Genomic DNA, 230686 nt, shown 5'->3' with positions numbered 1-230686 from the left:
TGCAACTGCAAACACAAAATACCCCCGCAAATTTAAGCGACAGCCAAAAACGTCAGGGTTTTATTGTTTCGAGCATGAACGAAGCTCAGTTAGCCCACATTAACCAGGGTCTCGGTATTCTGGTGGCGGTTGAAGACCAAACGTTGGCCGGCTTTGTTTGCCTGATGACCACGGACGCGCAGCCGCGCCCGCCGGTAGTGGATGCGATGCTGGAAAAACTGGCCGGCGAGTCATTCAACGGACGGCCTTTGAGTGAACAACGGGTATTTATGTACGGGCCGGTGTGCCTGGATCCCGCCTGGCGCGGTAAAGGCGTACTGAAGCAGTTGTTCGCCGCCGTCAAAGCGCACACCCGGGAGAAATTCGACGTTGGCGCCCTGTTTATTGACGACAACAACCCGCATTCACTGGCTGCCCACCAGCAAGGATTAAAGATGACGGTGCTGGCGCCCTTCCACTGCGGCCCACAGGGGTACCAGCTGCTGGTGTTTACCACTCGGGAACAGACTTATTCGTAAGGCCCGTGCTGTGCATCAAACGGCAGCATAAAAGTATCCACCACCATCGACAGCGGCACATCGATCACCGTGACATAGCGCCAGGGAGTATCGCGCAGATCCCATTGCACACCCGGGTAATATTGATGGCCGTGCCCGGCGCCTGGCACTGTGCGGCTGATAATACTGCCGCAGCCGGTTAACACCGTCACGCCTGTTGCCAATAATGCCAGCCGAAGAAAAGAAGAGAGATTCACCAAATTGACTCTTAGCCCTGGTTGTTCTGAAAGTAAACAACGCCCGGCGCGAATGTTAACATAGTTTTTTCCTTGCAGATCGTCAGCATTGCGTCAGCGAAGAGCCAAAAAAAACGGGGAACACGCTGTGCGCATTCCCCGTTTGGGCTACCCGGTCAACGCTTAGCGCTGACCTTGCGGATGAGCCCGTTCATTGTGTGGCAATTGCTGGTAATGCTCACGCCAGGCGGCACCTTCCGGCAACAACCAGACACGTTGATGCAGGCGCGACAAGGCAACGGGATCGCTCAACAGTTCCAGGCGTTTGCCCTTCACCAATTTCTCCGGCCCCAGTTGCAACGCCTCATTCACCCGCTCTTCACGATTGCGCTCGATAGCACCACGCAGATGGTGACGCGCAGTCGCCAGCGCAGCCGCCAAAGCATTGAACGACGGGTTAACCACGGCGTGCATAAAGCCATTGGCCAGTGCACGTTCACGGTTAAGCTGCAGATACTCTTCGGTCGCCAGCAGTTCACGCGGAGGAGAATACTCTTCCGGGATCAGGAACAGTTTGGCGCGCTTGCTCTTGATCCCCAGCGTCGCACGGCTCGACAGAGACGAAACGATCGGTGACAGGATCAGTGAGAAGACGATTGGCGACAACCACCACAGGAAGCGCAGATCCAGCCAGGCCATACCCCCCGCCCAGACCAGACCGAGCAGCATCTGTGAACCATGGCGCTTAAAGGCTTCGCTCCATGGCGTGTCATCATCGTCACGCTGCGGAGAATTCCACACCACTTCCCAACCGAGGAAGGCGCTGACCACGAACACCGTGTGGAACAACATCCGTACCGGTGCCAACAGCACCGAGAACAGCATTTCCAACAGCATCGACAGGAACAGACGCACACCACCGCCGTATTCTTTGGCACCCTTCGCCCAGATCAGCACGATACTGAGCAGCTTGGGCAGGAACAACAGCACCAGAGTGGTAGAGAACAGCGCTATTGCCAGTTCAGGACGCCACTGCGGCCAGACCGGGAACAGCTGACGCGGCTGCAGGAAGTACTGCGGCTCCATCAGGGTATGCACCACCTGCAACGCGGTGGACAGCGCCAGGAACATAAACCACAGCGGCGCCGACAGATAGGACATCACACCGGTCAGGAACACCGCACGGTGCACCGGGTGCATGCCTTTCACCAGGAACAGACGGAAGTTCATCAGGTTACCGTGGCACCAGCGACGGTCACGCTTCAGTTCATCCAGCAGGTTAGGCGGCAATTCTTCGTAGCTGCCCGGCAGATCATAAGCAATCCACACGCCCCAACCGGCACGACGCATCAGTGCGGCTTCCACAAAGTCATGCGACAAGATGGAACCGGCAAAGGAGCCTTCACCCGGCAGCGGTGCCAGTGCGCAGTGCTCGATAAACGGCTTCACGCGGATAATCGCGTTGTGACCCCAGTAGTGCGACTCGCCCAATTGCCAGAAATGCAGGCCAGCGGTAAACAGCGGCCCGTAGACCCGGGTGGCAAACTGCTGCACACGGGCATACAGCGTATCCATACCCGAAGCTTTCGGCGCAGACTGAATGATGCCGGCGTTCGGGTTGGCTTCCATCAGGCGCACCAAACCGGTGAGACACTCGCCGCTCATCACGCTATCGGCGTCCAGGATCACCATATAGCTGTACTCGCCACCCCAGCGACGGCAGAAGTCGTCGATGTTGCCGCTTTTACGTTTCACGCGGCGACGGCGGCGGCGATAAAAGATACGGCCATGGCCATCTACGTCACGGCACAGTTCCATCCAGGCCTTCTGTTCCGCCATGCAGATATCCGGGTCGTAGCTGTCACTCAGCACGTAGATATCGAAATGTTCAAGCTGGCCGGTGGCGGCAACCGACTCATAGGTCGCGCGCAGGCCGGCGAACACCCGTTCGACGTCTTCGTTACAGATCGGCATGATCAACGCGGTGCGGTGCGCCGGATTGATTGGCTCATCGCCCTTGATGGTGGAGGAGATACTGTATTTGTCTTTGCCGATCAGCAGTTGCAGAAAGCCCATCAGCGCAGTCCAGAAACCGGCCGATACCCAACAGAACAAAATGGCGAACAGGATCAGAATGCCGGTTTGCAAAACGTAAGGCAGCAGTTGCAACACCGACTGCATCAAGTCCTGATCCAGCATCGCCATAGGATCGATCAGCGCCCAGCCCTGATACGGCAAGATGGTTTTCATGTACCAGGTAGCGATGCCGGTCTGCACCAGCATCAGCACCAACAGCACATAACGGCGCATCGAACCGACCACGCGCCAGCGGTTTTCCGCGGCGGCTTCCTCTTTGGAAGCATGGCGGTTGTGCGGTGAACGCCCCAGCAGAGAATCCCAGAAGCGCGCCACCGGATTGGTACGCCAGGCTTCAGGGAACATGCTGGTACGTTTAATCGGTGGCGTGGCCTTCAAAATACTGCGGCCTTCCACGTCATTGTCAAAATCGTCATCGCTGACCGCATCCGGCCAGGCGCTTTCGATACGCGCCTTGACCGAGGCCAACGCCACGTCATCCGCCGACAGCGTATTAACGTTGGCATCGGCGGCACCCATCTTGCGATGCAGTGCCTCCAGTGCCTCGGCATCATCCGCTCCAGGCTGGGGGTTAAGCGCCTCCGACCGCTCAGCGGTCAGAGGCATTGCCGCAAGATAATCCTGGGCAAGTTGAGTAGGCTTATTCATTGGCAGGTAGCTGATAGCTCCAGGTTTCCGACAGGGTCTTATCACCATTGACCAGCGCGGCGCGCATTTCTACCGGCTTCTTGTCGTCTTTCACTTTCAGACGCAGCGTCAGGCGCCAGCCTTTGGTCACTGGATTATAGCGGACATTGTTTTCTACCATTTCACCGTTATCACCGATGCTTACCTGAGCGGCAACCGGCGTAGCACCATCCAGGCCTTTCAGTACCGGCCCGACGAAGTCAACCAGGAATGCCACGCTGCCGTCTGGCTCGCGGATCAGGTTAGACTGCTTCACGTCACCGGTAGAGCGCATGGTCTGGCTGACGTAGGCAATATCCTGTGAATGCAACTTGTCTTCGTCACGGGTGAAATGCAGGCGATAGTTCAGCGCCAGCGGTGTCTTGGCATCCGGCAACACGTCTGGAGTCCAGAAAGCAACGATGTTGTCATTGGTTTCATCCGCCGTTGGGATTTCCACCAATTCAACTTTACCTTTGCCCCAGTCACCACGCGGTTCAATCCAGGCGCTTGGACGCAGATCGTAACGATCGTCCAGATCTTCGTAATCCTTGAAGTTACGACCACGCTGCAGCAGACCGAAACCTTTAGGGTTCTCGACCTGATAGGTGCTGACGGACAAATGCTTCGGATTATTCAGCGGACGCCAGATCCACTCGCCGTTGCCGGCATGGATAGACAGGCCGTTGGAATCATGCAACGCCGGACGGTAGTTCAGAGTTGGTGAAGGTTGGTTCGGCCCGAACAGGTACATGCTGGTCAGCGGTGCCATGCCCAGTTTGCCGACCTTGTCGCGCAGGAACACTTTAGACTCGACGTCCACCGTGGTATCGCGGCCCGGATAGACCACAAAACGGTAAGCCCCGGTAGCGCGCGGTGAATCCAGCAGCGCGTAAATCACCAGGTGCTTGTCGCCCTGCTTCGGACGTTCAACCCAGAATTCGCGGAAACGCGGGAACTCTTCACCGGATGGCAAGGCGGTATCAATGGCCAGACCACGGGCAGAAATCCCGTAAACCTGCCCTTTACCTACCACGCGGAAATAGCTCGCGCCCAGCAGGCTCATAATTTCGTCGTTCTTATCCGCACTGTTGATCGGATAAATCACCTTGAAACCGGCGAAGCCGAGGTTTTTTACCGAATCCGGATCGTGCTTCACTGAACCAAAGTTGAAGTAGTCCGGGCTGTACTTGATCTGCTTGACGGTGGTCGAGGTGACCTCGTTGATTTTCACCGGCGTGTCGAAGTACATCCCCTGATGGTAAAACTCAAGCTTGAATGGGGTTTTCAGCTTGCTCCAATAGGCTTTATCGTGATTGAACTGAATTTGCTGATAGTCCGCGAATTTCATCTCACGGAATTGAGAAGGAAGGTTGCTTTTCGGAGCCTCGAAGCCTTTCCCTGCCAGATCCTGCGCCTGCTTGGCCACATCATCAATAGAAAAAGCCCATGCTGGCGAAGTCAACAGCGTGAACAATACGGTCGCACCTAACCAACGTACGCTCGCGGCGCGTGGTTTCTTGGATAATATATTAACTAGCACATCCCCCCCTATTCGTGTGCTCAAATCATTTAAATCCATATTAATGGATTATTCAGCTTTCCGACAACATGATAAATGGATGGTTCATGTTTATGGCTCATTGTTTAAGCAGCTGACTAAACACCAGCGTAGCAAGCCCCGCAACAAGACGCTATGGAAAAATGTGAAACGCTATAGTAGGGTTTGAGGTTCGATTTAACCATTGCCGACTTATTAAGCGTGTTAATGACCATTCGATAAAATCATCAGCGGTAACCTATGACTAAAGGCAGCAACCAACGCGAGTTTTTCCTCGATTCGATCCGGGCTTATTTGATGCTGCTCGGTATCCCTTTTCATCTGTCCCTGATCTATTCCAGCCATGCCTGGGCGGTGAACAGTGCTACCCCTTCCTTCTCGCTGACAGTGCTGAACGACTTCATCCATGCCTTCCGCATGCAGGTGTTCTTCGTGATTTCCGGCTACTTCTCATACCTGCTCTATGAGCGTTATGAACGCCATAAGTGGTTGAAGGTAAGGCTGGAGCGCGTGGCGATCCCACTGCTGAGTTCGATCCCGTTAATAACGGTGCCACAGTTTTTCATGCTGAAATACTTCACCGATAAATTAAACGGCTGGGAAAATTTTTCGCTCTACCAGAAAATAAATGTAACAGTTTGGGAGCTGGTTTCTCACCTGTGGTTTTTATTAACGCTGTCATTACTGACTACCCTTTGCTTTTACCTGTTCAAAAAAATCAAGGCCATTAAAAGTAATACCCCGCTCTATCCAATAAATAAAATGACTGGATTAGGAAATATCTCACTGTTCTTTCTTATTTATGCTTTATTCTATTCGGCCGGGCACCGTATTATTTTAATTTTTGCGCCGTATTTACTCTCCAATGGCCTGTTCAATTTCGTGGTCATGGAGACGATGTTCTACCTGCCGTTCTTCATCCTTGGCGCTTACGCCTTCAAGTACGTGTGGTTGAAAGAGATTTTCCTCAAACCCTCTGTCTGGTCACTGCTCGGTTCACTGCTGCTGTTCATTGCCTACATGCTGAATCAGAAGTATCTGGCCCACAGCAGCTATATGTTTGAACTGGAAGTGCTGATCAAAACCCTGCTGGGGATCCTGATGGCCAACGTGGTTTTCTCATTTGGACATAGCCTGCTGAATTATCACTCGCCACGAATCACTTATCTGGTCAACGCCTCGCTGTTTATATATCTGGTGCACCATCCACTGACCCTGATATATGGTGCGTTTGTGACACCACATATCGACAATAACCTGCTGGGCTTCGCGCTGGGTTTGGTGTTTGTCTTCTCCTGTGCCTTCGCCTTATATGAGCTGCACAAACGCGTCCCATTGCTCCGCTTTCTGTTCTCCGGAAAACCGCAATAACCGATTGGCATCGCCCTCTCAGGGTGATGCCTCATCTCCTGGCACCAGCAAATTCGTCTTCGTTAACTTTTTGAATGTGTTACGCATCCTCACACATTGAGCATATTCCTAATAATCGTCCTATTCCCGCCATCACGTTGCAAAACGGCAATCGCCTGTTACGCTCATTATGCAGATTTGTAAGTTTTTTTGTTTTTTCTTGGGCTGGGTAATCATATGAGAGAAGCATGGGTCGACTATGCGAAGGGAATCGGTATCATTTTAGTGGTCTTTGGCCACGTTAATCGCGGTTTATACAGTGCGGGCATTCACCTTTCAGAATCGTTTTACCAACTGACTGACAGCGTTATCTACAGTTTTCATATGCCGTTGTTCTTTTTCCTCTCTGGCTTGTTTTTTGTTCAGTCATTAGAGAGAAAGGGAAAAGGTCGTTTTATCATCAGTAAAATTGATACCATCGTATACCCCTATATCATTTGGTCATTGCTGCAGGGCACCGTCGAGGTTGTGTTATCACGCTATACCAACAACTCGGCCAGTCTGAACGACATGCTGGCGTTGTTTACTCATCCACGGGCACAATTCTGGTTCTTGTATGCCCTGTTTATGGTGTTTGTCCTTGCGACCCTGCTGTATAACAAAAATAAATTCAACTATATCCTGCCTACGCTGATCGTCATCAGTGCCGGGTTATACGTCTACCAGGACAGTCTTACCAAGGCTTTCCACTTTGGTTATATCACCAGTTTTATGATTTTCTTCCTGCTCGGTGCTTTGGCCATTCGTTACTCAGCCACTATTGCCAGAATCAGTATGACTTCCAGTCTGGTAGCCATGTTCGCCTTTGTGCTGCTTGAATGGGGTTTCCATGACTATCTTGGTCTGACCTATACCGATGCAGGTCTGTATTCCATGATCCTGGCCGTGGTCGCCATCACCTTTATCATTTGCCTGTCCGTTTTGTTGGCGAAGGCAGACATAACCTGGCTGAAACGATTGGGTGAGTTAAGCATGGTGATCTACCTAATGCACATCCTGGCCGCCAGTGGGCTGCGTATAGTGTTGACCAAGTTTCTGCATGTTAATAACTGGTCAGCTCATATTATCGCCGGCACCTTGTTCGGTCTCATCGCACCGATGGTTGCTTACTATTTTATTCAACGGCTGCACCTCAATTTTCTGCTGGAACGTCCGAGTTTCCACCGGGCACAACCCAAAGAAAAAACCCTCTGAACATCCGAGGCGGCTCCGGCCGCCTTCACCTCAGATTTGGCTACCAAAAACACATTTCCGCCGCATTCATAACTGCCGGGCCACAGCCGAAACACTGGATATAGAGCACACATTGCTCACCCCGCTGGTGAAAGTTAAGGCAAAGTTATGCTGGAGCATATTGCCGCTAGTTGTTATAACTGCAATGCATAAGTGGAAATCCACATCCCTGCCTTACGGTAGCGATTGGGCTCAATGAACCCTGAGGGACGGCGTTGTCGTTTTCATTGCGGCAATGTTTGCAGTATCTCCCTTCCGTCACGACAGAGAGGATTTTTAATGACTGATAAAGACACTTCGGCTCCGGAAGCCGTACCAGAAAATGCCACCCTGCTGAAAATTCTGGGTCGGTTGCTTTCCGCACTGGATGCATCAATCAGCGGCAAGGACCGCAGCATTCTGGTCACCGAGCTTTCCAGCCTTAACCTTGACGGCATTTCAGAGTCAGAACGAAAACTGGCTGCCGAGCTGATCAAGCGGGCTTTGCAATCACTCGATCATTAATAACACTACGCCTGCAAACCATTAAGCCTCCTCGCGGGGGTTTAATGGTTTTTCCTTCCCGACAGTTTATTGCTCGCATAGAACCACAGCAAGCTGATAACTATAGATAAAAGCGAGAAGTTCATCGTTTTCTCCCCACTTCCTCATACTTTCTCCCTTAAATGACAATAAATGCCAAACTGTTTTCGAATCACCCTTGGCGTTTTACCTAAAAAACAGGCTATCATCATGGGGTATCTGCGCCCGCGCGCAACGCCTTTCCCCCAGCCTGCAGGAGAACGTTATTTTGGATGCCAGCACCATTAACAGTTTGTTCATCATCGGTGCCGTGTTGGTGGGAGCAAGTATTCTTCTCAGTTCATTTTCTTCACGCCTGGGTATTCCCATTCTGGTGATCTTCCTCGCTATCGGCATGCTGGCGGGGGTCGATGGTCCGGGCGGTATCGTTTTCAGTAATTACCCGGTGGCCTATCTGGTCAGTAACCTGGCACTGGCCGTGATCCTGCTCGATGGCGGCATGCGCACCCGCGTCAGTTCGTTTCGTGTGGCACTTTGGCCGGCACTTTCCCTCGCCACCGTCGGCGTGGTGATCACCGCCGGGCTGACCGGGCTGGCCGCCGCCTGGTTGTTCAACCTCGATCTGCTACAGGGTATGCTGATTGGTGCCATTATCGGCTCCACCGACGCCGCAGCGGTATTTTCACTCCTCGGCGGTAAAGGGCTTAACGAACGCGTCAGCGCCACGCTGGAAATTGAGTCTGGTAGCAACGATCCGATGGCGGTTTTTCTTACCATCACCCTGATTGCGATGATCTCCGCCGGCGAAACCACGCTGAGCTGGATGTTCCCTGTCCATCTGCTTCAGCAGTTTGGTATGGGCATTGTCTTTGGGCTCGGCGGCGGCTGGCTGCTGCTGACCTTGATCAACCACATCAAACTGGCCGAGGGTCTCTACCCACTGCTGGCCGTCAGCGGCGGCATTTTGATTTTTGCGCTGACCACTGCGCTGGATGGCAGCGGCATACTGGCGGTGTACCTGTGTGGGCTGACGCTGGGCAACCGGCCAATCCGTAACCGACACGGCATTGTCCAAACCTTTGACGGTCTGGCCTGGCTGAGCCAGATCGGCATGTTCCTGGTGCTGGGGTTGCTGCTCAACCCGCACGAGTTGTTACCTATTGCCATCCCTGCCCTGCTGCTGTCGTTATGGATGATCCTGTTCGCCCGGCCGCTTTCCGTGTTTATCGGGTTACTGCCGTTTCGCAGTTTTACTCTCCGTGAACGCAGCTTTATTTCCTGGGTCGGTTTGCGCGGCGCCGTACCGGTTATTTTGGCCGTATTCCCGATGATGGCCGGGTTGCCAAATGCGCAGTTGTTCTTCAACGTGGCCTTTTTTGTGGTGCTGGTTTCACTGTTGTTGCAAGGCACGACACTGTCGTTCGCCGCGAAGAAAGCCAAGGTTATAGTACCGCCGGCCCTGGCGCCTATTTCACGGGTCGGGTTGGACGTACACCCGGAAAACCAATGGGAACAGTTCGTTTATCAGCTCTCGTCGGAAAACTGGTGTGTGGGTGCTGCACTGCGTGAATTGAAAATGCCACCCGGCACGCGTATTGCCGCACTGTTCCGTGGTAAAGAGTTGTTGCACCCTAGCGGGAGCACGCGGTTGCGCGAAGATGACATTCTGTGCGTTATCGGCCACGAGCATGACCTGCCAGTGCTGGGTAAACTGTTTAGCCAGGCGCCGGTGGTCACAATGGATGAGCGTTTCTTCGGCGACTTTATCCTGCAGTCGGACGCACGCCTGAGCGATATTTCGCAGGTGTATGGGCTTAACCTGCAAGAAGGTGTGGACGAACAACAAACACTGGGCCAATTCGTCATTAAACTGATTGGCGGCGAACCCGTGGTAGGCGATCAGGTCGAATGGGATGGCCTGACCTGGACCATCGCCGAGATGGATGGCAATGCCATCAGTAAAATCGGCGTAAGAATTGTGACTGACTGATCCTGCCTCGACACCGGTCGCTGTGTGGCAATCCCTGCAGCGACCGCCTCAAAACAGACGGAACTTATAGACCCGGAAAGGTTCTTAAACTCTGTGATTATCAAAACCGGGCGTTTAGCCCCGACGTTTTAACCTTTACTCTGGGAACGCTGCATAGCGGTGATGGGTATTGATTTGAACAGTAAAACTCGATTTCTATCGGCCATGCTGGGGATCGCACTGACGGTCATTGTGCTGGATCTGGGTATCGCCGATTTGGTCCACAGGCTCTTAATTGGATAATTTTAACGTGGCACAGCAGCAGCAAGAAAAAGACATTCTGGGCAAGATACTGATTACCGTCTCCGCACTCTGCCTGATTACCGTGGCGGCGTTACTCATTTGGGGTTTTGTGCTGGATTAACGCCCCGCCTGACGAGCGCAATCTTCGCCAATAAAAAAACCGCCGCAGCGGTTTTTTTATTGGCGATGGCGATCAGATCTTGCAGCCTTCGCAATCTGCCTCATCCTCAAGGATCTCGGGCAGTTCTTTTGCTTTCTGCGCCGCTTTCTCTTCTGCCTGCGCCAATTCGGCATCGATATCAAAATCGAAAATATCATCACTCATGGTAAATTCCTCACGCTTAACTGGCTTCAATGCGTGAGTATAATCGACAACTCTTCAGCCGCAAACCCTTCAGTTGAGCACCGCCACCTGCGGCTGTTCATCCTGTGGCTTCTTTGAATACGCCAGATCGTAAACGTCATAGAAATCGATTTCGCCTTTATTGGCGATGATTTCCTGCATACGTGTTTTCATCGCTGTCCCGATCGAGGGTTCATCCAACAACGCCTTCACCGACTGCGGCGACAGTGCGCGAGTGAAATACCACTCGCCGTTATAGCATACGCGCAGATCAAGCACGCCGATGTCCTCGAAGCGATACACCGGTTTGATTTCAATCAGCAGCATGGCGAACATGAACAACACAAAGGCGGTGAAAGCCAGGAAGGAGATGAAGCCCATATAGGGAACCTGATACATCACGGCGATCACGGCAAAATAGCCGGCAAACATGGCGAGACACAGATAACGGTGATCGCGGGCAAACTCACTGTTAAAACGCAGTTTACCGTCGCGCCCTTCCTGCCTGTTGATCCGCTCGATTTCTTTTACCAAGATGCTTTTAATCGCGTCCATCGCTACAACCTTATGCCTGGGGGACATTATTGCCATCAATAATCATTCCTCAAACTAACACAAGTACAGTTTGCGCAGGTAGATCAGTTAAGCAATTTTAAATGGGTAACTGTTATACCTCTAATGGCTAACGTTGCAGGGAATTTTTACCTTGGGCAAACATAAACATCCGCTGAGCGATATCGTCAGCCTGTTTGATTTTTTGCTTTTGCGGCTCGTTGCAGCGCTGGATGGCACGAGCATAGGCCAGCTCATGCGCCTGGTCTATCATCGCGATAATCTTGTCGCGATCCTGTTTATCCAGATTGCCGAGCATGGTGGTGATAATCGCCTGATAGGCGTTGGAGGCGGCGGTCAGCGACTTCTCTCTGGCTTCAAGTATCGCTACGCGTTGCATTAATTCCTGCAGTTGATCGGACTCTGACATAGCGATCTCCTGTTGCCGGGCAGCATACCTGCCTGATTACAGTTTAGCAAAGATCGCTGGAACGGAAGAAAACATAAAGAAAGGAAGATAAACGGTTACGGTAAAGCACACCCGAAAAACCCAATAAGGAGCCGATAGTGCAAATCAACCCGGGTGCACTTTACGGTAACGGTTCACAAAAGGAAGCTGGCGCGCTATGCAGGACTCGAACCCGCGTCTATCAATTTTGTAGCCAATAAAGCATTTTAAAACCAACCACTCTGCCAACTGAGTTAATAGCGCATTCCTTTGCTTCGGGATGTCATTATCCATATTAATGTTATGGATTCAAGTTTTGGTACTATGAACCGCTGCATTTGCAGAGAAATCTTATATTTTTGACTATTTCGCACGCAGGTGGGTGATTACTTTCGTTTTGCGATAGTTGAACATTGAAACTTTTCTTTGGCCGTCTGCGGCATGTTTATTGTTAGTTAAAGCGCTGGATGCCACTATAGCGCCTTCTGGGATCATCGTTTTCTGTTATGGATAACACTATGAAAGTCACTCCGCGCCGCTTGGCGTTTATCCTGATCGGTGCTCTGCTGGTCATCCTTGCCCTGGTGGTATTCTCTTTACAAAGCCCCCCGCAAGCCGCTTCGGTGACCGCACCGGTTCGTCTGGGCGATATTGAAAATGCCGTACTGGCCACCGGCAAACTTGATGCGATAGAACGGGTCAACGTCGGGGCACAGGTCTCCGGCCAGGTCAAATCCCTGAAGGTCAAACTTGGCGACAAGGTCACCAAAGGCCAACCTATTGCCGACATCGACGATCTGCCACAGCGCAACGATCTGCGCAACGCCGAAGCGGCGCTGAACGTCGCCAAGGCAGATTTGCAGGCCAAACAGGCACTGTTGAAACAGGCCGAGTCCCGCTTTAAACGCCAAAAGCGCATGTTGAGTGATGAAGCCGGCTCCCGCGAAGATTTTGAGACGGCAGAGGCCACGCTCGCCGCCACCCGCGCCGAACTGATCGCGTTGAATGCTCGCATCGTGCAGGCACAGATTGAAGTAGACAAGAAAAAGGTCGACCTGAGTTACACCCGTATTCTGGCGCCGATGGATGGCATCGTTATCGCGGTGATTACTCAGCAAGGCCAAACGGTGAATGCCAACCAGAGCGCACCCACCATCGTCAAACTGGCACAGTTGGACGTAATGACCATCAAGGCGCAGATTTCCGAGGCCGACATTACCCGCGTTTCTCAGGGGCAAAAGGCCTACTTCACGATTTTCTCCGAACCCGATAAACGTTACGACGCCACGCTGCGCACCGTTGAACTGGCGCCAGAATCGGTGATGAAAGACGATTCAGTCTCCGGTAGCAGTTCGTCCTCCGGCTCCGGTAGCTCCAATGCTTCGGTGTATTACAACGCCTTGCTGGACGTCCCAAACCCGGATAACCGGCTGCGGATTGCCATGACGGCGCAAGTTTCATTGCTGCTCGGCGAGGCGAAAAACGCACTGTTGGTACCGATCCAGGCGGTACATAAAACCGCAGATAATAAGCAACAGGTACAAGTGCTGACCGGGGACAACCGGTTGGAAATGCGCGAGGTGAAAACCGGCATTACCAATAACGTCGATATTCAAATCCTGTCCGGATTGAAGGCAGGTGAAAACGTGGTGCTGGTACAGGAAAATACCAAACCTGGCGAGGAAGGTCTCTCACTGTGAACGCTATCATTGAGCTGAAAGGCATCGGCCGCACCTACACCAACAGCAGCCAACCGCTCACCGTCCTGAAAGACATTAACCTCAGCATCGCTGCCGGGGAGTTGGTCGCTATCATTGGTGCTTCTGGCTCCGGCAAATCCACACTGATGAACATCATTGGCTGTCTGGACGTGCCGGACCAGGGTGACTATTACATCAACGGCCAAAACGCGGCTCATCTATCGCCGGACCAACTGGCCAGGCTTCGCCGCGAACACATTGGTTTTATCTTCCAGCGTTATCATTTAATGCCGGATATCAGCGCGCTGGGCAACGTCGAGATCCCTGCGATTTACGCCAACAGCAAGCGAGACCAACGCCGACTGCGTGCGGCGCAACTATTGGCGCGACTGGGGCTGGAAGGTCGTGAACACCATAAACCCGGTCAACTCTCCGGCGGCCAGCAACAGCGCGTCAGTATCGCTCGTTCGTTAATCAACGGGGCTGAAATTATCCTGGCGGATGAGCCCACCGGCGCCCTGGACACCCGATCGGGTCAGGAAGTGCTGGAGATCCTCAGCGAACTTAATCAGCGCGGCCATACGGTAGTGATCGTCACTCACGATATGAAGGTGGCGCAGCACGCACAGCGCATTATCGAACTGCAGGACGGCGAGATAGTCGCCGACAGTGGTCGTAAATCGGCACTTCCTCTGCCAGTAATGAAAAAGGCCCCTCCGGTTGCTCAAGGCTACTGGCAGAGTCTGCTCGATCGCACCCGCGAATCGTTACAGATGGCGCTGAAGGCCATGAATGCCCATCGCTTGCGTACCGCACTGACCATGACCGGCATCATTTTCGGCATTGCTGCGGTGGTGACGGTGGTCGCGCTGGGTGAAGGTGCCAAGCAGCGCACGCTGGAGAGTATAAAAAGCCTGGGCACCAACGTGGTCAGCATCTACCCCGGCCGTGATTTCTTTGATGATGCCATCGACAGCATCCGCACTCTGGTACCGGCGGATGCCGACGCGCTGGCCCGCCAAAGCTTTGTCGATAGCGTCAGCCCTGAGGTCACCGCCTCAGACAGTATCCATTTTCGCAGTAAATCAGCCAACGCGTCGATCACTGGTGTTGGACGCGATTATTTACGCGTTAACGGGCTCACTCTGCTGCAGGGTCGCAATTTCCAGGACGACCGCAACGCTTTACAGGAAGTGATCATTGACGAAAACGCACGCCAGTCGTTGTTCGGTGATTTCGGCGTTGAGCCGCTAGGCCAGATCGTGTTTCTTGGCGCAGTACCGGCCCGGGTGATTGGCGTGGTTCAAAGTAATCAGGACTCTGCCCCCAACCGCATCAGAGTGTGGATGCCCTATACCACCGTCATGTACCGCATGGTGGGCCAAACCAAGTTGAGCAGCATCAGCGTAAGGTTGAAAGATGACGTTGCCAACGAAGCCGCTGTCACCGCCATTGAGCAGTTGCTGACCCAGCGTCACGGCGTTAAAGACTTTATGTTGTTCAACCTCGATAAATTCCGTAAGTCGATCGAACGAACTTCGATGACTCTCAGCCTGCTGATCCTGATGGTGGCCTCAATTTCCCTGATCATCGGCAGCCTCGGCGTGATGAACATCATGCTGGTCTCGGTGACCGAACGGACGCATGAAATCGGTGTGCGTATGGCCGTCGGCGCTCGTCGCAGCGACATTATGCAGCAATTTATGATCGAGGCGGTGCTGGTCTGCCTGATCGGTGGCGTACTGGGCATTTTACTGTCTTTCGCCGCCGGCTCGCTGTTCACTCTGCTGGCGGGCGGCATGCTCACCGCCATCTATTCCTGGCAGGCCGCCGCCGTGGCCTTTTGCTGCTCCACTCTGATCGGCATGATCTTCGGTTATCTCCCGGCCCGCAAAGCGGCGCGGATGGATCCGGTCATTTCACTGGCCAGCGAGTAACTTATGAAAATTTTATCCCCCCTGACGTTATGCCTCGCAGCCCTGCTTAGCACCGGCTGCGGCAATGCGTTGAAAAGCGAATATCAATCTCCGAAGGTGGACTATCCGACCCAATGGCAACCCAGTGCCGATGCCGCTACGTCAGTCCCTTTTGCCTGGCACGATTTCCACGATCCCCAGCTAGAACGCTGGCTACAGCAGGTGATGCTGGCTAATAACGATCTGGCCGCTGCTGCATTGCGTGTCTATCGTGCCCAGTTGGTGGCCCAACGGGTCGACATCGGCACCGCTCCCAGCGTAAACGCGACGCTCAATACCGGCGCCAGCACCGCCCTGTCCAATTCGTCCCCGTGGAATAAAAACAGCAGCGCCAACCTCGGCGTCAGCTATGAAGTCGATCTGTGGGGCAAACTGGCAAGACAGCGTGATGCCGTAGAATGGGCCAGTCAGGCAACTCAACAAGATTTGCAAAGTGCGCGTTTGGCATTGCTCGCCAACGCCAGCAAAAATTACTGGCGCCTCGGTTTTATCAATCAAAGGATCGGCGTCAGTCAGCAAAATATCGCTTACTCCAGGCAGACCTTAGAGTTGGTCAATGCCCGCTACCGTGCCGGCAGCATCTCTTCACTGGACGTGGTGGATGCCGAGCAGAATCTGATCAATCAGGAGAGCAGCCATCTGGCGCTGTTACGTGAGCGTCAGCAAGCCTTGAACGAACAAACCGTGTTATTGGGTTCACCACCGGGCAAGGCTTTGGTTGAACCCGCCCGTTTACCCACCGGCCCGCTGCCGCAAATCAATGCCGGTATCCCGGTCAACGTGCTGCGCCATCGGCCGGATATCAGCGCCAAAGAGTTGCGGCTGCGTGAAGCATTGGCCAACGTCGATGTAAAGCGTACCCAGTACTATCCGGCATTTAGCCTGACCGGTTCATTGGGTGCCAGCAGTACCGCCTTGCTGGAATTTTTGCGCAATCCGTTGGCCTCGGTGGGGGCTGGGTTGTCGCTCCCGTTCCTTGAATGGCGGCAGATGGATGTGGATATCAAAATTGCCCGCAGTGACTACGAGCTGCAGGTGCTGGAATTCAAACAGGCGCTGTATAAGGCCATGGCCGATGTGGACGATGCCCTGTCGTTGCGTAGCCAATTGATAGCTCAGGAAAAACACTTACGGGCTTCGTTAGCGTTGGCGCAAAAATCTGAACGCTTGAATGAGAGCCGCTACCGGCAAGGTGCCGTCCCCATCAGCTTCTGGCTGGATGCGCAAAATCGCCGCAGGCTGGCAGAACTGGCGCTGGATGAAAACCGTTTCGGCCAATATCAGAACCTGGCACAGCTCTATCTGGAATTTGGCGGCTCAGCTCAATAACTCTCTCCGGCCTGACGTCTGCGTCAGGCTTTTTTCAGCCGCAGAACGCATTAATTTTGCCGGTTTTTACCACAATTCTTCCTATACTTAACCCATCCCTCACCAGACAAAAAAACATCAATATGCACAATAGTTAATCTATTTATGCGCTAAATCGGTGCAAATCCATTAGATAAACTGCTAAATTTGATCGCCGCAAGATATAACGTTAAGCTATAGATGCAAAATAATTAGTCACCTAAATGACATATTCCCGGTGAAAATTGAAACATTACGTGATTCGCATCACACAAAAAATGGCAATGGCCGATCTCTGCGTATAGCGCTTAGATTAACCAAACTGATAACTGGGCAGAAGGATCGCGAATCTACGTACGACTAAAATTGATTAAGGGATGATTATATGAAGTTAAGAAAAAAACGTCATAAGCCGATGCATATTAATGACATCACCATTATCGACGACAGCAAGTTGAAAAAGGCAATAACCGCGGCGGCATTAGGCAACGCGATGGAGTGGTTCGACTTTGGTGTTTATGGCTTTGTGGCCTACGCCCTCGGACAAGTATTTTTCCCTGGCGCCACGCCCGGCGTACAGATGATTGCCGCACTGGCAACCTTTTCCGTTCCCTTCCTGGTTCGTCCGTTAGGCGGCATCTTCTTTGGTGCGATGGGCGATAAATTCGGTCGTCAAAAAGTCCTCTCTATCACCATCATTATCATGGCGGTGAGCACCTTCTGTATCGGGCTGATCCCCTCTTACGCTTCGATCGGTATTTGGGCACCGGTGCTGCTGCTGTTGGCAAAATTGGCGCAGGGTTTCTCGGTCGGTGGCGAATACTCCGGCGCGGCAATCTTTGTCGCCGAATACTCACCGGACCGCAAGCGTGGCTTTATGGGCAGTTGGCTTGATTTCGGCTCAATTGCCGGCTTCGTGCTGGGTGCCGGCGTTGTAGTGCTGATTTCCAGCATTGTTGGGGAAGCCAACTTCCTCGACTGGGGCTGGCGTATTCCGTTCTTCATCGCCGCGCCGTTGGGCCTGATTGGTCTGTACCTGCGACATGCGCTGGAAGAAACTCCGGCATTCCAGCAGCACGTGGAAAAAATGGAGAGGGAAGACCGCAACGCGATCGAAAACCCGTCAAGGACTTCGTTCAAAGAGATTGCGGCCAAGCACTGGAGAAGTCTGTTGGTGTGCGTCGGTATCGTGATTTCGACCAACGTGACCTATTACATGTTGCTGACCTATATGCCGAGTTACCTGTCGCATAACCTGCACTACTCGGAAGATCACGGCGTTCTGATTATTATCGCCGTCATGATCGGCATGCTGTTCGTACAGCCGGTGATCGGCATGACCAGTGACCGCATTGGCCGTAAGCCCTTTATTATTGGCGGCAGTATCGGCCTGCTGGCGCTGGCGATCCCGTGTTTTATTTTGATCAACAGTAATGTGATTGGTTTGATTTTCGTCGGGCTGTTAGTCCTGGCGGTGCTGTTAAACTGCTTTACCGGCGTGATGGCTTCGATTCTGCCGGCAATGTTCCCAACGCACATTCGCTACAGCGCATTGGCAATTTCGTTCAATATTTCGGTACTGGTGGCCGGCGCAACGCCAACGGTGGCCGCCTGGTTGGTCGAGTCGTCCGGGAACCTGTATATGCCGGCTTACTACCTGATGACAGTCGCGGTAATAGGTCTCGCCACCGGTCTGTACATGAAGGAAACCGCCAATAAACCGCTGCGCGGTGCTACCCCAGCCGCTTCGGACCGCTCGGAAGCCAAAGAGCTGCTGCAGGAGAACTACGACAACATCGAACAGAAAGTCGAAGATATCAACGAGCAGATCGCCGAGCTGGAGAAGAAAAAACAGACGTTGGTCGACCAGCATCCAAAACTGGACTAAAACCATGCTCTAGTAAAAAGCCACCTCTTGAAGAGGTGGCTTTTTTATTGCGGAAAATGTGCTCCTGGTACCCCATCCCTGGCGGTTGGTTTAGTTGACCTGGCACCAGTTATGCTGTTTCACAATACCGCCATCCGGCGAGGTATAACCAATACAGCCGAGAATACTGTCGAACAGTTTCTCATGGAATACCGGCGTTTTTGCCTTCTGCAGCGCTTTTAACTGATTAAAGGCCGCCTGATGGTCGGGCTGGCTAAGAAACTTGTCAGATGCCCAGACCATAATAGGAATGGTGCGCTGCGCCTGCGGTGCATGGTCACGCGGGGTACCGTGGAAATGCATATTTTCCGAGATCGACTCGCCGTGATCCGAGGCGTAAAACACGATGGCATTACGATCGCGTAACTGATTGAAAACCTGCTCGAGGACATAATCGGTATACAGCAGACTGTTGTCGTAAGAGTTAATCATTGATTGCGTAGAACAAGTATCATCAATACCCTGACATTCCGGCTGGTAACGGGCAAAAGCACGAGGATAACGTTCAGTGTACATATAGTGCGAGCCCTTGGTATGCAGGATCACCAAATGCTTGCCCTGCGGGTGGCGGTCTAACGAATCTTTTAACTCGTCAATCAACGCAATATCATCCACGGGTTTGCCGGCATTGCGTTTTTCCGCCTGGATGCTTTCTCTCAGCGCGTAATCATCCGCCTGGGTTTTGTTGTAAAACCAGGCTTCGCTCTGCATTGAAAACAGCTCCGAGGAAAACCCCTGCTTTTTCAGCACGGAAAATACGTTCATTTCCTTCAGGGTCCGCTGTGGTTCTTCCGACGCACCGCCTTCTCTCACAAACATGCAACGTAGCGAGAGCTTGGTCGAGGTGTCGCAGGAATAGCCCTGCAGCACCGCAAGGTTGGTTTCCTTATCCAGGTTAGGCGTATTGTCGCGCTGGTAGCCGTAAATGCCCATATGATCGCGTCTGGCACTCTCACCAATCACAAACACCACATACAGATCATTCACGTCTTTTGGCGGTTGATAAGTAAAGTGCGCCGCCGGATCAAACAGATTACGGCTGTCTTCTGCCTGGCTGTATGAGCTGTAAGTCAACAACCCCAAGGCCGAGAGCCAATTGGACGGTGAATAACTACCGGCCACCACCCCGCCATAGCTGGCCATCATTTGATTATTTTCCCGATCGTGACGATCCTGTACCTGCCCCATTAGCTTCAGGGGTAGCCAGCACAGCAGCCCGGCGGCCAGCATCACGCCACCTTTTTTGTACCATGCCAGATGGTTAGCGCGCTTATAACTGGCTTCGTGCATCGGCGCCAGCCAAATCAGCAGTAACGGCAACAGACTCACCAGCACCACCCACACGCCAAAATGCCAACCCACCGACTCCTTGGAAAGATCGACGTCAGTAGTCATCACCGCCGCCAGAATGCCGTAGCCAATATCAACGTGGAATAACACCATGTAGTAGCTGGCGGCAACCGAACTCAGCACCAATAACGATGCCAAAACACGGAACAACCTGCGCCCCAAAAACGAAATCAGGAGCGTGATAAAACACACCAGACAGAAGGCTGCGAGCACCTCAATGCCGATCGACAAGGAGTTGTCATAATGAAGTTGCTGATAACGGCGGTAAAATATGGGGATATTGAGCAACACACCGAGATAAAAAGCGATAAAGAAAGAGACCTGCAACTGGGTCCAGCGTCGGAACTTCTGCATTATTGATACCATTCTTGCCAAAGTGAATTCATAACCGTTTGCCAGATACAGGTTATTGTTGAGAGTTTTCTCTCTCCTGCTGCTGGATGGTTATCTGACAGGCAATTTAGGCGGGTGTTGCTGCGAAGAAGAAATTTAACTTTGTTATAATGTAACAATTCATGTGCAAGACCTTTTTCACTCCCTTTCTGCGGCGGCAATAACTCAACACCGCCGCAGAAAGTGCACATTTATGGCGTCTGCGGTTGCTCATCAGTCGCGGCATTTTGTACTGGCATCGCCGCCTGATTTTCTTCGCGGTATTTTTGCTTATCCCAGGCGCGGAAGAACGGATAGTAAATCGCCATTGAAATCAGCAAATTGACCACCTGGATCACCGTTCCTGAAATATGGCCGCCGGTTGCCAGATAGCCACTAATGAAAATCGGCGTGGTGAACGGCAAGGCAATGCCAACCGGAGGCGTCACCAACCCGGTAGCCATCGCGCTGTAGGTCACGATCACCAGCACCACAGGAGTCAGAATAAACGGCAGGAAGAAGTACGGATTCATCACCAACGGGATGCCGAACACCATGGGTTCGCTTATGTTAAACAGACAACCCGGCGCGGCGATTTTCCCCAACTGTTTCATCTGGGCGCTACGGCTGCGCAACAGCATAAAGATCACCAGCCCCAGCAGGGCGCCAGTTCCACCGGGCGCAATCCACAAATCGTAAAATTGCTGGGTGATAATGTGCGGGATCGGCTGATTACTCTGAAACGCCACCAGATTTTCTGACATATTCGCCAGCCATACCGGTTGAATAAACACCAGCACGATGGCGTCGCCATGTAGCCCCAGCGTCCACAGCAAGCCGATCAGGATCACCGAGAAAATCATCCCCGGAAGTGTCCCACCCACGTGATGCATCGGGATACCGATAAGCGTAGCGATCATGGTGTTGATATCGCCAAACGGCGTAGCCTCAACAATCAAACGCAGCAGCAAAATCACTGCCAGCACGCAGAACCCCGGGATCAGGGCCAGGAAGGATTTGGCTACCGCCGGCGGCACCCCTTCCGGCATGTTGATCACCAGATTGCGGTTATGCACGAAACGGTAGATTTCCGTCGATAACAGCGCCACTACAATCGCCACAAACAACCCCTGACTGCCGATAAAATTCATCGGCAGCACGCCTTTAACAATTTGCTCTGCGGCCCCTTTCACCGGTGTAAACAGCGTATGCTGGGGAATGGTCATGATAAACGCCACCAGCGAAACCGCACCGGTACTGAGCGGATCCATTCCACGGTATTTCTCCGCCAGCCGGTAGGCAATGCCAAAGCTCGAGATTATCGCCATGATGTCGTAGGTCGCCTTGACCGGGTACAACAATTTATCCCGCCACGCCGCACCAAACACCTCGCCCATCAGATTGGCGTAGCTGGGGATCGGTAGGTAAGCGAAGATCAGGAAAAATGACCCGATTAACATAAACGGCATGTTGAGAATTATGCCGTCCCGCACCGACAGAATATGTTTTTGCCCGGCAATTTTTAACGCCGTCGGCAACACGTAACGTTCCAGAATGCTATTTAAACCCGCCATCATCCCCCCTGCCCGGCAAAGCCGGCCGTCGTGATTGTTATTATGGAATATCGACTTAATTAAACTGCGGCAGATAGGCCTGGTTCAGGCTCAGTACCTCATCGAGCAAGGGCTGCGCAATGCCGACACCGCCAATCAGCGGGTTCACCACCAGCGCCAACAGCGCACTCTGACGATCGCCATGCACCGCCGCCTCTATGGTCAGGCGTTCAAAATCTTTAACCTGTTGAGTCAGCCCGTTCATGGCCAGTGGCAGCGGGCCGAAACTCAGCGGATGCGCCCCCTGTGCATCGATCACACAGTTGGTTTCAATCACCGCATCATCGGGCAAGCCCTGAATGGCACCGTTATTGCGAGTATTCACCACCAGCACCTTGCCGCTGTTATTGTGAATGGCGCGGATCAATTCGACCGCCACCTCAGAATAGAAGGCACCACCGCGGAAACTCAGTTGCTCCGGTTTTTTATCCAGCGTCGGATCGGCATATAAGGCAAATAACTCCGCTTCCACCTTCATCACCTGCTCGGCACGGGTTCCCTGCGCGGCAGCCGCTTCCAGCTCTTCTTCCAGCATGCCGGCGGTCTGATAAAAATAGCGGTGATACGGACAAGGGATTGCCCCCAGCGCTTGCAGAAATGCCGGAGGCCACGGCAGGTCTTTGATGTTGTTCATCGACAACGTTTCGCCATTGCTTAACATTTCCAGCACTTTGGCGGTCACATCCTTACCGCTTTGTGTCACCTGATGCACCCACACCATATGGTTCAGCCCGGCAAACCGCAGATCTACCTGATCGTGTGGCGCTTTCAGCATATCGGCGATCATGTGATGCATGGTGATCGGCACGTTGCACAACCCAATAATCTTCGCCTTGCTGTAACGCGAAACCGCTTCGGTAACGATCCCTGCCGGGTTAGTAAAGTTGATAATCCAGGCATCCGGCGCCACCGCCTCCACCACGCGAGCCACCTCCAGCATCACCGGGATGGTGCGTAACGCCTTGGCAAAACCGCCGACACCGGTGGTTTCCTGCCCCAGACGCTGGTATTTCAGCCCCAGACGCTCATCGGCCGCGCGAGCGGCCAGTTGCCCCACTCGCAGCTGAGTCAGCACAAAGCTGGCACCGAGAATGGCCGGCTCCAGAGTGAAATGCACCGAAACCACTACCTGCTCCAGCCCATTGCGCTTGAGCATTCTTTTGGTCAATTCGGCAATGATGCCCACTTTCTCACGGCCGGACTCCACATCGACCAGTGCCAGCTCGGTTAATGGAACGTCCTGATAATGCGCAATCAATCCTTCGACCAACTCCGGCGTGTAGCTGCTGCCCCCGCCGATTACGGTGATTTTAGTCATTGCCTGCCCCCTGGGGTAAACGACGATAAAGTTCGATCATGTCAGTAGCCAGATCCTGGATCAGCATCGCATTCATCAAATGATCCTGCGCGTGCACCAGAATTAAACTGACCGGTACCTTTCCACAGCCCTCATCCATACCAATCAGCTCCGTCTGCATACCATGTGCCCGGCTAATACCGGCCTTCGCCTCTTCCAGCCTGGCACTGGCGGCTTCAAATTCACCGCGACGCGCCAACTGCAATGCAGAAAGCAGCGAGCTGCGCGCGCTACCGGCATGAACCAGCAATTCCATCACGCTAGTTTCCAAATCCATCATGACCTCCCCCGGCCTGGTTCCAGACACGGCGATCCCACCGCAGGTTAATGAAATAACCCGTGGTAATTCAATAAATAAAGGAATATGGGGAACGGCGTCCCCAGAGTGTTATCAGGCCAGCAGGCTAAGCGCCTTGTCCAGCACCTTATCGCCGCGCATGGTGCCGTAATCCATCATGTCGATAACCGCCACGGCTTTTCCCAATGGTGCAGCCAGTTCGGCCAGCCGCGCATGTTCATATTTCACCTGCGGCCCCAGCAGGACAATGTCTGCCCGCCCCAGGATGCGTTCAAAATCGGCCACCGGAACGGCTTCGATCTCGATATCCAGCGCCCGTTTTTGCGCTTCGTTTTTCATTTTTTGTACCAACATGCTGGTCGACATTCCTGCGGCGCAGCATAAGACGATTGTTTGCATTTTTCAGTGTCCCGGTTGTTAGCCACCACGGCTGTTCAAATATAAAACAGCTCTGTAACACGCTTGTAAATACCCAGGAACCATACGATTTGATTATGCTTTTTACTTAATCAATTAAAAACAATCAGTTAACATAAAATTCTCATGAAAATTTTTTTCAACACTGTGATCTGCGATCTAATTCCTGGTCTGCCAATAACAACAATATTTTTAAATCTTTTAAAAACAAAAGGATAAAAACACAATGAATAAACACCGTGGTGAGTGTCGTGTTTTACAACAGAGCGCATTGAAAATTATTTTCATTGGTTTATTCTGCCGGTCAGGGCTTTATAGCGTGCGAAAAACAGGCTAGTTTGAAGCACCGGGCATCGGTTGGCATAACAGAAGGGACACTGCAGTTATGGATCTCGTTTATCACATTCAATTCCGTCAGGATCCGTTCAACCGGCAGGAGGCAAAAATTGCCCGAACCATCCTGGACAATCCCGGATTCACTTCAACCGCGACTATTGAACAGTTGGCTGAACGGGCCGGCGTCAGTACCGAGATCGTCGCGCATTTTGCCCAGTCTCTTGGTTGTCAGGATCTTAACGACTTTATCTCGTTGATGCGCACTCAGCCTGTGCCGGTAAACCCGCCGGCAGCCGTGGCGCAACCGGTTCTGGGCGGCATGGATATCGCCTTCGCTTCCGCCGCCGGTATCGGCAAACTGCCCGGTGTCAGCCCCACGACTTTGAGTCGCTTCGCCAAATCCATCGGTTGTGAAGATATTGGCGACATCGTCTATCAAATCCGCGCACGGCAAAACCAACTCAGCCAGCAGGAAGCCAAGGTTGCACAGACCATTTTGGACGATATCGCCTTTGCCTCTTCCGCTACCATAGAGCTGCTGGCCAGTCAGGCAGGGGTCAGCCCGGCGACCATCACCCGTTTCGCCAAAACCATAGGTTGTGATGATATTCGCGATCTGCGCATGAAGCTGGCACAGGCCAGCGTCAGTGGATCACGCTATTTGACTGCCCAAACGACGCCCAATGGGCCACCTCGTTTGTGGCTGCAACGCGTCAACGACGTGGAAACCACACTGCATCAACAGCTGCAACAGGTAGAACATTCGGCATTAATCGACGCCAGCCAACAGGTAAGCCAGTGCAAAAGCGTGCATATCTTTGGCGTAAACAGCATGGGGTTGTACGTCAACGAGCTGCAACAACGCCTGGTGGGTTTGGGCTATCCCGCTTTTGCCTGCCAGGATGCGGCACTGATGCGTATGACGGCCTCCACCCTGAGTACGCAACAGTGTGTGATACTGCTCTCGCTGAGTGGGGAAAATACCGACTTGCTCAATGCCGCCAGGCTGGCCGGCGCCACTGGCGCTTATCGTATCGCGTTGGCCCCAGCAGGCAGCACTCTGGCATCACTGGCAGATAAGGTCTTGCCCCTGAGTGGTGGGAGTGCCGCACGCTACGGGCTGATGCTGACGCTGGACCTATTGCTGGCGCAGTTGCTGCCAGAAAGCCTCGGTGCGCAAGCGGAAGATTAAATCCACAGAGCAACCCTTAACTAGGGCGAACACCTGAGGTTTTTCCTAATTAGCCATCCAGATTGCCACTCCCTATTGATAGGAATATTCTTACTACGTTATCGTTAACATCCCACTTAGATAGTGACCTAAGTGAAATTTGCACAACTTTAATTTTTATATGGCTTCTCTGCCAGCTTCGGCTGGCACTTTAAATTTCATCAGCGGTAAAATTCCATGATCGATTACTCCCTTTACGGTCTCAACGATAAAGATATCGAGACGTACCGTGAACAAATTTACAGCCTGCTCGGCAAGGGCGTTATTCAGGTGCTCTCCGCCAACAAGCCCATCAGCAAACAAAGCATTCTCGCTTATCTGATCAAAGAGATCGAAACACAACCCGATGACCATTGTCAAAAGCTGCACAGGGCCGCAATCGAAGTCATTGGTGTCACTGGCCGCTAAGGAACTGCATGCGAAAATCGGATCTATGCACCATCATCTCTATCATCGCCGTGGTGGCCCTGATGTGGGTGGCGAACTGTAGCGCTGAACCAGGCATCCACTAGTGGGGTAAGGACTTTGAGGAGGAATAGATAAGTACAGCCCCGGCTCAACAGCCGGGTATCCGAATGATTTCCCAACCGCAAATAGTAGATCCCGTCCAGCCTCACCCACAAAGCAGCGGCCAAACCGCATTAGTATTTGGCTAAATGCCTCAAACAAAAACGCCCGCAAATGCGGGCGTTAATGTGTGATAAATAAAGTCACTTAATAGAAAGCGCAGGCAGGACATGCTGAGGATCTCGCTCAATCGCACGCAGCAACGCTTTGGCCGGGCCGGTAGGTTCCCGTCTGCCCTGCTCCCAATTTTTAAGCGTACCCACGCTGACAGAAATCAGCGCGGCAAAAACAGGCTGGGATAAACCGGTAGCCTGGCGGATATTTTTTACTTGGACGGCGCTGACATTAAATTCACGGGACGGCACGCGCTCCCCATCAATGATTTCATTCATTTGCGTCATGCTTTCTTTCAAGCGATCGAACAGTTTAACGTCCATAGTTACCACCTCTCATTCAATGCGCGAAGGGCGCGTTTTTCATCCGCAGACAAATCATCTTTAATGCCCTTTTTGTAGATCACCAACAGGCGGATCTGAGATTCGGACAACTTATAATAATAAATGACCCGCACACCGCCACGCTTCCCTTTGCCGCCGCTAGCCCAACGAACCTTGCGTAATCCGCCGGTTTCTTTGATCACATCACCTGCGGTTGGGTTCTCGGCAAGATGAAGCTGAAACTCTCGATACTCTTCATCACTGAGTAGCGTCAGAACATCCTCTGTAAAAATCGGGGTTTCTATAAATATCATCTTATATGCGTCAGTGGCGTATACCGTAAACACATATTATCACCAGTGCGGTGTAAGTCAATGGCGCATAGTTGGATGTTGAACCGGGGAAGGATGAAAACCTTTGCTGCCACCATGCTGCCACTTGGCGTTTTTCAGGCACAAAAAAACCGCCTTCCGGCGGTCACGACATTACTACTTATTGCTTGTTATTCTTGAATTTATTTTCCTGGTACCCGGGGCGGGACTTGAACCCGCACAGCCATAAGCCGAGGGATTTTAAATCCCTTGTGTCTACCGATTTCACCACCCGGGCTCGGGAAAATTGGAGGCGCGTTCCGGAGTCGAACCGGACTAGACGGATTTGCAATCCGCTACATAACCGCTTTGTTAACGCGCCTAAATTCTGTTTGCCTTTTTCAGGCTAAAGCTCGTAAAACACCAGCTTTATCAAATTTGGAGCGGGAAACGAGACTCGAACTCGCGACCCCGACCTTGGCAAGGTCGTGCTCTACCAACTGAGCTATTCCCGCATTAATCAGAACTTACTGATTTTTTTGCTATCTTTCGGCAAATCACTGCTGCCGTCTGATGCGATGCATTCTACTTACCTGACGTAATGAGTCAATAAAATTGTTGGCTCATTACGTTTGTTTGACGATTTTTGCAGCGCTTTGATCAGGGTTCCAGCAAATCTTTGCGGGCAGCGTTCAAATATTGGAACATTGACCAGAAAGTCAGCACCGCAGCGATGTACAACAAACCAAAGGACACATACTCAACGGTACGGTCCGGGCGCCACAGCAGGCCGACCAGCGACATCATTTGCGCCATGGTTTTTACCTTGCCAATCCAGGACACCGCGACACTGCTGCGCTTACCAATCTCCGCCATCCACTCACGCAGTGACGAGATGATAATTTCACGAGCAATCATGGTCGCCGCCGGTAGCGTGATCCACCAAGCGTGGTAGTGTTCAGCCACCAGCACCAGTGCCACCGCGACCATCACCTTGTCCGCAACCGGGTCGAGGAAGGCCCCGAAACGGGTAGTTTGCTTCCAGCGACGGGCGAGGAAACCATCAAACCAGTCGGTTATGGCAGCAAACACAAAGATGACGGCACAAACCATCGGAGCCCAGGTGAACGGCAGATAAAATGCCAGAACAAAGAATGGGATCAGAACTACGCGAAACAGAGTAAGCCAAGTCGGTATATTCAATTGCATAATGCTAGGGTAACTATCTGGCTGGAGTGGGAATTAAGAGTATGTTGCTACATTGCCCTCAGTGTTTCAATGCATTGTAGATCTTTTCTGCCAATGCTTGTGAAATACCCGGCACTTTTGCAATTTCCTCAACGCTGGCGTTCAATAATGGTTGAAGTCCACCCATATACTTCAACAGCACCTGTCGCCGTTTTGGCCCAACGCCGTCGATCAGTTCCAACGCGCTGGTATTTCTTACTTTTGCCCTTCTCTGCCGATGCCCGGTGATCGCGTGGTTATGCGAATCATCGCGGATGTGCTGGATCACATGCAGCGCCGGTGAATCCGATGGTAAAGCAATCCCCTCACCTTCAGGAACAAAGAACAGTGTTTCCAACCCGGCTTTACGGTCAGCGCCTTTGGCGATACCGATCAGCAAGGGCTTGTTTTTATCCCAGCTCACATTCAGCGAGTTAAACACGTCAATCGCCATACCAAGCTGCCCCTTACCGCCATCAATAAAGATAACGTCGGGGATTTTTTTCTCTTCCAGAGCCTTACCATAGCGGCGTTTCAACACTTGCGCCATCGCCGCATAGTCATCCCCTGGCGTAATGCCGGTGATATTATAGCGCCGATACTCGGAACGCAGCGGCCCATTAGCGTCAAACACCACGCAGGAAGCGACGGTTTGCTCGCCCATGGTATGGCTGATGTCGAAGCATTCCATGCGGTTAATCTCGGAAAGATTCAGCACCTTGGTTAATTCGGCCAGTCGCTGATGAATGGTCGACTGCTGGGAAAGCTTGGTGGTCAGAGCGGTCGCCGCATTGGTACGCGCCAGTTTAAGGTAACGTGCACGGTCGCCTCGCGGTTTACTCTGGATCTGGATTTTTCGACCGGCCAGCTCAGACAACGACTCTGCCAGCAGCTCTTTTTCCGGCAAAGTGAAATCCAACAGGATTTCCGCCGGCAAGGTTCGCATCTGGCTACCCTGTAAATAGAACTGGCCGACAAACGTCTGCACCACTTCACTCATTTCGGTGCCGCCTGGCACTTTGGGGAAGTAGCTGCGGCTACCCAACACTTTACCCTGGCGAATAAACAGGACGTGCAGACAGGCCATGCCGGCCTCGAATGCCACGCCGATCACATCCAGATCGTCGCTGTTACCGGACACGAACTGACGCTCAGTCACCCTGCGTACCGCCTGGATCTGATCGCGTATCCGCGCTGCCTCTTCAAAGTTCAATGCCTTGCTGGCGGTTTCCATCCTTTCGATCAACTGATGCAGTACCTGTTGATCCTTACCAGACAGGAACAGGCGCACATAGTCCACCTGCTGACGATATTCGTCTTCACTCACCAGCCCGGCGACACAAGGCCCCAGGCAACGGCCGATCTGGTACTGCAAACAAGGGCGCGAGCGGTTGCGGTATACGCTGTTCTCGCACTGACGTATCGGGAACAGTTTCTGCAGCAGCGCCAGCGTCTCACGCACGGCATAGGAATTTGGGAATGGACCGAAGTATTCCCCCTTGGCATGTTTGGCACCACGATGCACGGCCAGCCGCGGGTGACTGTCCGCACTGAGGAAGATCAGCGGATAAGATTTATCGTCTCGCAAAAGAACATTATATCGCGGCTGGTATAACTTTATGTAGTTATGTTCCAGTAATAGCGCTTCTGTTTCGGTGTGCGTAACAGTAACGTCTATTTGCGCGATATTTTTAACCAGCGTCTCAGTTTTACGGCTTCCCACCTGCTGGCGGAAGTAACTGGCGAGGCGTTTTTTCAGATCCTTGGCTTTACCGACGTAGATAACCGTGCCAGTAGCGTCGTACATGCGGTAGACGCCAGGCTGGCTGGTTACAGTGCTTAGAAATGCTTTGGCATCAAAACGGTCACTCACTGCTTAACAAAGTCTCCGCATTGAACAATCCGTGTCGGATAGCCAGGTGTGTCAATTCAACATCACCGCTGATATTCAGCTTGCTGAACATGCGGTAACGATAACTGTTCACCGTTTTGGGGCTGAGACTCAGTTGTTCCGAGATCTCGTTAACCTTTTTGCCTTTGGTGATCATCAGCATAATCTGCAGCTCGCGCTCAGACAGGCAGCTAAACGGCGTTTCCGTCTGCGGCTCCAATTGGCTCAATGCCATCTGTTGGGCAATATCGGACGCGATATAGCGCTGCCCGGCCTGCACGGCGCGAATGGCATTCACCACATCCTGTGGCGCCGCGCCCTTGCTCAGATAACCTGCAGCACCCGCCTGCATCACCTTGGCCGGCAATGGGTTTTCAGTATGGATAGTCAGCATGATGACTTTAACGTCGGGCGCATAACGTACAATTTTGCGCGTGGCTTCCAGCCCGCCAATACCCGGCATGTTCATATCCATAAGAACGATATCTACAGCATTGCCACGGCACCATTTCACGGCGTCTTCACCGCATTGGGCCTCCCCGACAACTTTTATACCTTTGATATCTTCAAGAATGCGTCGTATCCCTGCGCGCACCAGTTCGTGGTCATCAACAAGAAGAACGCTAATCAAGGAAAAATCTCCAAAAAGAAGGGAGTAACGCAATCAGCCTCTGTTATAGGCAGAGATATTACTTGTTTTTCAGCCAAGAATGAACACAGATTAATACTTACTCCCGATTAACTTTGCGCAATGGGCCAGATTTTTGAATTTTAGTCACCCAACGCTGCCCGATAAAACCGTTGTTTGTCGATAAAAACCGACGATGTGAATATTACAATGCAGACCTCTGCTCTCATGATAGTGCGTCTAACCTAAACCGCAGGTAAAATCAGTGTAAGCAATCGCAACACAAATAATATCAACACCAGCATGACCGGCTTGTAATTCATTGAAACCAAACAAAATGGCAAGATTGTCTTTATCTCACATGGTGAAATTCATTGCAAAAGAAATTATTCAATCCATGCCAAGCCAACGTCAGGCAAGAGACTAATGTTGATCATTTAAATAACAGGAACAAGTTAACAATAACCTGCCAGACAAATACTTATTAACTCAAAAAAAATAACTTGGCGGTATTGTTCAGCAAGCCGATTAATTCATCAATAGTGAGTATGCACTATAATGTGAAGTTGCTTAAACCCTGGAACTGACCTCAGCTAATGGTACGGACACTGCGACAGCGCTATCAGTGAAGATGGATACCTGCATGCTATGCTATACTCCGCGCCCAGTTAAATACGCATCTGCAGATTCGAGTGAATGAAATCGGTGTGGGTGCGCATCAAAATGCACTTTGTTTCAGGCTTCGGCCTCAAAAATCAGGAGAGAAAATGAGCAACGTTGATTTCACTACGTCTGCAAACCCGGAAACGCTGGCAACAGAAGTTGCCTGCCTTAAAGCCACGCTGACGCTGATCCTGAAATCGATCGGTCAGGCCGATGCCGGGAAAGTCATTATCAACATGGAGCGCTTTATCGCGCAGATTGAAGACCCGAGCCAGGCCGAGATTTTTAAAAACAGCATCCAACAGATTAAGCACGCTTACCGTCAATAGTCTGTCGCCCTTATCGCCGGCCACCATTCCCTCCAGGAGAATGGTGGCTGCGTCGCTGATAGCCCCCCGCCAGGCTTAAGGCTTACCGGCCTGCAATACAAACCCACGCTGCATATCGCCGGCAACGCGGAAATAGCGGCTCTCACCGGCGCGTAGCGTCATTGGCAGTCGCCCGCTGGTATCACGCCAGATGCACAGGCTGTTTTCGATCATATCCTGCCCAATACTGATTTCGTTATTGCCTACCGGCACCCGAAACTCGGCCTTCTCTTTGGATGCCAGCGAGGCGGCGAACTCGCCGTTGATATATACCCCAGTCCGGCAACTTCCCGCCAGCATCCCGCTGTCGCGGACCACCACTATGGTGGCAAATGGCGTTTGTGGCACATTCTGATAAAGCATCAACCGGCTGGGCGGCGCTGATTCAGCCTGCTGCAACGGAACGGCCTGAGTAGCACAACCAGACAACAGCACGGTGGTAACAAGTAACGCGGCGTAATGCTTCATCCTGAGCTCCTGAAATAAACCAACCCTCATACTAGCAAGAGAATAGCCGCTGGCTGTAGCGCCGGGACATCACCAATAGAAAAATAAGATAACTTCCAGTGGGGAGAGGAAAATCAGGTCAGGAAAATTCCTATCTCTGCCGACGCTATTGCTGCAGGGCAGGACAGCCCGCAGCAATAAGAATATTCTGTAGTTAGTATATTGAAAAGAATGAGATTTTTATGGTTTCCCTTAAATTTTTACCATGCGTTTTTGTATGTCATCGCGAAAGGCGTTACCCACATAGTTAAAACCATCTTTCGTCACATAGACCCGCGAGTAACCGTTTTCTGACAGCGTAGTCACCATATAACCGGCGTTAATCATCTCCGTAGAGGGTGCATTCATCAGGGTAAGAAAACCGCGGCCACGGCACCATTGATAGAAGCGAGTACGGCCATAACCAAATGTATCACCGACATCAGAAAGATTTCTCAGCCGATCACAATCCTCTGATAATGAAGGTAAATCGCCATTATTTTCAGGTGTTTCAGGTTTATTCGCCAAAATATAACTCCCTTTAATGTCTTCATCATCATGACTGTCATTCATCGATCCTGAATCTAAAAAATTTACACCTGAATTGCAATCGCATTCCCGGCAAATTCAATAATGGTTTTAATTGTGAGTATTTATAAAAAGCAATATAAACATACCTGGTTTAATTCCACAGAGTATAAATATCCTTATATAGCCAATAATAAGAATAAATCCTTAGGTAAATATCTTAATAAATAAACAAAAAACAAACACAGAAAAACCTTAGCATGAATATTATAACCAATAAGTATTATTCTACTTATCAGCAAGGCCTATTCCTCACACATGACCGCCAGCCTCACCTCAACCTCATCTAAACAATAACCATTATCATTTCCAATTTTAACAGCAGTTTATTACACTCAGGCTCCACCTAAGAAGATTCTTAGCGTGTGCATACATATAGGACGAAAGGAAGAGTCAGGGATACCATGAAGAAGTATAGAGTTTTGATTTTATTACCATTAGTAACATTGACCGCCTGTACCCAATGGGAACGAGCCGGCGCCGGCAACGCCACCCGCGAGGCGGAGTATGCAGAATGCAAGGGACGGGGATACGAGCGTTTTCCACCCGATGTCGTCCGCGACTTTGAGTTCAGCTACGAGAACCAATACCACAGCTGCGAGAAAGACAAAAAAGACTGCCCGAAAGGCTACCGTTACGATAAACAACCGTCGTTTAAAACGGTGCAAAACGATCGCAATGAAGGGGCACGAGCGGCGACTATCGAATCTTGTATGTATGGCAAAGGCTGGCATGAGAAAACCTATTACTGGCCACAGTAGTTTCAGCGCCAGCAAGATTGACACTTGGCTCAACTGACACAGTTTGCCGCCGGGGATTATTCATCATCACCGTGCGGCATGTCTGAGTGTTACGGGCTTATCCCTCGCTCTCGCCACCTCCCAACCGGGCCAGGGTGGCCGCCCTGGCTGGCGTTAAAGGTATCCGTGGGGCGGGCAGTGACCAGTCGAACAAATGGCGCGCTGCCGCCGCACAAATCTTGCCCTGGCAAGCGCCCATACCACAGCGGCTGCTCAACTTGGCGGCAGTCCAATCAGCTGATCCACTTAACTGATGCAGCGGCACATCCTCACAACGACACAATAGCGTTTCCGGTGTCGCCAGCGTTTTCAGCACCGGGTTAAGCACAAAGGTTCGCGCTACCGCGCCGGCAAATTGCCGCCACTTGTCACGTTGCGCCGTTAATGCCTGTACCTGCATCAGGTTGCCGGTGGCGGCATAACCGGCAATCGCCCCCTCAGCCAGCGCCAACTCGCTGCCGCCGATCCCGGTACATTCACCGGCAGCATAAACCTGCGGCTGACTGGTTTGCTGGTGAGTATCCACGTCAACCGCATCATTTTGGATACGGCACCCCAGCAACATCGCCAGTTCGATATTCGCCATCAACCCAAACCCACAGGCCAGACGATCGCACTCTAAGGTTACTTCACGCCGCCCTTTTTGCATCCTGATCGCCGTCAGCCGCGGGTCACCTGACGCCTCCAACACGTAGCTGTCAGGACGATAATGCCGGTTAAGCAGGCTAAAGGATTGACGTAACTTCACCGGCCAACGCCACAATCCACCGGCAAAAGCCGCCAGCCGAGCAGCGGGGGCCTGTTCCGCCAGCATCACCACTTCGCCACCGGCTTTAACCACGCTGGCAGCAACGGCCAACAACAATGGCCCACTCCCGGCAATCGCCACCCGCTCCCCTTTAATAGACAACCCCTGCTTAATCTGCGCCTGCAGCCCACCGGCACCGGTGACTCCGGGCAGGGTCCAGCCGGGAAACGGCAACAAAAGTTCACGGGCACCACAGCACAGGATCAACGCTTGATAATCCACAATCCCGCAGCCCGCCGCATCTTCATAGAGAATTTTCTGCGGCCCGCACTGGGCCACAATCTTCACGCCGTTAAGCAGCGTCACATTATTCAGCGCCCCTACCGCCTGTCGGAATTGCTGTGCCAGGCTCGGCAACGCCACGTTCGGCCCGTCACGCCAGATCTGCCCGCCGGGACGCAGGTTATCGTCAAGCACCAACACGGACTGGCCACTCTGCGCCGCTGCACGGGCTGCCGCCAACCCTGCCGGACCCGCACCAATAATCAGCACATCGCACGCGAGATCACTCATTTTCTGTCCTCTCAATACGCATTCCAGGCTGGCACAGAGTCTGACACGCCAGCCGCCGCAGGCCATTCACCGTCACCCGGCACTCCTGGCAAATGCCCATACCGCAAAACGCGGCGCGGGGTTGCCCCGTGACCGAGATGCGGCAGCTATCCAGCCCGCTCAGGCTGAGCACTGCGGCGACGCTAAGTCCTTCGGGTACGCAGAGACTTTCACCGTTGAGGGTCAACGTCAGCAGGTTTTGTTTCATACCGGCAACGCCTCCTTAGGGAACATCCGTGCAGCCAGGTAAGGGGTATCATCAATCTCCGGTCGATGATTATGGATCTGCGCGGCAATCAACGCGGCGCTTCCCAGCGCGGTGGTAACCCCCAGCCCCTCATGCCCCAATGCCAGCCATAACCAGCGATGTTGGGGATGTGGCCCGAGTAGCGGCAGACCGTCGGCGGAGGCGGCGCGCAGGCCGGTCCAGCAGCGGATAATGTTCATCTGTGCCAGGGCAGGAAGAAAGGTGGTGGCGCGTGTCAGCATGGCGGCCAGTAACGGCATGTCGATAGTGCTGTCTGGGGCGTCAAACTGGCGGGAGGAGCCAATCAACAGCTGACCGGTTGGACGAGCCTGAACGTTAAACGCCACCGAAGTGCCGTCGCTGGCGTGTGCGCTGGCACCATAACCCAACTCAACCAATTGGTGGTGCACCCGTAGCGGGTAGCGATCGGTGATCGCCAGATGCCCTTTTTTGGCACGTAACAAGGGTTGCTCCAGCAACCTGTCGGCCTGCAGACCACAGGCCAGCACCACCGCCGGTGCGGTTAAACGTTCGCCGCTCGTCAGCACCAGCGCCTGCTGTTCCAGCGCGACGGCTTCACCCACAATGACCCTGACCGCCGGTCCGGCGTCAGCCACTAACCAGCGGGCAACGTTGGGCGCATAAACAATGCCGTCCCCCGGCACGCGTAAACCACCGGCCAGACCGGGCCGCAGCATGGGTTCAAGAACAGCAACCTGCGCGGCGCTCAATGCTTCGCTCGTCACACCGTACTCTGCCATGCGTTGCCGCTTCGCTTCGGCAATCGCCATTTCGTCGTCCCGCTCCGCCAGCCACAGCGTACCGCAGCCACGCCAGGCGCAGCTTTCCGGCAGACGCGCCACCAGACTGCGCCAAAGTTGCAATGAATAGGCGCTTAACGCCAGTTCGGCAGGATTATCGTCCATGCACACCAGGTGGCCCATACCGGCCGCCGTTGCACCGGCACGCTGGTTGTCCACCAGCAAAACTTGTAATCCTTGCTGCGCCAGCCGCCAGGCGCAGGCAGCGCCGATAATGCCGGCCCCCACCACAATCGCATCCGCCCGCCTGCCGGCAATCATCAGCGGATCCCCCAAACGAAGGGATCGCGCTCATCCAGCAGCAGTTGGCTGTCGGCGCAAACGTAAGCTTGCCCACGAATAAACGGCGTCACGCGATCGCCACTGCGCTGGTAATAGCCGCTGAACTGACTGCCAATCACGCTCGCCTGGTGCCAAATCTCACCCGGCTGCAGTTTGCCGTCGGCCGCCAGACAGGCCAGTTTGGCGCTGGTCCCGGTGCCGCAGGGCGATCGATCGTAAGCCTTGCCGGGGCACAGCACAAAGTTGCGGCTGTCGGCCTGCGGGTCGGCGGCAAACAGCTCGATATGGTCGATAACGCCGCCGTCTTCGCCATATATCCCTGCGCCCTCAAGCGCCTGACGCACCGCCCAGCTAAAGGCGGTCAGCGCATCCAGATTTTGCGTATTGATCGCCAGATGATGTTCGCCGATCAGAAAAAACCAGTTACCGCCCCAGGCAATATCGCCCACCACCGGCCCGTAGCCGTTGACCTCAACCCTGACCTGCCGACGATAACGATAGGCCGGTACGTTTTCCACCGTCACGCTGCCATCCTGATGCAAGGTGGCGTTCACCGTGCCCACCGGGGTTTCGATCAGGTGCTCACCGACGCCGATTTTCCCCAGATAGGCCAGTGAGGCCACCAGACCGATGGTGCCATGGCCACACATGCCCAAATAGCCGCTGTTGTTGAAAAAAATCACCCCGGCGGCGGCCTGCGGTGAGCAGGGCTGGCACAGTAAGGCTCCCACCAGCACGTCGTTACCGCGAGGCTCCAGAATGATGGCGCTGCGCCAGTCGTCATATTGTTGAGCAAACAGCGCCTTGCGTTCCGCCATACTGCCAGTGCCCAAATCGGGGAATCCTTCGACAATCAGTCGGGTGGGTTCCCCGGCGGTATGGGAATCGATCGCCCGCAGCGCGGTGAAGTGCGAAGAAAGTGCCATCGGAGTCTCCTGGGTTAATGAAATGTTACCGATGGAGCTAGACTGACCGAATCTGCTGACGGCGGCTTGATGCATTTCGGCGTGGCAAATGCCGAAATCAGCACAATCCCCTGGGCAGGCTTTAGCCGGATCGAGACAACCCGGCGAGCAAAAGTATGCGGTGATCCGCATAATTGGCAGCTACGCTTGAAAAGTTATAAGAAAGTTAATATTGATGAGGCGCTTGCCAAACGGCCGGTCCGGCCACCTCAGATTCAGTGCCACCCAGTGGGAAAAGGTATTGCCATGCGATTAGCCCAGGATCATCAGCTTGTTACGGCCTCCCGGCCGGTTATCGAGGAGCCGGAACAGGACATTTTTGCCGTTGAACAACTGTCACGCTGGTGCGATGGCCTGGCACAACAGCGCCCGAACACCCTGCACGACCTGCTCAACTCTCTGGCTCTGATCGCCCCGCTGCTCAATGCTATTCCCAACGTGGTGTTTTTTATCAAGGATCTGCAAGCACGTTACCTGCTGGCCAACCTGACGTTGGCCAAGCGCTGCGGCTTTAAAACCGTCACGCCGCTGCTGGGAAAAACCTCGGCGGAGGTGTTTCCGGCCCAGCTTGGCTCGGGTTATACCGAACAGGATCTGCGTGTACTGCAGCAGGGAGCATTGATTCAGGACCAACTGGAAATGCACCTGTACAGTGGGCGAGAGACCGGCTGGTGCCTGACACAAAAACTGGCGCTCTATGACGTTCAGGGCAAGATCATCGGTATGGCGGGCATCTCGCACGATCTGCAGGAGGCCAAAGCGAACCATCCTGCCTATCAGCGACTGGCGGCGATCGACGTCTATATCCGTCAGCACTACGCCCGACCTATTGCCCTCGAGGAATTAACCGCCCTCACCGCCCTTTCCGTGGCGCAGATAGAGCGCTACTGCAAACGTATTTTCCACCTCACACCACGCCAGATGATCCACAAGGTGAGGCTGGAAAAAGCCACCGAACTGCTGGCCGGCGATTTACCCATAACCGACATCGCCCTGCAGTGCGGTTACACCGATCACAGCGCATTCAGCCGCCAATTCAAAGCCATGACCGGCTCTACGCCACGTGACTTCCGCATTAGCATCACGCCATAACACACTGATTTATTGCATAAAGAAGTTTATCTTTGGCGCTTTGACGGCCAGGTTTTTGCTTGCCTGATACTCTGCGCCACTGTGCCAATTTCGTCATGGCATTCGGAGAAAACCGTCAAGCCCCTGCGGACAATACAGGTCAATCTGTGATTGGATTTTACCAATAATTCACCATTGATTAACAAACTTGGACGACAGGATAAACACTATGAGCCATAAAGCCATTAGCTGGAGCGGCGTGTTCCCGGCGGTCAGCACTCAGTTTCGTAGCGATTTCTCTCTGGATCTCGATGCCACCCATACGGTGATAAAAAACCTGGTCAAAGACGGTGTTTCTGGCCTGGTGGTGTGTGGCACCGTGGGCGAAAACACCTCGATGACCGTTCAGGAAAAATTGTCGGTGATTGAAGTGGCACGCGATGCGGCACAAGGCAAAGTACCGGTGATTGCCGGAATTGCCGAATTCACTACGGCCTTTGCTCGCAACATGGCGCAAGAAGCGCAAAAGGTCGGCGTCGACGGCATCATGGTCATGCCTGCGCTGGTCTACTCCGCCAAACCCCATGAAACCGCCGCCCACTTTCGCAGCGTTGCCGGTGCCACCGATCTGCCGATCATGGTCTACAACAACCCGCCAATTTACAAAAACGATGTGACGCCCGACATCCTGACGTCCTTGGTTGATTGCGAAAATATCGTGTGCTTCAAAGACTCCTCCGGCGACACCCGCCGCTTTATCGATCTGCGCAACGAAGTGGGCGATCGCTTTGTGCTGTTCGCCGGGCTTGATGATGTGGTGCTGGAAAGTATCGCCGTCGGTGCCGAAGGCTGGATCTCCGGCATGTCCAACGCCTTCCCGCGTGAAGGGGAAACGCTGTTCCGTCTGGCGAAGCAAAAACGCTTTGAGGAAGCCCTGGCGCTGTATAGCTGGTTTATGCCGTTGCTGCATCTGGACGCTCGTCCGGATCTGGTGCAATGCATCAAGCTGTGTGAAGAGTTGGTCGGCCGCGGCAGCGCCATTACCCGTCCGCCACGCCTGGCATTACAGGGCGATACCCTGGCAGAAGTCACCGCCGTAGTTAAAAAAGCGCTGGCAAACCGCCCTGAATTGCCGGACGTCGGCCTGTAATTGCCACTCTCGCCCGGCCGCCTGCCGGGCCTGAACACCAGCCAACCGGGGGAACCCATGTCCAACGCTTATACCATCCGTGGTCAACAGTTTATCGGCGGTCAACGCCGCGCCAGCGGTGAGGCCGAACTGGTCAGCCTGCGTGCCGATAACGGCCAGCCAACCGGCCACCGTTTTTTCTCGGCCAGCATCGCAGAAACCGCCGCCGCCGCCGATGCCGCCGCACAGGCCTTCGCCGCCTATTCACAACTCAGTGCCGAACGGCGGGCTGACTTCCTTGAGGCGATTGCCGGGCAGTTGGATGCACTGGATGAGGAATTTTTTAACTACGCCATTCAGGAAACCGCTCTGCCATTAGCTCGTCTGAGCGGTGAACGCGCCAGAACCAGTGGCCAGATGCGGTTATTTGCCAGCCTGTTGCGCCGTGGTGATGTGCACGGCGTACGCATAGACTGCGCCTTGCCGCAGCGCACACCGCTGCCGCGTCCGGATCTGCGCCAATACCGCACGGCGCTCGGGCCGGTGGCGGTGTTTGGTGCCAGCAATTTCCCGTTGGCCTTCTCTACCGCAGGCGGTGATACCGCCGCTGCCCTGGCCGCAGGCTGCCCGGTGGTATTCAAGGCGCACAGCGGCCACATGATCACCGCCGAGCTGACCGCACAGGCGATTGAACGGGCCAGAGAGCAGCAACAGATCCCGGCCGGGGTATTCAACATGATTTACGGCGACCGCATCGGCGCGGAACTGGTACAGCACCCGGCCATTCAGGCGGTGGGCTTTACCGGTTCGCTGCGCGGCGGCAGAGCCTTGTTCGATCTGGCCATGCGCCGTCCGCAGCCTATCCCGGTTTTTGCCGAGATGTCGAGCATCAACCCGCTGATCATCATGCCGCAGGCCTTAGCCCAACGTGGGCAGCAGATCGCACGCGAGCTGGTGGCCTCATTCACTCTGGGTTGCGGCCAGTTCTGTACCAAGCCGGGGCTGATCATCGGCCAACGCGGTGAAGCATTCAGTCAGTTTATCGGTGAATTAACCGAGCGGGTGAACGCCGCCGCCCCGCAACCGATGCTCAATACCGGCACGCTGGCACATTACCGCAGCGGATTGGCAGCACTGGATCAGCACGACGGCATTCTTCATCTGGCCGGCAGCCGCGAGGAACACCCTTTTTTAGCCGCACCGCAACTGTATCAGGCCGATATCGGCTTACTGCTCAGCGGCAATCCCTTGCTGCAGGAAGAAGTGTTTGGCCCGGTAGCCATTTTGGCTGAGGTGGAAAATCACCAGCAACTGACCGCCGCACTGGAAAGCTTGCAAGGCCAACTGACCGCCACGCTGCTGACCGACCCAGAGGATCTGGCCGATGCCGAACCGCTGGCGCAGTTGCTGACCCGTAAGGCCGGTCGGGTGCTGTTCAATGGCTACCCAACCGGAGTCGAAGTGTGCGATGCCATGGTACACGGCGGCCCTTATCCGGCCACCAGCGATGCACGCGGCAGTTCGGTCGGTACCCTGGCCATTGAACGCTTCCTGCGCCCGGTTTGTTTGCAAAATTACCCGGCCGCATTGTTGCCGCCAGCGTTACAAGACAGTAATCCACTGGGCCTGTTACGGCTGGTGAACGGTATTTACACCCGAGATCCGATCCACTCGCCTGCCAACAACTAGCCCGGCCGCATCTGCATGCCACCTAATAACAAAAGGGTAAACCCATGACAACCCAAGGCAAATTCAAGAAGCAGCTTACGCTCACCGATTTGACGTTTATCGGCCTGGGCGCAATCTTTGGTTCCGGCTGGCTGTTCGCCGCCAGCCACGTCTCCTCCATTGCCGGCCCCGCCGGCATTTACTCCTGGCTGATCGGCGGGTTGGCCGTGCTGCTGCTCGGGATTGTTTATTGCGAGCTGGGTGCTGCACTGCCCCGGGCCGGCGGCATTATCCGCTACCCGGTATTCTCCCACGGCGAACTGATGGGTTATCTGCTGGGGTTTATTACCCTGATCGCCTTCTCCAGCCTGATATCGATTGAGATCGTCGCGGCCCGCCAGTACGCCGCCGCCTGGTTTCCTTTTCTGAGCCAGCCCGGCTCCGGCAACCCAACGCTAATCGGTTGGCTGGTCCAGCTCCTGCTGCTGTGCTTTTTCTTCGCCCTGAATTACTACAGCGTCAAAACCTTTGCCAAATCCAACAATCTGATCAGCGTGATTAAATTTGTGGTACCGCTGCTGGTGATCGTGGTGCTGTTCAGCTTCTTCAAACCCGAAAACCTGCACAGCCAGGGGTTTGCGCCCTTTGGCTCCGCCGGGGTGGAAGCGGCCATTTCTGCCGGGGGGATTATCTTCGCCTATCTGGGCCTGACGCCGATTATCTCGGTCGCCAGCGAGGTGCAAAATCCGCAGCGTACCATTCCTGTCGCGCTGATCCTGTCGGTGGTGCTGTCCACCATCATTTATGTGCTGCTGCAGGTGGCCTTCCTCGGCAGTATTCCCAGTGAGATGCTGAGCGGCGGCTGGGCCGGTATCAGTCAGCAATTCTCACTGCCTTACCGTGATATCGCCATCACCCTGGGGATGGGCTGGCTGGCGTTTCTGGTGGTGAGCGATGCGATTATCTCACCGAGCGGCACCGGCAATATTTACATGAACGCCACCCCACGCGTGATATACGGCTGGGCTCGCGCAGGCACTTTCTTTAAGATCTTTACCCGCGTCGACGGTGAGTCCGGCATTCCGCGCCCTGCCCTGTGGCTGACCTTTGCGCTGTCGATCTTCTGGACGCTGCCCTTCCCCTCCTGGGAGAAGTTGATCGGCGTGGTTTCCGCCGCGCTGGTGCTGAGCTACGCCATTGCGCCGGTGACTGCTGCCGGTCTGCGCCGCAATGCGCCAGATCTGCCGCGCCCCTTCTTCGTGCGCGGCTTCTGCGTGCTCGGTCCGGTGTCATTTATCATTTCGGCGCTGATTGTCTATTGGTCCGGCTGGAACACCGTTTCCTGGCTGCTGGGCCTGCAGATCCTGATGTTCGTGGTTTATATCCTGTTCAAAAACAAGGTGCCAACCCACGCCGTCAGTCTGAAGCAACAGATTTGGTCGTCGCTGTGGCTGATAGCCTTCTATGCGCTGATTATTGTCGCGTCCTATCTCGGCAGCTTTGGTGGCATCAACGCTATTGGTCACCCGTGGGACACCCTCACGGTGGCGGTCATTGCGTTGGCAATCTATTACTGGGGCGCCTATACCTGTTTACCTCAGGCAAATTTTGCCGGTGATGAGGAAGAGTAACCGTAAAGGAGATATGTAATGACGCAAACCCAGAGTCTGACGCTGAAAGAAGCCTATGAATTAGCATTGCGCGCATTGCGCAGCAACGGTTTCAGTGCCGAACATGCCGATGCCGTCGCGCAGAATGTGACGGCCGGTGAACGCGACGGCTGCGCCTCGCATGGTTTGTATCGGGTACTTGGCTGCGTGCGTTCGCTGCTGGCCGGCAAGGTATCCGCCGAGGCACTCCCGACGATTATCGATCAAGCCCCGGCGATCTTGCGGGTGGATGCTCACGATGCTTTTTCGCTGCTGGCCTACCGTACCGCGCTGCCGGCGTTTATCGATAAGGTGCGCGCCAACGGCATCGCTGCACTGGCGATTAATCACTGTGTACATTACTCGGCGCTGTGGGCCGATATCGAACCCCTGACCGATCGGGGCCTGGTAGCACTGGCCTGTACCCCCAGCCATGCCTGGGTCACGCCGGCTGGAGGAACCCGGCCGCTGTTTGGTACCAATCCGATTGCCTTCGGCTGGCCGCGCCCGCAGCGCCCGCCCTTTATTTTCGATATGGCCACCAGCGCGGCGGCACGCGGTGAAATCGAGCTGCATCGCCGTGCCGGTACGCCGCTGCCGCCGGGCTGGGGCATCGATCAACAAGGGGAGCCTTCCACCGATGCGTCCAGCGTGTTGCAGGGGGCGATGCTGACCTTTGGCGGGCATAAGGGATCAGCGCTGGCGGCGATGGTGGAGCTGATCGCCGGGCCGTTGATTGGCGATATGACCAGTAAGGAGTCGCTGGCCTACGATCGGCAGACCGGCTCCTCCCCTTACGGCGGCGAGCTGATTATCGCGATGGATCCCGATCGTTTTCTGGGGGCGGACAAGGCGGCACATTTGGCCAGGGCAGAAACCTTATTCGCGGATATGAAAGAGCAAGGGGCGCGTATTCCGGGGGAACGGCGTTTTGAGCGTCGACAGTACAGTGAGCAGCACGGCATTAGCTTGCCGCAGACGCTGTATGACGAGATTGTGGCGCTCTGCCGCTGAATGAGACAGGCCCGCAGTTCAATACTGCGGGCCTGATTTGAAAAGATTATCTGACCACCATCACCGAGATATTGGCGTGGCGCACAATGGCCGCCGCGTTGGAACCCAGCAGGTAGGTTTTTACACTCGGGCGACGCGAGCCGATGATGATCAGATCGGCTCCAATCTCATCCGCCAGCTGCAGTACCTCATCGCGCGGTGAACCAAAGCTGATGGTGTAATCCAGACGATCCAGGGGAATGTCGATTTCCGACATGATCTTCTTGAGCTTATCTACCGCTTTGACTTCCGCCTGATTCTCAAATTCCTTGATACCGAAAGAATAAGCGGTAACGAATGCCGAAGCATCCGGCAGCGCATGGAAGAAATGCACTTTGGCACCGGATATTTTCGCCAGGTACTCAACATGCTCCAGCGCATGCTCGGTCAACAGATCTTCTTCAATATCTATCGGCACTAATATGGTCTTGTACATATCACATCCCTTCTATGTAACCTTGGTAGCTACAGGGTACTGCCGGGAAGGATAAGGGTGAAATGCTTTCTCGCGCTTTTGTGATCGGCGGTGAATACTGGTTAGGATAATTCTTTAGTTAACAAAATATAAACATCACATTTCTAACGGCTAGCCGATTAACTATTTCAAACCGGGTTAAATAAGCTGTAAATACACCGCCTTCGCCGTGGCGGCGGTTTTATTGGCTACCGACAGCTTCTTAATCGAATTGCCAATGTGGAAATTCACCGTCCGCTCACTCAGCCCCATTAGCAGAGCGGTCTCTTCCGAGGTTTTACCTTCGCTGCACCAGCGCAAAATATCTTTTTCGCGCAGCGTCAGCACATCTTTGATTGCCTCGTCGTTCACCGAGATTAATGCTTCACGCAGCGTTTTATGAACCATCTGCGCCAACCACAGGAAAAAGGTTTCGTTACGTGCGCTGGCCTGTGGTGACTGAACGGGAATGCTTTTTCCGGCAAAGGTGAGAATGCCCAACCGACCATAGCAATCCTTGACCGACTGCGACCAGCCTTCGCGAATACCAAACTGGGCCATACGCCACCACAGCTCTGGCTTGTCCTGGTAGAAATGTTCGTCCCAGTAAAATTGCAGCGTAGAGTGGTGGGCCTGCTCAATCACCGGATCCTGCAGGTAGACCCGCAGCTTGCGATAGTCCTCCAGGTAGGACTCGGGGAAATTGCCCTCTATCAGCATTTTGGGTCGGCTGGCCGGGTAGCAGGAAAAGACCGTGTAAGAAAAGTATTCAAAACCCAAAGCTTGGGCACAGGGTGCCAGCTGGCTTAAAAAAACCTCGCGGTCTGGCTGACTGGTCAGTAAGGCATCCATCAAAGGCTGAAGGTGGGTGTCCATAAAACAGGTTCTCCAGAAGGCCACACCGGGTTATCGATAAGTAAGGTTAACTATAGTGGAGGGCCCGGAGCGGCAACAGCCGTTTCATAGTATAAAAAGTACCATGCCTATATCAAAAACAGCTATGCCTGCTCGGATATTAATAAATAACGCCTTTAAATGGCATTAATAGCGGAAATTACGCGAATAACATAAAGCCGATTTATTGTAAACCTGTCACTTCTACCGTTAGACACTGGCAGCTATGCCCATTACCTTCGCCATAGGCACCTGGTGCTTTTTAAATCCGAATAAATTATAAGCATTTGCGAATTTCGCAAGGCGGAAAAATACTCACGGGGATTTTTATGGCAGAGAATAATTCAGCAATCCATTCGGTCGCTGTTATTGGTGCCGGGACCATGGGCAGAGGTATTGCCTATCTTCTGGCGCAAAACGGCATACGAACCCTGCTTTATAATCGTAGCGGTAATAATCTGAATCAGGCCAGGGACTATATTATTCGTGACCTGGATAAGAAAATAAACGGCGGAAAAATAAGCCCGCAGAAAAAAGGCGAGATATTGGCCAATCTGGTTTTCTCTCCTATTTTCGAGGCTATTGCCGACAGCGACCTGGTGATTGAAACCATCGCGGAACATGAGGCAACCAAGCATGAGATCCTCGCGGCGATTGCGGCCACGGTGAAAAAAGAGGCGATTATCGCCACCAATACCTCATCGCTGTCATTGAATAAGCTGGCGGCAGGCGTCGAAAATAACGCCCGGTTTATCGGCCTGCACTTCTTCAATCCGGCCCCGCTGATGAAACTGATCGAAATTATTCCGTCTTACTTTACCAGCCGGGCCACCAGCCTGCGTTGCCAGCAGTTGGTGACGGCGATAGGCAAACAGTTTGTGGTCTGCAAAGCCACGCCGGGCTTTATCGTCAACCGGATGGCGCGACCTTTTTATCTGGAAGGGTTCCGGCTGTTGGAAGAGAACGTGGCGCTGGCGCCGCAGATCGACCGCGCACTCAAGGCCGGTGGCCACTTTCGCATGGGACCTTTAGAGCTGACCGATTTTATCGGCCAGGATATTAACTATCAGGTCAGCAGCCAGATTTGGCAGGACATGCAGTACGACCCCCGCTATACCCCCGGCCATTTGCAACGTTCGCTGGTGGATGCCGGGCTGCTGGGGAAGAAAAACGGCCGATCCTTTTTTACCCCCTCTTCCGCCACACCCAGCTCCGCCGACGCAGGCAGCGGCACGCCGACCTCACTGAATTTTTATGGTGAACATCCCCTGTTCGACCTGTTGCAACAGCGCGCTTTGGCGCTCTGGCCAAGGGTGCAGATTAATCGCCAATCGGAACAGCCAACGCTGGGCCGCTTTATCCGGGTGAATGACGCAATGGCCATCAAAATTACCGATGGCCGCACCGCCAATCTGCTGGCTGAATTGACCGAACTCGATACCTTCGTGATCGACGCCGCGCTCAACTACGCCGATACCGCCTATCTGGCGGCGGCCCACAGCCAGGATGCCAGCGCGGCCAATAAAGCGCTGTTTCTGACGCTGCTGCAAACGTTGATCCCGCAGGTGGAGTTTATTAAAGACTCCCCGGGCCTGATTGTCGCCCGCGTCCTGAGCAGCCTGATCAATGAGTCGGTGATTATGGTGGAGAGCGGGGTTTGCAGCCGGGCGGACATCGATATCGCCGCGGTGGCCGGCGTTAACTATGCCGATGGCATCTTTAGCTGGCTAGCGCAGCTTGGGCAAAAAAACGTGAAGTCGACGCTGGACAATATGGCGCAACTGCTGCATTCCGCCCGCTATTACCCGCATTACTCTTTGCTCAATACCCCCCGACCAGAGCTGGCCGTCGCGCCCTAAGGAAAAATGATGACGATTAAAGACGATGGAGTCTATCTGATCGACGGCACGCGCACGGCTATTGGCGCCTATGGCGGTAGCCTGGCGTTAACTCGTCCGGACGATATGGCGGCCTCGATTATCCGGGCGCTGCTGCAACGACATCCCGAAACCGAAGCGGATATTGATGAGGTGATCCTCGGCTGCGCCAATCAGGCCGGAGAAGACAACCGTAACGTGGCCCGGATGGCAGCGCTGCTCTCCGGTCTGGATCAGCGAGTGCCGGCGATTACCCTTAACCGTTTGTGTGCTTCCGGGCTGGATGCGGTGATCTACGCCAGCGCAAAAATAAAAAGCGGCCTCAGCGATCTGGTATTGGCCGGGGGTGTGGAAAGCATGAGCCGCGCGCCTTACGTGATGGGCAAAAGTGAAACGCCTTTCGACAAGGGGGTAAAACTCTACGACACCACCCTGGGCTGGCGTTTTATCAATCCGCAGTTGGCACAGCGCTATGGCAGCGATCCGCTGGGCATAACGGCGGAGAACGTCGCGCAGCAGTACCGGATATCCCGCGACGATCAGGATGCTTTTGCCCTGGCCTCGCAGCAGAAGGCCTGGCGGGCGATCGAAAATGGTCGCCTGGCCAGGGAAATAACGCCGCTTGAGGTCCAGGCCGACCGTAAAACCCGTAAAACCTTCGAACAGGATGAGTTCCCGCGTCAGACCACGCTGCAAAAATTGCAGGCGCTGAAACCGGCCTTTACCCCCGACGGCTCGGTCACCGCCGGCAACGCCTCCGGCATCAATGACGGTGCTGCGGTGCTGTTGCTGGCCAGCGGCCGCTATGTGAAACGCAAGTCGCTGCAGCCGCTGGCGGAGATAGGTGACAGCGCCAGCGCCGGCGTCGCCCCTTCGCTGATGGGAATTGGCCCGGTCGCCGCCACCGATCGGCTGTTGGCGCGGTCCGGCTTTACCCTGAACGATTTTGACGTGATTGAAATTAATGAGGCGTTTGCCGCCCAGGTGCTGGCGACGCTGCAAAGCTGGCGTATCGACTTCAAGGATACGCGGGTCAATCCCAACGGCGGAGCCATCGCCCTTGGGCATCCGCTGGGCATGTCCGGCGCGCGACTGGTGCTTTCCAGCGCGCTGGAGCTGCATACCCGGCAATTAAACCATGCGCTGGTGACAATGTGTGTCGGTGTCGGCCAGGGTGTTTCATTGGTCATTAAAGCCCTCTAATGCAAGGAATTCCGTATGAGCGTATTGAACATTCTTGAAGAAAAACTGGCCGAAACCAAAAGACAGGGCCGCTTCCGTGAGTTCCTCAATCTGGAACGCAGCGTGCTGGACAAACCCTGGGCCACCAGCCACGGTCAGGGCGGTGAGCGCCGTCTGAACGTCTGGTGCTCCAATGACTATCTGGCGATGAGCCATCACCCTAAAGTCATTCTGGCCACCACCGAAGCGGTGAACCGCGTCGGGCTGGGCACCTGCGGCGCACGCAGCATTTCCGGCACTTCTGTCTATCACAGTGAATTGGAAACCCTGTTGGCCAGCGCCTATGGCAAAGAGTCGGCGCTGCTGTTTACCACCGGCTTCGGTGCCAATGACGCCACCTTGTCCACCCTGTGTGATGCCATTCCCGATCTGATTGTGTTTTCCGATGAGCTGAACCACGCCTCGATGATTTACGGCATCCGTTACAGCAAGGCGGAGAAAAAGATCTTCCGCCACAATGACGTGGCCCATCTGGCCGAGCTGCTGCAGGCCGCCGACCCGCATCGGCCCAAACTGATCGCCTTCGAGTCGCTTTATTCAATGGACGGCGACTTTGCGCCGCTGGCGCAAATTGTGGAACTGGCTGAGAAATATCAGGCGCTGACCTATCTGGACGAGATCCACTCTGCCGGCGTTTACGGTCATCGCGGGTTGGGCTATGCCGAACAACTTGGCCTGTTGGACAAAATCACCATTATCCAGGGCGGCTTTGGCAAATCTTACGGCGCTGCCGGTGGCTACATCGCCGCCCCCCGCGTGGTGGTTGAAGCGGTGCGTAGCTGGTCGCCGGCGTTTGTCTTCAGCACCTCCTCCCCGGCTCCGGTGGTGGCGGCCGCGCTGGCCAGCTTCAAATACAACCTGGAGCATGACAATCAGCGCAAGCATCTGCTGGCGATCATCGACCACTTGAAGTCCGGCCTGCGCGACGCCGGCATTCCGCTGGTTTCGGAGGACAGCCACATTCTGCCGGTGCTGGTCGGCGATCCACACCGCAACAAGCACATCAGCAAGCAACTGCTCGACGAGTACGATATTTACGTGCAGCCGGTGAACGCGCCAACGGTACCGGCCGGTAGCGAGCGTTTGCGCGTTACGCCGACCTCTGCCCATACTCATGAGGACGTGGAATATTTCCTGGCGGCGTTAAGCAAAGTTTGGGCTGCCAATCAGTTACGGAGAGCAGGATGAAGTTGACGGACTATAACGGCCATTTTCTTACGCTGTGTCTGATGGCGACCGGTACCTTTGCCATCGGGACCGACGCGTTTATTGTCGCCGGTATCCTCGACGAGATATCCGGCACCTTTGCCGTCAGCCCCGCGCAAGCGGGGCAGTTAATCTCGGTATTTGCCCTGGCTTATATGCTGTTTGCCCCGCTGACCGCCTGGCTGCTGGGGAACCTCAATCGCAAACATATTTTGCAGTTGGCCCTGGTGTTATTTATCGCCGGTAATCTGGTCTGTGCCTATGCCGACAGTTTTTTGCAAATGTCTGCCGGGCGGGTGCTGGCGGCGCTGGGCGCGGCCTGCTATACGCCGCAGGCCGCAGCCGCCGCGGTTGGGCTGGTGGCGGAAAAGCGTCGCGGGCTGGCGATATCTATCGTTTACGGCGGCATGACGCTGGCCATCGCCCTTGGCATTCCCTTCGGCACCTTCCTGGCAAAGTTGATCGGCTGGCGAGAAATATTTTTGCTGATCGCCCTGTTGGGCGCGGTCTCACTGCTGGGGCTTTCGCTGGCGCTGAGCACCATCGCGGCACCGGGTAAACATACGCTGAAGGAGCGGCTTGCTCCGCTGCGGCAAAAAGCGGTGCTGACCACCCTGCTGATTACCTTTTTCGCCGTCTGTTCCGAGCATATCGTTTACAGCTACGTGAGCGTATTGCTGAAAAACACCCAGTTTGGCCCGGAGGCCATTTTGCCGATTGCGCTGCTGGTGTTCGGTATCGGCGCCGTTATCGGTAACTTCGTTTCCGGCCTGTTGACCGATACCTTCGGCAGCAAGTTTGTGCTGCTGTTTTCGGTATCGGTGCAAACCGTTTCGCTGTTCCTGCTGGCCTTTTACGTCAGCTCCCCCTGGTGGGTACTGGCGATCTTTCTGGTCTGGGGCATTACCGGCTGGATGTATCTGGTGCCGATCCAGCACCACTTGTTGTCGCTGTCCAAACGCTTTGGCGCACTGACCGTTTCACTCAACAGCTCGGTACTCTATGCCGGCATCGCGGCGGGTGGCATGCTGGGTGGCCTGACGCTGTATGCGCTACCGGCCTTTTATCTCCCCTTGTTCTCGCTGCCGCTGGGGGCTATCGCCCTGCTGCTGACGCTGTTTTTCTTCCAGGGGGAAAAAGCCAATGAGTGATCTGCCCCTCCCGGTGCGGTATGAGCAAAATGACGGCATTGCCGTGATTACCCTGAACCGGCCGGAAAAAAAGAACGCCATCAATCTGGCGATGGCGCAACTGATCCAGGGCTATCTGCAACGGGCCGAACAGGATGATGCCGTTCGGGTGATAGTGCTGACCGGCTTGCCGCAAGTGTTTTCCGCCGGAATGGACGTCCGGGCCTTCCAGCAGGGAGAGCTGCCGGTGGTCGAACCGGGAGGATTTGGCGGTCTGGTGCATGCCCAGCTCACCAAGGTGATTATTGCCGCAGTAGATGGCATCGCCTTCGGCGGCGGTTTCGAGATAGCGCTGGCCTGCGACCTGATCGTCGCCAGCCACAGCGCACAGTTCAGTTTCCCGGAAACCGGGCTGGGATTGATTGCCGCACAGGGGGGCTGTTCACGGCTGCCGGCGCGCATCTCACCCTATATCGCTCTCGAGTGGTTACTGACCGGCCGAATCATCAGCGCGCAGGAAGCCTGGCAACAGGGTGCCATTTCCCGCATCAGTGAGGGTAGCGCACACGAGGAGGCACTGATTCTCGCCCGGCAGATTGCGCAAAAAAATCCGCTGGCGAGTCAGGCGGTGAAGGCCATCGTCCGCCAAGGTTTGAACCGGCATGAAGCCGCTTCCTTTGACTATCAGCAAGGCTGGGTGGAGCGGGTGCGCCAGGCCGCGGCCAAATCCTTTTAAGAACATTCTTAGTGAATGGCAATCATTCGCAGTCTAATTTTTAATCACTACAAGACAGTGCTTGAGAAGCCATTAACCCCGCTCTGCGGGGCTTTTTTTTGCTGATTAGGATTTTACGGCGGAAAAAGGCTGCATAAACAGGAAGGTACAGGGTTTACTCTGGTGCTGATTGATCAAGGGCACCAAACGCCTGAAGTGTTCCGTTTGGCAATGGGCGTCCAGCGCGGCGCGATCGGGCCACTCCTCGACAAAAATAAAATGCCCAGCATCCTGGTGATCGATAAACAACTCATAGGAGAGACAAAGTGGCTCCTGCCGGGTTTTCTCCACCAGTTCCTGATACAACGGCATCACCGTTTCAACACAATCGAGCTTGATAAAATCTTCAGCAATCACTTTTAACATTGTTACCTTCCTTGTTTTTATCTCAGGCGCATCACCATGGGTAACCACCCAATCTCATCAGGATGAACCTATTCAGTTAACAAAACCTAATTGACCATTTATTGAAGTTACGAATGGGACACTGGTCACCAGAGGATACATTTTCACAGGTGGCCGATGGAACAACTCACACAAATTATCGCCAAATACAGCCCGGAGCCTGAATTCCTGCTGTTGATTATCTTTTTATTTTCGCTGGGAAAGTCAGTGATTTTTATTTCTTCGCTGCTGCCACCGGCTTCGGTCACGCTGATGCTGGGCATCGTCGCCGGTAAAAGCATGCTCCCCGACGTCCATGTCTGGGCGGCGATTACCCTGGGCGCCCTGCTCGGTTCCGTTTTGTCCTTCCATTGTGGCGCACTGTTCTGCCAACGCGAACCCGGAAAGTGGCTGCCGACCCGATACCGGCAGGCACTGCTCAAAACAAAATCCGCATTGCAGCATAAAGGGTGGGTGCTGTTGTTTATGTCGCGTTTTTTGGCGGTAATGCGCTACACCGTACCACTGGTCGCTGGCATCATTGCACTGCCGCTCAGGCAGGTTTATTGCGCCAGCGCGCTGTCCGCCGGAATATGGGCGGTGGGGTTGATGTTGGTTAGCCGGGTGTTTTGAACCACCTGGCCTCTGGCTTTCGAACTCCGGGTAGCCCGCGCGCCTATAGCAGCTCTGAAGAAGCACCGGGATCCCATTATCAATTTTGCAGGGGATCGGCTCTTGGTCATCGCGATAAATGGAGTAGTAATAGGCCCAGCCTGCGTCAGATCACTTAACTGAATATTCACGCCGGAAGGATGCCATTTTTGTGGGACGAGTCTCAATTAAGTATTATTCTTAAAAAACGCTGAAGAAAAAAAACCGCTAACAAATTGATTTGGTTGATAAGTAATACGCAAGCCAGCCTTGTAATCAATTGATTACCCCCCCAGAGCACTTCCCGCCGAGCTTACGACCTTACTCGTCGACCTCTTCACTGCTAGCCCCGAATGTCAAACGCTTACACCCATTAGTTTTTCTCATGCGATGTTTTTAACCCTCTGTTTTATCAACAAGATAAGTCGCATCAGGGCTGTTAATCTGGCCAGACCCAGAGTAATCTTCCGCCCCCGAGACGTCCGATTTGCCTCCGCAGTGTAAAGAACAATCGACTTTTATCCCTCGCATAAATGTTGTAAACATGTTGCACAAAGGTGGCGTTATTGCACTACCTTACTAAATCTGGCACAACCAGATAATCGTATAAAAAAGAGCCACTTCAGAGCTCACTATTTCACTCATGACAGGTAAAACAGGACATCATCAGATGGTAGATCACTCTAAAATAGCCGCAGAGGCCGCGCCAGAATCAGAAGATCATCTACGCCGAAACCTAACTAACCGACATATTCAACTGATCGCCATCGGCGGTGCCATAGGTACGGGTCTGTTTATGGGTTCCGGCAAAACCATTAGCCTGGCCGGGCCTTCGATCATCTTCGTGTACATGATTATCGGCTTTATGCTGTTCTTCGTGATGCGCGCCATGGGCGAGCTGCTGCTCTCCAATCTGGAATATAAATCCTTCAGCGATTTCGCCGCCGATCTGCTCGGCCCCTGGGCCGGCTTCTTTACCGGCTGGACCTACTGGTTCTGCTGGGTGGTCACCGGTATTGCCGACGTGGTGGCGATCACCGCCTACGCACAGTTCTGGTTCCCCGGACTGTCACAGTGGATCGCTTCGTTGCTGTGCATATTGCTGTTGCTGGGCCTGAACCTGGCGACGGTGAAGATGTTTGGTGAGATGGAATTTTGGTTCGCGATGATCAAAATCGTCGCCATTGTCGGGCTGATCATCGCCGGGCTGGTGATGATCGCCATGCAGTTCCAGTCACCAACCGGCACCGTCGCGTCGTTCTCACACCTGTGGAATGACGGCGGTATGTTCCCGAAAGGCATCAGCGGCTTCTTCGCCGGCTTCCAGATTGCGGTGTTCGCCTTTGTCGGCATTGAGCTGGTGGGCACCACCGCGGCTGAAACCAAAGACCCGGAAAAAGTGCTGCCGCGCGCGATTAACTCGATTCCTATCCGCATCATCATGTTCTACGTGTTCGCCCTGATCGTGATTATGTCGGTCACGCCATGGAGTTCCGTGGTCGCCGACAAAAGCCCGTTCGTAGAACTGTTTGTGCTGATTGGCCTGCCTGCGGCGGCCAGCGTGATCAACTTTGTGGTGCTGACCTCCGCCGCCTCTTCCGCCAACAGTGGCGTGTTCTCTACCAGCCGTATGCTGTTCGGTCTGGCGCAGGAAGGCGATGCACCCAAGTCGTTCGCCCACCTGTCCAAGCGGGCGGTGCCGGCTAACGGCCTGACCTTCTCCTGTATCTGCCTGTTGGGTGGCGTGGTGCTGATTTACCTGATCCCGAACGTGATGACGGTCTTCACGCTGGTAACCACCGTCTCGGCGATCCTGTTTATGTTTGTCTGGACCATTATCCTGTGCTCGTATCTGGTTTACCGTAAGCAACGCCCGGCGCTGCACCAGAAATCGATCTACAAGATGCCGGCCGGCAAACTGATGTGCTGGGTCTGTATGGCGTTCTTCGCCTTTGTGTTGGTGCTGCTGACGCTGCGCGAAGACACCCGTCAGGCGCTGATCGTCACGCCGCTGTGGTTTGTGGTGCTCGGTCTGTCCTACGTGTTCCTGCGCAAAAAGAAAACCGCTTAACATTCCCCGGGGGATAGTTCGCTATCCCCCTGCTCTCATCCGCCTAGCGCGGCCGAATACCCTCGATAATCACCCGCTGCACGTTCTCCACCGTCTGCTGAAAAAACGCCTCATCGTCCAGGGTCCTGCCGGTCACTGCCTCCACCTGCACCCAAAAATCTGCGTAGTGCTGAGTGGTTGCCCACAGCATGAAGATCAGATGGTGCGGCTCTACCGCCGCGATATGGCCCTGTGTAATCCAGCGCTCAATCATCGCGGACTTCTCGTCCACCAGCGCCTTCAACCCGCCCTGCAGCTCTTGTTTCAGCAACGGCGCCCCCTGGATCATCTCCAGACAAAACAGCCGTGAGGCCTGCGGGTGCTGGCGAGATACCTCAAGCTTCAGGCGGATATATTCGCGAATCGCCTGCAGGGGCTCCTGATCGGCGCGCAGCGCCTTCAATGGTGCCAGCCAGACGTCGAGAATATCTTTCAGCACCGCCAGATACAGTGCTTCTTTGGAGGGGAAGTAATACAGCAGATTGGTTTTGGACACGTCGGCACGTTCTGCCACCTGGTCCAGACTGGTGCCATGAATACCGTACAGCGAAAAAAACTCCAGTGCCGCATTCAAGATAGCGCTACGTTTTGCGGCTACCGCACGCGAGCGACGCGTAGGGGGTTTAACGGCTTGTGGCTTCACTACAGCTCCTTGGCACAGCCAGATTTTGGCCAGCATAACAAAGCCATTAGGTGAAACCCACGCTTTTACCTACCCCTTCCGAGTGATTTTCTGCACCTTTAATGAGCAGTTACGCCTGTTTTTTGTGCATGCCGTTTTGACCAAATGGTCTGTTTTAGACCACTCGCTCAACATGAAAATCACGAAATAAAAATAATCCATTGATAAATAAACCATTTTAAAAACTGGCACCGCCTTTGCAAAAGCCTCCGTATCCAGCGCCGTCCACAGAAGCATTCAGGCGACGCATGATCCGTTCCACTAGCAACCGAGGTGTTCAAATGAAAATTGGCGTATTCATCCCGATCGGCAACAACGGCTGGCTGATTTCCAGCAATGCCCCGCAGTACCAACCGACGTTTGAACTCAATAAAACCATCGTGCAGAAGGCCGAGCACTACAACTTCGATTTTGCCCTGTCGATGATCAAACTGCGCGGTTTCGGTGGCAAAACCGAATTTTGGGATCACAACCTGGAGTCATTCACCCTGATGGCCGGGCTGGCCGCCGTCACCTCACGCATCAAGATCTACGCCACTGCCGCCACTCTGACCATGCCACCGGCGATCGTCGCCCGTATGACCTCCACCATTGACTCGATTTCCAACGGTCGCTTTGGCCTGAACGTGGTCACCGGCTGGCAGAAGCCGGAATACGAGCAGATGGGCATGTGGCCGGGCGACGATTACTTCGGCCGTCGCTACGACTATCTGGCGGAGTACGTCAATGTGCTGCGCGATCTGTGGGGTACCGGTAAATCCGATTTCAAAGGCGAGTTTTTCCAGATGGACGACTGTCGCGTCAGCCCACAGCCGCAGGCGGACATCAAGGTGATCTGCGCCGGACAAAGCGACGCGGGCATGGCCTTCTCGGCCAAATATGCTGATTACAACTTCTGCTTTGGCAAGGGGGTCAACACGCCGACCGCCTTTGCACCAACCGCAGCACGCTTAAAAATTGCGGCGGATAGCGAAGGCCGCAGCGTGGCCTGCTACGTGCTGTTTATGATTATTGCCGATGAGACCGACGAGGCCGCCCGCGCCAAGTGGGAAAGCTATAAAGCAGGGGCCGATACCGAAGCCTTGGCCTGGCTGACCGAGCAAAGCGGCAAGGACACTAAATCCGGTGCCGACACCAACGTACGCCAGATGGCGGACCCCACCTCCGCCGTCAATATCAATATGGGCACGCTGGTCGGTTCCTACGCCAACGTGGCGCGCATGATGGATGAAATCGCCACCGTCCCCGGCACCGAAGGTGTGCTGCTGACCTTCGATGACTTCGTCACCGGGGTGGAAAACTTTGGCGAGCGCATCCAGCCGCTAATGAAAAGCCGCGCCGACGTTTGCCCACAGACTGCCGCAAGCCGCGAGGTGGCATAATGAAAATTGTTGAAAACCAACCGGTAGTACGCCGTCAGTCGCCGCAGGCCGAGGTTACTCTCACCCTGCCCGCCCGTCCGGAGGCTATCGCCTTTGCGCCGCAGGAAACCGCGCTGATCGTGGTGGATATGCAAAATGCCTACGCGTCGCAGGGCGGCTATCTGGATCTGGCCGGTTTTGACATCTCGGCCACCGCCCCGGTGATCGCCAACATCAAACGCGCTATCAGCGCTGCCCGTGCCGCCGGTATCAGGGTGATCTTTTTCCAAAATGGCTGGGACAACCAGTACGTCGAGGCCGGTGGGCAGGGTTCCCCCAACTGGCATAAATCCAACGCGCTGAAAACCATGCGTAAACGCCCGGAACTGATGGGCAAGCTGCTGGCCAGGGGCAACTGGGATTACGATCTGGTGGACGAACTGCAACCGCAGCCCGGCGATATCGTGCTGCCGAAACCGCGCTACAGCGGCTTCTTCAACACCCAGCTCGACAGCCTGCTGCGCTCGTATGGCATTCATCATCTGGTGTTTACCGGCATTGCCACCAACGTCTGTGTCGAGTCCACGCTGCGCGACGGTTTTTTTCTCGAGTATTTCGGCATCGTGCTGGCCGACGCCACTCACCAGGCCGGGCCACAGTTCGCCCAGCAGGCGGCGCTGTACAACATCGAAACCTTCTTTGGCTGGGTGTCGGACGTCGACAGTTTCTGTAATACGCTCGCCGCCTCGCTCAGCCAGACGGCATGAGTTTTGCTCGCCTTTAACCAAAATTAAATTTTCACCAGGAGCGCCACTATGCCAAAAACCATTATTACCCCGCCGGGCACCGGCAAACCGCTGGCCCCTTTCGTGCCCGGCACCCTGGCCGACGGCGTGGTTTACGTCTCGGGCACGCTGGCATTCGATAAAAACAATAACGTGGTGCACGTCGGTGACGCTGCAGCGCAAACCCGTCACGTGCTGGAGACCATCAAAAGCGTGATTGAAACCGCCGGTGGCTGCATGGACGACGTGACCTTTAACTCGATATTCCTCACCGACTGGCAAAACTATGCCGCCATCAATCAGGTGTATGCAGAGTATTTCCCCGGCGACAAACCGGCGCGCTACTGCATTCAGTGCGGCCTGGTAAAGCCGGACGCCCTGATTGAAATTGCCACCGTGGCCCATATCGGCCGCTGAGTCATTATCCGCAGAGGACTGAGCATGTATTTTGAGATTTTGGGAAAAGACACGCCGTTGGCACCCACGCTGGTGCTGTCTGCCGGGCTGGGTGGCGCAGGCAGTTTTTGGCAACCGCAGATTAACGCGCTGGGTGAGCACTTCCGGGTAGTGGTTTACGATCACTTAGGTACCGCTCGCAGCAAAGGGAGCGTGCCGGACGGCTACAGCATGGCCGATATGGCCGATGAAGTGGCGCAGTTGCTGCGTTCACTCAACGTCGACTGCTGTTACTTCGTCGGCCATGCACTGGGCGGCATGATTGGCCTGCAATTGGCGCTCACTCATCCGCAACTGGTCGAAAAACTGGTGGTGGTCAACGGCTGGCCGACCCTGGACAGCCAGACCCGCCGCTGCTTCAAAGTACGTCAGGATCTGTTGCTCAACAGCGGAGTGGAAGCCTATGTGCGCGCTCAGCCGCTGTTCCTGTTCCCCGCCGACTGGTTGTCGCAGCACTCCGCCTTGCTGGATGAAGAGTTGCAGCACCAGACCGCACATTTTCAGGGCACCGAAAACCTGCTGCGCCGTCTGACTGCGCTGATGAATACCGATTTTCGTCCGCATTTGGCGGACATTACCACGCCAACCCTGGCGCTGTGCTCCCGCGACGATTTGCTGGTGCCCTATCACTGCTCGCATCAGTTGGCGGCCAGCCTGCCGAACGGCGAACTGGCCGAGATGGCCTACGGCGGCCATGCGATGAGCGTGACCGACACCGAGCACTTTAACCGCATCCTGCTGGGTTGGCTGTTGAAAACGCAAAACGCCCAAACCCGCCTGCAACCCTAGCCCGGAGACACAAAATGCAAAGCCAAACGCTGCTTGCCGATACGCCACTACAGTCGCCGTATGTAGAAAAACAGGACTTCCGCGACGCCATGGCGCGCCTGGGATCGGCAGTCAATATCATCACTACCGATGGCCCTGCCGGCCGGGCCGGTTTTACCGCTTCGGCTGTCTGCAGCGTCACCGACACGCCACCAACCTTGTTGGTGTGCCTGAACCGTTCCGCGTCGGTCTATTCGGTGTTCAAACAAAACCAGACGCTGTGCGTCAATACGCTGGCCGCGGAGCACGAGTCGTTGTCGAATCTGTTCGGCGGTAAAACCCCGATGGAGCTGCGGTTCTCCGCGGCACGCTGGTCTACGCTGGCGACCGGAGCCCCCATTCTGCACGGTGCAGTGGTCTCATTCGACTGCCAGATCGGCCAGATTGTCAGCGTCGGCACCCACGACATTTTTTTCTGCCAGGCGCTGGCGCTGACGCGTAATGACGACAGCCACGGTCTGGCCTATTTCGACCGGCGCTACCACTCGCTGTTGAAACAATGATCGGCGCATAACCGCTCAAACACATTCACCTGCACCCTGAAATTTTGGAGATAACGATGGCGAATACCTGGTTTCCCCAATGGCGCATGAAACAAGGCAGTCTGGACGGTTCGATTGTCGCGCCCGATGAACGGCTTTCGCTGGCGCAAACGCTGATGATGGGGTTGCAACATGCGGTGGCGATGTTTGGTGCCACGGTGCTGATGCCACTGCTGATGGGCTTTGACGCCAACCTGGCCATTCTGATGTCCGGCATCGGCACGCTGCTGTTTTTCCTGGTGGTGGGCGGCCGGGTGCCAAGCTATCTCGGTTCCAGCGCGGCGTTTGTCGGGCTGGTGATCGCTCTGACCGGTTACAGCGGCCAGGGCGCTAACCCGAATATTGCGCTGGCGCTCGGCGGCATTATCGCCTGTGGCCTGGTGTATCTGCTGATCGGCCTGGTGGTGATGAGCGTGGGTACCCGTTGGATCGAACGCCTGATGCCGCCGGTGGTGACCGGTGCCGTGGTAATGGCGATCGGCCTTAACCTGGCGCCTATCGCGGTGCGCAGCGTTTCAGCCTCCAACTTTGACAGTTGGATGGCGGTGACCACTATTTTGTGTATTGGCTCGGTCGCGGTATTCACCCGCGGGCTGATGCAGCGGCTGTTGATCCTGGTGGGATTGATCGCCGCCTATTTAATTTACGTGTTAGCCACCAACGGCTTTGGGCTTGGCAAACCGGTGGATTACAGCGCACTAAGCCAGGCAGCCTGGTTCGGCCTGCCACAGTTCACCACGCCGGTGTTTAACCTGCACGCCATGTTGCTGATTGCCCCGGTGGCGATCATTCTGGTGGCGGAAAACCTTGGGCATGTCAAAGCGGTGGCGGGCATGACCGGCCGCGATCTCGACCCTTATATCGGCCGCGCCTTCGTCGGCGACGGGCTGGCGACCATGCTCTCCGGTTCGGTGGGCGGTACCGGGGTGACTACCTATGCCGAGAATATCGGCGTAATGTCGGTGACCAAAATTTACTCTACGTTGGTGTTTGTCGCGGCGGCGTTAGTAGCTATTGTGCTGGGGTTTTCACCAAAATTCGGCGCACTGATCCACACCATTCCCGGCCCGGTTTTGGGCGGTGCTTCGGTAGTAGTGTTCGGTCTGATCGCCGTCGCCGGTGCGCGCATCTGGGTGCAAAACAAAGTAGACCTGGGCGATAACGGCAACCTGATTATGGTTGCGGTCACGCTGGTGCTGGGTGCAGGCGATTTTGCACTGACTATCGGTAACTTCACCATGGGTGGGATAGGCACCGCCACTTTCGGGGCCATTATCCTTAATGCCCTGCTGCGCAGGCGTAAAGCGCTGCCGCTGGCAGACAGTGCCGTACGTTAATAAATGACTATGGCCCGCTAAACGGGCCTTATTCGGCCAGCGCCGCCGCTTTCCCTTTGCGGCGAATACGCAGTTCACTAACCAGCACCCCCAACACGATCAGTGCGCACCCCAACAGGGCGACAGCGGGCAAACGCTCGCCGGCAATACGCCCGACCAACCCGGCCCAGACCGGCTCCCCGGCATAGATGACCGTGGCACGCGTTGGCGAAACGCTGCGTTGCGCCCAGTTCATCGTTACCTGAATGATGGCACTGGCGAGCCCCAGGCCAATCGCGCTGTACAACAAGTAGCTGCTATACGGCGGTACCGACTCGCCGGTAGGCACCATCATCAGGAACGAGGCCACTGAGGCGGTAGCCAATTGCACCACCGTCACCCGCTTGACATTGACCTTGCCCGCATAGGCACCAATCAAAATGATCTCGGCGGCCATGCCCAACGTGCCAATCAGCGTCAGTATCTCACCCACGCTGAGCGTCATATCGCTGCTGCTCGGCGCTGCCAGCAGCATCAGGCCGCTGAATGCCAGTAACACGCCGACCCAGGCCATCACACCGGGGAAACGTCCCAATACCAACCACTGCAACAGCGGCACCATAGGCACATACATGGCGGTAATAAACGCCGACTGGCTGCTGCTGATGGTTTGTAACCCCACGGTTTGCAGACCGTAGCCGAACATAATGGCAACGCCAATAAACACGCCCGCTTTCAGCTCATACCAGGTCAACCCGCGCAAACTGCGCAGGGAGAACAGCATCAGCACCAAAGTGGCCGCGGCGAAGCGCAAGCCAACGAAAAAGAACGGCCCGCTGACCTGCATGGCAAGATGCACCGCCAAAAAGGTGCCGCCCCAGATCATGGTGATAAAAATCAGCACCGCTTCCTGCCGCTTTATCTTGGGAATATAGGTTGAAATAAAGGATTTTTTTACTGCGGACACCGGCTTGCCCTTCCTGCTGGGTGCAATATAATGCACAGATCCTGCCAGTATGAGGTAAAGCCTGCGGATGGGCAATACAGTGAACAACGGTAAACATGAAGCGCCCAAGGTACTGCAATACCTGAGCAGCAACCTGCGCGGTTATCGCCAGCAGGCGGGGCTTAGCCAGGTGGCGTTGGCAGAAAAATCCGACGTCAGCCGCCGCATGCTGGCCGGCATTGAGGCCGGTGACCGTAACGTTAGTTTAGCGGTGCTGGATAAGCTGGCCGACGCGCTGAATATTTCCTTCACCGATCTGATCCAGGCGCCCGAAACGCGCGGCAGCCATCTGGTGGGTGAACTGGCCTGGCAGGGAGTACAACCGGCAAGCCAGGCGCTGTTCGCCGCCAGCGTACCCGCACGCCAACGGGTTGAACTGTGGGAATGGACGCTGATGCCGGGCGAGCACTACGACTCGGTACCGGATGCCGAAGGCTGGAGCGAAATTATCTACGTGATCGCCGGTAGCCTGACGCTGCTACTGGAACAGCAAACCCTGACGCTGGAGGCCGGACAAACCCAGGTGTTCAACAGCGATCAGCACTATGCCTACGCCAACCGCAGCGAACAACCCTTGCGTTTTATCCGCAACGTTACCTTCTAGCCATCGGCACTGAGTTTCAGCCAATCGGCCAGCCGGGCCAGAGCACTGCCCGGCCGGATTTCCTGCGGCGTCAGCAAACAGTAACCACTGCCGTCTGGCATGAAGCCAAAAGGGGCGCTCAATAGCCCCGAGGCAACGTCATCACGCACCTGCTGCCACGGACCGATAGCGACACCTACCCCCGCCACCGCCGCCTGCAAGCTGAAGTAAAAGTGATCGAAACGCTGCTCCGGTTGCCCCTTGAGTGCCACACCCTGCGACTGTGCCCACTGCCGCCAAGCGTCAGGCCGGGTCGCTGAGTGCAGCAACACGGCGTCATGGCTCAAGGCAGGCTGGCCATCATTAACGGCAATAAAACGCGGCACCATGTCAGATTTGCACACCGGCCCAACCCGCTCATCGAACAACGTCACGCTATGCAGCTTATCGCCCCAATCAAAATCGTTACGACGGATAGCGGCGCTAATACCGTCTTTAAACGAAAACGGCCCACCACCCGCAACCAGCTGCAGGTTGATGTCAGGATGTGCCAGCTGAAAAGCCGGCAAACGCGGTATCAGCCAACGCATTAACAGCGTCGGCTCGCAAGATAATACCAGCGGTGCATCCTGTGCCTGCTGTCGCAGCGTTTGTGCCGTATGTTCCAGAATGCCAAACGCCTGTTGTGAAGCTTGCAGCAGCACTCTCCCGGCGGTGGTCAAATATACCCGCCGATGGCGACGTTCGAACAACGCAACGCCAAGTTCATCTTCCAGCGCCCTGACCGCTCGGCTAACCGCGCCGTGCGTCAGGCTCAGGCTGTTTGCCGCCTGGGTAAAGCTTTCCAACCGTGCAGCAGCCTCAAAACAACGCAAGCCCCCTAATGACAGAGGTCGGTTTATCTTGCGTGAGTTTTTCTCACCGATATCGTCAGTTTTCATCGTTTGTCACCGTCGATCATTCCTTTTATAAATCAGACACTCTCTTCTGATTTTTTATAGGATTACTATGACCGAACTCATCGCCGTCGTCACCATTACCTTACTCGCTGTCATCAGTCCGGGGCCAGATTTTGCCATGGTGTCACGCAACAGCCTGCTGCTTTCTCGTCGTGCCGGAGTGCTAACCGCCTGCGGTATTGGCGGCGGTGTTCTTATCCACGTCAGCTACACCCTGATCGGGGTCGGCGTATTGATCCAGCAATCGCTGTGGTTGTTCACAATGTTGAAAGCGATCGGTGCCGCCTACCTGATTTACCTCGGCGTCAGCATGCTGCGTAACGCCGGTGCAAGTGCAGCCGCCTCTTCAACCACACCGGCCGCCGTTAGCGATTTCGCTGCCCTGAAAACCGGATTTTTAACTAACGTATTGAACCCCAAAACCACCATTTTTATCGTTAGCCTGTTTATGCAAGTGGTTAACCCGCAGACACCGCTCGGCGTGCAAATCGGTTATGGGTTATTCATTGCACTTGCCCATATCCTCTGGTTCAGCGCCGTCGCACTGCTGTTTTCGGCACCGGGCATCAATGCACGTCTGCTGCGGTTGCGTAAAGGCATCGACAGAGCGTTTGGTGGCTTATTGATCACCTTCGGGGCGCTGCTGGCCATCGCCGGGATAAAATAAAGCCGTGAGGATAAGTTCAGTATTCACTTCTATGCTTAGGGGGGCATATCGTTCAATCACCAAAACGGAGAGTGGAACATGGCGAAAATATTGGTTCTTTATTACTCAATGTACGGACATATTGAAACCCTGGCGGAGGCGGTAGCGGAAGGCGCTCGCCGGGTCAGTGGCGTTGAAGTGACCCTGAAACGGGTGCCGGAAACCATACCGGCAGAGGCCTTTGCCAAAGCCGGCGGTAAACAAGACCAAAAAGCACCGGTGGCCAGCCCACAGGAGTTGGCCGATTACGATGGCATTATCTTCGGCACGCCAACCCGCTTTGGCAACATGGCCGGGCAAATGCGCACCTTCCTCGATCAAACCGGCGGCCTGTGGGCCTCGGGTGCGCTGTACGGCAAAGTGGGCAGCGTCTTCTCCTCCACCGGTACCGGCGGTGGGCAGGAACATACCATTACCTCCACCTGGACCACCCTGGCGCACCATGGCTTTATTATTGTGCCGATCGGTTACGCCACCCCTGAGCTGTTTGACGTCTCGCATGTGCGCGGCGGTACGCCTTATGGCGCAACCACCATCGCCGGCGGTGACGGCTCGCGCCAGCCGAGCCAGGAAGAGCTGACCATTGCCCGCTACCAGGGCGAACACGTGGCGAAAATCACCGCCAAGCTGAAAAGTTAAGCGATAACCTTCTGTTACCTGCACTGCGGGGTCGTTGATTCCTTCGGCCCCATCTTGTTGCCAACCCGCGGCAAGGTTAAAATGCCGCTCAGCCTGCCATTCACTACCTGAACGTCACGGTCGAAATTCGTTCTGCCCGTCAATCACCGCCCTGTGCCCTGATGACGGGCGTTGTGTTTTTGCGCATAGCGAAGGGAAATAAGTCAGTGTCTAAAGATTTTGATGAACTAATAAGAGACATGGATCTTATTATTGAAAATGTAGACAGTTTCAAGGCTCTGGCCCCACGCGCACCCGAACCTCCTGTGACGCCGCCTGCGGTTCATCACTACGATTCGTTCTGCGAGAATGTGGCGCTGAAAGTGGTGCTGAAGGTTCTGCTCTCGTCGGTGGATAAAATCGTCAAGGTACAGATTGCCAATAAGGTCGAGCAGGAAATTGCCCAGATAGAACAGCAGGTAGTCCGCGCCGGTGGCGGGCCGGTATCGCCCGAAGATCTGGCTCAGATGACACAATACGTGCGCCGCACCGTCAACAACCTGTTGGAATAAACACCACCTGGGTTAAAAAACGTGCCAACCTTCGCAGACGATATGAATTTTTACGCCTTTTTTATATCGTCTGCCTTATTCTTTATATACTTAAAGAATAAATTGACTCATTGCCGACAGGCAACTCGGGCGCAAGTATGGTCAAGAATAAGCAGATTCTGGTCGTTATTCATCTTTGCAGTTTTTTAGTTTTCCTTTACAGCCTGTCAATGATTCCCCCTCTGTTGGTGGCATTGTTGTATAAAGAAAAAAGCGTTTTTTCTTTCTTCTATACGCTGGTGATTGCCGGTTCGCTCGGCGGTTTGGGCTGGTTTAGCACCCGTCAGTCCAGGGTACAGCTGCGCACGCAGGACGGTTTTTTAATCATTGTGCTGTTCTGGCTGCTGTTTTCCATGGTCAGCGCCCTGCCATTATGGATGGACGACACGCTAAACATCAGCCTGACCGATGCCATGTTCGAAGGCGTTTCCGGTATTACCACCACCGGCGCTTCGGTGCTCAATGATGTTTCCGGCCTGCCTAAATCTTTCCTCTACTACCGCTCCCAGCTCAATTTTATCGGCGGCCTCGGCGTCATTGTGTTGGCCGTGGCGGTACTGCCGTTGCTCGGCATTGGTGGCGCCAAGCTTTATCAGTCGGAAATGCCCGGCCCGTTCAAGGAAGAACGCCTGACCCCGCGACTGGCCGACACTTCAAAAAACCTGTGGCTGATTTATCTCGGTCTGGGATTGGCCTGCACGGTGGCGTTCCGCATTGCCGGCATGCAGTGGTTTGATGCCCTCTGCCACGGAATTTCCACCGTTTCACTCGGGGGGTTTTCCACCCGCAATGAGAGCCTGGGCTTTTACGATAGCTCGGCGGTGGAAATGGTCGGCGGGATTTTCTCTATCCTGGCGGCGGTGAACTTCACCCTGTATTTCGTCGCCGTAGGGCGCCGCAGCCTGAAGCCACTCTACAGAAACCCGGAACTGCGCTTTTTCCTGCTGGTGCTGTCAATTATCGTGGCGATTGTCTGCTTCGAGCTGTACCGCTCTGGCATGTACGGCGCCAAAGACTCCTTCGTACACGGTTTTTTCCTCACCAGTTCGATGATGACCGATAACGGGCTGGCCACCGCCGACTATGCCAAAATGCCCTCTCACACCATTATGTTGCTGTTGGCGGCAAGCTTTTTCGGCGGTTGTGTCGGTTCTACCTGCGGCGGTATCAAGGCACTGCGTTTTCTGATCATGTACAAACAGAGCCGGCATGAGATTAACCAACTGGTTCATCCCAACGCCATTTTCACCATCAAGGTTGGCAATGCGCCTATTCAGGATCGCGTGTTGCGTTCGGTCTGGAGCTTCTTCTTTCTGTATGTCTTCTTCAGCTGTTTCTTCGTTTGGCTGCTGAACCTGATGGGCTATGACCTGGTTACTTCCTTCGCCACCGTCGCCGCCTGTATCAATAATATGGGATTAGGCTTTGGTGAAACCGCCGCCGGGTTTGGTACGCTCAGCGATGCGGCCAAATGGCTGATGTGCTCGGCGATGCTGCTTGGCCGCCTTGAGATTTACCCTATGTTGATTTTGTGCTCACGCGCCTTTTGGCGTTTTTGACACCTCGGCCCTGTCGCCGCACTGCCTGTTTTCATCAACTTCGCTGTACCAACGCTGACACATTCATAACGTGAATGTGTTGCATTGTTGTATTCGTTTCATTGCGATAAGTTAATTTCACTGTAAATACATACAGTATTATTTTAACTTATTGAGGATATGAATATGCGTTTTAACAAGATGTTAGCTCTGGCCGCCCTGCTGTTTACCGCTCAGGCTTCCGCCGAGGCGCTGGAATCGATCGACAACTGTGCCGTCGGTTGCCCAACCGGCGGCAGCAGCAATGTGTCAATCGTTCGCCACGCCTATACGCTGAACAACAACAGCACCACCAAGTTCGCCAACTGGGTGGCCTATCACATCACCAAGGACACGCCAGCCAGTGGCAAAACGCGCAACTGGAAGACCGATCCGGCGCTGAACCCGGCGGATACGCTGATCCCGGCGGATTACACCGGGGCCAACGCGGCACTGAAGGTCGACCGTGGGCATCAGGCGCCGTTGGCCTCTTTGGCGGGGGTCTCTGACTGGGAATCGCTGAACTACCTTTCCAACATCACGCCGCAGATGGCCGACCTGAACCAGGGTTCCTGGGCACGGTTGGAAGATCAGGAACGCAAACTGATTGACCGGGCAGACATCAGTTCGGTGTATACCGTGACCGGCCCGCTGTACGAGCGCAATATGGGTAAACTGCCGGGCACCCAAAAAGCACATACCATCCCCAGCGCTTACTGGAAGGTGATTTTTATCAATAACAGCCCGGAAGTGAACCACTATGCGGCGTTTCTGTTTGATCAAAACACCCCGAAAAACGCCGATTTCTGTCAGTACCGCGTAACGGTTAACGAAATTGAGAAGCGCACCGGGCTGATTATCTGGGCCGGTTTGCCAGAAGACGTGCAGGCGTCGCTGAAGGCCAAGCCGGGCGTGCTGCCAGAACTGATGGGTTGCAAGAGCTAACGCATAAACCGGAAACCCGCTTCGGCGGGTTTTTTTATTCTTTACGTGCTGTTTTGTCAGAATACCTAAGCAAGTTTATTGCCGGAAAGTTATCGCCAAGTTAATATCCCGCCAAATTATTAGAAATAAAACCATAAGCAATGGAGTTATTCCATTGTTGATTATTTTTTATCCCTCTTTACCTGATCCCTTTTGCCTTATTCGGCACTAACACCTGTTGTGAGAAAAACACATGGAAAATTTGTTATCAGATGATGATGGGCTACCAGCCAAAAATGGAACCGGTTTCAGTCGACGTGAAGTGCTGCTGGGGCTGGCCTCAACCCTGCTGGCAAGCTCGCTGCTCAGTTATCCTTTCCTCAGCCTGGCTGAACAACAAACTGCCTCGGCCAATCCGCTGCAGTTTGCCCGCTTCTTCAAAATATCCCAGACATTGACCGAACATAACGATATCGATCAGGGGATGTCTGCGCGTATTTTTACTGCGCTGCATAACCAGAATCCCCAGTTCACTGCACAGGTTGAGCAACTCGGCGGCCTGCTGCAACCGGGCCAGAGCGCCCAACAGTTGCAACAGCAGGCCGTTCAGGCCGGCTTGCAGGATGTGGTCACCGCGATTATCACCGCCTGGTATACCGGCACCGTCGGCCATGGCCAAACGGCGCAGCTGATTGCCTACAAAGATGCGTTGATGTATCGCCCCGCCAGCGACGCGCTAATCGTTCCCACTTACTGCGGCAATGGACCGCTGTGGTGGACCGCAGCCCCGCCTGCCGTCAATGTTTCCTTGTGATCTAAGAGCCTTCTGATGAAAAAACCTGTATTTACCGCCGATGGCAACGCCTCGGCCGATATTGTGATCGTGGGCTCCGGCATCGTCGGCGGCATGATGGCCGATCAATTGGTCAGCCAGGGTTATTCTGTGCTGGTGCTGGAAGCAGGCTTGCGCATCGAACGCGGCCAGGCGGTAGAGAACTGGCGCAATATGCCTTTTGACAACCGCGCCGGCTCAGATTACCAGGGGCTTTACCCACAATCTGAATTCGCCACCGCGCCGCTCTATTTCCCGGAAAACAACTATGTTGCGCTGAGCGGCCCGAGCGCCGGCAGTTTCAAGCAGGGTTATCTGCGCACCGTCGGCGGCACCACCTGGCACTGGGCCGCCTCCTGCTGGCGCCACCTACCCAGTGATTTCCAAATGAAAACGCTGTACGGCGTGGGCCGCGACTGGCCGATTTCCTACGACGAGCTGGAACCCTACTATTGCCGGGCCGAAGAAGAAATTGGCGTCGCCGGCCCCAACGATCCGCAACAGCAGTCCCCGGTTGAGCGCAGCAAACCTTACCCGATGGATATGGTGCCCTGGGCTCACGGCGACATCCGCTTTGCCGAGGTGGTAAACCCGCATGGTTACCGCTCCGTTCCCATCCCACAGGGGCGCAGTATCCATCCGTGGAAAGGCCGTCCGACCTGCTGCGGTAACAACAACTGCCAACCCATTTGCCCGATAGGCGCCATGTACAACGGCATTCATCATATTGAACGTGCTGAAATGAAAGGCGCGATGGTGCTGGCCGAAGCAGTGGTCTACAAGATCGACACCGATGAGCAAAATCAGGTGACTGCAGTCCATTGGCTGGACAACAAAAAACAGTCCCACCGGGCCACGGCCAAAGCTTTTGCGTTAGCCTGTAACGGCATAGAAACCCCGCGCCTGCTGCTGATGGCCGCCAATGAGCGCAATCCCAACGGTATCGCCAACGCTTCCGATCAGGTGGGCCGCAATATGATGGACCATTCGGGCTTTCACTGTACCTTCCTGGCGAAAGAACCGCTGTGGCTGGGGCGTGGCCCGGCACAAAGCAGTTGTCTGGTTGGCCCGCGTGACGGTGAGTTTCGCAAAGACTACTCGGCCAACAAAATGATCCTCAACAATATCAACCGGGTGGTACCGGCTACCCAGCAAGCGTTGGAAAAAGGCCTGGTCGGCAAAGAGTTGGACGCCGAAATCCGCCGACGCGCCGCCTATGGCGTCGATTTATCCATCAGCCTGGAACCGTTACCAGACCCCAACAACCGCCTGACCCTGAGTAAAACCCGGAAAGATGCTCATGGCCTGCCTTGCCCGGACATCCACTACGACGTCGGCGACTATGTGCGTAAGGGCGCAGAGGCCGCGCATAAACAGTTGGAGCACATCGGCCAACTGTTTGATGCCGATGAATTCAACATCACCACCAGCCTGAACGCCAATAACCATATTATGGGTGGCACCATCATGGGCCACAGCCCCGAAGACTCGGTGGTAGACGGCAATTGCCGTACTCATGACCATGCCAACCTTTGGTTACCGGGCGGCGGTGCCATTCCTTCCGCCAGCGTGGTGAACAGTACCCTGACCATGGCCGCATTGGGCATCAAGGCCGCCGATGATATTGCGCGCCAGCTGGCGGTGAAATCATGAAAAAACAGCTAAAGCTGACGCTTTTGTCCCTGCTGTTACTCGGCAGTAGCGCCGCACAGGCGACAGACGACGGTGATTTAAGCGGTGCGGCGTTGATTAAAAAAGGTGAACAGGTTGCCATCGCCTCCGACTGTCAGGCATGCCATACCAAACCGGAGGGCGGTGCGCCGTTTGCCGGCGGCTATGGCATCAGTTCCCCCATGGGGGTGATTTACGCCACCAATATCACCCCGTCCAACGCCGAGGGTATTGGCAGTTACAGCGAAGAGCAGTTTTCCCGCGCGGTCAGGGACGGCATCCGTGCCGACGGCACCCACCTCTACCCTGCCATGCCCTATACCTCTTACACCCGCTTGAGCGACGCGGACATCAAAGCGCTGTATGCCTACTTTATGCATGCGGTGAAACCGGTCGATCAGAAAAATACGCTGACCGATCTGCCGTTTCCGTTCAATCTGCGCTTTAGCATGGCGGCCTGGAATTTGCTGTTTCTGAAAGAGGGGCGCTTTGCGCCAGACGCCGGCAAAAGCGAACAATGGAATCGGGGCGCTTATCTGGTCAATGGTCCTGGACACTGCGATACCTGCCACACCCCGCGCAACCTGCTGATGGCTGAAGACGATAGTCAGGCCTTGGCGGGCGGTATGGTCGGCAGTTGGTATGCGCCCAACATCACCTCCGACCCAATCAGCGGTATTGGTGGCTGGAGCCAGCAGCAATTGGTGCAGTACTTGAAAACCGGCCAGGTGGCCGGTAAGAACCAGGCCGCCGGCGGCATGGCGGAAGCGATCGAAAACAGCCTGCAGTACTTTTCCGATGAGGATTTATCGGCCATCGCCGTTTACCTGAAAAGCACTGCCCCGATCAGGGACCGCCATGACAGCCAGGCGGCCGACAGCTATGGCAAGCCGGCAAACGTTGAGCCTCAGTTGCGCGGGCTACACCCTGCCACGGCCAATAACACTCTGACCGATGGCGCCGCGCTGTTTAGCGGCAACTGCGCCAGTTGCCACCAGCCGGACGGTAGCGGCAGTAAAAATCAGGCTTACCCTTCGCTGTTCAATAACACGGCCACCGGTTCAGGTAACCCGGCCAACCTGATCTCGGCGATACTGTTCGGCGTTGAACGAAGGGTCGGCGGTGAACACGTGCTGATGCCGAACTTTGGCCCCCAGTCGTATGTTAATCCTCTAAACGACCAGCAGATCGCCGCTATCAGCAATTATGTCCTGCAGCAGTATGGCAATCCTGCGGTTAAGGTCAGCGCCACGGACGTCGCCGTATTGCGGCAAGGTGGCCCGATCCCGCTGCTGGCCCGGTTGCAGCCTTATATGGCTCCGGCAATCGGCTTGGCGGTACTGGCCTTGCTCATCCTGGTCTGGCTGGTGGGGAGAAAACGGCGTTAAATGCTGTGACTGCAGGCTGGGGAGCTATCCCCGGCTTGCAGGTTTGGCCGCAAGCCACGCAGGGATAGTTTTTGCCTTCATCCTGAGGAATTCGGCATGGGTCGCTTTTACTGAGTTTGATTTTCCACACGGGTGATACCGTGTTTCTTCATCACTTCTTCCATGGTCAGATTTTCATCATCCGGCGTTTCGTCAATGACAACATCTTGCGGACGAACATAAGGTTTGGTGGCACGTTTGAACATCCACCACCAAACAAACACCAGAAACGCACCGGACTTCAGAAAGATCATGGTCCACAATGCTATTTGATACCAGGTCATCTCTATCTCCATGAAAGAGTTAAACGCGATCGCGTCGCGCTATTTTACCCTCTGTATGACTCTGATCAAGCGCCAACGGCACATCCCTCTGGTTCAAGCCGCTGTTATAGGGGTTTCTCTCATGATCTGCTCTACCCAGCCGCTAAAAGGCTCTTTCCTACCACTGACGCCCGGCAGCCGCAGTCTGCGGCGGTGTTGAAGTACATACAGGCATTACTCGGCCAAGCTGTCTTTTCTCTTCGAAAAGAGTGAATTGTCTTTTCTGAGCGCCCTCTTTTCATATAGCGAAAACATCTAATAAAACCACTTAAAATAGCCGTTTTAACCAAAAAATGTTAATTAGCTCGTTTTTTCGCTATACTCGCCGAGTTAAATTTCTCGGGCAGCCGTTCGCCCACTTTTTATGGAGCTGTTTTAAAGGATTAACCCCCATTCCCTAACGGACTAGCTAGAAGGTATTCTATGAGCCAAAACGACACTGAAATTGTGGCACGTCGTAGCCATATCAATCCTCCGGTATTTTTTATTTCTGCCGCTTTAATCATCGTCCTGGTGGCCTTTGCCGCCCTTTACCCCGAGTTGGCCGATCGCAAATTCAAAGCGTTGCAACTGGGTATTTTCACTAACGCCAGCTGGTTTTATATTCTGGCGGTGGCATTGATCCTGATGAGCGTGACCTATCTGGGTTTGTCGCGTTACGGCAATATCAAGCTCGGGCCGGATCACGCCCAGCCAGACTTTAGCTATGTTTCCTGGTTCGCCATGCTGTTTTCCGCCGGGATGGGCATTGGCCTGATGTTCTTTGGCGTAGCCGAACCCGTAATGCATTACCTTTCTCCCCCAGTCGGAACGCCGGAAACAGTGGAAGCGGCTAAACAGGCCATGCGCCTAACCTTCTTCCACTGGGGCCTGCACGCCTGGGCAATCTACGCCATTGTGGCGTTGATTCTGGCCTTCTTCAGCTATCGCCACGGCCTGCCGCTGACGCTGCGTTCCGCGCTGTATCCGATTATCGGCGATCGCATCTATGGGCCAATTGGCCACGCGGTAGATATTTTTGCGGTGATAGGTACCGTGTTCGGTGTCGCAACCTCGCTGGGCTACGGTGTGTTGCAGGTTAACGCCGGTCTTAACCACCTGTTTGGCTTGCCGATCAACGCAACGGTGCAGGTGATTCTGATCGTGGTGATCACCGGGTTGGCTACGCTGTCAGTGGTTTCCGGGCTGGATAAAGGCATCCGCATTCTGTCCGAATTGAACCTCGGCCTGGCGGTGTTGCTGCTGGTGCTGGTGGCTGCGCTCGGCCCGACCGTGCTGCTGTTAAAATCCTTTGTCGAAAATACCGGCGGTTATCTCTCTGACATCGTCAGCAAGACCTTTAACCTGTATGCCTATGAGCCGAAGTCCAGTAACTGGCTGGGCGGTTGGACACTGCTGTATTGGGGCTGGTGGTTGTCATGGTCGCCTTTCGTCGGCATGTTTATCGCCCGCGTTTCACGCGGACGTACCATCCGTGAATTCGTTACCGGCGTGCTGTTCGTCCCTGCCGGCTTTACGCTACTGTGGATGACCGTGTTCGGTAACAGTGCCATTAATCTGATCATGGCCGAAGGTGCGCGCGATTTGGCTAACACGGTGCAAAATGACGTAGCACTGGCACTGTTCAACTTCCTGGAACACTTCCCGTTTTCTAATATCTTGTCATTTATCGCGATGGCCATGGTGGTGGTGTTCTTCGTCACCTCAGCGGATTCGGGGGCGATGGTGGTAGATACCCTGGCTTCCGGGGGTACCGACCAAACTCCGGTCTGGCAGCGGATTTTCTGGGCAGGCATGATGGGCCTGGTCGCCATTGCCTTGCTGCTCGCCGGTGGGCTGAGCGCGCTGCAAACCGTGACCATCGCCAGTGCCCTACCGTTCTCGATGATCTTGCTGGTGTCGATCTACGGGCTGTTAAAAGCCTTGCGTATCGACGCCCACAAACGCGACAGCCAGACGACGACTACTATTGCACCAACCGCCGCGCGCAATCCGATCTCTTGGCAACGGCGTTTACGCAATATTGCCTATTTCCCTAAACGCTCACAGGTAAAACGCTTTGTCGGTGAAGTGGTTCAGCCGGCGATGGCGCTGGTGGAAGCCGAATTGGCCAAACAGAGCACCACCTCCTCGATTGACGATTCACAGGACGATCGCATCCGTTTCGAAGTCGATTTGGGTGAAGACCTGAACTTTGTCTATGAGGTGCGCCTGCGGGCTTACATTCAACCGGCCTTTGCGCTGGCGGGCTTGAAAGACGAAGAGCGTGATGAGGAACATAAGTACTACCGGGGTGAAGTCCACCTGAAGGAAGGGGGCCAGGATTACGATGTGATGGGCTGGACGCAAGAACAGATCATTCACGATATTCTCGACCAGTACGAGAAACACCTGCACTTCCTGCACCTGGTACGCTAGTAGCCTGCGCTACTATTCTATTCAGGAATGAGTTTGTCATCAGTCTGAACCGCCCCATCCGGGGCGGTTTTTGCTTCCAGTAAATCCCTGGCATGTAGTTCACTGTTATCGGGTTTGATGCCCCGCAGCCACTTTCAGAGGCTATAATTACGATAATAAACGGAATTTATTGCAATTTTTAGCACCGTTTTTATTTTGATGCTTTCAGTTTTATTTCAGCATAACGGGCGGTCAGCTGCTTCAGATGCACTTCCAGTTGGGCCCTGCCAGCAACAGGTAAAGGTTCTCCCGCAGGGTTTGCTGACAATGCTCGCAGTTGCTCTTCTGCCGGTATGGATTGGTTAAATGACTGCATGGTTGAAAATACCACTGATTTCAGCTCACTGACCGTCATGTATTTCCCCTTCTGCTCATCCAGCCCGCTCAGCCGGTCACTCAGTTGCTGTAGCTTCGTCATCCCTTGATGCCAGCCATTCAGGTTTTCTGTCGGTATGCCGGCAGCGTTTAACTGCCGCTGCCACTGTTGTACCAGAGGTTTAGCCTGCTCCGGCCAAAGCGCCTGAGCCTGTTCTACAAGCTGCCGACTGTAGGCAATATTCCAGTCAGGAGGCAATTTATCCAGCCGGGCAAGCTGCTGCTGTGTTTGCGCGATTCCAGTTTGTGGTAACGGAGATTGCTGACGCAACATATCCAACTGCTCGGGCGTGAGTGTTGCGGGTAACGGCGCCAGGGATGCAGCAAACTGAGTCTGTAACGGGTCAGGTCGGTGCAAGACATGCCAGCCCCACACCGTTGCCGCACTTATCACCAGCATGGAACACATCCCGGCGGCAAAGAAATACCACTTTTTTGCCGGAACCGGCACCGCTGCCAGTACTTCCACATGCGCCTGGTGTTCTGGTTGCGTTACGTACACCCATTTCACTGGACTGGCCGGTGCGTCTTTCTCTGCAACCGGAATAGCAGAGTGGGCTTCAGATGATATTCCTGAATCATTCATTGTCGCCGCAGGCAGCACAATTCCGGGCTGAATAACAACATCAGAACCCAATGCGCCGTCACTGTTTTCCAGCCGAACGGCACTGTTATGCATCAGGGTACGCAAGGTATCGAACTGGCTCAGGTGCTTGAGCTCCAGGCGCTGTAATATCGCCCCCAGGCTGGCAAGCTGCTGTTCTGCAAGATAAAGCTGGCTAAGGTCACTGTAATTCAGGGGGAGAGTACGCATCAGCTGTTGTATACGCTGGCTCAGACCGCTGAGGATTTCCATCCGCGCATGTACCGGCTGCGGCCAGAACGCCCCCCACTCATGCCTGATCAGGGCTTCCAGGATGGATAATCCTTCATTCAGACCAAACAGCCCGGCCAATTGCGTACGGGCTAATGTGTACCAGGCTGCCGTCTGCAGCTCCACGCCATTTTGTTCAAACAGCGAAAGACAGAGTTTTTCGGCATAACGCCAGTTCACATCCGGACGCGCCGGATGTGACAGTTTGCTCAGCTCATCGCGCAGGGCAGCATAATCCGGCAATGTTCGCGGATCGTTGCCGGTTTTAATTTTACGGGAGGGAATGTCATTCATGACCAGATATCCATTTGATCTGCATACAGAATTGGAGAGTTACCATATCGTTTTTCCCTCTTTCAGGGGGTAATCAGTTCTCTCCCCGTGCTTCTGTCCAGGCACCGCTTGGTAACAGCCTCCCAATAGGCATTGAAATTTTTGCTGTTGATACATTGCGCATGAACATCGGGTGGTGGTGCGACGGGATCTGGCCTGGAGTTGCCAATGCCTTTATCTCTCCTGGCCGAGCCTGTTTTAGTTTTACTCACCCTATTCTCTTTTTTAGTCGAATGCGGCTTTGCTTTTTTGGCCGGGGCTACCGTCGTTTTATTATCCGATTGCGTTTCCTGACCATAATAATCAACGCGTCGGCTTTTGCTGCCGTGGCAATGATATTCACCAGTTTTGCGGTTGGTATGGCAGCCATCCGCGTTGGTTCGTCCGGGGTGTGCCATGACTGGCGTGGTGATCATGATGCAGAGCAACAGCGGCAGCTTAAGGCCGGTTTGCAGTTTCATTCGGAATATCCCTATAAGTTAAAAGGCGCTGACCTCTTCTGTTTTCTTGAGTTTACGGCGAATTATCAAGATACTGCTGTTGTTTCAAGTGGCGTAACAGCACCCGCCCCTCAGGCATAAATTCGGTGCCATAGCGCACCAGACCTATGCCCTTCAGCTCTGCATCAATGGCGTAACGCAGTTCACCGGGCTGAGCCTGTTCCAGTATCACCACGGCAACGTTTTTCAGGCGGGGTTCATATTTCAGCAAAACGGATGTCAGCGTGCCCATCAGTTGATGTGAGGTACCCGGCATCCCCTGCAGGATTTTCGCCATATCAGGCAGGCCGTAATCGGGTAAATGGGCCAGCGTCCCGGCGCGACAGTTGAGGATGCGTTGCATATTGTCCAGCACCGACAAAATGAACTGGTTTTCTTCGCTAACCTGATGGAGGTCGAGGCCGCCGGCGAAATTGCCGACCAGCATTTCATACAACGACGGGGGATTATGTCCCTGAGGCATTAATCGTCCTTAGCGGGTAGCAATGTCAGATAGTTATTCCCGGCCTCCAGGATGCGCGGCTTATCCGGGTCCAGCTCTTCACGCTCAATCACCCGCCTCCAGGTGTTATTAACCAAATCCGGATGACGGAACAGCCCCGCGACCGCCACAAACTTCGCATCGGCTTCCATGGGCATATTGAGGCTGGCATCGCCGCCCGGCTTCACCACCACATCGCGGGTGGCCAGCAAATCGGTTTTCAGGAGGGTGTCGCCGTCTTTCAGCAGTTGCTGATACACCGTCTTGTCGAAGGTTTTGCGGTCTTTCAACTGGTAAACGCGCACCACAACCGGCTCCGACAGCGAATTGCTCTCTCGGGCATCGGTATTGAGCGCCTCGCGCGCGGTAAAATCCAGATGCAGGATTTTAATCTTCTTGTAAAAAACGGCGGTGAAGGCCGACTTTGTGCCGTCCGTGACGCTCTGCGTCACCCCACAGCCCGTCAGGCTGAACGCCAGCAGCGCGAGCTGCCAGCGTGCGGTTTTAGTCAAATTGGTAGGTAACACGTCGGTTTCCTTGTTGTGGTGTGGCGGGCTTCATGCCGTGGTAATAGCCCAGATCTGTCGTAAAGGCCTGCGGGATGTCGTCCGGGAGCAGGTCCCCTTCCGCGCCCAACACAGCATTCATCCCCAGCCAGAAAGGGCCATCACCCAGCGGCGGGACGGTCAGCAGGCGGGTACTGACTCTGAGCTGGATTTTTGCCTTAAACCGCCAGCCCAGATAGACCCGCAGCATCACCAGCAAATCCTGATACAGCAGACCATCCGGCTTCCAGCCCTGCGCTTCCTGCTCGTTATCCGTTGAAAGCACAATCAGCAACTGGCTGTTGGCATCCATAGCTTCATCACCGAGCGGCGTGTTGCCATCCAGCAGAAAGTCCTCATCACCGTAAAATCCCAGCGGCTGACTGATTTCCACCGGCCGCAGGCAATACGGACTGACCTGCACCGCCGTGTCCGGTGCCAGCAGGCTCACCAGCGCCTGCATCCCTTCCTGGGTTTTGCCGGGCTGACGCAACACGCCCAGCAGCGCCAGAAAGCGCGACACCGGCGTGGCGATGTGATTTGCCGTCCCCGGAATACCCAGCCCCACCAGGCCCAACAGCGATTGCGAAATGCTGTCGGTCCCGCCGGGTTCGAACGTGGCCGGGTAAGAATACTTTCGCCAGATGCGATAAAACTGCGTCAGGATGCGATGGCTGAAGATATCGAGAAACTCCTGCAGCGCCTCGTGCCCTTCCCGGCGCTGGGTGATGTCATCGAGATAGGCCGTCGGCAACGGTGAGTCGACACCGTACATCCCCATAAAGGTGGTGCGGATGAGCGGTGGCTTACTGTCGTCGTTCTCGTCATATTCAACGGTTTTCAGTTCACTGACCGGAAATCCCATCCCCGGATGCGGCGCAAATCGCACCGGGTCATCCGCGGGATGACTGGTTGAACCCATCAGCGGTCTGCCCGGATTACGCTTCTCCAGCAGTTGGCATAAACGGTAAAAGTTAATGCGGTGAAGGTCGGCTTCCAGCCGCGGGGTCAGCCGGGAATGCGGCGGTTGTGCTTCTCTTCCCATTCCAGACGCTCTCCGGTCGGTTGCAGAATGATAATCAGGCGGTTAAACAGGTAAATATCGGTATAGAGGGCGAAGAAGCGGCTCAGCATCTCGCCAAACAGGTAGATATCACCCCGCCCGGCAAAACCGTGGCTGTCGAGGGTCACTTCAATCTGCACGCCGCGCACCAGATAGCCCTGCTCGAAGCGCTCGGTTTCGCTGTGCTTCACGTCGATGATGGCCTCCAGGCGACGGCGGTTCATCTCGCTGTCCGTCCACTCATACAGCGCCAGAGTACCGCGCAGCACGTCGGCGTTATCCATCATCGAGAGGAACCCGCTGCCGAAGTGGCTCAGCACGCGCCAGTGAAACCGGTCCTGCGCCGGTGGGTAACAGGGAAGCGTTGGCGCACACAGGTTGCGCACAGCGATGCTGGTCGAGGTGGTTTTCATCACCGTATCAAGCACGGTACTTTGCAGCGTACGTCGTGGCAGCTGGCCGTTGGTGCCGGTGAGCGTCAGCGACAGGCTTTCATCTTCCGGCACAGTGTGATGGTCAAAGGCTTCGCCACCGAGGATCAGCCAGGTGTTGTGCAACCCCGACGGACCCCGGCGCACGCGGGTGTGGTAGTAATATTCCGGCGCTTGGTGGCGCATCATTCCGCCTTTGTGGCGAAAGCTGGAGAACGGCACATAGGTATGCTGACTGGAGGACGTCACCGAATCCACGGCGTAAATCTCGGTGTGGCCGTCCTGCACGCGCATCGGGCGCAGCATGTATTCTGTTTGCAGGGAGTTCAGCGCCAGCGGATCAGACTCCAGCGGGAAGAGGTTGATAACCGGCACGCAGTTAAGGCGCAGATGCTTCTCGGTAAAGCTGAAGTCATGTTCCCAGCGTTCAGCCAGCACCACATCGATTTCAAACCAGGGGAGCGCAGCCGGAAAGGCGACGCTCTCCAGCCCTCGCAGGCCGGTGAACATGAATTTCTCGCGGAAGGTGAAGTACTCCAGCAGCAGTTGGTAGCCACTGAAACTGCTACTGCCTTTTGGCCATAAGGCATCGTCATCGCCAAAGCCCTGCGCGGTGAAATGCCCATCCAGCGGTCTTCTGTCTATATCGCCCGGCATCCGTAGCCACATCCTGGCCACATTTAGGGTAAAGGCGGCGTGCATGGCGCAGGCCAGCGGCGCATCGGCGTTGAAGTAAAGTGAAATACTGCTGAGATCGATACGGCTCCAGTCTGCCAGATTGCTGCAATTAAAACGCAGCGTGACAACCGAGCGACCATCCGCATCGGTGGTCAGTCTGGCCTGCTCCAGCGACAGCGGTTGAAGGTTGATCTCTTGGGTGGTGGTGTAACGGCAGCGCGTCCCTTTTTCGCCGATCGGACGCGACAACACCTCGAAACCTTTGGCGATCCGCATCTGCTCTTTCATTTCACGCCAGTCCGGCGTGAATTCGACCACGGACATGGAAGGAATGGTGCGCAGGTAATGCGGCCACAGCAGGCTGACCAGCCCTTCGGTCAGCTCCGGCAAATCGTCATCCAGCTTTTCGCGAAGCCTCCCCATCAGGAAGGCAAAGCCTTCAAACAGGCGCTCCACATAGGGGTCGCGTGCGCCCGCTTTATCGAGGTTCAGCATCGCCGCCTGCTCAGGATGAGCGCGGGCAAACTCTTCACCGGCTTCCAGCAGGTAGCGCATTTCGGCGTCGTAATAACGCAGGGTTAAGTCGTCCATAGAGTTATCATCTTTTTGTTCGGTGTGTTAACCACACAGCACTGCGGCGCGTGCCGGATCGAGAGAAATCAGCCCGGAGAGCAATATGTCCATCTCAGGCTGCAGACGGGTTTTATCCGCCTCACTGCGCCCGGCCTTGCCACGCAGCAGTTTGAGTCTGCGAGCTTTGACCTCAAACATCAGCTTTGGCACCCATTGTTCAAGCGTCAGTTCTCGGGCACTGACGTCGAGTTCACCCAACAGGTGCAGTGCCATTTCGTTTTTACCATACTGCTCGCTCACCCGAGCCATCAGTAAGCGCATCAGCCATCGATCGCGGGAAGAGGGGTAACCCGGCTGAACCTGCAACCAGCTGAGCGCGGCTTCAATGCCTTCACTGTCTGCTTTCGCCAGCACTTCAGGCTCCAGCATCAGTACATCATCACTGTTGCTCGCCGTTGCCGTCACCGGTTCATCCTTCCAGCCCGGCATATCATCCAGTACATTTTCTTTAATCCAGTTTAGGGTCACTTCATCAGCGAAAGGCGTGCCGTCATTGAAGGCCAGCGCTTCCAATCCCGGAAGGCGGGCCAGCAGCCCTTCCAGGTCACGGCAGAGGATGTCGGCACGCACGCTGTCGTTATCCAGCTTGACCAACGCCTGCCAGGCGTACCACTGCACATCCAGCCACAGATGGTTAACCCCCTGTGCCAGCAGGGTATCCGTATGCTCCAACAGTTCAGACCAGCTTTTTTGCAGGTACAGACGTTTGAGATGTGCCCTGTTGTCTGGCTTGGGGGGAACCAGCCGGGTGCGCCCGGAGGCGTCCAGCGGCGGCAACTCCGTCAGTGTGTCCCAGCGCACACTTTTCAGCAGATGATGGCCAGCCAGCCAACCACCAGGCTGATCGCGGAGATATTTCGCCAGCACTTTGGCCTGATCGAGCAAATCACGTCCTGACGTGACGGCGTTCATCACCGGCGCTGATAATGCTGGCCCCTTAGTAGCGGTTTCTTCACGACTGGTTTGCGGCACCAGAGTGTTAGTGCCACCGCTCTGCACCAGCCGGTTATCCATCGCCTGATACAGCCCTGCCAAATCCGGACGAGCGTCTTCAGCAAACGTTTGGAGTGTCTGCTCGGCCAATAACAACGCTGCCGTGATGCGTTGCATGACGGCCATATCCACCTCCGGGTACAAAGACAGGCTGTCTGTCACGCGGCTACTGCCAAGCCACTCCAGGGCAGATTTGCGGCTGCGCTCACGCCGAGGATGCAATCGGGTTCCGAACTGCGCCAGCATTGCCGCCAGCAGCTCAAGCCCCTGAGCAAGCCCGGACTCGCCATCCTGATGCAGACGCGCCCAAATGTAGAAGGTGATGACACGCAGATCCTTGCAGGTGCCGGTCAACAGCCTTTCCGCCAGTTGGCAAATCAACCCGGTATCAATCCCCGAGAGCTTGTTGACCTCTTCGCGAATACGCTGGAAATCATCGTCATAGCCCGGGTCTTCTCCGGTCGGTTCATTGTCATTGATGGGTGCCAGCCAGCGTTCCCAGTCAGCGCTACGTTCCCTTGCCATCGCCAGTAAGGCATTTTCATCTGCCCCACAGGCGCGGAGTATGTTCTGTAGTGCGCCCATTATTCCATCCCCTCCATGGCTGAATTCTCTGTGCCGGTCAGCGCCTGTGCAGTGGCGGCATCCACGCTGAATATCTGCTCAGGAAGCCTGAAACCGCGTAACGCCAGCAACGCCAGCGGCCCTTTGCCCAGTTGGGAACGCAGAACCCACTGCAACGTGCGGCCATCCGGAGCGGTAAAACTCATCATCCACTGGCTGCGGTCAAGCTGTTTCCGCTTACCCTGTTCCAGCCAGCGAATGAGGCCCCAGGTTCCACTGTAATCCCCGAACAGACGCGTACCGGCGCTGGTTGAAGTCCAGGTCAGCATCGCACCGGGCTTGAAGGTATCCCCCGGCCAGCGAAAGGACTGCCAGTCGGCCATCTGGTTGAAGTAATGCAACTGCTGTCCGTCAATCGTTAGCTGGGTTTCCACCACCTGCGGTACCGGGCGGGCCTGTAATTCGAAGCTGATGCCCTGACTGCCGTCGGTAAACAGAATGTCGGATAACTGGCTCAGCTGATTTAACGCTTTCAGAAACGCCGGGTTAAACGTCAGCCCCTGGCTGTTAGTACGGTTCGGCACCCAGCGGCTGCCTTCTTTATGCAACACACCGCTGAGTTCAGCGGTCAGGAAACGGTCGATACGCCCGGTGTCCTTGCGGATAAACTCCGCAAGCATCGGCAGGGAAGCGTCGCTTTTGCTCGCGGCAAACGGGAAGCGCCCCTCAAAGGCGGTATGCCAGTTTGCTACCACTGAACGGCTCCAGCGGGCGTTCAGGCTGGCTGCAGACGGTTGCAGTACGGTTTCCCAGGCCTGCGTCAGCGGCTGAACAAACAGGGTGTTGCCAAAACCGCTCCATTCCTCACCCAGACTGGCCGCCACCAGGCTGCCGTACTGCTGGGTATCGGTCAGATCCACACTTTTGCCCTGGAATACGGTCTGTGCCAGGGTCTGCATCATCTCCTGCGGATCGTTAGCACTCGCCACCTGTTGCAGGCGCAGACGCACACGGGTGATACGGGTGAGGTAGGTTTGCAGGCTCAGCGTGCTGTCGGCCGACATTAGGTTGCTGGCCTGGTTTTTCCCCATCAGGGTTAGCAGCGGCCCGAAGGTGTCATCCAGCGGTCCCCGCGGCCCGGCTGCACGCTGATCGATAACGGGCTTATCCTCACTGCCGAGCAGATCTTTTGCCGACTTGATAATGGAATCCGACAGCCCTTCGCGCTGCTCGCCGGCTTGTCCCTGCCAGGCCAACGTATTCATCAGCGCAATCATCGGCGACTGACGCACATCGCTCATCAATGTCAGTTGGTCAGTCACATCAGAGATATTATGAGCCGGATTCAGCCGCAGGCTGTTGAGGAAGTTCAGCCAGCTGCCGGCAAAATCAGTGAAGTAACGCTGCGTCAGACGCGCTTTCAGCGCTTCCGGAGAAAGGTCGGCAGAAACGGCCTTGCGACTGTCGCTCAACACCCAGTCAATTTCATCCCGGCGCGAGTTTGCCGCTTTCTCGATGGCCTGCTGAATGCCCCCTTCCCAGGCCTGACGGGTGAACATCCCCGGCACCACGTCATCGGTGGAGAACAGACGGCGGGCATCGGTCCCACTGGTCATGTCTTCCAGTGACACATCGGCAAAGTTACGCCGCACCGATTTGAGCATGTTTTCGTAGAGGGTTCCCTCCGCATTACGGCGACCAATCTGCTGCAACAGCACCTGGCGGCTCTGGCTGACCAGCGCCGCATCCGGGGTGATTTTCCACTGCGGCTGTTCCAGCAACCCAGATATGGAGAACGCCCACAAGTCTGGCGCAAGGCTCTGCCACAATCCGGTGGAAATCCCCTGCCGGGTCGGCTGCACCCTTTGCATGGTTTGGGCGTAGAACGCGCCATCCACTTTGTCCGGGCGGGACATCATCAACCAGGCTTTCAGTTGGTCATAACCGGATTTCGCCAGCTGTGCGCGCTGGTCGCTGTTAGGTGCCGAGTTTGTCAGCGCAGTCAGTTTTTGCATCAGGGCAGCATTGGCCGGATCGCGGATCAGGCGATCATTCGCCACGCCATACCACGGGAGCAGCGCGCTCAACAGTTGCGGGTTATGATCGAGGCCAAAACGTTGATACCAGGGGGAACCGCCCTGAACATGATGTTGCAAGCGGCCGGCATCGTTACGCAGGTCATGCAGGGCCGTCAGTTGAGAGTCAGAAACAGAAGGATGCTCGATCAAAGAACGGGCTTTGCTCGCTACAGAAGAAATATGACTATAGTTCAGGGCAAAAGAGAGCAGCAGCCCGGCGCCCCAGATACCGAGCGCAGCCATAATGCCCCATGCCAGCGTCTGCTCCCAGGCCATACCGACACGGCGGCCACGCACACAGGTGCAGTCTTCCGTCACCCCCAACCAGGTTGTCGGAAACGTCAGGGCATGTTTATGCGCAGCCGGAATGGCGCTTTCCGCCACGTTTATGCCTGCTTCTTGATTCGGGGATTCGGGTTTATTGACCGGGCTGAACATCAGCCCCCGCAGCGAGATTCGCTGTTGCGAACCGTACAGCCAGGGTGTCAAACGGGACATCCAGCGTTTGCTTTCCCCCTGCTCAAGCTGCTGGGCAAGGCGCAGCAGAAAATCATACTGGCGCTGTTCAGCAATCTGCGACATGCCCTGTTCACGCAGCTGCGGCAGCAATTTATCGAGTTGTGTTGCCACCTCATCCGGCATCGCCCGCCACGGCAGTGTGATACCGATAGACTGCGATTTACGCCCTGCCTGCGGCCATTCACTGCCGCACAGCTGCCATAACCAGACCGGGGCAGAATAGCGCAGCAGCTCACTGATTTTCTCCAGCCCACGCAGATCGTTGTCGCTCATCTGCGGCGTGAGGTTCTCACCTTCTCCCAGTACCCGGACAATGCCATCCAGTGGACGGCCACGGCGGAGTTTGCGCAACGCGGTATATTTTTCTGTATCGACTTCAGCCGTCAGACTGCCGCCGTAGATCAGAACGGTACGGTTGCCTTCAAGCCACTGGCTGGCTTGCAGGCCGGGCACCAGTTGTTCGATTGCTACGTTTTCACCGGTGACTAACAGTAAGCGGACTTTATAACGCCAGTGCAGATTATAGCGGGCACGGAGGTGTTTTTTCAGCGGCGCGTAAACCGCTTCACGTCGGCTTTCTGGTGCCAATCGAAGTTGGCGAGATACCGGTGGGCTGATCTTGTCCTTAATCAGCAGGCGGAAGGCCATAAACCCCAGTACCAACAGGCTGAGCGCCATTCCCCAGACGATAAAACAGGCGGCGATAAGTGGACGCAGCGCCTCCCATTCCGTTGCGCGTTCGGTCCCCCACAGCCACCATGCCAGGCCGCCCAGCAGCACCAGCAAGGTGACCACGGCAATACAGACGGTGGCCGTGGCTGCCACTGACAGGGCAGCAGGTTTATTGACGTTGTCCATCAGGTTTTACGATTCCAAGTGCGAGGGTATTCATCGGGTCGCGGGCAATCCAGCCACACGGTTGTTGTTGGTGCGCGGCGTAAATGGCCGCCAGCGATATCAGGGTCAAGGCGGCCATATCGCCGATATCGCCCCAGTTGGCGTCCTGTAGATGCAGGCTGACGTCCCAGCCACTGTGTGCCAACCCATCCAGGTCTGGCAGGGTGAACATCGGGCAGGCTTCGGGAGGGGCGCTCAGCTCGCTCTGCACCAGCGCGCGGGCGCAAACGACGGGCAGTGCGTCCCCCGCCTCCGCGGAGAAGACTTCGCCACGCGTCAGTTGCACCGGGCCATCCTGCCCGGCCAGCCACAGTACGGCGGCCTCCCCGGCGGGAAGCGGTGTACCGGGCGATGCGACGACCGACCGGCAACCCGCGATCAGCATAACGTCATCCGTTTTAGCCGCTGCCAGCCCGCTCGCTATCGCTGCAAGACTGGTTTCCCCCTGCCAGGGTTCAGGGCGCGGCGGCAAAGAGCACGCCGGGAAGATAGCGGCCATCTGCGCGCTGAATGCCTGCCAGCCCGCGTCTGTACCCTGCCAGTAACAGCACAGCGGCGAAGTAAACGTTTCATCGCTACGCTGCTTTTGCCATTCGGTGACCAACAGTTCAGCCAGTCGCTTTTCACGCCCGGCGGCATCCGTCACCGAAATTTGCGGCAGGCGCAGCGCCCGGCCGCCACCTTCTTTTTTTTCCTCCGGCTGGCGGTGTTCGCGTTTAAGCAGGCGCAGCCAGTCGGTTGAGCGCCCACCGGCGGGCCCCAGCAATACCACCTCTTTTAATGCGAACGCTTGGCGGTGCTGTGCCCACCACCGCTGCTGTTCATACTCCACCTGTTGGTGGTAGAAAGCGGCGTTATGCACGCTGACGCGGTAGTACAGCAGGCGGATAAGCCAACCCGTACCCGCCAGCACCAGTGACAGCAGGATACCGACCGCGATCGGCGAGGTTCTCCCCTGTGCAGACGGCAGCAGTGCGCTGACCCCACCACCGAGCAGCACCAGCAGTGCCGCAGCCGACAGCCAGCGCGCGGCGATCGGCGGGCGGGCCGTTTTATAGCCGGGATAGTCAGGAACCGGCCTCACTGGTCAATACCGCAATCCGGGAAGGAACTGACCAGCGTGCAGCCACAGGCGCAACGGTGGCCGTGCAGCGCGACCGGCTGGCCATCCATCATGGTCCTTGAACTGCCTTCGGCGATGGTGGTCATACCGTGCTTATTACAACTCACCGGGTCGCCCTTGCAGGCAAATCCCTGACCAAAACACTGATAGTGCCCGCCCAGCACCTTGCCGCCATGTTCCCGCAGCCTATCCCCTTGGCGAATGACTTTATTCATCAGATTCCCTTCCCTGAACTTAAGCGATGGCCGCCTGTACCTGCTCAAGCCAACTGGCCGGCAGGGCCGATTTCGCCCGCGTCAGTTGCTGTTCCGCCACCGCGGCTTTCTGCAGGGCGACCACCACACCCGGCTCGGTGGTAAAGGCTCTGAGCTGTTCGCCCCCCGGCAGCTCGGGCAGCGGCAGGCCGGTGAGCCTGTCCAGCACCTCGACCTGCAGCGAACGCACCGCACCGGTGGCGGCCAGGCCGGCCAGTTTGCCGCTCAGGCTTTTCTGTTTGAAGCTCAGCACCACCCCTGTGGTAAGGCTGGCAAACCCCACCAGGTTGCCGGCGATCACCAGCGGCGAGAGCGATTTATTGCATTGATCGCTGAAGTAAATCATGCGGTAGCGGAAGTAGCCGCCCCACATCTCGCGCGAGCTGAGCACGGCGTGCATAAACCAGGCACGCGAGTCGTGCACCTGGTCGTCGAACAACGCCCTGACCAGCCCGGCGGGCTGTTCCGCGTTGCTGGCCTCACCGGCGGCGGGGAACAGGATTGCCACGCGGGCGTCTCCGTCAGCCTTCATTCGCCGGTATTCCTGCGGTTCATCATCGGTATTGAGAACAAAAATCATCGGCTGCAGCACGGTGTCCAGCACCGCCTGCGCCAGGTTCTCCGGAATGCGGTAGCCGTCATGGTAATCCTTGCCAAACTCCTTCGCCGCTTCAAACAGCTGGGGTTGTGCCATATCCGGGTCGAAGTCCTTGACGCCTGGCTGCAGCACCAGATCGTCCATCTGGTCGACGGGCTGATTCGCCATCTGTTCCTGACGCGCTTTGATAACCTCTTGCTGTTTTTTATCTCGTACCTCTTCAGCTGCCTTGCGTGCAGCGGGCAGCGCTTCCTTAACCGAGGCATCTTGGTAGAACCGCTGTTCCACCAGCGTCCCTTTGGCATAGCGATCAATGCGCCAGGCGGTGATCCAGGCGATCTGGTTATCGACGACGGTTTCCAGGCTGCCGCTGGCGCGCGGTGGCTCGTAGTTGGCCGCCTCGTCAGAGCTGATGTCTGCCGGGGTGGTCAGATTAAGGGTGAGCTCTCGCCAGGCGTTGAAGCGGTTGACTAACGGTGTATCTATTACAAATTGTTCACCCAAATCGAAAGGCATGCTCCTCCATTGTTCTTGAGACAACTCTTTAGATAATGCTGCCTTAGGTACTTTAAGTGGCGCGCCTGCGGAAAATGCCGAAGCATACATATCATGTAAGGCTATTTGCGACAGTAATAAGCTGTCATCCTCAGCATTGGCCTTGCCCTGGTCCCCCGGCGGATAACCGCCACCAATATCCGAATGCATCCCCGGGTACACCACCTCGGTGGCATAAGGTGGGTACTTGCCGTTCCCCCGACGCACCGAGTCCAGCGGGAAGCAGAGGCGTTGCTCATGGCCGGAGACCAGATGCACGCATTTTTTTATCAGCCCGCTATAGGTTTCATCACTCGGCAGTTCCATGGTGTCGTCTGCCCAAGCCATATGCCCCTCGGCAATCGGCACCACGTGCGCCACCCCGACCGAGGCCACGGTATCCAGCAGCCCGAGAAATTCCACGCTGATAGGCAACTGCAGCTCACCAATCTGCAGGCACTGCGGGGGATTCTCACCTTCCGCCGCCGGTGGGGGTAACAGCTCACTTAGCCAGCGCACAAATGCGCGCGCCGCCGCCGCGCCGCGGGAAAAGCCATAGACGTAAAGCTTGATACCTAACAGCTTGGGCTTACCCGGCTCCGGCTGAGTAATCAATGGCTTCAACTGCGGGGCTAAGTCATTCAGTAATCGGCTGAACTCTTCATAACGGTTGTGACTGCCGCCAAACCACAGGCGGTTCCAGCTGGTGCCCATTTTGCCAATAGATTTACGGCTGGCGCTTTCTGACAGCTTGATACTGTTGTTTTCCGGGTCTTTACTCACACGCATGAGCACATCAATAATGCGCAGCAGTGCCCAGTTAATGCGTTCCTCCCCCATCGCAGCACCCACCAGCCCCATGGTTGAGTAATCGATATCGTTCACTTCCGGGAAAGGGGTGCCCACGCCGGGAATATAAAACTTAAAGTATTTACCACCGCTGTCGCTTGCCGTATCCATCGGCACCTTGCTCGTATTAATGACACCACCGGCAGTGCCGTCACCAATAGTGGCGCGAAACAACCGCGCGATATTGGTCGGGTGCTTCGGGTCAGACAGAATAAAATCATTGTTCAGGTTATTGCCAGTACCGTCGAAAAACAGGCTGATATGCAGCGTTTTGCAGCACGGCGGTTCCACGCGCCATCCGGCCGCCAAACACAACTCCTGGCGGTAGAGTCGTTCGGCGCTATTCTGTTGATGGCAGTTCTGCCCGACCTGCAGCGCCTGGGTCGGCAGGCGTCCCTGTGGAGGGAAAGGCGGCGGGGCCCAAGCCAAGTCGGTTTCCTTTATCTCGGACATACTTTCGGCTCCTTCATCCTGATGGGCTCTTTAATTGGGTAGGCCGGGCTGCCATAGGTGTAGCAACTGGTGGTCACCTTCACTTCGTCGCAGGGTAAAAAGTGCACGGTGATGCCGCAAACATCCTGGCCGTTATAGTCGGGAACCGGGACGGTTTTGCTGTGCTGACGATTTTGAGCCTTCATTTTCTTAGCCCAAACAAGATATTTTTCCCTATCCTGATAGCCGGGAAATCCATCCATATCTCCAACCCCAGTTTCCCAGTCAATACGCACCGTCATACCCGGTGTCCATCGCGCGGGCACGCTGTAGCAGCAGCCACCGCCACCGCCCTGGAAAGGACCGATAATGTCGATGCCCGACTGGTTATTTACACTAAAGTGATTAATCGCCCATTTGGTGTGGTTGATGGCATCAATGGTGCCACCGCCACCCCGAGCCTGAGCGACGGGCTGTGAGCAGCCGGTTAACAGCAGCAGACCCGCCAACAGCGGGCTCAATAATGAATGTTTCATCTGACTTTCCTTGTAGAAGCGGGACTAAAGAGGGAAAGGCGGCGGGGCCCATGCCAAGTCGGTTTCCTTTATCTCGGACATACTTTCGGCTCCTTCATCCTGATGGGCTCTTTAATCGGGTAGGCCGGGCTGCCATAGGTGTAGCAACTGGTGGTCACTTTCACCTCATCGCAGGGCAAAAAGTGCACAGTGATGCCACAGACATCCTGGCCGTTATAGTCAGGCACCGGGACAGTTTTGCTGTGCTGACGATTTTGAGCCTTCATTTTCTTAGCCCAAGCGAGATATTTTTCATCATCGCCAAATCCAGGAGAACCCTCTGTATCACCCACACCAGTCTCCCAGTCAATACGCACCGTCATACCCGGCGTCCACCGCGCGGGAACGCTATAGCAGCAGCCACCGCCACCGCCCTGGAACGGACCAATAATGTCGATGCCCGACTGGTTATTCACACTAAAGTGATTAATCGCCCATTTGGTGTGGTTGATGGCATCAATCGTGCCACCGCCACCCCGAGCCTGAGCGACGGGCTGTGAGCAGCCGGTTAACAGCAGCAGACCCGCCAACAGCGGGCTCAATAATGAATGTTTCATCTAACTTTCCTTGTAGAAGCGGGACTAAAGAGGGAGCGGCGGCGGGGCCCATGCCAAGTCGGTTTCCTTTATCTCGGACATACTTTAGGCTCCGTCATCCTGATGGGCTCTTTAATCGGGTAGGCCGGGCTACCGTAGGTGTAGCAACTGGTGGTCACCTTCACTTCGTCACAGGGCAGAAAATGCACCGTAATGCCGCAGGTATCCTGACCGTTATAGTCAGGCACCGGGACGGTTTTGCTGTGCTGGCGGTGGCTCGCTTTGACTTTTTTTTCCCATTCCAGATACTTATTCCAATTTTCATACCCAGGGAAATCATCTGTTGATGCCTCTCCACTTTCCCAGTCAACACGCACCGTCATACCCGGCGTCCATCGGGCGGGAACGCTATAGCAGCAGCCACCGCCACCGCCCTGGAACGGACCGATAATGTCGATGCCCGACTGGTTATTTACACTAAAGTGATTAATCGCCCATTTGGTGTGGTTGATGGCATCAATGGTGCCACCGCCACCCCGAGCCTGAGCGACGGGCTGTGAGCAGCCGGTTAACAGCAAACCCACAGCGAGAACGCAGATTCTAAGGGGCATCAGGCTGTTGCTCCTGTGGCAAGCCATCTTTTCATTACCCAGGCCTCTCGCGCATCATCCAGAATAATGCCCTGATCCGTTGCCTCCAACATGCCTTGGTAGCAGTCGGAAAATAGCGTCTGCCGTGATGCATACACGCCGGCAGGCGGCGCACGGTGCCCCAGCAATACCATGACATCGCATATGCACATCAGCTGTTCCAGTTGGCGATCGCTGAGTTCGATTTTCTGGCTTTTCTCGCCGCGTGCCGGCGGCGTACCGTTACCGTTCAGGCCCCTAGACCTGCCGTCCATATCCTGCCAGGCCCAGAACAGTGCCGGGCGCAGCAAAGGATTTTGCTGTTCCTCGCTGAGGATATGCGTAAAAAGCAGGGGGAATATCCGCGTATCGTAAAAGCGTAAAATCCCGCCTCTGCCTTCCTGTAGGCAATCCATACACTGCGTCAGCCAGTTCGCCAGGGAGGGCAAGCTCCAGGCGGAGCACAGCAGCAACAACGGCGCCTTAACGGCAGCCTGCTGGCTGATTTCCTGCAGCCACGCCATCTGCTGAATATCATCAAGGACCAGGCGCGCAACCAACGGCGCGTCATCGACAATAAATTCTTCCGGCAAGCCACGATAAAGCGACAGCCAGGGTACCGACAGCGCATTCAGCGCCGGGATAACGCTGAAGTCCAGACCGGCCTGATCGATGATAATATCTAGATAATCGACGGCGGATGCCCGGCAAGCCGCTGCCACTTCCCCAATCCATAGCCTGGTCATTTATGCCTCCCTGGGCACGAAGCCTTGCGCCTGCGCCTGCGCTTTTTTCAGGCACTCTTTACACACCGACGCCGGCAATTCAGGCAGTGGGAAATCCTCACTGGCGGGCCCCTGCAAGTTATGCTGCCCCTTCAGACTGATTAATCCAGGCCCGTGAATTTCGACTTCCCCCTGCGGGGTCAGGCGTATGTAAGCGCCGCCACAGCCGATAGTGATACCGTTTTTCGCCGTCAGTTGCAGGTGCCCCTGCGTGGACTGGACGGTGATATCTTTCAGTGACGTCAGCGATAAGGTATCGGCATGAGATTCCACCGTCAGCGGCCCCCTGGCCGACACCAGACGCATCCCTTCATCCTTGGCCAACAGGGATATCGCTTTGCTGGCATTGACTGAATAGCGTTGCGCCGTGGCAATATTCACTTCCCCCAAACTCTGCAGGTACAGGCCTTTTCCGCTGTGCAACAGCGTAGTTTCAGGGGTTACAGCAGCGATACCTTTTGGCGCGCTCATCAGTAAGGCTGCTTCTTTCAGTTCACTGGCCCCGTTAACCAATACTCCAAGCGGATCCGTATCTGGGGAAAAATTATGATGCGTCTGGGTGATGCTTCCCCATTCGGTTAGCTGGTTCAGCGCCCCTTTCAGCAGGCTGACCGCCGGTTGCATCTCCAGCACCTGGCCCTGCGCCTTTGCCTGACCGTCTGCGCTGATGAAAATGCCCTTCTGCGCCCGAATCGCGCCCCAGCTGTCGGTTCTGAGTTCAAAACCCTCGCCCCGTTTTTGCTTCTCGCTGTCAACGAGATGTCCGAGATTCAGCTGGCTCTTGCCGCCGTACTCCGTGCTGACCTTGATATGCTCCTGGCCCCGGCTGTCATCGAGGCGGATTTTGTTGTTGCTCGGTGTACGCAGTACGTTGCGCTTGTAGTTACGGATGGTGACATGGTCGCCGTGCGCCGAGTCGTGCAACACGCCGGAGATGTACGGCCTGTCCGGGTTGCCGTCCTCAAAGCCTATCGCCACTTCGGTGCCTGCCAGCAGCGGCAGGTGCAGACCATAAGTGTCGCCGGCGTACGGGCGGGACTGACGCACCCACAGGCTCTCGAACCCGGTCTCCCAGTTATCACGGTCAAACAGCATGTTGACGCGATAGCGGCCGTCTTTATCGATATGCCCGTAGGTGTCGTTTTCCGTGGTGCTGGTCACGCGGGCGGGCAATGTGCCCGCCATGACAGGGCATGAGCCTGGCTCAGGACGGAAACAAAAATCCGTGCTGTCCGGGATACCGCTGAAATGCACCTCAAAATCTTTATCACGGCGGGCCGCGCTTTTCATCCCGGTGATGAGCACGCCCTGGCTGAACGCCTCCGCCACTTCATAACCGCCGGTAACTTTCAGTACCTGTCCGGGCGCCAGTGTCGGGCAACTGGTGATAGCGCTGAGTTGGGTCTGGCCGTTCAGGTAGCGTTCGTGACGCACGCGGGCATAAAACGCGCCGGACTCCGGAGCCGGGTTAGGGTCATAAGTGCTGCCCTGCGTCAGGTAGTTGTCGGCATAGTGGTAAGCCTCGCCGTAGGTGGTGCTGTCGCCGCGGGTCGCATCTACCTGGGTGTTCATGTCATTGGTGGCCTGGCGGTAGTTGTAATCGTGGGTACTGACCTGCTTTTGCACCACGTTGTGATGGCTCGCCATCCCCCATACCGAATCCATGCCTTGCGCGTGCTGGCCCGATGGCGGTACCGACGGCAGAATCAGGCCTTTTTCGTAGCCCTGCCGGCTGTCGTAAAACTCCACCACATCGATGTTCAGGCGTGTGTCGGTGGTGAAACGGAACCAGATCCCCACCTCACCCAGCAGGCGGGTGATAAAGTGCAGGTCATCCTCGCCGTACTGCATCACCTGTTCACGCCGCGGGTATTCTCTGGTTAGCGAAAACAGAAAATCCTGCCCGCGCAGGTTGTGGCGCTCGCGCAGGATTTTTTCCACAATCTGCGGCACCGACATATCCTGATAAACCGCGTTCTGACGCGAGCGGTCGAGCAATGCCAGACGCGGCTGTAGCGTCAGGGCGTAATGGGTTTCATCTTTTGAGGTGCTGAGGCGTTCAAAGCCACTCACCACGCCCTGGAGAACCCGAAGCGGCTGCTGAATTTTAATGCCATAGCCCTGGTCGACCGGTGCCTGCAACGTCAGAGCCCCCGTTTTCATCAGCATCATTTCCTTGCTGATGGCGTGGTCGTTACTGGTGAACTCAATACGGTAGCTGAACGGCTTGCTCAGGGCCTCGTTGCCTTCAAACGCCAGCACATCAAGTTCTGACTCACCTCCTTTTATCGTCAGCAGGTGGTGGTTATGGCTGAATCTTATCGGGAGACTGGTGCTCATACGCGCTCTCCTTGTGTAGGGTCAAACTCCAGCCCTATGCCCTCTTCCTCACTCCAGCCAAGACGTAACGACCGCGGTTTCTGTTTTGCAGCCATGCGAGTCAGCAACTGCTGGCTCAGCACCGGCAAAATTTGCTGATTGAGCAGGCTGTCGACGTTACGCGCGCCGGTATCCGGCAGCAGGCAGGCGGCGGTAAGGGCGTCGAAAAGACTTTCGTCGATATGCGTGGTCAGGCCGTAGTGACGGTGCAGGCGTTTGCTGACCTGTCCGAGTTTCATTTCAACAATGATGCGCATCGCGGGCTCACTCAGCGGGCGGTAAATCACCGTCTGGAAGCGGGCCAGCAGCGCGGGCTGGAAGTGGTCACGCAATATTGGGCGCAGCAGTTCGTGCAAATCGCCTTCGGTGGCTTCTGGCTGTTGATCCAGCCGTTGCATGATGGGGTCGCTGCCGAGGTTTGAGGTCATCAGGATCACGGTGTTACGGAAATCAATTTCGCGCCCTTCGCCGTCACGCATAAAGCCCCGGTCAAACACCTGATAGAACAGGTTCATCACGTCGCGGTGCGCTTTCTCCACCTCGTCGAGCAGCACCACGCTGTACGGGCGTTTACGCACCGCTTCGGTCAGAATGCCGCCCTGCCCGTAACCGACGTAGCCCGGTGGCGAGCCCTTCAACTGGGAAACGGTATGCGGCTCCTGGTATTCGGACAGATTGATAGTGATAAGCGATTTCTCACCGCCGTACAGCACATCGGCCAGCGTGAGTGCGGTTTCGGTTTTACCCGTGCCGCTCGGGCCGACCAGCAGGAACACGCCCTGCGGACCATTCTCCGAGGTCAGGCCGGTTTTGGCGGCGCGCAGGCGCTGCGCAATCGCGCTGAGCGCCACATCCTGGCCTACAACGCGTTTGCCGATTTCCGCTTCCAGACCCAACAGTTCAGTCTGCTCGTCTTTCATCAATGAAGAGAGCGGGACACCGGTCCAGTCGGCAATCACGTTGGCCACGGTTCGGGTGTCCACATCCACCTGAATCAACGCCTCATCCCGTTGCAGGTTTTTCAGCTGTTGCTGCAGGTTGTGGACGTCCGCCTGGCGGCGGCAGCCCTCTGAGTGAGAAGCCTGACGACAAACCATCAGTTGCTCTGCCAGTGCTTTCTCTTCGCTAAAGCGTTGATCTAGCGTGCCGATATCCGCATCCAGCGCAAGGCACAATTTTTCAATCCCGGCCAACCGCTCACAATGGGAATGACCGCCGACAGCGATATCTTCCAGTAAGGCCTGCTCTTCCAGAACCAGTGCAATCCGCTGCGCTTTCAGACGGGTAATTTCTTCAGGCACGGTTTCGAGGCCCATGCGCACACGGGCGCTTGCGGTGTCGAGCAGGTCAACCGCCTTGTCCGGCAATTGACGGCCGGTCAGGTAACGGCGAGAGAGCGTGACTGCGGCTTTAATTGCGTCATCGGTGATATGCACGCCGTGATGTTCGGCATAACGGGATTTCAGGCCTCGCAGCATTAAACAGGCCGTGTCGTCGTCCGGCTCGTCGACCTTAACCATCTGAAAGCGGCGCTCCAGCGCGGCATCGCGTTCAAAATACTGCTTGTATTCGCTCCAGGTGGTAGCGGCGATAGTTCTGAGTTCGCCACGCGCCAACGCGGGTTTGAGCAGGTTAGCTGCATCTCCCCCACCTGCCTGATTGCCTGCACCGATAATGGTGTGTGCTTCGTCGATAAACAACAGAATAGGGGTCGGAGACTGCTGCACGGCGTCGATAACGTTTTTCAGGCGCTGCTCAAACTCACCTTTCACACCGGCCCCCGCCTGCAGCAGGCCCAGGTCGAGGGTGCGCAGGCTGACGGTTTTCAGTGATTCCGGAACATTTCCTTCGGCAATGCGCAGCGCCAGGCCTTCCACCAGCGCCGTTTTACCCACACCCGGTTCGCCGACCAGAATCGGGTTGTTCTTGCGACGTCTTGAGAGAATATCCACCATCTGGCGGATTTCGGTATCGCGGCCAAAGACCGGGTCAATGTTGCCCTCTTTCGCTTTAGCGGTGACATCAAGCGTGAACTTATCCAGTGCGTTCTGGAGCGCAGGATTGAGTTCACCTTCTTTTATCTCTGCACCGACCGGACGGCCGACGAATTCAACGTCTCCACCGTGCGTCTGTGCCAGCGCTTCTTCCTGCTGAACGTCCTCACGCTCGTCCGATTGTGCGTCCAGCAACGGGCGCAGACGCTCAAGCTGGCTCTGCCCCAGCGTCAGCAGCGGCCACACGCCATCACAGCGCAGCATTTTGGGCATTTCTATCATTGCGGCCAACAAATGCACACTACGGATGTGTTCGCTGCCTTCAAGCGAGGCAAACATCCACGCCTGTTTCAACAAGGATTCAATGGCGCCTGACAACTGAGGACGGCTGCGCACGGAACGCGGCAGGTTATCCAGCCAGTCGAGCAAATCCTGCCACAGAGCGTCCATGTCCCACTCATAACGGCGCGCCAGCACCGTCAGGTCACCTTCGCCCTGCTCCAGCAGTTTCAGCAGCCAGTGTTCGGGTAAAATTGCGGCATGGGCGCGGGTCTGACACAGGCTTGCTGCACCTTCTAACGCACGGGCACAGTAAGGATTAAGGCGACGTAACAAGGCGGCTGAATTTTCCATAATTCTCTCTCTTTATCGGTTCCCTGGCACGCTACCGCCCATCGCTATTTCCTGTAAAAGGAACCTAAAGCGCAAAAGGTCAGGCGGGCAGATTGTGTTTTTCTTTGCTGAGTGCCCGCACGGCAGACACTCAGCAAAAAACTGCGGACAGGAAAACCTGCCCGCATCAGGCTTACGCCGTGGCGCGTTCGTTCCAGGAATCGGAATGAATGATGTTGCCGTCTTTGTAGGTCCAGGTGATTTTTTCGTAACGCAGCTCAAGCTGTTCGAGGTGATTGTGTTTCTCGTAAGCCGGGTCTTTCACGTCATGCATGACCGGATTCACCTTCACCACCTTCACGTTTTCCAGCTTGGTGTTGAAGTACTCCACTTCCTGACCGGCGTCGTTGATTTTGTACCACTTGAATTCAGCTGATTTCAGGGTCTGACCGGTGGTCACTGCCTTGTACAAATACGGGCTGGAAGAGTCGATTTCCTTGGTGAACAGGAACGGGGTATGGATACGGGTGCCGGTCAGCTTGCCGGTGTTGTTATCGGTCGGGATATACAGGTTGTGTTGCTGCGCCACCACTTCAATGCTGCCTTCGCGGTCTTTAACATCTACAGATCCTTTAATGTCCGCGCCGCCGTCGTCTTTCAGCCAAAGATAAACTGGAATTGCCATGGTTTACTTCTCCATTTCGTTTTTTGATACGTCACCATCCAGTGATGACGTCAGGGTGTTGCCCGGTATCCGGCAGGCATCTGCCTGAGGTACCAGACTGATTTCGACACTCCGGTTAAGCGCACGGCCTTCCGGAGTGTCATTGGTGGCAACCGGCCGACTTTCGCCATAGCCCTGCACCGCAAAACAACTTTCCGGCACATCGCCGGTATCACGCATCCAGTCGCGTACTGCTGCGGCACGTTTCTGGGAAAGCGTCTGATTGAGTGCTGGATTGCCGGTGTTATCCGTGTGGCCTGCTACCACAATCAGCCAGCCCGGCTTGGCTTTGATGCCCACCAGGGAGTTAATGAGCATTTTGGTGGAGCCCGCCTTCAGCGCGTATTTACCGGAATCGAACAGCGACATGCTGTCGAGCCGCACAATTTTCGGGGCCGGCTTCGGTTGAGGTTTTGACGGCGGTGGCGGCGGAACATACGAGCGGATCGCATCCAGCAGCGGCATTCGCAGACGCTCGCCCTGATACAGGCCGAGGCTCATCCAGGCCGGTACGCCATTACGCGCCTGGTCATCCAGCTGCGCGGCATCCTCTCGCAGGACCGCGACGGCATCGGTTTTCGGACCGTAATCATCTATCGGGATATGGTCATACCGGGCAATATCGAAGCTTACACGGTGCAGCAGCTGGCGATTGTTCCAGCCACTGCTGAGCAGCGCCGCAATGGCCGCCAGTGTGAAGATCCCGAGTGCACAGCGCCAGGCACGACCCCGCGAGGTTAATCCTCGCCCTTCCGGCAGCAGCGGCAGGACGAAATCCGGGAGTGGTGATATCACCGTACTGTCCGTCCCCACCGGCTGCCAACCCGTCACCTGCTGCATAGCTGTGTGACGCGACAACCACGCCGTCCAGGCCGATGACGCCAGGCTCCCGGCAAGGATAGGCCCCATTCCCCACAGCACCGCTGTAGGTGCAATGGCCTGAACATCGGGGTTCTCATCCAAAAAGACGGCATTGACGTGCTGATGGAACCAGCTCATCAGGCTGTTCATCAGCACCTGTTGCTGCATTGCTGGCGTTCCGCCGGTAGTGACCCATGCGGCGATAGAGCTCGGTGCTGAAGACTCCCGCCAGACCCTCACCCCTTCTCCCGGGATCGCCGCCTGCCAGAGCAGCTCATTCGTTATCGCGCTGCCGACCTGACCATTCAGTATCAGCGGCACAGAATGCCCGGTATCCTTACGCAACTGGCTGATTTGCCAGCGCAGAGTCAGCAGGCGGCTGGTCAGTGCTTCGCAGTCAGCGTGCTTCTGCGGGCAGACACTGACCATCACCGACAGCTGACGCCCCCAGTCAGGGCGCTGCCACAGTACCTGTCGGGCCACCTGCTCCAGGTTCAGGTGGTCTTCCACCCGGATCCAACACCCCTGAGTGACGGTCAGCACCGGTGACTGATGCGGCCAGGCCAACGACAGATCGCCACAGACCAACACCACCGGCTGGCGATATGCCGCCTCCGGGAGAGCTTGCAGACCCAGGGTGACGTCGTGCTGAACACGACGGCTGGCGACGTACCAGGACGCCGCAATCAGCCCCAGAACAACCAGAAAAACAAGAACGGACACCAGCCGGGATGCAGGCAGAAAAACCAGGCAGACCACTGCACTCAGCAGGACGGCCCACAGCGCAAGCCCACGCTGTTGTGCAGGACTCATTTCACGGCTCCCGGCAACAGGGTCAACAGCATCTGATCGAGCCAGTTGTTCAGCCCCCACCACAGGGCGGCGACCACAATCACGCTCAGGCCAATCCGCACCGGCCATGACGCCAGCCATCCCCCCATTCCCCGCCCGGCACGGCTTTCCGACAGGACAGGATGGGCTTGTGGATAGCTGAAGGTCGGGACATGTTCACTGAGTGCGCTGACGAGTTTCTGGCGCTCCGGGTCGTTCAGTGAGCGGAAACTGCCGAGGAATCCCAGCATCATGACCCGCTGAAAGCAGGTCACGACAGCCTGGTCTGGAGTCGGTTCACGCAGCACATCGCGCATCCGATCGCACAGGGTGTCACCGGCATCCATGGTGCCGAGGAAATGCCCCTGCAGCGGAATGTCATACCACTGTACGCAGGCATCATCTTCCACACCGCGACCTTTGACCGCCTCGTCGAGCAGCGCACACTGTGCAGTGAGAATATGCTGACAGCTGGCCTCATCGAGTTCGCTCGCTTTCAACTCACGCTGTACACGCTCGACATCAGTAATGCAGTGCTCCCACAGTTTGCGTCCTTCCCCGTCCTGGAATTTCGGGCCGTGGCGCAGGCTGACGACCTGTAGCCAGGTGTCTTGCAGCAGGGCATCGATATCAATGGACGCGGCTGTCCCGCGTTGACGTTCACTCATGTTCTCAGCACCGCAAAGAGTTCAAGCTCCGGCTCACCAAGCATACCCGGCACATAAAACATGCAGTTGCCGCTGTCGAGCATGTCAGTTGCCAGGGGATGGGAGACATCGAGGCTGAAATATTGGTTCTCCAGACGCAGTGGAATGGCCGCCGGCACATGGCGCAGCGGTGTCAGCGGAACCCCGACGCGTGAGGAATTCACGATACCCCTGACATGATCCGGGCTTCCCACTTTGCACTGACGCGGGAACTGCTCCTGCAGCTGCGCCACCGGCATCGGCATCGGGGAGCGTACCGACAGGTAGTAGTCGGCACCTTCACGCAGACGGGGATCGTGCAGACGTGCCTGCCAGAAGTGCAGCCGCTTATCGTGCTCAAGCTCAATTGACACCACCCGTGACGGCAGGCTCGCTTCCAGCAAATCGCTCAGTAGATCAAACAGCGGTGGGAAAACGGCATTCAGTTGCTCGTGCTGATAGGCCGGTATCGCACTCACCTGATGTTCCAGGGAGAAGGTCAGCAAACTGCCGGCCAGACGGGACAGTTCGGTATGAAGGCGTTCTGCCGGGCTCTGCAGGTTGAGCTGGAACTGGCCCAGCACCGGCTCAGCACTGTTGAGGGCATTCAGCAGCCAGAACAGGGATACGTCAGCCACCGCAAAATCCGCCATCCGCTCATTGCTTTCGCGGCGCATGGCCATCAAACGGATCAGACGGGCGCGCAGTTGGGTCATCAGCTGTTCGAGTTGGGTCGCCAACCAGCGGCTGCTCTGTACGGTCAGCAGCGGCGGGAGAAAACTGTCATCAATCCGCCAGACGCCCTGCAAATCCTGCTGCAGACGGGCCACCGGGCAGGTCAGATAATCACCGTTATTCTGATGGGCAAAGCGCAACGTCAGTTCCGGCTGCATCACCGCTATCTGGCGGGTGTCCTCACCAAACTGGTTACGCACGTCCCGCCAACGCTGACGGTAACGCACCGGACGATCGGCCACCTCGTCAGGTTGCAGGCAGTTGCCGCCATTCGCCCGCAGCAGGGGCAGCGCCAGTAGCACCACCACATCATGCGATTCACTGTCCAGTGACAGAACCGGCGGCAGCGCATCGGCATTATCTGTATCGATAAGTGTCCCATCCGGGAAACGGACATGCAGCTTACGGGCCTGCAGACGACCGAGTTTCAGTGCGTCCGGTTCAAAGGCAGACTCAATCATTCCCCAGGGGTGATTGAGTCCCATTCGGGCAATGCATTCCGCAGACCAGGCCGCATACGCAGCCTGTTGCTGGAAATGCTGGGGAGAGACCATGATGCCCCTGCCCCATAACGGTTGTTCCGTTTTCATCGGCTTCCTGCCTTATTAGGCTTTCGCTTTCGGCATCTGGGAAACCAGCGACAGATTCACGTCCATCCCTTCCACCTGGAAGTGCGGCACGGCATACAGCTTCACGCGGAAGAAGCCCGGGTTATCCTCGATATCCTCCACAATGACTTTCGCATCACGCAGCGGGTGAGACGCCTGCAGGTCATCGCCTGGATCGGTCATTTCTGTCACCAGGCTACGCACCCAGGTATTGAGTTCCAGTTCCAGCAAGCGGCGGTCCTTGGTGGTGCCGATATTTTCACGCTGAATAAGCTTCAGGTAGTGCGCGATACGAGACAGCAGGAAGATATACGGCAAGCGCGAATTAATGCGGCTGTTGGCCGTCGCATCGGCGGTGTCATACAGCGCCGGTTTCTGGGTGGAGTTGGCGGAGAAGAAACAGGAATAATCACGATTCTTGTAGTACGACAGCGGGATAAAGCCGAGGTTGGCGAATTCAAATTCGCGGGTTTCCGGGATCATCACCTCACTCGGGATCTTCACCTGATTGCCGGTGCCCAGATCGTACAGATGGATAGGCAGATCCTGAACGGCACCACCGGCCTGCGGGCCACGGATTTGTACACACCAGCCGTTGTTGATGAAGCTGCGCACCATGTTGGCGGCAAACGCAAACGAGGCGTTGGTCCACAGATATTTGTCGTGATCCGGGCCTTTCACTTCTTCGACGTAGTTGAAGCTGCGCACCGGCACGGTGTCCGGACCGTACGGCAGCCGGCCCAGTACACGCGGCATCACCAGGCCGATATAGCGGGAGTCATCCGTCTCGCGGAAGGATTTCCACTTGATGTATTCGGCACGATCGAAGTAGTTGCCAATATCTTTAATCGCCGCCACGTCTTCCATATTGTCTTTGAGGAAGAATTTCGGGCCAGCAGAGCCGATAAACGGCATATGTGCTGCAGCAGACACTTTCGAAATGTTGCGCAACAGGGCAACGTCCTGCGCAGAGGCATCAAACTCGTAGGCAGAAATCAGCGCGGCAATCGGCTCTCCACCCGGAGAATCGTATTCTGCGGTATATGTGTGCTGGTATAATCCGCTCTGAATAATCTCCGGCGCGTCTTCAAAATCCTGACGCAGGTCGTCTTTCGACAGATCAAGCAGCTCGATTTTGACGTTCTGACGGAAGTCGGTTTTGTCGACCAGCGACTTCACCCCGCGCCACAGGGATTCTACCGACTGGAATGCCTCATGGTGCATGACCGCATCCAGTTGGCGGCTAATCTGATAATCCAGCTCCGCGATGTGGTGGTCAATCAGGGTTCTGTCCAGCTTTTCGACCCTGGAGCCCGCTTTGCTCAGGCACTCCAGAAATACCTGCATCCCGGCCGTCAGGCGCTCATCTGCCGTGGCATCGGACATTGCCTGGTTATCCTGCCAGATATCCAGCGCACTCAACTCGGAGACCGGACTTAAGTTAATTTTTTCAAACAGGGAAGCATACACGCTGCTCGCTTCCGGACGCTCCAGCACCACGCTCTCACCGCCAGCGGTATTCTCATTTTTTACAGACATCAGCATTTTCTCTTCGTTAATCCGTTAAACATCGCGACCGTTATGCTTGCTTCGGTGCCAGAGCAGACAGCTCACTACGCAGTTCAGCGCTAAGCGCCGGGTCGAGCAGGATTTTTTCCAGCTCTTTGCGGAAAGCCTGGTTATCCAACAGGTTGGCTTTCAGGTCGCGGAGAAGATTGCGCATGGCAAGCATGGCTTTAAGCTGGGGGATCTGGCGGGCTACCTGCTCCGGTGTGAAATCGTTCATCTCACGGAAAGTCAGGCTGACGTTCTCTTCGCTACTGTCACCGGCCAGGGTGTTTTCAACGGAAAGATTTACGGAGGGAGAGAATTCTGCCAACACGCTGTCAAAATTGTTTTTATTAACGTTGACCTTTTCACGCTCAGACAGCGGGCGTTGCTCGGCACCATTGCTGTAATCCCCCACCACCATCAACTTAAGGGGCAATTCGGTTTTCTTCTGAGCACCACCGGTGTGCAGATCGAGTTTTATGTTGACGCGAGCTTTGGGGATCTCGGACTGATAGGAGTTAGACATGGCTGTCCCTGTTCTATGGAATGATAGAAATGGTCAATGCCACTGAGCAATTAATAAGAAATGCTTATCTTGCCAAAACAACATCCCTGCTCGTGCCATCCGGCACAAATCAAAATCGGGGTCAAAAGCGAGCGCATTCCATTCACTAGCGAGCATGACACAGTATTTTTAGGTTTTTATCTGAAAAGTGATAATTTCAGAATGTTACCTATTAATTGGAGTGTAAAAACGTTAGCGGTGTGATTGGAAATTAAATTTTGTAACCAATGATTACAAAAAAAGATTTAACAATAAAAGATCATCAAATTGATTTGTAAGAACTTTCCTAGAAAGGCACCACAAATAGCGTGGGATAGGGGCGTGCAGTAAATGATCAATCAGACTTAAGGTCAGCATTGGGTGAATTTCAACCGCCTTGCGAGAAAAGTCTGATTTTATAATTTTTTAAAAAAATGCGAGGCCGCGCATGACTGAACAAGCAAAAAGATAACGGCCCGCCTCGCTAGCAAGACCTTTGCCTTTCACTTAAATGATGTTTACTTATTTTCGCAGAGTGGAGTTCGAGAAGAAATCATTGGTTGTACAACCCGGAGGACGTTTTCTGTTTCAGTTGATGGCAGTGAACCGATCGCCTTCAATGATGTGCTCTCGTGGGTTGGGGTGAGCAACGTGCACGTTGCCAGGGGGGAAGCTGCGTAACCTGTCCGATGTATTCTCACGGCTACCAGCGCGAGCCAGAGGGATTGGCATGCTGAATGGCATGCCGAGGGGAAAACAAAATAAAAAACCCCGCGCTCAGAGAGCACGGGGTCATAATTTATGGCGGAGGAGCAGACCTCTTATCTCACATCTAATTCAATCCAACGCAATTCAATTAACCTTTTAATATCATCAAGTTATTTACAATGCTCATTTAAAGCTGTTCAATCAAATCCACTGATAGCCAAAACAAATGGCATACCGAATGGCATACTGGATTTCGAGGAAAACCCATGGCTGTAATCACCGACACCAAAGCAAAAAATATCAAACCAGACGATAAACCTATCCCTCACGGCAACGTAACTGGCCTGGCACTTCACCCATCCTCAAAACGGGGGCGCGGAAAATGGGTGCTCCGTTTTCTAAGCCCTCAAACACAAAAGCGCCGTAACGCGGGGCTAGGTATTTACCCCGAGATCGGTATCGCCGAAGCCGGAAAGCTTGCCAGAACTATGCGCGAACAATTAGCCGCAGGTATCGACCCACTCGAATTACAAAATCAGGAAAAAGTGGTGGCCCCGACTTTCGAAGAGGCTGCACGAAAAGTACATATTGAATTGCTTCCAGGTTGGAAAAACGACAAGCATGGCAAGCAGTGGATCTCTACACTTGAAAAATATGCGCTCCCGTTTATCGGCTCAATGAAACTGGATAATCTCACTGCAGCCAATATTGCAGCAGTATTGCGTCCTATCTGGTTGTCTCATTCAGAAACCGCCAGAAGAACACGACAACGTATTCACACTGTAATGGCATGGGGGTGGGCTCATGGGTATTGTTCAGCTAACCCGGTAGATGTTGTAGGTCATTTGCTCCCCCAGCAAACAAGCGCCACTATCCGTCGTGTCCACCAGCCAGCAATGCCATGGGAAAAAATCCCTCTTTTCCTGGCTACACACATCAATCAGGAAGAAACCTTCAACGTAAGTCAGGCATTAATGACTTATGTCATTCTGACTGCCTGTCGTTCTGGTGAGGCAAGGTCTATGCGCTGGTCTGAGGTTGATCTTAAAAACAGAGTCTGGACTATTCCCGCCGAAAAAATGAAAGCGGGAATACAGCATCGAGTGCCTCTACCAAACCAAGCCCTTGCTGTTCTCGGAAAATTACAGGGGTTGCACAAAGATCTTGTTTTCCCCTCCCCGCGTAAGCAAATCGTTTTATCCGATATGGTACTTACCTCGTATTTACGAAGAACAAACGCGGAAAGTGATGTTCCTGATCGGGTAGCAACGGCTCATGGCTTCCGCTCAAGCTTTCGCGACTGGTGTAGCGAACATGGATATCCACGCGATTTAGCGGAACGTGCGTTAGCCCATACGGTGAAAAATAAAGTTGAAGCGGCCTACCACCGTACCGATCTGCTAGAACAACGTCGCCCAATGATGCAGGCATGGGCTGATTACGTATATTCAGCAGTGAAATAACCTACTCCGCGCCTTTCGGGGCGCTTTTCTTTTTTTGCTTAACTACTGCCGCAAAAGCGGCTTTTACATCCACATCATCTCTGGACCAGTCACTGACCAGACGAGGGATTCGGGAACACAGTTCGGCCTGATCATTTCCCGTATTCTGCTCTCCTGAGGAACCTGGGAAACCATGCTGTTCGATAAACACACGTATATCGACATTAATTGCATCCATAGCCGCATTTTTGCTTTTCCAGCCCCCCTCCGGCTGCTTGCCAAGTAGCAAGCGAATAATTTCACTCTTTAGAGGAGTAAAGAGTGCTGCTTTTGCTTTAGCACCATGAGAAGCTTGGTTTTTTTTCTCTGCTTCATTCTGTTGCCATAGCTCATATTCAACCATGCCACGGCACATATCTAGAAGTTCAATTGATTTCAGTAATAACCTGAACCCATCGCGCCAATCCGACACCAAGAAACGCAGCCCTGCATACCAGTTTATTGCCGCCAGAAAGATCCGCTCATTTACTGACTCCTGTATAGTATCAGCCTCTTCAAGTAGCATCAGATCCTGCTTCTGCTCAAAGTCCCGACGCTTCGAGGCACTTTGCACAACACCATCCACTATTTCGCCAATATTGGAATCGTCCCCATTCAACCAAACAATATTGATTTCCCAGCTAACCACATGTAGAGCGAACGCCAGCCGACCTTTCTTATTGTTGAATGACTCTTTTAGCTCATCAACAAAAGAAGTAAGATTAAAATCATCCATAAATCAATAACCTGAGATGTGTAAAAAATGAAGTAACGCAGCCGTATTTTATGTTGCGGCATAACAGAATATCTTTCCTCTCATCCAAAGCAAACCAGATTGAGAGGAAATTCAACGATGACATCACCAACGGTAAAAATCCTGCGCATACCTGCAGTTGCGGCCAAAACAGGCATCGCCCGTTCCACCATATACGACTGGCTCAACCCGAAGTCAGATCGCTACGATGCGACTTTTCCAAAGCAGCGGCGATTAGGGCAACAGTCTGTTGGCTGGCTGGAAGCAGAAATCGACCAGTGGCTTCTGGCACGTAATGTCGCCAAAGATTGAAGTGAATAGACCCTAGTTTCCTAGACTGTTCCGTGCCTCATGAACCAGGCACTTTCATAAACTGCAGGGGGTTGATCCTCACAGGCACTGTGGCGGCGTTTAGCATTATAAAACATCTCGACATAATCGAAGATATCCACCTTCGCTTCTTCCCTATTTTTATAGATCCGTTTCTTTATGCGTTCCCGTTTTAGCAACTGGAAAAAGCTTTCTGCCACTGCGTTGTCATGGCAATTACCCCGACGACTCATGCTGCTTTTTAAATTGTGAGCTGTCATAAAATGCTGACATCTTTCGCTCGTATATTGAGAGCCCTGATCTGAATGGATTAATACTTCTGCCGTTGGTTTACGTCGCCATACCGCCATCAATAATGCATCCATTACTAACTCAGCGGTCATTCGTCCGCCCATGCTCCAGCCGATAACCCTGCGTGAGAAGAGATCAAGAACAACAGCCAGATACAGCCAACCCTCATGCGTCCTTATATAAGTCATGTCACTCACCCAATGCGTATTTGGGGTTGGGACAACGAACTGGCGTTCAAGGTAATTTGGACTGGCAAAAGAAGGCTTTCCGCCACCGTAATAGCGTCGTTTTCGGTATCCAGTCTGAGATGCTAGTTCAGCGAGCCTCATCAGGCGCGCGATCCTGTTACGTCCGACGCATTCACCCAGATCTTTCATATCGAGCCAGATTTTTCGATAGCCGTAAACCGTACCGCTTTCAAGCCACAGTTGTTTAATCAAGCCTGTTTGCCGTTCATCTTGCCGGGTACGCAAAGATTTAGGCCGCTTTAGCCACTGGTAATAACCGCTGTGATGGAGGCCAAGAACCAGGCATGACCTGCGTACAGCATAAAAGGACGACATTTTTTTAATGAAGGCGTACTTCAGCCTGACGTTCTTGCAAAGTACGCGGCGGCCTTTTTTAAGATATCCCGCTCTTCAGTTACTCGCTTAAGTTCTTGCCTGAGGCGCTTTACTTCATGCTGAAGTGCATCGTCCTGCTTACGCTGCGGCTCGGGCTTCTGGTAGCGCTTAACCCAGGCGTAAAGACTATTAGTGGATACACCAAGTCGAGAGGAGACCTCAGATACAGGGTACCCCTGCTCAGTGATCTGTTTTACGGCTTCAATTTTGAATTCTTCAGTGAACGTTTTGACTGACATAAACACTCCTTCATTAGGCCTCCATTATGAGGCAAAAAAGTGTCTACGAAACCCGGGTCTATTCAGGGAATGTGATTTATCATCGTCATACCGTTTTCCAAAATCACTGGGTAAACCAGTTCGCTATCAAGTGAAGCAATGCCCCTGTAACATAGCATAAAGCGGTGTTATCTGAAGTGGATCAACATCAAATGTCGTATACCAAACATTCTAGCATTGCTTTTAATAGTCTTCTGGATCATCGTTGGTAACTGACCTGCCCCCAGGATTAGATACAACGCTCACTTAGTAATGTCGGATCCTTCACTATCAGAATTACCCTTTCTCCAGGCCGCCGCAAATTCAGACGGCGTCTGATAATTCAGCGCGGAGTGCGGGCGGCACTCATTATAATCCTGACGCCATTCACTGATGGTTTTCCTGGCATGACTGACGTCACTGAACCAGTGTTCATTCAGGCATTCATCGCGAAAGCGTCCGTTAAAACTCTCAATAAATCCGTTCTGTGTCGGCTTGCCGGGCTGGATAAGTCGCAGCTCCACGCCATGCTCAAAGGCCCATTGATCGAGTGCGCGGCAGGTAAATTCCGGGCCCTGATCCGTTCTTATCGTCGCCGGATAGCCGCGAAACAGCGCAATGCTGTCCAGAATACGCGTGACCTGCACGCCTGAAATCCCAAAGGCAACAGTGACCGTCAGGCATTCCTTCGTGAAGTCGTCTACGCAGGTAAGGCACTTGATCCTGCGACCGGTGGCCAATGCGTCCATGACGAAATCCATCGACCAGGTCAGATTGGGCGCCGCCGGACGGAGCAGCGGCAGACGTTCTGTTGCCAGCCCTTTACGACGTCTTCTGCGTTTTACGCCCAGGCCACTGAGGTGATAAAGCCTGTACACGCGCTTATGATTAACATGCAGCCCTTCACGGCGCAGCAACTGCCAGATGCGACGGTAGCCAAAACGCCTGCGCTCCAGTGCCAGCTCAGTGATGCGCCCAGATAAATGCGCATCTGCAGCCGGGCGCTGAGCCTCATAGCGGCAGGTCGACAGGGATAAACCCGTGAGCCTGCAGGCACGACGTTGCGACAGACCGGTCGCATCACATATCAACATCACGGCTTCCCGCTTCTGGTCTGTCGTCAGTACTTTCGCCCAAGAGCCACCTGAAGCGCCTCTTTATCCAGCATGGCTTCGGCAAGCAGCTTCTTGAGTCTGGCGTTCTCTTCCTCAAGCGACTTCAGGCGCTTAACCTCAGGCACCTCCATACCGCCATACTTCTTACGCCAGGTGTAAAACGTGGCATCGGAAATGGCGTGCTTGCGGCAGAGTTCACGGGCGGATACCCCGGCTTCAGCCTCGCGGAGAATACTGATGATCTGTTGGTCGGAAAAACGCTTCTTCATGGGGATGTCCTCATGTGGCTTATGAAGACATTACTAACATCGGGGTGTACTAATCAACTGGGAGCAGGTCAATGTTGTTACACAAACGTGATTTCGGCGATCGTCCACACTGCTCGATGATTCTGGTGGTGCTGCGTTTTATCCGCCTGACCAGAACCCCTTGCATCATTTACGGTATTTTTCCTGATCCAGCGTATAGACATGCTCCCGGAAGATGCAGCTCAACCTGTCGGAGCTGCTACTGACGCAGCGGTAAGTCTACTGGCAGATACTTTATACGGTGAGACAAGAGCGGGGACAACTATATTAAATTTCAAATTAATATTCTTGATTAAACTATCATTTGCATCTATCCACTCCGGAACATTTGACAGATAACACAATACCTTCGAATTTATGAGTTATTCCCACAAAGTTATATTTTTGAAGGTTGTCGTTGCAGGCAAAGCCTGAATATCAATTATCCCGGCGAGTTCTTCCGAACGAGGTGCCCAGAGATTTGCATGTAAGCGCATTGCAAGATGCGGAACTGGGGTGGGATCCCAACTTACGCGCTCGTGCACAACTCTGCCATCTACGGACCAGACGATCCGGTCTGGTCGCCAGTCAATTGTATAGCGATGAAAATCCAGAGTGGCATCGAAACCAAGTTCTACGCGACATGGGGATCCCCTGTACCCATACCCTAATGTTGCCCCTTCGTCGCCAGGATTGAAATAGACGTTTACTAACATATGCTCTGGATCATCACTCGCTATTTCAATATCAATCTCCTGCCTTGGTGAATCCCGATGCAGAAAGAAACCGGTAACCAGACCGGAACCACGAGCAACTTTAATTTCTGCCTCAAATCGTCCATACTCAAAAGAATGTTTTGATGCAAAAGCTCCCGATCGGTACGGCCTGTTACCGGCAGGTATTGCGCTGATAGTAAGATGTGTACCGTCCTCATCGCAAACCAGGCTTTCTTTGGAGAACGAAGCCATATTACCTGGAAAAGTTTCGACAAGCCCAATGAAGGATGGCGTTTCGGCCGTCATATCTGAACAAAACAGACATTTGCCCACAGGATGTACATCATGACCAGAGAGGTGTGCCGGTCGCCACCCGTACTGAGGAGGTAGTACCCAAGGTGAGACATCTAGTAAACATGCCTTATGTGACTGGAGTTGAGCCTGATGGGATAAATCATAAGGCCGATCACCCCGGAATAATCTGGATTCGCGTGGCGCACCAATGGGGAATACTTGTGCAGGCCTGGAAAGATTGAGCAGGGTGCAAAGTGGATCCCACATTTGAAAATCTGGCTCACAGTCCGATAAGAATACCGAGCGTGATGAAGGTAATGATTTCAGCTCAAACTTAAATTGCTGTATTGCTCCCAACTCCACAATAAATTTTATTTCCGTCCTCGCGAGCACAGTATTAAAGGTCTCAGGTGTGAACGGAATATCAATAAGAACATCAAATACCTCAAAAAGATTCGGCAAATCCTGTGCCTGAATTTCGTCTTCATCGCCATCGAATACCCGAACCCGCAGCCCCAACATAGCCAGAGCCATCGCCAGCCCCTCTCGTTGGCCACCAGCAGTCCAGGCTATCACTGAACATGAGTCGGTTTTATCCGGAGCCATCAACCCCGTGCCGGCATCAACAATACCTGCACGAGCCAGGTAGGGAAGCACGGAATAAGCGTTATCGGAAGCACTATCCTGTCGTTGCAAAATAGCTGGCCTGGACAGCGCAAGCGCGCCAAGTTCATCAAAGCGATAATTCATCCATAGATCAACAGGGCCAACCACGGGCATTGCCCGCAGCAGAGCTGCAGCTCCATCGCGTGATAACACATAGCCAGAAAGAAACCACAGTCCTCTTACGGGCCTGAAAAGGTCATGACAACAGTCCATACGTTCTGCTGTTCCCCCTGCATCTTCATAAGACAGATACAGTAAATGCGGCCCGCGATCCTCTAAACATTCTCGTATGGCTGAGTGCCAGCCTCTTGTGATAGCTGCAACAGCCCCCCACCTAAACCATACATCGTCTTCAAGGACAAGAACATATTGCTTATCCCCCGCAGAAATAGTCTTCCAGACTTCCACGTGTGACCTTGCTACAGCAATCTCCTGCCGAGTCATTTTAATGGGTTCATCATTGCTGAAGTATGCCTCCAGCCTTGCATCCGGCTGGACATAAAGCTGATCACCAATACAGTAGATTGAATCAACGTCAGCCGTTGCGGCACTCGCGCGACCATCCCGGGCATCCACGGCGGAAAATCGCTGTGTAATAGAGGCTAATGGAAAACCATCATAAGTCCGGAATCTTTTGAGTTCTCTGTTCAACCTCCGCCATCTGCCGGGTTGGCGATCGAGATTAATAACTACAATTGAGCCGATCATTTCGGGATCTGAGCCGAAAACGGGAATCCTACGGCCAGGTATGATACTTATTATTACACGTAAAACTCTGAATAATACCTTGCGCAAAACACCTGAGGCATCCTGAAGATTCATTGATTCTGTCCTTGATATGTGGGTTCAGGCTGAGCCCATATTACGCCAATTACGTTCGTCATTACGGTAGGAAAGATCCCAGCGAGTTTCTGCAATCATTTCCCAATCCCGTAAAAACTCAAAATCGAATGGCTCCCCTTCCCTTATCAATTTGTGAGCATGTGCTGCCAAAGCCGCAGTGAAATTCCCTGGCCCCGTCGTTGATTGAATTTCAGGTAAGTGAACATCGCTCAGCAGCGTTTCGGTTGCCCGAATAAGCGCTCTCTGCAAAACAGGATGGCCCGCTGGGGCCACAATAGGGTCATTATTAATGTAAAATATTCGCTCAGTCGTCGGCAAATCGCTTCTCCAGATATCCACAGCTGGCACCATCGAAGAGGACTGAATGTCGTAACATAATGGTTGTACTTTGAGTGCCCCATCATGGAAGAGATATTTCCAGTTGTCGCCAAGTAAAACATCGTCAGCATCAACGTATAACCCCCCCTCAGCGAGTAAAACGCACATGCGCAGATAGTCGCAGCGCATTGCCGGGTGGTGACAAAGAGAGAAGGCTTTACATTCTTTAGCGCCATATCGATCGGCAATATATGCCATTGCCGATTCATCGTTAAACAGACTACATTCAAAACCATCATCACGAAGTCGATCCCAGCTTCTGAGACAAACCATAACGTCTTCCGGCACATTATGCTGGTCATGCCAGTAGCGAATCAGTTTCTTTGGAATGAGTGGTGATAACACCTGTTTATCAGAACTTAACGAAGCAGGGTGTGCCAGTTGCTGCAGCGTAAGATCACGGATGAAAGAAGAGCGTAAATAGTCATCCTCTTCAAAACCAATCAGATATGAATTCATACTCCCCTTGTAAATCAAATTTTTTTGAACAGCATGCATAAAGCACTCTCCAGATTTTGCCGCTTAACGATTAGTCGAACTGGCGCAGGATAATCCTTTATTTTTTGCATAAAATGGCTGAGTCCTCCTTATATGCCTGATAACGTGAGGAATCAATTAAAAGATATGCCTGACCTTCCACCACAAACCCATCCAGGTGATGCTCCTGTACATATGCATCCAGATCATTGATATTGTTTATGAAGCCTTTACCATTGAAGTTGAGAGATGTATTGCACAAGACACCATAACCAGTGCGTTTTTTAAATGCTGAAAGTAATTTATGAAGATTTTTATTTGTTGCTGATGTCACTGTCTGAATACGCGCAGTGCCATTAACATGTGTGACTGCAGCAAGGGCTTCTGTCTTCGCCCGATGCGTAAAGAGCATATATCGACTTTCGTGATGACATCCGAACCATTTTTCAGCATCTTCCAGAAGACAAACCGGAGCAATTGGGCGAAATTGCTCACGTTGTTTTATTTCGTTTAAACGAACCCTTGTACTTTCCTGAAACGGAGCCGCAAGGATGGACCTGTTACCAAGTGCGCGTGGACCAATTTCGTATTTTCCATTCACCCAGCCCAGTATGAGATTGTTAGCCAGCATATCGGCAATCTGCTCGTTGTCGACATTATAGACATCATATTTCTCTGAGCAGAATGTATCGTCCATTCTAAAGTCTAATCCGCTGTAAACATTCCATTCAATTTTGGGGTTACCTGTAAAATAGAACTGGGCATCAATCGCAGTGCCTATAGCAACTCCGGAATCGTTAGCAACCGGAGGGACGAAGACTTCCGAAAAAAGATTTGTCTCCTTCCACTTAGTATTCCAGTCGCAGTTCAGACCACATCCACCAGCAATAATAAGCGGCTGCCTTTTCGTTAGATTTTCCTTTGCAAACTGATAAAAAACATTAAACAGTGCATTGCTATATATCCCAGTAAAATTTCGAAATTCTTTATCGTCCAGCCCAACATTATAGTGCGGAGCTTTTTCAATATTCGCGTACTCGCTAAGTTTTCTCACAGGACCATCCAACAGAAAGTCGATGAGTTCTTGTTCTTCCGAGGACGCAATACTTCTCTTTGAAAAAGATGCTAACGCCATAAGTTTCCCGGCATCAGAGAAACGAGGGTAGGCACTATCTTTGGAAAAACTTGGGTCCGCTAACCCATAAACTATACCATAGCGGTTCCCTGGTTGATTTTGAACATCACCAACGAGAGTTATATTCAGATCCGCATCTAATTCGTAGAATGCTCCGATTCCACCTTCCCATACCAAAGCATAACAGGATGTTCCTTTTGGAAAATCTGACATACCAAATGCACAGAGTATGTGTGCTCGCTCGTGAGAAGATGAAAAATATTTAATTTTCTTTTTTAAGAATCGTCTTTCTGAGACCATGACATCTGTACTTGATATGCCCCGATAACCAACGTTAACTTTCGAGCCTTTTAAATACTCCTCATGATCCCTGGGCCACCATCCACCTGCACAAATAACCTCTGGTATATCGTCCATTTCGCCAATAGCATTTAACACATCTGAAATGCTCAGTGAGGAATATCGATTATTCGAATCTTTTTCCGCCTCGACAGACATTATTAATCGACCATTTTCAAGTAATGCCACAGCACCATCATGACCTAGATTATAAGAGAGAATTTTCATTGGTGAGCAACCTCTATACATTGTAATTTCACATTATCCATCTATTTTCATCTGGATTAATTCATACTTTATTCACTGGCTGTTCTGCTACACTCAGATGCATATTCTTTTCCAGTAGTGTCCATTCTTCATCACTCCAGAGACAAAAACCGACTTCGCTGCTATGGGATTTTTTCAGCCCCAACCTTCTCGCCATTTTATAACTGACATTGCATTTCTCCCCGGAAGACGCTCAGTAACCGCAGTGCCCACTCTCGGATAGTCCGCTTTAAGAATACCGAGCTCCGCCTCCCGCCAGATACGACCACTTTGCCCCCAGGGTCGTCCACCATCGAAAATATCGCAGCGGCACTCCTGCCCGGAAGCAGCCGCGTAAGTGACCTTGCTTCGACCCCTAGGGAATAGTGGTCACGAATACTATCCATTTCAATATCACCCCACGGTGCACTTTTCTTTTTGCAACACCCGATCTTGTCAGCCATCAATCCCACCGAACCTAGCGTTTGGCTCAACCGGACAAAAATCTCAGCAATAGGCATGGAAGAATAGTTATGATCCAGAAAGATTAAATCCCCGGCAGTCCCTCTGGCACGGTTATTACGGTAACGAAGTGAATCATTCATAACTTTTAACATCGTTTTATTTTGATGCATTCTGTTTTATTTCAGCATAGCGGGCTGCCAATTGTTTCAGATGCATCTCCAGTTGAGACTTCGCAGCGGCGGGTAAAGGTACTCCAGCAGGATTTTCTGACAATGCTCGCAGTTGCTCTTCAGCCGGTATGGATTGATTAAATGACCGCATGGTGGAAAATACCACTGATTTCAGCTCACTAACCGTCATGTATTTACCCTTATGCTCATCCAGCCCGCTCAGCCGGTCACTCAGTTGCTGTAGCTTCGTCATCCCTTGATGCCAGCCATTCAGGTTTTCTGTCGGTATGCTGGCAGCGTTTAACTGCCGCTGCCACTGTTGTACCAGAGGTTTAGCCTGCTCCGGCCAAAGCGCCTGAGCCTGTTCCAGAAGCTGCCGACTGTAGGCAATATTCCAGCCAGGGGGAAGCTTGTCCAGTTGGGCAAGCTGCTGCTGTGTTTGTGCGATTACAGTTTGTGGCAACGGAGATTGTTGACGCAACACATCCAACTGCTCAGGCGTGAGTATTGCGGGTAACGGCGCCAGGGATGCAGCAAACTGAGCCTGTAACGGGTCCGGTCGGTGTAAGACATTCCAGCCCCACACCGTTGCCGCACTTATCACCAGCATGGAACACATCCCGGCGGCGAAGAAATGCCACTTTTTTACCGGAGCTGGCATCGCAGCCAGTACTTCCACATTCGGCTGATGTTCCGGCTGCGCCACATACACCCATTTCACCGCCTCAACCGGTTCGTTTTTATCCGCAGCCGGCATACCGGATATTGCGTCAGTAGCTGTTCCCACGCGATTTATTGCCGAAACTGGCAACGCTATGCCAGGTTGAATAACAGCGCCAGAACCTGACACGCCGTCACTGTTTTCCAGCCTTACAGCTCTGTTGTGCATCAGGGTACGCAGCGTATCGAACTGACTCAGGTGTTTGAGCTCCAGGCGCTGTAGCACTGCCCCCAGGCTGGCAAGCTGCTGTTCCGCACGATAAAGCTGGCTGAGGTCACTGTAATTCAGGGGGAGCGTGCGCATCAGCTGTTGTATACGCTGGCTCAGACCACTGAGGATTTCCATGCGGGCGTGTACCGGCTGCGGCCAGAGTACGCCCCACTGATGGCTGATCAGGGCTTCCAGTATCGCCAGCCCTTCATTCAGACCGAACAACCCGGCCAGTTGCGTACGGGCCAGCGTATACCAGGCTGCCGTCTGCAGCTCCACACCATTTTGCTCAAATAGCGAAAGACAGAGTTTTTCAGCATAACGCCAGTTCACATCCGGACGCGCCGGATGTGACAACTTGCTCAGCTCATCGCGCAGGGCAGCATAATCCGGCAGCGTGCGCGGGTCGCTGCCGGTTTTAATTTTACGGAAGGGGATGTCATTCATGACCAGATATCCATTTGACTTGTATATATACAACTCTGGAAGATTATGATTTATGCCGCTTCGCTTTCTGCATATTCCTGGCTTTGTAGATACTGTAATGCAGCCGGATCGGCAATATATTCAACCTGACCATGGTGACGTTCAACCTCGTTAATTATTTTACTGAGATCTACCCGGAAAAATTCTTTGCGTAAATTAATCCTGTTAATGCGGTAACTTTCCAGATGGTCGTGCAGCGTTTTCTCCAGTGCGGGCGCGTCATCGCAGGAAATCATGGCGTGGACATCGAAATCGAAGGGCACGGACGCACCGCTTAACTCTTTGACCCGCTCCATCGGCTCCAGACGACGGGTCATACCGATTTTGAAGACATCTTCGCCAAAGGAACCAATGTTTGAAATAATATAGACATGCCCCTGCTTCGTGAGCTGAGCCATGGATTTTGCACGCTCATATTGCTGATGCACCTCCTGGATTTTCTGCTCCAGCTCCTGCCTCTGCTTCTCAAGCTCTTCCTTATAAGCACCTTCGGCTGCCAACAGCGCCTCTTCAAGCACTCTCTGTTGTTCGGCCAGGCGATTTTCTTCCTCTTCGGCCTCCTGCTGCTGCCTGTCCAGTTCATCCTGGCGCTGCTTTTCTTCTCGCATCTGGCGTTTGATTTCAGCCTGATATTCCTTCTCTTCCTGCGCTTTCTCCAGCAATGCGACCTTGTCCAGGAACTGCTGTTTTACCCCGTCCCAGTCAGCATTATCTTCAAGTTCAAGAAAGGTTATCTTCTCGCTGATAGCGGTATAGGCATCCCTTTCCTTGCGGAGCTGGTCGTACTTACTCTGCCAGTTATTCACCGTGGTGCCCGCAAGTAGCGTCTTAACTTTGAATTTATAGGCTGAGTCCACTATGCGCTGCAGCGCTTTGCTGGCCTTATTTCTGGCCTCGTGATACTCATCCCAAAGACCGGCAAGTCGTTGCTTTTCGTGGTAAATACCCCGAACCACCCCGGTACTCACGGTTTCATCAAACGCTTTTTCTTTCTGAGCAAGGTCAGACGCTGCCTGTTCAAGTGCCGCATTTTTCTGCCTGAATCCCCGGTAGATAAAAAACCGAATGAGTAAAGCAGACATGACCAGTAAGCCAAAGAAGAGCGCAATAATTCCGGCTGGCGTTGATACCGAATCAATAAAGCGCTCATTAATGTTAATCAGTGCTCTTACCGCGACGTAAATCCCCCAGGCGATAACGCCAAGAATAACCAGAATTACACCCGCTGAGTTATCACCTTTTTTTCTTCGTGCCACGTGCTATTCCCTTAATTTCATTTGCATTTTTTATGTCTGTTTAGCTGCTATTGCGGACTATGATTAAAAGGCCTGCTGGTCAATAAGCTGCTGTTGCTTCAGGTGCCTCAGGAGTACGCGACCTTCAGGCATAAACTCGGTCCCATAACGCACCAGGCCGAGGCCTTTCAATTCAGCGTCAATGGCATAGCGCAGTTCGCCGGGTCGGGTCTGCTCCAGTATCACCACATCAACCTTTGCCAGGCGCGGCTCATATTTCAGCAGCACGTCGGAGAGCGTGCCCATCAGCTGATGCGCGGTCCCTGGCATACCCTGCAGGATTTTCGTCATATCCGGCAGACCGTAGTCCGGCAAGTGCGCCAGAGTGCCGGCGCGACAATTCAGAATGCGCTGCATGTTATCCAGCACGGACAGGATGACCTGATTTTCTTCGCTAAGCCGATGAAGGTCGAGATCGCCGGTAAAGTTACCGTAAAGCATCTCGTATAAAGAAGGCGTGTTTCTTGACGTCATCAGTTTTTCTCGTCCGGACTGATAATAAAGACACTGCCGCCGTCATCGCGTTTCAGAAGCGACCAGCAAGCGCGGTGTTTTTTGCCATCCTTATCCTCAAAGCCAGGCATTTTCTGGCCCTGTTGGGTTTGGGTATACTGCGTGGTGCCGTTAACTATGGTTGCCCATTCCCCCGCATGTGGGGCAATACCATCCGTCCAGCAGGTGATTCGAGCCGGTTCGTAGGATTTCCCTTCATCCCCTTCGGCCAGACCCGCACTGGCTTCATCGAAGCGGGCAAACCATGCCATAGATGAATCTTCTTCAAACTGGAAGTTTTCGTGCTCAGAGTAGAAATGTAGGCCGTTGTGCCCGTCCTGCCGGATGGGCTTGATCATCTGGTTTACTTTTACCAGCAATGGTGGCAGGTCTTCAGTTTTCGTTTCCCCTAACGCTGGCGGCAATGCCCCGGCCTTGAGGATAATGCCGCCGTTATAGCGCAGCAGTTCTATCTCAGGCGTTTTCTTCAGGCGGTGGGCCAGCTTTTCCGCACCACCCAGCTTTTCCAGCCAAGGATTACCCAGAATAGTATACCAGCACGGGCCTTTTACCCCTTCAATGGAGTTGGTTCCATCAAGAAATCCCAACGAATCTACCATCACGCCGGGAAAGCGCTGGGCAAGTTTGTATTCGTAGGGGAACATGCGTTCAAAAGCATATGGCAGGACGAAGGACAGTCCGGCATAGCCACTTTCAACATTGAAGGTATTACAAAGCCACATCAGCCAGGATTGATAATGTTCCTTCCCGTCAGATTCTTTCAACAACGAAAGCGGGAATGTGAGTTTAATGACTGAACGGTTATTTTCGTTATGGAATATTCTCTTTCCCATAAGGAGAACATCGTAATCTGGTGCGAGATATGATTCAGTCGCACTACTCAGTATCCAGTCAAATACTTCCTCTGGCGTTGAGTCCAGTATTTCCTGCCGCTGTTTCGCATAGTTTTTTTCCGTTATTGCCGTCCATTTTTTCCCCGGTAGGGTCTTCTTCAGGTGCGGTTTAAATTCCTCGTAGTAGCGGTCCACACACTCCACCATCTTACGGCGGACCTCTGTCGTATGACCGTCTTTAAAAAATACGGTGATTATCAGGCCAAGGTTTACAGCAGGGCTGCCATCTTTGTACTTCACCGACGCTTCCGGCAACCATTTCTCGATATAATTCAGCTCAAAATCCTTCAGTTCCATCATAATTCCTTATTGGGTTGCCAGTGCGCCGACTGTGCTGGCTCCGAGAACCGCCACCAGTGCTTCCCAGGCTGTTATTGCCAGACGGACAATCAGTAAAAACGCCGCAAGCAGCGCTTCCGGGATGCCCAGCGTAACAACCAGAACACCGACACCTACTGCAACAAGCACCACTCCAACGGTGACGGCGACGTTAGTCAATACTTGTACCCAGTCCACCTGTTTCAGCGTTTCCAGCGTCATATCTGTCGCTTCCTGAATAGCTGACCAGGCGGCTCTTATTTGTTCATTTGTCCACGATGCAGCTGCGCGCCCCGTGCTGCTAACCCACTGCCAGGCCTGACTTCCCTGGGAGTATACCCAATCGCCACTGTCATTCAGCCAGCCCGCCACTCTGTTCAGATCCTGCTGCATCTCTGTTGACAGGGCATTCCAGCCTGCCGCCATATTATTAATCACCCCCTCGCTAAGATCAGCGACAGCTTTTCCGGCATAGGTCCACGGTTCGACCCTTGCAGGGGCGGGGTTTGCAGGAGGTCGCGGCGTAAAGATGGGAGGATAGAGGAACAACGGCCAGTACTTAACCCCGCTGGTCTTCCAGGCTTTCATCGTTGCGTTGACCACCTGATCGCTCCACTGCTGCTCTTCCAGGCGGCAGTCATGGATCTCCAGTATCGTCATCTTGTGACGATTACTGCCGACAATAAGCATATATTCATCATATTGAATACGCTTAAGTTCATCCCCTGGAAACTTCACCTCAACGAGACGTTCAAGATTATCACCGTGCATCTGATCTTCGGTATCCGGCCCCGCCAGTCCTGGCCAGCGGTCGTCTTTATTTTTCACGATGATGACATCTGGACGACGGTATATCCCCTTACCCGGTACCGGGAAGGGATTGGTGGTGTGACGCCTTCCAGCACCTTCACTTAGCAACGTGCTACTGAGAAACGGACGTGGTGGTGTGGCCCGCATATCAAACGGGACTTCAGCTTTGTACCACCATTGATAATCACGTTTGATTTCATCCACACGGATAAGTCCGCTCATCATGAGCTGCTTGAGGCTCATCTGGTAGTTTTTGCCGTTGCGGCGGATCTCTGCCGACAACCGGGGAAAACGCATGGCGTATTCCACCTTGATATGCAGGTACTGGCGACTGTTGGTCGTCGGCAGACGGGACTGTTTCTCCACCATTTCAACGCCAGTCGTAGTACAGTCCCACGGCTGATTATTGGTCCCGGTGGGAATATCTGCTATAGGGGTATCGGGTAAGTCAGGCAGTTCCATTACACATTCTCCCTGAATTCAGTTGTCAGCTGCTGTTGATCGCCATCGCCAATAAACCACATGGTTTCTTCTGGCTGAGGTTTATCCGGTACGATATGCAAATCCACCGCTTCCTGTTCACGGGTATAAACCGCAACAGTCCGGCCTTCAGCGTCACTGAACCCGGTAGCCTCCTGTCCGGACGGCGTTTTCAGGCTGTAAGGTATCCCGGCAAGGACCGCACCTTGTTCATCCTGAAGCTGGTAAATGGCGGAATAAATATGCGAAGTGCCCATAAGTGGAAATGATACGGCCATTGCCGCTGACCCCGTCAGGTGCGTGCGCTTAATCTTGCGCGTATAGGTCGTATCCGTCCCGTACTCTATCTTCCCGCCTTCAATCGTCAGATAGCTCCCGCCACCTATCAGCGTCACTTTCTTCTTACCCGCAAACAGCATGTCGCTCGCCGATATCAGACTCAGCTTCTGCTCCGCACTGATGTGCATCTCCCCGTTCTGCGCCTGTATCTTCACCGGGCCTTCACTGGCGTTCAGTGTCAGGCTGCCGCTGCGCGCAAACAGGCCAATCTGCTCTCCCGCCAGAATTGCGGTGTCACCCAGTGCTCCACTGCTAAAATCCCCTCCCGCATTCACTGCCACATTCTGAGCGGCGGTCAACTGCATATGTTCCCCGCTGGTGAACGCCACGCCCTGCGGGCCGTGGAAATGAATCATCTCGTTCAGCGGTTTCAGGCGTTTATCGAACATCGCTATCTGGCTCGCAATATCCGCCTCCAGTGCCTGCGCCTGCTCTGCGGCCACCGCCAGCGCTTTAATCTGCTGCTGGCAGACCTCAATCTCCTTCAGCGCCGTTTCCATGTCCAGCACGTCACCTGCAGCTTTGCTCTGGTCATCGGCCGTGATGAACAGCCCTTTTGCCACGCGAATGATGCCGTACTCGTCGGTTCTGAGTTCAAAGCCGGTACCGCGCGGCTTGTTCTGCGCATCGACGATATGCCCCTGGTTCATCTGCGTGCTGCCGAAAGGTGTGGTCAGCGCGATATGCTCCTGCCCGCGCTGGTCTTCCATCCGCAGTTCATTGGCAGCAGGCGTGCGCAGGATGTTCTGACTGCGGTTGTCACGGGTGACGATGTCCTGATGCTCAGAGTCGTGAAACGCATGGGCAATATACGGCCGGTCGATATCCCCGTCGTCATACGCAATCCCCACTTCCGTATCGTCAATAAGCGGCGTGTGCCAGCCGTACGCCCCGCACGAGTATGGCTTCGCCAGGCGTATCCACAGAGTGCGGTAACTCGGCTCCGCGCCTTCACGGCTGAAGTCCAGCTTCACCCGGTAGCGGCCCTGGCTATCCAGATGGGCGTAGATATCACCCTTCTCACGGCTCTCGATGCGCGCCGGCAGCGTGCCGCGTATCTTCGGTCGGGGCAGTTCAGCCGGACGGAAGCAGAACTGTTCACTGTAGGGCATGCCCCACACTGACACGTGCAGTCGTGTGTCGCGCGCTGCGCTGTAGGTGGCAAGCGTAATCAGCATCCCATCCTGCAGGTCATTCAGGGTGCTGCCGTCTGTCTCCAGTACCATCCCCGGCATCAGATGTGCGGCGTTGCTGAACAGGTGCAGACGAGTGGACTTATTCAGCTCGTGCTCATGATGAATGCGTGCGTAAAACGCCCCGCTCTCCGTTTCCGGCTCTGACGTGCTGTCGTCACCGGCATCCAGGAACGGCACGCCGTAGCGGTAGTACTCCCCAGTGGTGGTGGCGCTGTTTCTGACGGCGAGCGACGAGTCCATCGGCGTGGTCGCCGTGCGGTAGTTATAATCCCGCGTGCGGACCAGACCCGTCACCGTATTGTGCCAGCTGCGCAGCCCCCACGCAGATTCCGCCGCCCCGTCGTACAGCGCCGACGGCTCCTGATACGGCACATGGACATCAAACTGATAAAACTGCTGGCTGTCTGCAAAGGTTAGCGTGTCCAGCCCGGTCACGGCATTGACCCCGGTGCGAAACCAGATACCCACTTCAGAAAGGAGGCGCCGGATAAACTGCAGGTCCGTCTCCCGCCACTGGGTGATGAGTTCGCGCGGCGGATAGCTGCGCTCGAGACGGAACTCAAAATCCGCCCCTTCCAGACCATGCTCACGCAGCACCTGCTCCACCATTTCGGGTACCGACAAGTTCTGGTACACCGCACAGCGCCGGGTATGCCCCAGCAGTGCCAGACGGGACGAGAGCGTCACGCCGTAGTGCGTCTGGTCGGCCGTCGTGCCCAGCCATTCGAACCCGGTGAGTATCCCCTGTACCGTCCTGCCGCTGAGCATGTTAAGCGTGGCGAACTTCAGCAGCACCTCTTCGGCGGTCACATCGCTCTGCGCCGTGGTGAACTCAATACGCCACTCAGAGGGGGCACTCAGCGCCTCGCGACCATGAAAGTTCAGCACGTCCGCTTTTACCCGACTGCCGTTTATCTCAAACGTATAGCGTGTCTGTCCGTCAAACAGGGCCAGCCAGTTGTCCGTTACCATTATCGTCACTCCTTAACGGGGACCAGGGTCAGAAAACCATTCCCGAGCTCAAGTGTGCGGGGTTTGTCCGGGTTGAGGTCATCACGGGTGAGCACCAATCGCCAGGTGTTGTTCTTCAGCTCCGGGCGATTAAACAGCCCGACCACGGCCACATACTTCGCCTCTTCGTTCATCGGCATATTAAGGATGACACTGCCTTTGGGCATCACCAGCAGAGATTTGCTGGCGACGACATCTTCTTTAAGCACATTGTCGGCATCACGAAGTAACGTCTGATAGTCGGCGGCATCGACTTTCTCGCGGTCTTTTAACTGCCAGACCTGGATCATGGTCGCCAGCGGCGTCTGCGCTTCATCGGCATTGGCCGCCGCACGCGGTTCAAAGTCGAGATGCAGCACTTTTATTTTTTTGTAGAAAATGGATTTGGTCACGTTGACGGTGCCATCAGTGACGGTCTGCGTCAGGCCGCAACCGGCCAGCAGACCACAAAGCGCGAGCAGGACGACCTGTCGCAGGGAAACGGATGTCATTCAGAGGTTCCTTTCAGAATAAACAGCAGCACTAATCGAAGCGGTAACCGCCATCCTGCGCCGCAAGAAGCGGTTTACAGTCCAGTCCCTCGTAACAACCGAGGCTGACGGTCAGATGGGCACGTTTGCCGGGCCTGTCGTTTTTCAGTCCCAGCACACCGGTACGACCAAGCTGTATACGACGCTGTTGCCCCAGTCGGGGTTCGGGTAACGTACTGACGGGGACGGTCAATCGCAGCCGCACGTCCGAGCGATAGCCCAGGTACACCCGCAGCAGTACCATCAGGTCTGTGTGCAGTTGCCCGCCGGGCAGCCACCCTCCGGCTTCTTCCTGATTGCGGGTGGTCAGCATCAGCAAAATGCGGCTGCAAGCCTCTTTCCCGCTCTTACCCAGCGTCGCCCGCTGTGACAGGGCTACGCGGTTGCCTTTACCCAGGCCACTGCGTTGCGACATCGGGACCTTTACCGGGTCCGGGCTGATCACCGTCGCGGTGGTCTCCGGCGCCAGCAGGCTCACCAGTTGACAAACACCCTCTGCATTGCGGGTCGGCAGGCGCATGGTGCCCAGCAGCGCGAGGAAACGGGAGACCGGGGTGGCCACGTTCTCTGCCGTGCCGGGAATACCCAGTCCCACCAGCCCCAACAGACACTGTGAGGTGGCATCCGTCGCACCGGACTCAAACGTGGCCGGGTACGCGTATTTGCGCCAGATGCGATAGTACTGGGTGGTGATGCGGTGGCTGAAGATATCAAGAAACGCCGTGGTCGCCTCAACCCCTTCGCGGCGCTGGGCGATGTCATCCAGATACGCGGTCGGCAGCGGTGAGTCCACGCCGTACATCCCCAGAAATGTCGTGCGTACGGTCGGCGGCAATTCCGGATGATCTTCGTCTGTTTCTACCGCACGCAGTTCACTGGCCGGAAAGCCCATCCCTGGCCAGGGGCGAAAGCGCACCGGGTCGCCGGACGGTTTATCGGCGGTACCCAGCAACGGCCTGTCGGGACTGTCCTGTTCAAGCAACTGGCAGAAGCGGTAAAAGTTAACCCGCCAGATATCCTTGCCGAGGTCTTCGGTCAGCCCGGTACGTGCTGGCTGTGATTCTCTTTCCATCGCAGTCGTTTCCCTGTCGGTTGCAATACCAGCGTCAGCTGATTGAAGAGGTGAACATCGGCATACAGCGCAAAGAAGCGATGCAGCATTTCACCAAACAGATTCACATCGCCCTCGCCTGCGAAGTTGTCCGCATTCAGCGTGACTTCAATATCCACCCCACGCAGCATATAGCCCCGTTCGAAACGGCGTATCAGCGTATGCTTCACGGCGACGATGGCCTCCAGCCGGCGGCGGTTCATCTCATCGTCGGTCCAGTCATACAGCGCCAGCGTACCGCGCAGCACTTCCGGGTTATCCATCATGCTCAGGAAGCTGGAGCCCAGATGGCTCATCACGCGCCAGTGAAAGCGGTCGTTGGCCGGTGGATAAAGTGGCAGTGTCGGCGCATTCAGGTTCAGAACTTTCACCGGCACTTTGCCGGCTTTCACCACCCGGTCGAGCAGCGTACTTTCCAGCGCCTTGCGGGGCAGTTGCCCGTTGGTACCGGTGATGCGCATGGATAACGATTCCGGCTTTTCCGCCAACTGCTCAATTTCAAACGAACGGCCACCGAGGATAAGCCAGGTATCATACAGTCCCGATGGGCCGCGCTTCACTCGGGTGTGGAAGTAACGCTCTGGCGCGTCAAAACGCATCATGCCGCCACGGTGACGAAAACTGGTGAAGGGTACGTAGGGATGCTTACCGCTTTTCACAGCACCGTGGATGTTATCGACGCTGTAGATTTCCGTGTGACCGTCCTGGACGCGCAGCGGACGCAGCAGGTATTCATTTTCCAGCGGATCGATGGTCAGCGGGTCGGCCTCCAGAGTGAAGAGGTTAATCACCGGCGCACAATGCAGGCGGAAATTGTCGGTTTCAAAGGGCATATCGGATGGCCAGCCGCCCTCGAGCACAATATCGGTTTCAAACCAGGTGGTGTCCTGATTAATCCCGGTCAGTTCCAGCCCACGCAGCTCCACAAACATAAACTTTTGCCGGAAGCTGAAATACTCCAGCAGCAGCTGATAGCCACTGAATGCAGAATCGCCTTTCGGCCAAAGTCGCTCAGTATCGTCAAAGCCCATCGGCTTACACCAGCCGTCAAAACGGATGCGTTCGGTGCGGGTTGCGGCGTGGCGGGCATACATCGCATGCACCCGGCGGGTCAGCGCCAGATGCAGGGCCGAGGCCACCGGGCTGTCGGCATCGAGGTAAATGGCCACCTTATCAATCCCGCTTTTCGCCCAGTCCACCTTGCTTGCACACTCAAAACGCAGGCGGATGACAGCACGTCCGTCCGGCTCGGTCTGCAGGCGCGCATCCGCCAGATGAAGGGGCTGCAAGGGAATATCCCGCGTAGTCCGGTACTGGCAGACGGTTTTATCCGGTCCGACCGGTCGCGACAGCACCGGGAAGCCTTCCGGCAGAAGCTCAGCCTGCTTCAGCAATTGCCACTCCGGCGAGAACGTCACCACCGACAACGACGGAATGGTACGCATGTAATGCGGCCAGAGCAGGCTCACCAGCCCTTCTGTCAGCTCCGGCAGGTCATCATCGAGCTTTTCACGCAGACGGCCCATCAGGAAGGCAAACCCTTCAAAAAGCCGCTCCACATACGGGTCACGGGCACCGGTTTTGTCGAGGTTAAGCATGGCGGCGCGGTCGGGATGGGCGCGAGCAAATTCTTTACCGGCTTCGCGCAGGTAGCGCATTTCGGCATCAAAATAACGCAGGGTTAAATCATCCATGCACGGGGTTCCTGAGTATCGTGGCAATCAAAATAAGAGGTCATCAGATGCAGCCTGTTTAGCCGCACAACACCAGCGCTCTGGCGGGATCAATGGCAATCAGTCCTGCCAGCAGCGCATCCATTTCCGGGGCCAGACGGGCCTTATCCGTTTCACTTCTACCGGCTTTGAGACGCAGCAGCTTCAGGCGACGGGCCTGTACTTCAAACAGCAAAGCAGGCTCCCAGTCGTTAAGCGTCAGTTGTGGGGCGCTACTTGTCAGCTCGCCAAGCAGGTGAAGTGCCATCTCATTGCGCCCAAACTGTTCAGCAACCCTGGCCATCAGCAGTCGCTGCAACCAGCGGCTGCGGGGAGAGTGCATACCCGGACGCGTCTGGAGCCAGGCGAGAGCCACTTCAGGCCCTTCGCTGTCACCTTTCACCATGGCTTCCGTCTCCAACGCCAGAATGTCATCCGTTTGCCCTCCTCCGGCGACGACCGCGGGTTCATCACCGAATCCCGTCATATCGTCGTTCACCTTTTCCGCTATCCAGTTGAGTGTCACTTCATCAGCAAAGGGCGTACCGTCACTCCATGAAAGTTGATCCAGACCCGGCAAGCGGGCCAGCAGCAACCTCAGGTCACTGGTGATGTAATCGGCCCAGCCCTCCCCTGGCTGCCCGGCGCGGGTCAGGCCCTGCCAGAGATACCACTGCAGATCGAGCCAGAAACGATTGCCGCCTTCGCAGAACATGGACCCTGCCTGCTCTACCAGCTCCATCCAGTTCTGTTGCAGGTAAAGACGTTTGAGCTGCGCACGATAATCGGGTTTAGGCGGTGAAAGACGGGTTCGACTGCTGGCATCCAGAGCCGGTAGTTGCCCCACCGAATCCCAGCGCACGGCTTTCATCAGGCGATGTGATGCGAGCCAGCCCTCAGGCTGATCGGCCAGCCAGCCTGCCAGCACTTTCGCCTGACTCAGAAACTCGCCTTCCGATTTCACCACCCCATTCGGGACGGAGGTTCTGACGGAAGAGGATGGGCTGTTTTCCACATTTCCAGCAGTCTGCGGCGTAAATCCATCCAGCCCACCAGAACCCGCAAGGCGGGTCTCCAGGGCTCGGGATAATCCATCAAGGGATGGACGATCGCTTTCAGGCCAGTCTTCCAGCAGTGTGTTCAGCAGGCAGAGAGCCGCTGCGGTTTGTGAGGTCTGTTCACGGGTGGCATCTGGCCAAAGGAAGAATGTGTCCTGCATCTTCGTGCTGTTCAGCCATTCCAGCGCTGATTTGCGTGCGTTGGCGCGACGAGGATGACAATGCTCACCGTAGCGAGTCAGCATCGCAGCCAGTAGTTGCAGACCTTCACGTAATCCCGACTCGCCGTCGCGTTGCAGACGGGCAAAGCAGTACCAGGTCACGACACGAATATCCCGGGCGCTGTTACAGAGAATATTCTCTGCCAGGCGACATAACATTTCGGTGTCGGTGCCGGAGAGTTTGTTGATTTCCTCGCGCATCAGTTGGAAGTCGTCGTCGTAGGTAGGGTCTTCCCCCGCCCTTTCACCGTCAGTCAGCGGTTGCAGCCAGTTATCCCACTGGGACAGGCTGCTCCGCTGGCGCGCAAGCAGCGCAGACTGATGTGCCTCGTCAGGGACACACTGTGCCAGGAGTGCATTTGCCGTTGCCATCTTATTGTCCCTCCGCGAATGCCAGGTCGGTGTTCACGGCATCCGCCCCTACTGAAAAGACCGATACCGGTAAGCGGAACCCCCTGAGTTTCAGTAACGCCAGTGGGCCCTCGCCCAGCTCGCTGCGCAGTACAAATTTCAGTGGCTTGCCGTCAGGGGTGATCCACACCAGTTGGGTCCGGCTGCTGTCGAGTGGCGTGATCCGCGCTTTATCCAGCAGACGAATAAACCCCCAGTTTCCCTGATTATGCTCGTACAGTCGCATTTCAGTGCTGACCGACTGCCAGCTCAGATCCACGCCGGGATAGTACGTATTCCCCGGCCAGGTAAAGCTTTGCCAGCTCTCCATCTGGTTGAAGTAATCCAGGCTCTGCCCGTCCAGCGCCAGCTGGATGCGCGCCACATCACGCGACGGTCTGGCCATCAGTTCGAAGTGAACACCGGCGTCACCCTGCGCAAAGATAATGTCTGAGATATCCGCCAACTGGTTGATAGCCGCCAGGAAGGCCGGGTTAACGGTCATACCCTGACTGGCAGACGGGTTCACCACCCAGTGGCTGCCTTCCTGATGCAGGATCCCGCCAAGATTGGTTTTCAGGAAGGCGGCAATACGTCCCGAGTCACCCCGCAGGAACTGCGCCAGCAGCGGAAGTGAGGCATCACTTCCCGTGGCCTTGAACGGATAGCGCCCGGTAAATGCCGTGTTCCATTGCGAGACGATCGTGCTCTGCCAGCGGGCATTCAGGCTCCCTGCCGCAGGAGCAAGCACCTGACGCCAGGCCAGATCCAGCGGCTGAACGAACAGGGCCTGACCAAATCCATTCCATTCCTGCCCGAGGCTCGCGGCAACGAGGCTACCGTAGTCCCGGGTATCCGTCAGGTCGATGGCTTTGCCCTGGAAAACCGTCTGAGCCAGCATCTGGGCCATCGCCTGCGGGTCCGGTGCGCTGGTCACCTGCTGTAACTTCAGCCGAACCTGGGTCACACGGGCCAGCCAGGACTGGAAGCTCAGATTGCCGTTGCTGCCTGTGCCATCCTTGCCGGCCATCAGACCATTCAGGGGACCAAACACACCATCAAGTGGACCTCTTGGCCCCTGGGCTTCTGCCGCAAACTGCTGCGCGCTCTTTTTGCTGCCGACCAGCTTTTTGGCCGAATCCACCAGAGAGTCGGCAAGTCGCTCACCTTTGGCACCGGTCTGGCCCTGCCAGGCGAATGTGTTCATCAGCGACACCAGCGGCGACTGGCGTACGTCAGCCAGCAGATTGAGCTGCGCAATCGCTTCGGACAGCGAACTGGCCCTCTGCCACTGGATGCTGTTGGCCATGTTCAGCCAGGCGTTACCAAAATCCGTGAAGTAACGTTCGATCAGGCGCTGTTTGAGGGCTTCCGGTGAGATATTACTGCCCGGCTGATGGGTTTTGTCAGTCAGCACCCAGTCAATTTCATCACGCCGGTTTTCCACCACCTCATCAATGGCGTTCTGAACCTGCTCTTCCCATGCCTGGCGTGTGAACATCCCCGGCACCGTTTCTTCAGTACTGAAGAGTGTCGAGGCATCGGTATCGCCAGTCATATCAGCCAGGGTCAGATCCGGCCAGTTGCGGGCGATACGCTGAAGCATCTCCTGGTAGAGACCCGACTCGGCATTACGTTGACCAATCTGTTTAAGCAATATCTGACGGACGGTGCCGACCAGCTCCATATCAGGTTTTATTTTCCATTCAGGATGAGCAAGCAGGTTCTGGACAAAGAAACCCAGCAGTTTCGGGGCCTGAGTCTGCCAGGTGGTGGCCGGCACACCGGCACGTCCCGGCCAGGCCTGCTGCATATTTGCGGCAAACCAGGAGGCATCGGCTTTATCGGGGCGGGCCAGCATCAGGTAACCTTTCAGCAGGTTATAGGTCTTCCGGGTCGCAGCGGTTCGCGCCTCACTGGCCGGTGGCAACTGCACAAAGGCATTCAACTGGCGATGAAGTTCATCTGCCAGCGCATCCCGCATCAGAACCTGGTTGTTACGGGCATACAGCGGCCAGAGCGCATTCAGGGTATCGCGGTCCTGATTCAGACCGAAACGGGTATACCACGGCGCACCGTGCGCTTCCCGGTCCTGCAGGCGGGCAATCGCCTGCTGCAACACCAGCTGGTTACGCAGACGCTCCGTGAGGGGCTGTCGGGTATCGGCTGCCGCGCGGGCGGTTTCCTGCGCCTGATAAATCTGCGCACGGTTGACCACCAGAGACAGCAGAGTCCCTGCCCCCCACAGCACAACCAGCGTCAGCAATACCAGACGCAGCACCCGCCGCCAGTGAAAACCGATTTTACGGGGATGAACCTGCAGGCAGTCTTCTTCAAGTGCCTGCCACGCAGGATGACTCAACCGCGCATGCGGCAGTGTAGCCGTCGCCGAAAGCGCAGGACTGAACATCACGCCACGCAGACGATAAGGCGCGGGCCCGGTCATCAGGCTGGTCAGCAGCGGGGTCAGTTGCTGCTTAAGACGGCCACGCAGTTGATCGGACAGCTGCATCAGCCAGTCATGGCGGGTATCACTCAACAGGGCTGGCATGCCGGCCCTGCGCAGACGTGATGAAAGAGAGGTCAGCGACGCAACAGCAACTTCCGGTGCTGCGCCCGGACCAAACAATGCGCCGGTCGCTGGAACACCCTCCCCTTCCTGGCTCCAGGCGTCTTCACGAATGAACCACAGCCAGACCGGTACCTGCCAGCCCAGCATCGCGTCAGCTTTCTGACGACTGCGCACCAGCGTGTCCAGTGCGGCAGCATCCGGAAGTGTTGCGCAGTCCATCACCTGCACAATGCCATCCACAGGGCGCTGCGGGCGCACCTGATTGAGCACCTCAACAAATTCCGGGTCCGGCGTGGCCTTTGCCTGCCCGGCATGGATCAGCACAATACCGTCATTTTCCTGCCAGTGGTCGCGCTTCAGTCCCGGAACCACTTTCGTGATATGTTCATCGGTCCCCTGAACCAGCAGCAGACGAACCTTCGATTTCCAGCGACGGCCGTAACGCAGGCGAAGGTGATCGATGAGAGGATCGGCGATAAAACGCGTGGTGTCTTCATCGGTATGCGGCGCATCAGGCTGGGACGTGGTGGTGAGACTGTTTTCTGACTCACTATTCTGATTACCGCCGCGTTCACCGGCCGTCGCCATTAATTTTTCAGCAAACCATCCGATAATAAGAATGATGATGCCAAGCGTCAGGCAAAAGACGATCGCACCGAGGTGGCTGTAAGGACCCACGCGCACCGCACTGGCCGTCTCTTCCGGATAGAACCAGAGAAAACACCCGAATATGCCGGTGATGCAAAGCGTAAAGAAAACAATGGAGGCAAGTGCTGAAGGTCTGTTCATAGCGAGCGGTAACAATCCCTGATTATTATTCCGGAGTAACAGCACAGAGCTGTCGGTAGTCTGCTGAAGATTCGGTCACAACTATCTGCGCTTCACGATCAGCAAGGCACTGGCGGGTTGCGAGGATTAAGGCCTGCCACGGGGCCGCGACACCGGCAAAACCCGCAACAGCATCGATATTAACGTAGCGCTGAGCGGTCAGTTCCGGCGCATAAATGCCGCAGGCCGTGCTCAGCATATCGCTGAAAGCAAGCCGACCACCGGTTATCCAGCCCCGAAGTGGGGTGTCTTTTTTAAGATTGGCCCACAGCATGGCATGACGTAAGGCATGCCCCAGGTCGCCCGTATGATTGATTTGCGGACGATGAATGCGTACTGATTTGGGCGGCATATCTTTAAGGCGGCAGTTGGTCATCAACACCACCGAAATGGCTTCACCGGAATCATCAGCAGGAACGTCATTCAGCTGTGCGCTAATCACCAGCAGCGCCGAGGGTTTTTCGTAATGATAATCAAGCCAGTAATCGAAAATGCGTAACCCTGACAGGTCACGGATACGGATAATCGGGCGGCTAATCTCGGGTAACCAGCTCAGAGAAAGGTCCGGCAGGTCTTCAGCCACGTCCAGCGCCAGATAGCAGGTCATGGCCGGAGGCAGTGAGTCCAGTAACTTATTGATACGACCGGTCATCTCAGCCTGAAGGCTTGCCAGCATGTCGGGGGCATTTTCCCCGCCGGATAAGCGGGAGTGTCTGACCGGTTTTTCGGACCCACGGGGGATCACTGGCTGAAGAATGGGTGATTTGATGAAAGCCGCTTTTTGCGTGGGATTATGCTCGCGCTCAAGGGCATTCACCAGAAACTCACCGGCAAACCAGGCGAACCGCTGCCCACGCCCTTCAGCGGCAGCATAGCGGGCTTTGACGGTTCTGTTGGTGGCATCCTGACCCACGCTCAGATATTTGTACCCAGTCCGACGCGCCGAGAACATGGCTCCCCAGATAAGGACTGGGAGCACAATAGCAAACAGCCAGAATCCGGGACCTGAGCGCTCACCTTGCCAGAACAGAAACGTCAGCCCCATCCCAGAGATTAAGACGGCAGCACCAAAAATGAGCCAGCGGCTGGTCACCGGTCGCGGCGGTTTGGTTTTCTTTTCCGGGATCCTTTCCAGAACAACAGGCATGATCAACCCACCAGCGCGTCAGACAGAGAACTGATCAGCGTACAGCCGCAGGCGCATTTGTGGCCGTGAAACGCCACCGGGATCCCGTTATCCAGATAATCAGGATGACCTTCTGTGATGGTGGTTGGCCCATGCCCTTGTTGTGGGCAGGACACTTTGTCGCCTTTACGGGCAACGCCGATACCACCAAAAATCATGGTAGATGAGCCTGACTGGACTACGCCACCGTGAGTTGTTTTATCACCGATTCGAATAATTCCTTGCATAGTTCTACCCCTTAGCTAAGTTAGCCAAATTATTTGACGCTGCTTACTTCATGCAATCGTCTGTCATTTCCTTTTAAATATTTTATTCGCTCATTCGTCTTATCTAACAAACATTGCTCATATATACTTGAAAACGCAGTTCCAGTTCTCGATTCGTAGGTTTCATAATCGCAACTGACATCTCTCATTTTTATCCACGCGAGTTGAGTTTTTTTCAGATAAATACCTCTTGACTCACTCTGACCATAAAACTCAGCACCTTCTTTCTTATACTCTTGGATTAGTTCCTTATAAAAATAATTTAGCCCACCATCTGCTTTAACATATTCATTTTTAATTTTTAGATAATTATCCTGTTCACTTGAAGAGTCAGCACATACATAAGTTGAAAATGAAAAGACAACTAGCATCAATGCAAAACAACCATTCATTTTAAACTGCGCTTTACGCATTAATATATTTTCGAACCCAAGGCTATGGAAATTTAAATTCATTATTTCTAACACTACTATCAGCGACATCATCAATACTATTCATTTTTATATTTTTTTCTCCAAAAGAGTTAGATTCACATCGCTTTGTGCTTATTGTATCACCATTTTTTTTTACGTCTAAAAGAGCAACTGCTCCAGGTTTTTCTTCTGGAACTCTTAATACATAGGAATACCCCCCACGATTAAACCCAAGATATGTAGTATATGTTCCAAGATCAACCCATCTTTTAAGCTTATTCTGAGTATCAAAATTCACATTCAGCTCAGAAGTGCTTCCCTTACTAAAAGTATATCTTATAGTGTCATTTTTCTCATTAGCACAAAAAACAGCTGCGCGAATCGCTTTCCCAGAAAAATTACATGATGCAATGAGAGTCTCACCGGGCTTACATTCATTAGCATATGAATGAAAAGAGGCCGTAATTGCCAGAATAAAAAATAAATTTTTCATAAGAAAACCTTTTCACATAGTTTATAAGCAGTTCGTCGTTCTTCGAGCCCCATGTCTCCACCATTAACGACACTTGTTACACCAGCGACATCATCATAACCTTTCCCGCGATCTGCATTATAAGGTTTATATTTAGTCCAGAACCATAGGGCACTTCGGATTGCATATGGCATTTCATTTACTTCTTCTGGATTGGTAACAGTATCAGGAGGCGTCCCCAGCCAATACTGAGTATAATCAGCATTGAATCCGTTGTATTTTTCATAGCCAGTGATTTGAATTAAACCTCGCCCTCTAAAATTATATCCATCATCAGGATTACTTTGCCTATTTCCATTTAACCTTAAATAATGTTTGCGGCCAATTGCTTGTACATCAGCATTTCGTATAATTTTACCTGCTGAATTTCGTTCATACCCATCGGTGTCAGCCTCAACCGGATGTTGCCTGTAATACTTACTAAAGGATTTCAGCGCAGCTGGTGAGAACTGAAATTTTTCTGTTAGCCCTTTCATTTCTGGGCCAACCTCTCCTTTAATTTGTGAAAAGAAGTGTCGTAATCTCGTTGGGGTATCTAGCTTAAACTCTGTCAATCTCCCACGCAGTTCCTCAACGACGGCATTCAAATCAGAATCTGTGGCTTGCGGGAAGATGATTTTTAATTGTTCGTACGTAACACCATCGTCATTAGCAACAGCTCCTATTGCACCCAAAAACATCACCGGATGCATATGCCACACCGCTTTACCCGCCGTAAAGGGCTCAACCTGACTCATCCATTCCATATCGTCCAGCCACTGCTTCGCAATATCGATACGCAGGGTGTCATAGTCCTGGAAAAATGCCGTCCATTTCTGATGGCCGCTACCGCCAAACCATTCGCTTTCGTGCTTAACTACCATCCGCGAAACGATATCGCGTACGCCCATCTCAGGGTGGTGTAGTGCAACGAAAAGCTCCCTCTCAGAAAGCTGCCCGTCCTTGTCAGTATCCATCTTATCAATCATGCCCTTATAAAAGCGGGACATCTGCTGTTCCTGAATACCGCGTTCCGGCCTGACCTGGTCGGCAAGCCACTGGTATGCCGATTTCATCCATCCTTCTTTTAGCGAAGCGGCCATATCTGGCGTACTTTCTTCAACCAGCGCCGTGAACCCCAGCTCCTTCAGGTAGTATTGCTCCTTCACATCCACATGGTCCTGACACAACCAGTAATTCTGGCCTGCCTGGTAATATGTTTTTTCACTGACTGTTTTCGGGTTGCATTTGTCCACGGGCAAAATGATGTGCATGTCCTTGCTAACCGTCGAAGTCGTTTTGGTAAAGGTATCGCCGGAATTTGTATAAAGTACTGCGTCAGGGTGAACGCGTATATATTTCCGCCCCGCCTTAACTTCCCCAGGATTATCGAGGAATGCCGGCATCCGGCTGTCGACACAAAGAACCTCAATATGGGCAAACCTGCTGTCGCTAATTTGTGCCTTGCTCGCAGGGGCGATATCTTCTCCCAGAAAACCGATAGCGTCACCGGCGTTGATTTTCAGTGGTGCATCCGGTTTAACTACTGCATCAAAAGTGCCCTTCGCAACCGCCTGCTGCATCCAGACAGGCAAATGGGCGTAGTGTTCACCATCCTCTGCCATATATTCCGGCAGCAGGGTGACCCAGAACTTTTCGTCCTTCAGTTTACCGTTTTCATCAAACTCTTGTGCCAGCCCAAAGGGTTGCGGCTCAGTCGCACCTGCCAGCGCTTGGGGGGACACGGGCTTATTCATAAAAATCGCTTCTTTCAGAATAAGAACGCGCTTTCCTTGTGCAAGTTCCCCTGTTCGCGTAGGTGCTGGAGAATGAGACTCTGCATTCTGGCTACTCTCGTAGTTTCCTGCCTTTCTTTTACTGACAGCTTTTCTGGCAACCATACATTTGCGTTTATCAAATGCCGACAGCGGTGCCAGGCCCATATACAGCGAATAAAACTCAAGCCAGGTTTGCTCGTTGTTCGGGTCTGGCTGACAGACAGACTTCACCAGCACAAAGGTCGTTGTGTACTGAATGGAATGACTGAGAAAGGTGCTCTTCTGATAATCCTTATTCAGGCGCCAGGCCACCACTTCACCGTCCACCATACACTGCAGCGGAACTGCGGTCCCCATCGTTTCCGCTGTAAGCACTGACCCCGGGGCTGATTTCTGAGTGATATGGAGTCCGCCATGCCACATCTTGTTGGTGCCCGCCAGCCAGGAGCCATGAGGCTCCTGGCCAATAACCCCCATCATTTCATCCAGCGTGGCGTAGTTCTCTCCGTTTTGCTTGCGAGCGGGAAAACAAATTTTCCCGGTAGATGCTGCCGGGACGCCCCTGCTTTCTGATAGCCGCGCAGTTACATCTTTGTGTCGATAAAAGACGAATGAGGGTTTTGCCCTGCGGTAATCCCCGCCTGGATAATAGCCATTATTTTGTTTGAAATCAGATACCCACTGCTGGCCATTGAACATGGCCATATGCCCATGAGGATGATCTTTTTTTATTTCACCCACTGGAAAATCTGATTTTTTGATCCCCTGAATGATAACAACATCACCGGCAATGAAGCTACCAGGCGCAGTGATTACCTCAAAACCTCTTTCAACAAGTGCTGGACCATAGTCTTTTGCCGATACTATCGAAGGCCAACTGCTTATGTCTCCTCCTGAGTTGATTGCATTCTTAACATAACGGGCACAATATCCTGTGGATGATGATTCAGCATGTTCATTCACATACTGAACTGCTTTTTGTGCATCCCACATAAATTCATCCTTAATTTATATTATTCAACTATCACTCAGAGGCAACGTTATTAATTTTCCAGCACCCATGATTATCATCCAGTGATACATCATAGGTTTTCTTAATTTCACTAACACCTAATTGCAATTTCACATCTACTTTATGTTCAGTTTGTTCAACCTGATGAGTTGATATGTTATTCACCCAATCATCAAAAATATCCTGCGCATCCGTGAAATACTCTGCATCCAGATCATTTTCCGAAAGTGACTCCCCGAGTTTGTTAAGCAGTTCAGGAGACACCCATTTCTTCAGGCGATTCTTATCGTTAGCTGCAGATGAAGTCAGCGGATATTTATTCTGATTAATTTCCTGCAGATACCAGTGATAAAAGTCCGAGGTTATTTTTTTTGGAGAAGCACAGTTCACATCAGCCGCATTTACGCTTCCCAACGATGTAATAAAAAGAAAAGCTGTAAGCAAAGAGATTATTTTCATTAAAGAACTCCTTAGCGTGACATCATCCCATCAGTCTCAGATGGCTGAAGGTCTAGTGTGGTTTTATCGAAAACAGGCGGCTCACTCTGCATATTTGCCGCAGACATCGGCACCTGATAACGCGCCGCTTTGGTAATGAAGTCCCCGTTGGTACCATGCTCAATCCCGCTTTCACTCAGCTTCAACCAGGAGCCACCGCCGTTCAGCGTCAGCGTTTTCGGGGTGCTGATGATAACCTCATCTTTGCTGCTGGTGACCGTGAACTGCTGATCGGCACTCATTTCAAGCGTGCTGTGCTGGGCACGCACTTCGACACTCCCCAAGTTGGCGATAACTTTTGCCCCGGCTTTATGTGCAAACAGTCCCAGAGACTGCTCCGCGCTGACCGTGACATTTTGCATCGCCCCGATATCGACATGCTTACCGGCGGTGATCATGGTGTTCTGTGCACTGGTCAGTTGCAGGTGCTCGCCTGAGGTGAGCGCAATTCCCTGTGGGGCAGAAGCCAGCACCACCGCCGACTGCAAATCTTTCAGGCGGTTTTGCACCAGATTGTTCTGTGTCTGAATATCGCAGGTCAGGGCTTTCGCCGTTTCCGCTGCGCCATTCAATGCCTGCATCGCTCTGTTGGCCTGGGTTATCTGGCTGACGGCTGGCGTCATTTCCAGCACCTTCCCTTCACCTTTGGTCTGGGCATCCGCCGTCAGATAGACGCCGCGGCCCGCACGCAGGGCCCCAAACTCATCGGTGCGCAGCTCAAAACCGGTGCCACGCTGTTCGCGCTGAGCATCCACCAGATGACCGATATTGAGTTGGGTCTTACCGAACTCGGTTGCCAGCTTGATGTGCTCTTCCTGACGCTTATCCTCCAGGCGAAGTTTGTTGTTCGCCGGCGTGCGCAGAACGTTACGCGTGTGGTTATCGTCAGTGACGTGATCCGGGTGTTCAGAATCGTGCTGAGCATGGGCGATATACGGACGGTCAGGATCACCCGCATCGAACATCACCGAGACTTCGGTCCCGTCGAGCAGTGGCGCATGGAAACCGTAATTGTCTCCGGCATACGGCTTGGCCATTCGCAGCCACAGATAGGCATAGCCCTGTTCGCTGTCGTTACGGTCAAAGTCAAGTTTCACCCGGTAACGGCCCTGGCTGTCCAGCCAGGCATAGGTATCGCCCTTCTCGGTGCTTTCCACCCGCGCCGGCAGCGTTCCGGCCACTACCGGCCGGTTCAGCAACGCCGGGCGATAACACACCGCTTCGCTGTAGGGGATACCGGTAAACGTCATACTGAAACTACGTTTGCGGGAACCACTGCTCTGCACGCCGGTGATGACGATCCCGTCTTTCAGGCTCGCAGGCAGGCTGCCCTGGGGTTCAAGCACTTCCCCGGGGGCCAGAACCGGGCTGGTCGTTTTGCCGATAACGGCCTGCTGCGCATTCAGAATGCGCTCATGACGCAGCCGGGCATAATACGCGCCGCTTTCCGGTGTATCCGTGTCACCTTCGCTAAGGAAAGGCTCTGCGTAGTGATACACCGCCCCCGTCGTGATGCCCTCAGTGCTGCTGACGGACGCGGAGCTATCCTGCGGCGTCAGCGCGTCGCGATAGTTGTAATCCCGGGTTGCCACGCTCCCGGTGACCACCTGCTGGCGGGTTTTGATATCCCAGACGCTGAGCTGGCCATTATCACTGGTGCGTGATGGCGGGATCAGCGGCAGAGCAACACCAAACTGATACTGCTCCGGGCTGTCCTGAAAAATCACCACGTCCTGTTCGAGACGGCCATCCATTTCGAAACGCCAGAAGATACCCACTTCGGCCAGCAAACGCTGGATGAATTCAAGATCGGTTTCACGCCATTGCGTGATGAGCTCGCGTACCGGGTAAGACTGTGACAGACGAAAATCAAAATCCGGACCTTCCAGCCCGTGTGAACGCAGGATTTGTTCAACCACTTCCGGCACGGACTGATTGAGATAAATTTCGCTGCGCTTTGTGTGCTGCAGCAGCGCAATACGCGGCACAATATTGAGCGTGTAATGGGTTTCATCGGACGATGTCAAAAGACGCTGAAAAGTATGCACCACGCCATAGACAGTCCGCACTGGCGTGGCTGGCATCCCGTTATACTGAGGCATCTGGAATGTGAACACCGCCGGTTTAAGCAACACGCTGTCACTGGCAATGTCATTAGCGACACAAGTCACTCTGACGGTATAGTGCCAGGGATCACTGAGCTTCTCTTCGCCCCGAAAATTGAAGACGTCAAGAAAATGCGGGCAATCGTGAACGTCGAGCTTGTAGCGGGACATCCCCAGAAGTGCATCAATGTTGTCCTTTGCCAGGGCAATTACAGAATCACTCATCGCTTTTATCCTCTGACAGGCTCTGTCGCCGGTTCATCAAATGCGAGGACAATGCCCTCATCCTCATTCCAGTCAAGCCGCAGGGTCTGCGGTTTCTGCTTCGCCGCCATGTGAGTCAGCAACTGCTGACTCAGCACCGGTAATATTTGCTGGTTGAGCAGGCTGTCGACATTACGCGCACCGGTATCCGGCAGCAGGCAGGCGGTGGTCAGGGCGTCAAACAAGCTCCCGCCGATATGGGTTTTCAGGCCATAGTGGCGATGCAGACGCTTGCTCACCTGGGCCAGTTTCATCTGCACGATGGTGCGCATCGCGGTCTCATTCAGCGGACGATAAATGACGGTCTGGAAACGGGCCAGCAGTGCGGGCTGAAAGTGGTCACGCAGGATCGGTCGCAGCAGTTCATGCAGGTCACCTTCGCTGGCTTCCGGTTGTTCATCCAGCAGTTGCATCAGGTGGTCGCTGCCGAGGTTCGAAGTCATCAGGATCACGGTGTTACGGAAGTCAATTTCGCGCCCTTCACCGTCGCGCATAAAGCCCCGGTCAAACACCTGATAGAACAGGTTCATCACGTCGCGGTGCGCCTTCTCCACCTCGTCGAGCAACACCACGCTGTACGGGCGTTTACGCACCGCTTCGGTCAGAATGCCGCCCTGACCGTAACCGACGTAGCCCGGTGGCGAGCCCTTCAACTGGGAAACGGTATGCGGCTCCTGGTATTCGGACAGATTGATAGTGACAAGGGATTTCTCACCGCCGTATAGCACATCGGCCAGCGTGAGTGCGGTTTCGGTTTTACCCGTGCCGCTCGGGCCGACCAGCAGGAACACGCCCTGCGGGCCATGCTCCGAGGTAAGGCCGGTTTTGGCGGCACGCAGGCGCTGCGCAATGGCGTTGAGCGCCACATTCTGGCCCACAACGCGTTTGCCAATTTCAGCTTCCAGACTCAACAGTTCAGTCTGCTCGTCCTTCATCAATGAAGAGAGCGGGACACCGGTCCAGTCGGCAATCACGTTAGCCACGGTGCGGGTGTCCACATCCACCTGAATCAACGCCTCATCCCGTTGCAGGTTTTTCAGCTGTTGCTGCAGGTCGTGGATGTCGGCCTGGCGGCTGCTGCCCTCTGAGTGAAAAGCCTGACGGCAAACCATCAGTTGCTCTGCCAGTGCTTTTTCTTCGCTAAAACGTTGATCTAGCGTGCCGATATCCGCATCCAGCGCGAGGCACAATTTTTCAATCCCGGCCAACCGCTCACCATGGGAATGGCCGCCGACAGCGATATCTTCCAGTAAGGCCTGCTCTTCCAGAACCAGTGCAATCCGCTGCGCTTTCAGACGGGTAATTTCTTCAGGCACGGTATCGAGGCTCATGCGCACGCGGGCGCTCGCGGTATCCAGCAGGTCAACTGCCTTGTCCGGCAATTGACGGCCGGTCAGGTAACGGCGAGAGAGCGTGACTGCGGCTTTAACTGCGTCATCGGTGATATGCACACCATGGTGCTCGGCATAACGGGATTTCAGGCCTCTGAGCATCAGGCAGGCCGTGTCGTCGTCCGGCTCATCGACTTTGACCATCTGGAAACGACGCTCCAGTGCAGCATCGCGTTCAAAATACTGCTTGTATTCGCTCCAGGTGGTGGCGGCGATAGTGCGTAATTCCCCCCTTGCTAATGCAGGTTTCAGCAGGTTAGCCGCATCCGCGCCGCCCGCCTGGTTACCCGCACCAATAATGGTGTGTGCTTCATCGATAAACAGCAGGACGGGTGTCGGCGACTGCTGTACGGCATCGATGACGTTTTTCAGGCGCTGTTCAAACTCACCTTTCACGCCGGCACCGGCCTGCAGCAGGCCCAGGTCGAGGGTGCGCAGGCTGACGGTTTTCAGGCTGTCCGGGACATTACCTTCGGCAATGCGCAGCGCCAGGCCTTCCACCAGAGCAGTTTTACCGACGCCCGGTTCGCCGACCAGAATCGGGTTGTTCTTGCGACGTCTTGAGAGAATATCCACCATCTGACGGATTTCTGTGTCACGCCCGAACACCGGGTCGATGTTGCCTTCTTTCGCTTTAGCGGTGACGTCGAGGGTGAATTTATCCAGCGCGTTTTGCAACGCCGGGGAGAGTTCGCCGTTTGATGTTGCAGTAAGCCCGTCCTCTGGCTGCGCGAAGGTGTTGATGGCATCGCTCCCGGTGCGTGACAGCTCAGCGTCCTGTTGCAGTTCCGGGCGCTCATCGGACTGCGCATCCAGCAGCGGACGCAGGCGTTCAAGCTGGCTTTGTCCCAGCGTCAGCAACGGCCACAAGCCGTCACAACCCAGCAGTTTGTGCGAGTCAATCATCGCCGACAGCAGGTGCGCGCTACGGATAGTGTCCGCGTCCTCAAGTGATGCCACCATCCACGCCTGTTTCAGAAGGGCTTGCAGGTTATCGGCCAGTTGCGGACGGCTGCGCACCGAGCGCGGCAGGTTATCCAGCCAGCCGAGTAAATCCTGCCACATGCCGTCCATGTCCCATTCGTAGCGACGGGCCAGCACCGTCAGGTCACCTTCCCCCTGCTCCAGTAATTTCAGCAACCAGTGTTCCGGCAAGATTTCGGCATGAGCGCGGGTCTGGCACAGGGAGGCAGCGCCTTCTAGCGCACGGGCACAATAAGGATTAAGACGACGCAGCAGAATGGCGGGGTTTTCCATGAGTTTCTCTCTTTACGGTTATATTCAGACTCAGGACACGCTACCGCCCATCGCCGTTAACCGAGGCGCATAAGGTTTTTTAACAACAGGAGTATGCGGCTCCACAGAGAAACCGCATACCGGACAATCAGAGACTATTTGCGTTTGAGTCTTTCTTTCGCTGGTACAACTTGTTCATATTTTGTTGCCCCCCACCCATTGCGGAATCCGGGAAATCCCACTTTTTTCCAGTTAAGCTTTATTTTTTTCTTTTCAATACACGCGGCCACAAAGCGATGTTGCCCATCCATGATATAAATCACACCCATTGAGTCCTGCCAGACATTGATAGACAACTCTGCTCCACTTTGTATTTGGGCCCTTTTCTCAGCTACGACTGATGGAATAACTGCCTGCTGTGCCGGCTGAGGTATGCCGGTATTGCTTGCCAATGACTTACCTGTCGGGTCATACCCAATTGATGCACAATCGAAATAGTCCAAAACACGCTCCTAATAAAGGCAGAGATAATCTGCCTTTCAGTTAAACTAGGCGGTTGCTCGTTCATTCCAGGAGTCAGAATGAATGATGTTGCCGTCTTTATAAGTCCAGGTGATTTTTTCGTAGCGCAGTTCGATTGTTTCTAGATGATTGTGCTTCTCTTTGGACGCATCTTTGATGTCGTACATCAGCGGTGCCACTCTGACCAACTTCACGTTTTCCAGTTTGGTGTTGAAGTACTCCACTTCCTGGCCGGCGTCGTTGATTTTGTACCACTTGAATTCTGCAGATTTTAGGGTCTGCCCAGTGGTCACAGCTTTGTACAGATAGGGGCTGGATGAGTCGATTTCCTTAGTAAACAGGAACGGCATATGAATGCGGGTCCCGGTCAGCTTGCCGGTGTTATTATCGGTCGGGATGTACAGGTTGTGCTCCTGAGCAACCACTTCGATGCTGCCTTCACGATCTTTCACATCCACGGAACCTTTAATGTCCGCACCACCGTCGTCTTTCAGCCAAAGATAAACAGGAATTGCCATGTGTTACTTCTCCATTTCGTTTTTTGATACGTCACCATCCAGTGATGACGTCAGGGTGTTGCCCGGTATCCGGCAAGCATCTGCCTGCGGTACCAGACTGATTTCGACACGCCGGTTAAGCGTACGGCCTTCCGCGGTGTCGTTCGTGGCAACAGGGCGGCTTTGGCCATAGCCCTGCACCGCAAAACAGCTTTCCGGCACATCGCCGGTATCGCGCATCCAGTTACGCACCGATTCGGCACGTTTCAGGGAAAGCGTCTGGTTGAGTTCGGTACTGCCGGTATTATCAGTGTGCCCGCTGACCACAATCAGCCAACCCGGTTTGGCTTTGATACCCACCAGGGAATTCACCAGCACTTTGGTCGAGCCCGACTTCAGATCCACTTTGCCCGAATCGAACAGCGACATGCTGTCGAGGCGGATAATTTTCGGTACCGGCTTCAGCTTTGGTTTTGGCGGTGGTGGAGGCGGGACCCAGGTGTCAATCGCCTGCTGGACACGCAGCCACAAGTGCTCCCCCGTATAGAGACCCAGACCATAACGCTGCGGCTCGCCCTGGCGCTGCCAGCGCTCCAGCAACAGCGCATCCTGCTGCAGGGCATGCAGTGACTGTGCTTTAGGAACATAGTGCGTCATCGGGATGGCGTACCAGCGCTGCAGGTTCGAACTGACCCGGCCGATAAGAGACTGGTTATGCATGACGGACAGACCTGTTGCTACCAGCGAGCAAAGCAACAGAATAATGACCACCCGGCGCCCGGTTTTGCCCCCCTGCAACGGCATGGCAAAAGGTTCCAGCAACGGCAGTACCGGATCGGCAAAATGCCACAACGGGGGATAAGAGATGACCTGCGGCGGCGGCAGCAAGGTTGTATGGCGAAAAAGCCACTGCGGCCACATGGCGTCAGAAAGGGCTCTGATCGCTCCACTGCGCAGCACCAAGGCAAAGGGTACCACTGGCGGGCAGAGGCGGTCCGGTTTCGACAGCTCATCCATGACCACCTGCTGTAGCAGGCTCATCGCCTGAGCCAGATACGACAGGCGGGTCACGCTCTCCGGTCGTTGACGCCATTCATCCAGCGTCAGGGCAGATTCATCAGCCGGGCAGACCAGAGACGTTTTTCCCCTGACCACAATCCACGGCGTTTCGGGGCCTGAAAACTCCCCCGTCAGCACCACCGGTGGTGTATACCCGGAAAGGTTTTTCAGCTGTTTCATCTGTTGACGCACGACTTTCAGGGACGCCCGCAGTTGTCCTTCGTCCACATGTAAATCCGGCAGGAAGCGGAACATAACAACCAGTTGCCCGGCCATTCGCGGTTCACGAAGCAGTAATTTTTCCGCAAAAGTGCTCAGGCTCTCCGATGCCCCCACCTGCAGATAACAGCCCTGCGCGGTGGTACGGCACGTTCCATCAGCAAACAGGTTGTCACTGAGAGAGCCACAGACCAGCAAAACGGGTCCGGTAAACCCTTCAGGTGGATAAACTCCGCTTTCGTCCTGTACTTTAGCAGGGCACTGACGCCGATAGTGTCTGCGCGTTATCAGCAACGCCGCGATGCAGACTGCAACCGTCAGACCACCTTTCAGCAGTGCGGCGACATTCAGAAATCCCCAAATTAGCCAGAGTATCGCAGCAAGACAAATCAACACTGGAAAAAGCGCCCTGAGCTGCACAGAACTTCGCATCAGTGCAACTCCGGCAGTTGCTGATGAAGCAGATCCTGTAACCACAGGTGACCACCGATCCAAACAGCGGCGGTCAGCACCATGGCCAGGATTATCCAGCACCATACAGAACGCAGGAGGTTGTAACGGTGTTTACCGGTCTTATGGACCACCAGAGACACGCCGGTTTCCAGCGGGGGAACACGGGCATTCAGGGAGGCCAGGATCTCCTCACGCTGTTCCTGCCCCCCCCCGGTCAGACTGAACTGCCCCTGAAAACCCAGTGCCAGCACCCGCTGGTAGCAGGCCAGGACCGCCGGTACCGGAGAGGGCTGACGTAAAACCTCCGCAATACGGTCATACAGCGCACCTCCGGCACGCAGCGAGCCGAAGTAACGTGCCTGTAACGGCGCAGCACGCCAGGCTTTCGCCCCTTCATCCGTGTCCATTTGCTGTAGCACGTCGTTGCCTGAGCGTCGTTCAGACCCGGAACCAGACGTATCGGATCCAGACGAAGCCACCGCTGGCTTACGGTTCATCACCGCTTCATCCAGCAGCGCACATTGCGCATAGGAAATATGCGTGATGCTCTCGCTGTCGTACCCGGCATGCTCCAGTGCTTCCCTGACGCTCTCCACCTGCGCACAACAGTTTTTATAGAGCGCCTGACCATCGGGCGCTCTGGCCCCATGGCGCAGCTGCGCCACGGTAAGCCAGGTGTCCGCCATCAGGCTGTCGATATCGATATCGTTTCTCATGAGCGCAGCACCGCAAACAGTTCAAGCTCCAGTTCACCCAGCAGCGACGGCACATAGAACAGACAGACGCCCTGTTCCAGCATGTCGTGAGCCGCCCGACTCTCCATATCCAACACGAAATACTGGTTTTCCAGTCGTACCGGCAGCGCCGCAGGGACACGGCTCAACGGAATAAGTCCGATCCCTTCCATCGCCACACCGGAAATCTGCCCAACGTCATCCGGGGTTCCCACCATTGCCATTTCGGCAAACTTCTCGGCCACCTGCCAGGCCGGCAGAGTTGAGCGGACAGAAAGATAGAAGTCGGCTTCTTCGCGCAGACGGATATCGTGCAGTACAGCCTTCCAGGTCTGCTCGTCCTGGCGGATCATGTTCACCGCAATGACACGCGACGGCAGACTGGCTTCCAGCAATTCACTGATCAGTTCGAACAGCGGCGGGAAGGTGTTTTCCGGAGCCTGATGGTCATAACCCGGAATGGCATCGAGGTCGCGGTCCAGTGAAAAAGTCAGCATACTGCCGGCCAGACGTGCCAGCTCTGCCCACACCAGTTCAGGGTGGCGGGCCGGGAAACGTTCGAACTCGGACAGGACACGGGCGTGGGTGTTTAGCGCATTCAGCAGCCAGAACAGCGACACATCAGCCACGGCAAAATCAGCCATCCGCTCGTTACTTTCACGACGCATGGCCATCAGGCGCTGACGACGGGAGCGCAACTGGCGGTTGAGCAGCACCAGACGCTCGCACAGTACCTGGCTTGCGGAGAACAGGGCCATCGGTGGCACAAAGTCAGGATCCTGACGCCAGCCCCCCTGACCATCCCGTAACAAACGCGCCACAGCACAGGTCTGCCATGCATCGTTACTTTCATGGTCAAAGCGAAAGGCGAGGTTGAACCGGGCCACGGCCATCGGCTCTTCTTCCTGACCAAAAACATCCTGAATCGTTACCCACTCTTCCCGATAGCGCAGAGGACGCTCTGCAGGCACCGATTCTGTCTGGACATTGATAATGCCGGGTTGCATCACCGGCAACGCAACCAGAACGGTCACACTCTCCGCGCGGCCCGAAGCCGGCAGCACCACTTCCCGCGGCTCGGGTGGCAAATCGCTGTTTTGGGTGTCAACCAGTGTGCCATCCGGAAGCCACAGACGCAGTGTCTGCACCTGAACCCGACCAGAAGTCAGAAGTGCTTCATTGAGTTCGACCCGCTCCACGCCCCACGGAAAGGGACTGGTGAGTGAGGACAATCCTGCGCGGGAAAACGACTCCCACTCAGACTGCTGCTGAAACTGCTGAGGGGCCAGCAAGGCCCCTTCGTTCCATAACGGGCGATAAATTTTCATCCCTGATTTCCCCTCGCCTTACGCTTTCGCCTTCGGCATCTGGGAAACCAGAGACAGATTCACGTCCATGCCTTCCACCTGGAAATGCGGCACCGCATACAGTTTCACGCGGAAGAAGCCCGGGTTATCTTCGATATCTTCCACCATCACTTTCGCATCACGCAGCGGGTGAGACGCCTGCAGGTCGTCGCCCGGATCGGTCATTTCCGTCACCAGGCTGCGCACCCAGGTATTGAGTTCCAGCTCCAGCAGACGGCGGTCCTTGGTGGTGCCGATGTTTTCACGCTGAATAAGCTTCAGGTAATGCGCAATACGTGACAGCAGGAAGATATACGGCAGACGCGCGTTGATGCGGCTGTTGGCCGTCGCATCGGCGGTGTCATACAGTGCCGGTTTCTGGGTAGAGTTCGCCGAGAAGAAGCAGCTGTAGTCGCGATTTTTGTAGTAGGACAGCGGAATGAAGCCGAGGTTGGCGAATTCAAACTCGCGGGTTTCCGGGATCATCACCTCACTCGGGATCTTCACCTGATTGCCGGTGCCCAGATCGTAGAGATGGATAGGCAGGTCCTGAACGGCACCACCGGCCTGCGGACCACGAATTTGTACGCACCAGCCGTTGTTGATGAAGCTGCGCACCATGTTGGCGGCAAACGCAAACGAGGCATTGGTCCACAGGTATTTGTCGTGATCCGGGCCTTTCACTTCTTCGACGTAGTTGAAGCTGCGCACCGGCACGGTGTCCGGACCATAAGGCAGGCGCCCCAGCACACGCGGCATCACCAGACCGATATAGCGGGAATCGTCCGTCTCGCGGAAGGATTTCCATTTGATGTATTCGGCACGATCGAAGTAGTTGCCGATATCTTTGATCGCCGCCACGTCCTCCATTGTGTCTTTGAGGAAGAACTTAGGTCCAGCAGAGCCGATAAACGGCATGTGTGCTGTGGCAGACACTTTCGAAATATTGCGCAACAGGGCAACGTCCTGCGCAGACGCATCGAACTCGTAGGCGGAAATGAGTGCGGCAATCGGCTCTCCACCCGGAGAATCGTATTCTGCGGTATATGTGTGCTGGTATAATCCGCTCTGAATAATCTCCGGCGCGTCTTCAAAATCCTGACGCAAATCGTCCTTCGACAGGTCAAGCAGCTCGATTTTGACGTTCTGACGGAAGTCGGTTTTGTCGACCAGTGACTGCACCCCGCGCCACAGGGATTCTACCGACTGGAATGCCTCATGGTGCATGACCCTGTCCAACTGGCGGCTAATCTGATAATCCAGCTCCGCGATGTGGTGGTCAATCAGGGTTCTGTCCAGCTTCTCGACTTTTGAACCCGATTTAGTCAGGCATTCCAGAAAGACCTGCATCCCGGCAGTCAGACGCTCGTCAGCCGTGGCATCGGACATCGCCTGGTTATCCTGCCAGATATCCAGCGCACTCAACTCGGAGACCGGACTTAAGTTAATTTTTTCAAACAGGGAAGCATACACACCGCTCGCTTCCGGACGCTCCAGCACCACGCTCTCACCGCCAGCGGTATTCTCATTTTTTACAGACATCAGCATTTTCTCTTCGTTAATCCGTTAAACATCGCGACCGTTATGCTTGCTTTGGTGCCAGAGCAGACAGCTCACTGCGCAGTTCAGCGCTAAGCGTCGGGTCGAGCAGGATTTTTTCCAGCTCCTTGCGGAAAGCCTGGTTATCCAACAGGTTGGCCTTGAGGTCGCGGAGGAGATTGCGCATAGCAAGCATCACCTTCAACTGAGGTATCTGAGCGGCCACCTGTTCAGGCTCAAAGTCTTTCATCTGAGCGAAGGACAGGCTGATGTTCTCTTCGCTGCCGTCACCGGCCAGGGTGTTTTCAACGGAAAGATTTACGGAGGGAGAGAATTCGGCCAACACGCTGTCAAAATTGTTTTTATTAACGTTGACCTTTTCACGCTCAGACACCGGGCGTTGTTCCGTGCCGTTACTGTAATCCCCCACCACCATCAGCTTGAGGGGCAATTCGGTTTTCTTCTGGGCACCACCGGTGTGCAGATCGAGTTTTATGTTAACGCGAGCTTTGGGGATCTCGGACTGATAGGAGTTAGACATAGCTATCCCTGTTCTATGGAAGAATAGAAAAGGTCAATGCCACTGAGAAATTAATAAGAAAGGCTTACCTTGCCAAAACAACATCCCTGCTCGCGCCATCCGGCGCAAATCAAAACTGGGGTCAAAAGCGAGCGCATTCCATTCACTAGCGAGCATGACACAGTATTTTTAGGTCTTTATCTGAAAAGCGATGATTTCAGAATATTACCTATTGATTGGAGTGTAAAAACGTTAGCGTCATGATTGGAAATTAAATTTTGTAACAAATAATTACAATCAAGGAATTTAACAATAAAAGATCATCAAATTGATTTATAAGAACTTTCCCAGGCAGGCATCACAAACCGCATGGGATAAGGATGTGCAGCAAATGATCAATCAGACTTAAGGTCAACATTGAACACATTGCGACCGTTTTGCGAAAAAAGTCTGATTTTATAATTTATAAAAAAATGAGAGGCCGCGCATGACTGAATAAGCAAAAAGATAACGGTCCGTCTCAGTAGCAAGATTTCTGTCTTTCACTTAAATGATGTTTACTGATTTTCGCAGGGTGGGGCTCGAGAAGAAATCATTGGTTGTGCAATCTGGCTGAGAGCATCTGTTTACCACTCATCGCAGCGGTGCCAAGACGGCAGCATGTAGTTCATTCAACTGAAAAGTAGCTTTGCACACCGACGCATCCCCGGCCAACAGAAACTCAACTGTCACCAACGGATTAAAAATGAGCATTCCGCAGCCCGGGTAGCTCCCATCGCGCCAGAGGACTTATCCCCCACCACCTCAGTAGTTCGAAACCCAGCCCGTCCGTACATCTGCCGCATCAGCATCTTCAGGCGATTTACATGTCCTCGAAAACACCGTTACTCCATCTGCTACTAATGGCTTCACATATTGCGGCTGCATCTAACCCCATCTTGGTTGCAACACTCTAAAGCACAACAGAGCCACTTTCGCTGAGACTGGCGAACCGCCTGCTGATTTGGATTTCCAGAGGCGGTCGAACTCCACCTTCGCAAAATATGCGGAGGTCTGGCGCAAAATATCATTACTGCGCCGCAGTTTGCGGTACTCGCGCTCAATCTCCTTACGACACCGACGTTCGGTGATGGTGAACTCACCACCACCAGTATCCTGCTCCTGCAGGTGGATCCATGACTGGAGCGTCTCGGGGAAAACTCATTGTTCTTATCATCCTATTAACCTCTTTCAAGAAGTTTAATCTCTAGGGGATACCGGGGTGGCTCACACCGCTGTCGCAACCAAGATGTGCAAGGGAATTCCATCGCATTACCAGCGCAGGGTATATTTGCAGAGCAACGAATCATCCTCAGTCCCACCTCCCGCGTTATTATCGGCCAACGTCACAGGCGGTACGTTTTTGTTCCAGAGCCATTCTCCGTGCGTCTAAGTCATCACCAGATCCACTGCCGTGATGCATTCAATACGGTATTCAAGGCAATAAACCCAAAACCCATAAAACTGTCAGCAGCAAATACTCGTTATGCCATGCACCGTTCTACTCATCGTTAGCTGGCTGTAGATATCCCCCCCGACATTCCTACCCACGACTCGTCCCAATGGAACGATATCCGTCGTCGTAACACTTTGTATGGTCTTTTGCCAGGTAGTCCATACGTTTCAGCAGCGAGGTGACTTGCTCCATATAAAGGGGGGAATTTCTGTTCAGGTGAAAACATCCTTTTTCAGTTATGTTTACTAATGTTCTGTATTGCTGCCAGTTTAAGCCTATGGCACTACACCATGCCTGCTGAATTAACGCCGCTAAACTGTCATCTGAATCAAATTTCCCGGCACCATGGTAGAAATCCTTATTCAGCAGGAGTAAGGCGTGATAATGCTTACGGTGATTACACTCACCAATTTCACGCACCCACACATAACGTAATTGATTAATCCAGTTACGCCTCCAGCGTCGATTCTTCTTTTGACAATCCACTTTCAGCTTGGCCTTCAACGACTCGATAAAACGGGTAACCTCTTTATTCGACAATTCATATCGATAATCTTGAGGAAAACGCAAATCAACTCGCAAAGCTAAAGTGCGTGGAAACTCGCTCACAGCATCATGAATAACATCATAAAATGCCTGTTGATATTGAGGATTAAAGGAATACGCGTTCATTTTAAACACCATATTAAGCAACTCTCTCATTTAGCCAGACTGGTTTAATGAGCTATGTCATTTAGTAACCACTCATCCAAAGCATAGGCCTACACCTGCTTCAATGAATATCACACAACTATTTAATCAGACCATATACAGTGAGTATCACCAAGCAGCTGCCATTAACCACATGTCATCGTTAATACATCTACCAATCATACTCACGATACATTTATAGATTACCAACAGATTGGATTTATAGGGTAATTGGATAGGGGTATCAAACATATATAACTATACCGGCACCCCATTGTTTATTAATCATCTAATAATATACGCCACCACTGGCAAAAACCATGGAAATATTGAATACACGAAATAATTTCACTCTGAAATTAGTTTTGCGTTATTTTTCTATAATCCTCGGTCCAATTCTGCGACAATCGCAACGGTAGCAATGCATTAGTACACGAAAGCCAGCTTTTTTGTAAACGGATTGTTATCGAAACGGCGGTATGCACACACCATTCTTGCACCATTACGTGAATAATCAATTTCTATTGCCTCTTCCCTTTCAAGACTATCAATCACTCTGTCCAACAACTTTCCTTTTCGTAAAACGTTAGGCCCAAGGCGTCGTATATCATTATACCTGACATGATTTCGTCCTGTTCGTGAATACTCACGATCCAACCACGACAATAACAACGCTTCATAATAGCCATCTTCATTACCGAAAATATTTACAGCCTGTTGCATGTACCATTCACACAGCAACCATGCACTATCCACATAATGCCTTTTTATTTCCCCCTCTCCCTCCGAAAAGTAACTTAGTAGTGCAGCCAGTCGGGCAACGTTATTCGCCAACTTAGACGCAAAATCATTCATATTGGCATACTCTTCATCGGGACCGATACGACTCTCTATTTGATTGTAAACGTCTTCCCATGCATACTGAGCTGAAGGCTCAAATGATAAACATACCCGCTGAATTAATGCGTCATGCTCCACATCCTCTGCTAATATTTCATTTATACGCTGATAAAAATCATCTAAAAACCTTCTTTCGCTGGAATACTCTTTAATAAAACGCTCGCCCTGCGTGGTGAGGCGTTCATCAATCAATACCGGTAAGCAGCGCGCAAAAAAACCACTTCCACGCGCTCGTTCCCCCTGCCGTTTTAAATACAGATCAAACGGTTTTTTCTGCACCATAACTGACAGCGTGATACGCCCATTTTCTATCGTAAAGCTTGGTGTCGTTTTACGTTCAACATGAAAGCTGACACCATCCCACATTGAGTTAATAAAACTCAAATCATTCATTACCTTCCTGTCCAGAACATTAGCACCTTCATCAGCAATCAGCCCAGCATGTGGTGAGTGGTTATGCATCGCAATCTGCAAGGCTTCAGGTGTAACATTATTATAAATACGTTTAGGGGTTTTCGGTGGCTCAGGCTTTTCGGCCACTAACATCCGTAAACGCTGTGACAACGCATCGGTGCATTGATCTTTTATGGTTTTCTTCCTGATTAGGTTTAAAATCGCCTTTTGCTTTTCATGCCAGACTTTCTGCTCAATATCATAGTCTTTCCCCTTATCTTCAGATTGATTGATTGAACGCGTGTCATGCTCGTATAAAGGTTTGAGTACCATTCTGTCCACCGTTGTTTTTCTCTCACCAGAGTTCGCTATCACCAATAAAAACAGTGATACCGGAGAAACCACTGTATCATTAACCTTGATATCTATCAGGCCCTGACAAGATAATGACAAAGCACTCACCACCGATGATGCAATTAATGGAATTGGTGCCTGAGTACATTCGTTTACATCTAAGATGGTTTCACGCAATAGCTGCGGGAACGCATTTATTGGGAAGCGATTCATGATATTACCTGTTGGTTACGTTGTTTCAGAAGTTGACAATAAATCGCAATACCGGTCGCAAGTCAATATGAAAAGCAAAGAATCAAACCAATAAGAAAGCGTTGAATTAAATTAGTTCGCCTTATATTTTATTGGCAGATTTCATACGTGATTGGACTGTTCTGGAGTCGCGATTATCGATCATCCTTCTTTCTCATGAGGAAAAGAGACGAAAATCCCACAGGGGTAAATCATTTAAAGAAATCACGGTTATATACCACCTCAACGAATCCCTCCCTCCGTTTACTTCATCAGGCTATCTCCTCCGTATGTTTTTTGTATCGACATCTTTATGAAGCATCCCTCGGGCTATTCCCTTATCCGTCACTATCTGCGGTATTATCCGCACTCACTGCGACAGCAGTATTATTGCGTCCTCCTTATTAAGCGGCATTTTCAAAAAAATCTCACGCCTATATTCCCGGTATGCATATCCTACAGAACCACTGGTTTCTGCCTGTCCGCTGATTTATTTGGAGATATTGTCATGCCTTTCCTTTCTTACCGGATTCTTAAGCAACGGCGTCGGGCTGTCTTTTTTTCCTGGCAAACCCTGCGCAGTATTCTGCGCGCGCTCGGCACGCTGTTGACCCTGGCCGCACGTCTCTGGCTCATGCTACAACCCGGCGGGACACCGTTTCCATCACCCTCTAAATCGACCACTTCCCCCCGGCCCGTCCGTACACGGACCTGACAGGAGAGATGGGATGGACGGTACGTATCCTGTTCATCTCTTAGCTACCTGCAGCAGACAAAAGCATGTTAGTTCAAGGCGTTAAACGTTTCGGTATCCACACAGTTGCAGATAAGTGGATTGATCGTTTTCAACGATCGGTTTCGCGTCATTGATCTGCACAACCAATTATCTTTGCCCTTAGCACACCGTTAAGATCGGGCAGTGTGCCGTTTGGGCGCGGTCCGACGCCCAAAGGGCGGGCTGTTGGCCTGCCAACCTTTAGGGAAAGCCCCCCACGCCCCTTCACTGACAAACCTATATTCAGCATTAGCAATCAATGATGGCATCTGTTCATTTCACCCATATAAGGAGAATACGTTTCATGGATACCCCTTCACACAGCTCTGCTTCACGCCTCTCTCCAGCCCTGTTTGGCTGGGGCGTCGGTGCCTTACTTTTTTCCCTCCTGGTAGTGACGCGCAACTCGTCCGCGCAGGTGCTGGGTGCCGGCACCGGAGCGCTAATACTTGCCGTCATCGTCGGTACCCTGTTGGGCAGTCTCGGTGCATTGCTGGGGCAAGCATTACGCAACCTGGCAAGACCCGATGCGGTGTACACCACAGGGGGCTTTTTTAGTCTGGTTGGATTGCGCCTGTTCTGGGCCTGCGGTCCCCAGATTATCGGTCTGGCCGGTGGCGTGTTTTTGGGTATTGCACTGGTCCTGCACTGAAATGAATCAGCAAATGTATACGCGAGTGTTCTGTCTGGCGATGCTCTGCAGTCTGCTGTCGGCCTGTGGCGATGCGCTCAACCGCCTGAAAGGGGATTTTCTGAAAAGCTGTCTGCAATCTAGTGTGCCCGATTCGATTTGTCGTTGTACCTGGGACGGCATAGAGACCCACTATGGTAAAGAGACACTGTTGCGCATTGAACAAACACAACAATGGCCTGAGGGGTTCATGCAAAAAAGCGCCCGTCTCATGGCACGATGCCAAAGAAGTGAGAGCACGTACTCCAATGATGAATAAGGAAAGATAATCATGAAGATAAAAACCTGCCTGATAGGGGCAATCTGTTTCGGGCTCAATGCTTCAACCTGGGCCTTTGGTGAGGTGAACCACTGGTCCAGTGGCTGGGGACAAGGTACGACGGAATATGTCGTCAAGGGCAAGGGGCAGTCACAGTTTTACATCGGCTGTAACCCGGACAAAGCCATGCTTGTGATGTTTACCGACCCGACCGGCCAGTCTGTTGACAACTATGATGGGCTGACCCAAACCAGAACGTTTTCTGTTTCAGTAGATGGCGGTGAACCGATCGCCTTCAATGATGTGGTCTCGCGGGTTGGGGTAGACAACGTATACGTTGCCTGGGAGAAGTTGCGTAAAGGTAAGGCCGTGACGGTTACCGGTGACAAATTGCAGCCCGCCCATTTTACCCTGAACGGAGCCGGTAAGGTGCTCCCGGCCTTTGGGCAATCCGACTGCAAAATCGGTGCGGCTATCCCGGACGACTAAAATTGACAGGATCCGTCAGCAAGATGCTGCACGCTATTGCCGAATAATATTAATCAACGTGATGAACACAGGCCTCAGCCCTGCGAATGCAGGCTGAGGCCTGTGTCGTTATACCGTTGATGCATCCCCTCGTATTACTCCTCTGTTTATCCTCCTCCTACAACGCCGAGATCAGGACGCTACAGGTAAGAATAAAACCTTTAACGTCAAGCATGTAAGAAATTTCTTAGTAACCCTCTATTTTGTAGAGGATTGATCGTTTTCACCGATCGGTGGGATCTTATTGATCTGCACAACCAATTATCTTTGCGTAGCTTCCGCCGTTAAGATCGGGTTGGGTACCGTTCTGATCGCGAAGGTTTTAATAGTCCGGCGAAAAGCACATAACCGCATGGCTGCTTATAAAGACAAAGCCACCGCTATATTATTGGAAATACATCCGCTATCAGGTTTCTGGCTATTAAGGAGGTCATGCTGCGATAAATACCTGAGCGTATTCCCACGCATCATCGGACGTGGTGCACCGTTATTTTTCTCCTCACTGACGATTTCGACACCGGCTCGGAAGGGGATCCTTTGCATTTTTTCTGAGACGACAAGTTATGACAAACGCTCCATACAACACGCGCAACACCCCATCCCAGGCGACATTACCTGACAGCCGTGTTCCCAACGCGCTATTGCATCGGGAAATCGTGCAGCGAATTTTGGTCATTAAACTGCGCCACTTCGGTGACGTGCTGTTGATGACGCCCTTGCTCAGTACGCTGCGCGCTAATTACCCCAACGCGTTGATAGATGTGCTGGTGTATGACGGTACGGAGGCCATGCTGGCCGGCAACCAGGATGTGTACCTGGCCTATACCGTGGACCGCAACCTCAAACATCAGCGTCTCAAGGCACAATACCGCGGTGAGCAGGCGTTGTGGAATAGCTTGCGTACGGGCCACTACGACCTGGTGATTAATCTCTCCGACCAGTGGCGGGCGGCGTTGTACTGCCGTTTTCTCAAACCGACCTTCAGCCTGGGATTTCGGTACCCCAAACGCAACAATCGGCTGTGGCAGGCCTGCCATTCGTTACTGGTTGACGTTGCCGACACCTCGAAACACACCGTGCTGAATAATCTCGACATTCTGGTGCCGCTGGCATTACCCACGATAATCACCACCGTGACGCAGACCTGGCGGCAGCGCGATGTCGATGAGATTGATCGGCTCAGCCGACGCCATCATCTGACGGATTTTGTGCTGATACAGCCCACCGCACGCTGGGCCTTCAAGACCTGGACGGTGGAAGGGTTCAGTGCCGTTATCAATCATCTTACCGCACAGGGCCGAACGGTGGTGATCACCGGCGGACGCTCGCCGGATGAAGCTGCAATGATCAGCGCCATTATGGCCGGTTGCCTGTCACCACAGCGTGTGGTCAATCTGGCCGGGCGTCTGGACCTGCCGGAGCTTGCGGTGTTGATTGACCGGGCCAGGCTGTTTATCGGCGTAGATTCAGTTCCCATGCACATGGCCGCCGCGTTGAAAACGCCCTCGGTAGTGCTGTTTGGGCCGAGTAACCGGGCGCAATGGGCACCCTGGCAGGCACCGCATACCTTGTTGTGGGCAGGCGATTATTGCTCACTGCCACCACCTGGCGCCGTTGATACCGACACGCCTGAGCGCTATCTCGCGGCCATTCCGGTCAACGATGTCATACGGGCGGTGAGCCGGCAACTGACCTTGTCAGCCGCGCCCGTCGTTACGTCGACATTCCGTTAACTTCATCACGGCAATCCGCCGTGCTTCGTCACCCCGCAATGAGTACGTTACGATGATATCAGTCCCTGTGGTTTATTCTTCTTTACTGACGCAACCTCAGCAACGGTTGTTTGCCTTCACGGCCTTTTTACTGGGGGCGTCACTCCCCACCTCCAATCCCCTGATGAATATCGCGCTGGGGTTGGCCCTGGTCTGTTTGCTCTGGCGGCGCGATACCCGACAGATTGGGGCTCTTGCCAGTCACCCCCTGGTGTGGCTGCCGGCACTGATGTTTGCGCTGCTGGCGTTGTCGCTGCTGACGCATACCCATGACTATGGCCCCAAAATGGTCGGTAAATACCAAAAGCTGCTGTATGTCTTGCCGCTGGCGTTGTTTTTTCTGGCTGACCGTCGGTTGCTCACCCATTTTGTCAGCGGATTTGTGTGGGCGAATGCATTGATACTGGCCATCAGTCTGGCGGGCGGTCTCGGTCATGTCACGCTGGGCGGCCTTAATCCCGATAACCCCACGGTATTTAAACTGCAAATCACCCAGAACGTGTTTATGGCATTTGCCGCCCTGATATGGCTGTCGCGCACATTTGAATACAGAGGTTTGCTGCGATGGGGGTATGCGGGGTTGGTGCTGTTGGCAACAGTGAATGTGTTGCTGATGGTACAGGGACGTACCGGGTATGTCGCGCTGGCGGCCGGTATGGGCACCTGGTTACTGCTTACGCTCCGACGCAAGCAGCTGATTACGGTGCTCGCCTGCGGCACACTGGCCATTGCCATGCTGGTGATGACCCCCAATCGCGCCATGGAACGCCTGACACTGGGGGTACAGCAAATTCAGGGCTGCGTCCTGGCCTCTGCCGAGTCGGCTTATCGGGCCTGCGACAACTCCATGGGACAACGTACCGCTTTCGCCCGCGAAGCTATTCACTTGATTAAACGGGCCCCGCTGCTGGGTAACGGCGCCGGTAGCTTCTGGTACGGCAATGCGGATACCGATTACGGTGTACATAACCCGCACAACGAGTATTTGCTTCAAACAGTGCAAACCGGATTGCTGGGGCTGATGGTGTTTCTCACCTGGATGTGGGGCTGCTATCGCGCGGGCTGGCAGTTGCCGACACACTGCCGCACTCTGTTTGTCGCGGTGCTCAGCAGCTACATGGCCTGTCACCTGTTCAACGCCTTCCTGCTGGACTCATCCGAGGGACACCTGTTTGTCATTATCGCCGCGTTGCTTGCGGGTTTTACCATCGGAACGCCACTGGCTGAGAACGGAAGTGGTTTACATCACCGGGCTGAAGGTCGTGAGTGATCCGCTAAGCGAGTTATAAGTCCCCCTGAACAGGCCATCTCCCAAAAATAACGCCCCTGAGTCAATACAGATTAACGCCCTGCTCACCTGAGTGGGGCGTTGTCTTTTATGCCGTTGATCCCTCGCGCCTGGCCTGACAAGCCGGTGCTTTTTATTGAACGTAAGGTAAGGGTAATTCCTGTGAAAGATAAGACTGCCAACAGTACACCCTCGACTTCCCCGATAAGTAATCTCCTCACACTGACTGCTACTCTCGTCCCCGACGCTGAGCGTCAGTCATTTTGGCTACAGCATTTTGGCGACATCCCACAATGGCTCCAAATCGAGTCACCGATATTCTCCTGGCTCGACCTCTTGTGTGAACACTACTGCGGAGATTATTGGGAATTTTACACCCTCAGTAACGGTGGGGCATTTATTATTCCGTCCACCGAAGGCGAGTACGTACTCTTTAACGCACTGAACGGGAATGGTGCCACCGTCGGTCATGAGGCCGCCGGCATCATCGCCTGCCTGATAACCTACAGCCACCATGCCTGCAGTACAGAATGTGACGCAATGACGGAACACTACTACCGACTGCGGGATTACGCCCTTACTCATCCTGAGTCTAAAGCCATTATGCGCATCATCGACTAACCCTTCATACTCCCTACGGAAACCCCCATCATCATGATGAATACAACCCTATCCCCGTCAGTGACGGAACTGCCGTTACCCACGCAACGTACCATCCAGCGCGCGTTAGCCTTGCTGGAACAGCATCTAAGGCAACCGGGTATTTCTTTCACCTCCGCAAATGCCGCTCGCGACTGGCTGCGCCTGCGTATGGCAAGGCTGGAGCGCGAAGTCTTTATGGTGCTTTACCTCGACAATCAACACCGTCTGCTGACCCATGAAACCTTGTTTACCGGCAGCATTAACAGTACCGAAGTCCATCCCCGCGAAATCGTGAAATCGGCGCTGAAGCACAACGCTGCAGCGGTTCTGCTGGCGCACTGTCACCCGTCGGGACATGCAGACTCCAGCGATGCAGATCGAAACATCACCCGCAGGATACAGGAGGCGCTGATGCTGGTTGAAGTCAGGGTATTAGATCACTGTATTGTCGGCGGCATGACGGTGTATTCGTTTGCCGAACACGGCCTGCTATAAGGAAAGGAGAAACTCGATGACATCAATCAACACCCCAGCCTGGGGACTAAAACGCAACGTCACTCCACAATTTGGTGCCCGTCTCGTGCAGCAAGGTAACCATCTGCACTATCTGGCTGACCGTGCCGGGATCAGCGGTACCTTCAGTGAGGTGCAAACTCGTCATTTGGATGAGGCTTTTCCGCAGTTTATTAACCATCTCGAACTGATGCTGCTGTCCGGTGAACTCAATCCCCGCTATCAGCACTGCGTCACGCTTTACCGCAATGGACTAACCTGTGAAGCCGATAGCCAGGGATCACACGGCTATGTGTATATTTCGGTGTATCCAACGCAAATGCCTGTCACGTAAAGCTTGCACTTAAATAAATCCACTACCCACCTTGCTTATTCAAACCTCGAGATAATCCACATGAAGACTTCACCTTTCCCCCCTAAACGGGAGGTTTACTCCTGCCCATCACCCGTTGCCATCTGGCGGGATCTGCTTACGTATCTGCTGGCACAACATTACGGTCTGACTGTGAACGACACTGTGTTCAGTGATGACACAATCATTCAGGAACATATTGAGGCCGGTATATCACTGGCTGATGCCCTGAATTTTATCGTGGAAAAGTTCGACCTGGTACGCACTGACCGTCGGGGATTCTCATGCACGGAACAATCACCGTTTATCACTGCCATCGATATCTTGCGGGCCCGTCACGCCACCGGACTAATGACACGCAACGGATATCAGGTCATCACGCAGGCTATCCAGGGGGAAAAGCGACCATGAACCCACACAGGCTGCTTGCCGGCGTACTGTTCACCGGTATCCAGTGCAGTACGGCCCATATCACCGACGACGATAACAGGGTGCTGTATCACGCTTCACACCAGCAGGGGGACTATGGCGACAGCGAGTGGGTACATTATACAGGCACCGGGTATCTGATAAGACTCATGGCGTGGCGGCATCCGGTGCTACGGCTTAAACGATTGGGACTGTCGAAAGAATTCCGTCGGTTAATGATTACCCTGATGAGACAACACCACATCACCGTCCTGCATCTGGATGCGGCAGGCGAGATCCTGCCGGGCTTTGCCCTATTCGATTGGTAATCCCTGACGCTAACACCGCCATTTCCTCGAGCAACACTCTTAACAACCCCGCATAGAGCCCGCCCTTTAAACCGGCGGGCTTTTGCTTTTATGGAGACAAAACATGCAGACTGAACCTGAAGTATTAACCGACCATACCGATATGATTTGCTCCACCAGCATTGAGCGTATCGTCTCTGGACGAAACACTGCGCTGATGCAAATTGAGACCCTTATCCACCAGCTTGATGAAATATCGACGCTGACCAGCAGCATCGGCGGTGGAACGGCAAAAGAGTGGGCGATGCGACCGGGTCACCGCTACGACTGCTGGTTTACAGAGAAAGTGGAAACCGCCATGAAAGCCATCACCCGCAACATAGATCGTAGCATCTGGCAGGATCTGATGCTGAAATCTGGAATGATTTCGCTGATGGACGCGCAAGCCCGTGACGAATGGCACAAGAACCTGGATGAGGAGGAACTACCGGAGATTAGCGAGGCCAATATTCTGGCGACTTTCGAGCAGCTGCATCAGAGCAAAGAAGAAGTGTTTGAGCGGGGCGCTATCAACGTGTTCAAAAATCTTAGTTGGGACTACAAATCGAATAGCCCCTGCATGTTCGGGAAAAAGATTATTGTGGATGGTGTCGTAAAGCACGACCAGTGGGGGTTTGGACTCAACTGGGGCTGGCAGCGTGACAGGTTAGCCGACCTTGAACGCATGCTGATGATACTCGATGGTCAACCTATTCCCGACAACCGCGCCGACGTTACTCGCCGTCTGGGCGATCATATCCATGAAAACCGGCACAGCACCCATTATGAGGATGAAATGTTTACTATTAAATACTTTCAGAAGGGAACGGCACATATCACATTTAAGCGTTCGGAACTGGTTGATAAGCTGAATGACATTATCGCCAGACACTATCCGGGAGCACTGGCAACGAAATGAAACCGGAGATGGATGATAACCTGTCCGATGTATTCTCAAGGCTACCAGCGCAAGCCAGACGGAGTTGGCATACTGGATGGCATACCGAGGGGAACGTGAAACAAAAAAGCTCATGTCAATCAATGACATGAGCTAAAATAATGGCGGAGGAGCAGAGATTCGAACTCTGGAACGGTTTCCCGTCGACGGTTTTCAAGACCGTTGCCTTCAGCCACTCGGCCACCCCTCCGCAACGAGCCGAACTATAAACATAGCCGATCTGCTTGTAAAGCCCATTACCGTTCAACCGAGCGAAAAAACAGCATTTGGCGTGTGAGCGTTGAATAAAGCGCCAACTCCGGCTCAAGGTTGCAACAATGATAACTAAGGGTAAAGATTGGTAAACAAACTTTAATCAAACGCTTGCGCTGCCTATCATCGTCACTAATTTTGTGATGACCTGATAAGAGAGATCATTATGGACCGCATTGTCGTCTCATCCTCCTCACGCGACTCGTTACTGAGCACGCATAAGGTTCTGCGTAACACCTACTTTCTGCTTTCCCTGACGCTGGCATTCTCGGCACTGACCGCTACCGCCAGCACCATGCTGGGGCTACCGGCACCGGGCCTGTTGCTGATGTTGGTCGGTTTCTATGGGCTGATGTTCCTGACCCATAAGCTGGCAAACAGCCCGGCCGGTATTCTGGCGGCCTTCGCACTGACCGGTTTTATGGGCTATGCCCTGGGGCCGATCCTCAGTTCATTCATTAATACCGGAGCCGGTGACCTGATCATGCTGGCGCTGGGTGGCACCGCGGTGGTGTTCTTCTGCTGTTCAGCCTACGTGCTGACTACCCGCAAGGATATGTCGTTCCTGTCCGGGATGATGATGGCCGGTTTTGTGGTACTGCTGGTTGCGGTCATCGCCAACCTGTTCCTGCAGATCCCTGCCCTGCATCTGGCCATTAGCGCGCTGTTTATCCTGTTCTCCGCCGGTGCCATCCTGTGGGAAACCAGCAATATTATCCACGGCGGTGAAACCAACTACATCCGCGCTACCGTTAGCCTGTATGTATCGCTGTACAACATGTTCATCAGCCTGTTGAGCATTCTGGGCTTCGCGCGCAGCAACTGATTTAACGCCTGAGAAAGACCCAAGGCCCCGCTCCGGCGGGGCTTTATTTTTTGCAGCGACAAAAGTTTGCTAAACTGACGGCCGTTCTGAATTATCCATTACCGAGGCAGTATGTTGGAGTATCAAGGTCAGGTTATTGAAACTGACGCACAAGGTTACCTGAAAAACAGCGCCGATTGGCATGAAGCCCTGGCACCACTGCTAGCCGCACAGGAAGAGATAACGCTGACCGAAGCACATTGGGAAGTGGTGCGTTTCGTACGCGGCTTTTACCTGGAATTTAATACTTCCCCGGCGATCCGCATGCTGGTCAAGGCCATGGCGCAGAAGTACGGCGAAGAGAAAGGCAACAGCCGCTATCTCTACCGTTTATTCCCCAAAGGCCCGGCCAAACAGGCAACCAAGATAGCCGGGCTGCCGAAACCGGTAAAATGTATCTGAAATGCTAATAGCGAATGCTGAAGCCTTGAAAATCGGCCGCGCCTCTCGGCTCCACCAGCACGCGATCGACCCGTGCACTACGCGAGCCGCCATTTTTCAGCCATTCCACCAGCTTGTCCACCTGCGGTTGTTCGCCGCAGGCCAGTACTTCAACGCTGCCGTCATCAAGATTACGCGCGTAACCGCTTAACCCCAATGCCGTCGCCTGATGCTGAGTGTTGTAACGAAACCCCACCCCTTGCACCACGCCATAGACATACGCAGCAATGCAAACTTGTGTCATAATCGGCCCCTTATCGACTTTCGTATATGGTATTGCCTGTGCATCTGCACGGCGACGCCACTCATTTTATCTAGCTGGCAGCATTCTTAATTATGACCGTACGCTTGTTTCTCGCCAAAGGACGTGAAAAGTCCTTACTCCGTCGCCACCCATGGGTGTTTTCCGGCGCTGTTCAACGTGTCGAAGGTAAAGCCCTGTCTGGCGAAACCATCGATATTCACGACGCCCAAGGCAAATGGCTGGCACGAGGTGCCTATTCACCGGAGTCGCAAATCCGCGCCCGCGTCTGGACCTTTTTGCCGGACGAAGAGATTAACATCGAATTCTTCATCCGCCGTTTACAGCAGGCGCAAAGCTGGCGTGATTGGGTTGCCAAACGTGATGGGCTGGACGGTTACCGTCTGATCGCCGGCGAATCCGACGGTATGCCAGGCATTACTATCGATCGCTTCCAGAACTTCCTGGTGTTGCAGTTGCTGTCCGCCGGCGCTGAATATCAGCGTGCCGCGTTGATTACCGCTTTGCAGCATTGTTACCCGGAATGTGCCATCTACGATCGTTCAGACGTCGCGGTACGTAAAAAAGAAGGTTTACCCTTGGCTCAGGGTCAGGTCGTGGGCGATCTGCCCCCTGCTCTGCTGCCTATCACCGAACATGGCATGAAGCTGCTGGTGGATATTCAGCAAGGCCATAAGACCGGTTTTTACCTCGACCAGCGCGACAGCCGTCTGGCCGCACGTAACTATTCCGCCGGCCGCCGCGTGCTTAACTGCTTCTCCTATACCGGCGCCTTCGCCGTGTCGGCCCTGATGGGCGGTTGTACTCAGGTGATCAGCGTTGATACATCGCAAGCCGCATTGGATATCGCCAAACAGAACGTCGAGCTAAACCAGTTAGACCTGAGCAAAGCAGAATTTGTCCGTGACGACGTGTTCCAACTGCTGCGCGCTTACCGCACGCAGGGTGAAAAATTCGACCTGATCATTATGGATCCGCCGAAGTTCGTCGAAAACAAGAACCAGCTGGCCGGTGCTTGCCGCGGTTACAAAGATATCAATATGTTGGCGCTGCAGCTGCTGAACCCAGGCGGCATTTTGCTCAGCTTCTCCTGTTCCGGTCTGATGCCAACCGATTTATTCCAGAAAATTTTGGCCGATGCCGCTGTAGATGCCGGGCGTGATGTACAATTTATAGAGCAGTATCGTCAGGCTGCCGATCACCCGGTTATCGCGACTTATCCTGAAGGGCTGTATTTGAAAGGGTTTGCGTGTCGGGTGATGTAACTTGAAATACGCTGTTTTGCCCTCATATAGAGAGCAAGGCATTGTTTCTCAGGAGGTCATCATGATTGCCAGCAAATTCGGTATCGGACAACAGGTTCGGCATAAGCTGCTGGGGTACTTGGGGGTGGTGATTGATATCGACCCTGAATACTCTATGGAACAGCCTAAGGCTGATGAAATAGCGGCGAATACCGATTTACGTTTCGCCCCTTGGTACCACGTGGTGATGGAAGACGAAGAAGGCCAGCCGGTGCATACCTATCTGGCAGAAGCGCAGTTAGATGGGGAAGCCCAGGAAGCTCATCCTGAACAACCTTCGCTGGACGAGTTGGCGGAGTCTATTCGCCACCAGCTACAAGCTCCACGCCTGCGCAACTGATGCGCCAGGCCTGAGAAACAACGGATAAAAGCCTGGCACCATGCCAGGCTTTTTACTCAGCGCTCCAGCCCCAAACGCGGAATTTCGATTTTAGGGCAACGATCCATCACCACTTTCAGCCCCGCCTCGTTTGCCAATGCCGCGGCCTGCTCATTAATGACGCCGATTTGCAGCCACAATACTTTGGCACCAATCGCAATGGCCTCTTGCGCAACCGCATATGCCGCTTCTGAATTACGGAACACGTCAACCATGTCCACCGGGTGCGGGATATCCTTCAACGTGGCATAGGCCTGCTGGCCCAGCAAGGTTTGCCCCGCCAGTTTTGGGCTGACCGGCGTAACCTGATATCCCTGAGCAAGCAGATAGGCCATCACGCCAAAACTCGGCCGCGCCGGATTATCACTGGCGCCCACCAGCGCAATGGTTTTCACCTGCTGCAGCAGGCCGGCAATATCGATGTCTTGCATTTTCCGCTCCCAATTATCGACGGGGGATTTCCCTATTTCGAGTGTAACCCACTGACCTTAAATCGGCTAAACCCAGAGTCACGGAAACTCCCGGTAATTTTTGCGGTCTGATGCTGTCACTGTCAGCCTCTGCCGGGTTAAATGGTGTCAAAATAAATACAAATGTGTATATTTGTAACCAAACAACGTAATGCTGAAAAACTTTGACACAGTCTATGGCGTGTTCAACACTAATAGCGATGCGCTTATAAGGAGATAACAATGAAATTTGGTCTGATGGTTGCGGCGCTGCTCAGCATCGGTATCAGCATACCTGCCGTGGCTACGACCCTGAAACTCTCTCCTGACATCGACCTGCTGGTGGTCGACGGCAAGAAAATGACAGGCTCGTTGTTAAAAGGCGCTGACAGCCTGGAGCTGGATGGCGGACAACATCAATTACTATTTAAAGTGGCCAAGTCTGTACGCTCAGGGCAAAACGAACAAACTGTCTATACTTCACCTCCGCTGATCGCCACCTTCAATACGCAAAATGTCAGTTCCGTAGCCATTGAGCTGCCGCGTATTGAAAATGTCCGGGATGGTCAGCGATTTGATAAGACGTTCAATTATCAGGTGATTGATAAGAACGGCAATGCGTTGGCGATGAAACACGACGTATTACGCCCCGACGACATCACGCTTAACATCGATCTGGAAAAGCTGATGGCTGATTACAACAGTCAGAAGCACCCGGCTTCCATACCTGCGTTCACCCATGTTCGCGCCACCGCCCCCGGCTCACCGCTGGCGAATGCCGCTTTAAACACCCCCACAGTGACACTGAAAGGTGAAAACGTTTCCGAGCAAATGCTGCAATACTGGTTCCAGCAGGCAGACAAAGAAACGCAGAAACGTTTTCTTCATTGGGCAAATAAACAGGCAGTGCGTTAAGCAAGATTGATGACGCCTTTTATTTAAAGGCGCGCTTTCTTCGCATTTTCAGGTGTAAACGCTAGGCAGTGAAAAACAGTTTCAGTAATCTGTCGCACATCACCCGATTAGCGAAGGAACTCCAGATGGAATTTACTACCCGCACTATCGCCGCGCGCAAACACATTGCGCTGGTGGCGCACGATCACCGTAAACAAGCCCTGCTGGCATGGGTTGAAGACAATAAGTCCGTGCTGGAACAACACCAACTTTATGCCACCGGAACCACCGGCAACCTGATCCAGCAAGCCAGCGGTATTCCGGTAAATAGCATGCTGAGCGGACCTATGGGGGGCGACCAGCAGGTGGGGGCGCTGATCGCCGAGGGCAAAATCGATATGTTGATCTTCTTCTGGGATCCATTGAACGCGGTGCCCCACGATCCGGATGTGAAAGCCCTGCTGCGCCTGGCGACGGTATGGAATATCCCCGTCGCCACCAACCGCTCCACCGCAGACTTCCTGATTGACTCCCCACTGTTTAAAAGCGAAGTGGAAATCACCATCCCTGACTACCAGCGCTACTTGCAGGACCGTCTGAAGTAACCATCATGGCCTGGTTTCCGCCAGGCATTGGGTTTAGGGTTTCTTCTGCGAGGGTACGCCGAGATCCTGCAGTTGTTCAACGAACACCGACGGGCGCTCGCGATCCTGCAATAACCACACCTGATGCTTGGCGCGAGTTAGCGCCACATACAACAGTCGCCGCTCCTCGGCATCCGGGAAGTCTTCCGGCTGCGGCAACAGAACGTCTTCTAATATCGACTCACGCGCAACTGCAGGAAAACCGTCGTTTCCCTGGTGCAAACCGGCGATAATCACGTACTCGGCCTGCTGCCCTTTGCTGGCGTGGATGGTCATAAACTCGATGGTCAGTTTAGGCCAGCGGGTTGACGCTTTTGACAACGCCTGCGGCTTTAGATGATGGTAACGTGCCAACACCAGAATCCGCTCTTCGGGCTTGGCATAGCCACTGAGCTTATCCAACAAATTTTCGAGTTGTTCGTGCGGCAACAGAACCACCGATTTCTTGTTGCCTTTGCTCAGGCTGTTCAGCGGTTTCTTCAACTGGTGCGGGTTCTGCTGTACAAAGCGGTTTGCCACCTCACCAATACGCTCATTGAAACGGTAAGTGGTGTCGAGCGCACATTGTGCCCCTTCGCCAAAGTTCTCGGCAAATGCTGTGGTCAGCGTCAGTTCAGCCCCGCTGAAACGGTAAATCGCCTGCCAGTCATCACCCACGGCAAACAGGCAAGTCTGTTTATTTTGTTTACGTAGCGCCGCCAGCAGTTGTGCCCGTTGCGGTGAGATATCCTGAAATTCATCAACCAGAATATGTTTCCACGGGCTGACAAAACGCCCTTTCTCCAGAATATTGACCGCCTGATGGATCAGGCCAGAGAAGTCTATTGCCCCCTCATCTTTCAGCGCACCTTTCCATGCCTTGAGCAACGGTGCCATCAGCCGGATACGTTTTGAAAACAGGTCACGGACCTCTTCATCTGCCTGTTCGATCATTTCCGCCTGGCTACCACCGTGCATTCGCATCAACCCCAGCCAACGTTCCAGTCGGCCAGCCAGCCGTTCTGCCAGGCGTTTATCCTGCCAAAAATCACCTTCCGGCACTTCCCATTCCAGTTCTTCGAGCAACCACTGGCGCCACCCTTTAGCCTGTGCTTTTTTTTCTGCACATTGCTGCTGCCAATGGGTTATCAACAAAGCTCTTCGAGCCTTACTGTCGGTTTCCAGCTTACTGATCGCCGGTACCTTGCGGTTGCCCTGCTGAATAATCTGCAGTGCCAATGCGTGGAAGGTTTTGGCCTGGATCGCCACGCTGCCCAGGCGCTCCTGAATGCGCTCGTTCATCTCTTCCGCCGCCTGACGGCCAAACGCCAATAACAGTATTTGCCCCGGTTCAGCCTCCTGGCGACGCAGCAGCCAACCGGCCCGCGCCACCAACACCGAGGTTTTCCCACTGCCGGCCCCGGCCAGGACCAACACTGAATCTTCGCCATTAACTACTGCGCGGCTTTGTGAGTCGTTCAGGGGGGAAGTTTCGATGTTCTGGAAGAAGTCGTGGTAGCTCTCCAGCATACGTTCGGTCCACTGCTGATTACGCTGCCCGACACTTTGCAACCCATGCTGCAGCCATTGCTGACAAAGGAGATAATCATCCCGACAATTGTCAAATTGCTCCAGTCGCGCTACCGGCATAGGTAAGGCACCGAAAGACTCGCGAATTTGTTGCTGCAGCTTGCCCAGTTCGGATTTTTTAAACCACTTATCCTGCTGTTCAATACGCTGGATATGTTCAACCTGTTGCTGCAACACGCCGGCGCTAACTTCGCTCATTTCGGCGCTCCACTGTTGCCAGGCCTGCTGGAGATAGTGATAGAAGCGCTGGGTTTCCTGCCATTCGGTACCATGCAGGCGCACCACTTTCTCCTCCGGCAGCTCAAACTCCAGCTCGCCCCAGACAATGCCCCGCTTACACCGGACATGAATCAACTGATTGAAAGGAATAAGATATTCATGCTTCTCACCGCTCACCTCGACACCGGCGTGCAGCAACCGCACACGGTTGTAAGGATGCTGAGCCAGGTGTTTCCCCAGCGATGTCGCTTTAAGTTCCATATCGTCGCGCCATGACTATGTTGAGATTAAATAACGGATATCTGCCAGTTTACCTGCGATAAGCAGTGGCACTCTAGCGCTAAAAAAAGGGTAGAATAGATTTTGCGTTTTGATAGCAAACGCACCGCATCGCGGTTTGGCCATCATTAGAGCAGAATGACGACTATGCGTACTGTACTGAATATTCTTAATTTTGTGTTAGGCGGTTTTTTCACCACCCTTGGCTGGCTGGTCGCAACGGTGTTTAGCGTGGTGCTGATCATCACCCTGCCGCTAACCCGCTCCTGCTGGGAAATCACCAAGCTGTCGTTACTGCCATTCGGTAACGAAGCCATTCACGTTAATGAATTGTACCCGGAAAAAAGCAATGCACTGCTTTCCGCCAGTGGTTCACTGCTGAACATTATCTGGCTGATCCTGTTCGGCTGGTGGCTGTGCCTGTCGCATATTGCCGCCGGGATTGTGCAGTGTGTAACGATTATTGGCATCCCGGTGGGTATAGCCAATTTCAAAATCGCCGCCATTGCCCTGTGGCCGGTCGGGCGACGAGTGGTATCCGTTGAAATGGCGCAACAGGCCAGAACTGAAAATGCCCGACGTCAGTATCAGCAGCGTTAATTTTTTCTCCGCCTGAGGAGTTTTTCGTGCTCTCTTTTGCACCAGCAATACGCCGTTATGCCTACAACAGCAATCTGCTTTACGATCTGCGAATCTTCATTGCACTGGCTGGTGCGGCCGCCGTACCCTGGTGGTTAGCCATTCCCAAGCTCACCATTCCCCTGACTCTGGGGGTGGTGGCAGCGGCGTTGACCGATCTGGATGATCGCCTGGCTGGCAGGCTACGCAATCTGTTGATCACACTGGTGTGTTTTTTTGTTGCTTCCGCCTCCATTGAGCTGCTGTTTCCTTATCCCTGGCTGTTCGCTCTTGGCCTCACCGCCTCCACCTGCGGTTTTATTTTGCTGGGCGCCCTGGGGCAACGTTACGCCACCATTGCATTTGGTGCCTTGCTGATCGCGGTCTATACCATGCTCGGCACCTCAATGTATGACGCCTGGTATCAACAGCCGACGCTGCTGATCCTTGGTGCCCTGTGGTACAACCTGCTGACGCTGATTGGCCACCTGATCTTTCCTATCCGACCTCTGCAGGAAAATCTGGCGCGTTGTTACAATCAATTGGCAAGTTATCTGGATGCCAAAGCCAACCTGTTTGACCCCGACGTCGAGCATGATGCCGACCTGCCGTGGATGGACGTTGCCATGGCCAATAGCACTCTGGTGACCATTCTTAACCAGACCAAAGTTTCATTGCTGACGCGGCTAAAAGGCGATCGGGGGCAACGCGGTACCCGCCGCACGCTGCATTATTATTTCGTCGCCCAGGATATCCATGAGCGCGCCAGTTCCTCCCACGTTCAATATCAGGCACTGAGTCGACAGTTTCGTCACAGTGATATTCTGTTTCGTTTCCAACGCTTGCTCAGCATGCAGGCTCGCGCCTGTCAGCAGTTGGCACAGTCGATTTTGCTGCGGCAAAAGTATCAGCACAATCTTCGTTTCGAACCGGTCTTTGGCCGTATTGAAGAAGCACTGACTCGCATTGCCATCACCCCGGAAAACCGTGAGCTGACCAAAGCACTCTCGCACCTGTTGAAAAATTTGCGCGCGATTGACGCCCAACTGGCAAATATTGAGTCCGAGCAGGCACTGGCCAGTGGCCTGACGGAAGAGAATAGTCTGTCGGATGACCGGCTCACCGGCTGGAGCGATATCCGCCTGCGTATCAGCCGCCATCTGACACCTCAGTCTGCCTTGTTCCGTCATGCCATCCGTATGTCAGTGGTACTGTGCGTGGGCTACGCCTTTATTCAGTTTACCGGCATGCAGCACGGTTATTGGATCCTGTTAACCAGCCTGTTTGTCTGCCAACCCAATTACAACGCCACGCGACGCAGGCTGGCGCTTCGAATTATCGGCACGCTGGCCGGCATTCTCGTTGGCCTACCGATCCTCTATTTTGTGCCCTCGCTGGAAGGCCAGATGGTGCTTATCGTCATCAGCGGCGTTCTATTCTTCGCCTTTCGAACCGTGCAATACGCACATGCCACCATGTTTATCACCCTGCTGGTATTGCTGTGCTTTAACTTGCTGGGTGAGGGTTTTGAAGTGGCCGCGCCTCGGGTTTATGACACGATTCTGGGATGTGCCATCGCCTGGGCGGCAGTCAGTTTTATCTGGCCAGACTGGAAATTCCGCCAATTACCGGCAGTTGTCAGTAAAACGCTGAATGCCAACTGCCGTTATCTGGATGCCATTCTGGTGCAATATCATCAGGGTAAAGACAACGGCCTTCCTTATCGTATCGCTCGCCGGGATGCACACAACAGTGATGCGGAGCTGGCTTCGGTGATATCAAATATGTCTGCCGATCCAAAAGCAAATAAAGAAGTTCAGGAAGCCGCCTTCCGCCTGTTGTGTTTAAACCACACCTTGTTGAGTTATATCTCTGCGTTGGGTGCACATCGTGAGCGTCTGAATAACCCCGCTACGCTGGACCTGTTAAATGATGCAGTTTGTTATGTCGATGGTGCCCTGCACCAGGAAGAACTCGACGACCGGCGCATCACTCAGGCGTTGGAAAGCCTGGCTGAACGAATTGTGCACGCTGCGCCGGAGCCGGAAAGCAAAGATCAATTGGTGTTGCAGCAAATTGGGCTGGTCATCGAGTTGCTGCCGGAGCTTACCATGCTGAATGCGCAAATCGGCAAATCGGCTTGATCACCCGGGGCCTTTTATCAGGCCCCGGACTCCCGGATTATGTCCGTGACTAAGTAACGACATGGTACGTTCAAACCAATTCGTCAGCTCACTGCGCATTTCCGAGGGTAAAGCGGCATGATGATAGCCGGCGATAGCCCCTCCCAGAGAAAGCAGTAGCCGCAATCCTAAATTGCGTTGCTGTTGCAACATTCGAAGATAACTGCGTTTGGCACCGTTCAGGCGCAAATCATAAACATTATGAATGCCCGCCCGCCAAAGTAACCGTTCCATATTGATGTCGATGTTCGGCAAGGTTTTCAGCCGTCCCTGGTTATCCGTTTTAACCTTGAGTTCCCGGCGCGCTTCCCGAATAGCCTGCCAGGCTAACCCCACAAGTTCCCTCCTGTCGCGCCACAGCGTTTCATCAACCCAGTAATAACGCATGGTAATAGGTACCCCTCGTTTGGAGTACACCATATTAACCATTCCGCGAGACCGAAAAGTAGGCTCCAGGCTATCCGTCGCACGAAGATACAGCTCCCCTTCTGCAATCACAGCGAACATGACGCCATCGGCCAGCAGCCCATAACCGCCAAATTGCGAGCGTGTAGTAATGCCGCCTAATGCGTAAAAATACGCTTTGGCCTGCACGATCCTTCCACTTGATGTCCCTTTCATAGCGTTCTCCTTGTGTAGATTAGTGTTCTATCATTCCCCACATCAATGAAATAAAAGTAACGTGAACAAGTAATTAGAAAAATACGCACTATCTGCAGTCATGCCAATCACAAACGTCCGGTGTATGAAAAATGATCGCAATTATGCGAGGTACTACGAAGATTTGAGTTGATCTTAATCACAACTGGATGTACTGTATAAACATACAGTGACACTACGGGCGGGATACTTTATGCGTACTCAATCACTCTACAATACCCATTTCAGCCACACCTCTTTTGCGGTGAGTAATGCTGCAGAGAGCACGAATGCCGGCAAAGAGAATGGCCTTATCAGTGAACTTGTTTACAACGAGCATCAGCCCGCAGTGGTACAATTATTGTTGCCTCTGCTGCAGCAGTTGGGTATGCAGTCACGCTGGTTGTTATGGCTGACGCCTCAGCAAAAACTGAGTAAGTTATGGCTACAACAATCCGGCTTGCCGGTTGGAAAAGTGGTGCAGCTGAGCCAAATTAACTCGCTGGACACGGTTGAAGCGATGGAAAAAGCGCTGCTGACGGGTAACTACAGTGTAGTACTTGGATGGCTGCCCGATCTTACAGAAGAAGATCGTCTAAAATTAAGGCGTGCGGCAGAATTAGGTAACGCTTATGGGTTCATTATGCGTCCTCAACGTGACATAAACCCGGTTCACGGACACTGTTCCACCCTAAAAATTCACTCTTCTTTGTATCATTAAGTAAATTTAGGATTTTTCCCATCATTTTCATCTCCCTGTAAGGGAACCTTTATGGGATCAGGGACAAAGCGAGTGTGGCTGCGGTTCCGCGGCCCAAAACCAGGGTTAAAATGTTCGTTTTTTTCCCGGTTAATGTTAGTAAATATGTATATTTCTGCGTTTTTTTTTAGAGCTTTATCACATCACACTTGTAACTTTCGCGCCACGTTGTAGACTTTACATCGCCAAGGTTGCTCTATAACGCCAGATAAACTGGCAGAGTAACAAACGAGGGCTCAAACCTTGGCGAAGGAATTTAACCAAGGGCTTAAAACAGCTTTAAAGCTCATTGCCTATTTGGATGATAACGAGGCGCAAAATGAAAAAGACAGCTATCGCATTAGCAGTGGCACTGGCTGGTTTCGCTACCGTAGCGCAAGCCGCCCCAAAAGATAATACCTGGTACACTGGTGCTAAACTGGGCTGGTCCCAGTACCATGACACTGGTTTCTACGGCAACGGTTACCAGAATGGTATCGGCAATGGTCCGACCCATAAAGATCAACTGGGTGCTGGCGCGTTCCTGGGTTACCAGGCGAACCAATACCTGGGCTTCGAGCTGGGCTATGACTGGCTTGGCCGTATGCCTTACAAAGGCAGCGTGAACAACGGTGCTTTCAAAGCGCAGGGCGTTCAACTGGCCGCTAAACTGAGCTACCCAATCATGGACGATCTGGACATCTACACTCGTCTGGGCGGCATGGTATGGCGTGCAGATTCCAAAGCTAACTACGGTAACGGCACTCGTCTGAGCGATCACGACACTGGCGTTTCTCCGTTGGCAGCAGTTGGTGTTGAATACGCACTGACCAAAAACTGGGCTACCCGCCTGGACTACCAATTCGTTAGCAACATCGGTGATGCAGGTACTGTCGGCGCACGTCCAGACAACACCATGCTGAGCCTGGGTGTTTCTTACCGTTTCGGTCAGGATGATGTTGTTGCTCCAGCACCAGCTCCAGCTCCGGCTCCAGTTGTTGAAACCAAGCGTTTCACTCTGAAGTCTGACGTGCTGTTCAACTTCAACAAATCTACCCTGAAAGCAGAAGGCCAACAGGCTCTTGACCAGCTGTACACTCAGCTGAGCGCAATGGATCCTAAAGATGGTTCTGCTGTAGTTCTGGGTTACACCGACGCCGTTGGTTCTGACCAGTACAACCAGAAACTGTCTGAAAAACGCGCACAAAGCGTTGTTGATTACCTGGTATCTAAAGGTATCCCTTCAGAAAAAATCTCTGCACGTGGTATGGGCGAAGCTGATTCCGTCACTGGCAACACCTGTGGCTACAAAGCTGGTCGTGCTACCAAAGCACAGATCGCTTGCCTGGCACCAGATCGTCGCGTAGAGATCGAAGTTAAAGGTATCAAAGACGTTGTAACTCAGCCACAAGGCTAAGCTACCACTCTTAGTAAAAAACCCCGCAATGCGGGGTTTTTTTTCGACTAAATCAAGTGGTGTAAGCAACAAAGAGCCGCTTCCCTTGCAGGTAACTGGCTGGCTAGCGGGTTTATTCTTTGTCTTTACCTAGAATAGCTTTTAAATCTTGCTTCAATGATGACATCTGGCTGGCATACTTCTCTTTACGTTCCGCATCTTCGATCAACTGCACCACTGTTTCTGATAGAGTCACCCCACGGCGACGGGCCAGCGCGGCCAAACGCTGCCAAACCAGAAACTCCAGATCGATAGATTTTTTACGCGTATGTTGGTGTTCTGCGTTAAAATGACGTTTACGTCGTGCGCGGATAGTTTGCTTCATCCGGTTATCCAGTTCCGGATTCATATGGTGACTAATCCACGTCAGCACTTTTACCGGCTCATTTTCCAGCTTCAGCAGCTCGTCAATGGCTTCCTGAGCAACGCTGTTTTCAATGTGGCGGGTAATAGCTTCCCCTTCCCGGTGCTTTTTCACCAGGTACTTCCATTTCCAACCGCTCTCCAGATTTTCCAGTTGCTGATATTTCATCGTGAGCTCTTCAGTGACCGCGTAACTTTATTAAGCATAACAGCTTTACGCCGAATTTCCCCGGCAATTACACCTCGTTTTAGACTGTTTTTTGCACAGTCATCGCTCGATGTCAAACTCCCTGACATCAACTGTAACTCTGCATCTATCAAGCTGCCGTTATTCTTGTATAATCGCCCTTTCCCTTTTTGACGATTGCATCTAACACTTTGACCAATAACCGACTTGAATGGCAATCACTGTTGCCGGACGTTACGCCTTATCAAGCGATATTTGATACCGCCGCGCAGTTGGCCCCCGTGTCCTTTGCCTCTATTCAGCCTCGGCTGGAAAACGCACTGACGCTGTTTTGCCATCCACAGTCACCACCGCGTTTCATGTTGTTGAAAGCGCAAGAAACGCGTGAGTATCTGGCGCTGATCGCCCAGGCAGTTGAACAACTGCAGCCGCAGAACACCGCGTTCAAAGGCAGTCACTATGTGATCCAGGGCAGCAAGGTCAGCGTAGAACCCGCCAGCCAGGGTGATGAACCCTTTGCCGCCGGTGGTGCCTGCGTGTATCAAGAGTGGGTTGAACCTGAACAGCTGTTTGGCTGCGTCCGGATCCACAATGGTGAAATCAACCTGCAGCCCGGCCTGGTGCATCAGGCCAACGGTGGTGTACTGATCCTGTCTGCGCGTTCTCTGCTGGCTCAGCCGCTGCTGTGGCTGCGTTTGAAGCAGATGATCACCCAACGTCAGTTCCACTGGGTTTCCCCGGATGAGACACGCCCATTGCCAATTACCATTCCAGCCATGCCGCTGGAATTGCGGTTGATTGTGGTAGGCGATCGTCACGGCCTTGCCGATTTCCATGATATTGAACCGGAGCTGAGTGAGCAGTCAGTTTACGGTGAATACGAGGAAGATCTGCAACTCACCGAAATCGATGACATGGTGCAATGGTGTGGCTACGTCAATAGCCTCATCGAAGAGCAACAACTGCCACCGCTGGCAGCCGATGCCTGGTACCCGCTGATGATACAGGCAGTACGTCACAGCGGCGATCAGGGCAACCTGCCGCTGTCCCCACTGTGGCTCGGCCAACAACTTTCCGAAGCCGCACTGTACGTCGAAGAAGAAAGCATCACTGCCAAAGCATTTGAAGCCGCGCTGAATGCGCGCGAGTGGCGTGAAAGCTATCTTGCCGAACGGATGCAGGATGAAATTGAGCTGGGCCAAATCCTGATTGAAACCGAAGGCGAAGTCGTCGGCCAGATCAATGGCCTGTCGGTGCTGGAATACCCTGGCCATCCGCGCAGTTTCGGTGAACCCTCCCGTATCAGCTGTGTCGTACATCTTGGCGATGGTGAATTCACCGACGTTGAGCGCAAGGCCGAGCTTGGCGGCAATCTGCATGCCAAGGGCATGATGATTATGCAGGCGTTCCTGATTTCCGAACTGGAACTGGACCAACCGCTGCCCTTCTCTGCTTCGATCGTGTTTGAACAATCTTATGGCGAAGTGGACGGTGACAGCGCCTCATTGGCTGAGCTGTGCGCGCTCATCAGCGCACTGTCGCTACAGCCAATTACCCAGCAGATTGCAGTAACCGGTTCTGTCGACCAATTCGGTAATGTGCAGCCGATTGGCGGCGTTAACGAAAAAATCGAAGGCTTTTTTGAAGTTTGCCAACGTCGGGGTTTGACTGGCAAACAGGGCATTATTCTGCCCGCCACCAATGTGCGCCATCTGTGTCTGCATCAGGACGTGGTCGATGCGGTGCGCGAGGGGCAGTTCCATCTGTGGGCCGTCAATAGCGCTGCGGAAGCCTTGCCATTACTCACCGGTTACCCCTACTCTGATGAACAGCAACCGAACCTGTTAGCTGCCATTCAGGAACGGATAGCACAGGTGAATCCGCAGGAACGCCGGCGCTGGCCATGGCCGCTTCGTTGGCTCAACTGGTTCAACCACGGCTGATCGGACTTGTTCAGCGTACACGTGTAAGCTAATCTGCGCCCTTCAATAAAATAAGGTTTACTGAGAACATGGTAGAAAAACGCGACTCCTATACGAAAGAAGACCTCGAAGCATCCGGCCGTGGCGAACTGTTTGGCGCTGGTGGCCCGCCGTTGCCGGCAGGTAACATGTTGATGATGGACCGCGTGGTCAAAATGACCGAAGACGGTGGTACCCACAACAAGGGTTATGTGGAAGCGGAACTGGATATTAATCCAGACCTATGGTTCTTTGGTTGCCACTTTATCGGCGATCCGGTGATGCCAGGCTGCCTGGGTCTGGATGCCATGTGGCAGTTGGTAGGTTTCTACCTCGGCTGGCTGGGCGGCGAAGGTAAAGGTCGTGCGCTGGGCGTGGGTGAAGTTAAATTCACCGGCCAGGTTTTACCTACCGCGAAGAAAGTCACCTACCGCATTAACTTCAAGCGTGTGATCATCCGTAAACTGATTATGGGTGTGGCTGATGGTGAAGTCCTGGTCGATGGTCAGGTCATTTACACCGCCAGCGATCTGAAAGTGGGCCTGTTCAAGGACACTGCGGCGTTCTAACCGCAATCACGGCGGCCTTCCGGGTCGCCGTTTATTTCCCTTAGTTATCTTTTAATCGTTGCGTCCATAGCGGCTAAACAGTAACTACAATAATTGTAGTAACCAGGAGGTATGCCATGCAAAAAACTCGTTTTGATAACATGCCATGCCCAGTAGCTCGCTCACTGGACCGCGTCGGGGAATGGTGGAGCATCCTGATACTTCGCGATGCGTTCCATGGCTTGTCCCGGTTTGATGAGTTCCAGCAGAGCCTTGGACTTTCGCCCACCATATTGACCCGTCGCCTGAAGTATCTGGTAGAAAGCGGCATACTGCATAAACAACGCTATCAAACACGACCGGTACGCTACCAGTACTTGCTCACTGAACGCGGCAAAGATTTTTTCCCGGTGCTTGCAGCCCTGTTTCACTGGGGGAATACCCACCTGGCCGAAGACGGCATCAGTGCCGAACTGGTCGATCGTCGTACCGGGCAACCCATACGCGTGCAACTGATCGACAGCATTACCCAGCAGCCCATTGCGCTGCATAATATTACTTTAGCCCCAGGGCCGGCAGCGACCGACGGCATGCGCCAGCGCGCGGCCCTGATGCTGCAGAACCTTTCTGCATTTCCCCCTGAATCATCCAAGGAGTCACTATGAACACTCGTCGTATAGTCATTACCGGCATGGGCGCCATTTCGCCACTGGGATGCGGCGTAGAGGCTATCTGGCAGCGTCTGCTGAACGGCCAGTCCGGCATTCGTCCGCTGCCAGAAGAGATCGTCGCAGACCTGCAGGTGAAAATCGGTGGTCAGGTGCCCACTTTGGAACAGGATCCCGAGGCGGGCTTCGACCCCGACCTTTCGGTGGCACCAAAAGACCAGAAGAAAATGGACCGCTTTATCCTGCTCGCCATGGCAGCGGCCGATGAGGCTATCCGTCAGGCAGGTTGGGTAGCAGACACTGAAGACAAGCAGGAACGCACCGCAACCGTGATCGCTTCCGGCATTGGCGGCTTCCCGGCTATCGCCCATGCGGTACGCACCACCGACAGCCGTGGTGCCAAACGCCTGTCGCCTTTCACCATCCCTTCGTTCCTGGTTAATCTGGCTGCCGGTCACGTATCGATTAAACATCAGTTCAAGGGCCCTATTGGCGCCCCTGTGACGGCCTGTGCCGCAGGGGTACAGGCCATTGGCGATGCCGTACGTATGATTCGTAACGATGAAGCGGATATCGCGCTGTGTGGCGGTACGGAAGCGGCTATCGACACCGTTAGCCTTGGGGGTTTTGCAGCGGCGCGTGCCATGTCCACAACGCCTGCAGACGCCGCCGCAACAGCCTCACGGCCTTTTGACAGTGCACGCAACGGGTTTGTTATGGGTGAAGGTGCCGGCATGCTGGTGATTGAGACACTGGAGCATGCGCTGGCCCGTGGGGCAACACCGCTGGCTGAAATTGTCGGTTATGGCACCAGCGCAGATGCCTACCACATGACTTCGGGTGCCGAGGATGGTGACGGTGCCTACCGTGCCATGAAAATTGCCCTCAAACAGGCTGGCGTAGCACCGGAGCAGGTTCAACACCTGAACGCGCATGCGACATCCACACCGGTAGGGGATTTGGGCGAAATTAACGCCATTAAGCATCTGTTCGGCACGAACGGCAGCGTAGCGGTTACCTCAACCAAATCAGCAACCGGTCATCTGCTCGGTGCCGCTGGCGGGTTGGAAACCATCTTTACCGCACTGGCGCTGCGTGACCAGATTGCGCCCGCCACACTGAATTTGGAAAGTCCGGATCCGGCTGCAGAGGGGCTGCACCTGGTTGCGAATAAAGCGGAACCCATGGCCATAAGCTACGCACTGTCGAACGGCTTTGGCTTTGGTGGTGTGAATGCGAGTATCTTGCTGAAACGCTGGCAGGGGTAATACCCATTAAACACAAACCTCCGCACTGGGCGGAGGTTGTTCCTTTTATTTGACAGGGAGCCGCTTAAGCGGTCACAGCCCTGTCTTCCATGGCTTCTCGCCAACCTCCCAGCCATTGAGACCGGCTTTCCACAGTCGTTTTATAGGGACAATAATCCTTCGGATGTCCTAAAATACCTGCCTGATAACCTTTCGAATGCGCCCTTTCCAGACGATCGCGTTTCTGTCTCTTCATGCCTCGTTTCCCTCACTTTTTGGTCAGTTGGAAAGAAAACAATGGCTGCTTTTTGTGCAGCCACGTTTAAGCAATAGCGCTAAATGGAGCGAAGATCAATGCGCAAAATTCACGCCAATGTCATATTTGTGAGCTACGCACGCAGAATTTGCTAAGTGGCTGATAGATAGGAAAGAAGCTAACTTATTGAAATAAAATAAAAACCCCTTGCGACGAGAAATCCCAATATTCCTCGCCGCAAGGGGTTAGACCGATTTAATACAAATTATTTCTAAAAACGACCGGCTTGCGCAGCAATATCCTGGGCTTCTTGTTGCCAGCCCTGAGCCAACGTCCGCACCAAGGCATCGTAGCCGTCTTCACCCTGTTTAAGCTCCAGGCTGAATGGACGTTTGGTCAAATTGCCCTGATGGTTCAGCACCCACTCGCCGCGAATGATCGCCTTGCCGTCAAAGCGGCCGTGGAAACCACTGATGGTGACGTTGAGCACATCCTGTTCGCTGCTCATCGGCTGCGAGGACACCACCCAACCCGGCAGCGCGCTGCTCAGGTTAGTGACCAGCGTCTGCTGCAACTGTTGATCCAGCGGGCTGGCCCACAGGTTGTTCTGGGCAATCACATACTGCACGTCATTGGTCTGGTAAACCACACCGCTCTGCGCCAGATAATCCGCCACGCTAACGTGCTCCAGCCAAAGCTGGCGCGACGTCGTGCTACCGCTGACCTGTGCCGGCGAGCCCAATGCCGGCAATTGATAGTAGGTCTTCTGTGGAGTACTGCTACAGGCGCTGAGTAACAGCGCCAGGGCTACCGGGATCCATTTCATCATTTATTGGCCTTCTTCGGCTGAGGATCGTTACTGCCCGCGGCTTCAAATACCAGCGCGTTGCTCTTTTCGTTCAGGGTGCGCAGCACCGGCTGCAGTTCACGCAAGACCTGATCAAGACGTTGCATATCGCCGACCATCTTGTTGTAGGCCGGAGAACCAGGCTGGAACCCTTTCATGCTGCGGTTCAGTTCCTGCAAGGTTTTTTGCATATCCTGCGGCAACGCCTTCATCTCTTTGCTGGCAATGATGTCATTCAACGATTGCATGGTCTGCTGTGTCGACTTCATCGTTTTCTGACTTTCAGCCAACGTTTTGGTCGCTTCGTTGATCATCGGATTCAGCGGCATCGAGTTGATTTTATCCAGCGTCTGCATCAGTTTCTGCTGGATCTGCGCCAGGCCGCCGCTGGTGGTTGGCATCAGTCGGTAACCAAACAGCTCACGTGGCCCTTTATAAGGTTTCTCTTGCGGATAGAAATCCAGATCGATATACAGCGAACCCGTTAGCAGGTTAGCGGATTTCAAAGAGGCACGCATGCCACGTGATTCGGCATCTTTCAAATGACTCTCAAAGTCGAAGTTGCCACCCAACTGTTTCTGGAAGCGATCCGGTTCGATGCGGATCAGCACCGGGATCCGGTAGTCGTTGTCCAGACGCTGTATCATGCCTTTTTTGTAGAACGGTACCTGGCCAACGGTACCCAGACGAATGCCGCGGAATTCCACCGGCGCACCAGGCTGCAGCCCGCGAACCGAATCGGCGAAGAACAGCAGGTAGTCTTTATGCACGGTATACAGCGAATCCTGAATGCTGCGCTGGTTGTCGAACAGGTGGTACTCCGCTTTCGGTTGCGCCAGTTCACCGCGATCCCAGCCGTCCGGCACGTCAAAGCTGACGCCGCCGCTGAACAAGGTCGCCAACGAGCCCATTTCCACCCTCATCCCCTGCGCCGACATATCGAACGCCACACCGCTGTCTTTCCAGAAACGTACGTTACTGGTCACCAACTGATCGTAAGGTGCGGAGATAAATAATTGGTAACGCATGGCACGCATCTTGGGATCAAAATAACTGGTCTCCACCGAGCCAACGCGATAGCCGCGGAACAACACCGGATCGCCGGCGTTCAATTGTCCGGATCTTTCACTGTCCAGCACAATGCGGAGCCCTTTAGCGTCCGGAGAGGCCAGCGGCGGTGCGTCCAGCAGTTGGTAGTCGCCCTTGCCTGCCTTGCCTTTGTTGCCCGGCTGCAGTTCGATATAGGCACCGGAAAGCAGCGTCCCCAATCCGGAAACGCCCCCACGGCCAATCTGCGGCTTCACTACCCAGAAGGCTGAGTCCTGACGCAACAGCTTCTCCATGCCGGTGTTAAGGCGCGCCTCGACCACCACCTTGCTCAAGTCTTCGCTCAGGGTCACCGTTTCCACAACCCCGACGTCAACGCTACGGCTTTTGATTTTGGTTTTACCCGCCTCCAGCCCTTCGGCGGTAGTGGTAACCAGAGTGACCACCGGCCCCTGATGGCTGAAATGGTAAAACAGGATCCAGGCGCCGATCAGTGCGGTGACAATCGGGATGATCCACACTGGTGACCAGCGTTTGATCTTCTCGACGTCCGCGACGCTATGATTATTTTCCGTCACCTTGCGGCTCCTTTTTTATTGTTTCGTTTACGCGATCCCAGGTTAACCGGGGATCAAACGTCATGGCTGCAAACATAGTGAGGATCACCACCATGGCGAACAGCAGTGCGCCAATGTCAGGATAAATGCTCATCAATTGTCCCATCCGTACCAATGCCGAAAGCACGGCAATCACAAACACGTCAATCATTGACCAGCGGCCAACAAATTCAACCACTTCATAAATCAGATGCATTCGCTCGCTGTCGGCCCGTGCCTTGCCGGTCCCGTTAGCGTCCCAACACAGCCAGCCAATCGCCAACATTTTTAGCGAAGGCACCATAATACTGGCGATGAAGATCACCATCGCCACCGGGTAAGATCCTTCTCCCCACAGCAGGATCACCCCGGCCATGATAGTAGAAGTGAGCTTGTTGCCCAATGCCTCGGTAACCATAATCGGCATCAGGTTTGCCGGAATATACAACAAGATAGAGGTGAGTAGCAGCGCCATCGTCCATTGCAGACTGTGCCGGCGGCGCACGTAACCACGGGAATGGCAGCGCGGGCACTGGGTCAGTTCCGCCGGTAAAATGGCCGTGCAACACTGGCAGGAACGCAGCCCCTGACGCAGCCCGGTACGCCCGACTTCCATCGGACGATCAAGGCGCGGTGCGAGTTCAATGTCATTCCACAGCCAGCGACGATCGACACACTGGAAAGCGCGCACCTGTAGCAGGCAAAACAGGCAGTACGGCACAAAGCTGCTGCCGACGCCAATATCACCATAAGCCATCAGCTTAACGAAGCTGACCAGCACCCCGGCCAGGAAAATCTCCACCATGCACCAGGTTTTAAACTGGAAAAGCATTTTGGCCATCCACTCTTTCAAACCGGTGGGGATAGGGACTTTGGCGCACAGCAAAATGATCGCCACCATACAAAATGCCGGGATCAGTTGAACAAATACCATAAACAGCGTGGCCATGCTGGCATAGTCTTCTGCCACCATCACCTGCGGGATTTGGATCAGTTTGATTTCGTTACCAAGGCCGGCAACGCGCATATTGATAAACGGGAAAATATTCGCCAGCACCAGCATAAACAAGGCGCTGAGGGCGTAGCCGATCGGCCGCTTGCGCGGTTCCTCCCAGCGGGAACTGAGGGTAGTCTTACAACGCGGGCATACCGCTTTTGAACCATATGCCAGCGGCGGCAATGCCACCAGCATGTCGCACTGCGGGCACAGCATCAGATTGTCCTGTTGCTGCTTCGCGTGCGTTGCATGGCTGTGCTGCTCGTGATTCTCGTGGGAACACACCATATTCCTCCTTAACAACGTTGCTCACCGGTACGGCAATACCGCCCGCAGCAGCGCGCGGGCGGTATTCTCAACGGTTAGCCGTTTTTCATCGCTTCCAACTCTTCCCAACGGGCGAAGGCTTGTTCCAGTGCCCCTTCGGCCGTAGCCAGCGCCGTCAGCACCTGTTGCGTTTCGCTGTGAGGACGCGTGAAGAAATCAGCATCGCTCATTTGTGCCTGCAGCGCCGTAATTTCCGCTTCCAGTTGTTCCAGGCGTTGCGGTAACTGCTCCAGCTCACGTAACAGGTTATAGCTCAGTTTAGCCGCTGTTTTCTTTGGCTGTTCAGCCTTTTTTTCTGCTACGGGCTTGTTCTGTTCAGCCGTAACCTGGCGGATCGGTTTAGCCGTCGCGCGTTGATGATGCGCGTCGTAATAACCGCCGACGAAGGTGCTGATCTCGCCGTTACCTTCAAAGATCCAGCATTCGGTCACCGAGTTATCAACGAACTGACGATCGTGGCTGACCAACATCACGGTGCCCTGGTAGCCGTCGATCAGCTCTTCCAGCAACTCCAGCGTTTCAACATCCAGGTCGTTGGTAGGTTCATCGAGGATCAATAAGTTACTAGGCTTCAGGAACAGTTTGGCCAGCAACAGACGATTACGCTCACCGCCCGACAAGGCTTTCACCGGCGTCATCGCCCGTTTAGGGTGGAACAGGAAGTCCTGCAGATAACCCAATACGTGGCGTGAACGGCCGTTGACCAATACTTCCTGCTTACCTTCCGCCAGGTTGTCCATGACCGTGCGCTCCGGATCCAGATCCGCACGGTGCTGGTCGAAGTAGGCCACTTCCAGCTTGGTCCCGCAGTGCACACGGCCGCTGTCGGCTTTCAACTGGCTGAGCATCAGTTTCAGCAGCGTAGTCTTGCCGCAACCGTTCGGACCAACCAACGCAATTTTGTCGCCACGTTGTACCTGGGCGGAGAAATTACGTACCAACACTTTGCCGCCAACCTGATAGTTAACGTCTTCCATCTCAAACACGATCTTGCCGGAGCGTACCGCTTCTTCCACCTGCATTTTGGCGGTGCCCATCACTTCACGGCGTTCGGATCGCTCGTTACGCAACGCTTTCAGCGCACGAACGCGGCCTTCGTTACGGGTACGACGCGCCTTGATGCCCTGACGGATCCACACTTCTTCCTGTGCCAGCTTGCGGTCAAATTCGGCATTTTGCAGCTCTTCCACCCGCAGCGCTTCTTCTTTGCTCAGCAGGTATAAATCGTAGTTGCCCGGCCAGGACACTAGCTTGCCGCGATCGAGATCGACAATGCGCGTCGCCATATTGCGGATAAAGGAACGGTCGTGGGAAATGAACACAATGCTGCCCTGGAACTCTTTCAGGAAGCCTTCCAGCCAATCGATGGTTGAAATATCCAGGTGGTTGGTCGGTTCGTCGAGCAACAGTACGCGCGGAGAACTTACCAGCGCTCGGCCCAGTGCCGCTTTACGCAGCCAGCCGCCGGAGAGCGAGGAAAGTTCCGCATCCCCATTCAGGCCCAACTGCAACAGCACTTCGCTGATGCGGCTATCGAGCTGCCACAGGCCCTGATGATCGAGGATCTCCATAATCTGCGCCATGCGCGTCAGGTTTCTTTCGCTTGGGTCGGTTTCCACCAGGTGCGAAATCGCGTGGTAGGCTTTCAGGTGTTCCGCCTGCTCGGCGACGCCTTCGGCCACGAAATCAAACACCGTACCGCCGATATTGCGCGGGGGATCCTGTTGCAGGCGCGCCACAATCAGATCCTGCTCGTAAATCACCCGGCCATCATCCAATGGAATTTCTTTGCCGAGGATCTTCAACAGCGTGGATTTACCGGCGCCATTGCGCCCAACCAGACAAACGCGTTCGTTGTCTTCAATATGAATTTCGGTGTTGTCTAAAAGTGGTGCATCGCTGAAGGACAGCCAGGCACCGGACATGCTAATTAACGACATAGTAATTATTTTCCTTCGCCGGCATGGGTAAGCAGCCAGCAGTTATGAATTTGACGGTTACGGGCAAAGTCCTGCGACTGTGTCTGGGCGGTAATTTCTTTCGCCTCCAGACCCAATGCGCTCAGGCCGGCCATATCCATCTGGAAACCGCGCTTGTTGTTCGAGAACATGATGGTCCCATTACGACGCAGTAACCGTTTCAAATCTTGCATCAGCGCCAGGTGATCGCGCTGAACGTCAAAAGTGTTCTCCATCCGCTTGGAGTTGGAGAAGGTCGGCGGATCGATAAAGATCACATCGAATTGTTCGTCGGCATTTTGCATCCATGACAGACAATCCGCATGGATCAATCTGTGCTGTTTGCCGGTCAGGCCGTTAACCCGCAGGTTTTTCTCCGCCCATTCCAGATAGGTGCGCGACATATCCACCGTCGTGGTGCTGCGCGCCCCACCCAGCCCGGCATGCACGCTGGCGGTGCCGGTATAGGCAAACAGGTTGAGGAAGTCTTTGCCTTTGCTCATCTCCCCCAACATGCGGCGGGCAATACGGTGGTCGAGGAACAGACCGGTATCGAGATAGTCAGTCAGGTTAACCCACAGCTTGGCGTTGAACTCTTCCACCAGCAGGAATTCGCCCTTCTGCGCCAGTTTTTCGTACTGGTTTTTACCTTTCTGGCGTTCGCGGGTTTTCAGGATCAACTGGTTGGACGGCAATTCCAGCACCGCCAACGTGGCGTTGATCACGTCGAACAGGCGTTGACGAGCCTTCTGCGCATCAATGGTTTTCGGCGGCGCATATTCCTGCACCACGACTTTGCTGCCGTAGCGATCCACCGCCACGTTATATTCCGGCAGGTCAGCATCGTACAGGCGGTAGCACTCAATGCCCTGCTGTTTGGCCCACTTGTCGAGCTTCTTCAGGTTTTTGCGCAGACGGTTGGCAAAATCTTCCGCCACTTGTACGCCACCAGCACCCAGCGGGTTTTCTGCCAGTTGGTAATTTTTCTGCACGCAGTCCAACGGACCATTTTTTGCCTTGAACTGGCGCTCGGCACGCAGTTGCAGGCAGCTCAACAGCTCCGGTGAGGCGCTGAACAGTGACAACTGCCAGCCACCAAAAGCGCTTTTCATGATACGACCCAGCATATTATGCAAGGCAATCAACGCCGGTTCGCTTTCCAGACGCTCGCCGTATGGCGGGTTGCAGACTACGGTTCCCGTCGGGCCTTCCGGCAGCGGGTTGGTCAGTTTGGCTACGTCGTTGACGTTAAAGGTAATCAGTTCGGCGACGCCGGCACGACGGGCGTTGCCGCGCGCCATTTCAATCACCCGGCGATCGATATCGGAGCCGAAGAAACGCGAGGTGGTTTCCTGCAGGCCACGACGGGCGCGTACCTGCGCTTCGGTGATCACTTCACGCCACAGATCGACGTTGTGACCATTCCAGGCGGTAAAGCCCCAGTGTTGACGATGCAGGCCAGGTGCGCGATCGGAAGCAATCATCGCCGCTTCGATCAGCAGGGTACCCGAACCACACATTGGATCCAGCATTGGCGTGCCCGGCTGCCAGCCAGAACGCTGCACAATCGCCGCTGCCAGGCTTTCTTTCAGCGGTGCCTGTCCGGTCAGATCACGATAACCACGCTGGTGCAGGCCTTCACCGCTCAAATCCAGCGCTACGCTGGCCATATCGCGCTGCAGGAAGACATTGACGCGAATGTCCGGCTGCTGCTTCGCTACCGTCGGGCGTTGTTCAATCTTGCGGGTAAAACTGTCGACAATGGCGTCCTTGACCTTTAGTGCGCCATACTGGCTGTTGCGGATCTCTTCGTTAACGCCACTGAAGTGAACGGCGAAAGTTTTATCCACACCAAAAATGCTCGTCCAGTCGATCGCCTGTACGCCCAGGTACAAATCCAGATCGCTGTGTACGCGGAATTCATTCAACGGCAGCAAAATACGTGAGGCCAAACGGCTCCACAGCAAGCTTTGGTACAGAAGACGATCGTCACCCTGAAAATGTACCCCACCCTGTACGACTTTACAGGCGTGAGCGCCCAGCGCTTCGAGTTCGCTTTTTAACAGTTCTTCCAGTCCACGCGCCGTGCTGGCAAACAGAGAGTTCATATCGTACTTATCACCAAAAAGAAAATTGTTGCGCATTATAGCTAATCCAGACCGCTTGTCATAAAGTTGCTCCCTTCTATTTACTAATCGCGCGGAGACAAGGGTGATTACGCTAGCCAAACTTTACGTTCATCCGGTTAAATCGCTTCGGGGTTTGCAGCTTTCTCACGCCCAGGTTTCCAGTAGTGGCCTGGCTTTCGATCGCACTTTTATGATCACCGAGCCGGATGGCACCTTTATTACTGCGCGGCAATATCCGCAGATGGTGTTATTCACTCCGGCACTGCTGGCAGACGGCCTGTTCCTGACCGCGCCCGACGGAGAAAGTGCCGCCATCCGCTTTAGCGATTTCGCCGCCGAAGCGCAACCGACCGAAGTCTGGGGTAACCATTTCACCGCCCTGATTGCACCGCAGGCAATTAATAGCTGGCTGAGCGGTTATTTCCAGCGTGACGTGCAATTGCGTTGGCTCGGCCCGGAGCTGACCCGTCGCGTTAAAAAACACCCGGAAATCCCCCTGTCCTTCGCCGACGGTTATCCCTACCTGTTAATTAACGAAGCCTCGTTCAACGACCTGCAACAGCGCTGCCCCGGCAGCATCAAACTGGAACAGTTTCGCCCGAATCTGGTGGTGACCGGCGCCAGCGCCTGGGCAGAAGATGGCTGGCAGGTGATCCGCGTCGGTGACGTGATGTTTGACCTGGTGAAACCTTGCAGCCGCTGCGTACTGACCACCGTCAGTATCGAGCGCGGGCGCAAACACCCGAGCGGCGAACCGCTGAGTACCCTGCAGAAATTCCGCACCGCCGATAATGGCGATGTCGATTTTGGCCAGAATATGGTGGCGCGCAATAGCGGCATTATCCGCGTTGGCGATGCCGTTGAAGTGTTATCCACCAAGCCGCCACGCCCTTATGGCGCAGGTAAAGTGGTGGAAAGCGTGCAGGCACCGCAGGACAGTGCGCAGAACGTCACTATTGATTACGCGGGAACGGTGTTTACCGGCAACAATCAGCAGATCTTGCTGGAGCAGTTGGAACAGCAAGGGCTACGGGTGCCTTATTCATGCCGTGCGGGAATTTGTGGAAGCTGTCGTATTACTTTGGTCAATGGCGAAGTGGCACCGCTGAAGAAAAGTGCGGTGGCCAACAATGGCACCATTCTTTGCTGCAGCTGTATTCCCAAAAGCGATTTGACGCTGGCGTAATCGGCCTTACATCGCCCTGTCGTAAGCCGGGGCTGAGGCTTCATCCTGCGCGCAGGGTTTTAGGCGATCGTGCATCACTTTGATGGCATCGCCCAGCACCATGGTACGGCCGGCCAGTGAAAGCTGGTTCTGCGCCAGCAGGCACAGGCTGGCGTTATCACCGGCTTCCACCACCAGCAGGCGGGCTTCAATGCCGCTTTCCATCACCTTAACCGCCGCCAGTTCGCCGTTCTTCGGTTGCAACGGATAATGTTGCTGCGAGAAATGCCAGCTCTTCGGCATCAGCGGTTTCAGGAAGCGATAAGCCACCAGGGCATTTAATACCAGTTCAGCACGCTGCTCGTGGCTGAGCTTTATCTGTTTGCACTGCTCTTCATAATTAAAATAAAGCGCGGCGTCATCGACACAGAAAGAGCATTCATCGAAGGCATCCGGGGTTAACATTTTGGCCGGGAAACGCGAGCGAAAGATCATCCCATTGGCTAAATCCAGCATTAGCCGATCGTGTTCAGCGTCAAAATACCAACGCCAATTATCGTCAGGTTTTATCTTCATCTCTTATCCTTCTCGCTGCCCATGCCACGCAATATTTACCCCAAAAGGTGATTTTATCACCACTAAAGTCGCTTAAACATCGGATAATTCCGCGAACGATATTTATGCTAGTGGACAAAATATAGACGAGCCGGGGGAATAAATAAACCCCCGGCGGAAAATGAAAGGAAAAATATTAGATATAGTTAACGATATCTTTAATCAGGCGTGGACCCTTGAAGATAAATCCGGAATAAATTTGCACCAGTGAAGCCCCTGCCGCCATTTTTTCCCGCGCCGCCATCAGGGAATCAATTCCGCCAACGCCGATAATCGGCAAGCGCCCTTGCAGCTCAAGTGACAAACGACGGATCACTTCGGTGCTGCTCGCCTGCAGCGGACGACCACTCAGGCCCCCCATTTGCTCACAATAATTCAGCCCCTGGATCAATTTACGATCCAGCGTGGTATTGGTCGCGATCACGCCATCTATATTATGACGCACCAGGCTGTCGGCTATTTGGATCAATTCTTCTTCAGAAAGATCCGGCGCGATCTTTACTGCTACCGGTACATATTTGTGATGACGCTCATGTAATTCCTGCTGCTTATTTTTAATCGCGGCCAGCAGATCGTCCAACGCTTCGCCATACTGTAAGGATCGTAATCCTGGGGTATTAGGTGACGAAATGTTAATCGCGATATAACCGGCATACGGATAAACTTTATCCATGCAGATTAGATAATCGTCTTTTCCTTGCTCAACCGGGGTGTCTTTATTCTTGCCAATATTAATCCCCAGAATACCGCCGAAATGGGATTTCTTAACGTTTTCAACCAGATTATCCACCCCCTGGTTATTAAAGCCCATGCGGTTGATCAGGCCTTCGGCCTCCACAATACGGAACAGGCGCGGTTTGTCATTGCCCGACTGCGGGCGCGGCGTCACGGTGCCGACTTCGACAAAACCAAAACCCATAGCGCCAAACGCATCGATACACTCGCCGTCTTTATCCAGACCGGCGGCCAAGCCCAATGGGTTTTTAAAAGAGAGCCCCATGCAGCTTACCGGTTTGGTCGGCACTGACTGACGAATAAGGAATTCTAACGGGGTACCGGTGACACGGCGAAGCTGTTGAAAAGTCAATTCATGCGCACGCTCGGGATCGAGCTGGAACAACGCTTTTCTGATGAGGGGGTAGTACATGTACTCTCCTGATTTCCCGGTTGCAAACCGGGGGCGTATTATCCGGTATCCCCTGACCAATTGGAATTGATTAAAAGCAAAAAAAGCGTTTTTTACGCAATCGTTTTCCCCCTTCTGAGCCAAAACCGCCGCCAATCCGCATTTGTGCATAACAAAATCGAAAAATGAGATTTAAGTAACTCCCCTTATTACTGATAGGTTTAAAACACTTCTCGACAATTTCATGATTAAACCTAACTTTTAGTTATAAGGAGTGGTAATGCGCGTTATATCACTGGCCGGCAGCCCTCGCATCCCATCACGCTCGGCGGCACTGCTTTCTGTGAGTAAAAACTGGTTGCAGCAGCAAGGCGTGGAGGTGATCTCCTATACCCTGCATGATTTTGATGCCGAAGATTTGCTGTATGCCAATTTTAACAGCCCGGCGATCAAAGCCTTTACCGAGCAACTGGCACAGGCAGATGGCCTTCTGGTCTCGACACCGGTGTATAAGGCTTCGTTTTCCGGCGCGCTGAAGACCCTGCTGGATCTACTGCCAGAGCGTGCGCTGGATCATAAGGTGGTATTGCCGCTGGCCACCGGCGGCTCCATTGGCCATATGTTGGCAGTGGACTACGCCCTCAAGCCGGTTCTGGCGGCGCTGAAAGCGCAGGAAGTGCTGCACGGGGTATTTGCCGATGACAGTCAGGTGGTGCTGGACGGGGAAGAGGTCACCCTGGCCGAAAATCTGGCTGTCCGACTGGAAGAAGCCCTGGAAAGCTTTTATCTGGCGTTGGGCCGCCGCAAGCCGCCGAGAGCCGAGCTCTCCCCTTCCCTGTTTGCCCGCCAAACCGCCTGACGGCACAGCATATAAGGAAATAAACATGAAACGACTTTCTTCACTGGGCCGTTGGCTGGGCACCAGCGCATTGGCAGGCATCCTCTCATTGGCATGGACCAATGCCGCCAGCGCACAGGATCCGGCGCAGTTTCGCATTGGCTACCAAAAGGGATCGGTCAGTCTGGTACTGGCAAAAACCCATCGGCTGTTGGAACAGCGTTTTCCCAACACCAAAATCAGTTGGATCGAATTCCCCGCCGGCCCGCAAATGCTTGAAGCGCTGAACGTCGGCAGTATCGATCTTGGCAGTACCGGCGATATTCCGCCGATCTTCGCCCAGGCTGCCGGTGCAGATCTGCTGTATGTCGGCGTAGAGCCACCAAAACCCAAGGCAGAAGTGATCCTGGTGCCAGAAAACAGCCCGATCAAAACCGTCGCGGAGCTAAAGGGCCACAAGGTGGCCTTCCAGAAGGGCTCCAGCTCCCACAATCTGCTGCTGCGCTCATTGCAAAAAGCCGGGCTGAAATTCACCGATATTCAGCCCGTCTATCTGACCCCGGCCGATGCCCGCGCCGCCTTCCAGCAGGGCAATGTCGATGCCTGGACAATTTGGGATCCCTACTATTCCGCGGCCTTGTTGCAGGGCGGCGTGCGGGTACTGGGTGACGGTACCGATTTGAATCAAACCGGCTCCTTCTATCTGGCGGTGCGAACTTATACCGAGGCCAATGGACCCTTTATTCAACAGGTACTCGATACGCTGACTCAGGCTGATGCGCTGACCCTAAGCGACCGTGCGCAAAGCGTCACGCTGCTGGCCAATGCCATGGGCCTGCCGGAGAAAGTGATTTCGACCTATCTGGATCACCGCCCGCCCACCGCCATCAAACCTCTGGATGCGCACACCATCGCCGCTCAGCAGCAAACGGCCGATCTGTTTTATGCCAACCGCCTGGTGCCGGTGAAAGTCGATATTTCGCAACGCATCTGGCACCCGAGCGCACAATAATTTAGGAGAACTGACGATGAGCCTGAACGTATTTTGGTTTTTACCCACCCACGGTGACGGTCACTATCTTGGCAGTACTGAAGGTGCCCGCAGCGTCGATTATGGTTATTTGCAGCAAATCGCCCAGGCTGCCGATCGATTGGGTTTTGGTGGCGTGCTGATCCCTACCGGCCGCTCATGTGAAGACTCCTGGCTGGTGGCCGCTTCGCTGATCCCGGTCACCCAACGACTGAAATTTCTGGTAGCCCTGCGCCCCGGCATTATTTCGCCCACTCTGGCGGCACGCCAGGCAGCAACGCTGGATCGTCTTTCCAATGGCCGGGCACTGTTTAATCTGGTTACCGGCGGCGATCCTGATGAATTGGCCGCGGAAGGTCTGCACCTGAATCACGAAGAACGCTACGAGGCCTCGGCGGAGTTCACCCATATCTGGCGCAAGGTGCTGGAAGGAGAAACCGTCGATTTTAACGGTAAACATATTCAGGTAAAGGGCGCAAAACTGCTGTACCCACCGGTGCAACAGCCACGCCCACCGCTCTATTTCGGCGGATCCTCCGCCGCTGCGCAGGATCTGGCAGCCGATCAGGTTGAAATGTACCTCACCTGGGGCGAGCCGCCGGCGCAGGTAAAAGAAAAAATTGCCGAGGTACGCGCCAAGGCCGCAGCCAAAGGTCGCCAGGTGCGTTTCGGCATCCGCCTGCACGTCATCGTGCGCGAAACCACCGAAGAAGCCTGGCGAGCTGCCGACCGGCTGATTGCCAATCTGGATGAAAAGACCATCGCCGATGCCCAGCAGGCCTTCGCTCGGTTTGACTCCGTAGGGCAACAACGAATGGCGGCATTGCACGGCGGCAAGAAAGACAATCTGGAGATCAGCCCCAATCTGTGGGCCGGGGTGGGTTTGGTGCGTGGCGGTGCCGGAACCGCGCTGGTGGGCGATGGCCCGACGGTGGCAGCGCGTATGCAGGAATACGCCGATCTGGGCATCGACACCTTTATTTTGTCCGGTTACCCGCATCTGGAAGAGGCCTATCGCGTTGGCGAACTGCTGTTCCCACATCTTGATCTGGTGGAAAACCAAGCGCCCGCGCCACGCCGACCAGCCAAAGCACAGGGCGAAGTGGTGGCCAATATTTATATTCCACAAAAAGCATCGCAAAGCTGAGGAGCCGCACTATGGCAAACGGCACACAACGAATCTTGTACCGGTTGGCCCCCTGGGCATTGCCGGTAGCGCTGGTGGCAGTCTGGCAAATATCCGTGGAAGCGGGCTGGCTGTCGAACCGCATTCTGCCGGCGCCGAGCGCCGTAGTGACCGCTTTCTGGACCCTGACCAAGAGCGGCGAGCTGTGGCAACACCTGACCATCAGCAGTTGGCGCGCGTTGATCGGTTTTAGCATTGGCGGCAGCATCGGGCTGGCGCTGGGCTTTATCACCGGCCTGTCACGCTGGGGCGAACGCCTGCTGGACAGTTCCGTACAGATGATCCGTAACGTACCGCATCTGGCATTAATCCCGCTGGTGATCCTGTGGTTTGGTATCGATGAGTCCGCCAAGATTTTTCTGGTGGCATTGGGCACCCTGTTCCCTATCTATCTCAATACCTATCACGGTATCAAGAATATCGATCGGGGCCTGCTTGAAATGGCACGCAGCTACGGCCTGAGCGGTTTCCAGTTATTCGCCCAGGTGGTTTTACCGGGCGCCCTGCCCTCGATCATGGTCGGCGTGCGTTTTGCATTGGGCTTTATGTGGCTGACACTGATCGTCGCCGAAACCATTTCCGCCAATTCGGGGATTGGCTACCTGGCGATGAACGCCCGTGAATTCCTGCAGACCGACGTGGTGGTGGTGGCGATTGTGTTGTACGCCCTGCTCGGCAAGCTGGCGGACGTCAGCGCCCAATTGCTGGAGCGCGTCTGGCTGCGCTGGCATCCAGCCTATCAACTCAAGCAAGGAGAAGCGCTATGACAACTCCCGCGCGTATTCCCCAGGGGACTCCAGTCACGCTGGAATCCATTGCCAAGCAATACGGTAACCGCAGGGTACTCGACAATATCCAGTTACGCATCAGCGCCGGCCAGTTCGTCGCCGTGGTTGGCCGCAGCGGTTGCGGCAAAAGCACGCTGCTGCGTCTGATGGCCGGGCTGGAGAATGCCAGCAGCGGCGCGTTATTAAGCGGCAATGCGCCACTCGCCAATGCCAGGGACGAGACTCGCCTGATGTTTCAGGACGCCCGCCTGCTGCCGTGGAAAAAGGTGATCGACAATGTCGGCCTCGGCCTGCGGGGTAATTGGCGAGCCGATGCATTGCAAGCGCTGGAAACCGTTGGGCTGGCCGATCGCGCCAATGAGTGGCCGGCAGCCTTGTCCGGCGGGCAAAAGCAGCGGGTGGCGCTGGCTCGCGCACTGATCCACCGTCCACGCCTGTTGCTGCTGGATGAGCCCTTGGGCGCGCTGGATGCGTTAACGCGGATTGAAATGCAGGGCCTTATCGAAGGGCTGTGGCAACAGCATGGTTTTACCGTACTGCTGGTGACGCACGACGTCAGTGAAGCCATTGCGCTGGCGGATCGGGTGATTTTGATTGAGGAAGGGCGTATCGGGTTGGATTTGACAATTGACCTGCCGCGTCCACGCCGTAAGGGATCTGCCAGGCTGGCAGAGCTGGAAGCCGAAGTGCTGGACCGGGTACTGTCACCGCCGCAGCCGGCTGAAGCCGCACGTCGGGTCGCGAATTAAAAAAGGGACGGCATGCCGTCCCTTGTTCGGTTTACGCGTCGAGCGCTTTGGTGATCTTCTCGAACAGGTCGCCGGACAGGTTCTCCAGCCCCTTCAACTGCTCAAGTGCTTTGCGCATCAACGCCTGACGTGAAGCATCATAGCGTTTCAGGCGGATCAACGGCTCAATCAGGCGTGCGGCAATTTGCGGATTGCGCTGGTTCAGATCGCTGAGGATCTCCGCCAGGAACTGATAACCACTGCCGTCTGCCGCGTGGAACGCCGCCGGGTTGGCAGAAGCGAAACCACCGATCAACGAACGCGTACGGTTGGGGTTGCTCAGGCTGAATGAACGGTGTTTCAGCAAGCTACGCACCTTGGTCAACACGTCCGCCGCCGGGCTGGTCGCCTGCAATACGAACCACTTGTCCATCACCAAACCATCCTGATGCCAGCGCTCATCGAATGCCGTTAACAGCGCATCGCGGCAAGGCAACTGTGCCGCTACCGCCGCCGCCAAAGCCGCCAGTGAGTCGGTCATATTGTCTGCCTGGCGATACTGCTCGGACACCAATCGGTCGGCCAGCGCTTCATCGCCAAAGGCCAGATAGCCCAGGCACACATTGCGCAGCGAACGTTTGGCGATGTCAGCGTGTTCCACCCGGTAACCGTCGGTTTTATTGGCGTTATAAACCGCCAGCCACTCGTCGGCCATTTCCTTGGCCAGGCAACGGACGATCGCTTCGTGCACCGCAGCGATCGCTTCGGGATCGATGGTCGCGAACAGTTCGGCAATTTCACCTTCCGATGGCAACGTCAGGATTTGCGCGGCTAATGCCGGATCCAGCGTTTCGTCCAACAGCACGGCGCGGAACGCATCAGCAACGTGTAGCGGCAGCGACAACGGTTGTTTCTGCTGATGCTTGGCAACGTTCAGTTTGATATAGGTGGCCAGCAGGCTCTGTGCCGCATCCCAGCGGGCAAATTCATTGCGCGCATGCTGCATCAGGAAGGTCAATTGCTGATCGCTGTACGGATAATCCAGCTTCACCGGCGCAGAGAACTCGCGCAGCAGGGACGGTACCGGCTTGTGCGCCACGCCGTCGAACACGAAGGTCTGCTCCGCTTCGGTAACGTTCAAGACGCTATTGACCGCTGAGCCGTCTTTCTGCAGAGCAATTACATTGCCTTGTGCGTCGTACAGCTCGATATCCAGCGGAATATGCAGTGGCAATTTCTGCGGCTGATCGGCGGTCGGTTCGGTCTTCTGGCTAACGTGCAGGCGATACTGCTGGTGCTCGGCATCGTATTCATCGCGCACGGTGAGCAATGGCGTGCCGGACTGGCTGTACCAGCGGCGGAACAACGACAAATCAACGTTGGATGCATCCTCCATCGCCTGAACGAAATCATCGCAGGTGGCCGCGCTACCGTCATGACGCTCGAAATACAGCTGGATGCCTTTCTGGAACTGCTCTTCGCCCAGCAGCGTGTGCAGCATGCGGATCACTTCGGATCCTTTCTCATACACCGTCAGGGTGTAGAAGTTGTTCATTTCGATCACTTTGTCCGGACGAATGGCGTGCGCCATCGGGCTGGCGTCTTCGGCGAACTGTGCACCGCGCATCACGCGCACGTTATCGATGCGGTTAACCGGACGTGAACCCAGATCAGAACTGAATTCCTGATCGCGGAACACCGTCAGCCCTTCTTTCAGGCTGAGCTGGAACCAGTCGCGGCAGGTCACACGGTTGCCGGTCCAGTTGTGGAAGTATTCGTGGCCAATCACCGCTTCAATATTCAGATAATCTTTGTCGGTGGCGGTTTCGGCTTTTGCCAGCACGTATTTGGAGTTAAAAATATTTAACCCTTTATTCTCCATCGCCCCCATGTTGAAGAAGTCGACCGCGACGATCATATAAATGTCGAGATCGTACTCAAGTCCGAAACGGGTTTCGTCCCATTTCATCGAGTTCTTCAGTGAGGTCATCGCCCAATCGGCGCGATCCAGGTTGCCACGGTCAACGAACAGCTCCAGTGCCACTTCGCGCCCGGAGCGGGTGGTGAAACTGTCGCGCAACACGTCAAAATCACCGGCCACCAGCGCAAACAGGTAACAAGGTTTTGGGAACGGATCTTGCCACTGCACCCAGTGACGTCCGTCTTCCAGCTCTCCCTGGCCTACGCGGTTACCGTTTGACAACAGGAATGGGTAACGAGCCTTGTCAGCCACAATGCGGGTGTTAAAGCGGGCCAGTACGTCCGGGCGATCCAGATAATAGGTAATATGGCGGAAACCTTCGGCCTCACATTGAGTACACAGCGCCTCACCGGACAGGTACAAGCCTTCCAGCGCGGTGTTTTTCGCCGGGTGAATATCATTGACGATGGTCATGGTAAATTGTGCTGGCAATTTCTCGATAACCAGCTTGTTATCCTGCAACTGATAGGCAGTCCATGGCTGGCCGTCGATCTCAATACTCACCAGCGTAAGGTCTTCACCGTTCAGTACCAGTGCCGCGTCGGCTGCGCCCTGGCGTTTAATCTTGCTGACGGCAGTGACGCGAGTGGTCTCTGAGTCCAGCTCAAAATCCAGGTCAATGTCAGTGATGGTGTAATCTGGTGCACGATAATCGTGGCGATATTTCGCCTGTGGCTGTTGTGTCATAAAAACCCTTTGACGTCTCAGTGAGTTACAGGTGCCAGGCTTTCATCTTGAGGTTATTTCGCCGTGGGGAAAGAGCAGAAATTTCGATGAGCCTGATTGTAAATAAACTGTATCACAGCTACAAAAAAAACCCAGAGATGCCGGGCCACCAGTGCGGAGAAATCGGAGGTGGATCCTAATATTGTCGACGAATTGCCCACCCAGTCAGGTGCCTTGACCTGATGCAGCATAAAAATCAGCATTTAATGCTAAAAAACTCCCTTCGGGTTACACGCCTGCCCAAGCTTCAGAAAGCGGGTGAAAAGTACGGTTTTTTCAGCGCTCATGGGCAAACAGCGGCGGCGCAGTAGCACTTTTCTGCCCGCAGCCGCTCGCTGGGTATAGTTAAGACAGCCTGGGAGACTCAATGATATAATTAGCAAATCTGGCTCAAGGACGCGCGGTGCGTATGAAAGTAAAATATCTGATCTATTTTTTTACCTTTGCCCTGATGTCCTCTTTCGCCCTGTTCATTTCCGACGAGTTGGTCGAGGCCGAAACCGGCTATCGCGACAACCAGCTTAACCTGTACAAAATTACCCGCGCCAAGCAGATTTCAGAGGCTTTTCAGGCCACCTTATTGGCGCACCGTCTGAAACGCCTGAGCCTGGTCGATCCTCATATTACTCCGCAGCAATGGCAGGAAGCGGATCGAATAGCTCGGGAGAAAATTGCCCGCTTTCGCCCCCATATTGACAGTGATATCTCGCAACAGCTTGGCATTCGGCAAAAAATCGCTGCACTCTCCATGCTCAACCTGATGGAACAATTGCTCAATAGTGACAATCTGCAGCTTTCGCTCGTTACCGATGCCAATGCCAACGCCAACCTGTTTAATATCAACAGCGCCTACTACATTTCTCAGGCCAGCAAAAGCTATTACCGCTATAGCTACGACAACCGCATGGTCGATGCCGATTCATTTCTGTTTCTGGAAGCCGTACGGCTGAATAACCGGCTGAACCTGTCCGTCACCGAACTTATCGATCAGGTTATCGATGTCAATATCAACCCGTTGGAGCGTAAAGTCGCTTATTTGAAAGCCGTTCAGCTCACCGGAGTATTAACTTCTTTAAGCGCCCGGCTGATATTTATGAAGCTGAGCTATAACGATGTGCAAACCACGTTCCTGGTGAATGATATTCTTGAGCAAATATCGACCAAAAAGATCGGCCAGATTACCAACGGACTCGATACTGCCGTCGATACCCATAGCCCCTATCCCGCCAGTTCGATTTATCAGTACGTTAAAAACCTGACTGAGCTTTCACAACGGCTTTTCCAACGTAGTTTTGAAATGGAGATCGCCGCCTCTCAGCATAAGATCTATAACAGCCAGACCGCCATTTACGGCATGATTTCCCTGGGTGGCCTGATCGCCCTGTTTATTTTTCTGCCAACGCTGGTTTACTGTTCAAATATCAGCCGCTGGTTAACGAAAACGCATAATAATATTTTGCGGCTGTCGCGCGGGAATATGAACATAGTGCCTAATGAGGTGTTTTACGGTCAGGAGTTAATGGCCATCAGCGATGCCATTAAACAACTCAAACAGTATCAGCTGGAAAAGGTAACGCTGGAAAACGAAAAGCATCTGCTGATCAAAGAGCTGGAAGCCTCTTCATTCCTTGACCCCTTGACCAACATCTATAACCGGCGCAAATTTTTCCGCGAGTGCGAATCGCTGGCCGCCAGCAGCTATCCGCTGGCCTTCTGCCTGATTGATATTGATAACTTCAAAAATCTCAATGATAGCTACGGCCACCATGTCGGCGATCTGGTGTTGGTCGCCTTCGGTAAACTGCTGCAGAGCACCTTCCGCTCCAGTGATATTTTCTGTCGCTATGGCGGTGAGGAATTCGCCGTGATCCTCGGGAACTGTACGCTGGAGAATGCACGCGAAGTGATGTCCAAGCTACGCGAGCGAACCCACCAATTAACCCTGACAATAGCCGATGGGCAAAAGGTTTGCTTCACCACCAGCTGTGGCATTGCCCAGGTGAGCGACATCCGGCTGTTGCCAACGGCGATCAAACAGGCGGATGAAGCGCTCTATTTCAGTAAAAATAACGGTAAGGACCGGATCGGCATTTACACCCCGACCGGTTTTATCTGAATTGTTGTTTAAAATAATTAACATTATAATTTTTATGACTAATTAGCCTAAGTCATTCACCTTACAGGCTTATCTGGCTTTTCTGCCGCCATCCTGATGGCAAGCCAGCATAAAGGCACGTTTAATCCTCGACCCGCTCCGATGAATTGTGGTGTGATGCAGCTTCAATAACAGGATAATCCGGGTATACTCCCCCCACTTTTTTTGATTATCCGGATTTGGACACGCGCCTGACGAGGATGCAGTAACGCGCTATGACTCAATACGCCTCCCCGATTTTGACATCACTGCTTGATACTGATGCCTACAAGCTTCATATGCAGCAAGCAGTGTTTCATCGCTATCCCGCTATCAGCGTGGCGGCGGAATTCCGCTGCCGTGGTGACGAGCTGCTTGGCGAATATGCCGACGAAATTGGTGCGCAAATCGCACTGATGAGCCAGTTGGCGCTGACAGACGCTGAGTTCGACTATCTCTCAGGGCTGCCCTTCTTCCGTGAGGATTACCTGAACTGGCTGCGCGATTTCCGCTACGATCCGCAACAGGTCCAGATCGAGAACCACGCGGGCAAGCTGCATATTCGCATTGCCGGCCCGTGGCGCGAAGTGATCATGTGGGAAGTCCCACTGCTGGCGGTAATCAGCGAAGTGGTGCACCGTCACCGCTCACCGGATGTCACGCCAGAGATGGCGGTAGCCCATTTGCGCAACAAGCTCGCACAGTTTAAAGCCATGAGTAGCGATGTGGATATTTCTCGCTTCAAGCTGATGGACTTCGGCACCCGCCGCCGTTTTTCACAGGCTGTGCAGCAGGCAATCGTCGGCACGCTGAAAAACGAATTCCCGTATCTGGTGGGGACCAGCAACTACGATCTGGCGCACCAGTTGGATCTTGCACCGGTTGGTACCCAGGCCCATGAATGGTTCCAGGCTCATCAGCAGATCAGCCCGGTGTTGGCCAACAGCCAGCGGGCGGCACTGCAGGCCTGGCTGGCTGAATACCCGGATCAGCTTGGTATTGCACTGACCGACTGCATCACCATGGATGCCTTCCTGCGTGATTTCGGCCCGCAGTTTGCCCAACGCTATCAGGGCCTGCGCCATGACTCAGGCGATCCGTTCGAATGGGGCGAAAAAGCCATCGCGCATTTCCAGAAGCTGGGGATTGATCCGATGAGCAAAACTCTGGTGTTCTCCGATAACCTGGATCTGGACAAAGCACTGGCGCTTTACCGCCACTTCTACCAACGCGTCAACCTGGTGTTCGGTATAGGTACGCGTCTGACCTGCGATATTCCCGGAGTTAAACCGCTGAATATCGTTATCAAACTGGTCGAATGCAAAGGCAAACCGGTGGCTAAACTCTCCGACAGCCCGGGTAAAACCATCTGTCAGGATCAGGCCTTTGTAAAAGCGTTACGCAAAGCCTTCGATCTGCCGCTGGTAAAAAAAGCGAGCTAGCCCCCTGCCCGATAAACGTTAAAAAGCCGGCTGAAGACCTCACGCCGGCTTTTCCTTCTTTATATAGTCCTTCTCGTTGTTCCCTTTTCGCCCAGCCCCAAGAAATGTTGCACCAATCCGGCGATTTCTACTTGTGCTCTGCACCGCGGCAAGTAACATAGCAACATCCCCATATTCTTGGGTTATAAGCTATTTCTAAACCAAATTATTAAAGAGAGAAATCTATGAGCGTAGTGCCTGTAGTCGACGTACTGCAAGGCCGTGCTGCGGTTGACAGTGAAGTCACCGTACGCGGTTGGGTGCGTACCCGGAGAGATTCTAAAGCTGGTATCTCCTTCCTGGCCGTCTATGACGGTTCCTGCTTTGATCCGTTACAGGCCGTCGTTAATAATTCTCTGCCGAATTATCAGGATGAAGTGCTGCATCTGACCACGGGCTGTTCCATTGAAGTCACCGGCGTTGTGGTGGCATCTCCGGGCGAAGGTCAGAGTTTCGAACTGCAGGCAACCGCGATTAAAGTGGTTGGCTGGGTTGACGATCCTGACACCTACCCGATGGCGGCCAAACGTCACAGCATCGAATACCTGCGCGAAGTGGCTCACCTGCGCCCACGCACCAATCTGATCGGTGCCGTTGCCCGCGTACGTCATACGCTGGCACAGGCCATTCACCGTTTCTATCACGAGAACGGCTTCTTCTGGGTTTCCACCCCGCTGATCACCGCCTCCGATACCGAAGGTGCCGGTGAAATGTTCCGCGTTTCAACTCTGGATCTGGAAAATCTGCCGCGTACCGATAAGGGTGCGGTCGATTTCAGCCAGGACTTTTTCGGAAAAGAAGCCTTCCTGACCGTTTCCGGCCAGTTGAACGGCGAGACCTATGCCTGTGCGCTGTCGAAAATTTACACTTTCGGCCCCACTTTCCGCGCCGAGAACTCCAACACCAGCCGCCACCTGGCGGAGTTTTGGATGATCGAACCGGAAGTGGCGTTTGCCGATCTCGAAGACATCGCCGAGTTGGCGGAAAAAATGCTGAAGTATGTATTCCAGGCCGTATTGAACGAGCGTATGGATGACATGCAGTTCTTCGCCGAGCGCGTAGACAAAGACGCAATCGATCGCCTGCAGCGTTTTGTTACTTCTGACTTTGCTCAGGTTGATTACACCGAAGCGGTGGAAATCCTGATCGCCTCAGGTCAGACTTTCGAAAACCCGGTTTCCTGGGGTATCGACCTGTCTTCCGAACATGAGCGTTATTTGGCCGAGAAACACTTCAAAGCGCCGGTAGTAGTGAAAAACTACCCGAAAGACATCAAAGCTTTCTATATGCGTATGAACGATGACGGTAAAACCGTTGCCGCAATGGACGTTCTGGCTCCGGGCATTGGTGAAATCATCGGCGGTGCTCAGCGTGAAGAACGTCTGGACGTACTGGATCAGCGTCTGGAAGCCATGGGGCTGAATAAAGAAGACTACTGGTGGTATCGCGATCTGCGTCGTTACGGCACCGTTCCTCATGCCGGTTTCGGTTTGGGCTTTGAGCGTTTAATCGCCTATGTCACCGGCGTGCAAAACGTGCGTGATGTCATTCCGTTCCCGCGGACTCCACGTAATGCAACCTTTTAATTAATCAGATAATACATTTTCTAATTAATTTAGTTACAAAACCAAGGCCAGCTTTGCTGGCCTTTCGCATTTTTTAATATTGACGCGCGTCACAAAGTTCCCTGAATATTACTTTTTGTTACAAATGCTTTCATTCTGATACCTCATTGCGACATTGGTAGCATTTTCGTTCTAGATTAACCCGCCCGTGAATGGAACACTGCGTGCAGACACAGGACGACACCAATCTATCAACAATAGTTCCAAAAGAATTATTGGCGGCAGTGGCAAAGGTGTCCGAATAACACCAATGAGGGTAATATAATGATGAAGCGCAACATTCTTGCAGTGGTAATCCCGGCTCTGTTAGCAGCTGGTGCAGCAAACGCTGCTGAAATCTACAACAAAGACGGCAACAAACTGGATCTGTACGGTAAAGTTGACGGTCTGCACTACTTCTCAGACGACAAAGGTAATGATGGCGATCAGACCTATGTGCGTTTCGGCTTCAAAGGTGAAACCCAGATTACTGACCAACTGACCGGTTACGGCCAGTGGGAATACAACGTTCAGGCTAACCACGCTGAATCTCAAGGCACCGAAGGCACCAAGACTCGTCTGGGCTTCGCGGGTCTGAAATTTGCTGACTACGGTTCATTCGACTACGGCCGTAACTACGGCGTACTGTACGACGTGGAAGGCTGGACAGATATGCTGCCAGAGTTCGGTGGCGATACTTACACCTACACCGACAACTTCATGACTGGCCGTACCAACGGCGTTGCTACTTACCGTAACAACAACTTCTTCGGTCTGGTTGACGGTCTGAACTTCGCCGTTCAGTACCAGGGTAAGAACGAAAACGACGGCCGTGCTCTGAAGAAACAAAACGGCGACGGTTGGGGCCTGTCTTCTACTTATGACATCGGCGAAGGCATCAGCTTCGGTGCTGCATACGCATCATCTGATCGTACTGATGCGCAGACCAACGACTCCACAGCTAAAGGCGACAAGGCTGATGCGTGGACCGTGGGTGCTAAATACGACGCGAACAACGTCTACCTGGCAACCATGTACTCAGAAACCCGTAACATGACTCCATACGGCGAATCTGACTTCACCATCGCTGACAAAACTCAGAACTTCGAAGTGACTGCACAGTACCAGTTCGATTTCGGTCTGCGTCCAGAAGTTTCTTACCTGCAGTCTAAAGGTAAAAACCTGTCTAGCCGTACCGCACACGGCTCTAGCTTCGGCGGCGGCGATGCCGACCTGGTTAAATATGTTTCTGTTGGTACCACTTACTACTTCAACAAAAACATGTCTACCTACGTTGATTACAAAATCAACCTGCTGGACGAGAACGAATTCACCAAAGCTAACGCCATCGCTACCGACGACATCGTTGGTGTTGGCCTGGTTTACCAGTTCTAAGTTGTCTCACTTAACGCCGGTTCACCGTCGACTAAGTTAAAAAACAGGGCTTCGGCCCTGTTTTTGTTTTTGCGTCCCCCTAAATTTTTATCCTGCCAAATCCCCCTTCCCCCTCATTTTTTATGCTGAATATGCGTCCTTCACAAGATCGAGGTGTTTTTCTCGCAAACGGTTGGCAAAGGGCATAACTGGCGCTACCCTGATGCTTCTGTCTGCTTAACTCCGAGCCATGGAAGCACCTGACATGTTTGAAAAAATCACTGCTGCACCTGCCGATCCGATCCTGGGTCTGACCGACATTTTCCGCGCTGACGCTCGCCCTAACAAAATCAACCTGGGGATTGGCGTTTATAAAGATGAAACCGGTAAAACCCCGGTGCTGACCAGCGTTAAAAAAGCTGAGCAGTATCTGCTGGAAAATGAGACCACCAAAAACTATCTCGGCATTGAAGGTATTCCGGCGTTCGCCAACTGCACGCAAGAGCTGCTATTCGGCAAACAAAGCCCAATTATTGCCGACAAGCGTGCGCGCACTGCACAAACTCCTGGTGGCACCGGCGGCCTGCGTGTTGCAGCTGACTTCATCGCCAACCAGACCAGCGCGAAACGCATCTGGATCAGCAACCCAAGCTGGCCGAACCACAACAACGTGTTTGGTGCGGTCGGTCTGGAAGTGTTGGAATACGCTTACTACGACGCCGCCAATCATGCGCTGGACTTCGATGGTCTGCTCCGCAGCCTGAAACAGGCTCAGGCTGGCGATGTGGTGCTGTTCCACGGTTGCTGCCATAACCCAACCGGCATCGACCCAACGGCTGAGCAGTGGGCTCAATTGGCCGAGCTGTCTGTGGCTAACGGTTGGTTGCCACTGTTTGACTTCGCATACCAGGGCTTTGCGAAAGGATTGGAAGAAGATGCTCAGGGCCTGCGTATTTTTGCCGCCAAGCATCAGGAACTGATCGTCGCCAGTTCTTACTCGAAGAACTTCGGTCTTTACAACGAACGCGTGGGTGCCTGTACCGTCGTTGCTGCTGATGCAGAAACCGCCGATCGTGCCTTCAGCCAGGTGAAAGCGGCTATCCGCGCCAACTACTCCAACCCGCCGTCACACGGTGCTGCCATTGTGGCAACCATCTTGGGCGACGATGCGTTGCGTGCGCTGTGGGAGCAGGAACTGACTGACATGCGTCAACGTATTCACCGCATGCGTCAGCTGTTTGTGAATACCCTGCAGGAGAAAGGCGCTGAGCAGGACTTCAGCTTTATCATCAATCAGAACGGCATGTTCTCATTCAGCGGGCTGACCAAAGAACAGGTTCTGCGTCTGCGTGAGGAATTTGGCGTCTACGCCGTTAACTCCGGCCGCGTTAACGTTGCCGGCATGACACCAGACAATATGGCGCCGCTGTGCGAAGCCATCGTCGCCGTGCTGTAAAACCGTCGCGCGACACATAGCAAAAGGGGCGCTCAAAGCGCCCCTTAGTTATTTCTGCCGGAAATAACTTACCAGATGGCCGGCTCTTCACGCAGGAAAGGGTTGGTTTCACGTTCTTGACCGAAGGTCGACATTGGCCCATGACCTGGGATAAACGCCATGTCATCACCCTGCGGCAATAACTTGGTGCGGATCGAGTTAATCAACGCCTGGTGATCGCCTTGAGGGAAATCACTGCGCCCAACGCCGCCGTTAAACAGCACGTCGCCCACCAGCGCCAATCGCGCCTGATCATTAATAAACACGATATGGCCAGGAGTGTGACCAGGGCAATGCAGCACCTTGAGCGTCATTTCGCCCACCTGCACGCTGTCCCCTTCTTCCAGCCACCGGGTTGGCGTCAGCGGTGCGCACTCTTCCAGCCCAAACATGCGGCTCTGCGCAGGCAGGCCATCCAGCCAGAAGGCATCCCTCTTATCCGGGCCGTAGATCGGCACCTGATAAAACTCTGCCAACTCAGCGGCCGCGCCAACGTGATCGAGATGACCATGCGTCAGCAGGATCTGCGTAACGGTTACGCCCTGCCTGGCTATTTCGGCCTTCAGTTTTTCAGGTTCACCGCCGGGATCGACCAACGCCGCCTGTTGGGTGCTCTCACACCAGATCAGGCTGCAGTTCTGACTAAAAGCGGTAACGGGAATAATGTGGTATTTCATAAGGCTCCAACGACAACGGCGCCACACCCTGTCGGGCTGGCGCTACTCACTTGTGGTGCACAGCGATTACCAGGTCCGCACCGGGCCGGTATCGATGTGTACGAAGTTGCTACGTGGGTAATATCCTACACCACCGGCGCTCATTTTTAACGCCGCTTTACGGATATTACTCAGTTGGATGCCTTCGATATGGAAGTCCATCGCCTGGCCTTTGGTGTGGTAGCTGTGCTTGGCTACACCGCGACTGCGTGCACGCAGCTCATTGTTGGTATCCAGGGAACGATAACCTGAAACCAACTGCACCGGCTTGTTGGTGCCCAACAGACCTTGCAGACGGTAGAGATGATCGAACAAACGAGGATCGATCGACTTGACCTTATTGGCACGATAATCACGGAAGAGATGATTAAGACGGACTAATTCGTCTTTATTATATCCCTTACCGTCGAAGAATTCGGCTTTAAGCGATTCGCCCGTATGCATATTATTTACAACCAGAATACGCGGGCGTGAAGTAGAAAGACTGGCAAAGGCTTGCCCAGGGAGCAGCGCTATGCCCACAGCGGCGCTACCTAACGCCAGCCATTTACGGCGATGATGATCAATTTTGTCCATGTTTCTGTTAAACCCGGCAAGAATATCAAAATATATGCACAAAACAGCGCACTGCCCGAACCATAACCGCCCACACTGGCTGAGTCAACCCGTGATGTCCCGCGGTTTGCAGGCACTCACGCAATGAGTGCCTGCAACATGGCCCGATATTCTGACCGTTATTTATTTATAATTACTGCATTTATTGCATTAATTTTTCGGCCTGAGCCAAAATTTGTGCGCCCGATCTCACCGTGTCATCATAATTGTAAATATCTGTGCGGAATTGTGGTTTTCCATCATCAGAGACCCAGGCGGTTAAATAATACAATTTAACCGGAATATGCTGGCGGATATTTACGAAGGTGGTATTCCCCTGTTTCAAGGTGGAAGAAACACGGGTGTTGTTCCAGCCGGCATCCTGCAGCAGCATATTCGCCAAATCCGATGCCTTGTTGACCCGAACACAGCCGGAACTTAAGGCGCGGATGTCTTTCTGGAACAGATTATGGTTGGGCGTGTCGTGCAGATAGATAGCGTCCGAACTCGGCATGTTGAATTTAAAACGCCCCAATGAGTTGGTCGCTCCCGGAGCCTGACGGATCCGATATGGGAAATTACGAGGCGAAATCATACTCCAGTCGATCATTGCCGGATTAATCACCTCGGCATCGTTGCTCCACCCCGAGAGCACGGTATAGCCATGCTTCTGGAAGTAGCTGCCGTCACGCATCGCCTTCGGCACGATATCTTCACGCACCAGCGTAGTCGGTACGTTCCACGGCGGGTTCACCACCACATTATTCAATGCGCTGCTCATCAACGGCGTCTTGCGGCTAGGCCGACCCACGATCACCCGAGAGGAAAGCACTTCATTGCCGTTTTGGTAGTAGGTCAACGAGTAGTTAGGAATGTTAACCATAATACCGGTATCGACATGGCCGGGTAGTATGCGTAACCGCTGGATATTCAGCGCCAACAACGAGGCTCGCATTTGCGGCGTTACGTTAAGCCACTCGCGAGTGCGCACGCCAATAACGCCGTCAGCACTCAGACCCTGCCATTTCTGGAAACGCTTAACACCCTCCACCAGGTCGGGAGTATAGCGATTATCAGTAACGGTCACCGGGCTTTCTGACTGCTGCGAAAAAGGCGATTGCGGCGTTGGGACGAGATCTTTCACCGGGGCGGCGGCCGGGCTGACAACGGCACTCTGACTGTCACGACTTTTTTCTTCATCTACTGACAGGCCACCGTCGTCAGGCTCATTACGCGAACCGGTCAATACCGCAGGGGGATCCTGCGCTTCCACCGGTGCCGTAGAAGGCGTCAGCATGCCGTTACGCGCCAGGATCTCACGCAAGGCAGGAATATCACTACTCAGTTGATCCGGACGCAGGCTTGGACCATTGGCCATTTGCGGCCACGGACGGCCATCGGCCAGCATATCCCGCAGGGCCTGATGCATCTTGGCGTATTGCGGGTGCTGCGGTGCCAGCGTATTGACATAAGCCAGAGTCTTGCCCTGACGCAGCGCCAATTGCCATTGGTTAATCACCGTATTGGGTGGCAGACCAAGCTTGTAGGGAATGTTGCTGTACAGCCAATTATTACCGTTGGCACCGATGGACGAAACAAACTGTAAATAGCCCAGCATCGCATCAGACAGCACCACATCGCGCGCCACGTCGGTAATCGCCGGGTTGGTCAACAGCTTCACCCATTGGGTAAACTGCGGCTGTACGCCGGACATCGCCAATTCGGCCAGTTGCTGCTGAAATTGCTGAACCGCTTCGCGATCCTGCCACATCAATTGCATCCGGTTCGCCGCGTACAAAGGAGCCAGCGTCGAAAGATAATAGGGTGTAATGCCCTTCGGCAATGCCGCAAGCAGTTCCGAACGGCTTTGCGCAACTGACATGCCGGATGACGCCACCGGAAACGCAGGAACGGTTGCCCATACGGGTAACGACGACGCAAGACCACATGCGATTGCGCAACTTAACGCCAGACGCCGCACAGTGTTTCCATTTCTAAGCAACATCCATTGCCCCCTGTATGCTCACAAAAAATATAACCAAGACAACTTATTAGTTTCAGTATACGAATAGAAAAGCCATTTTGCCCTTTGCTGCCTATGAATAACTGTTATTTCATTAGGCTACCCGGTTTTCGGCACAGAAAAAAGCAGGACTATCATCCTCCCGCACAAAAAAATAGCCACCCCAGGGCGGCTATTTTCAGATTATTAGCGGGCTTTTTTTGCGTTTACGGCGTTTCTGCCGCAGTAATACCCAGAACCGGCGGCTCATTGGCAAAACCGCGCAGCCCCACTACGTGTACATGTTCATGATTCTGGAACACTTTACGCACCAGCTTATAAGTCGTGCCTTTTTCCGGGCTGATATTTTCCGGTGCCGCGATGATCAGCTGCATTTCCAGACGGTCGCACAGCTCGAACAGCGTGGCGATGGATTTGGCATCCAGTCGCGCCGCTTCATCGAGGAACAGCAGGCGGCATGGGGAAATATCCTTACCGCGCAGGCGGCGAGACTCTTCTTCCCAGCTCTGTACCACCATAACCAGAATCGACATCCCGGTACCGATCGCTTCCCCGGTAGACAACGCGCCACTCTCGGCACGCAGCCAACCGTCGGAGCCGCGGAAGACTTCCACTTCCAGCTCCAGGTAGTTGCGGTAATCCAGCAGCTCTTCGCCGATGGTCTGTGGCGTGCGTTGCCCCATGTCAATCTGCGGGTTCAGACGCTGATACAGTTTGGCCAAGGCCTCCGAGAAGGTCAGTCGGTTGCTGTTGAACAGGTCCTGATGCTGTTCCTGTTGCTCGGAAAGCACGTCCAGCAGCGTCGCATGCGCTTCACGCACGTTGACGTTCAATCGCACGCTCTTCACCTGCCCGAAGGAAACCGCCTGCAGGCCCTGGTTGAGCATGCGAATACGGTTCTGTTCACGCTGGATGGTTTTGCGAATGATGTTCGCCACGCTCTTGGAACTGATTGCCAGCTTCTGCTCACGTGCGGTCAACTCTTCGGTCAGGCGGCCCAGTTCGATCTCCATCTGTTCGATGGCTTCAACCGGGTCGTCGGTACGAATGATATCCTGACGAATACGCTCGCGCAGATGCTGATAGACCGCAATATAGAACTGGATTTTGCGTTCCGGGCGCTTGGGATCTTCCGACAGGCGCAGAACGTCGCGCAGATGTTCGTTATCCGACACCGCCAGACGCAGCGCACCGAGCGCCTTATCCGACATTGAGCGCAGCTCGTCACCGTCCATATAGGCCAGTTCGCGGCGGTGCAGACGACGTTCAACGCCATTGTCTTTCACCAGGCGCATCACGGCGCACCAACCTGCTTTGGCGGTCACCACCTGCTCACGCAGCTGATAATAGTCGCGCTCCAGCTTGCGCAGTTTCTTCTGCAGACTGTCCATTTCTGCTTCGCAGAAGGTCAGCTGTTTTTCCAGTTGGTTACGGCGTGCGCGGTTGGTGCTCAGGCCCGCATGCAATTCATCACGACGGGTGCGCGCACGGGCCTCGGCGTTGGCATCCGCCTGCACACCGATGTCTACCAGTTCCTGACTCAGCTCTTTGAGCATGTCGCGCTTGGCGTCATACGAGCTTTTCAGCGATGCCAGCACCTGGCTGTACTGGGTAAACTGGGTCTGATACTGGCGCAGCTGCTCACGGGCACGGGTACGTTCCGCTTCCGCATGCTCCAGACGCTGGCGCAGCTTGTCGTTGAGATCGTTATTGGCATTTTGCATACCGGCAGAGTCGGTATAGCTGAAGTGCGCGCGACGCTGCACCACTTCAATCAGGGCAAACGCCTGCTGCTTGGCCTGACGCTGCACGCTCTGCGCCTGAGTGTAATCCTGTTGCAACTGCTCATGCTGCTGCGGATCGCTCTGCAGCACCGACAGCAGCGGCTCCAGCTTGGTCAGGGAAACGCCGTGCTGCTGAATATGACGCGCGGCATCCTGCGCCTCTTCCAGCTCCTCACGGATTTCTTCCACCCGATCCTGCAGGGTTTCATCGTTTAGCAATGAAACCAGCGGTGTCAGACGGTTAAGTGCAGAAATGCCCTCTTTCGCCTGATCGTATTGCTGGCGCTGCTGCTGGTTCTGCGCTTCATGGTTATTCAGCGCACGCTCGATTTCACCACGGCGGGTATTGAGGCCACGGATCTCCGCTTCCGGATCGGCGTCAAAGGCTACCGCCAGATGGTTACCGATAAAGCGGCTGAAGGCCTGGTGCGAACGCTGGGTTTTCTGCACGTCGAACGACAGGGTGGCATAACGCTCTGCCAACTTTTCCCGCTCAGCATGCAATATTTCCAGGCGATTCTCACGTGCGGCACGGCCAAACAACGGCACTGCCGGGTAACGCGAGTAACGCCACTGGCGTTCGGCAGTTTTAACCAACACCGCGCGGTCTTGTTCTTCGACGGCGAATACGCTGTCATCGAACGACTGCGGATCCCCCTCGATCAGATAGAGATCTTCCGGACAGTCTTCCAACCCTTCCAGCATCTCGCGTACCAGCGACAGATCCGGCACCACAATGGCGTGGCGCGACGGGCCGTACAAGGCGGAGAAGTACGGTGCATCGTCGATGGTGACGTCGTCATAGATTTCAGACAGCAGCACGCCACCAAAACGTTCGGCCAGCGTGACCAGACGCTGATCTTCGGCACCGCCAGGCTGGCTGAGACGTTCAATTTGCGCTTCAACGGCACGTTTACCGGCAGCCACTTCGTCGCGCTCAACGGTAGTTTCACGTTCGCGCTCCAGCAGTTGCTGCATGTACTCCGTCACCTGCTGGCTGCTTTCAAGCGCTTCGCCACTCTGCTCGCCAAGCTGGCTCAGAGCATCCTGCGCTGCCAACCAAATAGGGGCACGGGTTGTCAGTTCGCGGATGCGTTGCTGAATTTGCTCCAGCTCCTGGCGCATTTCCATCCGACGCTCGCCGGCATCGCTAACACCCTGCGACAGCGATTCCAGACGCTCTTCCAGCTCTTGTTGCAGGGCATCAAGTTCGTCCGGCTGATACTGCTGGCCATGGCGCTTACAGAATTCCTGCAACAGACGCTCGGCATCCTGCTGGGAGCGCAGACGCTGTTCCAGCTCGCTCAGGCGCATACGCAAAGGTTGCACGCGTTCGGCAAGGTGTTGCTGTGATGGCCAGTCGCGCAGCAATTCGCGCGCGCACTGCCAGGCTTCACTGCGGCTGACCTGGCCGGCGATTTTACCCACCAGCTGATATGCCTGTTCAAACTGGCCGTGCGCGGCGTCGGCCACGCTAAGTTTTTGCTCGAGCATCAGCAGTGCTTCTGTCGCTTCCTGCTCGCGCGCCTGGAAAGTATCCAGCCAGTGTTCGGCATTTTCGGCGGTCAGTTCTGGCAGTTGGCACAACGTGCGTGCGCGATCCAGTGCCTGCAACGCCTGCTGATATTGAATGGCGCGGGTCTGCTGCACGTCGAGCGCCTGCTGGTAGTCGGCGAGTTGGCTTTTCAGCTCATCCACTTCCAGTTCGGCTGCCTCGGCACGCGCTTCGTTTTCGGCCTGCTGTTCGCTGGCCTCCGCAACTACTTCATTCTGTTCTTCCAGTCGGTAGGTCAGCTCTTCCAGATCGCCTTCATAACGCTCGATCTTTTCCTGCTGACGCATCGCCGTTTGAACCAGATTCAGGTGATCGCTGGCGGCCTGATAATCGGTTTCCAGATCGGATTCCGCACCGCTCTGCTCCGCCAGTTCACGCGCCATTTCCACATGACGGTATTGCTCGGCGGCCAACTGTTTGCGGCTGCCCAGCAGATCGTTACGCAGCGCCAGTGCCCCGTCCAGATGAATGCGCCGCTCATTGGCATGACGCATGTAGTCCGCCGCCACGTAAGAGGTGGCCTCGGAAATCAAATGTTTGAACAGGTCGCGGTCGGATTGGGTCACGCGGATCGCTTCGAGCGTCATGCGGTTTTCACGCAGCGCCGCTTCCATATCCTGGAATGCCTTGCGCACGCCGCTGTTTTCCGGCAACAGGTAGTCACGCAGCGAGCGGGTGATGGCGCTGGAGATACCGCCGTACAGCGAGGCTTCAATCAGACGATAGAACTTGCTGCGATCGGACGATGAACGCAGGCGTTTAGGGATCACGCCCAGATCGAACATTAATGAGTGGTAATCGGTGATGGAGTTAAACTGCTTGAACTGCACCCCTTCCATCTCTTCAACGCGATCTTTCAGTTCCTGCAGCGACAGCACGCGTGCCTGGCGCTCGCCCACCGTTTGGGTCAGCAGTTCCGTCGGCTGCACCGCCGTCGGCAGGCCCTGGATAACGAACGGCTTGATGTCTACCTTGCGGTCACGGCCGGCAACCTGCTGCAGACGAACACCAACTACCACGCGTTGGTGGCGCGAGTTGAGCACGTCGAGGGTCGAATAACACACCCCGGCGCGCAGTTTACCGTGCAAGCCTTTGTCGCGAGAGCCACTGGTGGCACCGGCTTCGGTGGTGTTACGAAAGTGCAACAGCGTCAAATCGGGGATCAGCGCAGTGACGAAGGCCGCCATGGTGGTGGATTTCCCTGCCCCGTTACCGCCGGACAGCGTGGTCACCAACTCATCGAGATCAAAGGTGCGGGCAAAGAAGCCGTTCCAGTTAACCAACGTCAGCGAGCGAAATTTACCGCGTTCAATCATTCCTGTTCATCCTCTGCACTGTCCGGTGTGGTATCAAGCGGCGAGTCTTCCGCATCGCTCTCATCATTCAGCAACAGGCTGTTTTCAACCGGCATTGCTTCGCCGTCGCGGATCATACGCAACTGCGCTTCACGCGGATCGTCACCGCTGCGCACATCGGCGCCAAAGCGGAACACCGCCTCGGTAATACGGAACTTGCTGCTGTCGTTGCCCATGAAATAGACCATGCCCAAACGACGCAGACGGTTCAGTGAAGTACGTACTTTTTCATGCAGCTTCTGGCGATCGAGATCCGAGCCGGTCGAACGCTGATTAACGAACTTCAGCAATTTGCTCTCGTCCGCCAGGCTCAGCAGCTCGTCGTACAGCTCCTGATGGCTGAAAATGCCCTCATGCGCCAGACGTTCCGGGCTGAGATACAGATAGCACAGGATTTTCCCCACCATCATATCCAGCTCGGACAGCACCGAACGCGGGATCAGCGTGGTAGAGCGTGGACGCAGATAGAAGAATCCTTCCGGCGCGCGGATCAGCTCTACGCTGTAGCGGGTGTAGAATTCTTCCAGTTCATCCTGGAAATCCATTAAGAAGGCGTGGTTGTCCAGTTCATCGATACCGATGTGACGACCCGCACGCAGTTGGCTGTCCAGCGCCGGGAACAGCGCGTTAGACAATGCCTTGGCCAGCTTGACTGGCATTATTTGTTCAATATTTGTCGATGACATGGGCCTGGACCTTGGCTCCGTAATCATTGATTGCCTGCCACTGTGCCGGCAACCCTGAAAAATCTGCTTCAGCCACACCAAGGCGCACTGCCTGGTCGACCACTAAACGTGCCACATCGAAATGACGAGCACGCGGATATTGCGCCAGATAATCGCGCATTACCGCCCCTAAATTGAGCGGCATCTGTTGTTCCTGATAAATCTTCAGTGCCTGTTCGATCATTGCCGCCAGTTGCTCACGGATTTCGCTGAACTCTTCGAACTCCAGATCCGGCGGCAGTTCCCCGGTCACTTCCTCGCTGCGCAGCGCCAGTTCTTCGTCTCGCATATCCAGCAGACGGTCGGCATTGGCATGGGTCAGTGTCCATGGGTTGTCGAAATAGTTTTGCACCGACTGACGCAAACGCTGGGCGAACACCCGGTTCTTGTCCATGTCGATCGCGGTACGGATAAATTTATGCACGTGGCGGTCGTAGCCAATCCACAGGTCAATCGCCTGCTGGCCCCAACTGATAATGCGGTCGAGCTTGCTTTGCAGATCGAACACCAGTTTGTCGATAAAGCCCAGTTCCGCACCACCCAGCGTGGCATCCTGAATTCGCAACAGGTTGGCCTGCAGTTTATCGCCCGCTGCCTCCAGCGTATCCTGCAGTTCGCGCAGGGTGCCCGAGGTTTCGGACAGCAGCATCTCACAGCTGGAGATCGCCGCACGCCAGTCTTTGTTCAGCAGCGCTGCGATGTCGTCCTTCACGCCCTGCTGTTGTTCATCCATAATTCGCTGGGTCAAATCGATACTGTCGAAGATTTCCGCCACCGAATATTTCAGCGGTGCAAACACGTTGCGGTGCCAGTGGAAATCGTCACCGCCCTCATCGGCGGCGTCGGCGGCGCGTTTGAGCTCCTGCGCCACAATTGACAACTGCATCGACAAACGCAGCGTGGAGAATTCGCGCTGACGGATATAGTAATCGGTGATACCGATGCCCAGCGGCGTCAGACGGTAAATCGCGTTACCGTCCGCCAGTTCGCTGATAAAACGGTTTAACAGGCGCTGGCGCACCATGTCGTTAATCGCATTGTTGGCGCGCACGGCCACCGTTTCATGCGTCTGTTCGAAACCCTTGCTGACATGGCGAAATGCATCAACCAGCTCACCTTCGCTCATCTCGCCGTCCAGCCGCTCGCCGTTCAAAGTGGCGATAGCAAGCAAAAACGCGAGACGCTCCGTAGGGAGCGAAATAGAGAAATCATTTTTCCGTGCCCAGGCGACCAGTTCGGGTACTGTCTGGGAAAATTCACTCATAGTTCGTCCTTCAGGTTTGGTTTATGCGCCATGACGTGAATATAGCGCCCCAAACTCACGTACGGCTCCTGCCGGCAATAGTGCTGTTCAAGCGCCAGTAACTCTTCAAATTTTTGTGTCTGTAACTGCCTGCTCTGCAGATAATCGTGGAACACCCGCACGCCGGTTTTCCCGCTGATGCGCATGCCCAACTGTTCCAGCCAGCCGTACACCTGCGGTGGACTATGCGGGTACTGCGGCGACAGCGAACGCTTTCTGCGTCTTCTGACCTCTGGGTTCACCAGTTGGAAATTACCCAACACCACGTTACGCATCAAGAGGCCATTGGCGTTAAAGAACATCAATGACAGTGCGCCACCCGGCAACAGGCAATTAAATAACGCCTGCAGCGCAGCCTCAGGTTCGGCGATCCATTCAAGCACCGCATGGAACAATATCAGATCAACCGGCTGTTCCAAGTGTTGACCAATATCCTGGGCTGAACTTTGTATGAATTGCATGTTCTGGCTCACACCTTTCTGCTCAGCCAGCAACGCGGCGCGTTGGATCATCTCACCAGAAAGATCGCACAACAACACCTGATGTCCTAATTCTGCCAATTGGCAGGCCATATGGCCTTCGCCACCGCCGGCATCCAGAATGCGCAGCGGCCGCTGCGGCAACTGGGCCAACAGCGTGGTCAGATCCTGCCAAACCACAGCCTGGCGGATTTTCCCTTTGGTGGTGCCGTAAATATTACGCGCAAACTTTTCAGCAATATCGTCAAAATTGCGATCCTGCATGGACAACGGCTCCGCTGATCTTATCCGGCTGGGGGCAAAGTACCAGCCCATTCAAACCTGCTATTTTGGCACAGACTGGCTTAGAATGAATCTTCTTGCGGCCTGATTGTGCCCGGATGTCGTTTTTTCGCCCAAAAGGACCTGATTTTTGATGCTGTTTAACCTGAAAAAGTTCATTGGTGCCATTTTAATGCCGTTGCCCGCGCTGTTGCTGCTGATGGGACTGGCGCTGTTACTGCTGTGGTTCACCCGTTGGCAAAAAAGCGGCAAGGTCATTTTCACGCTGAGCTGGCTGTTTTTACTGCTTTTCAGCCTGCAGCCGGTGGCCGACAGGTTACTGCGCCCGATAGAATCTGAGTATGTCACCTATCGTGGCAATGACCCGGTGAATTATATCGTGGTGCTGGGCGGCGGCTATACCTTTAATCCGGATTGGGCGCCCAGTTCCAATCTGATCGGCAATAGCCTGCCGCGAGTCACGGAAGGTGTGCGCTTATATCTCGCCCATCCAGGGGCGAAAATGGTGTTTACCGGCGCCGGGAGTCCCAAAACCCTGAGTAACGCGGCAACCGCGGCGCAGGTGGCGGAAAGCCTGGGAGTCCCCCGCAGTGATATCGTGCTGTTGGATCGTCCGTTGGATACCGAGCAGGAGGCATTGCAGGTGTCGAAGCTGGTCGGCCAGCAGCCGTTTATTCTGGTGACTTCAGCCAACCATTTACCGCGCGCCATGCGCTTCTTTGAAGCCAAGGGGCTGCACCCGATCCCGGCGCCGGCCAATCAGTTGGCCATCAGTTCACGATTGAATATCTGGGATCGGGTGGTGCCTTCGGCGATGTTCCTCGGCCACAGCGAGCGGGCCTGGTATGAAACGCTGGGCAGCCTGTGGCAACGGCTGAAAGGCTCCGATGAAGTCTCTGTCGACTGATCGGCGTTAACCGGTAATCCAGGGCAGCAGTTGTTTGGACGCATAGTCAAACGGCTGCCGCTCCAGTTTGCCGGTATGAATCAACCGCCCTACCGCCTCCCATACCACATACAACCAACGCCGCATCAGGAAGGACTCCGCTACCGGCGCACGTTGCAAATAATAAAACAGCAACTGGCTCGGCATTCCCGCTTCACATAACCTGAATAACTCATATTCACGCGGTGCCCACAGCATCATTCCGGGGTTAAGCATCGCCAAGAGTTGATCGCTTTTCGGATCTTTCAACATACTGCGCAGCGACAAGTTACCGTGCACCAATACGCAAGGATCGTCAAAGCCGACAAAAAAGTGGGTCAATGCTTCACGGGTGCGATACAACAAGCGGCGATCATCCATCGTCAGCAGCGGCGAGTTGAGATTACCCAAGGTTGACCATAGCACTTCGACCCGCTGTTGATACCAACAGAACCAGTCGTTCTCCTGGGTGCTGTCTACCGTGCCCACGCAGCCATGACTGTCAATGCGGTGCCAGGCCAATACGCCATCGACAATCTGCTCCATCAGCGTATTCCAACGGTTCGGCGTGCGCGTCGGCGCCTCTACGGATACTCCACGCAAGCGCTCGATCAACAAGATTTCTTTATAGGGTGCCTGGTGGGTATAGACCACGCCATACACCGTCGGCAGGCGAATATCCCCTTCACGTGACAGCATCGACAGCTTGTAAGCTTCTTGTTGGGCGATGCCCTGGCAGACAAAGCTTTTCGCCATCAGCGGGATCGCGTGGCCCTGTTGGTCATACAGTGAATACATGTGGGCATAAGGTTGTTCGCTGACGCGTTCCAACCGGCTGATGGACTCACCCAGCACAATACTCAGTTCGGCGCGTAACTGCTCCATAAGGAAATGGCCTCAAGAGGAAAAGAAGAGACGCTGACATCATCGAACGCTGAACAGAAAAATTCTTCAACGCAGATCAACAAAATGGGGATATTAAGAAGGGAAATCATATTGCCGGCGCGTTGCGTGACGCGCCGGCATTCAATGCTCAGCCTTTGATACTGTCGCGCACGCGCTGCAAATCTTCCTGCGTATCGACACCCACGGTCGGCATTGCCTTGGCAACCGCCACGTGGATTTTTTCGCCGTACCACAGCACCCGCAACTGTTCCAGCAGCTCAATTTGCTCCAGTTGGCTTGGCGCCCAGGTAACGTAACGGCGAACAAAACCGGCGCGATAGGCGTAAATACCTATGTGACGCAACAGGCTGTCGCCGATGCTTTCTTTCGATTGGGCAAAGCGTTCGCGATCCCATGGAATGGTGGCGCGTGAGAAATAGAGCGCATAACCCTGTGCATCCATCACCACTTTGACCGCATTGGGGTTAAAAGCTTCTTCTGCGCTTTCGATAGGCACCGCCAGGGTGGCCATTCCGGCCTGACTGCCCGCCAGATTTTCAGCCACCTGACGCACAATCACCGGTGGGATCAGTGGCTCATCACCCTGAACGTTAACGATGATTTCGTCATCAGCGAACCCATAATGCTCGATCACCTCTGCCAAGCGCTCGGTGCCGGAATTGTGATCGGCCCGGGTCATGCAGACTTCACCGCCTGCCGCTTTGACCGCTTCGGCTACTGCCGGATGATCGGTCGCGACAATAACGCGGCTGGCGCCCGACTCGCGTGCACGTTCCATAACATGCACCACCATCGGCTTGCCGTGGATATCGGCCAGCGGTTTACCTGGTAAACGGGTTGATGCATAACGGGCTGGAATAATTGCGATAAAACTCATGCGTGTTTCTCATCCAATGACAGCGCTCGCGCTTCATTTTCCAACAGCACGGGAATGCCGTCACGCAACGGATAGGCCAGGCCATCCACTTTGCAGACCAATTCCTGGTTTTCTTTATTGAAATAAAGCTTACCGGTGCAGACCGGGCAGGCAACGATTTCGAGTAAACGGTGATCCATGCTTCCTCCAGGGTGGAGATTTAACGTCAGGAAAGTGCGTGAGGATAGCATAACGCTATGCGCCAGGTTAATCACCGGCTGTATTTGTCGCGGCATTTTTATCTGCCAGGGGGATTGAATTGCCCCCGGCGCAGGCGTAGAATTTTGTGATGCAAGTCACAAAAAAGACATTATCATGATCAAACGTCTTCATAAAATCATCGCCCTGTTTGCCAACTACAGCAACTGAGCCCCCCTTGTAACGAGCGGCGCTGAACATTCGTTTTACCCAAGCCGACAACGCCGTTCGTTATTCCACTTGCCAGCCAGTGCCCCACTCAAGGGCCAGCACCGCCGGAATATCCCCCAAAATAACCTGTGACGCACCGTGCCATTTTGCACTGCGGGTTATTGCCTGCCGAATATCCTGCACACGTTGTTTACCAAAGCGAACCTTGGCCTGTGGGTGGAAACTGATGATTTCGAAAATACCCTGCCGACGATGCATTTTTGCATCGATGCGGCCAATCAACTCACCGCGTTGCAACACCGGCAGCGTAAAGTAACCATACTGCCGTTTTTCTTTCGGCGTATAGCATTCCAACCGGTAATCAAAATTGAATAATTCCAGCGCACGGCGACGATCCCAAACCACCGGATCGAACGGAGAAAGCAAAGTGGTCACGCTGGATTTTAACGCTCCTTGTTCTGCCAGTTGCAACTCTGCCGCCAGCGAATGGTGCACGTAAAATTCCCCGTCCAAACCGTCGATCCGCACGGGCAGCACTTCGCCCTGCTGTTGTAACGACGTCAGTAGCGCTTTTGGCGCCACTCGCTTCAAACGGTAGTAATCCGCCAGCCATTCGGCTCTGAAGATCCCCAGGAAACAACAACTGCGCCTTAGCATTTCCTGTCGTGCATCATCGACAGATAATACATCCCGGCTATCATCCCAGTGAGGTAATAATCTTTCCGTCAGATCGTAAACGCGATGGAAATTGCGCCGTTCGGCTACCATCAATTTACCGGCGGTGAACAGGATTTCGAGATGGCGTTTTTCCGGCTTCCAATCCCACCAGCCGCTGTTGCCCTTCTTCTCGGCGCTAAAATCCGCCGAGCGCACCGGCCCAGCGGTTTCAATATGTTGCAACAGGGCATTTATCGCCGCCTGATGTTCCTGCATCCACTCTTCGGAGTACTTCCAACCCATGCCCTGCGGTTGCAGCATTCGGTGACGCAGCAGGCCAAAATCCTCAATGGGTAAAAAGCAGGCCTCGTGCGCCCAGTACTCGAACAGCCGGCGGCCAGCCAGTGCCTGTTCCAGCCATTCCGGCTGGTAGTCGCCCAGACGGCTGAACAGAACCAGGTAGGGGCTGCGCGCAACCACGCTGATGGTATCGATTTGCAGTAAACCCATACGTCCAATGGCGGCAACCACATCGTCGGGCCTGGCTTTGCGTTTCATCGGGGATAGCAGCCCCTGTGCGGCAAGGTGGATCGCACGGGCGGCAGTAAGAGAAATAACCGGGGTGTTCATCCTGATATCCGAAGTGATTGAGCAATCGCTTGATAATAGTGGATATCGGGGAATTTATCTTCGCCAGTGCTTGGGGTGGCGGCACCGGCACTGGCGAGGAAGGGGGTGGGTCAGAACGCGATAACGTCTGCCGCTGACAGCCCGTGGGAGCTGCGATAGATCGAGAACTCAACGTTCTGACCTTCGTTTAACGATTTATTTTTAGTATTGGCGATAGAACGACGGCTTACATAGATTTCGTCGCTACCATCTACCGGTGAAATAAAACCATAGCCTGCAGCCTGATCAAACCATTTCACACGGCCCATTTGTAACACAGTATTTTTAAACATAACTTATATCCTTTTACTTGAGCATCCTTAACAACGTCATTTTTATTATTGTTGGACGCTACCAGCCCATCCTAAAGTTTTTCGTAACAAACCTCTCGTGAGCAAAAAATAAAAAACCCGCACTATGGCGGGCTTGTTGAACTTAATATCTTCCGCAATGATTCAGCGCAAACGCTTCATCATGGTTGTATTAAGTTCTCTTTACGTTATTCCCTGTTTATTTACAGAGCAACAACGTTGGCGGCAGCCGGCCCGCGCGGGCTGTCTTCTACGGTGTACTCAACACGCTGGCCTTCAGCCAAAGTTTTGAAACCGTCGGTCGCGATTGCGGAGAAGTGTACGAATACATCTTTACCACCGTCGTTCTGTTCAATAAAACCAAAACCTTTGCTTTCATTGAACCACTTCACTTGACCCGTTTTCTTAGACATTACTTATTTACCTTTTAAATATATACAAAACCTGCCATAAGGCAATTTTGGCCGTTCTTGGAAACATTACTTATGGGAGGTACTTAGAAGGTTCGTCTTTGAAGCGGAATCAAATGATAACGTTTTTGGAGGAACTGCTTAATTCTAAACTCGAACATAAATAGGTCTGCATCACAGGCCGACTTGCATTTACTCATAAATCTGTCTTTTGCACAAGAGGTTTATTGCCATGTTTTTACCATTTCGCCACATTTACTTTTATATCCATGATTGCTAATGAATTAATTTATCTTTTTTTACGTAAACCTCTTAGCGGCATTGCCTTCTGGATGGCCGTATTTTCCATTATTCGCTGTTCAAATGAGAGCTAACGCATAAAAATCTAATATGCTTGGCCTGGCTATAACAAAACCTAATCGACCTAGCTAAACTTGAGGTGAAAACAAGGCGAATGGCCTCTCAACCAGCACGTTTGCCGCCAAGAATGATATTTTTCAGATAATACTGAATAAAGGAGCTATGCGCATGACCGCCCAGCAGTTCGTCTCACCGAATGAAATCCGCGCCAGATTCTCCCACGCCATGTCAGATATGTACCAGAAAGAGGTACCTCTGTATGGCGATTTGCTCGAACTGGTGGCGGAAACCAACCGACAGGTCCTGCGCGAAGACGCCGCATTGGCTCATCAATTACAAATTACCGGCGAAGTCGAACGACTGGCCATGGAGCGCCACGGAGCCATTAGGGTGGGCACCGCAGAGGAACTGTCCACTCTGCGACGGCTGTTTAACGTGATGGGTATGTCACCGGTGGGCTATTACGATCTGGCCGTGGCCGGGGTTCCGGTTCACTCTACCGCATTTCGGGCAGAGCATGAGGATGCGCTGCAAATCAGTCCATTCCGAGTATTCACCTCTTTATTGCGGCTGGAGCTGATTGAAAACCCGGAGCTACGTGAGCTGGCGCAACGCCTGTTGGCTCGTCGCCGCATCTTTACTGAGCGGGCACTTGAACTGATTGTACTGCAAGAAGCTCAGGGCGGACTGGACGACAGTCAGGCTGATGAATTTGTCGAACAGGCGCTGGAAACCTTCCGCTGGCACAGTCGGGCGACGGTTAGCGCAGCCGAATATCAGCAGTTGCACGACCAGCACCGTCTGATCGCCGACGTAGTGGCCTTTAAAGGCCCGCATATCAACCATCTGACGCCACGCACTCTCGATATCGACCGTGTCCAAAAGGCCATGCCCGGCCGAGGTATCACTCCCAAAGCCGTGATTGAAGGCCCGCCGCCACGTCGCCGCCCCATTCTGCTGCGCCAGACCAGTTTCAAAGCGCTGGAAGAAAACGTCGACTTTGTTGAACATAACGGTAGCGCCGTTGCCGGGCACCACACTGCACGCTTCGGCGAAATTGAACAGCGCGGTGTCGCGCTGACAACCAAAGGCCGTGCACTGTACGATCGCCTGCTACAGGCTACCAACGACGCATTGCAGGCACCGCCGAGCGAGAAAAATGCTGACCGCTACAATCAGTTGCTGGCGGAAAACTTCCAGGCGTTTCCAGATGACTATGCCACCCTGCGTGAGCAACAGTTGGCCTGGTTCCGCTATTTTCCGACCGAGTGTGGGCTGGCGGCTAAAGAAACCCTGGATCAACACAGCACGCTGGAACAGCTGATCGCCCAGGAATACATTCGCTTTCAGCCGCTGGTCTATGAGGATTTTCTGCCGGTCAGTGCCGCAGGCATTTTCCAATCGAATTTGGGCGACAGCGGTCACACGCAGTACAACGCAGCCTCAAGCAGGGCGGCATTTGAACTGGCGTTGGGGGCAGAAGTGATCGATGAATTGACGTTGTATCAGCAAACGCAGCAGCGTTCGATAGACGCCTGCGCGCGAGCACTGGGGCTTCACGCGCTGGCAGTGTGAATTATTTTGTCAGCAGTGCTTCAATATTGTGCAGCAACTGCTCAGCCTGATCGGGGGGAAGTACCGCATCAACGGGTAAATACCACCAGTTGGGCTGAGCAAAAGCGCGGCATTTAACCGCGTCTTTCTCGGTCATCAACAACGTTTGCTCTGAAGATACCAGCGCCGCCAATGGGCCATGCTGATATTCCTGATGGTCGGCAAACGCCACTTCCTTTTCGACCGCTACACCCAGTTTTTCCAATGTGGCGAAGAAGCGCGGGGGATGGCCTATACCGGCCATTGCTACCACGTGTGGCAGTTCAACTGCCGGCCGGCGCTCACCGCTGGCAACATTTACCGCGTCGCGCGCCTGCAACCGCATGGCGATTTCACCAGGCTGAGCCACCCCCCCGTTGGCAATCAGGGCGTCAACGCTATTCAGCCGCGAAGCACGTTCGCGCATCGGCCCTGCCGGCAGCCACCACCCATTGCCAAAGCGGCGAACGCCATCGATCACCACCAGTTCAAAATCACGCTGTAAAGCGTAATGCTGCAGGCCGTCATCGGTAATCACCACGTCAAGTGGCTGCTGCTTAAGCAGCGCTTGTACCGCTTCAGAACGCTTTGGTGAGATGGCCACTGGCGCAGCGGTACGCTGATAAATCAGCACCGGCTCATCACCTGCCTGCTGGGTGGTAGTGTCAGCGTTTAGTAACAGTGGATAAGCCTCTGCTTTACCACCATAACCGCGAGAAACCACGCCCACCCGGTATCCACGCTGCTGCAACTGTTCCACCAGCCAGATCACCATCGGGGTTTTGCCGTTGCCACCGGCAGTGAGGTTCCCCACCACCACAACCGGTACCGGTGCGCGCCAACTTTTACGCAGGCCGCAACGGTAGCTGAGCCGAATCAGACCGCTGACCAGGCCATACAGCCAGGACAGCGGTAACAACAGCAAATAAACCAGCGAACTGCCTGACCAGATGCGCTCGATCATTATTGACCAAACTGCATGCGATGAAGCTGGGCATAAGCCCCCTGCTTTTCGAGCAATGCAGCATGTTCGCCACGCTCAACGATACGACCATCCTCAACCACCAGGATTTCATCAGCCTTCTCAATGGTCGACAGACGGTGCGCAATCACCAGAGAAGTACGGTTTTTCTGTAATTCATCCAGCGCCGCCTGAATCGCACGCTCCGATTCGGTGTCCAGTGCCGAGGTGGCTTCATCGAGGATCAGTATCGGGCAGTCACGCAGCAAGGCGCGAGCAATAGCGATACGCTGGCGTTGACCACCGGACAGCATCACCCCGTTCTCACCGATCACCGTATCCAGGCCGTTCTCCATTTTTTCAATGAAGTCCATGGCATAGGCCATGCGCGCAGCCTTCTCTATCTCTTCGCGGCTATAGCGTTCTTCACGCGCGTAAGCGATGTTGTTGGCGATAGTGTCATTGAACAAATGAACATTTTGTGAAACCAGGGCCACCTGATCACGCAGTGATGCCAGAGTGTATTCGCGCAGATCGTGACCATCCATCAGGATCTCGCCTTCCTGGACATCATAGAAACGGGTCAGCAGATTGGCGATGGTTGACTTGCCCGAGCCGGAACGCCCCACCAGCGCCACCGTTTTACCCTCTGAAATACTCAGATTGATATCACGCAGCGCAGGCGTTTCTTTCCCTGGGTAGTAGAAAGTGACGTTACGGAATTCGATATCGCCCTTGGCTCGTGCAACTTCACGGGTCCCGGTATCTTTTTCCTGCTCCATATCCAGGATCGAGAACAGAGTCTGGCACGCCGCCATCCCACGCTGGAACTGGGCATTAACGTTGGTCAGTGATTTCAGCGGACGCATCAGGGCGATCATCGACGAGAACACCACGGTGATGGTACCGGCGGTGAGAGTAGCCATCACGCTTGGGAAGCTGGCGGCATACAGCACAAAGGCCAACGCCAGTGAAGCGATAAGCTGAATAATAGGATCAGAGATTGAGGATGCGGAAACCAGTTTCATGCCCTGTTGGCGCATGCGGTTGCTGACTGAGTTGAAGCGATCGGTTTCAACCTGCTGGCCGCCAAAAATCAACACTTCCTTATGGCCTTTCAGCATCTGCTCTGCGCTGGTCGTCACCTGCCCCATGGTGTTCTGCATGTTTTTGCTGATATTACGGAAGCGTTTGGAAACAATGCGGATAGCAATAGAGACAATAGGTGCCAGTACGATCAGGATCACCGACAGTTGCCAGCTGTAGTAGAACATCATGGTGAACAACGCGATTATCGACGCCCCTTCACGCACCACGGTCACCAGAGCGCTGGAAGACGATGAAGCGACCTGTTCGGAATCATAGGTGATTCGTGACAGCAAGGTGCCGGTAGACTGCTGATCGAAGAACGATACCGGCATTCTCATCATGTGGCCGAACAGCCGGCGACGCATATGCATCACTACCATGCCGGATACCCATGAAATACAGTAGCTGGAGACAAAGCCAGTCGCGCCACGCACCACCATCAGGCCAATTACCGCCAATGGCATCCACAGCAGAATGCTGCTTTGCGTTTTCCCAAAACCGTCATCCAATAAAGGTTTAAGCAAAGACAACATAAAGGCGTCGCTGGCCGCGTTCAGTACCAACGCAATAGCCGCTACGATCAGCCCGGTCTTAAAAGGTGTGATCATCGGCCAGAGGCGACGGAAAGTCTGCCAAGTGGAGAGATCTTTATCATTCATCATGCAAATACCAGCATCGGAAGAAATAGCGGCCTATTTTACTCATTATCACCCTCTACGCCAAACCGCTGATGGTACCAACGGGGCATTAATTGTTCACGAAAGCCATTAATTTGCCAATCGTTGTCGAAAAAAAGTACAGATAACTGACCGGAGCGCGAAGTATCGTGCCAAAGAATGTCATTTGCCAGATATCTGGCGACCACTTTAACCGCAGGTAATCGCCATTTATTGTAACGTGATGCCGAAGCTATTGCCGCTTTCGGCGCTACCGCACGCAAAAAAGGCGGGGTAGACGAGGTTTTACTGCCATGATGTGGCACCTGTAACACAGTAGCGCTCAATGAAGGGCGTTGATATCTAACCAACTGTGCCTCCGTCCTTTTTTCTGCATCCCCCGTCAGCAACAAACTATATTTACCATCATCGATACGGATGACGCATGAATCATCATTCCCCGCCAATTTTACCGCCTTTGGTGGCCACAGCACTTGAAACTGAAGCGATTGCCATTGCCAACGCTCTCCTGCCACACAGGGTAAGTGGCCGGCATTGAGGCGTGGACTCCTTACCCTGGCTTGTGGGAATGCACGCTGTATCTCTTCAAGACCACCGATATGATCCAGATGATCGTGACTGAGAATAATTTCTTCCACAGGTAATCCTCGCCAGTTAAGAAATGGCAAAATATTCCGACCGGCAGCACTACCGGTGCCCCAGCGGGGGCCGGTGTCATACAAGATTGCCCGGCCGTTCTTTTCGATCACCATAGCCAGGCCATGCCCAACGTCCAGCATGTCTACACGCCAACGGTATTGGGCTTCTCTTTCACGCCACAGAACGCAACACAGTGCCAAAGTGACCAGCGCCGTTGCATAACGCAGCCACCAGTGGAAACGCCAAAAAATCACCAGTAACCAACCGGCAAGACTGACAGCCAACGACGCGGCACCGAGATCGACCCAGCCGATTTGCAGATAGTGTAATGGGGCAAAAACCCCTGCCAATGTAAAATCCGCCAACCGCCATAGTCCCGCACTTAACACAGGGAAAATACCAGCCACCACCGCCAGCAGGATTAACGGCACTGTTATCAATGAAACCAGGGGCACCGCCCAAAGATTGGCCGGTATGGAGCCAAGTGTCAGGCCATGAAACAGTCCGGCCTGCATGGGCAGCAATAGCAACGTAATGCCGAGCTGAATATGCAGCCAGCGCAATGGCGCCCAGTGCCATCCCGAACGAAAACGGGGATTTAACGGCACCCATTCAAACCAGAAAATCAGGCAGAATACTGCAGTGGCCGAGAGCCAGAAGCTGTCGGATAGTACCGCCAGAGGATCGCAAACCAGAATTAAGCCAACGCACCACAACCAGATTTGCCAGGAGGAGCAATGGATGCCGCGTATGCGTAACAGCATCCACAATGTCAGCGCCAACCCCGTTCTTAGCGCCGGTGGATGAGCGCCAGCCAACCAAACGTACCCTAAGGCACCGAGCCAACTGACGATCAGCGGAAAGCGGTAGTCAATCAACCTTGCCGGCAAAAAAAATTGCATCGCCCGCAGCACACCCCAAATCAAAATGGCTACCATCGCCACATGCAGCCCAGAAATAGCCATCAGGTGAGCAATACCGGTTTTCAACATCAAAGTTCTTAACGTCGGTTCCAGCGCAGCTCTCTCACCAAATGCCAACGCGAGCAGCACCGCTTTATAGCGAAGAGTGCCAATATTGTTCTCGGCATGCGCGATCATCCTCTGCCGCCAACCACAGTTTTGTTCCAGGATTACAGCGCTCTTCACCTGCGCCGTTAGCGGTTGACGCTGCGACATGGCCCAACGCTGGCGGTCAAAACCCCCTTCATTAAGATTGCCGTGTATCGGCCTCAAGCGCAGTTGCAACTGCCAACGTTGCCCGGCACACAAGGAGCGATCTTTGGGCTTCCAGAGAGTCGAGAAAGCGATGGAAGGTACCAGCCATCGACCATTGAGCTGTTCGATACGCATAACCGTCTGCTTTCGTGTCGCACCAGCCAGTGCAATACTGCTAACCTGAACCACGGCGCTCACCACCGGGCCCTGGCTCAGACGATTGATTTGATTCACCAGGGTCCCGGCAGAGAATACCGCCCAAAGAAAACCCAAAGCCCCCCATGCCATGAATCGGCCTGCGCAGCCCCTCCCCCACAGGCAGAGACAAACGGGTAAGGTCACCCACAGAGCGATGCGCACATCGGGTAAGTTCGGCATGATGAGCAACGGGAAAATGCCGCAGATAACCGCACTTGCCGCCAAATCCAACGAGGTTTTGATAGGTGTTCTCCCGCTATAAGGCAGCAATCCAGGCTGCCAACTTCACGGGATTGTTTACGCATTGGCCAATACTCACCATCGGTAATCTGACAGTACGCGATCCTCTCCGCACAATAATAGCGGCCGTTAACGCGGCCAACCGCATGCTGCGGCGTAGCTCACAAGAAGCGCCGAGAGCGCGCCAGTAAATAACAGGCAAAAAAAAACGGCGCCCCAGGGCACCGTTTTATATTTCTTTACAAGCAACAACTCTATGGGTAGTCAGTGACTAGCCATAGATATTGGCACGGTCACGCAGCTCTTTGCCTGGCTTGAAGTGAGGAACGTACTTGCCGTCCAACTCAACTTTATCACCAGTTTTCGGGTTGCGGCCCACACGCGGAGCACGGTAGTGAAGAGAAAAACTGCCGAATCCGCGGATCTCGATGCGTTCCCCATCGGCTAACGTAGCAGCCATATGTTCTAGCATCTCTTTCACTGCATCCTCAACGGCTTTCGCCGGTACATGAGATTGCTGGCCAGCAAGTCTTTCAATAAGTTCAGACTTGGTCATAGTTCCTCCAAGCTTTGCAGCTAAACTACCGTATCGGGGCGGTCAAAAACCGCCCCCCGTCATTACTCGCCTTTAGCCGCTTTGAAAGCTTCAGCCATTGCGTTAGAGAAGTTGCTTTCTTCTTGCTTGCTGCTGCTGTTAACAGTAGCGATTGCATCTTTCTCGTCAGCTTCGTCCTTAGCACGTACGGACAGGCTTACTACGCGGTTCTTACGGTCAACGCCGGTGAATTTAGCTTCAACGTCGTCACCCACATTCAGAACCAGAGTTGCATCTTCAATGCGGTCGCGAGAGGCTTCAGAAGCACGCAGGTAACCTTCTACGCCGCCTGCTAATTCAACTGTAGCACCTTTGGCGTCAACTGCAGTGACTTTACCAGTAACAATAGTACCTTTCTTGTTCATAGACAGGTAGTTATTGAACGGGTCTTCAGCCAGTTGCTTCACGCCCAGGGAGATACGCTCGCGCTCTGCGTCAACCTGCAGAACAACCGCTGCGATTTCGTCGCCTTTCTTGTATTCACGAACTGCTTCTTCGCCTGCAACGTTCCAGGAGATGTCAGACAGGTGAACCAGGCCGTCGATGCCGCCGTCCAGGCCGATGAAGATACCGAAGTCAGTGATAGACTTGATTTTACCTTCAACGCGGTCGCCCTTGTTGTGGGTTTCTGCAAACTGCTGCCATGGGTTGTTTTTGCACTGCTTCAGACCCAGGGAGATACGACGACGTTCTTCATCGATGTCCAGAACCATAACTTCCACTACATCGCCCACGTTAACAACTTTGGACGGATGGATGTTTTTGTTGGTCCAATCCATTTCAGAAACGTGTACCAGACCTTCAACGCCTTCTTCGATTTCCACGAAGCAGCCGTAATCAGTCAGGTTGGTTACACGACCAGTCAGCTTGGTGCCTTCTGGGTAACGTTTCGCGATAGCAACCCATGGATCTTCGCCCAGTTGCTTCAGGCCCAGGGAAACACGAGTACGCTCGCGGTCGAACTTCA

200 protein-coding genes, 5 tRNA genes and 2 pseudogenes (2 of these 207 only partly in view) are annotated in these 230686 nt (G+C 54.1%); 81 read left to right on the top strand and 126 right to left on the bottom strand.

Annotated features, from left to right (window positions below; translation table 11 throughout):
• Nucleotides 1–518: the 3' portion of a GNAT family N-acetyltransferase gene (locus tag ACSOSI_RS10085; protein ID WP_261276948.1), read on the top strand. It extends 43 nt beyond the left edge of the window; 518 of the gene's 561 nt are visible here — the last part of the coding sequence; its start codon lies off the left edge, out of view; the stop codon is at nt 516–518.
• On the opposite strand, the gene ACSOSI_RS10080 is transcribed toward ACSOSI_RS10085, so the two are convergent.
• From ACSOSI_RS10080 to mdoG, 3 genes are all read right to left on the bottom strand, one after another.
• Nucleotides 509–754: a YceK/YidQ family lipoprotein gene (locus ACSOSI_RS10080; protein ID WP_026142305.1), complete on the bottom strand. Its 246-nt coding sequence runs from the start codon at nt 752–754 to the stop codon at nt 509–511. The genes ACSOSI_RS10085 and ACSOSI_RS10080 overlap by 10 nt on opposite strands.
• Before the next feature lie 162 nt (nt 755–916).
• The gene (mdoH, locus tag ACSOSI_RS10075) at nt 917–3478 is read right to left on the bottom strand and encodes a glucans biosynthesis glucosyltransferase MdoH (RefSeq protein WP_012006296.1); all 2562 of its coding nucleotides are present in this window, start codon (nt 3476–3478) and stop codon (nt 917–919) included.
• Nucleotides 3471–5039: a glucans biosynthesis protein MdoG gene (gene mdoG, locus ACSOSI_RS10070; RefSeq protein ID WP_012006295.1), complete on the bottom strand. Its 1569-nt coding sequence runs from the start codon at nt 5037–5039 to the stop codon at nt 3471–3473. The genes mdoH and mdoG overlap by 8 nt, the downstream gene beginning before the upstream one ends.
• A 258-nt stretch (nt 5040–5297) precedes the next feature.
• On the opposite strand from mdoG, the gene mdoC reads away from it, so the two are divergent.
• The 5 genes from mdoC (at nt 5298) to ACSOSI_RS10045 (ending at nt 10615) form a co-directional block, all read left to right on the top strand.
• Entirely contained in the window at nt 5298–6428 is a 1131-nt protein-coding gene (gene mdoC / locus ACSOSI_RS10065) for a glucans biosynthesis protein MdoC (RefSeq protein WP_476707002.1), read from the top strand.
• 216 nt (nt 6429–6644) lie between these two features.
• Nucleotides 6645–7661, top strand: a complete 1017-nt coding sequence (locus tag ACSOSI_RS10060) for an acyltransferase family protein (protein ID WP_261412968.1) — start codon at nt 6645–6647, stop codon at nt 7659–7661.
• A 318-nt stretch (nt 7662–7979) separates the two neighbouring features.
• A complete protein-coding gene (locus tag ACSOSI_RS10055) occupies nt 7980–8204 on the top strand; it encodes a hypothetical protein (protein WP_017892394.1) in 225 nt (74 codons plus the stop codon).
• 286 nt (nt 8205–8490) lie between these two features.
• A complete protein-coding gene (locus ACSOSI_RS10050) occupies nt 8491–10212 on the top strand; it encodes a potassium/proton antiporter (RefSeq protein ID WP_017892393.1) in 1722 nt (573 codons plus the stop codon).
• 274 nt (nt 10213–10486) lie between these two features.
• Nucleotides 10487–10615, top strand: a complete 129-nt coding sequence (locus ACSOSI_RS10045) for a hypothetical protein (protein WP_017892392.1) — start codon at nt 10487–10489, stop codon at nt 10613–10615.
• A gap of 72 nt (nt 10616–10687) precedes the next feature.
• On the opposite strand, the gene ACSOSI_RS10040 is transcribed toward ACSOSI_RS10045, so the two are convergent.
• The 4 genes from ACSOSI_RS10040 to ACSOSI_RS10025 all read right to left on the bottom strand — a co-directional run bounded on the left by ACSOSI_RS10040 (nt 10688) and on the right by ACSOSI_RS10025 (nt 12101).
• The gene (locus tag ACSOSI_RS10040; protein WP_017892391.1) at nt 10688–10819 is read right to left on the bottom strand and encodes a hypothetical protein; all 132 of its coding nucleotides are present in this window, start codon (nt 10817–10819) and stop codon (nt 10688–10690) included.
• Between the two features lie 69 nt (nt 10820–10888).
• Complete coding sequence (locus ACSOSI_RS10035; RefSeq protein WP_017892390.1) at nt 10889–11392, bottom strand: YlaC family protein; 504 nt, start codon at nt 11390–11392, stop codon at nt 10889–10891.
• A 127-nt stretch (nt 11393–11519) separates the two neighbouring features.
• Nucleotides 11520–11819: a hypothetical protein gene (locus ACSOSI_RS10030; protein WP_012006289.1), complete on the bottom strand. Its 300-nt coding sequence runs from the start codon at nt 11817–11819 to the stop codon at nt 11520–11522.
• Between the two features lie 187 nt (nt 11820–12006).
• Nucleotides 12007–12101, bottom strand: a tRNA-OTHER gene (locus tag ACSOSI_RS10025).
• Nucleotides 12102–12355: 254 nt separating this feature from the next.
• Between ACSOSI_RS10025 and etsA the strand changes: the two genes are divergently transcribed.
• The 4 genes from etsA (at nt 12356) to proP (ending at nt 18748) form a co-directional block, all read left to right on the top strand.
• Nucleotides 12356–13537 carry a macrolide efflux RND transporter periplasmic adaptor subunit EtsA gene (gene etsA, locus ACSOSI_RS10020; RefSeq protein ID WP_112362282.1) on the top strand — a complete coding sequence of 394 codons (1182 nt, stop codon included), beginning with the start codon at nt 12356–12358 and terminating at the stop codon, nt 13535–13537.
• Entirely contained in the window at nt 13534–15474 is a 1941-nt protein-coding gene (locus ACSOSI_RS10015) for a MacB family efflux pump subunit (RefSeq protein WP_476707001.1), read from the top strand. The genes etsA and ACSOSI_RS10015 overlap by 4 nt, the downstream gene beginning before the upstream one ends.
• 3 nt (nt 15475–15477) lie before the next feature.
• Nucleotides 15478–16842 (top strand): macrolide efflux RND transporter outer membrane subunit EtsC, encoded by a 1365-nt coding sequence (gene etsC / locus ACSOSI_RS10010; RefSeq protein WP_476707000.1) that lies wholly within the window; start codon nt 15478–15480, stop codon nt 16840–16842.
• A 403-nt stretch (nt 16843–17245) separates the two neighbouring features.
• A complete protein-coding gene (proP, locus tag ACSOSI_RS10005) occupies nt 17246–18748 on the top strand; it encodes a glycine betaine/L-proline transporter ProP (RefSeq protein WP_476706999.1) in 1503 nt (500 codons plus the stop codon).
• 90 nt (nt 18749–18838) lie between these two features.
• On the opposite strand, the gene eptB is transcribed toward proP, so the two are convergent.
• From eptB to ACSOSI_RS09980, 5 genes are all read right to left on the bottom strand, one after another.
• Nucleotides 18839–20491, bottom strand: a complete 1653-nt coding sequence (eptB, locus tag ACSOSI_RS10000; protein ID WP_112362279.1) for a kdo(2)-lipid A phosphoethanolamine 7''-transferase — start codon at nt 20489–20491, stop codon at nt 18839–18841.
• A 230-nt stretch (nt 20492–20721) separates the two neighbouring features.
• Entirely contained in the window at nt 20722–22083 is a 1362-nt protein-coding gene (celB, locus tag ACSOSI_RS09995) for a PTS cellobiose transporter subunit IIC (RefSeq protein WP_218216157.1), read from the bottom strand.
• Nucleotides 22084–22138: 55 nt separating this feature from the next.
• The gene (locus tag ACSOSI_RS09990; protein WP_476706998.1) at nt 22139–23440 is read right to left on the bottom strand and encodes a 6-phospho-beta-glucosidase; all 1302 of its coding nucleotides are present in this window, start codon (nt 23438–23440) and stop codon (nt 22139–22141) included.
• Nucleotides 23433–23759 (bottom strand): PTS lactose/cellobiose transporter subunit IIA, encoded by a 327-nt coding sequence (locus ACSOSI_RS09985; RefSeq protein WP_261098741.1) that lies wholly within the window; start codon nt 23757–23759, stop codon nt 23433–23435. Before ACSOSI_RS09985 ends, ACSOSI_RS09990 begins: the two co-directional genes overlap by 8 nt.
• Before the next feature lie 111 nt (nt 23760–23870).
• Entirely contained in the window at nt 23871–24176 is a 306-nt protein-coding gene (locus ACSOSI_RS09980; protein WP_012006280.1) for a PTS sugar transporter subunit IIB, read from the bottom strand.
• 403 nt (nt 24177–24579) lie between these two features.
• On the opposite strand from ACSOSI_RS09980, the gene ACSOSI_RS09975 reads away from it, so the two are divergent.
• Nucleotides 24580–25722: a MurR/RpiR family transcriptional regulator gene (locus tag ACSOSI_RS09975; protein WP_012006279.1), complete on the top strand. Its 1143-nt coding sequence runs from the start codon at nt 24580–24582 to the stop codon at nt 25720–25722.
• Nucleotides 25723–25938: 216 nt separating this feature from the next.
• The gene (locus tag ACSOSI_RS09970) at nt 25939–26169 is read left to right on the top strand and encodes a biofilm development regulator YmgB/AriR family protein (RefSeq protein ID WP_012006278.1); all 231 of its coding nucleotides are present in this window, start codon (nt 25939–25941) and stop codon (nt 26167–26169) included.
• 302 nt (nt 26170–26471) lie between these two features.
• On the opposite strand, the gene ACSOSI_RS09965 is transcribed toward ACSOSI_RS09970, so the two are convergent.
• The 8 genes from ACSOSI_RS09965 to uvrY all read right to left on the bottom strand — a co-directional run bounded on the left by ACSOSI_RS09965 (nt 26472) and on the right by uvrY (nt 30825).
• Nucleotides 26472–26765, bottom strand: coding sequence for a helix-turn-helix domain-containing protein (locus tag ACSOSI_RS09965; RefSeq protein ID WP_012006277.1), 294 nt, complete (start codon nt 26763–26765; stop codon nt 26472–26474).
• Between the two features lie 2 nt (nt 26766–26767).
• Nucleotides 26768–27079, bottom strand: a complete 312-nt coding sequence (locus ACSOSI_RS09960) for a type II toxin-antitoxin system RelE/ParE family toxin (RefSeq protein WP_012006276.1) — start codon at nt 27077–27079, stop codon at nt 26768–26770.
• 209 nt (nt 27080–27288) lie between these two features.
• A tRNA-Leu gene (locus ACSOSI_RS09955) sits at nt 27289–27374 on the bottom strand.
• A gap of 10 nt (nt 27375–27384) precedes the next feature.
• Nucleotides 27385–27458, bottom strand: a tRNA-Cys gene (locus tag ACSOSI_RS09950).
• 57 nt (nt 27459–27515) lie between these two features.
• Nucleotides 27516–27591, bottom strand: a tRNA-Gly gene (locus tag ACSOSI_RS09945).
• A gap of 145 nt (nt 27592–27736) precedes the next feature.
• A complete protein-coding gene (gene pgsA / locus ACSOSI_RS09940) occupies nt 27737–28285 on the bottom strand; it encodes a CDP-diacylglycerol--glycerol-3-phosphate 3-phosphatidyltransferase (protein WP_115182791.1) in 549 nt (182 codons plus the stop codon).
• 58 nt (nt 28286–28343) lie between these two features.
• The gene (gene uvrC, locus ACSOSI_RS09935) at nt 28344–30176 is read right to left on the bottom strand and encodes an excinuclease ABC subunit UvrC (protein ID WP_026142303.1); all 1833 of its coding nucleotides are present in this window, start codon (nt 30174–30176) and stop codon (nt 28344–28346) included.
• Complete coding sequence (gene uvrY, locus ACSOSI_RS09930) at nt 30169–30825, bottom strand: UvrY/SirA/GacA family response regulator transcription factor (protein ID WP_012006273.1); 657 nt, start codon at nt 30823–30825, stop codon at nt 30169–30171. Before uvrY ends, uvrC begins: the two co-directional genes overlap by 8 nt.
• Nucleotides 30826–31589: 764 nt before the next feature.
• Here uvrY and ACSOSI_RS09925 point away from each other — a divergent pair.
• Nucleotides 31590–31814, top strand: coding sequence for a DUF2594 family protein (locus tag ACSOSI_RS09925; RefSeq protein ID WP_012006272.1), 225 nt, complete (start codon nt 31590–31592; stop codon nt 31812–31814).
• Nucleotides 31815–31889: 75 nt separating this feature from the next.
• Here the strand turns inward: ACSOSI_RS09925 and ACSOSI_RS09920 are convergent, their stop codons facing one another.
• Nucleotides 31890–32321, bottom strand: a complete 432-nt coding sequence (locus ACSOSI_RS09920) for a hypothetical protein (protein WP_017892376.1) — start codon at nt 32319–32321, stop codon at nt 31890–31892.
• A gap of 231 nt (nt 32322–32552) precedes the next feature.
• Nucleotides 32553–32912: a hypothetical protein gene (locus ACSOSI_RS09915; protein WP_476706997.1), complete on the bottom strand. Its 360-nt coding sequence runs from the start codon at nt 32910–32912 to the stop codon at nt 32553–32555.
• A 419-nt stretch (nt 32913–33331) separates the two neighbouring features.
• Here ACSOSI_RS09915 and ACSOSI_RS09910 point away from each other — a divergent pair, with 419 nt between their 5' ends.
• On the top strand, nt 33332–33688 hold the full coding sequence (locus ACSOSI_RS09910) for a hypothetical protein (RefSeq protein WP_476706996.1): 357 nt from the start codon (nt 33332–33334) through the stop codon (nt 33686–33688).
• A gap of 97 nt (nt 33689–33785) precedes the next feature.
• On the opposite strand, the gene ACSOSI_RS09905 is transcribed toward ACSOSI_RS09910, so the two are convergent.
• Genes ACSOSI_RS09905 through ACSOSI_RS09890 form a run of 4 tightly spaced genes read right to left on the bottom strand, consistent with a single transcriptional unit; the run spans nt 33786 to nt 37363 of the window.
• Nucleotides 33786–35048 carry an FAD-dependent oxidoreductase gene (locus ACSOSI_RS09905; protein ID WP_476706995.1) on the bottom strand — a complete coding sequence of 421 codons (1263 nt, stop codon included), beginning with the start codon at nt 35046–35048 and terminating at the stop codon, nt 33786–33788.
• Nucleotides 35041–35295 (bottom strand): (2Fe-2S)-binding protein, encoded by a 255-nt coding sequence (locus tag ACSOSI_RS09900; protein ID WP_012006267.1) that lies wholly within the window; start codon nt 35293–35295, stop codon nt 35041–35043. Before ACSOSI_RS09900 ends, ACSOSI_RS09905 begins: the two co-directional genes overlap by 8 nt.
• Nucleotides 35292–36416 (bottom strand): NAD(P)/FAD-dependent oxidoreductase, encoded by a 1125-nt coding sequence (locus ACSOSI_RS09895; protein WP_476706994.1) that lies wholly within the window; start codon nt 36414–36416, stop codon nt 35292–35294. Before ACSOSI_RS09895 ends, ACSOSI_RS09900 begins: the two co-directional genes overlap by 4 nt.
• On the bottom strand, nt 36416–37363 hold the full coding sequence (locus ACSOSI_RS09890; protein ID WP_017892370.1) for a 4-hydroxyproline epimerase: 948 nt from the start codon (nt 37361–37363) through the stop codon (nt 36416–36418). The genes ACSOSI_RS09895 and ACSOSI_RS09890 overlap by 1 nt, the downstream gene beginning before the upstream one ends.
• Nucleotides 37364–37648: 285 nt before the next feature.
• Between ACSOSI_RS09890 and ACSOSI_RS09885 the strand changes: the two genes are divergently transcribed.
• The 5 genes from ACSOSI_RS09885 (at nt 37649) to ACSOSI_RS09865 (ending at nt 43933) form a co-directional block, all read left to right on the top strand.
• On the top strand, nt 37649–38494 hold the full coding sequence (locus ACSOSI_RS09885; protein ID WP_259188496.1) for an AraC family transcriptional regulator: 846 nt from the start codon (nt 37649–37651) through the stop codon (nt 38492–38494).
• A gap of 208 nt (nt 38495–38702) precedes the next feature.
• Entirely contained in the window at nt 38703–39623 is a 921-nt protein-coding gene (locus ACSOSI_RS09880; RefSeq protein ID WP_017892368.1) for a dihydrodipicolinate synthase family protein, read from the top strand.
• A gap of 57 nt (nt 39624–39680) precedes the next feature.
• Nucleotides 39681–41291, top strand: a complete 1611-nt coding sequence (locus tag ACSOSI_RS09875; RefSeq protein WP_476706993.1) for an aldehyde dehydrogenase (NADP(+)) — start codon at nt 39681–39683, stop codon at nt 41289–41291.
• A gap of 44 nt (nt 41292–41335) precedes the next feature.
• Nucleotides 41336–42901, top strand: a complete 1566-nt coding sequence (locus ACSOSI_RS09870; RefSeq protein WP_012006261.1) for an APC family permease — start codon at nt 41336–41338, stop codon at nt 42899–42901.
• A gap of 18 nt (nt 42902–42919) precedes the next feature.
• The gene (locus ACSOSI_RS09865; protein ID WP_476706992.1) at nt 42920–43933 is read left to right on the top strand and encodes an Ldh family oxidoreductase; all 1014 of its coding nucleotides are present in this window, start codon (nt 42920–42922) and stop codon (nt 43931–43933) included.
• 46 nt (nt 43934–43979) lie between these two features.
• Here ACSOSI_RS09865 and ACSOSI_RS09860 read toward each other — a convergent pair whose 3' ends face one another.
• Nucleotides 43980–44408, bottom strand: coding sequence for a universal stress protein (locus tag ACSOSI_RS09860; protein ID WP_012006259.1), 429 nt, complete (start codon nt 44406–44408; stop codon nt 43980–43982).
• 177 nt (nt 44409–44585) lie between these two features.
• Nucleotides 44586–45302, bottom strand: a complete 717-nt coding sequence (locus tag ACSOSI_RS09855) for an autoinducer binding domain-containing protein (protein WP_261276932.1) — start codon at nt 45300–45302, stop codon at nt 44586–44588.
• 347 nt (nt 45303–45649) lie between these two features.
• Here ACSOSI_RS09855 and ACSOSI_RS09850 point away from each other — a divergent pair, with 347 nt between their 5' ends.
• Genes ACSOSI_RS09850 through ACSOSI_RS09830 form a run of 5 tightly spaced genes read left to right on the top strand, consistent with a single transcriptional unit; the run spans nt 45650 to nt 51511 of the window.
• Nucleotides 45650–47179 carry a 3-hydroxyacyl-CoA dehydrogenase NAD-binding domain-containing protein gene (locus ACSOSI_RS09850; RefSeq protein WP_476706991.1) on the top strand — a complete coding sequence of 510 codons (1530 nt, stop codon included), beginning with the start codon at nt 45650–45652 and terminating at the stop codon, nt 47177–47179.
• 9 nt (nt 47180–47188) lie between these two features.
• Complete coding sequence (locus ACSOSI_RS09845) at nt 47189–48400, top strand: acetyl-CoA C-acyltransferase (protein WP_476707265.1); 1212 nt, start codon at nt 47189–47191, stop codon at nt 48398–48400.
• A 15-nt stretch (nt 48401–48415) separates the two neighbouring features.
• Nucleotides 48416–49627: a 5-aminolevulinate synthase gene (gene hemA, locus ACSOSI_RS09840; protein ID WP_017892359.1), complete on the top strand. Its 1212-nt coding sequence runs from the start codon at nt 48416–48418 to the stop codon at nt 49625–49627.
• Nucleotides 49624–50796, top strand: coding sequence for an MFS transporter (locus ACSOSI_RS09835; protein ID WP_153857252.1), 1173 nt, complete (start codon nt 49624–49626; stop codon nt 50794–50796). The genes hemA and ACSOSI_RS09835 overlap by 4 nt, the downstream gene beginning before the upstream one ends.
• Nucleotides 50789–51511 carry an enoyl-CoA hydratase-related protein gene (locus ACSOSI_RS09830; RefSeq protein ID WP_476706990.1) on the top strand — a complete coding sequence of 241 codons (723 nt, stop codon included), beginning with the start codon at nt 50789–50791 and terminating at the stop codon, nt 51509–51511. The genes ACSOSI_RS09835 and ACSOSI_RS09830 overlap by 8 nt, the downstream gene beginning before the upstream one ends.
• Nucleotides 51512–51616: 105 nt before the next feature.
• Here the strand turns inward: ACSOSI_RS09830 and ACSOSI_RS09825 are convergent, their stop codons facing one another.
• On the bottom strand, nt 51617–51916 hold the full coding sequence (locus ACSOSI_RS09825) for a putative quinol monooxygenase (RefSeq protein WP_012006252.1): 300 nt from the start codon (nt 51914–51916) through the stop codon (nt 51617–51619).
• Between the two features lie 156 nt (nt 51917–52072).
• Here ACSOSI_RS09825 and ACSOSI_RS09820 point away from each other — a divergent pair, with 156 nt between their 5' ends.
• Nucleotides 52073–52567 carry a DedA family protein gene (locus ACSOSI_RS09820; RefSeq protein ID WP_261276929.1) on the top strand — a complete coding sequence of 165 codons (495 nt, stop codon included), beginning with the start codon at nt 52073–52075 and terminating at the stop codon, nt 52565–52567.
• 688 nt (nt 52568–53255) lie between these two features.
• Nucleotides 53256–54656 (top strand): D-serine/D-alanine/glycine transporter, encoded by a 1401-nt coding sequence (gene cycA / locus ACSOSI_RS09815; protein ID WP_026142302.1) that lies wholly within the window; start codon nt 53256–53258, stop codon nt 54654–54656.
• A gap of 43 nt (nt 54657–54699) precedes the next feature.
• Here cycA and rutR read toward each other — a convergent pair whose 3' ends face one another.
• Nucleotides 54700–55374 carry an HTH-type transcriptional regulator RutR gene (gene rutR, locus ACSOSI_RS09810; RefSeq protein ID WP_476706989.1) on the bottom strand — a complete coding sequence of 225 codons (675 nt, stop codon included), beginning with the start codon at nt 55372–55374 and terminating at the stop codon, nt 54700–54702.
• Nucleotides 55375–55658: 284 nt separating this feature from the next.
• Here rutR and rutA point away from each other — a divergent pair, with 284 nt between their 5' ends.
• Genes rutA through rutG form a run of 6 tightly spaced genes read left to right on the top strand, consistent with a single transcriptional unit; the run spans nt 55659 to nt 60686 of the window.
• Nucleotides 55659–56759, top strand: a complete 1101-nt coding sequence (rutA, locus tag ACSOSI_RS09805) for a pyrimidine utilization protein A (protein WP_476706988.1) — start codon at nt 55659–55661, stop codon at nt 56757–56759.
• Complete coding sequence (gene rutB, locus ACSOSI_RS09800; RefSeq protein WP_476706987.1) at nt 56759–57505, top strand: pyrimidine utilization protein B; 747 nt, start codon at nt 56759–56761, stop codon at nt 57503–57505. The genes rutA and rutB overlap by 1 nt, the downstream gene beginning before the upstream one ends.
• 48 nt (nt 57506–57553) lie before the next feature.
• Complete coding sequence (gene rutC, locus ACSOSI_RS09795; RefSeq protein ID WP_012006246.1) at nt 57554–57940, top strand: pyrimidine utilization protein C; 387 nt, start codon at nt 57554–57556, stop codon at nt 57938–57940.
• A 24-nt stretch (nt 57941–57964) separates the two neighbouring features.
• The gene (rutD, locus tag ACSOSI_RS09790; protein WP_476706986.1) at nt 57965–58768 is read left to right on the top strand and encodes a pyrimidine utilization protein D; all 804 of its coding nucleotides are present in this window, start codon (nt 57965–57967) and stop codon (nt 58766–58768) included.
• 14 nt (nt 58769–58782) lie between these two features.
• Nucleotides 58783–59310: an NADH-dependent FMN reductase RutF gene (gene rutF, locus ACSOSI_RS09785; RefSeq protein WP_112362733.1), complete on the top strand. Its 528-nt coding sequence runs from the start codon at nt 58783–58785 to the stop codon at nt 59308–59310.
• A gap of 56 nt (nt 59311–59366) precedes the next feature.
• The gene (gene rutG / locus ACSOSI_RS09780) at nt 59367–60686 is read left to right on the top strand and encodes a pyrimidine utilization transport protein G (RefSeq protein ID WP_476706985.1); all 1320 of its coding nucleotides are present in this window, start codon (nt 59367–59369) and stop codon (nt 60684–60686) included.
• Nucleotides 60687–60714: 28 nt separating this feature from the next.
• Here the strand turns inward: rutG and ACSOSI_RS09775 are convergent, their stop codons facing one another.
• Nucleotides 60715–61632: a DMT family transporter gene (locus tag ACSOSI_RS09775; RefSeq protein WP_012006242.1), complete on the bottom strand. Its 918-nt coding sequence runs from the start codon at nt 61630–61632 to the stop codon at nt 60715–60717.
• Nucleotides 61633–61699: 67 nt separating this feature from the next.
• On the opposite strand from ACSOSI_RS09775, the gene ACSOSI_RS09770 reads away from it, so the two are divergent.
• On the top strand, nt 61700–62275 hold the full coding sequence (locus ACSOSI_RS09770; RefSeq protein WP_012006241.1) for a helix-turn-helix domain-containing protein: 576 nt from the start codon (nt 61700–61702) through the stop codon (nt 62273–62275).
• Here ACSOSI_RS09770 and ACSOSI_RS09765 read toward each other — a convergent pair.
• Nucleotides 62272–63195 (bottom strand): LysR family transcriptional regulator, encoded by a 924-nt coding sequence (locus tag ACSOSI_RS09765; RefSeq protein ID WP_476706984.1) that lies wholly within the window; start codon nt 63193–63195, stop codon nt 62272–62274. The genes ACSOSI_RS09770 and ACSOSI_RS09765 overlap by 4 nt on opposite strands.
• A 67-nt stretch (nt 63196–63262) precedes the next feature.
• On the opposite strand from ACSOSI_RS09765, the gene ACSOSI_RS09760 reads away from it, so the two are divergent.
• The 8 genes from ACSOSI_RS09760 to ACSOSI_RS09725 all read left to right on the top strand — a co-directional run bounded on the left by ACSOSI_RS09760 (nt 63263) and on the right by ACSOSI_RS09725 (nt 71540).
• A complete protein-coding gene (locus ACSOSI_RS09760; protein ID WP_112362728.1) occupies nt 63263–63880 on the top strand; it encodes a LysE family transporter in 618 nt (205 codons plus the stop codon).
• A gap of 78 nt (nt 63881–63958) precedes the next feature.
• The gene (gene wrbA, locus ACSOSI_RS09755) at nt 63959–64558 is read left to right on the top strand and encodes an NAD(P)H:quinone oxidoreductase (RefSeq protein WP_012006238.1); all 600 of its coding nucleotides are present in this window, start codon (nt 63959–63961) and stop codon (nt 64556–64558) included.
• 239 nt (nt 64559–64797) lie between these two features.
• On the top strand, nt 64798–65109 hold the full coding sequence (locus ACSOSI_RS09750) for a hypothetical protein (RefSeq protein WP_017892346.1): 312 nt from the start codon (nt 64798–64800) through the stop codon (nt 65107–65109).
• Nucleotides 65110–65246: 137 nt separating this feature from the next.
• Nucleotides 65247–66707, top strand: a complete 1461-nt coding sequence (locus ACSOSI_RS09745; RefSeq protein ID WP_017892345.1) for a TrkH family potassium uptake protein — start codon at nt 65247–65249, stop codon at nt 66705–66707.
• 165 nt (nt 66708–66872) lie between these two features.
• Nucleotides 66873–67670: a DNA/RNA non-specific endonuclease gene (locus tag ACSOSI_RS09740; RefSeq protein ID WP_012006235.1), complete on the top strand. Its 798-nt coding sequence runs from the start codon at nt 66873–66875 to the stop codon at nt 67668–67670.
• Between the two features lie 232 nt (nt 67671–67902).
• Nucleotides 67903–68463, top strand: coding sequence for a sugar dehydrogenase complex small subunit (locus ACSOSI_RS09735; protein WP_112362727.1), 561 nt, complete (start codon nt 67903–67905; stop codon nt 68461–68463).
• Nucleotides 68464–68478: 15 nt separating this feature from the next.
• Complete coding sequence (locus ACSOSI_RS09730) at nt 68479–70134, top strand: GMC family oxidoreductase (protein WP_476706983.1); 1656 nt, start codon at nt 68479–68481, stop codon at nt 70132–70134.
• Nucleotides 70131–71540 carry a c-type cytochrome gene (locus ACSOSI_RS09725; RefSeq protein ID WP_476706982.1) on the top strand — a complete coding sequence of 470 codons (1410 nt, stop codon included), beginning with the start codon at nt 70131–70133 and terminating at the stop codon, nt 71538–71540. The genes ACSOSI_RS09730 and ACSOSI_RS09725 overlap by 4 nt, the downstream gene beginning before the upstream one ends.
• Nucleotides 71541–71647: 107 nt before the next feature.
• On the opposite strand, the gene ACSOSI_RS09720 is transcribed toward ACSOSI_RS09725, so the two are convergent.
• Nucleotides 71648–71863: a hypothetical protein gene (locus ACSOSI_RS09720; protein WP_012006231.1), complete on the bottom strand. Its 216-nt coding sequence runs from the start codon at nt 71861–71863 to the stop codon at nt 71648–71650.
• A 462-nt stretch (nt 71864–72325) separates the two neighbouring features.
• Here ACSOSI_RS09720 and ACSOSI_RS09715 point away from each other — a divergent pair, with 462 nt between their 5' ends.
• Nucleotides 72326–74320 carry a BCCT family transporter gene (locus ACSOSI_RS09715; protein WP_112362724.1) on the top strand — a complete coding sequence of 665 codons (1995 nt, stop codon included), beginning with the start codon at nt 72326–72328 and terminating at the stop codon, nt 74318–74320.
• 190 nt (nt 74321–74510) lie between these two features.
• Here the strand turns inward: ACSOSI_RS09715 and ACSOSI_RS09710 are convergent, their stop codons facing one another.
• The 23 genes from ACSOSI_RS09710 to tssB (ACSOSI_RS09600) form a co-directional block, all read right to left on the bottom strand.
• The gene (locus ACSOSI_RS09710; RefSeq protein WP_476706981.1) at nt 74511–75902 is read right to left on the bottom strand and encodes a VasL domain-containing protein; all 1392 of its coding nucleotides are present in this window, start codon (nt 75900–75902) and stop codon (nt 74511–74513) included.
• Nucleotides 75903–75964: 62 nt separating this feature from the next.
• Nucleotides 75965–76402: a DUF1283 domain-containing protein gene (locus ACSOSI_RS09705; RefSeq protein ID WP_476706980.1), complete on the bottom strand. Its 438-nt coding sequence runs from the start codon at nt 76400–76402 to the stop codon at nt 75965–75967.
• A gap of 52 nt (nt 76403–76454) precedes the next feature.
• Complete coding sequence (gene tssE, locus ACSOSI_RS09700; protein ID WP_261434680.1) at nt 76455–76904, bottom strand: type VI secretion system baseplate subunit TssE; 450 nt, start codon at nt 76902–76904, stop codon at nt 76455–76457.
• Nucleotides 76904–77449, bottom strand: coding sequence for a type VI secretion system lipoprotein TssJ (gene tssJ, locus ACSOSI_RS09695; protein WP_017892336.1), 546 nt, complete (start codon nt 77447–77449; stop codon nt 76904–76906). The genes tssE (ACSOSI_RS09700) and tssJ (ACSOSI_RS09695) overlap by 1 nt, the downstream gene beginning before the upstream one ends.
• On the bottom strand, nt 77427–78512 hold the full coding sequence (gene tssG / locus ACSOSI_RS09690; RefSeq protein ID WP_476706979.1) for a type VI secretion system baseplate subunit TssG: 1086 nt from the start codon (nt 78510–78512) through the stop codon (nt 77427–77429). The genes tssJ (ACSOSI_RS09695) and tssG (ACSOSI_RS09690) overlap by 23 nt, the downstream gene beginning before the upstream one ends.
• Nucleotides 78476–80230 carry a type VI secretion system baseplate subunit TssF gene (gene tssF / locus ACSOSI_RS09685; protein WP_476706978.1) on the bottom strand — a complete coding sequence of 585 codons (1755 nt, stop codon included), beginning with the start codon at nt 80228–80230 and terminating at the stop codon, nt 78476–78478. The genes tssG (ACSOSI_RS09690) and tssF (ACSOSI_RS09685) overlap by 37 nt, the downstream gene beginning before the upstream one ends.
• 27 nt (nt 80231–80257) lie before the next feature.
• Complete coding sequence (gene tssA, locus ACSOSI_RS09680; RefSeq protein WP_476706977.1) at nt 80258–81850, bottom strand: type VI secretion system protein TssA; 1593 nt, start codon at nt 81848–81850, stop codon at nt 80258–80260.
• Nucleotides 81850–85284 (bottom strand): ImcF-related family protein, encoded by a 3435-nt coding sequence (locus ACSOSI_RS09675; RefSeq protein WP_476706976.1) that lies wholly within the window; start codon nt 85282–85284, stop codon nt 81850–81852. Before ACSOSI_RS09675 ends, tssA (ACSOSI_RS09680) begins: the two co-directional genes overlap by 1 nt.
• The gene (locus ACSOSI_RS09670; protein ID WP_476706975.1) at nt 85268–86407 is read right to left on the bottom strand and encodes a hypothetical protein; all 1140 of its coding nucleotides are present in this window, start codon (nt 86405–86407) and stop codon (nt 85268–85270) included. The genes ACSOSI_RS09675 and ACSOSI_RS09670 overlap by 17 nt, the downstream gene beginning before the upstream one ends.
• Entirely contained in the window at nt 86404–86661 is a 258-nt protein-coding gene (locus tag ACSOSI_RS09665) for a PAAR domain-containing protein (RefSeq protein WP_259188433.1), read from the bottom strand. The genes ACSOSI_RS09670 and ACSOSI_RS09665 overlap by 4 nt, the downstream gene beginning before the upstream one ends.
• Nucleotides 86662–86680: 19 nt before the next feature.
• Complete coding sequence (locus ACSOSI_RS09660) at nt 86681–89134, bottom strand: T6SS phospholipase effector Tle1-like catalytic domain-containing protein (RefSeq protein ID WP_476706974.1); 2454 nt, start codon at nt 89132–89134, stop codon at nt 86681–86683.
• Nucleotides 89122–89649, bottom strand: coding sequence for a T6SS immunity phospholipase A1-binding lipoprotein Tli1-KP (tli1, locus tag ACSOSI_RS09655; RefSeq protein ID WP_476706973.1), 528 nt, complete (start codon nt 89647–89649; stop codon nt 89122–89124). Before tli1 (ACSOSI_RS09655) ends, ACSOSI_RS09660 begins: the two co-directional genes overlap by 13 nt.
• A 68-nt stretch (nt 89650–89717) precedes the next feature.
• Nucleotides 89718–90245: a T6SS immunity phospholipase A1-binding lipoprotein Tli1-KP gene (tli1, locus tag ACSOSI_RS09650; RefSeq protein ID WP_411227460.1), complete on the bottom strand. Its 528-nt coding sequence runs from the start codon at nt 90243–90245 to the stop codon at nt 89718–89720.
• Between the two features lie 68 nt (nt 90246–90313).
• Nucleotides 90314–90835, bottom strand: a complete 522-nt coding sequence (locus ACSOSI_RS09645; RefSeq protein ID WP_476706972.1) for a DUF3304 domain-containing protein — start codon at nt 90833–90835, stop codon at nt 90314–90316.
• Complete coding sequence (locus tag ACSOSI_RS09640; RefSeq protein WP_476706971.1) at nt 90835–91599, bottom strand: DUF4123 domain-containing protein; 765 nt, start codon at nt 91597–91599, stop codon at nt 90835–90837. The genes ACSOSI_RS09645 and ACSOSI_RS09640 overlap by 1 nt, the downstream gene beginning before the upstream one ends.
• Complete coding sequence (locus ACSOSI_RS09635) at nt 91600–93978, bottom strand: type VI secretion system Vgr family protein (RefSeq protein ID WP_476706970.1); 2379 nt, start codon at nt 93976–93978, stop codon at nt 91600–91602.
• The gene (gene tssH / locus ACSOSI_RS09630; RefSeq protein WP_476706969.1) at nt 93975–96644 is read right to left on the bottom strand and encodes a type VI secretion system ATPase TssH; all 2670 of its coding nucleotides are present in this window, start codon (nt 96642–96644) and stop codon (nt 93975–93977) included. The genes ACSOSI_RS09635 and tssH (ACSOSI_RS09630) overlap by 4 nt, the downstream gene beginning before the upstream one ends.
• 172 nt (nt 96645–96816) lie before the next feature.
• The gene (gene hcp / locus ACSOSI_RS09625; protein WP_012006213.1) at nt 96817–97308 is read right to left on the bottom strand and encodes a type VI secretion system effector Hcp; all 492 of its coding nucleotides are present in this window, start codon (nt 97306–97308) and stop codon (nt 96817–96819) included.
• A 3-nt stretch (nt 97309–97311) separates the two neighbouring features.
• The gene (locus tag ACSOSI_RS09620) at nt 97312–99021 is read right to left on the bottom strand and encodes an OmpA family protein (protein ID WP_476706968.1); all 1710 of its coding nucleotides are present in this window, start codon (nt 99019–99021) and stop codon (nt 97312–97314) included.
• Nucleotides 99018–99707, bottom strand: coding sequence for a type VI secretion system protein TssL, short form (gene tssL, locus ACSOSI_RS09615; RefSeq protein WP_476706967.1), 690 nt, complete (start codon nt 99705–99707; stop codon nt 99018–99020). The genes ACSOSI_RS09620 and tssL (ACSOSI_RS09615) overlap by 4 nt, the downstream gene beginning before the upstream one ends.
• Nucleotides 99704–101050 carry a type VI secretion system baseplate subunit TssK gene (tssK, locus tag ACSOSI_RS09610; protein ID WP_476706966.1) on the bottom strand — a complete coding sequence of 449 codons (1347 nt, stop codon included), beginning with the start codon at nt 101048–101050 and terminating at the stop codon, nt 99704–99706. Before tssK (ACSOSI_RS09610) ends, tssL (ACSOSI_RS09615) begins: the two co-directional genes overlap by 4 nt.
• A 15-nt stretch (nt 101051–101065) precedes the next feature.
• On the bottom strand, nt 101066–102613 hold the full coding sequence (gene tssC, locus ACSOSI_RS09605) for a type VI secretion system contractile sheath large subunit (protein WP_259188410.1): 1548 nt from the start codon (nt 102611–102613) through the stop codon (nt 101066–101068).
• A gap of 34 nt (nt 102614–102647) precedes the next feature.
• Entirely contained in the window at nt 102648–103145 is a 498-nt protein-coding gene (tssB, locus tag ACSOSI_RS09600) for a type VI secretion system contractile sheath small subunit (RefSeq protein ID WP_261422746.1), read from the bottom strand.
• A gap of 992 nt (nt 103146–104137) precedes the next feature.
• On the opposite strand from tssB (ACSOSI_RS09600), the gene ACSOSI_RS09595 reads away from it, so the two are divergent.
• The gene (locus ACSOSI_RS09595; RefSeq protein ID WP_476706965.1) at nt 104138–105334 is read left to right on the top strand and encodes a tyrosine-type recombinase/integrase; all 1197 of its coding nucleotides are present in this window, start codon (nt 104138–104140) and stop codon (nt 105332–105334) included.
• 1 nt (nt 105335) lies between these two features.
• On the opposite strand, the gene ACSOSI_RS09590 is transcribed toward ACSOSI_RS09595, so the two are convergent.
• Nucleotides 105336–106088 (bottom strand): hypothetical protein, encoded by a 753-nt coding sequence (locus tag ACSOSI_RS09590; protein ID WP_413501773.1) that lies wholly within the window; start codon nt 106086–106088, stop codon nt 105336–105338.
• 117 nt (nt 106089–106205) lie between these two features.
• Between ACSOSI_RS09590 and ACSOSI_RS09585 the strand changes: the two genes are divergently transcribed.
• Entirely contained in the window at nt 106206–106418 is a 213-nt protein-coding gene (locus tag ACSOSI_RS09585) for an AlpA family transcriptional regulator (RefSeq protein WP_476706964.1), read from the top strand.
• Nucleotides 106419–106438: 20 nt separating this feature from the next.
• Here the strand turns inward: ACSOSI_RS09585 and ACSOSI_RS09580 are convergent.
• The 35 genes and pseudogenes from ACSOSI_RS09580 to ACSOSI_RS09410 all read right to left on the bottom strand — a co-directional run bounded on the left by ACSOSI_RS09580 (nt 106439) and on the right by ACSOSI_RS09410 (nt 153026).
• A protein-coding gene (locus ACSOSI_RS09580) for an IS3 family transposase (RefSeq protein ID WP_476706963.1) occupies nt 106439–107589 on the bottom strand; the annotation gives its coding sequence in 2 pieces (ribosomal slippage) (nt 106439–107355 and nt 107355–107589; 1152 coding nt in all).
• Between the two features lie 281 nt (nt 107590–107870).
• Nucleotides 107871–108991 (bottom strand): IS3 family transposase gene (locus ACSOSI_RS09575; RefSeq protein WP_112150724.1). Its coding sequence is split into 2 segments (ribosomal slippage): nt 107871–108733 and nt 108733–108991, totalling 1122 coding nucleotides; the frame shifts between segments, so codons are not numbered across the junction.
• A 401-nt stretch (nt 108992–109392) separates the two neighbouring features.
• Complete coding sequence (locus ACSOSI_RS09570) at nt 109393–111507, bottom strand: family 16 glycosylhydrolase (RefSeq protein WP_476706962.1); 2115 nt, start codon at nt 111505–111507, stop codon at nt 109393–109395.
• Nucleotides 111508–111531: 24 nt separating this feature from the next.
• Nucleotides 111532–112404, bottom strand: a complete 873-nt coding sequence (locus tag ACSOSI_RS09565; RefSeq protein WP_262209593.1) for a glycosyltransferase — start codon at nt 112402–112404, stop codon at nt 111532–111534.
• Between the two features lie 58 nt (nt 112405–112462).
• Nucleotides 112463–114085, bottom strand: a complete 1623-nt coding sequence (locus ACSOSI_RS09560) for a carbamoyltransferase C-terminal domain-containing protein (RefSeq protein WP_476706961.1) — start codon at nt 114083–114085, stop codon at nt 112463–112465.
• A gap of 639 nt (nt 114086–114724) precedes the next feature.
• Nucleotides 114725–116116 (bottom strand): VasL domain-containing protein, encoded by a 1392-nt coding sequence (locus tag ACSOSI_RS09555; RefSeq protein ID WP_476706960.1) that lies wholly within the window; start codon nt 116114–116116, stop codon nt 114725–114727.
• 50 nt (nt 116117–116166) lie between these two features.
• Nucleotides 116167–117411 carry a GIY-YIG nuclease family protein gene (locus tag ACSOSI_RS09550; RefSeq protein WP_476706959.1) on the bottom strand — a complete coding sequence of 415 codons (1245 nt, stop codon included), beginning with the start codon at nt 117409–117411 and terminating at the stop codon, nt 116167–116169.
• A 63-nt stretch (nt 117412–117474) separates the two neighbouring features.
• Nucleotides 117475–117924, bottom strand: coding sequence for a type VI secretion system baseplate subunit TssE (tssE, locus tag ACSOSI_RS09545; protein WP_476706958.1), 450 nt, complete (start codon nt 117922–117924; stop codon nt 117475–117477).
• Nucleotides 117924–119153 carry a DUF3396 domain-containing protein gene (locus ACSOSI_RS09540; protein WP_126486319.1) on the bottom strand — a complete coding sequence of 410 codons (1230 nt, stop codon included), beginning with the start codon at nt 119151–119153 and terminating at the stop codon, nt 117924–117926. The genes tssE (ACSOSI_RS09545) and ACSOSI_RS09540 overlap by 1 nt, the downstream gene beginning before the upstream one ends.
• Nucleotides 119154–119162: 9 nt before the next feature.
• Nucleotides 119163–120446 (bottom strand): VRR-NUC domain-containing protein, encoded by a 1284-nt coding sequence (locus tag ACSOSI_RS09535; RefSeq protein WP_476706957.1) that lies wholly within the window; start codon nt 120444–120446, stop codon nt 119163–119165.
• On the bottom strand, nt 120446–122971 hold the full coding sequence (locus ACSOSI_RS09530) for a type VI secretion system Vgr family protein (RefSeq protein WP_476706956.1): 2526 nt from the start codon (nt 122969–122971) through the stop codon (nt 120446–120448). Before ACSOSI_RS09530 ends, ACSOSI_RS09535 begins: the two co-directional genes overlap by 1 nt.
• A gap of 5 nt (nt 122972–122976) precedes the next feature.
• Nucleotides 122977–123501, bottom strand: a complete 525-nt coding sequence (gene tssJ, locus ACSOSI_RS09525) for a type VI secretion system lipoprotein TssJ (RefSeq protein ID WP_126481765.1) — start codon at nt 123499–123501, stop codon at nt 122977–122979.
• A 31-nt stretch (nt 123502–123532) separates the two neighbouring features.
• Nucleotides 123533–124612: a type VI secretion system baseplate subunit TssG gene (gene tssG / locus ACSOSI_RS09520; protein WP_126481763.1), complete on the bottom strand. Its 1080-nt coding sequence runs from the start codon at nt 124610–124612 to the stop codon at nt 123533–123535.
• Complete coding sequence (gene tssF, locus ACSOSI_RS09515; protein WP_126481761.1) at nt 124576–126345, bottom strand: type VI secretion system baseplate subunit TssF; 1770 nt, start codon at nt 126343–126345, stop codon at nt 124576–124578. The genes tssG (ACSOSI_RS09520) and tssF (ACSOSI_RS09515) overlap by 37 nt, the downstream gene beginning before the upstream one ends.
• A gap of 58 nt (nt 126346–126403) precedes the next feature.
• Entirely contained in the window at nt 126404–128014 is a 1611-nt protein-coding gene (gene tssA / locus ACSOSI_RS09510) for a type VI secretion system protein TssA (protein WP_476706955.1), read from the bottom strand.
• A 1-nt stretch (nt 128015) separates the two neighbouring features.
• Entirely contained in the window at nt 128016–131393 is a 3378-nt protein-coding gene (locus ACSOSI_RS09505; protein WP_476706954.1) for an ImcF-related family protein, read from the bottom strand.
• A gap of 25 nt (nt 131394–131418) precedes the next feature.
• A complete protein-coding gene (locus ACSOSI_RS09500; RefSeq protein ID WP_476706953.1) occupies nt 131419–132525 on the bottom strand; it encodes a hypothetical protein in 1107 nt (368 codons plus the stop codon).
• A gap of 56 nt (nt 132526–132581) precedes the next feature.
• Complete coding sequence (locus tag ACSOSI_RS09495) at nt 132582–132845, bottom strand: PAAR domain-containing protein (RefSeq protein WP_126481755.1); 264 nt, start codon at nt 132843–132845, stop codon at nt 132582–132584.
• Nucleotides 132846–132874: 29 nt separating this feature from the next.
• Nucleotides 132875–133369, bottom strand: a complete 495-nt coding sequence (locus ACSOSI_RS09490) for a lysozyme inhibitor LprI family protein (protein WP_258534206.1) — start codon at nt 133367–133369, stop codon at nt 132875–132877.
• Entirely contained in the window at nt 133320–133790 is a 471-nt protein-coding gene (locus ACSOSI_RS09485) for a hypothetical protein (protein ID WP_476706952.1), read from the bottom strand. Before ACSOSI_RS09485 ends, ACSOSI_RS09490 begins: the two co-directional genes overlap by 50 nt.
• Entirely contained in the window at nt 133787–136579 is a 2793-nt protein-coding gene (locus tag ACSOSI_RS09480; protein ID WP_476706951.1) for a glycoside hydrolase family 19 protein, read from the bottom strand. Before ACSOSI_RS09480 ends, ACSOSI_RS09485 begins: the two co-directional genes overlap by 4 nt.
• Nucleotides 136580–136610: 31 nt before the next feature.
• Nucleotides 136611–137057, bottom strand: a complete 447-nt coding sequence (locus ACSOSI_RS09475) for a DUF3828 domain-containing protein (protein ID WP_476706950.1) — start codon at nt 137055–137057, stop codon at nt 136611–136613.
• Nucleotides 137058–137068: 11 nt separating this feature from the next.
• A complete protein-coding gene (locus ACSOSI_RS09470) occupies nt 137069–139426 on the bottom strand; it encodes a type VI secretion system Vgr family protein (RefSeq protein WP_476706949.1) in 2358 nt (785 codons plus the stop codon).
• A 5-nt stretch (nt 139427–139431) separates the two neighbouring features.
• Complete coding sequence (tssH, locus tag ACSOSI_RS09465; RefSeq protein WP_476706948.1) at nt 139432–142113, bottom strand: type VI secretion system ATPase TssH; 2682 nt, start codon at nt 142111–142113, stop codon at nt 139432–139434.
• 134 nt (nt 142114–142247) lie between these two features.
• Complete coding sequence (locus tag ACSOSI_RS09460) at nt 142248–142595, bottom strand: ParB N-terminal domain-containing protein (protein ID WP_126481745.1); 348 nt, start codon at nt 142593–142595, stop codon at nt 142248–142250.
• 45 nt (nt 142596–142640) lie between these two features.
• On the bottom strand, nt 142641–143132 hold the full coding sequence (locus ACSOSI_RS09455; RefSeq protein WP_126481743.1) for an Hcp family type VI secretion system effector: 492 nt from the start codon (nt 143130–143132) through the stop codon (nt 142641–142643).
• Nucleotides 143133–143135: 3 nt separating this feature from the next.
• Nucleotides 143136–144821, bottom strand: coding sequence for an OmpA family protein (locus tag ACSOSI_RS09450; protein ID WP_476706947.1), 1686 nt, complete (start codon nt 144819–144821; stop codon nt 143136–143138).
• Nucleotides 144821–145558 carry a type VI secretion system protein TssL, short form gene (tssL, locus tag ACSOSI_RS09445; RefSeq protein WP_476706946.1) on the bottom strand — a complete coding sequence of 246 codons (738 nt, stop codon included), beginning with the start codon at nt 145556–145558 and terminating at the stop codon, nt 144821–144823. Before tssL (ACSOSI_RS09445) ends, ACSOSI_RS09450 begins: the two co-directional genes overlap by 1 nt.
• Nucleotides 145555–146904: a type VI secretion system baseplate subunit TssK gene (gene tssK, locus ACSOSI_RS09440; protein WP_126481739.1), complete on the bottom strand. Its 1350-nt coding sequence runs from the start codon at nt 146902–146904 to the stop codon at nt 145555–145557. Before tssK (ACSOSI_RS09440) ends, tssL (ACSOSI_RS09445) begins: the two co-directional genes overlap by 4 nt.
• 18 nt (nt 146905–146922) lie before the next feature.
• Nucleotides 146923–148470, bottom strand: a complete 1548-nt coding sequence (tssC, locus tag ACSOSI_RS09435) for a type VI secretion system contractile sheath large subunit (protein WP_126481737.1) — start codon at nt 148468–148470, stop codon at nt 146923–146925.
• 34 nt (nt 148471–148504) lie between these two features.
• A complete protein-coding gene (gene tssB, locus ACSOSI_RS09430; protein ID WP_126481735.1) occupies nt 148505–149002 on the bottom strand; it encodes a type VI secretion system contractile sheath small subunit in 498 nt (165 codons plus the stop codon).
• 718 nt (nt 149003–149720) lie between these two features.
• A pseudogene (locus tag ACSOSI_RS09425) lies at nt 149721–149987 on the bottom strand (hypothetical protein); the annotation flags it as partial.
• A gap of 2 nt (nt 149988–149989) precedes the next feature.
• Nucleotides 149990–150175, bottom strand: a pseudogene (locus ACSOSI_RS09420) (IS3 family transposase); the annotation flags it as partial.
• Between the two features lie 388 nt (nt 150176–150563).
• Entirely contained in the window at nt 150564–151148 is a 585-nt protein-coding gene (locus tag ACSOSI_RS09415) for an inovirus Gp2 family protein (protein WP_258534204.1), read from the bottom strand.
• Nucleotides 151149–151592: 444 nt separating this feature from the next.
• Nucleotides 151593–153026 (bottom strand): YfjI family protein, encoded by a 1434-nt coding sequence (locus ACSOSI_RS09410; protein WP_126481731.1) that lies wholly within the window; start codon nt 153024–153026, stop codon nt 151593–151595.
• Between the two features lie 1097 nt (nt 153027–154123).
• Here ACSOSI_RS09410 and ACSOSI_RS09405 point away from each other — a divergent pair.
• The 10 genes from ACSOSI_RS09405 to ACSOSI_RS09360 all read left to right on the top strand — a co-directional run bounded on the left by ACSOSI_RS09405 (nt 154124) and on the right by ACSOSI_RS09360 (nt 161538).
• Nucleotides 154124–154471 (top strand): hypothetical protein, encoded by a 348-nt coding sequence (locus ACSOSI_RS09405; protein ID WP_126481729.1) that lies wholly within the window; start codon nt 154124–154126, stop codon nt 154469–154471.
• Between the two features lie 310 nt (nt 154472–154781).
• Nucleotides 154782–155258 carry a hypothetical protein gene (locus tag ACSOSI_RS09400; protein ID WP_262209556.1) on the top strand — a complete coding sequence of 159 codons (477 nt, stop codon included), beginning with the start codon at nt 154782–154784 and terminating at the stop codon, nt 155256–155258.
• Nucleotides 155259–155860: 602 nt separating this feature from the next.
• On the top strand, nt 155861–157030 hold the full coding sequence (rfaQ, locus tag ACSOSI_RS09395; protein WP_476706945.1) for a putative lipopolysaccharide heptosyltransferase III: 1170 nt from the start codon (nt 155861–155863) through the stop codon (nt 157028–157030).
• Between the two features lie 52 nt (nt 157031–157082).
• Nucleotides 157083–158339 (top strand): O-antigen ligase family protein, encoded by a 1257-nt coding sequence (locus tag ACSOSI_RS09390; RefSeq protein ID WP_476705809.1) that lies wholly within the window; start codon nt 157083–157085, stop codon nt 158337–158339.
• A gap of 180 nt (nt 158340–158519) precedes the next feature.
• Nucleotides 158520–158978 (top strand): antirestriction protein, encoded by a 459-nt coding sequence (locus ACSOSI_RS09385; RefSeq protein WP_476707264.1) that lies wholly within the window; start codon nt 158520–158522, stop codon nt 158976–158978.
• A gap of 36 nt (nt 158979–159014) precedes the next feature.
• On the top strand, nt 159015–159494 hold the full coding sequence (gene radC, locus ACSOSI_RS09380) for a RadC family protein (protein WP_126529012.1): 480 nt from the start codon (nt 159015–159017) through the stop codon (nt 159492–159494).
• 16 nt (nt 159495–159510) lie between these two features.
• A complete protein-coding gene (locus ACSOSI_RS09375; RefSeq protein ID WP_455871734.1) occupies nt 159511–159846 on the top strand; it encodes a type IV toxin-antitoxin system YeeU family antitoxin in 336 nt (111 codons plus the stop codon).
• A 60-nt stretch (nt 159847–159906) separates the two neighbouring features.
• On the top strand, nt 159907–160275 hold the full coding sequence (locus tag ACSOSI_RS09370; protein ID WP_012006196.1) for a TA system toxin CbtA family protein: 369 nt from the start codon (nt 159907–159909) through the stop codon (nt 160273–160275).
• Nucleotides 160272–160601, top strand: coding sequence for a DUF5983 family protein (locus ACSOSI_RS09365; protein ID WP_410071719.1), 330 nt, complete (start codon nt 160272–160274; stop codon nt 160599–160601). Before ACSOSI_RS09370 ends, ACSOSI_RS09365 begins: the two co-directional genes overlap by 4 nt.
• 103 nt (nt 160602–160704) lie before the next feature.
• Nucleotides 160705–161538 carry a DUF4942 domain-containing protein gene (locus ACSOSI_RS09360; RefSeq protein WP_476706944.1) on the top strand — a complete coding sequence of 278 codons (834 nt, stop codon included), beginning with the start codon at nt 160705–160707 and terminating at the stop codon, nt 161536–161538.
• 141 nt (nt 161539–161679) lie between these two features.
• On the opposite strand, the gene ACSOSI_RS09355 is transcribed toward ACSOSI_RS09360, so the two are convergent.
• Nucleotides 161680–161767 (bottom strand) — tRNA-Ser (locus ACSOSI_RS09355).
• Nucleotides 161768–161995: 228 nt separating this feature from the next.
• Here ACSOSI_RS09355 and yccA point away from each other — a divergent pair.
• Both yccA and tusE read left to right on the top strand, forming a co-directional pair.
• Complete coding sequence (yccA, locus tag ACSOSI_RS09350) at nt 161996–162655, top strand: FtsH protease modulator YccA (RefSeq protein WP_004942825.1); 660 nt, start codon at nt 161996–161998, stop codon at nt 162653–162655.
• A 111-nt stretch (nt 162656–162766) separates the two neighbouring features.
• Nucleotides 162767–163096, top strand: a complete 330-nt coding sequence (gene tusE, locus ACSOSI_RS09345; protein ID WP_012006193.1) for a sulfurtransferase TusE — start codon at nt 162767–162769, stop codon at nt 163094–163096.
• Nucleotides 163097–163100: 4 nt separating this feature from the next.
• On the opposite strand, the gene yccX is transcribed toward tusE, so the two are convergent.
• The gene (yccX, locus tag ACSOSI_RS09340) at nt 163101–163379 is read right to left on the bottom strand and encodes an acylphosphatase (protein WP_476706943.1); all 279 of its coding nucleotides are present in this window, start codon (nt 163377–163379) and stop codon (nt 163101–163103) included.
• A gap of 92 nt (nt 163380–163471) precedes the next feature.
• Between yccX and rlmI the strand changes: the two genes are divergently transcribed.
• Nucleotides 163472–164662, top strand: a complete 1191-nt coding sequence (gene rlmI / locus ACSOSI_RS09335) for a 23S rRNA (cytosine(1962)-C(5))-methyltransferase RlmI (protein WP_017892317.1) — start codon at nt 163472–163474, stop codon at nt 164660–164662.
• A 61-nt stretch (nt 164663–164723) separates the two neighbouring features.
• Nucleotides 164724–165041 (top strand): heat shock protein HspQ, encoded by a 318-nt coding sequence (gene hspQ / locus ACSOSI_RS09330; RefSeq protein WP_012006190.1) that lies wholly within the window; start codon nt 164724–164726, stop codon nt 165039–165041.
• Between the two features lie 56 nt (nt 165042–165097).
• Here the strand turns inward: hspQ and ACSOSI_RS09325 are convergent, their stop codons facing one another.
• Entirely contained in the window at nt 165098–165511 is a 414-nt protein-coding gene (locus ACSOSI_RS09325) for a CoA-binding protein (protein WP_115182811.1), read from the bottom strand.
• 261 nt (nt 165512–165772) lie between these two features.
• On the opposite strand from ACSOSI_RS09325, the gene ACSOSI_RS09320 reads away from it, so the two are divergent.
• Both ACSOSI_RS09320 and ACSOSI_RS09315 read left to right on the top strand, forming a co-directional pair.
• A complete protein-coding gene (locus ACSOSI_RS09320) occupies nt 165773–166444 on the top strand; it encodes a DUF2057 family protein (protein ID WP_476706942.1) in 672 nt (223 codons plus the stop codon).
• A 125-nt stretch (nt 166445–166569) separates the two neighbouring features.
• Entirely contained in the window at nt 166570–167028 is a 459-nt protein-coding gene (locus ACSOSI_RS09315) for a methylglyoxal synthase (protein ID WP_261088943.1), read from the top strand.
• Nucleotides 167029–167061: 33 nt separating this feature from the next.
• Here the strand turns inward: ACSOSI_RS09315 and helD are convergent, their stop codons facing one another.
• Nucleotides 167062–169116 carry a DNA helicase IV gene (helD, locus tag ACSOSI_RS09310; RefSeq protein WP_476706941.1) on the bottom strand — a complete coding sequence of 685 codons (2055 nt, stop codon included), beginning with the start codon at nt 169114–169116 and terminating at the stop codon, nt 167062–167064.
• 165 nt (nt 169117–169281) lie between these two features.
• Here helD and ACSOSI_RS09305 point away from each other — a divergent pair, with 165 nt between their 5' ends.
• Nucleotides 169282–169734 carry a YccF domain-containing protein gene (locus tag ACSOSI_RS09305; RefSeq protein WP_017892313.1) on the top strand — a complete coding sequence of 151 codons (453 nt, stop codon included), beginning with the start codon at nt 169282–169284 and terminating at the stop codon, nt 169732–169734.
• 26 nt (nt 169735–169760) lie between these two features.
• Nucleotides 169761–171896, top strand: coding sequence for a YccS family putative transporter (gene yccS / locus ACSOSI_RS09300; protein WP_476706940.1), 2136 nt, complete (start codon nt 169761–169763; stop codon nt 171894–171896).
• On the opposite strand, the gene ACSOSI_RS09295 is transcribed toward yccS, so the two are convergent.
• Complete coding sequence (locus ACSOSI_RS09295) at nt 171897–172556, bottom strand: TfoX/Sxy family protein (RefSeq protein ID WP_476706939.1); 660 nt, start codon at nt 172554–172556, stop codon at nt 171897–171899.
• 232 nt (nt 172557–172788) lie between these two features.
• On the opposite strand from ACSOSI_RS09295, the gene sulA reads away from it, so the two are divergent.
• Nucleotides 172789–173295 carry an SOS-induced cell division inhibitor SulA gene (gene sulA, locus ACSOSI_RS09290; protein WP_017892311.1) on the top strand — a complete coding sequence of 169 codons (507 nt, stop codon included), beginning with the start codon at nt 172789–172791 and terminating at the stop codon, nt 173293–173295.
• A 358-nt stretch (nt 173296–173653) separates the two neighbouring features.
• Nucleotides 173654–174730 (top strand): porin OmpA, encoded by a 1077-nt coding sequence (gene ompA, locus ACSOSI_RS09285; RefSeq protein WP_012006181.1) that lies wholly within the window; start codon nt 173654–173656, stop codon nt 174728–174730.
• A 112-nt stretch (nt 174731–174842) separates the two neighbouring features.
• Here the strand turns inward: ompA and matP are convergent, their stop codons facing one another.
• Nucleotides 174843–175301, bottom strand: coding sequence for a macrodomain Ter protein MatP (gene matP / locus ACSOSI_RS09280; protein WP_012006180.1), 459 nt, complete (start codon nt 175299–175301; stop codon nt 174843–174845).
• 209 nt (nt 175302–175510) lie between these two features.
• On the opposite strand from matP, the gene ACSOSI_RS09275 reads away from it, so the two are divergent.
• The 4 genes from ACSOSI_RS09275 to fabF all read left to right on the top strand — a co-directional run bounded on the left by ACSOSI_RS09275 (nt 175511) and on the right by fabF (nt 179764).
• On the top strand, nt 175511–177262 hold the full coding sequence (locus ACSOSI_RS09275; protein ID WP_172491118.1) for an AAA family ATPase: 1752 nt from the start codon (nt 175511–175513) through the stop codon (nt 177260–177262).
• A 68-nt stretch (nt 177263–177330) separates the two neighbouring features.
• Nucleotides 177331–177849 (top strand): bifunctional 3-hydroxydecanoyl-ACP dehydratase/trans-2-decenoyl-ACP isomerase, encoded by a 519-nt coding sequence (gene fabA / locus ACSOSI_RS09270; RefSeq protein WP_012006178.1) that lies wholly within the window; start codon nt 177331–177333, stop codon nt 177847–177849.
• A gap of 116 nt (nt 177850–177965) precedes the next feature.
• Nucleotides 177966–178493, top strand: a complete 528-nt coding sequence (locus ACSOSI_RS09265; protein ID WP_115182815.1) for a winged helix-turn-helix transcriptional regulator — start codon at nt 177966–177968, stop codon at nt 178491–178493.
• Nucleotides 178490–179764, top strand: a complete 1275-nt coding sequence (gene fabF / locus ACSOSI_RS09260) for a beta-ketoacyl-ACP synthase II (RefSeq protein WP_261129785.1) — start codon at nt 178490–178492, stop codon at nt 179762–179764. The genes ACSOSI_RS09265 and fabF overlap by 4 nt, the downstream gene beginning before the upstream one ends.
• 64 nt (nt 179765–179828) lie before the next feature.
• Here the strand turns inward: fabF and rmf are convergent, their stop codons facing one another.
• The 6 genes from rmf to rlmKL all read right to left on the bottom strand — a co-directional run bounded on the left by rmf (nt 179829) and on the right by rlmKL (nt 187879).
• Nucleotides 179829–179999, bottom strand: a complete 171-nt coding sequence (gene rmf, locus ACSOSI_RS09255; RefSeq protein ID WP_012006175.1) for a ribosome modulation factor — start codon at nt 179997–179999, stop codon at nt 179829–179831.
• Between the two features lie 271 nt (nt 180000–180270).
• Nucleotides 180271–180828: a membrane integrity-associated transporter subunit PqiC gene (gene pqiC / locus ACSOSI_RS09250; protein WP_012006174.1), complete on the bottom strand. Its 558-nt coding sequence runs from the start codon at nt 180826–180828 to the stop codon at nt 180271–180273.
• Nucleotides 180825–182471, bottom strand: a complete 1647-nt coding sequence (gene pqiB / locus ACSOSI_RS09245) for an intermembrane transport protein PqiB (RefSeq protein ID WP_012006173.1) — start codon at nt 182469–182471, stop codon at nt 180825–180827. The genes pqiC and pqiB overlap by 4 nt, the downstream gene beginning before the upstream one ends.
• Nucleotides 182458–183771, bottom strand: a complete 1314-nt coding sequence (gene pqiA, locus ACSOSI_RS09240) for a membrane integrity-associated transporter subunit PqiA (RefSeq protein ID WP_476707263.1) — start codon at nt 183769–183771, stop codon at nt 182458–182460. Before pqiA ends, pqiB begins: the two co-directional genes overlap by 14 nt.
• Before the next feature lie 77 nt (nt 183772–183848).
• Entirely contained in the window at nt 183849–185753 is a 1905-nt protein-coding gene (locus ACSOSI_RS09235; protein WP_115182817.1) for an ABC transporter ATP-binding protein, read from the bottom strand.
• Between the two features lie 5 nt (nt 185754–185758).
• On the bottom strand, nt 185759–187879 hold the full coding sequence (gene rlmKL / locus ACSOSI_RS09230) for a bifunctional 23S rRNA (guanine(2069)-N(7))-methyltransferase RlmK/23S rRNA (guanine(2445)-N(2))-methyltransferase RlmL (protein ID WP_012006170.1): 2121 nt from the start codon (nt 187877–187879) through the stop codon (nt 185759–185761).
• 103 nt (nt 187880–187982) lie between these two features.
• On the opposite strand from rlmKL, the gene ACSOSI_RS09225 reads away from it, so the two are divergent.
• The gene (locus ACSOSI_RS09225; protein ID WP_012006169.1) at nt 187983–189086 is read left to right on the top strand and encodes a YcbX family protein; all 1104 of its coding nucleotides are present in this window, start codon (nt 187983–187985) and stop codon (nt 189084–189086) included.
• Between the two features lie 6 nt (nt 189087–189092).
• Here ACSOSI_RS09225 and ACSOSI_RS09220 read toward each other — a convergent pair whose 3' ends face one another.
• Nucleotides 189093–189641, bottom strand: a complete 549-nt coding sequence (locus tag ACSOSI_RS09220; RefSeq protein WP_012006168.1) for a cell division protein ZapC — start codon at nt 189639–189641, stop codon at nt 189093–189095.
• A gap of 175 nt (nt 189642–189816) precedes the next feature.
• On the bottom strand, nt 189817–190827 hold the full coding sequence (gene pyrD, locus ACSOSI_RS09215) for a quinone-dependent dihydroorotate dehydrogenase (protein WP_012006167.1): 1011 nt from the start codon (nt 190825–190827) through the stop codon (nt 189817–189819).
• Nucleotides 190828–191086: 259 nt separating this feature from the next.
• On the opposite strand from pyrD, the gene ssuE reads away from it, so the two are divergent.
• Genes ssuE through ssuB form a run of 5 tightly spaced genes read left to right on the top strand, consistent with a single transcriptional unit; the run spans nt 191087 to nt 195397 of the window.
• Nucleotides 191087–191665 (top strand): NADPH-dependent FMN reductase, encoded by a 579-nt coding sequence (ssuE, locus tag ACSOSI_RS09210; protein ID WP_476706938.1) that lies wholly within the window; start codon nt 191087–191089, stop codon nt 191663–191665.
• Nucleotides 191666–191690: 25 nt separating this feature from the next.
• A complete protein-coding gene (locus tag ACSOSI_RS09205; RefSeq protein WP_017892297.1) occupies nt 191691–192656 on the top strand; it encodes a sulfonate ABC transporter substrate-binding protein in 966 nt (321 codons plus the stop codon).
• A gap of 16 nt (nt 192657–192672) precedes the next feature.
• The gene (gene ssuD, locus ACSOSI_RS09200; protein WP_012006164.1) at nt 192673–193821 is read left to right on the top strand and encodes an FMNH2-dependent alkanesulfonate monooxygenase; all 1149 of its coding nucleotides are present in this window, start codon (nt 192673–192675) and stop codon (nt 193819–193821) included.
• Nucleotides 193822–193832: 11 nt separating this feature from the next.
• Nucleotides 193833–194627, top strand: a complete 795-nt coding sequence (ssuC, locus tag ACSOSI_RS09195) for an aliphatic sulfonate ABC transporter permease SsuC (RefSeq protein WP_012006163.1) — start codon at nt 193833–193835, stop codon at nt 194625–194627.
• A complete protein-coding gene (ssuB, locus tag ACSOSI_RS09190; protein WP_476706937.1) occupies nt 194624–195397 on the top strand; it encodes an aliphatic sulfonates ABC transporter ATP-binding protein in 774 nt (257 codons plus the stop codon). Before ssuC ends, ssuB begins: the two co-directional genes overlap by 4 nt.
• Nucleotides 195398–195428: 31 nt before the next feature.
• Here the strand turns inward: ssuB and pepN are convergent, their stop codons facing one another.
• A complete protein-coding gene (gene pepN, locus ACSOSI_RS09185) occupies nt 195429–198044 on the bottom strand; it encodes an aminopeptidase N (RefSeq protein WP_476706936.1) in 2616 nt (871 codons plus the stop codon).
• Nucleotides 198045–198492: 448 nt separating this feature from the next.
• Here pepN and ACSOSI_RS09180 point away from each other — a divergent pair, with 448 nt between their 5' ends.
• From ACSOSI_RS09180 to ACSOSI_RS09160, 5 genes are all read left to right on the top strand, one after another.
• Nucleotides 198493–200199, top strand: coding sequence for a GGDEF domain-containing protein (locus ACSOSI_RS09180; RefSeq protein WP_476706935.1), 1707 nt, complete (start codon nt 198493–198495; stop codon nt 200197–200199).
• A 254-nt stretch (nt 200200–200453) separates the two neighbouring features.
• A complete protein-coding gene (gene pncB / locus ACSOSI_RS09175; RefSeq protein WP_476706934.1) occupies nt 200454–201659 on the top strand; it encodes a nicotinate phosphoribosyltransferase in 1206 nt (401 codons plus the stop codon).
• Nucleotides 201660–201883: 224 nt separating this feature from the next.
• Nucleotides 201884–203284 carry an asparagine--tRNA ligase gene (asnS, locus tag ACSOSI_RS09170; protein ID WP_012006158.1) on the top strand — a complete coding sequence of 467 codons (1401 nt, stop codon included), beginning with the start codon at nt 201884–201886 and terminating at the stop codon, nt 203282–203284.
• Between the two features lie 303 nt (nt 203285–203587).
• Nucleotides 203588–204697 (top strand): porin OmpC, encoded by a 1110-nt coding sequence (gene ompC / locus ACSOSI_RS09165; RefSeq protein WP_276552734.1) that lies wholly within the window; start codon nt 203588–203590, stop codon nt 204695–204697.
• A 244-nt stretch (nt 204698–204941) separates the two neighbouring features.
• Entirely contained in the window at nt 204942–206132 is a 1191-nt protein-coding gene (locus ACSOSI_RS09160; protein WP_112364278.1) for an amino acid aminotransferase, read from the top strand.
• Nucleotides 206133–206200: 68 nt separating this feature from the next.
• Here ACSOSI_RS09160 and ACSOSI_RS09155 read toward each other — a convergent pair whose 3' ends face one another.
• From ACSOSI_RS09155 to cmoM, 7 genes are all read right to left on the bottom strand, one after another.
• A complete protein-coding gene (locus ACSOSI_RS09155; RefSeq protein WP_112364277.1) occupies nt 206201–206848 on the bottom strand; it encodes an MBL fold metallo-hydrolase in 648 nt (215 codons plus the stop codon).
• Between the two features lie 66 nt (nt 206849–206914).
• Nucleotides 206915–207463 carry a peptidoglycan L,D-endopeptidase MepK gene (gene mepK, locus ACSOSI_RS09150; protein ID WP_012006154.1) on the bottom strand — a complete coding sequence of 183 codons (549 nt, stop codon included), beginning with the start codon at nt 207461–207463 and terminating at the stop codon, nt 206915–206917.
• Nucleotides 207464–207644: 181 nt separating this feature from the next.
• The gene (gene ldtD, locus ACSOSI_RS09145; RefSeq protein WP_476706933.1) at nt 207645–209486 is read right to left on the bottom strand and encodes a L,D-transpeptidase; all 1842 of its coding nucleotides are present in this window, start codon (nt 209484–209486) and stop codon (nt 207645–207647) included.
• A 224-nt stretch (nt 209487–209710) separates the two neighbouring features.
• Entirely contained in the window at nt 209711–214159 is a 4449-nt protein-coding gene (gene mukB / locus ACSOSI_RS09140) for a chromosome partition protein MukB (protein ID WP_017892285.1), read from the bottom strand.
• Nucleotides 214156–214884: a chromosome partition protein MukE gene (mukE, locus tag ACSOSI_RS09135; protein ID WP_012006151.1), complete on the bottom strand. Its 729-nt coding sequence runs from the start codon at nt 214882–214884 to the stop codon at nt 214156–214158. Before mukE ends, mukB begins: the two co-directional genes overlap by 4 nt.
• Nucleotides 214865–216187: a chromosome partition protein MukF gene (gene mukF / locus ACSOSI_RS09130; protein WP_012006150.1), complete on the bottom strand. Its 1323-nt coding sequence runs from the start codon at nt 216185–216187 to the stop codon at nt 214865–214867. Before mukF ends, mukE begins: the two co-directional genes overlap by 20 nt.
• Nucleotides 216184–216969, bottom strand: coding sequence for a tRNA uridine 5-oxyacetic acid(34) methyltransferase CmoM (gene cmoM, locus ACSOSI_RS09125; protein ID WP_012006149.1), 786 nt, complete (start codon nt 216967–216969; stop codon nt 216184–216186). The genes mukF and cmoM overlap by 4 nt, the downstream gene beginning before the upstream one ends.
• 151 nt (nt 216970–217120) lie before the next feature.
• On the opposite strand from cmoM, the gene elyC reads away from it, so the two are divergent.
• Nucleotides 217121–217894, top strand: a complete 774-nt coding sequence (gene elyC / locus ACSOSI_RS09120; RefSeq protein ID WP_017892283.1) for an envelope biogenesis factor ElyC — start codon at nt 217121–217123, stop codon at nt 217892–217894.
• Between the two features lie 6 nt (nt 217895–217900).
• On the opposite strand, the gene ACSOSI_RS09115 is transcribed toward elyC, so the two are convergent.
• The 7 genes from ACSOSI_RS09115 to cspE all read right to left on the bottom strand — a co-directional run bounded on the left by ACSOSI_RS09115 (nt 217901) and on the right by cspE (nt 222153).
• Nucleotides 217901–218797: a YcbJ family phosphotransferase gene (locus ACSOSI_RS09115; protein WP_017892282.1), complete on the bottom strand. Its 897-nt coding sequence runs from the start codon at nt 218795–218797 to the stop codon at nt 217901–217903.
• A gap of 148 nt (nt 218798–218945) precedes the next feature.
• Nucleotides 218946–219695, bottom strand: a complete 750-nt coding sequence (kdsB, locus tag ACSOSI_RS09110; RefSeq protein WP_012006146.1) for a 3-deoxy-manno-octulosonate cytidylyltransferase — start codon at nt 219693–219695, stop codon at nt 218946–218948.
• Nucleotides 219692–219874, bottom strand: a complete 183-nt coding sequence (locus ACSOSI_RS09105) for a Trm112 family protein (RefSeq protein WP_012006145.1) — start codon at nt 219872–219874, stop codon at nt 219692–219694. Before ACSOSI_RS09105 ends, kdsB begins: the two co-directional genes overlap by 4 nt.
• Nucleotides 219875–219941: 67 nt before the next feature.
• Nucleotides 219942–220133: a hypothetical protein gene (locus ACSOSI_RS09100; RefSeq protein ID WP_261129829.1), complete on the bottom strand. Its 192-nt coding sequence runs from the start codon at nt 220131–220133 to the stop codon at nt 219942–219944.
• Nucleotides 220134–220163: 30 nt separating this feature from the next.
• The gene (locus tag ACSOSI_RS09095; protein WP_476706932.1) at nt 220164–221390 is read right to left on the bottom strand and encodes a winged helix-turn-helix domain-containing protein; all 1227 of its coding nucleotides are present in this window, start codon (nt 221388–221390) and stop codon (nt 220164–220166) included.
• 110 nt (nt 221391–221500) lie between these two features.
• Entirely contained in the window at nt 221501–221722 is a 222-nt protein-coding gene (locus ACSOSI_RS09090) for a cold-shock protein (RefSeq protein ID WP_006320799.1), read from the bottom strand.
• A gap of 221 nt (nt 221723–221943) precedes the next feature.
• Complete coding sequence (gene cspE, locus ACSOSI_RS09085) at nt 221944–222153, bottom strand: transcription antiterminator/RNA stability regulator CspE (RefSeq protein WP_004717375.1); 210 nt, start codon at nt 222151–222153, stop codon at nt 221944–221946.
• A 525-nt stretch (nt 222154–222678) separates the two neighbouring features.
• Between cspE and hglS the strand changes: the two genes are divergently transcribed.
• A complete protein-coding gene (hglS, locus tag ACSOSI_RS09080; protein ID WP_476706931.1) occupies nt 222679–224085 on the top strand; it encodes a 2-oxoadipate dioxygenase/decarboxylase HglS in 1407 nt (468 codons plus the stop codon).
• Between the two features lies 1 nt (nt 224086).
• Here hglS and lpxK read toward each other — a convergent pair whose 3' ends face one another.
• The 5 genes from lpxK to rpsA all read right to left on the bottom strand — a co-directional run.
• Nucleotides 224087–225067 (bottom strand): tetraacyldisaccharide 4'-kinase, encoded by a 981-nt coding sequence (gene lpxK / locus ACSOSI_RS09075; RefSeq protein ID WP_017892279.1) that lies wholly within the window; start codon nt 225065–225067, stop codon nt 224087–224089.
• A complete protein-coding gene (gene msbA, locus ACSOSI_RS09070) occupies nt 225067–226815 on the bottom strand; it encodes a lipid A ABC transporter ATP-binding protein/permease MsbA (protein ID WP_135344437.1) in 1749 nt (582 codons plus the stop codon). Before msbA ends, lpxK begins: the two co-directional genes overlap by 1 nt.
• A 35-nt stretch (nt 226816–226850) precedes the next feature.
• A complete protein-coding gene (locus tag ACSOSI_RS09065) occupies nt 226851–229064 on the bottom strand; it encodes a ComEC family protein (RefSeq protein WP_476707262.1) in 2214 nt (737 codons plus the stop codon).
• A gap of 331 nt (nt 229065–229395) precedes the next feature.
• On the bottom strand, nt 229396–229680 hold the full coding sequence (ihfB, locus tag ACSOSI_RS09060; RefSeq protein ID WP_004942652.1) for an integration host factor subunit beta: 285 nt from the start codon (nt 229678–229680) through the stop codon (nt 229396–229398).
• A gap of 62 nt (nt 229681–229742) precedes the next feature.
• Nucleotides 229743–230686, bottom strand: the 3' portion of a protein-coding gene (rpsA, locus tag ACSOSI_RS09055; RefSeq protein ID WP_012006139.1) for a 30S ribosomal protein S1. It continues 736 nt past the right edge of the window; the window shows 944 of its 1680 coding nt (coding positions 737–1680); its start codon lies off the right edge, out of view; the stop codon is at nt 229743–229745.

The sequence above is a fragment of the Serratia sp. AR11 genome, from assembly GCF_056376275.1.
This window is presented reverse-complemented; position numbering and strand designations above follow the sequence as displayed.

Bases quoted from the DNA above. Each gene is read 5' to 3' on its own strand.
- mdoH (WP_012006296.1), bottom strand. From the start codon at position 3,478: ATGAATAAGCCTACTCAACTTGCCCAGGATTATCTTGCGGCAATGCCT.
- mdoC (WP_476707002.1), top strand. From the start codon at position 5,298: ATGACTAAAGGCAGCAACCAACGCGAGTTTTTCCTCGATTCGATCCGG.
- ACSOSI_RS10060 (WP_261412968.1), top strand. From the start codon at position 6,645: ATGAGAGAAGCATGGGTCGACTATGCGAAGGGAATCGGTATCATTTTA.
- ACSOSI_RS10055 (WP_017892394.1), top strand. From the start codon at position 7,980: ATGACTGATAAAGACACTTCGGCTCCGGAAGCCGTACCAGAAAATGCC.
- ACSOSI_RS10040 (WP_017892391.1), bottom strand. From the start codon at position 10,819: ATGAGTGATGATATTTTCGATTTTGATATCGATGCCGAATTGGCGCAG.
- ACSOSI_RS10035 (WP_017892390.1), bottom strand. From the start codon at position 11,392: ATGGACGCGATTAAAAGCATCTTGGTAAAAGAAATCGAGCGGATCAAC.
- ACSOSI_RS10030 (WP_012006289.1), bottom strand. From the start codon at position 11,819: ATGTCAGAGTCCGATCAACTGCAGGAATTAATGCAACGCGTAGCGATA.
- etsA (WP_112362282.1), top strand. From the start codon at position 12,356: ATGAAAGTCACTCCGCGCCGCTTGGCGTTTATCCTGATCGGTGCTCTG.
- etsC (WP_476707000.1), top strand. From the start codon at position 15,478: ATGAAAATTTTATCCCCCCTGACGTTATGCCTCGCAGCCCTGCTTAGC.
- proP (WP_476706999.1), top strand. From the start codon at position 17,246: ATGAAGTTAAGAAAAAAACGTCATAAGCCGATGCATATTAATGACATC.
- eptB (WP_112362279.1), bottom strand. From the start codon at position 20,491: ATGCAGAAGTTCCGACGCTGGACCCAGTTGCAGGTCTCTTTCTTTATC.
- celB (WP_218216157.1), bottom strand. From the start codon at position 22,083: ATGGCGGGTTTAAATAGCATTCTGGAACGTTACGTGTTGCCGACGGCG.
- ACSOSI_RS09990 (WP_476706998.1), bottom strand. From the start codon at position 23,440: ATGACTAAAATCACCGTAATCGGCGGGGGCAGCAGCTACACGCCGGAG.
- ACSOSI_RS09985 (WP_261098741.1), bottom strand. From the start codon at position 23,759: ATGATGGATTTGGAAACTAGCGTGATGGAATTGCTGGTTCATGCCGGT.
- ACSOSI_RS09980 (WP_012006280.1), bottom strand. From the start codon at position 24,176: ATGCAAACAATCGTCTTATGCTGCGCCGCAGGAATGTCGACCAGCATG.
- ACSOSI_RS09975 (WP_012006279.1), top strand. From the start codon at position 24,580: ATGGATCTCGTTTATCACATTCAATTCCGTCAGGATCCGTTCAACCGG.
- ACSOSI_RS09970 (WP_012006278.1), top strand. From the start codon at position 25,939: ATGATCGATTACTCCCTTTACGGTCTCAACGATAAAGATATCGAGACG.
- ACSOSI_RS09965 (WP_012006277.1), bottom strand. From the start codon at position 26,765: ATGGACGTTAAACTGTTCGATCGCTTGAAAGAAAGCATGACGCAAATG.
- ACSOSI_RS09960 (WP_012006276.1), bottom strand. From the start codon at position 27,079: ATGATATTTATAGAAACCCCGATTTTTACAGAGGATGTTCTGACGCTA.
- pgsA (WP_115182791.1), bottom strand. From the start codon at position 28,285: ATGCAATTGAATATACCGACTTGGCTTACTCTGTTTCGCGTAGTTCTG.
- ACSOSI_RS09925 (WP_012006272.1), top strand. From the start codon at position 31,590: ATGAGCAACGTTGATTTCACTACGTCTGCAAACCCGGAAACGCTGGCA.
- ACSOSI_RS09920 (WP_017892376.1), bottom strand. From the start codon at position 32,321: ATGAAGCATTACGCCGCGTTACTTGTTACCACCGTGCTGTTGTCTGGT.
- ACSOSI_RS09915 (WP_476706997.1), bottom strand. From the start codon at position 32,912: ATGAATGACAGTCATGATGATGAAGACATTAAAGGGAGTTATATTTTG.
- ACSOSI_RS09910 (WP_476706996.1), top strand. From the start codon at position 33,332: ATGAAGAAGTATAGAGTTTTGATTTTATTACCATTAGTAACATTGACC.
- ACSOSI_RS09905 (WP_476706995.1), bottom strand. From the start codon at position 35,048: ATGAGTGATCTCGCGTGCGATGTGCTGATTATTGGTGCGGGTCCGGCA.
- ACSOSI_RS09900 (WP_012006267.1), bottom strand. From the start codon at position 35,295: ATGAAACAAAACCTGCTGACGTTGACCCTCAACGGTGAAAGTCTCTGC.
- ACSOSI_RS09895 (WP_476706994.1), bottom strand. From the start codon at position 36,416: ATGATTGCCGGCAGGCGGGCGGATGCGATTGTGGTGGGGGCCGGCATT.
- ACSOSI_RS09890 (WP_017892370.1), bottom strand. From the start codon at position 37,363: ATGGCACTTTCTTCGCACTTCACCGCGCTGCGGGCGATCGATTCCCAT.
- ACSOSI_RS09885 (WP_259188496.1), top strand. From the start codon at position 37,649: ATGCGATTAGCCCAGGATCATCAGCTTGTTACGGCCTCCCGGCCGGTT.
- ACSOSI_RS09880 (WP_017892368.1), top strand. From the start codon at position 38,703: ATGAGCCATAAAGCCATTAGCTGGAGCGGCGTGTTCCCGGCGGTCAGC.
- ACSOSI_RS09875 (WP_476706993.1), top strand. From the start codon at position 39,681: ATGTCCAACGCTTATACCATCCGTGGTCAACAGTTTATCGGCGGTCAA.
- ACSOSI_RS09870 (WP_012006261.1), top strand. From the start codon at position 41,336: ATGACAACCCAAGGCAAATTCAAGAAGCAGCTTACGCTCACCGATTTG.
- ACSOSI_RS09865 (WP_476706992.1), top strand. From the start codon at position 42,920: ATGACGCAAACCCAGAGTCTGACGCTGAAAGAAGCCTATGAATTAGCA.
- ACSOSI_RS09860 (WP_012006259.1), bottom strand. From the start codon at position 44,408: ATGTACAAGACCATATTAGTGCCGATAGATATTGAAGAAGATCTGTTG.
- ACSOSI_RS09855 (WP_261276932.1), bottom strand. From the start codon at position 45,302: ATGGACACCCACCTTCAGCCTTTGATGGATGCCTTACTGACCAGTCAG.
- ACSOSI_RS09850 (WP_476706991.1), top strand. From the start codon at position 45,650: ATGGCAGAGAATAATTCAGCAATCCATTCGGTCGCTGTTATTGGTGCC.
- ACSOSI_RS09845 (WP_476707265.1), top strand. From the start codon at position 47,189: ATGACGATTAAAGACGATGGAGTCTATCTGATCGACGGCACGCGCACG.
- hemA (WP_017892359.1), top strand. From the start codon at position 48,416: ATGAGCGTATTGAACATTCTTGAAGAAAAACTGGCCGAAACCAAAAGA.
- ACSOSI_RS09835 (WP_153857252.1), top strand. From the start codon at position 49,624: ATGAAGTTGACGGACTATAACGGCCATTTTCTTACGCTGTGTCTGATG.
- ACSOSI_RS09830 (WP_476706990.1), top strand. From the start codon at position 50,789: ATGAGTGATCTGCCCCTCCCGGTGCGGTATGAGCAAAATGACGGCATT.
- ACSOSI_RS09825 (WP_012006252.1), bottom strand. From the start codon at position 51,916: ATGTTAAAAGTGATTGCTGAAGATTTTATCAAGCTCGATTGTGTTGAA.
- ACSOSI_RS09820 (WP_261276929.1), top strand. From the start codon at position 52,073: ATGGAACAACTCACACAAATTATCGCCAAATACAGCCCGGAGCCTGAA.
- cycA (WP_026142302.1), top strand. From the start codon at position 53,256: ATGGTAGATCACTCTAAAATAGCCGCAGAGGCCGCGCCAGAATCAGAA.
- rutR (WP_476706989.1), bottom strand. From the start codon at position 55,374: ATGCTGGCCAAAATCTGGCTGTGCCAAGGAGCTGTAGTGAAGCCACAA.
- rutA (WP_476706988.1), top strand. From the start codon at position 55,659: ATGAAAATTGGCGTATTCATCCCGATCGGCAACAACGGCTGGCTGATT.
- rutB (WP_476706987.1), top strand. From the start codon at position 56,759: ATGAAAATTGTTGAAAACCAACCGGTAGTACGCCGTCAGTCGCCGCAG.
- rutC (WP_012006246.1), top strand. From the start codon at position 57,554: ATGCCAAAAACCATTATTACCCCGCCGGGCACCGGCAAACCGCTGGCC.
- rutD (WP_476706986.1), top strand. From the start codon at position 57,965: ATGTATTTTGAGATTTTGGGAAAAGACACGCCGTTGGCACCCACGCTG.
- rutF (WP_112362733.1), top strand. From the start codon at position 58,783: ATGCAAAGCCAAACGCTGCTTGCCGATACGCCACTACAGTCGCCGTAT.
- rutG (WP_476706985.1), top strand. From the start codon at position 59,367: ATGGCGAATACCTGGTTTCCCCAATGGCGCATGAAACAAGGCAGTCTG.
- ACSOSI_RS09770 (WP_012006241.1), top strand. From the start codon at position 61,700: ATGGGCAATACAGTGAACAACGGTAAACATGAAGCGCCCAAGGTACTG.
- ACSOSI_RS09765 (WP_476706984.1), bottom strand. From the start codon at position 63,195: ATGAAAACTGACGATATCGGTGAGAAAAACTCACGCAAGATAAACCGA.
- ACSOSI_RS09760 (WP_112362728.1), top strand. From the start codon at position 63,263: ATGACCGAACTCATCGCCGTCGTCACCATTACCTTACTCGCTGTCATC.
- wrbA (WP_012006238.1), top strand. From the start codon at position 63,959: ATGGCGAAAATATTGGTTCTTTATTACTCAATGTACGGACATATTGAA.
- ACSOSI_RS09750 (WP_017892346.1), top strand. From the start codon at position 64,798: ATGGATCTTATTATTGAAAATGTAGACAGTTTCAAGGCTCTGGCCCCA.
- ACSOSI_RS09745 (WP_017892345.1), top strand. From the start codon at position 65,247: ATGGTCAAGAATAAGCAGATTCTGGTCGTTATTCATCTTTGCAGTTTT.
- ACSOSI_RS09740 (WP_012006235.1), top strand. From the start codon at position 66,873: ATGCGTTTTAACAAGATGTTAGCTCTGGCCGCCCTGCTGTTTACCGCT.
- ACSOSI_RS09735 (WP_112362727.1), top strand. From the start codon at position 67,903: ATGGAAAATTTGTTATCAGATGATGATGGGCTACCAGCCAAAAATGGA.
- ACSOSI_RS09730 (WP_476706983.1), top strand. From the start codon at position 68,479: ATGAAAAAACCTGTATTTACCGCCGATGGCAACGCCTCGGCCGATATT.
- ACSOSI_RS09725 (WP_476706982.1), top strand. From the start codon at position 70,131: ATGAAAAAACAGCTAAAGCTGACGCTTTTGTCCCTGCTGTTACTCGGC.
- ACSOSI_RS09720 (WP_012006231.1), bottom strand. From the start codon at position 71,863: ATGACCTGGTATCAAATAGCATTGTGGACCATGATCTTTCTGAAGTCC.
- ACSOSI_RS09715 (WP_112362724.1), top strand. From the start codon at position 72,326: ATGAGCCAAAACGACACTGAAATTGTGGCACGTCGTAGCCATATCAAT.
- ACSOSI_RS09710 (WP_476706981.1), bottom strand. From the start codon at position 75,902: ATGAATGACATTCCCTCCCGTAAAATTAAAACCGGCAACGATCCGCGA.
- ACSOSI_RS09705 (WP_476706980.1), bottom strand. From the start codon at position 76,402: ATGAAACTGCAAACCGGCCTTAAGCTGCCGCTGTTGCTCTGCATCATG.
- tssE (WP_261434680.1), bottom strand. From the start codon at position 76,904: ATGCCTCAGGGACATAATCCCCCGTCGTTGTATGAAATGCTGGTCGGC.
- tssG (WP_476706979.1), bottom strand. From the start codon at position 78,512: ATGGGAAGAGAAGCACAACCGCCGCATTCCCGGCTGACCCCGCGGCTG.
- tssF (WP_476706978.1), bottom strand. From the start codon at position 80,230: ATGGACGACTTAACCCTGCGTTATTACGACGCCGAAATGCGCTACCTG.
- tssA (WP_476706977.1), bottom strand. From the start codon at position 81,850: ATGGGCGCACTACAGAACATACTCCGCGCCTGTGGGGCAGATGAAAAT.
- ACSOSI_RS09675 (WP_476706976.1), bottom strand. From the start codon at position 85,284: ATGGACAACGTCAATAAACCTGCTGCCCTGTCAGTGGCAGCCACGGCC.
- ACSOSI_RS09665 (WP_259188433.1), bottom strand. From the start codon at position 86,661: ATGAATAAAGTCATTCGCCAAGGGGATAGGCTGCGGGAACATGGCGGC.
- ACSOSI_RS09660 (WP_476706974.1), bottom strand. From the start codon at position 89,134: ATGTCCGAGATAAAGGAAACCGACTTGGCTTGGGCCCCGCCGCCTTTC.
- tli1 (WP_476706973.1), bottom strand. From the start codon at position 89,649: ATGAAACATTCATTATTGAGCCCGCTGTTGGCGGGTCTGCTGCTGTTA.
- tli1 (WP_411227460.1), bottom strand. From the start codon at position 90,245: ATGAAACATTCATTATTGAGCCCGCTGTTGGCGGGTCTGCTGCTGTTA.
- ACSOSI_RS09645 (WP_476706972.1), bottom strand. From the start codon at position 90,835: ATGCCCCTTAGAATCTGCGTTCTCGCTGTGGGTTTGCTGTTAACCGGC.
- ACSOSI_RS09640 (WP_476706971.1), bottom strand. From the start codon at position 91,599: ATGACCAGGCTATGGATTGGGGAAGTGGCAGCGGCTTGCCGGGCATCC.
- ACSOSI_RS09635 (WP_476706970.1), bottom strand. From the start codon at position 93,978: ATGAGCACCAGTCTCCCGATAAGATTCAGCCATAACCACCACCTGCTG.
- tssH (WP_476706969.1), bottom strand. From the start codon at position 96,644: ATGGAAAATTCAGCCGCCTTGTTACGTCGCCTTAATCCTTACTGTGCC.
- hcp (WP_012006213.1), bottom strand. From the start codon at position 97,308: ATGGCAATTCCAGTTTATCTTTGGCTGAAAGACGACGGCGGCGCGGAC.
- ACSOSI_RS09620 (WP_476706968.1), bottom strand. From the start codon at position 99,021: ATGAGTCCTGCACAACAGCGTGGGCTTGCGCTGTGGGCCGTCCTGCTG.
- tssL (WP_476706967.1), bottom strand. From the start codon at position 99,707: ATGAGTGAACGTCAACGCGGGACAGCCGCGTCCATTGATATCGATGCC.
- tssK (WP_476706966.1), bottom strand. From the start codon at position 101,050: ATGAAAACGGAACAACCGTTATGGGGCAGGGGCATCATGGTCTCTCCC.
- tssC (WP_259188410.1), bottom strand. From the start codon at position 102,613: ATGCTGATGTCTGTAAAAAATGAGAATACCGCTGGCGGTGAGAGCGTG.
- tssB (WP_261422746.1), bottom strand. From the start codon at position 103,145: ATGTCTAACTCCTATCAGTCCGAGATCCCCAAAGCTCGCGTCAACATA.
- ACSOSI_RS09595 (WP_476706965.1), top strand. From the start codon at position 104,138: ATGGCTGTAATCACCGACACCAAAGCAAAAAATATCAAACCAGACGAT.
- ACSOSI_RS09590 (WP_413501773.1), bottom strand. From the start codon at position 106,088: ATGGATGATTTTAATCTTACTTCTTTTGTTGATGAGCTAAAAGAGTCA.
- ACSOSI_RS09585 (WP_476706964.1), top strand. From the start codon at position 106,206: ATGACATCACCAACGGTAAAAATCCTGCGCATACCTGCAGTTGCGGCC.
- ACSOSI_RS09570 (WP_476706962.1), bottom strand. From the start codon at position 111,507: ATGAATCTTCAGGATGCCTCAGGTGTTTTGCGCAAGGTATTATTCAGA.
- ACSOSI_RS09565 (WP_262209593.1), bottom strand. From the start codon at position 112,404: ATGCATGCTGTTCAAAAAAATTTGATTTACAAGGGGAGTATGAATTCA.
- ACSOSI_RS09560 (WP_476706961.1), bottom strand. From the start codon at position 114,085: ATGAAAATTCTCTCTTATAATCTAGGTCATGATGGTGCTGTGGCATTA.
- ACSOSI_RS09555 (WP_476706960.1), bottom strand. From the start codon at position 116,116: ATGAATGACATCCCCTTCCGTAAAATTAAAACCGGCAGCGACCCGCGC.
- tssE (WP_476706958.1), bottom strand. From the start codon at position 117,924: ATGACGTCAAGAAACACGCCTTCTTTATACGAGATGCTTTACGGTAAC.
- ACSOSI_RS09540 (WP_126486319.1), bottom strand. From the start codon at position 119,153: ATGGAACTGAAGGATTTTGAGCTGAATTATATCGAGAAATGGTTGCCG.
- ACSOSI_RS09535 (WP_476706957.1), bottom strand. From the start codon at position 120,446: ATGGAACTGCCTGACTTACCCGATACCCCTATAGCAGATATTCCCACC.
- ACSOSI_RS09530 (WP_476706956.1), bottom strand. From the start codon at position 122,971: ATGGTAACGGACAACTGGCTGGCCCTGTTTGACGGACAGACACGCTAT.
- tssJ (WP_126481765.1), bottom strand. From the start codon at position 123,501: ATGACATCCGTTTCCCTGCGACAGGTCGTCCTGCTCGCGCTTTGTGGT.
- tssG (WP_126481763.1), bottom strand. From the start codon at position 124,612: ATGGAAAGAGAATCACAGCCAGCACGTACCGGGCTGACCGAAGACCTC.
- tssF (WP_126481761.1), bottom strand. From the start codon at position 126,345: ATGGATGATTTAACCCTGCGTTATTTTGATGCCGAAATGCGCTACCTG.
- tssA (WP_476706955.1), bottom strand. From the start codon at position 128,014: ATGGCAACGGCAAATGCACTCCTGGCACAGTGTGTCCCTGACGAGGCA.
- ACSOSI_RS09505 (WP_476706954.1), bottom strand. From the start codon at position 131,393: ATGAACAGACCTTCAGCACTTGCCTCCATTGTTTTCTTTACGCTTTGC.
- ACSOSI_RS09495 (WP_126481755.1), bottom strand. From the start codon at position 132,845: ATGCAAGGAATTATTCGAATCGGTGATAAAACAACTCACGGTGGCGTA.
- ACSOSI_RS09490 (WP_258534206.1), bottom strand. From the start codon at position 133,369: ATGATGTCGCTGATAGTAGTGTTAGAAATAATGAATTTAAATTTCCAT.
- ACSOSI_RS09485 (WP_476706952.1), bottom strand. From the start codon at position 133,790: ATGAAAAATTTATTTTTTATTCTGGCAATTACGGCCTCTTTTCATTCA.
- ACSOSI_RS09480 (WP_476706951.1), bottom strand. From the start codon at position 136,579: ATGTGGGATGCACAAAAAGCAGTTCAGTATGTGAATGAACATGCTGAA.
- ACSOSI_RS09475 (WP_476706950.1), bottom strand. From the start codon at position 137,057: ATGAAAATAATCTCTTTGCTTACAGCTTTTCTTTTTATTACATCGTTG.
- ACSOSI_RS09470 (WP_476706949.1), bottom strand. From the start codon at position 139,426: ATGAGTGATTCTGTAATTGCCCTGGCAAAGGACAACATTGATGCACTT.
- tssH (WP_476706948.1), bottom strand. From the start codon at position 142,113: ATGGAAAACCCCGCCATTCTGCTGCGTCGTCTTAATCCTTATTGTGCC.
- ACSOSI_RS09455 (WP_126481743.1), bottom strand. From the start codon at position 143,132: ATGGCAATTCCTGTTTATCTTTGGCTGAAAGACGACGGTGGTGCGGAC.
- ACSOSI_RS09450 (WP_476706947.1), bottom strand. From the start codon at position 144,821: ATGCGAAGTTCTGTGCAGCTCAGGGCGCTTTTTCCAGTGTTGATTTGT.
- tssL (WP_476706946.1), bottom strand. From the start codon at position 145,558: ATGAGAAACGATATCGATATCGACAGCCTGATGGCGGACACCTGGCTT.
- tssK (WP_126481739.1), bottom strand. From the start codon at position 146,904: ATGAAAATTTATCGCCCGTTATGGAACGAAGGGGCCTTGCTGGCCCCT.
- tssC (WP_126481737.1), bottom strand. From the start codon at position 148,470: ATGCTGATGTCTGTAAAAAATGAGAATACCGCTGGCGGTGAGAGCGTG.
- tssB (WP_126481735.1), bottom strand. From the start codon at position 149,002: ATGTCTAACTCCTATCAGTCCGAGATCCCCAAAGCTCGCGTTAACATA.
- ACSOSI_RS09415 (WP_258534204.1), bottom strand. From the start codon at position 151,148: ATGAACGCGTATTCCTTTAATCCTCAATATCAACAGGCATTTTATGAT.
- ACSOSI_RS09410 (WP_126481731.1), bottom strand. From the start codon at position 153,026: ATGAATCGCTTCCCAATAAATGCGTTCCCGCAGCTATTGCGTGAAACC.
- ACSOSI_RS09405 (WP_126481729.1), top strand. From the start codon at position 154,124: ATGGATACCCCTTCACACAGCTCTGCTTCACGCCTCTCTCCAGCCCTG.
- ACSOSI_RS09400 (WP_262209556.1), top strand. From the start codon at position 154,782: ATGAAGATAAAAACCTGCCTGATAGGGGCAATCTGTTTCGGGCTCAAT.
- rfaQ (WP_476706945.1), top strand. From the start codon at position 155,861: ATGACAAACGCTCCATACAACACGCGCAACACCCCATCCCAGGCGACA.
- ACSOSI_RS09390 (WP_476705809.1), top strand. From the start codon at position 157,083: ATGATATCAGTCCCTGTGGTTTATTCTTCTTTACTGACGCAACCTCAG.
- radC (WP_126529012.1), top strand. From the start codon at position 159,015: ATGAATACAACCCTATCCCCGTCAGTGACGGAACTGCCGTTACCCACG.
- ACSOSI_RS09375 (WP_455871734.1), top strand. From the start codon at position 159,511: ATGACATCAATCAACACCCCAGCCTGGGGACTAAAACGCAACGTCACT.
- ACSOSI_RS09370 (WP_012006196.1), top strand. From the start codon at position 159,907: ATGAAGACTTCACCTTTCCCCCCTAAACGGGAGGTTTACTCCTGCCCA.
- ACSOSI_RS09365 (WP_410071719.1), top strand. From the start codon at position 160,272: ATGAACCCACACAGGCTGCTTGCCGGCGTACTGTTCACCGGTATCCAG.
- ACSOSI_RS09360 (WP_476706944.1), top strand. From the start codon at position 160,705: ATGCAGACTGAACCTGAAGTATTAACCGACCATACCGATATGATTTGC.
- yccA (WP_004942825.1), top strand. From the start codon at position 161,996: ATGGACCGCATTGTCGTCTCATCCTCCTCACGCGACTCGTTACTGAGC.
- tusE (WP_012006193.1), top strand. From the start codon at position 162,767: ATGTTGGAGTATCAAGGTCAGGTTATTGAAACTGACGCACAAGGTTAC.
- yccX (WP_476706943.1), bottom strand. From the start codon at position 163,379: ATGACACAAGTTTGCATTGCTGCGTATGTCTATGGCGTGGTGCAAGGG.
- rlmI (WP_017892317.1), top strand. From the start codon at position 163,472: ATGACCGTACGCTTGTTTCTCGCCAAAGGACGTGAAAAGTCCTTACTC.
- hspQ (WP_012006190.1), top strand. From the start codon at position 164,724: ATGATTGCCAGCAAATTCGGTATCGGACAACAGGTTCGGCATAAGCTG.
- ACSOSI_RS09325 (WP_115182811.1), bottom strand. From the start codon at position 165,511: ATGCAAGACATCGATATTGCCGGCCTGCTGCAGCAGGTGAAAACCATT.
- ACSOSI_RS09320 (WP_476706942.1), top strand. From the start codon at position 165,773: ATGAAATTTGGTCTGATGGTTGCGGCGCTGCTCAGCATCGGTATCAGC.
- ACSOSI_RS09315 (WP_261088943.1), top strand. From the start codon at position 166,570: ATGGAATTTACTACCCGCACTATCGCCGCGCGCAAACACATTGCGCTG.
- helD (WP_476706941.1), bottom strand. From the start codon at position 169,116: ATGGAACTTAAAGCGACATCGCTGGGGAAACACCTGGCTCAGCATCCT.
- ACSOSI_RS09305 (WP_017892313.1), top strand. From the start codon at position 169,282: ATGCGTACTGTACTGAATATTCTTAATTTTGTGTTAGGCGGTTTTTTC.
- ACSOSI_RS09295 (WP_476706939.1), bottom strand. From the start codon at position 172,556: ATGAAAGGGACATCAAGTGGAAGGATCGTGCAGGCCAAAGCGTATTTT.
- sulA (WP_017892311.1), top strand. From the start codon at position 172,789: ATGCGTACTCAATCACTCTACAATACCCATTTCAGCCACACCTCTTTT.
- ompA (WP_012006181.1), top strand. From the start codon at position 173,654: ATGAAAAAGACAGCTATCGCATTAGCAGTGGCACTGGCTGGTTTCGCT.
- matP (WP_012006180.1), bottom strand. From the start codon at position 175,301: ATGAAATATCAGCAACTGGAAAATCTGGAGAGCGGTTGGAAATGGAAG.
- fabA (WP_012006178.1), top strand. From the start codon at position 177,331: ATGGTAGAAAAACGCGACTCCTATACGAAAGAAGACCTCGAAGCATCC.
- ACSOSI_RS09265 (WP_115182815.1), top strand. From the start codon at position 177,966: ATGCAAAAAACTCGTTTTGATAACATGCCATGCCCAGTAGCTCGCTCA.
- fabF (WP_261129785.1), top strand. From the start codon at position 178,490: ATGAACACTCGTCGTATAGTCATTACCGGCATGGGCGCCATTTCGCCA.
- rmf (WP_012006175.1), bottom strand. From the start codon at position 179,999: ATGAAGAGACAGAAACGCGATCGTCTGGAAAGGGCGCATTCGAAAGGT.
- pqiC (WP_012006174.1), bottom strand. From the start codon at position 180,828: ATGATGAAATGGATCCCGGTAGCCCTGGCGCTGTTACTCAGCGCCTGT.
- ACSOSI_RS09235 (WP_115182817.1), bottom strand. From the start codon at position 185,753: ATGTCGTTAATTAGCATGTCCGGTGCCTGGCTGTCCTTCAGCGATGCA.
- rlmKL (WP_012006170.1), bottom strand. From the start codon at position 187,879: ATGAACTCTCTGTTTGCCAGCACGGCGCGTGGACTGGAAGAACTGTTA.
- ACSOSI_RS09220 (WP_012006168.1), bottom strand. From the start codon at position 189,641: ATGAAGATAAAACCTGACGATAATTGGCGTTGGTATTTTGACGCTGAA.
- pyrD (WP_012006167.1), bottom strand. From the start codon at position 190,827: ATGTACTACCCCCTCATCAGAAAAGCGTTGTTCCAGCTCGATCCCGAG.
- ssuE (WP_476706938.1), top strand. From the start codon at position 191,087: ATGCGCGTTATATCACTGGCCGGCAGCCCTCGCATCCCATCACGCTCG.
- ACSOSI_RS09205 (WP_017892297.1), top strand. From the start codon at position 191,691: ATGAAACGACTTTCTTCACTGGGCCGTTGGCTGGGCACCAGCGCATTG.
- ssuD (WP_012006164.1), top strand. From the start codon at position 192,673: ATGAGCCTGAACGTATTTTGGTTTTTACCCACCCACGGTGACGGTCAC.
- ssuC (WP_012006163.1), top strand. From the start codon at position 193,833: ATGGCAAACGGCACACAACGAATCTTGTACCGGTTGGCCCCCTGGGCA.
- ssuB (WP_476706937.1), top strand. From the start codon at position 194,624: ATGACAACTCCCGCGCGTATTCCCCAGGGGACTCCAGTCACGCTGGAA.
- pepN (WP_476706936.1), bottom strand. From the start codon at position 198,044: ATGACACAACAGCCACAGGCGAAATATCGCCACGATTATCGTGCACCA.
- ACSOSI_RS09180 (WP_476706935.1), top strand. From the start codon at position 198,493: ATGAAAGTAAAATATCTGATCTATTTTTTTACCTTTGCCCTGATGTCC.
- pncB (WP_476706934.1), top strand. From the start codon at position 200,454: ATGACTCAATACGCCTCCCCGATTTTGACATCACTGCTTGATACTGAT.
- asnS (WP_012006158.1), top strand. From the start codon at position 201,884: ATGAGCGTAGTGCCTGTAGTCGACGTACTGCAAGGCCGTGCTGCGGTT.
- ompC (WP_276552734.1), top strand. From the start codon at position 203,588: ATGATGAAGCGCAACATTCTTGCAGTGGTAATCCCGGCTCTGTTAGCA.
- ACSOSI_RS09160 (WP_112364278.1), top strand. From the start codon at position 204,942: ATGTTTGAAAAAATCACTGCTGCACCTGCCGATCCGATCCTGGGTCTG.
- ACSOSI_RS09155 (WP_112364277.1), bottom strand. From the start codon at position 206,848: ATGAAATACCACATTATTCCCGTTACCGCTTTTAGTCAGAACTGCAGC.
- mepK (WP_012006154.1), bottom strand. From the start codon at position 207,463: ATGGACAAAATTGATCATCATCGCCGTAAATGGCTGGCGTTAGGTAGC.
- ldtD (WP_476706933.1), bottom strand. From the start codon at position 209,486: ATGTTGCTTAGAAATGGAAACACTGTGCGGCGTCTGGCGTTAAGTTGC.
- mukB (WP_017892285.1), bottom strand. From the start codon at position 214,159: ATGATTGAACGCGGTAAATTTCGCTCGCTGACGTTGGTTAACTGGAAC.
- mukE (WP_012006151.1), bottom strand. From the start codon at position 214,884: ATGTCATCGACAAATATTGAACAAATAATGCCAGTCAAGCTGGCCAAG.
- mukF (WP_012006150.1), bottom strand. From the start codon at position 216,187: ATGAGTGAATTTTCCCAGACAGTACCCGAACTGGTCGCCTGGGCACGG.
- cmoM (WP_012006149.1), bottom strand. From the start codon at position 216,969: ATGCAGGATCGCAATTTTGACGATATTGCTGAAAAGTTTGCGCGTAAT.
- elyC (WP_017892283.1), top strand. From the start codon at position 217,121: ATGCTGTTTAACCTGAAAAAGTTCATTGGTGCCATTTTAATGCCGTTG.
- ACSOSI_RS09115 (WP_017892282.1), bottom strand. From the start codon at position 218,797: ATGGAGCAGTTACGCGCCGAACTGAGTATTGTGCTGGGTGAGTCCATC.
- kdsB (WP_012006146.1), bottom strand. From the start codon at position 219,695: ATGAGTTTTATCGCAATTATTCCAGCCCGTTATGCATCAACCCGTTTA.
- ACSOSI_RS09105 (WP_012006145.1), bottom strand. From the start codon at position 219,874: ATGGATCACCGTTTACTCGAAATCGTTGCCTGCCCGGTCTGCACCGGT.
- ACSOSI_RS09100 (WP_261129829.1), bottom strand. From the start codon at position 220,133: ATGTTCAGCGCCGCTCGTTACAAGGGGGGCTCAGTTGCTGTAGTTGGC.
- ACSOSI_RS09095 (WP_476706932.1), bottom strand. From the start codon at position 221,390: ATGAACACCCCGGTTATTTCTCTTACTGCCGCCCGTGCGATCCACCTT.
- ACSOSI_RS09090 (WP_006320799.1), bottom strand. From the start codon at position 221,722: ATGTTTAAAAATACTGTGTTACAAATGGGCCGTGTGAAATGGTTTGAT.
- cspE (WP_004717375.1), bottom strand. From the start codon at position 222,153: ATGTCTAAGAAAACGGGTCAAGTGAAGTGGTTCAATGAAAGCAAAGGT.
- hglS (WP_476706931.1), top strand. From the start codon at position 222,679: ATGACCGCCCAGCAGTTCGTCTCACCGAATGAAATCCGCGCCAGATTC.
- lpxK (WP_017892279.1), bottom strand. From the start codon at position 225,067: ATGATCGAGCGCATCTGGTCAGGCAGTTCGCTGGTTTATTTGCTGTTG.
- msbA (WP_135344437.1), bottom strand. From the start codon at position 226,815: ATGATGAATGATAAAGATCTCTCCACTTGGCAGACTTTCCGTCGCCTC.
- ACSOSI_RS09065 (WP_476707262.1), bottom strand. From the start codon at position 229,064: ATGCCGAACTTACCCGATGTGCGCATCGCTCTGTGGGTGACCTTACCC.
- ihfB (WP_004942652.1), bottom strand. From the start codon at position 229,680: ATGACCAAGTCTGAACTTATTGAAAGACTTGCTGGCCAGCAATCTCAT.